The following is a 230,686-nucleotide window of genomic DNA, read 5'->3' as shown; positions in this document are numbered from 1 at the left end:
TCTTCTATTCATTTAGTTGAGGACTTTATGTCATTTTCGATTCATGGAGTATGAACCGATGAATATTTTAGTTTTGGGTAATGGCGGTCGTGAACATGCATTGGCATGGAAAATCGCTCAAGATGAAAAAGTAGCTAAAGTTTTTGTTGCACCAGGTAATGCGGGCTCAGCAACTGAACCAAAATGTGAAAATGTAGCACTTAACATTTTAGACAACCCTGCCATTATCGACTTTGCAAAAAATAATGCCGTGGATCTGATTGTTGTCGGTCCTGAAGCACCGCTTGTAAATGGTGTAGTCGATGCTTGTCGCGCTGCAGGTGTGAAAATATGGGGTCCTACCCAATTTGCAGCCCAATTAGAAGGCTCTAAAGCATTTGCTAAGCATTTCTTAAAACGCCACAACATCCCAACTGCTTTTTATGATGTATTTACAGAAGTCGATGCAGCAAAAGCATTTGTTGAGAAAAATGGCGCGCCAATCGTGATCAAGGCCGATGGTCTTGCTGCAGGTAAAGGCGTGATCGTTGCGATGACCAATCAAGAAGCGTTTGATGCGATTGACGACATGCTTGCAGGCAACAAATTTGGTGATGCAGGTTCACGCGTTGTCATCGAAGAGTTCTTGGCAGGTGAAGAAGCATCTTTCATTTGTATGATTGATGGCGACAACATTTTACCTATGGCTACGTCACAAGATCATAAACGTATCTTTGAAGGTGACCAAGGTCCTAATACTGGTGGTATGGGTGCTTACTCTCCTGCTCCTGTGGTAACGGCTGAAGTTTTTGAAAAAACCATGAATGAAGTGATGCGTCCTACCGTTGAAGGTATGAAAAAAGACGGGCACGTTTATACAGGTTTCTTATACGCAGGTTTGATGATTGATGAACAAGGTCAGCCTAAAGTAATCGAGTTTAACTGTCGTTTTGGTGACCCTGAAACTCAACCGATCATGATGCGTTTAAAATCATCTTTAGTTGATTTAGTTGAAGCAGGTATTGAAGGTAAACTTCCTGCAGAAGCTGAATGGGATGAGCGTAAAACTGTCGGTATCGTACTTGCATCCAAGGGCTACCCTGAAACCTCTAGCAATGGCGATGTGATTTCTGGTTTAGATACGGAAATGGCAGATGCGAAAGTATTCCATGCAGGCACGAAAGCCAATGAGAATGGTGACATCGTAACTGCTGGTGGTCGTGTACTTTGCGTTACTGCACTTGGCAATACCATTGGTGAAGCACAAGCAAAAGCTTTAGAGCTTTGCCAGAAAGTGACTTTCGACGGTGTCCAATATCGTAAAGATATTGGTTACCGTGCGATTGCTCGTGAAAATGCTTAATTATCTTTAAGTATAAAAAACCCCGCTGAGTGCGGGGTTTTTTACATTTCATATAGATTCATCTTTCTCTTTAATTTTAAAATCATTTAAATCTATTTTAAAAGCATCATACTGATAATCATATAAAACTCGTCTTGCATGTAAAATTTGATCTATAGTTTGTAGGAAAGTACGTCTCTGATTAGTATCTTCTTTTAATGGATTATCTAAAGCGTAGCTAGCTAAAGCTTCACCCCACTCCTTACCTTTTAATGAATTTTTACGATCTGAATATTCTCTATAATATTTTTCAAAGGCTTTCCCAGACTTAATACTTTCTCTATCTCCTGATCTCAATCTCTCAGAATTAAACCCTAGCTTTTCATCTAATGAAATTGCTATTTCAATAAGCTCATTTAATGTAAAGTTTTCAAACTCAAAATCAGGATAATTAACATTGATGTAACCAACAATATTATTTTTTTCTAATTGTTTTCCAAAAAAGCTAACATTTCTTGAAACATCACCATCAAAAGAAATAAAGCTGAATCTTTTTAATTCTCTGTCACTTTTCAAATGATCTTCGAGTCGCATTGGTGCATTTGCATTTTCCTGAAAAACACCTTTTAAATTAATGAATTCAATACCAGCAAGAGCAGCTTTTGGTAAAATATGTAATGCCGCTTGATACTCAGTTTCGCCCTCTAAATACCATCTTATTGTGCTACCAGTGTGTAATCCAAATTCGAAAGCAAGGCGAGGTCTAGTGGTGAGTCCATTTTCAATCGGCCTTTCTGATCCATATAATTTTGTTCTAGCACCTTCATGCCAAAAACCAAATGCTTCATATTCTTCAGCCCATTGAACACCATGCGCTTCTTGAAATGCTAATCGTATAACTTCAGCAATATGTCTAAGCCACAAAGCACCACCAATATTCCCGGTGATTTTTTCCCTTTTAGTCCAAGGAGCTAAACGGAGCATCATATACAATTCATAGTTATCATCGAGTTTTGCAGCTCCTATTCTTAATTTTTCATGATTTGACCGCCAAGTTTCGATATCCAAAGTCTTAACATAAGCTAAAATTTTATTTTTATAAGGAAATAATGTCTCATCAAACTCTTCTGGAGTTGAGCAATATGGAAATCTAAGTTTTGTTTTATTCGTGATCTTAGGCCAATATATTGGTTCTAAGAGTATAGCTAAATTACTAATTTGATTAGCTAGCTGTACTTCAGCTTCAATTAACTCTAAAGAAGGTAAAGAGTCACTTACACGCCTTAAAAAATCCTGAAATGAATCACGATTAATTGATGAGGTTGCAGTGTGTCTTAGCTTACATAGCTGTACTGCCCTCAAAAATGGATATATTCTAAATGGATGAAATAAGTTATTGCTATCTACAGTTAACCAACCTAATTCAATAAACCTACTCGGATCACCTTTTACCACCCCAGCTATAGAAATCCCTCTATCTTTAGCAAAACTAATCATTTTCGTTTCAATAATTAAATCATTTTGATTTAAATTAGAATAATCTTTCAAATTTTCTTCAAAAAACTGATGAATTTCTGTGAACATTTTCTTAGCTTATAAATATTTAACTTTCTACAATCTAATAAAATATCATTTATTAATTCCTATCTATATGAAAATTTTTCTGCAAACCCCTCGCCTCATCTTCGGCCAACGGCAAGACGCTGACACTGCTCCATTTATCCAAATGTATGTAGATGCTTGAGTTATAATTTATGATCAAATCCTATCTCTTTTTCACGACACATAAAAACATCCCTCATCTAATATGAGGGATTTTGAACTATTTAGATTCTGACTTTGGATGCAGCTTTACCATCATCTTAGAATATCCACGAACAAAATTAGACTGAACAATTTCGGGTTCTTCAAGTACTTCAATTCTGTCATAACGTTTGAGAATCTCCTCCCAAAGAATGGTCAATTGCATCTCAGCTAAACGACTACCCATACAGCGATGAATTCCATAACCAAATGATAGATGTTTTTTCACATTTTCACGGTCAATACGAAATTCATCCGCATTTTCAAACACAGTTTCATCACGGTTAGCAGACGCATACCACATAACAACTTTGTCACCTTTACGGATATACTGACCTTTATAAATTAGATCTTGAGTCGCTACACGGCGCATATACGCCAATGGTGTCTGCCAACGAATAATTTCACTAACCATATTAGGCAACAGATCAGGATTATTCTTCAGCTTGCCTAATTCCTGAGGGAACAAATGCATTGCGTAAACCCCGCCCGACATCGAGTTACGAGTCGTATCATTCCCGCCTACGATTAATAATGCCAAATTCCCCAGAAACTCTAATGGTCGCTGAATCAGATCATTTGTCTCATCACTCCGAATAAGCATACTCATCAAGTCAAAACTTGAAGCCTCACCTGCTTTTATACGTGCAGCCTTATCATGCCAAAGTTGAGACAAATCTCTCACCATCTCTTTTAAACCATCAAAAGTAATTTCAATAGTCATCGTACCGCCTGTCGTACCTGGTGATGAGGATGCAATTTCAGACCAATAGACCAATTTACGGCGTTCTTCGTAAGGAAAATCTAACAATGTCGCCAACATTCTTGAGGTCAGTTCAATTGATACTCGATCTACAAAGTCGAAAGCTTCATTTAAAGGCAAGTGATCAAGTACGTCTTGGGTACGTGTCCGAATCAAGCTTTCCATGTCTTTCAAGTTTTTTGGTACGAAAACCCCCTGCACTGCTTTACGCTGAATATCATGCTTCGGTGGATCCATCGCAATAAACATTTCAAGCTCTAAACCTTGCGGTTGCTCACCCAACATAATGATCGGTTCTGAAGAAAAGAGCTGATGATTTTTATCAACATACATGACATCTTCGTACTGTGTCATCGACCAAAAAGGACCAAATAAACTGTTTGATTGATAATGTATCGGCGCATCTTTCCGTAATCGCTTAAAAGTATCCTTCCATACACCTTGCTTGTATAAAAAAGGGCTACTGACATCAAGCTCTTGTAAGGAGCAAACATTTGGATCTGGAAGTTGAATTTCTTCAATTTGATCAAAATCAGGATTCTTAAATAGGCTACTTTTTAATTTATGGTATACATGGGCAGCTTTGATATGATTTTCTAAGGGAATATAGCGAGCGCTAAAATTCACCAAATCTACTCGAACAGCATTCATTTTTTTAACTAAATTATTCATGACAATGTGTCCTATGTGATCTCATCTTTAAATTTATATTCAGCCTTTATTCCATTAAGCTGATGATCTGTGTTTGAGCATAGAATTTAAAAAATACAGAATCAGGTCATTTTTTGACATTAATAAGTCATTTTTTGACATTCTTTTAATTCAAATTAGCAGCTCTAATGAGGCTAGATTTAAGAAAGATCAATATCACGCTATCTGGACTTGAGTATGATGTCTAAAGGAATAGAACATAGCAATCAGGACGATAATGCAATTCGGGCATTGATTCCCTGCGCATATGTCAGAATTATTGCGCAACAATTGGGAGGTGGGCTGCGTGTATTCCCAACTTTATTGAATGGCACATCTCTGACTGCTGAATTTATTCAACAGGAAGATTCCCGGATTTCAGCATCTGATTTTATTCGTATATTTGACAATGCATTGAACATGGCAGATGTTCCCGACTTCGGTTTAGAACTTGGACATCGCCTTAAACCCACGACTCATGGCGCAATGGGCTTTTTGATGCACAGTTGCCCAAACCTTTATGCTGCACTTGAAGCGATTCAACATTATCTACCTACTCGAATTGGATTTGCAGAAGTCATTCTCGAAATGCGTGATCAGCAGATGAATTGTAAAATTCAATTTAATATAGATTGCTCCACCCTTGTATATCAAAGCATGATCGAGTCTTGCATGGTGGTATTTAAAGAGTGTGCTGAATTTATTTTAGGTAAGCCATTAACTGAGGCGAAGTTGCTTTTTAGCTATCCTAAACCTGCTTACCATGCTGCTTATACAAAAATTTTTCAATGTGATTTCGCATTTTCACAATCTTTTGATGGCATTCAGATACCTTTATCTGTGTGTAAAATCCCGAATGCTTCAGCAAGTCAGGAGAACTATCTCATTGCAAAAAAACAATGTGAAAATGTACTTAAGGATCTTCTTACACCCCAAAATACTTACCAATTTCGTGTAAAAAAAATACTGATTGAGCATTTATCAGATCCCAAAAATGAATCTGAGATTGCCGCTTCATTATTCATGAGCAAACGAACCTTAGCTCGTCATTTAGAAAAAGAAGGTTTAACCTTTAAAGAGGTCAAAGATCAGGTGCTTGCACAGCAAAGTGCTTATTTTCTTGAGCATACGCAACTCACGATTGAAACAATTGGTATGCTTCTTAATTATCACGATGCCTCAAATTTCAGACGAGCATTCAAGCGTTGGTTTGGTATGCCCCCTAGCCAATATCGGCAGAAATACAATAATGATCTTACCAAGCAAATTTCTAAATTAAATTAAATCCATATTTTTCATATTGATATATTAAATCATTATAAGGTGTTCGGCTGATAACGGGTCTTTCTAATTTTAAACACTCAAATTATAAGTATGATATTTAAAGTTTATTTATACATTCTCATAAATTGTATATGACGCTTTATGCTAAGCTAGTTCATTAACATCACTATATTGAATAAAAAAAAATTGTTATCATCAACCAACTTTTTTGTTATCAATGCTTAAATAATTGATAGCTAAATACCGAATTATCTCTAACAGATGAATAGCTTGAAGTGCTCTTGAAACAAGGACAGTTCATTTCACTATTCACCTCACTGCATATGTAAGTTGAAGATCGTTTCAACATACTCAGGAAATATCATGAAGAAAATTCTTGGTTTAGTTTTGGGCCTATCAGTGGGTATCGCTGGATGCTCAAAACAAGATGCTCCAGAAACCGCTGCAAACAACACGAATAAAGATTCAGTTCAAACCATTACAATCGCTTCTACAGGTTCAGATGCAGATATCTGGAAGTTCATTGCAAAATTGCCAGAAACTGAAGCTGCAGGTTTAAAGTTAGATGTTAAAAACTTTACTGATTATGTTTCAATGAACACTGCGGTAGCCAATAAAGAGATTGATATCAATGCCTTCCAATCATATGCATATATGGTTGCATACAATGATGCCAATACTCAAAAAATTGCGCCATTATCTACGACTTATCTTGAGCCAATGGGGATTTACTCAAGCAAAGTTAAAAATTTAAATGATTTCAAAACAGGTTCGACCATTGCAATTCCAAACGATGGTGCTAATGAATCACGTGCCCTTTTATTATTGCAATCTGCTGGTTTAGTAAAGTTAAAACCTCAATTTGACAATGTCAAAGGCACTACTTCTGATGTAACTGAGAATCCTAAACAAATCACCATCAAACCGATTCAAATGGCAACTGCGGTACGTGTGAAAGATGAAGTGGATGCCATTGTATTAGGCAACACCTTAGCAATGGAAGGTGGTTTGAACGTATTAAAAGATGCGATTTACTACGAGCCAATCGATCAAAGTACAAAAATGAATGTGAATGTACTGGCTGTAGCTGAAGGCCGTCAGAATGATCCTGTATTGCAAAAGGTGGGTCAGCTATATCATACAGATGCAGTTAAGCAATATGTGAAAGAAAACTTTGGTGGCACTAAGGTTAATGTTGATAAACCAACAACATATCTCACAGAAGCTCAATAATTCTAGACTTCTGTATTTTTAACAGGCAAATTTAATTTGCCTGTTTTTCATTTTTAATAGTTCTTGACGTTATGATTGAATTTAAAAATATTAGTAAACATTATCAGCTCAAAGGCCAAACTATTCACGCCTTAGACAATATTAATCTGACGATTCCAGATGGAAGTATCTTCGGAATTATAGGCTATAGTGGTGCAGGTAAAAGTACACTGATCCGTTTGATCAATTTACTAGAAAGACCCAATCAAGGTCAAATGATCATCCATGGTCAAGATTTCACTGCTTTGAGCGCTTCAAAATTACGTCAAGAACGCGCCAATATTGGTATGATTTTCCAACATTTCAATTTATTGCAAACCAAAACCGTTGCAGCCAATATTGAAATGCCAATGAAACTCCTTGGCTGGAGTAAAGCTGAGCGTCTAAAACGCTTAGATGAGCTACTTGAGTTTATCGATTTAGAACATAAACGCGATGCTTTTCCAGATGAGCTTTCTGGTGGTCAAAAACAGCGTGTAGGTATCGCTCGGGCACTTGCCAATCATCCAAAAATTCTACTCTGTGACGAAGCAACATCAGCGCTTGATCCTCAAACGACAAAATCTGTACTAGCCCTTTTAAAAAAAATTAATCAAGAGCAAGGCATCACGATTGTCATGGTTACGCACGAAATGGATGTTATTGAGTCGATTTGCGACTTTGTTGCAGTTATGGAACAAGGCAAAGTGATTGAACACGGCAGTACTCTCGATATCTTTAGTCAACCTCAACACCCGACGACCAAAACATTTATTCAAACTGTTTTACAGCAGCAGTTACCTATCAATATTTTAAATAACTTAGAAAATCAAAATCACCACAGTATTTATAGCTTGCAGTTCTTAGGTACTTCAGCACAAGAAACTGTTGTACAAGCTGCCATCAAACGATTTGATATTAGTCTCAATATTTTATTTGCCAACATGACCGAAATTAATGGCGCTGTGATTGGACAAATGTTTGTGCAATTACTGGGTGATCCAGACATTATTCAAGAAACCATCAGCTTTTTCCAACAACATGGCGTTAAAGTTGAGCAATCAGGAGTACGTGCATGAGAGATATGATTGTTCAATGGCTAACAGAAATTACTGAACCTTTTTGGAAAAGCTCGCTTTCAATTGATCAATTTGTGACAGCCCTACAAGAAACCTTTCATATGGTTTTCTTTGCAATGCTATTCGGTACGATTTGGGGTTTAATTCAAGGAATAACCCTACTTGTTACACGACCAAACGGGATTTTAGCCAATCGTGTGATTTACTATGGATTAAACCCTATTGTGAATGCATTACGCTCCCTCCCTTTTATTATCCTCCTGATCGCGGTTATTCCACTAACAAAAATGATTGTGGGTACTTCTATTGGGACATGGGCAGCTATTGTTCCTTTAACCATTTATGTAGGACCTTATATTGGTCGTCTGGTTGAAACTTCACTCCTTGAAGTCAACGAAGGCATCGTGGAATCAGCGCAAGCTATGGGCGCAACACCCCTACAAATTATTTTCAAATTTATTCTACCTGAGGCACGCAGTTCCCTCATTCTCAATTTAACTACAGCTGCAATCAGCTTAATTGGTGCAACAGCCATGGCTGGCGCTGTCGGTGCAGGTGGCATTGGTGATCTTGCGATCTCCTATGGTTATCAACGCTTTGATACCAGTGTCGTTATACTCACTGTTATTGTGCTTTTAGTATTAGTTCAATTGGTGCAAATGACAGGTGAAAAACTCGCCAAAATGCGATAGTAAATTTAAAAAAAGATCTCAAATGAGATCTTTTTTAATATCAATCCATCCAAAGTGAAGCGATTTTTTCCATTAATTGCGCACGTAACGGCGCAGTTGGATTGCATGGATTACGCTTTGCTTCATGCTTATAAAACGCTTGCCAATCGCGTATCATTTCCAAACTAACACCTTGAGCTTTAAACTGATGGATGTCTTGCTTAGATACACTTTCCAAGCGTGCTTGAGCACCTTCTGGCCCTGTTGCCCAACCGATAACCCCTTGCCCAAAACTCGGAAGGCTCATTTGGTTAGGTGTTTGAGGAACCGCTTTACGTTCAATTGTCTCATTGACCTTACAGCTGCTTGGACGCTCGTATAATTGAGACTTTTGCAGTTGACCAACTTGAGAGTTCTGCATACAACCAACAAGAACAATCGAACTCATCACTGCGCTGATGCAAGCACTCAATCTCACTTTTATCTTCATTTACTTTTTACTCGAAATTTGTTCATCAGATCAGATAATCTTAAGCTAACAACAATGCACCTCATCGAATTCGACATCAATATTTACAATACATCGCTGTTTAAAATTTGGGTGAATTTTACAATTTGATAAGCTTGATCTAGGATGAGATCAAATAAGTCACATGTTTTAGGATCGTTTAGGATGCGTTATCAAGTTCGCGTAATTGATGTTAACAATGCGCTACAAAACTATATATGGATTATTGAAGATACTGAAACCCAAGAAATTGCAGTGGTAGACCCTACAGAAGCCAATTTGGTGGTCAACTATTGTGACTCGCATGGTTTAACACTTAAGCAAATATGGCTTACCCACTGGCATAAAGACCATATTGGTGGTGTGCCAGAGTTAATCGCGGAAAAAAATATTGAAGTTTATGGTCCACGCGAAGAATTATCTAAAATTCCATTTATCAGTTGTCCACTCAATCATAATGATGAATTTTATTTTAATGACTTAAAACTTGACGTCATCGCTGTTCCTGGCCATACCTTAGGTCATATCGCAATATTTGCAGATGAAATCGACAGTTTATTCTGTGGAGATACCTTATTTGCAATGGGATGTGGACGCCTTTTTGAAGGAACGGCTGAACAAATGTATCAATCACTTAACCGACTGTCAGCGCTCCCTCCAAGAACTCAAGTCTACTGTACCCATGAATACACGCTCTCAAATGCACAATTCGCTTTACAAGTAGAACCTGAGAATAAGGCACTACAAGAACGATTTGAACAAGTTCAGAAACTTCGAGATCAAAATCAAATAACCTTACCTTCCACCATTGGAATTGAACTTGAGACCAATCCTTTCTTGCGCGTCAACAGTGCTGAAGAATTTAAACGTATTCGGGAAATGAAAGATAATTTCTAAATTTAGCATTATCTGTTCAAATTACAGGTGTTCATTACTGAGCGATATTCGCTCAGTTTTTAAACCCTTCAGACAATACATTCTCTTCTTTATCTTAAAGCTTTAACAACATGATCAAATTCTTTCTTTTAATTGCATGAAATATATACATTTTTATAGAATTAAAATATATTTACATTAATTTAGGTTAAAGCCCTTTAAAAACAACATCATTAACCTTATTAATATTTCATTAGTCAAAGGAGTTGTCTCATGAAGAAAGTGGTCAAAGCAAAAAATTTAATTGCATTCAGAATTTGGTTAGAAAAATTAGGTTATTCCGTTCGAAATTTAAAGGATAACCAAGGCTTCACTTTCAGTTTTAAAAAAGAATATGGTTTAGTGACATGTGACTTATCTGGAAATACTCTAGCAATGCAATTAGGTGAAGAATTCGAGGATCACTTAAAGGCTTAATCTCACCTTAATTCAACGGAATGAATACTAAATAGATCATCTAAATATTAATATCGCCTCTTTGTAGGCGATTTTTTTTGATTATATATTTTGGTCTGTATTTATATAAAAATATAGGCAATAAAAAAGCAAGGTATCAAACCTTGCCTTAATATGGTGGGGACGGAGAGACTCGAACTCTCACACCTTGCGGCGCTGGAACCTAAATCCAGTGCGTCTACCAATTTCGCCACGTCCCCTTTGAATACTCAATTATATTACTGAGCTTCATAAAACTTGGCAGAGGATCAAGGATTCGAACCTTGACGAACGGTTTTGGAGACCGTCATGCTACCATTACACCAATCCTCTATTTCACTTACTTCGGTCATTCCACCTAGTAAATTACTTGGTGGGGACGGAGAGACTCGAACTCTCACACCTTGCGGCGCTGGAACCTAAATCCAGTGCGTCTACCAATTTCGCCACGTCCCCGATGGCTGTGTATATTATAGAGATCATTATCTCATGACAAGCCCTTTTTTTGAAAAACCTTATTGTTTGACTAAATATAAAACAATTATCCATTTTATTGGTTTTTGTTTAAACAAATTCGCTTAATAACTGTTTTAATTGATAAATATTGTTCAATCTGTGTGATTTATTTTTCATCAACATCTGCTGGAGTACTGGTGTTAAGTCAGAAAAAGGCCTAATAATTTCAACTTTTAATTGCTGACAATGCCATTTTGCCCAATCTATATAGCTTTTTTTACGGATTGAGTACTGATTTAACCATTCTAACCAAATAATACCGAGTGCATATATATCTGATGCTTGTGATTTTGACTCACCATGAAACAACTCAGGCGCCATATACCTCGGTGTTCCATGCGTAGAAACTTGAGGATGGCACTCAAAGTGAAACATCTGTTCAAAATCAATTAATTTGGGTTGACCATTCAATATTCTAAAATGTTCTCTTTTGAGATCTGCATGGACCAATCCTTGCTCATGAATCGATAGTAATGCATCTAGACTATGTAATAATAAATTGACCACATTTGAAAACTCATTGTGTGGGAAGGTCTGCATTTGAATATAGACAGAATTTTCTACTTCAAATAACGGCGCCGCATTTTCTATCAGAATCAATGATGAAGAATCATGTTTTGATATAGGTGTATTGAATCTACTGTTTTCGTCATACACGATCTCAAACGGCACTAAGATCTTTGAAGAGCGAGTACTGAGTGATTGGTAGTGTTTTATCTCATTGTCGAACCACTGCTCATGCTGTGAACTGATACCCTGCTGTTGTCGCTTAACCCAATACGTTTGGTCATCTATTTCGATACAATAAATTAGACGACCATACTGCTGACTTTGTTGAGAATTAACTGGTTGCCTGAGCAGAGGCTGAATGGTTTGCCACTGTAGATTGTTTTTCAAGAGATTCATTTTGCTGTTTCAGTTGCGTCAGCATATCCAAACAATGTTCAATGGTTTTTCCTATACGCGCATGTGTTTCAATACTGGACAGTTTTGACCAAGTTGCCCGTTCCCCTTCTCTTTGAAGGACTTTAAACAAATGAGGTCGCGGATTTTGTAACATATAATGATAATGTCGCAGACTATAATTACCTACAATATTTAAATCCCCATAATAACGCTGATCAACAATACCATAACCGTGATCCAATAGTCGTCTAATCGTCGGCACACTGCCCATTCGGTCACGAGTGAAATTCATGACATCCATCGCAATCGTTTTACCATGTTTACGCACTAAACGTTGCGGCCAGCTGAGCAGATCTGTTCTAAAACGCTCCGCATCACTTTGCATGAATGGCACAATATGTGGATTCACCTGACTGGCAATGGTGTAATTAATATTGTAGAGACGAGCCATTTTCTCTTGTGGGAAATCACTTCTTACACTGCCATCCACCCAACGAATACTTGCCAAGTATGGTGTATGCACCCCATCATAACGCTTACTGGTCAGTCGAACTGGAGGAAATAAGATAGGAACCGCACATGATGCCAATACTGCACTCCACACCAGTAAATCTGGCGCAGTATATTTATTCATGATACGAGCATCTTCCTGAGCGACATCATAAGGTGCGACACTGATATTAATATCAAGTCCAGACTTTTCATACGCTTCTTGAAATGTTAAGTCCCCTAAATTTTCCACTAAAAATTTCTTAAGATATCGCACATCAGCAATACCACCATTTCCTCTAAGCAACTCTTTGAAACTTCTGAAATGGAATGCCTCGCTATAAAAGCTCTCTCCTGTCAGCAGCTGATCAATATCTTTTTGATCAGAAACGCCTAACATCGCCGTCATCAACGCACCAGCACTCGAACCTGATAAAACTTTCGGCATCAAATCTTGTTCCATCAGCGCCTTACACACGCCTGTATGAAACAAACCTAATGAGGCCCCACCCGAAAACATCATTGCAGGTTGACCATAGGTCAGTTGACAATTTTTAAAAAAATCAAATTTTTCTTGATGCGTCAAACCCGAACATTCATCTGAAGCGATATAAATTAAACTCTGTGAAACCTCTTCAATATAGTCCTCAATAAGTTTTTTAGTGCCAATATATGTTTGTGTGAACAGCATAGGATGACCAATATTAGCGACATCATGACTTAGGCCTTCTCGCAAAATATAGATAAGATCAATTACACGATGATTCAGCTTGTAACGGCGTAAGAGATTTAAACGATGCGATATAATTTCAGCATCAAAATACGGTGAAGTATTATTAAACTTCCATTCCTGAGCGCCCGTTTCCTCATCCAGCTTTAAGGCAATGTCTTTCCACTCTTCATAGCTCTCCGCACGTTCAAGCTCATGTTGCATTTTTTTAATTCGATACGCTTGATGGGGATTAATTTGACTACGATTGCCTAAAATCATTGAGCTAGTCCTTTGATTTTTATTAGTTCAATTAGTTTTGTTCAGTTTTTAAACTATGCAAAAAAAGCACAAAATAATCAACTTAATAAAATTTATTTCTTGTATCGACCAGTCATCATAGATTTATCCCTTAGATCAGTTCACATCGCTATCGTCATCATGTAGATTAAACTTGATTTTATTGAATTGTATTTCACAAACAACTATGGCGACTCTAGAACTACCAGATCAACTGTTAACAAAAATTTCTCAACTTATTGATCAACTTAATCACACATTATCTGAACCGAGTCAGGAAATTGATTTCTCAGCACTAGGATACAAATGGCAAAATAAACGGCTGATCCCCATTCAAAAACCTAAAATAATTCATCTTGATGATTTAAAAGGTATCGAAAAACAAAAAGAAAAAATACTGCAAAACACTGAACAATTTTTACAAGGTTTACCTGCAAACGATATTTTATTGACTGGATCTCGTGGAACCGGAAAATCATCTATTGTAAGATCCTTACTGTCAAAATATGCTGACCGTGGTTTACGCATCATTGAAATTGAGCGTGATAATCTGTCAGACCTACCAGAAATACAAAAAATTATTGAAGGTCGTCCCGAAAAATTTATCGTGTATTGTGATGACTTAGCCTTTAATGCTGAAGACGAAAATTATCGTAGTTTAAAAAGTGTGTTAGATGGTTCACTAGAGTCAGGTTCTGGCAACTTTATTATTTATGCGACCAGTAACCGCCGCCACCTACTCCCAGAATTTATGCATGAAAACACCCCGATCACTAAAGTGGACGTGCCTCAATATACTGAATTACATCCGCAAGAAGCGATCGAAGAAAAAATCTCATTGTCTGATCGTTTTGGTCTTTGGCTTTCATTCTACCCAATGGATCAAAATCTTTATTTAGAGATTGTAGAGCACTACTTAAAAAAATCTGATATTGAAATGACACCTGAAGTACGTGCTGAAGCGCTACGTTGGTGCCAAGCCAGAGGTCAACGCTCAGGTCGTTCTGCATTCCAATTTTCAAAACATTGGATCGGCTCTACTCAATTAAAGCGTGATTAAGCATTTACATCTGCTTCTGCAATAAGAAACTAAGATGGAATGACGTCTTAGTTTCTCGACTTTCACTCTTTAAGCTAAGTAATTAGCTTTTATTACGATAAAAGTTAATAAATTATTCATGAATAATTATAAAGATAAAATTAACAATTTAACTCATTGCTCTCTATCGATATCAAAAAATTTTAAATAAAAAAAAATCTCAAATACTACTTTAAGCTATTAATTTAAATAAAATTTATTAACTAAATAAGAATTAAAAAAATAATTTAAATTTAAAACAATATAACATAACAACCATTTTTTGTTTTTCGAAAAAATTAATGTAACCCAAACTTAACAATTCAAAAATAGTATGAGGGACGCAAATAATTATAGAAAAAGGCTGCATCCATGCTCCAAATTAAAAAATATAGTAACCAACATACACAATCCCCAGATGTTCAAAATATATTAAAAACGCTTCATCAAGCGATCTTCATGACACCTGAGGGTTGTGATTTGAATGACATTGCGCAAGCCTATGCCCCCGATGATGCTGCAAGCAAACGGGTTTTGATCTATTTTGATGAAGAAAAACCTGTTGGATTTTTATGTATGCAACGTTATGAAGTCAAAAAGAATGACAAGACAATGAATGTTTTTCGTGGTCAAGCAGGTCTTCTTAGCGCCTATCGAAAATCAAATCTATTAAAATTCCAATATATTTACTTCATCATTTCTCAAATGATCCGCCACCCAGCACCATCATATTTTTTTGCTGTGTGTTTACATCCCTCAAGTTATCGTGCAATTACACGATATGCTTTCAAAAAAAATACATGGCCTACTCGCCTAAACCTCGATAACAATACAGACATGCAAGACCTTTGCACCCTATTCTCTCAGCAATTTAATTATCAACTTTCAAAATCTGGCCATGTTTTTATTTATAACGATGGTCTTGGAGGAACACGCGGTTGTAAGCACGAACACGATAATATGAATGAGGATGCTGCATTTTTTTTGAATCACAATGCCGGATATATCAATGGTGATGGTATGTTAGTGATTGCTAAAATTACTGTCTTTGAGGTGTTTTACCGTTTAACTTGTCACACTTTGGGTAAAATGAATCGCAATAAATATATTCAATGGACAAAACAGCGACAACAATAGTCCCGCTTTAAACGCATCTAGCACATATTGCTCACCACAATGTTGCTTAATCATCGGTAAGAATGCATCACAGGACAGTACACCTGTGGTGCTAATTGCTGCTTGTGGTTGATGTCTTCCAAAAAGCTGTAGAAAAATGATGGAAAACATCCCTCGAATCATATCCACAATTAAAGCTTGAACTGCCAATAAGGGATTTAGTTTTTGTGAAATCATCGCAGCAGACAGACTTGCCCAACCGAATCCAGAAAGCAATACAGCACTTTCCTTCCAAATTATCAGCATAAAGCAGGCAAATATTGTATTTGCCAATACCATTATGATTGGGAGTTTAAAATCATGCCATTGCAATGTTTTGATTTTAAATGCTGATATAAAGACTCCGATCAAAAATAGAATAATGTAGATCAGAACGTTTTGAATACTTAAAGCTATTTGCTCATCTATTAAATCCATTCGATAAGTGAAGATTCCTCCCACAAACACCAAAATAAGCAAAAGATATACTGTCAATATTTTAATGATATCCTTAATTTGGATTGTTTTACGTTTGCTGTTTTCCTGCTGTTTCTTCTTATAAAATAGTGAACTAAACCAGTAAGTAAATGTGCATACCCCGAGTGCGAGAATAACTAGCTTGCTCAAAACAGCTCTAGGATTTTCTAATGCGAGTAGGTTTGGCGCTGCGTAAACAGTGCAAAAAAATATAAATAAAATCAGGGCTAAAAAAAATACTTGTTCAATGTACTTGTTGGGATGAAATTTACGACCATATAGATAGCCAAAAATGATGATGATAAGATCCAATCAGACTTCCAAAATTATTTTTATACGTATCGCTTAGATTAATTCATAGATATAAAACTTATATGACAAAATGTTTCTTATAGAGCATCGTCATGTCTAATCATTTGTGTCTGCTAGATTTTAAGTCTAAAACTTAATTTCGCCCCGCTATCGTCCATAGTCTAATTCGTTGTTTTGATTTCTAATACAGTTCAATTTCAATCTTTCACGTGTTTAGCACATCTCTTTAAAACAACTAATCACATTTTTAAAATATCACTCACAATTCTATAATCGTTTTTCATTTGAGATCACCTAATATATTTTTAAAACTACAAAAGAGAATGTGATGGCTTACAATCATAAAGACCTCGATAACATCCCACGTAGAAGCTCTCGTGTTAACTCTCAAAGTTTTGATTACTCTTTGGACTTTAAAAAAATTAATTTCAGAGAGAGACCGGAACTCTATCGAATTGGTCGTGGTGAACAGGGTGTATTACTCGTCGAACCCTACAAATCTGAAATTCTACCTTTTTGGAAATTTGCAGATGAAGATAAAGCTAGAGAGAGTTCTAATAAGATTTATCAACTCTTTCTTGAATATTTAGCAGTCGATGATTTTGTCGGTGCAGATATGGCTCGTAAATTTTTACAAATGGGTTATACCCGAGCGAGACGTTATGCCAACCATAAAGGTGGAAAAAAATATAAAGGTCCTGTACCTAATGACAAAAAAGGTTTAAGTGGTGCTCACGGGCGTGAAGAACTACCACGCCAACAAGAAGACGCTATTAAGGCTGCAGCAGCACGAATTTTTAAAGTGAAATGGGATGAAGCTAAACAGCATTCCCACTATATTGCATTAAAAGAACGATTTAAAAACTCAATTGCGAGTCAATAAATACATTCTCACACCATTTATAATACAAACAAAACTATTTCTTTAATTTTTATTTACAATAGAAAAATAGAAAGTACAATAGCATTTACCAAAAAATGATCACCATTTTTTTCATTTAAAGATAAACAAATCACAAATAATGAGCATGCGCCATGATAACTAAATTTTTAAAATTGGGTTTAATCCTCTCGATGACCACTTTAACAACGACAACTTTTGCCCAACAACACACCGTTTCATTGGGTTATGCTCAGTCTGAAATTGAAAATGCGTTTGATATTCGCGGTGTTCACGCTCAATATCGCTATGAACTCGAGACTCCTTTAAGCGTTATGGCAACAATGTCGTATCAAACTGGTGATGAAACTTGGATTGAACCAGGTGAACGCCAAGATACAGATGTAAAGCATTTTTCTTTGCTAGCAGGCCCTGCATATCGTCTTAATGAGAATTTCAGTGTTTATGGTGTTGTCGGGATCGCGCATTCAAAAGTTGAAAGTTCATATCGCGCCTTGAACATATACGAAAACATGGATCTAAGTGAAACAGCGTTTGCATATGGTGTTGGTATTAATATTAATCCTGCTCCGCAATATGCGGTCAATATCGGTTATGAAGGTACTAAAGTTGATGGGGCTAAATTTGATGGGTTCAACATCAGCGCAGGTTATCGTTTCTGATTCTGCTTGAATACATAGAGAATTAAAAAAGAGGCTTTTTGCCTCTTTTTTTGTCAAAATCATTGGATAATGTTTATACATTATTTGGATAGCGAGAAATAGACGAATCCTATATAGCTAGAATAAGTCGTATTATTCTACCTAGGATGTTTCATGCAAAAAAGAAAACTTGGACAAACTGATTTATTCATCGCACCCATCGTATTCGGAGGAAATGTATTCGGTTGGACGGTTGATGAAAAACAAAGTTTCAAAATTTTAGATGCACTGTATGAGCGTGGATTTAACACCATTGATACAGCAGACTTCTATTCCATTTGGGCACCAGGCAATCATGGTGGCGAGTCAGAAACAATCATTGGTAATTGGTTAAAACAAAATCCAAGTAAACGTGAAGACATCGTGCTATTTACTAAAGTCGGTTTAGATATGGGGATTCCCGGGCATCAAGGTTTATCTGAACGATGGATTATGCAAGCAGTTGAAGACTCTCTAAGCCGTTTGAAAACAGATTATCTTGATCTTTATTTTGCACACTGGCCTGATGAAAACACACCTCATGAGGAAACATTATCAGCATTTTCAAAGCTCAAAGATCAAGGAAAAATTCGTGCCTATGGCACTTCTAATTTTTCAGCTGATCAATTAGACGCTTCTATTCAAGCTGCACAAAAGATTGGTGTGCAACATTATCAGGTTCTTCAACCTGAATATAATCTTTACGATCGCGATGTATTCGAACAAACACTGCAACCCATTTGTGAACGCCATCAAATTGGTGTCGTAAGTTTTTATAGTCTGGCTAGTGGATTTCTATCTGGGAAATATTCGTCATTAGACAATATTCAAGGGCGTCAACGTGCAGATACGCTTGTAAAATATTTTGATGAGCGAGGCTTAAACCTTTTAGATAAGCTCAGAGAAGTGGCATCGCGCCACAATGCGGCACCTGCTGAGGTAGCTTTGGCTTGGTTACTTGCGCAAAAGCATATTTCAGCACCAATCGCCAGTGCAACAAACCTTGAACAAATTACCCAATTTTCAAATGCAGTGAATCTTCAACTCTCACCAGAAGACATGCAAATTCTTTCAATAATGTAAATATAAAAAAAGAGGCTATAAGCCTCTTTTTTCTCGTGACCAAACATCTATGCTTCAGTAGGTTTTTTGAGTTCCGTCATCGGCCAACGTGGCGTCGTTGTCACGGCTAAGCCATCATGCTGTCCTGCTTTTAAGCGTTGATATCCAGCAAAAGCAATCATGGCGCCATTATCCGTACATAAAGCCGGTTCAGCATAATATACTTGAGCTTTTATTTTAGCTATATCTGCTTCAAGACGTTCACGAAGACGCTTATTGGCACTCACACCACCAGCAATAACCAAACGCTTAAGACCACTTTGCTTTAATGCTTTAACTGATTTTTTGACCAATGTATCAACAATAGCCTCTTGAAAACTCGCAGCAATATCAGCGTCTCGGTTTTCATCACCTAATTTTTTCATTTGGACAGAAACCGCTGTTTTTAAGCCACTAAATGAAAATTCCAAACCTTGATGCAACATAGGGCGTGGAAATTCAAAAGCAGTGGCATCACCTTGCTCAGCAAGTTTAGAGATATTTGGACCACCTGGATAAGGCAGCCCCATCATCTTAGCAACTTTATCGAATGCTTCACCCGCTGCATCATCGATCGATTCACCTAAGATTTCATAATGTCCAATATCATATGCCGCCATTAATTGTGTATGCCCACCCGAGACTAACAAGGCGACAAACGGAAATTCCGGTGGAGTGGCTGATAAAAGAGGCGCCAACATATGCCCTTCCATATGATGCACACCAATCGCTGGTTTATTTAACGCAAATGCAAGCGTACGACCAAATAATGCTCCAGTCATGAGTGCACCCATTAGGCCTGGACCACGTGTATAAGCCACCGCATCAATCTCAGATTTTTTGATTTGACTTTCTTCAAGCAATTGATTGATTAAAGGAATTAATTTACGAACATGATCGCGTGATGCCAATTCGGGTACCACTCCACCATATTCAGCATGCAATTTAATCTGACTATATAACACCTGTCCTCTTAAGCCGACTTCGCTGTCATAGAGTGCGAGACCAGTTTCATCACACGACGTTTCTAAGCCTAAAACGATCATTAAATTGCCTTTAACCCATTTCAAAATATTGCTAAAGCTATTATAGACTTGTGATATGAGATGTAAATGAGTAAAATACTGACCTTCACTTGTGACTCAGCGCAATTCGGCGCTTAGTCTTATCCATAAACTAGAGGATTCTTCATGCCACAAGTTAAATTGAAAGAAGGCGAACCAGTAGACGTAGCTATCCGTCGTTTCAAACGTTCATGCGAAAAAGCGGGTGTTTTAGCTGACGTTCGTAAACGTGAATTCTACGAGAAACCAACTCAAGAACGTAAGCGCAAAAAAGCTGCTGCTGTTAAACGCTACCAAAAGAAATTGGCGCGTGAATCAGTACGTACTACTCGCCTTTACTAAGATTAATTTGTGATTGACTGCTCGGATATATAAATGACTACTTTAAAAAACCAAATTACTGACGTTTTGAAAGCAACAATGCGTGCTAAAGAAATGGATAAGTTAACGGTGATTCGTAGTCTCCAAGCAGCAATTAAGCAAATCGAAGTCGATGAACGCGTAGAGCTAGATGATAATCGAGTTCTCGCGGTCATTGAAAAACAAATCAAGCAACGTAAAGAATCGATTAAAGCTTTTGAAAGCGCTAATCGACAAGACTTAGCTAGTAAGGAACAAGCCGAGGTTGAGGTTTTATCTCAATTTCTACCAGCAGCTATGACTGAGGAAGAACTTGATTCAATTATTGCGCAAACGATTGCTGCGCAACAAGCTACTAGCATGAAAGATATGGGTAAGGTGATGAATTCTCTACGTCCGATCATAGCCGGACGTGCCGATCCTGCACAAGTTTCGAGTAAAATTAAAGCTCAACTTTCTTAAGTTTTCGTATTATGTTTGATTTGGTCTATTTAATAATGGCATTAAATAGTCCAGTCTAAATCACGTATTCCCGATTTTATTACAACAATACTTTTATTTTTTTCTGATTATTTAAACTCACATTGAATATTATATCTTTGTAAAATCTGCATTTCTTTAGATCGCTTCACTTTCTCAACAACATCCTGTTTACTCATTCTAGAGTAGGAAAGTGGTAAATCCTTTCGATATTTATCCACCAACTGATAGAAGCCATCGACATAAGTTCCAACAATGACACAATATCTTTGAGTCTGATCAACGCTAAAATGTGTTGTATTTGGTGCTAGCATTTTTAGAAAATGCCTCATATCGGCATTATATTTTTGTGATACAACTTCAATTTCTTGCGTAAATTTAACAGGAAGTATTTCCGCATGAGTGAACACACCTACCCCAAACAACATCATAAAAAATAGTGGCAATTTCATTATTAGATTCAATCACATAATTTAAAATATTTATTCATTCATCATTCTAAAACAATCTAACCATTAAGAATGAATAGTTTCAATAAAGTTAGGTTTGTATTCCTGGAAAAACTCTTCATAAGGTGGCGGTATTTTCCCTTCAACCACAGAACCGAGCCTTAAACGTATAACGCCTGGTAAATCAAGCCGATGTGAATATAAAGGATTTCCACATTCACCACAAAATACTCTTGCCTTTAACTCGGTATGAAAATAAGACTTAAGCACATCTTCACCAGAAATTAACTCGAAGTTTTCAAGCGGGATCGGGCTATTCCATGCAGCAAAACCGCCTTGAGCCAACTGACAGTGCTTGCAATAGCACAAAATACTTTTCTCAAGAACGCCATGATAAATATATTGTATCTTCCCACATAAGCATTGACCTTTTATCATTTAAACCTCTTATAATTTTTGTTGACGTTCATCCTGCATCATCCGCAGTCTTTGATTGATGATTGCACTCATAGAGTTATTTTCCTTAGCTAAACGCTGAGCATGAATGAGTGAGCGTATCGCATTCTCTTCCGCCCCCTTCCAATATTCAACTTCAGCCCGATATCGCAAAACATTTACAGTACGTAAAGGATTTTTAATATCTAAATTTGCCGCTTGTTGTCGGATGAACCATGCTTGCGCATCACGATTATTGATTTGGATAAATTTATTCGCCAACCTTTCAGCAGCAACAAAATTTCCCTGTCGAATATAAATTTCAGCTAATTTATAGCTTAGCGCGCGATTTTCAGGCGTTATTCGTTGACGCACCAATATCGTTTCCTGCGCAGAATCAAATTGATTGGTCGCCAAGTAGATATCTGCTTGAATAAGCGCGATAAGCTGATGATTTGGCAGGACTTTCTTAGCAAGCTCAATTTCTTTTTGTGCTAGATCAAAATCACCACGCTTTAAATAAAAAGCAGACAGTGCAATTCTTCCAGCCAATGCATTTGCTCTCACCACTCCCTTTAACTGTTCCTCGTTGGTTTGATTGGTCACAACTGCGGTATACCACTTGATCTGATCAAACTCAGAGAGTGTGTTGCTATATGGAACTTTAGGAAGTTGATCTGCACGTAATCGAGCCTCGCTCATACGCTGAGTAGTCAAAGGATGTGTTAACCAAAAATCAGGAAGATAGCTAATTTTTGGAGTCGCACGATTCATGGTTTCAAAAAACTCAGACATACTGTACGGGTTATATCCAGCACGATACATCAATTGCATTCCAATACGGTCTGCTTCACGCTCTTGATTACGACTATAACTTAACTGTCGATCCACCAATGCAGCTTGAGTTCCCATCATCAGGGCAGCACCTGCATTACCATCAGCTTGTGATGCAATTGCAGCACCCACTATGATACCAGCGAGTGCAAGCAATCCCTGCCCTTTAAAAGCCTCTTGAGAACGGCTATAGTGTCTTTGCGAGACGTGTGCCACCTCATGAGCAACCACACCCGCAACTTCATCCATGTTCTTTGCCGACGTAATTAATCCGCTATTCAATGCAAATAAACCGCCAGGTACAGCAAAGGCATTAATTTGCGGATCGTTTACAATCACCAAAGCAATTGGTTGACCCAACTGTGTTTGCGCAATAATTTTTCGGAATACAGCCATAAATTGATCTTCCAACCAAACATTGTTTAACACTGGAAGTTGTTGCTGTACTTGACGATAGACTTTTTCACCGATCATTTTTTCTTTTTGTTGATCGATAAATCCAACACCACTATTAATATCAGGCACTTCAAATTGAATTTTATTGGCATTGTAGAGTTCATCAGCCGCCGCTGAAAAACTCGAACTCGCTATCAATAAAGCCAAAATGATCTTCTTCAAACCTGTATTCCTAAACGTGTACTTCATCGACTATAACATTGAATAATGTGAAGATTAATGATGAACTGTTACGTTTATTATCATGCTCAACAGACTTTACTTATTCACAATATATTGAGGCTCATCCCCATCTAAGGCTTTTACCAGATTATCATAAGCAAGATTTGCCATTTTCATTCTGGTTTCTGCTGTCGCCGAACCTACGTGCGGCAATGTCACTACATTTTCCAATTGAAACAATGGTGATTCTTGGAGCGGCTCTTTCTGATAAACATCTAAACCAGCAGCAAAAATTTTGTGATTTTCAAGCGCCTCAATCAAGGCCGACTCATCCACAACTGATCCTCTGGCAATATTCACAAACACAGCATGTTTTTGCATTTTCTCAAATTGAGCTTGACCGATCAGCGCTTTCGATTGCTCATTTAAATCGACTGCAATGACGATAAAATCAGACGTTGAAAGTAAAGTATCAAGATCACAATATTTCGCCTTTAAAGGCTCAGCTCGCTCTATACATGGTTTTCGATTATGGTATTGAATATTCATATTAAAACCGTAAAAACCACGTCTAGCTATCGCAGCACCGATATGACCTAAGCCAATGATACCGAGCGTTTTCCCATAAATATCTTGACCAAATTGTGCTACACCGGCGGTACGTGTCCAATTCCCCTGCTTTGTCCAAGAATCTAAATGTGTCACTTTACGAGCCGCTGTCATCAATAAGGTAAAAGCCAAATCAGCGGTCGTCTCTGTCAACACATGAGGCGTATTGGTCAACCAAATACCCTGTTGTTTTAAATATTCAACGTCGTAATTATCATAGCCCACACTGACCGAAGAAATAATTTTAAGTTTTTTTGCGGTCTGTAAGTTGTCTTGATTTAAACGACGCCCAGCGCCTATCATCCCATCTGCATCCGCAACTTCTCTTAAAAGTTGCTCATTAATGTCACCCTGTTTTGGATTAATTTGAACGACCTGATATTTCGATTCTAATTGATTTAATATTTTCGGATCTATCTGACTAAATACCACAACCTTTTTTTTCATAAAACTCCCTCTTTAGATCCAGTATCGATTTAATTTTTAATTAAGTTCCACAAGCGACGCTTTAACAATGGCTGCTCAATCATGTCTTGTAAGCTTGCAATCTGCATATGCTGCGTCGTCGATATATGCGGCAAATACCCTAAGCTCAATATTTTTTTATCAACAGATAATGCATCGATAAAACCCTGTATAAATACTTGAGCACCTCTTCCATCTTGGAATTGTGCGAAATTAAATGGCCATTTTAAATCGTAAAACTGTGAACTCACACTACGCTGGATATTCACCCATAAGTTTTCTTGTTCTGTGGTGAGCGCTGTAGCATCTAGCAGAATAGTATGTGTTTTAGTGATCATCGCTTGAATTTCAAAAGCATCGATTACAAGCGGTTGACGCTCAACAACTTCATCTTGAGACTGTTTGTCATTTTCCACAAACTCTCGAGGAAGCTGCACACCGTCTGGATTACTTTTTAACTGAAGCGAAGAATCATCTTTATTTAGCTGTTCAGCTTGTGAAGCTGGTTTTGTGATGAACTGTTCTAATTGAGCTTGCGCAAATTCAGGAAAAGATACATCTGTTGGATGATTTTCTTCAACTTGATCGCGATATAAGGAAGGTTTGTAATGACGTGTTTGTGCCGTATTTTGTGGAATCCATATATCGATTCCCATCACAGCTAAGAGGCTTCTTTGATGCTCTAACATATTCACATTCATTACAGATGGACTGGCATGAGGGCTGGGTATTCTACCCACTTTTTTAATCTTTTACTGAACTTTTAATCCGCAAACAATCATAACTTAATTTCATTTCTGACGCATTAATATCCTTGCAGCTTTTAAATTCAGAATGCATTGATAGCTAAACAATAATGACGCTATTTTTCTTATGCATTTGATCCACAATTTCATCACTTTCAAATCCAAGTCGCCAATATAATAATTCAAGTACATCCAACTCATCTTGTGTAATGATTCGATCATTCCATAAACATAATTCAGCAACGCCCAAAATACTCAATCGATCTCTCAACAATAATCCAGCAACATCATTGAGAATTTCACCTAAGTCGATAGGTTCATCTGAAATTTCTTCATAAAACTCAATTTCATCACGAGTTAAAATTCGTTCTAAGATTTGGGTTCTAACTTCAAGCTGATTAGCAGTATTTAACTGCTGAACATGTAATAACGCATCTATTAGCCTAACAATTTGCGGCTTAGCATCCTCAATTGAGGTTGGACGATGTATTGGCAATAAATCCAGTTGAGACTTCACCTTTTCAATCAGTAAAGCATCCAAAAGCCCAATTTCACCATCTTCTTGAATAATTTTAGCCAATTTAGTAATAAACTGACGCGCACTTGTAGCAGGCATATTTCCCAACTGCTTACATGCCTCATGAAAAATTTGAATATGCACTCGACCATCTATATTTAACAGTGAGTCGACAATTGCACGACTCACAGGCGCATCAGAAGGAATAAATTCACGGTACTGCCGAATCATTAAAATCGCAACCATCACTTCACGCGCACCAGTCGAAGTTTGCAAAGCCCTTTGAATGAGTTCTGGACGTTTCATCTGCTGTCTAACTTCACTATTTAAGGGTTTGATGGCATCCTTAATTGCAAAGCTGATCGGTGATAATCTTAATAATGGAAGTGGCTGTGGTGACATCCATGGATTATATTCTTCAGCAATAGACTCCTCTAAAGAACGCATTAAACTAAATAGTGGTTGATTTCGTAATTTTTGTAAATTTTCTAATTGAATATCTTCAAGTAAATTCGGATTTAATTCATATATACGATCTTGAATACAAGGTTGGATATTCAACCAACTTTGAGGACTAAGTGAGTTAGCAAAGCACATATGAGAAATAGCTTCAGAATATTCACTATGAATCTGTGATCCTGCGTGATGAACATAGATTCTTAATAAGGTTTGAATATTTGCATTACTACTCAATAATTGTCTTGTCATTGCATCGTTATACAATGTTCGACTACCCAAAGTAATATATTTCATCAGACGCGTAATAAAGACGCCTAAACTACCAATTAACCATATGACTCCACCGATCGCCACAAAAGTTGTTTCCAAACTATCTCTCAATTGATCCCGATTACGTCGAAATCCCTGCTTCGCGATTTTACTGCCCCATTGACTAAAGGTAATTAACCCACTGTATAAAATTTTAAGACGAGTATTTTCTCGAGTTTCACCCGATAAAATTTTATGGAATTCATGACCCAACAATCCATAAAGCTCTAACTCATCGAGATTTTGTAGCGCCCCCCAAGTCAGAATAATCACAGTATCTTTGGGATGAAAACCCGCAGTCAGTGCATTAACCCCTATTTCATCGGGTAAGACATAGAGTGTAGGTGTATCAATTGAGAAACGATGTGCTAATTTTTCAGCAAGCCTAAGCGCTGTACTTTCTTCTGGAGTACTTTCAATAAAAGTGAGTTGTCGTGCTTTCAATTGTTTTGCGAGCGTATGACCACCAGAGCGGAAGACATAAAACTCATAAACGACAGAACCACCGATAATGCTAATCAATAGCACCATCATATATGGACTGAGAAAATGCCACCAAATGGACTCAGAAGGATCAATATAATGAACCAACAATCCGAGCGTCGTGTTTAAAATGATAATTGCGAGCACAATAACAATTAAACATACGCTTAATGACCACAGCATATTTTTGTTTTTAATAAAGTAACCACTCACATCTTTCAATGTAAAATTTCCTCATTACATTGTGTTGTGATCATAAATTAAAAAAGCGGGAAATACCCGCTTTTTCAAATAGAAAACTATAAATTAATTTTCTTTAATACCACTCAGATCAACTGAGGCTGCATCAATATTTAGATCGATATAACCATCTTTGGTTTTCTTGGCAGAATCATTACGCTTGCGCTCTAAACCATCGAGATATGACTCATCAATGTTACCCGCAACGTAAATACCGTCAAATACTGAGCAGTCAAAGTCAGTTAACTCAGGTACTTTTTTCGTACGAACAGCTTGCTTTAAATCTTCCAAATCTTGGAAAATCAAACGATCAGCACCAATCATTTCACGAATTTCTTCAACATCACGATTTGAAGCAATTAATTCGTTTTTAACTGGCATATCAATACCGTAGACATTCGGGTATTTCACCATTGGTGCAGCCGATGCAAAGAAAACTTTTTTAGCACCGGCGTCACGCGCCATTTGAATAATCTCATTACACGTTGTGCCACGCACAATTGAGTCATCTACAAGCAATACGTTCTTATCTTTAAACTCTAATTCAACTGGATTGAGCTTTTGACGTACAGACTTTTTACGCAACTGCTGACCCGGCATAATGAAGGTACGACCGATATAACGGTTTTTCATGAAACCTTCACGGAATTTCACACCGAGTGTATTGGCAAGTTCTAAAGCGGATGTACGCGAAGTATCTGGAATAGGAATGACAACATCAATGTCATGGTCCTCACTCCATTCACGCAGGATTTTCTGCGCCAACTTCTCACCCATTTTCAAACGTGCTTTGTATACCGAAATTCCATCAATGATGGCATCTGGACGAGCAAAATAAACATACTCAAAAATACATGGGCTATGATGTGGGTTAGCCGCACATTGCTTCGTGAATAGATTACCCGCATCATCAATAAAAATTGCTTCACCTGGCATCACATCACGTTCAACTTTAAAACCAAGCGCTGTTAAAGCAACTGATTCGGAAGCAAGAATATATTCAACACCATCATCGGTATCACGCGATCCCAAAATTAAAGGTCGAATACCATTTGGATCACGGAAGCCAACTAAACCATGACCTGTGATCATCGCAACAACAGCATAACCACCTTTACAACGCTCATGCACACGAGTGACTACATGGAAAATATCATCCGCAGTCGGTGTAAGTTTGCCGCGTTTTTGTAATTCATGTGCAAAAACGTTTAATAACACTTCTGAATCTGAATCAGTATTCATGTGGCGTAAATCTGTTTTAAACAGATCATCATGAATCTCGTCAGCATTGGTTAAATTACCATTGTGCGCTAAAGTAATACCATAAGGAGAGTTTACGTAAAATGGTTGTGCTTCAGCGCTACTCGATGAGCCAGCTGTTGGATATCGGACATGACCAATTCCGTAATTACCTAACAATGCACGCATATGACGTGTATGAAATACATCACGCACCATGCCATTGTCTTTTCTCAAAAAGAGACGACCATTATGGCATGTCACAATCCCTGCAGCATCTTGTCCACGATGTTGTAACATCGTTAATGCATCAAACAACATTTGGTTAACAGGTGATTTACCAGCTATACCAACAACTCCACACATAGCAACCTCGCAGACAAGCTAGGATTAATAAAAAGGATTATTCGTTGAATGAGATGACGAATCATCTTGTTCAGAAGATGATTGACGAGAAGAATCTGATGATTGATTCGACTCTTCTGATTTCATATGACTTAAAGCTTTTGACGCTGTCTCTTTGGTGTACTCAGTCGCTAAAGGCGCGTAAGGCAATAAAGTTTGAATAAACTTAGATTGTTTCCAATGTGGAGAGCTCTCTACAAATGAACCAATCCCTTGCATAGTAATGAGGACGATTAAGAGACCTTTCAAGGTGCCAAATGCACCACCTGCCAATCGATTTAATGGACCAAGCTTTAAGCTTTTCAGCAACCGATTTAATATTGCAGTGACGATCCAAGTCAAAACAACAATAATCAGAACAATAAAAGCAAATGCCGCTATTTTTTGAACCACAGGATCTTGACTGAGTGCGGACATTGAAGGCGCAATTTTACCCGCAAATTTTGCACCCATAATGAGTGCAAAAATCCATCCTACCAAGTTCGCAAAGGCTTTAACGAATCCTTGACGCAAACCGTTAAGCCCTCCAATGAGCAGAATAATCAGTATAAAGATATCGATGGTATTCATAGATTAGGTCATAGCTTGTACGCAATCTTTAATCAGTTTTGGCCCTGTATAAATTAGACCACTATAAATTTGAACCAATTGCGCACCCGATTGCTGTTTAGTCGCAGCTTGATCACCACTAAGAATACCACCAACACCAATCAATGGGATTTGACCTTGAAGTAATTTTGAAAATGCAGATAGACATTGTGTACTTTTTTCAAATACAGGCGCACCAGATAAACCACCTGCTTCATCACCATGCACTAAATTTTCTACACCCTCACGTGACAAAGTCGTATTGGTCACAATCAGACCATCAATTTTAAATTGAATTAATTGAGATGCAATAAATTCAATATCTGACTCAGTTAAATCTGGGGCAACCTTTAATACCAGTGGAACATAGTGTTGATATTGTTCAGCAAGTTCAAGTTGACGATTTTTTAAAGTTTCAAGAAGTTCTGTTAATGCATGTCCACTTTGTAAACTACGTAAGTTCTTGGTATTCGGAGATGAAATATTAACAGTAATATAAGATGCATAATTATAAACTTTTTCTAAACAAATTAGATAATCAGTTACAGCATCTTCAACTGCTGTATCGGCGTTCTTACCGATATTGATGCCTAATACACCTTTATAATTTGCTGCTTTAACATTCTCAATCAGCTGATCTACACCATCATTATTAAAACCCATACGATTAATAATCGCTTGAGCCTCTGGAAGGCGGAATAAACGCGGTTGAGGATTACCAGACTGAGGTCGAGGGGTAATGGTTCCAATTTCGATAAAACCAAAACCTAAACTCGCAAGTGCATCAATATATGCACCATTTTTATCTAAACCTGCAGCCAAACCAACTGGGTTTGGAAATTGAATACCCATACAAGTCACTGGCTTTGGGTCTATTTTTTGACGCATTATGCCAAACTTATATGTCGATTTAAGCATTGATAATGTCAAATCATGTGCACGCTCAGGCGCCAATGAAAATAGAAATGGACGAGCAAGCGAATATAACATATCTCAAAAACTGCGGTTTTTTAAGTTGCCACATTATAGGCTGAGTATGCCCAAAACGCTATGCCTGTCATAGGTTTATTTTCACCACTTACTGTACTGATGCTGTTAATTTAATCGCAGCTCCAGACTTAATAAGTTCCAATTTTTCAACACTTAAACCCATTTGAACCAATTGGGTAAGAAAATTTGCGAGGATCGCGTAGTTTTCATGCTCAGCACTGATCATCAATTTATTATCGCTTGGTTGTGTGACCACAGATAATCCTGCTTGTTGTGCCACACGCTGAATTTTATCCGAAGGTGTTAGGCTTAAATCTGTTGAAGATTTCATTGTCACCACATTGGATTGCATCCACACCAATGTGTCTTTCAGTTCATTCAATCTTTTTTGCTGATTATCTGCTGCTTCATGCATTTTCCACAAAGCAGAACCAATCAATGCGACGACAACGATAATCGTTGCAGCGATGACAAGTACACGCTCACGTACACTCAATGACGATAAATAGTCATCAATCTTTTCAAATAATTGATCAAATTGATTTTGAAATTTTTCTAAAGTTTTCATTATTGTACTTTCACCAAACCAACGACCATTTTATCCTGAGTTTGCACATTCCCAAGTTCAGCTTTGAAGCCTTGCTGATTCATTTGCTGAATTAGATTTTGTAATTTTTCGGATGAGTCCGCCACCAAATCCATACTTAAACCAGATGCTTCATAAGAAACACGATTTGCGATAATTTGATGTTGCATTAAAATCGGACCTACACGGCTGATTAACTGTAAGACCTCAGTATTTGCAGGTTTACTCATCCGCAAATTACTTTCAAATTGGCTTCGCAAATTTTGCTCATTGAGACGACTATTGGGTCCAAACCAAGATTGATATTGCTCTACCGCAACCAAAGCCGTTTGATCAGATACTTTTTTTAACTTTACCCAACGCACTAAATCATAACTGAATTGCACTACAAGCAAGCCCACAAGCAGTGCTGCACATGCTTTCCAATAGCCTGAGATTCCACCCTCTGTGTTTTTTGCTTTAGGCAAAACATTGAATGGATGATTCTTTAATTTTTTTTCAGCTTTAAATACATAATTAAAGCTTTCCCGCTCATTTTGTTCCGTTGCATGAATCAAACTCATCATCTGATCATCATTTAACCGATCATGCAAAATATGTATAGGCTTTGGCAATAGATCCAAAAACAATGCTAAATCATCAATCGCAAAACCTTGATTTGATCCTGTTCTCGCCAATAAATGCCCATAAATATTGGCTAAAATAGTTTGCCCCTGTTCTGGCACTGGTAAGACCAAAAAATCTGGTAATAGCGCAACCACTTTCACCGGAATCAAGTTCAAAGCATGTTGCATTGTCTGGACTTGGTATTGACTGATCCCCATTACTGACAATTGATCTGGTGCCTCAAATTGAGTAAGCACTTTCATCTGATCAATGGAGTGAATGGTATATTCTTCAAGTAAATATTTAGCGCCTTCGCTTCCAATTTGCTTGAATTGCGCTTTGGGCATATTCTGTTCAATAATTTGCACATCATGGCTTGAAAAGAATACAACAGCTTCTTGTCCATGATACGGTTGAGTATCTTGAATTAACTCTTCTAGCGTTGTTGATGAATTCCAATTTTCACCATTTGACCAGAGCCAAACCCCATTCGACACTGGCATCCATAAATACAACATTAATTTTATTCTGCCGTTTTATTCATTAAACACTTATGGTTATTAAGCTGACGGTACAAAATGTTTTAATTTTGTGGAAAGTCCCGCAGCAATGACTGTCTGATCATAAATCCGCGCTTCAGCAAGTGCAAAAGGATTAAAAAATTCAGACGTAATAATTTCTTCAATATATGCCACAACATTCATATGACATACAACCACAATATTCTCAAAAGGTAGTTGAGATAACCACTCAACTGCAACTTTAGCATCATCGTCAGGTTTAATTTTATCACATACTAAAACTTCAACATTTGGAAAGAATAGCTGTATATGTTTTAAAGTTTCCTGCGCCCTGAGCAAAGTACTCACTACAAATATATCAGGTGCAACCATGTCTTTTAAAAAGTGTGCAGTTTGTTCAGCTTGAATATGACCCCGCTCGGTCAGTGGTCGTTTCGAGTCATTACCATTAATTGGTGGAGCGGCTTCACCATGACGAACTAAAGTGAGTTGCATTTGTTTTCCCTAAACCATGTGTCATCCATCATATCTAAACATTATGACAATGATGATAAATCATTCATTAATCTTAAACTTTATGATGCGGCAATACGAATTCAACATCACTTCGATGACCATTCTTCATCAAAGATAATGCAATATGTAATGGTGGTGCACCTTCATAAATCACTTCATAGAGTGCTGTGGTGATTGGCATATAGACATCAAGCTCTTTGGCTCTTGCATTCACTTGCACAATGGTATTAATCCCTTCAGCTGTTTGACCCAGTTCCGTCGTTGCCTGCTCTAAGGTTTTACCTGAACCTAAAGCAAATCCAACTTGATAATTTCGACTTAAGGGACTATTACACGTTGCGAATAAATCGCCAACACCAGACAAACCTAAGAATGTCAGTGGATTTGCACCTAGCTGTACAGCGAAGCGACTCATTTCCGCCAACGCACGTGTCAAAATCATGCTTTTGGTATTTTCGCCAACGTTGTAAGCTGCAGCCATCCCCATTGCGACAGCATAGATATTTTTAAGTGCACCTCCAAGCTCCACGCCATGTACATCATCGCTTCCAAATACACGAAATAGTGCACTGTGTAATGCTTGTTGCACTGCATATCTCACCAATTCAGAATGGCTGGCAATCACTGTTCCAGCAGGCATTCCTGACATAATTTCTTTCGCTAGATTTGGGCCCGAAAGGACGCCATAAGGCACTTCTGGAAGCTCTTCACGAATAATATCACTCATGAAACTAAAGGTTTTAGCTTCAATCCCTTTTGTGAGTGATACAACTGCCTGAGCGGTGATAAAGGGCTTAATCTGTTTGAGTACATCTCGGAATGAATGGCTCGGAATAGCAACCAAAATAATGTCTCGATCTCGAACAGCTTTTTCAAGATTGGATTCTGCTTTTAATGCTGGCTCAAGGTTATAATCTGGCAAATATCTTGAATTTACATGTGTTCGATTTATTTCTTTCGCAATTTCCTCATCACGGATCCAAATCATGGTATCACAACCATTTCGTACTGCCGTATTCGCCATGGCTGTACCAAAACTACCACCACCAAGAATCGTAACGCGCAATGCTGTTTTATGATCAATTGCAACTGGCTCGACCAAATCTGAAAACTTTAATTCCGACATTCTTTTAAATCCTAAACATTCTTTTTCTAATCGTTAAATTTGCAATGTTGCAATTACGGCTGCCAAAAACTGACGAATGCATCTGTTTCAATCTCAGCGCGTGGTGCAATCGCCTTAAAAGCAGTCCCTACATAAATGATACCTGAAATTAAATCATGCGTTTGTAGCCCAAGCTTTCTTTTAAATAGATCTGACTCCACAACAGCACCACTGCGCCACATGGTATTGAAACCCTGAGCTTGTAAACTGAGCAAAAGATTTTGTATTGCAGCGCCTGAACTTAAAGTTTGCTCAAAATATGGAACTTTCGCATGATCATGAAATCGTGTTACAGCGATAATCAGCATAGGTGCACGCATAGGATGATGACGTACGCGTTCAATTTGAATTGAATCAGTTTCACCAAGGTCTGCTACTGCTTCACTGAGTAAAACACCAAATGCTTCACGTTGCTCTCCTTTCACAACAATAAATTGCGTCGGTTTCAGACGATGATGATCGGGTGCGGTTAAAGCGGCTTTAAAAGCTAATTCTAATTGTTCTGCGTTAGGATGAGGTTCTACCAAATGACCAACGGATTGACGATGATGAATATTGTCATGCACTACTTGAGAAAATTGATCTGACATTTGAAGACTAATCTTTAAACTAACACTATGTACTTAAGCTTAGCATAAACATTGAAAACTACTCTACAGTTATACTTATACACGAGGCATCCAGCATAATTACAATCAAACATAAATCAGGCATTTCACTTCAAAATCGATACAAAACATGCTTAATTCTTTGGAATTTAAGCCCTAGCATACATGACTGAGCTCCAAACTTAATATTGCAACGCTAGAGGAAAAATAAAATGAAAAAATTAATGACATTGGCTTCTGTAGCTACTGCAACAATTCTCCTGAGTGCTTGTGCATCGACACCTACTGAAACACTTGCTATTCAAAAACCAAACAATCAATATGAAGTGTCAGGATTAGGCAAAACCCAAGTTCTTGCAAAAAATAATGCAATTTCTGCCGCGAACAAAACTTGTGGTAAGAATTCTGCGCCTGTCTTAATTGACGAAAAAACTGAATATAACGGCGCACTAAAAGGTGTTGTGGATGAACAGACTGGTAAACTCATTACTGCAGCTTCATCAGTTCTTGGCTCTGTGATCGGTACTAAAAATACAATCGAAAAAGACACTGACTACCAAACAACAATCACCTTCAGCTGTAATACAACTCGCTAAAATTTCCTATAAAAAAGTCCCTTTGATGGGACTTTTTTATTGAGCAATTAGCAATAACCATCTAAACGTGTCAATGGAATCTTTTGACCGATCGCTTTTTCGATCTCAGGTAAATAAAAAGCATCATCTTCTGACAAGAAACTTATACTCACACCTCTTGTTCCTGCTCGACCTGTACGCCCTATACGGTGTACATAATCATCAGACTGCTCAGGCAAAGTAAAGTTAATCACGTGTGACACACCATCCACATGAATACCTCGACCAGCTACATCTGTTGCGATCATAATGTTGTGTTTGCCATTTTTAAATTGATCCAACATCTTTAAACGTTTATCTTGCGCAATTTCGCCAGACAACATTACTACCTTATAACCATCATGTTTAAGATGATCATACAGCTTACGGACTTGATCACGGCGGTTTGCAAATATCATGACTTTTTCAATTGGCTCATCACGCAATATTTCTTGAAGCAATTTGTATTTATCTGATTTTCCAACCACATAAACACGTTGCTCTACGTCAGCATTGGTTTTTTTCTCAGGCTCAATTTCGACAGTAACAGGTTCAAATAACCATTGTTGAGCAAGATTGAGTACATCATAACTAAACGTAGCAGAGAACATTAAAGTTTGACGTTGTTCTTTGCGTGGAGAGAATCGCACAATGCGTTTAACAGAAGGAATAAATCCCATATCCAGTAAACGATCTGCCTCATCAATGACTAAAAATTCAATTTGATCCAACCAAATTTCTTTTTGTTCAGTAAAATCAATCAAACGACCTGGTGTCGCGACAAGAATATCTACGAAATTTTCATCCAGTTGTTTTTTTTGCTTATCGAAGTCTACACCACCCACCAAAGTCACAACATTTAAGTCGGTAAACTTAGTCAGATCACGTGCATCGTTTTCAATTTGAATCGCAAGCTCACGCGTTGGTGCCATAATTAGAGCACGGGGTTCACCACGATAACGCTGTGTTTGTATCGGATTGTTCAATAAATCATTAATAACACTAATTAAGAATGCTGCGGTTTTTCCTGTGCCTGTTTGTGCACGTCCAATTGCATCATGCCCTACCAACGTATATTTCAATACTTTCTGTTGAATGGGGGTCATTTCATTAAACCCTAAAGCATCAATCGCTTGCTTAAGTTGCGGATGTAAATTAAGGGTTTCGAAACCTGATGACATATAAGGGGCTCTACAATCAATATTTGATAATGGTCTATAGTATAAACAAAAAACGCCCCAATTTATCAAAATTGGAGCGCAACCTAATTTTCAGTGAAAAGTAGGATTAGTCTAAAGGCTGAACTTCTTCAGCTTGAAAACCTTTTTGACCTTGTACAACGCTAAATTCTACGCGTTGACCGTCACGAAGTGAACGGTGGCCTTCACCTTGAATAGCACGGAAATGAACGAATACGTCATCACCGCCTGCGCGTTGAATAAAGCCAAAACCTTTAGTATCGTTAAACCACTTAACAACGCCTTGTTCGCGAGCTGTCATAAGTTAATCCTCAGTTGGTAAGAAAAGGGACCACCCGGTGTTGCAAACAGCAGAGCAAACAAATTTTAAAACATTTTTTATTTCAAAGCTTGTAATCATTCTGTAAAACTATTAACAAAATCCCGGTTATATCCATTATAAATAAGGCTTAGAGAACAAATTTCTCTACGCAATCCTTAAGTACGCATTGAGCTTAACATGGGTACAACACAATTAATAGAAAAATTTTAGCTAATTATCTAACTAAAACTTGTATATTAATCACACAAATTTAGTGCAAAAATTGCACTTTATTTGAACAGTTCATCTAAATCATTTAATTTTATTCTTAAGTCACACTTTTGCTAGAATAATGACCAACTTTATTATTCAATCTCGTGTTTTACTATGTCTCAAGTGTTAATCGATGCGATGGGTAAACCTTGCCCTTTACCTTTACTGCTACTTAAGAAATCGATGAAACAAAATAGTGCACCTCAGCAATTTTTATTAAAAGCTTCAGATCCGAACAGTCAAATCGATATTCAACGTTATTGTCAGCTACATAAATTGACATGCGCATTTAAACAAGTTTCGGATTCTGAATTTCATTACGTGATTGAATCTTAGGTGTTTTCATCTAAATTAATCATGGATAAATATTGTATTTAAATTTACATTTCACTACCCAAATTCGCTTAATTCTGTATGCTATAAGGATTAAGATGAATGTAATTGGTTTTTTAAACTATTTTCCTATAAGGAGTACTCATGACTGACAGCAGCAATCAATTGATGCCCCTGTCATTGTCTGCGCCCGGGGTCAATTTAGGTGCTTACATTAGTACTGTAAACCAGATCCCTATTTTGACAGCTGAACAAGAAAAAGAGTTAGCTGAACGTTATTTTTATGACCAAGATCTAGACGCAGCTAAAATGCTGGTGATGTCCCACCTTCGTTTTGTTGTGCATATTGCCCGCAGTTACGCAGGTTACGGCTTACCTCAAGGCGATTTAATCCAAGAAGGTAATTTAGGCTTGATGAAAGCCGTAAAACGCTTCGATCCCAATATGGGAGTACGCTTAGTTTCTTTTGCAGTACATTGGATTAAAGCTGAAATCCACGAATATGTGATTCGTAACTGGCGTATTGTTAAAATTGCGACAACTAAAGCTCAACGTAAACTGTTCTTCAACTTAAGAAGCTTAAAAAAATCGAGCAAGAAATTAACGCTCGAGGAAGCACAATCTATTGCGGCTGATTTAAATGTAACAGCTGAACAAGTTCTTGAAATGGAAGGTCGTTTAACAGCTTATGACGCAGCCTTCGAAGCTCAATCCGATGAAGATGATGAAAGCTCAGTTCATGTCGCTCCTGCGCTTTACTTAGAGGATAATCGTTATGACCCTGCTCGTTTAGCAGAGGAAGAAGATTATGAATCACAGAGCACCTCTGCTTTACATGAAGCAATGGATCAGCTGGATGATCGTTCACGCAATATTTTACAGCGCCGCTGGTTAGATGATGATAAGTCTACGTTGCATGAACTAGCAGCCGAATATAATGTTTCCGCTGAACGTATTCGCCAGCTTGAAAAAAATGCCATGGACAAGATCAAGATCGCCATGTCATCAAATTAATACGATTACAAAAAAAGAGCTATAAGCTCTTTTTTTGTATTTACGCTATGCAAGTTTAAAAAAATCGTACGTCATGTATGCTATCGTATGACGCAATTTTCGATTGGGAATAACCTGATGTGGATCTCAATATCAGCCATTAATTTAGCGCTTGCCGTAATGCTAGGTGCTTTCGGCGCTCATGGCCTTAAAGCTCGTGCAACCGAAGCCCAACTGACATGGTGGCAGACTGCAACTGATTATTTCTTTTATCATGCAATTGGATTATTAATACTCGCACTCATACCAAAAATAATTCCAAACTTTTCAACTCAATTCAGCTTTATCTTCATCCAGTTCGGTATCATTTTATTTTGTGGATCTCTATATCTCATGGCTTTAGGGCTCCCGCGCGGGTTAGGGGCAATTACACCTCTTGGTGGAGCATTGATGATTATTGGCTGGCTACTTTTAGCATGGCAAGCATTCAAAATTCAACATTAATTTGAAGGTCATCTGATGAATATTTTTTTAAATGGCGAGTCGATTCAAACGCAATGCCAAAACTTATTAGAACTGGTTCAAGAATTATCGCTAGAAGGTAAACGATTTGCTGTTGAAAAAAATGAAATGATCATTTCAAAAAGTAAACTAGCAGATACCCCTATTTCAGATGCTGACCGTATAGAAATAATTCATGCTGTTGGCGGTGGTTAACTCGGAGTAAATATGGAAGATAGTCCGTTGATCATAGGATCACGTTCATTTAGTTCACGACTATTAGTGGGCACTGGAAAATATAAGGATATGCAGGAAACTGACTTAGCAATCCAAGCCAGTGGTGCTGAGATCGTTACTGTTGCAATCCGTCGCGTAAACATTGGTCAAAATCCAGATCAACCTAACCTACTCTCAGTGATTCCACCGGAAAAATACACCATTCTTCCCAATACAGCTGGTTGCTTTGATGCCAATAGTGCCATTCGCACTTGTATGCTCGCACGTGAACTTTTAGATGGTCACAATTTAGTCAAGCTTGAAGTATTAGGTGATGAAAAAACGCTTTATCCTAATATTACTGAAACCTTAAAAGCTGCAAGAACATTGATCGATGATGGTTTTGAAATCATGGTTTATACCTCTGATGATCCTATCGTCGCGCAAGAACTTGAGAGTATGGGCTGTGTCGCTATTATGCCTTTGGGGAGTTTAATTGGTTCTGGTTTAGGTATTCTTAATCCACATACCATTTCTATCATCAAAGAAAATGCCAAAGTCCCTGTATTGGTGGATGCTGGGGTTGGTACAGCTAGTGATGCTGCTATTGCGATGGAATTAGGTTGTGATGGCGTACTCATGAACACTGCAATTGCTGCTGCACAGAATCCGATTCTAATGGCTTCTGCTATGAAAAAAGCCGTTGAAGCTGGACGCGAGGCTTATCTTGCTGGTCGTATGCCACGCAAACGTATGGCAAATGCAAGCTCTCCAGAAACTGGATACTTTTTTAAATAAAAAAAACCCACTTTTTAAAGTGGGTTTTTTCTTAACTCACTCGACGATACAAAGGATCATCCAATCCATCAATTTTGATAAAGTTAGGTAAATTTTTTATTCTTTCAATCCAAGCGCGTACATTTGGATAAGGCTCTAGAGAAATATCACCCATAGGTGCTAACGCGACATAGACAAACACTGCGATATCCGCAATAGTTGGTCTATTATTCGCTAACCATTCACGGTCTTTGAGCACACCATCTAAAATAGCCAAAGATTTGTGACCACGTATTTTCGCCTCTTTAAGTGTTTGCTCAGTACTTTCTAATCCCAAACCATTGTATGGACCTTTGAAAGACAATATCGCGCGTGCCGTGAAAACCCCGTATTGAACCCAACTGGCAGCAAAAGCAAGCCAATCTACAATTTTAGCTTGTTCTACTAAATCCTCAGACCACCATGTGTTTTTATCTGAATATTAACCTGCTAAATACACCAAAATTGCGGCAGAATCAGTTAAAACAATATCGCCATCTACTAATGCTGGCACTTCGCCTTTTGGATTAATTTTTAAAAATTTCTCACTATGCTGTTCATCACTGAAATAATCTAGTTCTACAATTTCAAGATCAACTTTCAATAATGCTGCTAACAGACGTACTTTATAACTGTTACCTGATTCGTTGTAAGAATATAATTTCAAACTCATTTTTTAGTCCAACGATTTAAATACAAAATATAAATATCATATTTAAATCAGCGACTTAAATAATGTTTAGTTCAAAAAATATCATGAATAACGATATCTTATTTAATGGATTACCACTGAATCTGAAACGAATTATGATGAAAAATTTGTCTTTTTAATGCTCTCTATTTCTAAATAATCTTTGTGAAATTACTCTGAAAATTTTAGAGTAAAAAAAGAGCCTTTCGGCTCTTTCTCGAAACAAACGGAACAAAACCTTACCTGTTAAGGAATCAATCCTTCATCTCGCATCGCAATCTGTACAGACTGACGCTCTGCAACTTTATTGCGTATATGAATAATATTTTTATAAGGACTCAAGTCATGTTCAATATGATTAGACCAATTGGTGAGTACAAATAAGTACGCATCTGCAGGTCCAAAATTATCATCTACCAAATAATCATTATTAGATTCACCAATGGTTTTATCAATGAAAGTCAGTAAACGATCAACTTCGGCATACGCTTTTTGTTTAGCATCGTCCGTGAGCGGTGCACCGAAAAACACTGCATAAGCATCGTGTAATTCAGAATTTAGATAACCAAGCCACTCTAATACTTTTGCTCGACCTAATCCAGAAGGTGGGATTAAATCTTGAGCAGGATCATGCTGTGCCAAAAATGGTAAAATTGCGACATTTTCCGTTAAAATTAAGCCAGGATTAATTTCTAGCGCCGGCACATAGCCTTTAGGATTAATTGCGAAGTAATCTTCGCCTTTTTCAGTGGTATGAGTTTTAAGATCAACACGAACCAAATCAAAATCAACATTAATTTCATTTAAAATAATATGCGCTGCGAGTGAACATGCACCTGGCGAATAATACAACTTCATACTTTTTCCTTGTTATCTAACTACTATCATTTTTAAATTGCTTCACGCTTTTTTTCAATAAGAACTGTTTTTTAAATTGCAAGCAAGCGTAAACATCGATGATCTCCTTATGAATATTGTGCAGATTGAATTAATTTTCAAGCTTTTTTCAGCTTTTATTTGTGTGATGTTTTACCATAGCGCTGCTACATCTTTGTGAAAGGCAAATTGTGATTTATTTAAAGAAAGATCAGTGGTTTTCTAACATTCGAACTGACGTACTTGCAGGCTTAGTCGTAGGCTTAGCTTTGATTCCAGAGTCAATCGCATTTTCGGCGATAGCTGGCGTTGATCCTCAGGTAGGTCTATATGCCTCATTCTGTATAGCTGTTACGATCGCCTTCTTTGGTGGTAGGACTGCTATGATTTCGGCTGCTACAGGTGCGATGGCGCTGCTGATGATCACTCTTGTTAAAGAACACGGATTACAATATTTATTGGCAGCTACGATTCTGACAGGTGTAATTCAAATTATCGCTGGATATCTCAAAGTCGCAAAACTCATGCGTTTTGTTTCCCAGTCAGTGGTCTATGGTTTCTTAAATGCTTTAGCGATTCTCATTTTTATCGCTCAATTTCCAGAAATTGCTCAAATGAATAGCTTAGGCTATATATTTTTAGCGATTGGTTTATTGGTCATTTACGCATTTCCCTATTTACCCAAAATCGGAAAAATCATACCATCGCCATTAGTGTGTATTATTGTACTCAGTGTATTGGCACTTCTACTTGGCGCTGACATGAGAACAGTTAGTGATTTAGGTGCATTCCCAGATACCTTGCCTGTATTTTTAGTTCCTGAAATTCCATTCAATCTCGACACTTTACTTATTATTTTACCGTACTCTCTCACGCTCGCCACAGTTGGTTTGCTTGAGACCATGATGACTACGACTGTGATTGATGAAATGACTGAGTCTGAAGGAGATCGTCATCAAGAATGTCGCGGTCAAGGGATCGCGAACATGGTAAGTGGCTTTATGGGGGGGATGGCTGGATGTGCAATGATCGGGCAATCCATCATCAATGTCAGCTCAGGTGCAAGAACAAGATTATCGACATTAGTGGCTGGTGTTTTTTTGCTATGTCTCGTGGTCTTCTTTAAAGATTGGTTGGCTTATATTCCTATGGCTGCTTTAGTCGCCATTATGATCATGGTCGCGTTCACGACATTTAATTGGGATTCAGTAAAAAATTTCCGCAAACATCCCGTGCAAAGTAATGTTGTCATGCTTACTGTCGTGGTGATTGTTCTTGCAACACATAACCTTGCTCTAGGCGTATTGATTGGTGTAGTTCTGTCAGCCTTATTTCTCATTAATAAACTCGAGAGTGAAGTAAAAGTTCAATCTGAATTAGAAAATCACGTACGCTACTATACGGTGAAAGGTCAAATATTTTTCAGTAGCGCAGAAATTTTTTATGCATTTTTTGATTTCAAAGAAGATATCAAGCAAGTAGAAATAGATCTCAGCTATGCTCATATTTGGGACATCACTTCTGTCAATATGTTAGCGAATGTCGTGGCTAAATTTGAAGCCGAAGGGACTCAGGTACGTGTGATGGGTCTAAACCAAGCGAGCATAACATTGATAGAACGTATCTCAAATACTTAAAAAAAAAGAGCCAAATGGCTCTTTTTTTTACTTCTAAGTTTTAGGAATGATTTCTGCGTCTCCAACCAACCAAGGCTAACAGGCTTAATCCTAAAATGGATAGCAAGTTCAACGAACCACCACCTGACTTAGTGTCACGCTGTGGCTGCTCAGCATTTGTTGAGCTGTTAAGCTCTAAGTCGACAATCACTGGATCATGATCAGATGATCTAAATGCATGATCAGCATAAAAGAGCGACTTCTGCTCTGTAGTCTTAAATTCTTCGTTATAATCTAGGTTCGTTGGCTCATCAGCGTTAATGTGCCATACAAATGCACGCTTAACCGCAGGAAATAACGAAGCATCAGCTAAAGCATGATCCAAATTACCTGCTCCACCAAAACCAGCTTTGTTACTGTCGACACCAAATACATAGGTATATGCCTGTTCACCGAGCCCTACAACCTTGTCCGCCAGTACATTCGTATAATTAGCACGCTCTAAAGCCAAAATTGGATCTTCTTTTGCATAACTATTTAAATCACCAATTAAGAGCGTATTCGTATGACCTGTAATTTGCGTTGGATTCTTTGCAATCCACTGCATGAGTTGTTGTACCGCTTTAACCCGTGTCGCATTCCAACACCCCTGACCATCACCTTCATCCGCATCAGCAGATTGATCATTTGAAGGACAACTTCCTTTAGACTTCAAATGATTCGGAATAACCGTAAAGATTTTACCGCCACTCACTGGTTGAAAACTTTGAGCAAGGGTCACTCGATTTCTTTGTGACTGGTCATCAAACACTGCAGCAGCGTTAACAGGTTTTACACGCTTACTGTTGTAAATAATCGCAACAGCAATCGCATCATCACCTAATCGATTTGAATTTGGCGGAGTGATATATTTCCACTCCGATCCTAGTGCTCGTGTTAAATATGCAATGGCACTATTTTCACCATAACCATTATTCGCAATTTCCATTAAACCAAATACATCAGCATCGATTTCTTTCATTGCACTGACAATTTTGGCATGTTGCTTCTCAAACTCAGCTTTGCTGCTAGCACCTCGCTCAGTTGGAAAACCATTTAAACCATTATCATAGTTCAAAACATTGAAAGCCACGACACGGGTTTGGTTTGAATTTTTCTGAATCATTGGTAGCCGCGGGTTATTCGCTTTAATTTGGATTTGAGTACGACCTTGTACAGGTTGAATACGCCAAGAATTGAATCGATATTCTAGAATACCCTCAACAGCATTTAACTGATCACCTGCACGTAAAGTATTTAAAGCACTAAAATGACTTGGCAGTGTAGGCGTTAAATTTTGTGCATTATATCCGTCATCAAGTTCAATTTTGGACAAAAGATTTTTTTGTGCCAATGCCGTTGCTTCTGCTGATTTAGCTGGATAAATATTGGTCGGCATAAACAAACGTCCTAGACTTAATGACAGTTGTCCGTAGCGACCATAATTGTAATTTTCACTTACCGTTAATGTTTGAGGGATTTTAACCAACATACCTTGATAACGCTTTGGCGCATGCCCTGACGCGTTAGTTAAACTTTCAAATGGTAACTCGATTGATAATGGCGTTATCCAAGCGCTTGCCGCTTGATTACAAGTTAAAATATTTTCGGATAAATTATCAATCTGTAACTGATTTTGATATTCAGTTAATCGACCTTTAAGAACGACTTCTTCTCCGACTTTTCCTCCTTTTATAGGACTTGAAGCAGGAGCATATACAAAAATCGCGTTAGTTAGATCGGGTTTTGCTTTGGCATCAGGGGTTTGGATATAGAAACCTGAGAATCCATTCGCATAACGATAATCCGCAGTAATCACCCCCTTCACAGTATAGTTTTGATTCTTAGCTGCTTGTGAGAGTTCAGCGATAGGTGTATTCGCAGAGTTACAACTTAGAGTCGTCGGAGATGGCTCTATTGGTTCATTTGTACTAATCGCTAAATACTGGTTAAAAGCATTGCGATCCGACCATTTAGCCCACTCTTTTTGAATTTCAAAGGGTGCAGATGGATCTATCGAAACGACATCATGTGTTTTCTTTGTACGTTCAAAGCTTAAACCGGTTGCCCAGTTTTGCTGTATTCCAATCGCACCAAAACGGTCGACAGCCACATTGTTTTTATAGAGAACAATTGCATCATCGCCATTGAATGATAGGTTAGCAGTTTGCTGAACTGCTTCACCCAATTCAGTTTTTAAATTTGAATGTCCAATTAAAAAGTGCTGCTGAGCTGTTAAAGTTCCTTGCAGCTTAACCGTCAAATTCGCGGTGGTTAGACCATTCGGAAATATTTTTAATTGATACGCGGATAAATCAACAACACCTCCATCTGGATTGTATAGTTCAATACCTTTCTTGTTGTTATTACCATCCACATACTGGCTGATCATGAGTTCAGCATACGGCGTTGAACTAAATCCGATCAAACATAAAGATAATGTGAGTTTATTGAACACCCATTTATTTAGCGTTATTTTATTCATTTTAAGTCTTATTCATTGTTCATATTATTTTCCAAGCCTAGTGTACAGGCATGACAAGTAGATGAACAATTCATGACATTTTGAAAAAGTTCATGAATAGATCGACAAATCATTGATAGCTACGTAGTGCTTTCAGGTAGAAAAAGGTTTGACTTAGGAGACTCAGGTCTTAAAATACCGCATTCGAATTTTTTCTCATTTGCCAAAGTTATGTCGAACGATCAATTAGACCCGCAAGTTGTAGAATTAGACAACTTGAACGAGCATCGCGAAATTGTCACATTTATGCGCCGTTCATCTCCGTTGAATACTTCTCAACGAACTGCGCTTGAACAATATGGTCACTTAATTTTGGAATATCCTGTTGGTGATTTACGTCAGCAATTTGAGCATCCTGAACGTCCATTGACGGTTGAAATCGGTTTCGGTATGGGGCGCTCTCTTGTACTTATGGCAAAAGCCAATCCTGAACGCAATTATGTCGGCATTGAAGTACATGTTCCTGGCATTGCACAATGTGTATATGAAGCGGGTCTGGCTGGTTTGACAAACTTACGTTTACTTGATGCGGATGCAATTCAAGTTTTGCATGAAATGCCAGATAACAGTATCAATGCAATTCAACTTTATTTCCCCGATCCTTGGCAGAAAAAACGTCACCATAAACGTCGCTTTGTCTCACACGATCGTATGCCTTTAGTTGAAGAAAAACTTGAAATGGGTGGAACATTCCATGCTGCAACCGATTGGGAACCCTATGCAGAATGGATGTTAGATGTATTAGATAACCGCCCTCGTTTAGAAAATATGGCGGGTAAAGGTAACAGTTATCCTCGTCCTGACTGGCGTCCTCAAACTAAGTTTGAACGTCGTGGAATTGAAGAAGGCCATAAAATTAACGACTTCTTATTTAAAAAGATTCAATAATAAAAAAACAGGACTTAAGTCCTGTTTTTTATTCTGATTGTCTTTTATAAATTTGATCACTCACCACACTATACACTTGGCTTAAATCCGTACGTCCAGCCTGCGCCAGCATCTCTTGATGCATATGGATAATGTTTTGATCACCACGCATCGCTGGACCAGTTTGCACCTGTTTTGGGGGATTTAAAGTCGCTTTTTTCGCAGTTTCCAAAATCAATGGGTACAATAAATTAAAATCGACTTTTTGTGCATCTACGAGCTGCTTAGCGACGTCATAGCAGTAGTTGGTAAAGTTACACGCGAAGACAGCTGCTAAATGCAAACTCAAGCGCTGTGTTGAGTCATATTGATAAACCTTTTGACTCAACTCTTTTGCCATTTGAGTCAAGGATGCTAAATCCTGGTCGCTCATCGCTTCAACAAATATTGGCGTACTCAACCAATCAATTTGACTTTCAAAGCTAAAGGTTTGTAGTGGATAGAACACACCTGCACGCTCATGATATTGCGTGATTTTAGAGATATGGGTACTGCCAGACGTATGTACAATTAAAGCCTGAGGAAGCTGTTTTGCAACTTTTTCAGCAACTTCTTCAATTGCCTTATCACTCACCACCAATAATGCAATATCAACAGTGTCTTCGAGATCTTCAATTGCATTGCATGGTCTAGCTCTTACTAAAGCCGCCAACAAATTGGCTTTAGATTGCTCTCGACTAAACACTTGGACAATCTCATGATGCTGACTCAATACCTGAGCCAAATGATGAGCTACGCGCCCTGCTCCAATCACACTAATACGCATATCGCTTCCACATATATTCTGTATACCTAAGCATGCCGATAAAAAAAGAGCGAATCAATTCGCCCTTTTGCTATATTGTAATGAATTAATTAAACACATTGTTTAGGTACACAATTCTCTCATTGGTCTTTTGAATGAAACATTTAGAATATTGCATCTCAACATTCATTTGATTCATTTCATTGTCCCAATATTGATAATGTTGCTGATAAGTTTCGCGTTCTTTTTCTGGGATACTTTCAATTGACTTTTGAGAGACCACTTTACAGTCCACGTCACGACGTTCGAACCATTCAGTTTGATCGCTCTTTAGCTGCTCTTTTTGTTCGCCGCTCAAATTATCCCAAGTTAAATTAAGTCGCTCGACAGCTCTTGCTTGCTCTTTATCTAAATCAGATTTTCTCAATTGCATAGCTTTGAGTGCCAAGGCCTTTTGTTTTTGTTGAACAGCCTCATACTCTTCGTAAGCTTTTGATTCATTCTGATTTGCTTTACGAAATGCTTCAAATTGAACAGCATATCTCGTCATACTTGCAGCAATATCTAACAATGCATTATCAGGTTGCACACTCAGCATTAAACCTTCTTTATCCGTCTTGGTAATCTCATAATTCAAAGTGCCTGTGAGCTTATCTTGCCCATAACTGATATTGCCATGAACATCATTAATCCAATGTTGGAGCGTATAACTACCTTCGTCATGTTCACATTCGTATTCGCAAGGTTTTTCAAGGTATGCATTTTCAGCACGACGTTGAAGCCCCTTCGGTAGGTGGATAACCAACTGGCTTGAACACGTCAATTTGTTTGTTGCATTTGAAGGATCACTCGTTGTTGTAATCGACTTGAGTTCAAATCTAAGCGATGAGTTGATTTGGGAAAGTAATTTTAAATCTGACTCATACTGATCTGTTGCTTTTAAACGACGATCTAAAATGTTGTTATATTCCTGTTGCGCAAAGCGTTCAATTTCTTTGACATTCGTAGGAGAAGTACAACTCCAATCAGCAATTTCTACATTCTGTGAGGTGTCTTTGCTTTTCTTATTCAGATCACAACCTGCAACGAAGATGATAGAGATAATCAAAGCCAATTTAATCTTATACGTCATTTTTTATACCGCATATTTATAATTTTGACATATTTAATCAAATAAAAAACAACAACTCCATCACATTTTTATTTTTTTAAAATTTGATGCGTAAAAGCTAACGCTCAACAACCCTGTTTAATCAATGCCTAACTTAGAGTGAAAATTTTTTGCTGTAATTCAGATGTTCGACTAATCGCCATATTTGTTTCGCAATTCAATCGAAAAACTTCAGGATTATCGGCGCCTTCACTATTTAATTTACATTCTAAATTACGCTTTTTTGCCCACAGTTCTTGCTCATATTGTATTTTTTGGCGTGCTTGAAGTGAAGCTCTACTCCATACAGAATTTAGATCCTCATTGGCTTGATCTAATTTAAGTTGTGCTTCAGCAATAAGAATGGATTGATAATCATCTGAGGTTTTATTTTGATTATTTAAAAGTGCTTGTTTCTTTTGACGATCTAACGCTAAAGCCGTCAAACGTGAAGGTTTTAAATGGGCATCTATTAGAACTTTTTGCATAAAGCTGGTGAAATGTAGTGCATTCACCAATTGTACAGTTACTTCATGCTCTGAAATTCGTACACTATAATTTAACTCAGTAGAAATCTGATTGTTCTCAAAGTTTAATTGAGAAAGTGCAGCTGATTCTAACACATTTGACTCTCGATTTAATGCGCGCGATACATCAGCATCCGTCAGATAATTTGATGGTAGTTCAGCAGTGACTCTTGCTGTACACATCGTCTGATCAGAGGATCTCATTTTCTTTATTTTATCAATGTTTTCAATTTTAAATTGAACTGGTTTCAAACTACGCTGTAAGAGTTGACCATCTATAATAACTTGATCATTTTCTATAATACTTTTGAGTTGAGTCGCTGAGATATTCGCGATGTCTTTATGGATGACTTGTTCGAGTTTTAATTGCACTTCAGGTTGATCACAACGATTAAAAGCATACATGATTGAATACACTTGTTGGCATTCTGACAACACACCAACCATACACAATGTGGTCAATGTTTTCATCTGAAGTTTCATGCTACTCCCCAAATCATGCTCAAGCTCTTAATACCAAACCTCATTGGTTTTTTTTATTCTTCTTGAAGCTCTCAGTAAAATTTTATTAAAAAATAAAGATCTTCATAAAATATACTGAATCATGAATTATTCAATCATCCAAAATAAAAAAGGCCGATATTAATCGACCTTTAAATGATTGAATTCACATTATTTTATGAAAGTACGAATTACCTTACCTTTGACTTTTTGATTAATCAACGGTGTATTTTTACCTTGAGAAATAATAGAAGATTTATCAAGTGTCCATTCCAAATCTGGATCAACCAGCACCCATCCAGCCTGTGCTTTCCATGTCTCAGTCATTTGTGCAACAGCAGCTGGCGCACTCGTTACTTTTTCAACCCACTCTAATGGACTAAATAAACCTTCTTCAATCAATTTGATTCCAAAAGGAACATATGAATCAAAAGCAGTAAAACCTGGCAAAGTCTCTGCAAAAGGTGCCATTTTTGCAGAACTACTGAGTGGTTCATGATGCGTACAAATCGCGTCAATTACTCCAGATTTCACTCCCTGACGAAGTAACTCTTTATCAGACTCTGAACGCAAAGGTGGACGTACATGTGCCAAGGAATTGAATCCATCAATTAAAGATTCCGTAAGATGTAACTGATGCATTGCAACATCACACGTGACTGGCAATCCTTTTTCCTTCGCGATACGTATTAACTCAACCGAAGCACCACAAGACAGTAATCCGAAGTGTGCGCGGACTTTTGTCGCCTCTATCATTAATAGATATTTTGCGATCGCGACCGTTTCTGCCAAAGCAGGAATCATGGGTAAACCTTGGCGTGAAGCAATAAAGCCTTCATGCACACAGCCATCTTTCGCAATTTGAGGCTCTTCAGCATAGAATACGACAGTTAAATTCAAACCTGCAGCATATTCAAGCGTACGAAGCACTACATCGTCATTCGCAAAAGGTGCATTTGCATTTGATACAGCAGTACAACCACCCTTTTTTAAACCCGCCATGTTGGCTGGTTGATTTCCTTGAAGCCCTTGTGTTTGTGCACCTATCACCTCAAGGTAAATCCCGCCATCTAACATGGCCTTTTCAACAAGACCATGAATTAAAGCGCCATTGTCCTGAACGATAGGTTTTGAATCTGGTGGGGTAAATACATGTAAAATGCCATTTTCACGTGCTGCTTTACCTTCAGATTTCAACGTTCCATGTTGTTGTTGACCTGGCTCTCGTAAACGTGCACACAAATCAACCATCGTTGGCATCAACCATTTGCCTTGCCCATCGATGCTTTCATGCACATCTGAAGTCGCTTCGATGCGTTTTCCATCTTGAATAAAAATAGTTTCTATTTGATCAGTTTGAGCAATTGGATCTAGGACGCGTACATTTTCGACTTTAACAATAGACATGACTGATTCCTTATACCGCAACTGCTTCAATTAAACCTTGTTCTTGTAACTGACCCTGCATCGCCAGCGCGAGAACTGCCATACGCACCGCAATACCATTGGTCACCTGATTCAAAATCACGGATTGAGGACCATCTGCAATACTTGAATCAATCTCAACACCACGATTCATCGGCCCTGGATGCATCACGATACAATCAGGTTTGGCCAAAGCCAAACGCTCTTTGTTCAAACCATACATTTTGTAAAATTCAGCTTGTGAAGATAATGCAGGTGAATCGATACGTTCATTTTGAATACGTAAAGTAATGATAACATCACAATCCTTAATCCCAGCTTCCATATTGTTAAATAGGCGAACACCTTCACCATATTCATCGAAGCCATAAGGAAGTAACGTATTCGGCGCAATCACACGAATATCTTTACAACCTAATGTTTGCAATGCAGCCACATCAGAACGTGCAACTCGTGAATGTTTAATATCCCCAATGATCGCAATGGAAATATCTTCAAATTTTTTATTGGTTTCACGGCGAATCGTAAGCATATCCAACATTGCTTGTGTTGGATGCGCATGACGTCCATCACCCGCGTTGATAATCGCAACAGTTGGACAAACATCCTTCGCAATAAAATGTGCAGCACCCGATGAAGAATGTCGAACAACAAAGATATCGGCCGCCATTGCTTCTAAATTCCACAGTGTATCTCTCAGTGTTTCGCCTTTAGAAGTACTTGAGCGAGCAATATCAATATTGAGCACGTTGGCAGAAAGACGTTTTGCCGCTGCTTCAAATGTCGTTCGTGTACGTGTCGAATTTTCGAAAAACAGGTTCATTACCGTTTTGCCTTCAAGCATATTATTGGTAATGAGCTGATTTTGGTCATTAAAAAAGGACTGTGCAGTGTCCAATATTTTTGTAAGAGTTTCTTTTGAAAGGCCTTCGATGGTGAGGAAGTGTTTGAGATTCCCATCTTGGTTGAGTTGAATCTGGCTCGGTGTATGCAATGCAGCGAAGTGCATGAGAGATTCCTTATACGTTAAGTCAACGTATTATACAGATTCTAAAATGATTTGGCAGTGACCCACACTGCAGCTGATCAATATCTAACTTAATCACGACTTATGACGTTTCATAAAATTTTTCAAAAACTTAATTTAACCAAAAGTATTCCATTGAAATCTTCTAATTCCCTCAAAATTAGGCTCCTAACTCCTACATAAAAGCTTGTTTATCTTTATTTTGATACATCTGTTCAATCAAATTTCCCTGAAATAGTGAGTTAGATTATAAAAATAGAAATTTTTAATAAATGATCCACTCATAGTTTTATGGATATGTTAAAAAATGAGTGAGACACATCTGTATAGCAATCACGATTAAAAGACTTCCCATCACCCTATTCAAAATTCTTGCTCGATTTGCCACATTAAGAAACTGGGCCAATTTTTCCCCTGCATATCCCCAAAGCCATAAAGAGACATAGCAGACCATAAAATAAATCAAAACAAAAAGCGCTAAATAAACACTATTCTCTGAAGCTGAAAATAGGGCTGTACCTGAAACGGCGGCAATCCAAGCTTTTGGATTCAGCAACTGCATTAAAGCACCTTGCGTAAAATTTGGAATCTTCTCTAGATCTTGGTGATCTGTTCGAATTCTTTCGCCTTTAGCGCTTAAAATATTCCAGCCAATCCAAACCAATAGAGCCGTTCCTAACAGCGCAATAGCATCCAAAAGAACAGGATACGACAAAATAATCTGATATAGACCAACGCAAACTGCTGCAAGAAAAGCAGTAAATCCAATGGTTGCACCTGAAATAAAAGCAAAAGTTTTTCGAACACCAAAGTTCATACTGCTACTGAGAATAGTTAAATTAACAGGTCCAGGAGAGATAGACATCGATAATGAAAAGGTAAACATAGAGAAAATTAAAGCCAGCATATTTTTTTATCTTTTAGTATTTTTTAGTTTTATGGGGCCATATCAACCAGTTTCAATCAATCTTTAAATTTAAATTATTTTTAAAATGGTTGGATCAACGCATTAAAGCAGTTTTAAAATCAAAAATAAGTTAAAATATGCGATTGCTTTATTTGTCTTTGGGAATGTTCATGAATTCTAAACCTCGTCTTTCTACATATTGGGTTACCTGTGCAGATGGGCTTGAAACCTTACTTCAAGAAGAAATTGAAGGTTTAGGAGTACAAAACGTTGAACGTTTCCCTGGGCGATTGGTTTTCAAAGGTCAATTGGCTGATGCCTACCGCATTTGTATGTGGTCTCGTCTTGCATCACGTGTTTTGACGCCTATCCATACGTTTGAAGTTGAATTTACTCACGATGCACGCGATGTAGCTGAAGAACTCTACGAAGGTGCAAATAGTTTTGACTGGTCGCTTATTTTTGCACCTCAAAGTACATTTGCTGTGCGTTTACATGTTGAACGTGAGATCAAGGTCAATAGCCAATTCGCCACATTACGTGTAAAAGACGGTATCGTAGATTCCTTCATGGAGGCTGTCGGTAAACGTCCAAGCATCGATATCAAACAACCAGAAATTACCATTTATGCTTTGGCTGGTAAGAAAGAACATACTTTTTGTTTAGATTTGTCTGGCGATTCATTGCATAAACGTGGCTATCGCCACTATATGACTGATGCACCGATCAAAGAAAATTTGGCAGCAGCCATTCTTCAACATGCAAAATTAATTGAAAAGAATCCAGATATTGTTCTTGATCCAATGTGTGGTTCAGGAACATTTATTATTGAAGCTTTGATGATGTTAACTGACCGCGCGCCTGGTTTGGTTCGTCGTTTCGGCTTTAATGGCTGGAATGGTCATGATCATGATCTTTGGATGCAAATTAAAGGTGAAGCTGCGGAACGTCACAAAGTTGCCTTAGAAAAACCGCTTCCAAAATTCTATGCCTTTGACGCAGATTGGGAAGCAGTAAAAGCAACCAAAAATAATATCCGCGCTGCAGGATTTGAGGCATTGCTAGATCAAATTCAAATAGAAGAGCGCACCCTTTCTGATTGGCCAGATTTTAAGGCAGAAGGTAAATCTGTGGTCGTTGTCACTAACCCACCTTATGGTGAGCGTCTTGGTGATAAAGGCTCTAGCCGTTCATTCTATCTTGGTCTATCTGGCTTACTTCAAAAGAACTTTGCCAACCAAACTGCCGCAGTTATTGCAGCTCAAATTGAACAAGCAGACGTGTTGGCATTTAGCGAAACTCAAACGCTTCGCTTAATGAATGGTAAGCTACCTATTTATATTCGCTCAGGTAAGATTAAGCCACCTGTTGTGACACAACCTTTCTTAGCCAATTGGCAACCACTTCAATTCGATAAAATTGAAGGTGCTGAAGATTTTACAAATCGTTTGCAAAAGAATATGCAGAATTTGAAAAAATGGGCTGTAAAAGAAAATATCTATTGTTTGCGAATTTATGATGCTGATCTACCAGACTTCAATGTCGCCGTAGATCTATATGGTGACCGATTGCATGTTCAAGAATATGCCCCACCAAAATCAATCGATCCTGAAAAAGCGAAAAAACGTTTTAATCTTGCTTTACAAGCAATCCGTGCTGTCACAGGTTTAGGTCGCGATGCCATTTTTATCAAGACTCGTGCTCGTCAGGAAGGTAAAAACCAATACACAAAACAAAGTACTGCCTCTAAACGCTTTATCGTTCAAGAAGGCAAAGCGAAAATTTTGGTTAACCTCACAGATTATTTGGATACTGGCCTTTTCCTCGACCATCGCCAAATTCGCTTACGCATCGCTGCTGAAGCAAAAGGTAAACATTTCCTTAATCTATACAGTTATACCTCAACTGCAAGTTTACATGCTGCGTTAGGTGGTGCTGCGAGCACGACCAGTGTCGACCTTTCAAATACCTATTTGAACTGGTCTAAAGAAAACTTTGTCTTAAATGGTTTAACGGTTGATCATGCTGACCAACAACACCAGTTCTTTGCCAGCGATTGTTTTGAATGGTTAAAAGAAGGTCATGAACAATATGACTTAATCTTTATCGATCCGCCAACGTTCTCGAACTCTAAAAAATTCCATGGTACGTTTGACGTTCAACGTGATCACTTATCCCTGATTAAACGTGCAATGAATCGTTTAACCACTGGTGGTACGCTGTATTTCTCAAATAACTATCGTGGTTTCGAATTAGACGACGAAATCAAAGCGTTTTATGACATTGAAGAACTCACCCATGAAACAATTGGTCTAGATTTTAAACGTAATACTAAAATTCATCGTTCATGGAAAATTAGACACCTTCAAGCCTAATGACTAGAGAGCTTGACCAATAAAAAAAGGGCAATTCGTTTGCCCTTTTTTATTTTCTTAAATTTTTTGAAGGTGAATATTCCTTTGTCACAATAATGGTTGGATCTGTTGAAACATAGACAGTACGTGGTAACGTATCATAAGGATAATACGTCAGTGGTTTAATGGTTTTGCTAATCTGCTCAGGATCTGCTTTTTTGCTCAATTCAAAATCAGAAACTGCATTTGAAACCAATTGCTTCTGATTAAATTCTTCTGCTTGAGTCTGAGCCAAATGTTGTTGATTTTGTATTTGTACCTCAGCGCTCTGTGATACTTCTTTTTTTAATTCTTGCACTAAATTTTCATTCAAATTCTGATCAATCACTTGCTGTTCGATAAGTTCAGATTCTTCTAATTGCTGTGCAGTTGCCCATTGAAAACCACACATCAGCATGCAAGAAATTAAAATTGACCGTCGAAAAGTAACACTTATGAATTCCATTTTTTATCTCGAGAATTATTATTGTAATTTTATTTATATATTTATTAATTACAGCTAATCAAGTGCGTTCACTCGCATTCCGATGAACGCACCATATTCTTAAATACGACTCACTTCAAAGTAAGAGTATTTAGAACGATCAATCACGTCATAGGGTTTACTTTCATAACTATGAAGCGTGTGAACTGCTTTCATTTTATGTGATGAACACTGCTCTAGAACTTGCTTACGTGGGTCATTCTCAACCACAGTCACACAAAATGATGTTTTACCCTGAGCTTTCACCAATGTATTTACTTTGGTCAGCATAAACTTTAGTACGTCTAACGCACTTGGATCACAGAGGAAACTATGCGTCATGAGATAATCAAAGGATTGCCCTTCTTCGGGAAGCGTTAACTGTCCAGTAATTCGAGCATAAGTGTTATAGACAGGTTTTAACAGTTTTAACGTTGTAGAATAACTCGCCACTTTAGTTTGTTTGAAATCTTTTTGATCCCACAAACCAAATAAACCTACGATTTTATGATCTGAATTGAGCACTAAATGAAAGTCTTCTAATCTCAGCCCATACCAAAAAGGATGATTAGCTTCCAATAACTGTCTAAAGTCATAATCAGGTAAAAAATTATAATGGGAAGCCATTTCTTGTATAAAACCATTGACCGCATCAATCTTATCTATGGTCATTGTTTCAAGGCGAAGTTCAGCAGACTGCTTAAACTTAGGCACCTTAGAAATGGTAAAAGTGGTCATCGAATCAAAGATATAAGGTAAAGCATATCCTTCTCTTTCACGATGCATCATATTACGAGCTACTTTATTATCTTCTAAAATCACACTTTGAAAGATAATTTCACGAGGGAAACATTCAAAAATGTATTCCATAAATACATTAAACGCTTTTTTACCCCGAGCTGTAAGTTTGATTCGTAAATCTGATACATAGCGTAATTGTTCAGTGACGCCATTGATCCAATACGATTTCCAACCGATGTTCATCATGGCAATAATTTGATCAGGCTGATCTTGATGTACGACAACCAAAATTTCAGGCTTATTATATTGTGCATGTGTAGCACGAAAATAACTCGGTTTCCGCTCAAATGAAATCACCATACCGTTACTCGGCATACTTTCAGAAATCAGCTCAATCAATTGAGGATCATCTTGCTCCGCAGCATAACGTAGATAAAATTCAGGCGAGGTTTTTGATCGATATAGTAAATTTTGCTCTGTCATTTTTAAATTCTTAAATAAATTTCATTTTCTTCAACGGTTCTGGCTTGATATTCCCCTCAATCATGCCATTGCGCATTGCGATTGTCTTATATTCATGCCATGCATCTTCCAAATGCATCACGCGTGCTTCATCTAATTGCCCTAAATTACGTGCCAACTCATAGTGAAAATTTTGTTTTAGCAATTGATCTAACTGTTGATCGGACGGCTGCCCACTCACACTACCCTCAGAAAGCAAAACATAATAAGGTTTCGATTCAGTCTGTTCTATTCCGAGTAAACTAATGGGTAAAAAACCGTTTTGTTTAAATGTATCGATCACACGCAAAGCAACAGATTGATCAATCTTTTCTCCGACCAAATCAACTGTCATCTTTCGACCAAGAAATTTAAAGCACGGAATGCCCTGATAAAAAGAATCAACCAATAATTCATCATCAATAATGTAGCGTTTTAGGCCAGAACCTGTCGTAATAATCGGACTCACGATTTGACCTGGCTTAAGCTGCCAAGCAGGGTAAATTTGCTGAGTATCTAAATCTTGAAACTCATAAAAATGAGCTTGATACATCAAGGGATAATGATCATCTAAAGGTATAGTCACTACGCCTTCAGTGGCCCAAAGCCCTTTACCTTCAAAATTTACACCCTTAATTTTGGTTTTTAAAATTTGTGCCCAGTGCTGTGCGCTTGCGGTATCCCAAGATGAAATTAAAAATAGCTTTGGCCACAATTTTTTCCAACAAGTCGGATCTTCCAAATCTAATCGTTCTAGAATCTGGCTACGTTTTACTGATTTTTTGATTTTTAAAAAATCTAAACTTTGACGACTCCACTGACCAGTCGATAAAACCTCAACGATTTCACTCTTATTTTCTTGGATAATTTCGATCAGTTGCAGTGCAAAAGTTGGGCTCCACACTGAAATCATGCCGAGATTTTCATCTCTGACTAAATATACAGCCGTAGCGAACATCGCATCTTCAGCAGTTTCTGCCAAAGCAATGTCAGCAGGCACGGCCTGCGTAATTTGAGTTAAAATTCGTTTTGAAAAAGAAAGTAAGGCACTATCATCATTTAAATTATGAGTGGTCGTCAGTTGACGCTGGCTTTCAGGCAACCAAGATACAGACCAATAGTGTGTTGTACGTTTTAGTTCAGGATAACGACGATATAAACTCGTGAGCCATAAACCAATCGCCTGATCTATTTCACCTAAAAATTGTTGGGTATATGGAATAAATTTGAGTGCTTCACTTGAACCACTTGTAGGCTGGAATCGGATAATTTTACTTTTATTAAGTAAATTTACGCCTTGATTACGTGATGCTTCAACTTTCTGCTTCCAATCAGCATAACGTGTTACTGGAAAATGTTGAGCAAACGACTCATATTCCATCTTTGGATCATCACATATAACTTTTAATTTATCACGCTGAACTTTTTCCAATTGATCAGCGTATTGATAAAAGTCTTTAAATGATTTTTTACAGGCCAAATTTAAAACTTGATGAGCTGCAAATATCACAGACATTAGGCCACCTTAGAATCTTGATCTTGATCTTTGGTTTGAGCCGATTTAGATAATTTATCTTTATTCAGATTCGACTTATTTTTTTTGAGCGATGATTTTTTCACAAACCTTACCGCTGTTTGCAAAATATCAACCCAACGCAGCTCACCAATACACGGTAATTCAGTACCTTGAACCCAAGATGGATTGCATTCCTCAAAAAACTCAATTTTACGATTTTTCTGGCGCATTTCTTCTGTTATTGGGGCCACATCAGGTTTCAGACACTGATAGTTTTCTCCAAAATCAATCAGCTTTGATTCATCATCATAGTATTCTGCAAAATACTCACGACAATACGCTTCAACATAATCTTTTAAATATTCATCTTTATTTTCTGGATTTGGATAATAGTGATAATAATTATTTGCAAGAAGTAAGTAGGTCTTAAAGCCCTTTGAGATCAGCATCCAATAGATCGGTACACCCGTATGACGTAATTTGAAGGTCATTACATAACGAAACATCGCACGTTGTAATGCTCGACTACCCCAATACGCCTCCTCAATAATGGTATCACCACTAAAAAAAGCATGGGCAGTTTTACCATTCACGGTAAAATTTCGCTCCATTACAGTTGAGAAACCCACTAAAAAATCTTTTTTGGGTTCTCGAATGATAAACACACCAGTCTTTTCCAGAAGGTCTCTTTCAAAAATTTCAAAGACTGTATTTGAATAATAGTTACTGTAAATATTGAACATCTTTTCAATATCACGGGGTTTTAAATCTTTTACCTTAACAAACTCACTATAAGGTTCTTTTTTTAATTTTCGGAGTCGTTTTAATTCTAGCATATTGATCCCATTAAGCTAAACAATGAATTCCTTTTGTGAATCAATAAACAAATTAAACATTTATTCACAAAAATATTGAGTGCAATCTTATACTTAATAGATTTGAGTAGCAATTTTATTAAAAAATAAATTTATTATTTTTAAATCACTTAAATGAAAAAAAACCTGAACGAATTCAGGTTTTCTAAGTTTGTTTATTAAATTCTAATTTAATTTAAGTTTACTAAAACTCAAATTTCCATCAGTGCTTTGTATAACAATTGTATCTCCTGGCAAAAATTCTCCCGCCAAGATTTTTTGAGCCAATGTATTTTCAACCTTTTGTTGAATAGCACGTTTAAGTGGTCGAGCCCCATAGATTGGGTCATATCCTGCCTCAATTAATTCATCGAAAGCAGTGTCATCTACAGTCAAACTTAAATCACGATCAGCCAAACGAGCACGTAAGCGATCTAACTGAATATCCGCGATACCTCGAATCTGCGATTTTTTCAGTGCATGGAAGATTACAAGCTCATCAATTCGGTTAATAAACTCTGGTCTAAAATGCTCAGAAACAGCAGCCATCACAACACTGCGTACATCTTGTTCCGTCGCCATGTCACCTAATTCGCGCACTTCATTTGAACCTAAGTTTGAAGTCATGACGATCACGGTATTTTTAAAATCCACCACACGCCCTTGCGAATCAGTCAAGCGACCATCGTCAAGTACCTGAAGCAGAATATTAAATACATCTGGATGAGCCTTCTCTACTTCATCAAATAACACCACGCTATAAGGCTTACGGCGTACTGCTTCAGTTAGCACACCACCCTCTTCATAACCAACATAACCAGGAGGTGCTCCCACCAAACGACTAACAGAATGTTTCTCCATAAATTCAGACATATCGATACGGATCATGGCATCGTCACTGTCAAATAAGAAGTTTGCTAAAGCTTTAGTTAACTCAGTTTTACCGACACCTGTTGGACCTAAAAATAAGAATGAACCACTTGGGCGATTTGGATCTGAAAGTCCAGCACGTGAGCGTCGTACAGCATTAGAAACTGCAACTACCGCTTCATCTTGGCCTACGACGCGGTTATGTAAAAATGTTTCCATACTGAGTAATTTTTCACGCTCACCCTGTAGCATTTTTGCTACAGGAATTCCTGTTGCAGCACTTACAACTTCGGCAATTTCATTGTCCGTCACTTTATTACGCAATAATTTAGGTTCAACTTTCTCTTCAGATGCTTCTTCACTGAGTCGTTTCTCCAAATCAGGAATTACTCCATATTGAAGTCGTGCCATTTCAGCTAGATCATTTTCACGTTGTGCCTTTTGCATCGCAATACGTGCTTGATCAAGCTCAGCCTGAGTTTGTTGATCGCCTTGCACTAAACGCTTTTCAGAAATCCACACTTCTTCAAGATCGCTGTATTCCTTCTCCACTTCAGCAATTTGTTTTTCTAAGTGTGAAACTTCAGCTTTACTTCCTGCATCTTCATCTTTTTTTACAGCCTCAAGCTGTAATTTTAATTGAATAAGACGACGCTCTAATTTATCTAGAGACTCAGGTTTTGAATCTAGCTCCATCTTAATTCGAGATGCTGCCTCATCAATTAGATCAATCGCTTTATCTGGTAGTTGACGATCTGTAATGTATCGATGTGACATTTTAGCTGCAGCAATGATGGCAGAATCTAAGATTTTAACACCATGATGTACTTCATAGCGCTCTTTTAATCCACGTAAAATCGCAATCGTGTCTTCAACACTAGGCTCATCAACCAATACTTTTTGGAAACGACGTTCAAGTGCTGCATCTTTTTCAATGAATTGTCGATATTCATCTAATGTTGTAGCACCTACACAACGTAATTCTCCACGTGCTAAAGCAGGCTTCAACATGTTACCTGCATCCATTGCACCGTCGCCTTTACCTGCACCGACTAGAGTGTGCAACTCATCGATAAAGAGGATAATTTCACCATCATGTTTAGCAAGATCTTTTAATACAGCTTTTAAGCGCTCTTCAAATTCACCACGATATTTTGCACCAGCTAAAAGCGATCCAAGATCAAGTGATAAGACACGTTTATTTTTTAAACTTTCAGGCACTTCTCCATTAACGATACGCTGTGCTAAACCCTCAACAATGGCAGTTTTACCAACACCCGGCTCACCAATCAAAACAGGATTATTTTTTGTACGGCGTGATAAAACTTGGACTGTTCGACGAATTTCATCATCTCGCCCAATCACTGGATCAAGCTTGCCAGAAAGTGCTCGCTCAGTGAGATCAATGGTGTATTTGTTTAATGAATCACGTTGATCTTCATGATTGTTACTCATGACTTTTTCATCACCTCGAACTTTAGTTATCGCCGCTTTTAAACCTGCGGATTGAACACCAACCGCATTTAAAATAGTTTTGGTTGCACCTGTTTCTGCTAAACCAAGTAACACCCAATCTGTTGAAAGAAACTCATCACCCGATTTTTGTGCATAACTATCTGCCAAGTTAAGCGCTTTAACCGCATCTGGACTGAGATTGATATCCCCAGTTGGATGGGCAAGTGTTGGTGCATCAGCAAGCGCCTGTTGCAACTTTGTGCTCAATTCTCGTAAATTCGCCCCTGCCTGCTGCAACAAACTCATATTTGATGGCTCTTCAAGCAGTGTCGATAGTATATGGATGCCTTCAATCGCTGTATGATCCTTGCCCATTGCTAAAGATTGCGCATCAGATAAGGCTTGCTGTAAGCGATTTGTAAATTTTTCAAAACGCATTATTATTTTCCTCACAACAAATTTGGTACTTGCTTAGTTAATGGGTGAGAAGCGTCATATTTCAAGTCGGTTTTTTAATTATTTTCTTAAATTTCAATTATTTAAAAAATAAAGATAGATTATAATTATAATATTTGTGCTGCTCATACATTTTTCAATACCACTTCACAATTTTTTCATGGTGATTATGATATTTATCTACTATTCACTACATATGACAAAGAAAATATATTCTCAGTAAACGGTCATTATTGTTCTCAAATCATCACATAGGAGTACGCCGAACTTATATCGACCTAATCGGTACATGTTGTGCAAAATCATTCAATATGAATTTATAAGATAAACAATTAATTTTATATTTATTTAAAGAATATAGATAAAACTTATAATAATCACCGTTTTCCATAAACGGATGATTTAATCATTCAGGCATACTTACATGAATCATTTTATAAATCTCTCAGAAAATAAAGTCCATCAAGATAAAATTAAATTTATTTTATCTGAAGCACAAAAAAATGTAGAAGATCATACACTCCTTTTTGCAGGTTCTTTAAAACCCCAAGATGCGTGGCTTTTGTTCCAATCCCAACAAGCGATCATTATTGATGTCAGAACACATGAAGAGCGAAAATTCGTAGGTTATGTCGAACATTCAGAACATATTCCTTGGCTGACAGGCATCTCACTTGAACGTAACCCAGAGTTTTTAGAGAAGTTACAATCTTTTGTTAATGTATATGATATCATTTTGCTCATGTGCCGTAGTGGAAAGCGCTCCGCGGCGGCAGCGAGTGTGGCGTATAATGCTGGTTTCACAAACGTATATAATATCGATCAAGGTTTTGAAGGTGATTTAGATCCCAACTCCCATCGTGGTACTTACAATGGCTGGCGATTTCACAATCTGCCATGGGTACAAGAGTAAAATTGATTCGCTCAACTTACATAAAAAAAGCAACCTTAAGGTTGCTTTTTTCAACTCGATAAAATCAAGCTTCGGCTTCAATGATTTCAAAATCATGTGTAATTTCAACACCGCCATCTGAAAGCATTTTACTTGCTGAGCAATATTTTTCTGCAGATAGCTCAACCGCTTTAGCAACTTGCTTTTCTTTAACTGCTTTTCCTGTAACCACAAAATGCAAATGTATCTTCGTGAAAACCGCAGGAATTGTGTCTGCCCTCTCGGCTTTCAACTGACATTGAACACCCATCACATCTTGTCTAGATTTTTTTAATATGGTCACAATATCAAACGAAGCACACCCACCAAGCCCCATTAATATAAGTTCCATCGGACGTGGACCACGGTTTTCACCACCGTAAGCTTCAGCACCATCCATGATAATTTGGTGACCGCTTTCAGATTTTGCTTCAAAAGCAACATTCTCTAACCAATGTACGCTAGTATGCATTGCAACTACCTAAAAAAAACTATAAATTTACTTAGGACTGTACACTAGCATATATTGAGCTGATAAGGAATTTCACCTCTTATGCTTCACGTGGCAAGTTTATTTAGGTCTAAAGATCTAGTTACTATCCAAATCGGAATTTAAAAAGCATGACTTCTAATTTTTCACAACTTAGTACAGATGCTTTGTCGCCAGGTCAATTACCTGAATCTGTCAAAGCTTTGCTCAAGCGTGCGCACATCAATAGATTTCCAAAACGAACTTCAATTATTGATGCGGGCTCAGAGTCGAAATCTCTGTATCTAATTTTAAAAGGGTCGGTTTCAATTATTTTACGTGAAGATGATGAACGTGAAATTGTGGTAGCCTATTTAAACCCAGGGGACTTTTTTGGAGAGATGGGATTATTTGAAAGTAATCCTCAGCGTACTGCAGAAGTACGTACACGTGATGTATGTGAGATTGCTGAAATTTCATATGCTAACTTCCATGAAGTAAGTAAGCAGTATCCAGATCTTAGCTATGCGGTGTTCGCACAGCTCGTTCGTCGCTTAAAAAATACAACTCGAAAAGTAACTGACCTAGCATTTATTGATGTATCGGGTCGTATTGCACGTTGTTTAATCGACTTGTCAGCTCAACCTGAAGCAATGATTCTTCCAAATGGACGCCAAATTCGTATTACTCGTCAAGAAATTGGTCGTATTGTAGGTTGTTCACGTGAAATGGTTGGTCGTGTTCTTAAAACACTTGAAGAACAAGGCATGATTGAAACTGATGGTAAAGCTATCTTAATTTTTGATTCATCATTAGAAGCAGTAAATTCTGTTGAAGAAGACTTTGACAACAATGATGATGAATAAATTTTAATCTGATCTACATTCAAAAAAGCAAATCTGACGATTTGCTTTTTTATTGCCTTTTTTCTGAAAACTTTCGAATTTATTTTTCATACGTTTTGAATCTTAGATTAGGTATGATTTAAATATATCAACTTAAAAAATACAGCAAGGATGTTGAGCATGAAATTTAATCGACTTGGGCAAACAGATATACACGTTCCCGAAATTTGTTTAGGAACAATGACCTTTGGTGAGCAAAATAGCCAGTCCGAGGCTTTCCAACAACTGGAATATGCACTCGAGCGGGGGTTAAATTTTTGGGATACTGCAGAGATGTACCCAGTACCACCTAAAGTCGAAACTCAAGGCGCGACGGAAGAAATTATCGGCAATTGGATTCAGCAGCGCGGCCAACGTGATCAACTTTTTCTTGCTTCAAAAATTGCAGGTCCAGGCCAAGGTGGTAGCAATATTAGAGGCGGCACAACTCGCTATACTGCCAGCGACATCAGCTCAGCCTTAGACTCAAATCTTAGACGCTTAAAAACTGACTATATTGATCTTTATCAGCTGCATTGGCCTCAACGCCCAACCAATATGTTTGGTCAATTGGGTTATACCAATCACCATGCTCACAGTACACTAGATATCACACCACTCGAGGAAACCTTATCTGCCCTTCAAGCGGAAATTAATAGAGGTAGAATTCGTTATATCGGACTCTCCAATGAGACACCATGGGGAACCATGAAATTTCTACATTTAGCTGAAAAGTTAGGGCTGTCTAAATTTGTTTCTGTACAAAACCCCTATAACTTATTAAATCGTACCTTTGAAATCGGCATGTCGGAGATTGCTAAATTTGAAGGCATCGGTTTACTGGCCTATTCACCGCTCGCTTTTGGCTATTTAACAGGAAAATTTAGACATGGTGCGAGACCTGCAAATGCCAGAGTCACCTTATACTCTAGATTTGTGCGTTATAGTAATCCTGAAAGTGAATGGGCAACTGAACAATACGCCCTCTTAGCAGAAAAACATGGACTGACATTAACGCAATTGGCGTTAGCTTTCATTAAGCAGCAGTTCTTCGTGACCAGCACAATCATTGGTGCAACCGATTTAAATCAACTCAAAGAAAATATTGATGCTTTTAATGTGTCATTGTCAGAAGAAATACTTCAGGAAATTGAGATCATCCATAAACAACAGCCAAATCCAGCACCTTAAGTGTCTAATAAATTCGATTTCAATACATTTGAATCAAAGCCATACTGTGATAACAATTTACTAAGTGGTGAATATAAAAAAAGGATGCTAACGCATCCTTTTTTAGCTTTATTCTTTTAACGGCGACTTTGGTTATAAATCGCTTGAGCTGCAGGTAAGTTTTTACGCATCGCCTCAATTCGTTGAGCATTTGAAGGGTGTGTTGATAAGAAAGATGCATTGCCGCCATTACTTGCTTTAGCCATCTTTTCCCATAATGTAATCGCTGCTTGTGGGTTATACCCAGCTCGAGCCATTAACATTAATCCGCCCTGATCAGCACGGCTCTCCAAGTTACGTGAATAAGGCAACCCTACACCCAGTTGAGAACCAATTTGTGCAACTGCTGCGCCACCTTGACCTACCCCAGCTGCACTTAAACCAACACCTAAAGCCAAGTCAGTTAAAGCTTGAGCACCCAATTTACTTTTTGCATGCTCTTCTAAAGCATGGATCATTTCATGTCCCATGATGGCCGCAATTTCAGCATCTGTTAAATTTAAACGTTCCACAATACCTGTATAAAAAACAACTTTACCACCCGGCATGACAGAAGCATTTAATTCACTTGATTTAATTACAGATACCTGCCATTGGAATGGCTGACCCGTTTGATTCATTTGATCAGCATATGGACGCAAACGATTGTAGACATTGGTAATACGCTTATAGGTATTTGAGCTTGTATCCAATAAGCCCTTGCTGCGAGCTGTATCAATGGCTTGCGAGTAACTTTGTGCAGCAGCTGCATTTAATGTCGCTGAGTCCGCACCCGCCATATCCGCAAATGTTGTACACCCTGAAATCGAGATCACCGCAGATGCTGTAAGACCGAGCAATAATTTGTTCTTCATTATAATGTTCCAATCTACTTGAAAGTACTTGTTCATAATTATAGACAAACTCAGCTAAGCTTAATATCTCATTTTTCTTCACTTTTTTATTTGTTATGTAATTTAGTAAACAAATTGATAGCTGATCCAAAAGACCAAACAAAAAATATTAAGCACGAGATAGGTTTGACTCCACGGTTTTAAACGAGTTTCAAGCTTCTCATCTTTACGTTTAAAAAATAAATAGGTGTTCTGAATTAAAATAATAGGGACCAATATGCAAGCGATCATAATCGACAGCCCAATAAAGACTTGGTAAACCACATCTTCGGCTACTGTTTGAGATCGAATTATCATCATCGCAATCGTGGGTGCCCCCCCCATTGCAAATAACAACGAATAAAACATTGTTCCAGAAATATTTTTATGCATCCTGCACACTCTATTATTTTATACATTCGATTTTAACAATCTCTAAGATTCAGCACAGCCAATTTTTATACAACTTTGGTCGTTGTTTAGATCAAAAAAAGCCCTGTGATATCACAGGGCTTTTTTAAAACTTTTAATTAAGCTTCAAACGGGTGACGAAGAATAATCGTTTCATCACGGTCTGGACCAGTTGATACGATGTCGATTGGACATTCGATTAACTGTTCAAGTCGCTTAATATAGTTGATTGCTGCTTCTGGCAATTGGTCTAAAGATTTAGCACCAAAAGTAGACTCAGTCCAACCAGGCATTGTTTCGTAAATTGGTTTTAAAGTTTCAAATGCAAGTGCATCAGAAGAACCTACGCAGCCCGAATCTGCAGCTTCATAACCTACACAGATTTTGATTTCTTCTAAACCATCAAGAACGTCAAGTTTAGTCAAGCAAATACCCGAAAGTGAGTTTACTTCTACTGAACGACGAAGGATTTCAGCATCGAACCAACCACAGCGACGTTGGCGACCAGTAGATGCGCCAAATTCTGAACCTACAGTACCAAGGTGCTTACCAATTGCATCACCAACATCGTTTGCAGCATCATAAACCAACTCAGTTGGGAATGGACCTGCACCTACGCGAGTTGTATAAGCTTTGGTAATACCCAATACATAGTCAAGGTGTAATGGACCAAGACCAGAACCAGAACTCACACCACCAGCAGTCGTATTTGAAGATGTTACGTATGGATAAGTACCATGGTCAACATCAAGAAGTGAGCCTTGAGCACCTTCAAACATGATGTTGTCACCATTCTTACGATATTTATGCAATTCGCCAGTAACATCAACAACCAGTGGAGCAACAACTTCACGCCATTGATCACATAACGCAAGCACGTCTTCAAGCTTAACCGCTTCTACACCGTAGAATTGTGTTAATTGGAAGTTATGGTATTCAAGTAACTCTTCAAGCAATGCTTTAAGATGATCACCACCACGCACTAAATCAGCGACACGAACCGCACGACGTGCAACTTTATCCTCATACGCTGGACCAATACCACGACCTGTTGTACCAATCTTGGCATTCCCACGTTTTTTCTCACGTGCTTGGTCTAATGCAATATGGTTTGGCAAAATTAATGGACAGTTTGGAGAAATACGTAAACGTTCTTTAACTGGCACACCTTGCTCTTCAAGAATCGTCATCTCTTTGATTAACGCTTCAGGAGAAAGCACTACACCGTTACCAATTAAGCAAAGTACGTTTTCACGTAAAATACCAGATGGAATGAGGTGTAAAACAGTTTTCTTACCACCTACGACGAGAGTATGACCTGCATTGTGTCCACCTTGATAGCGAACAACTGCAGCCGCTTGATCTGTGAGCAGGTCAACGATTTTACCTTTACCTTCGTCGCCCCATTGGGTACCAAGTACCACAACATTCTTGCCCATAATAGCCTCATTGCATCATGCTGTTAAAATTGAAGAACATGATTTGAAATTTAGTATTCAAATCAGGTGATTAAATCTGTTCGAGTTTCCACTCACCCGCTTGATTCACCAACTGGTGAGTCGCGTTAGGTACTGAATTCAACTCATCTTGACCAAGCAACTGCACAACGCTTTTACCTTGATCACGTAATCCTTGAATTGCTTTGACTAGGTCAGCATTATTGCCCTTAGGTGCAACGATCACTTCCAATGCTTTAAATTGACCAGCGCTTAAAGCGTATAAGTCACATGAAAAGCCAGTTGCTGGACGTGCACGACCAAAATGCTCACCAATACCATCATAACGTCCACCTTGAGCTAATGGCGCAGCACGATTTGGTGCATACACTGCATACATTAAGCCAGTGTGATAGTGATATGAACGAAGCTCTACTACATCGATACCAATATGCAGATTTGGCCAACGTTGCTGAATCGCATCTTGTGTGCTTTGAACTGCATTAAATGCTTCTTGGAATGCCGAATCTTCTAAGATTTCTTGGCTTAAATGTGATTTTAAAGCGACTAAATCACTTGCATAACGACCAAGCGAATAAAAATCAGATCCGAATTTAAGTTGTTGCGTATATTCAGCAAGTTCTGGCAATGCTTTACGCTGATATAAATCAGATAGATGCGACTCTGTAGCTTTGTTCAATCCTGCATGTTTAACTAAGCTACGGAATAGACCAACGTGTCCAATATCTAAATGGATCGCCTCAGTTACACCTGTATTTTTTAATAATTCCAACATAACATCGATCATTTCGACGTCAGCATCGATACTGTCTGAACCAAACAACTCAGCACCGAGCTGTAAAGGCGCACGTGTGGTATTGAAACCTTGTGGTTTGGTATGAAGTACCGTTCCAGCGTAACAATAGCGTGCAACACCTTCAACTGGATACACGTGTGCATCAATACGCGCCACCTGAGGCGTCATATCTGCACGCACACCAAGTAAACGACCTGAAAGTTGATCGATTACTTTAAATGTGGCTAAGTCTAAATCTTGATTCGATTCTGAAAGAGAAGATAGAGATTCGATGTATTCAATAAATGGCGTGTACACCAATTGATAACCTCGAGCTGCGAGGAAATCTAACGCGGTACGACGCAAAGTTTCAATAACTTGCGCTTGCTCTGGTAATACATCAGCTACACCATCAGGTAATAACCATGTCTCTGAAATGGGCATGTTGTAAACCTAAATTCTGTCAGCGCGGAACAAATCCGCATAAAAAAATCGGGAACACACCCGATTTCTCCTAGTCTATCACGATCAACCCCCATGTGCATCAGACTTTTAAATAATTAAATCGGAATTTTAGATTATTCATAAGCTTCTATTGGTAATTCTGAACGCACTAGCAGTTGATCTATGTTATAGACTTAAGCCTTTATAAAAGACACAGCATTTCAGTTTCATGACTGATCTGGAAATGAATGACATAAATCCAGTAAACGATTGGTATATCCCCATTCATTATCATACCAAGCATAGACTTTAGCTTGCTTCCCGACCACCATGGTTTGAGTTAAATCAACAATGAGTGAAAACGGAGAATGATTAAAGTCAGATGATACTAAAGGCTCATCTGTTACCGACATAATTTCCGAAAATCGCTCTCGTGCTGCTGAAATTAACGCTTCATTTAACTGATGGTCTGTAATTGGCTGTTGCGCTATAAATGTCAAATCAATAGCTGCCACATTAATGGTAGGAACACGAATTGAGTAACCGTCTATTCGCCCTTCCATTTTTGGCATAACACGTTTGATTGCACCTAGAGCAGATGAAGTCGTTGGAATAATGTTTTGCCCAGATGCCCTCGCACGACGTAAATCGCGGTGAACATGATCTAAAACGGATTGATCCGCTGTAACAGCATGAATTTCTGTCATTAACGCACTTTCTATACCAAAGGCATCGTCAATAATTTTGACAAGAGGAACCAATGCTTGTGTCGTACATGAAACACTCGAAATAATCTGATCCGTAGTTTTAACCTCTGTATGATTTACCCCGTACACAATTGCAGCATCAACCGTATCAAAAGGTGCAGCCCCAATTATCACACGTTGAGCACCAGCATTGAGATGACGTGTCGCTTCTGCTCGAGATCTAAATAAACCAGTACACTCTAAAACAACATCAACGTTTAAACGCTTCCATGGTAGTTGATCAGGTTCTGTTTGACAGTGGACTTCAATAGTTAATTTTTTTTGATAGGCATGAATATTGAGAAATACTTGCTCTGCAACATAGCTCAACTCCACTTCCCCATGAAATCTTCCATGTGTGGTGTCATATTTAAATAAATGAATTAAAGTTTCTACATCAGCCACATCATTAATCGCAACGATTTCAAAATTGAATTGTTTTGGATTTTCAAACCAAGCTCTTAAAACATTTCGCCCGATTCGTCCAAATCCATTAATTGCGATACGCTGCATATGTAACCTTCAACTCTTTAATACAAGTTCTTGAAAGCTCTATGTTAAAGTATTTCTAAAATATTCAGTAATAAATAATGGTCTTATGACTACTCAATATTTTTGATTGATCTTCGTGCGAGATACACTGCTTAAGCATTTGAAAATGATCTCAACACCAATAATGATTAAAATTTCACCTAAAATCAGAATTAAAGAGAATTGTCATTAAAACACTTTAAAATCATTGGTACAGGTGGCAAATTCCGTTATAATTTGGCGTTTTTAAACTTTTAGCCCGGTATGCTGGGGTGAATTTTTTTGTGAATTCGCACTTTATTTCCCAGACATATTATTTGCCAATACAGAATTAATGGAGTGACTTGGTTGTGAGTACTCGTTTTATGACATCAGCTGAAATTCGTGAAGCATTTTTGCGTTACTTTGAATCGCAAGGCCACACACGTGTCGCGTCGAGTTCTCTAGTTCCTGCCAACGACCCAACTTTGCTCTTTACAAATGCTGGTATGAACCAGTTCAAAGATTGCTTCTTAGGCCTAGAAAAACGAGATTATGTACGTGCAGTGTCATCACAAAAATGTGTTCGTGCTGGCGGTAAACATAACGACTTAGATAACGTGGGCTACACAGCTCGTCACCATACGTTTTTTGAAATGTTAGGTAACTTCTCTTTCGGAGATTACTTTAAACGTGACGCGATTAAATTCGCTTGGGATTTCTTAACCAATGAAAAATGGTTAGGTCTACCTAAAGACAAATTATATGCAACGGTTTATCACACTGATGATGAAGCATTCGACATCTGGAACAAAGAAATCGGTTTAGATGAGTCTCGCATTATCCGTATCGGCGACAACAAAGGTGGTCAATACGCTTCAGATAACTTCTGGGCAATGGGCGATACAGGTCCTTGTGGTCCATGTTCTGAAATTTTCTATGACCATGGCGATCACATTTGGGGCGGCTTACCAGGCACACCTGAAGAAGATGGCGACCGCTTCATCGAAATTTGGAACAACGTATTCATGCAGTTTAACCGTACTGCTGATGGCGTACTCCATCCGCTTCCTGCTCCGTCTGTCGATACAGGTATGGGCTTAGAGCGTATTTCTGCTGTTTTACAACACGTCAACTCAAACTACGAAATTGATCTATTCCAACACCTATTAAAAGCTGCAGCTGAAATTATTGGTTTAGATACTGCTGAACTTGAAGCGCAAGCGCAAGCGGAAGGCAAACCAGTTGAATACCCAGCATCTCTTAAAGTCGTTGCCGACCATGCACGCTCGTGCTCATTCCTAATCGCTGATGGCGTAAACCCATCAAATGAAGGGCGTGGCTACGTTCTACGTCGTATCATCCGTCGTGCAGTTCGTCATGGTAACAAGTTGGGTGCGACAGGTTCATTCTTCCACAAAATGTTAAAGCCTTTAATTGAGGTGATGGGCGCTGCCTATCCTGAACTTGAAGCACAACAAGCGCGTATCGAAGCGCAACTTTTAAAAGAAGAAGAGCAATTTGCTAAAACCTTAGAACAAGGTTTGAAATTGCTTGAGGGCGAACTTGCTAACTTAAAAGGTTCTGTAATTCCAGGCGAAGTAGTATTCAAACTTTACGACACGTACGGCTTCCCAACTGACTTAACGGCTGACATCGCACGTGAACGTGATTTAACGATTGACGAAGCTGGTTTTGAAAAAGAAATGGCTGCTCAACGTCAACGTGCACGTGATGCGGGTAAATTCGCAGTCGACTACAACAGCGTTGTAAAAGTTGAAGGCGAAACTCAGTTTGACGGCTACGATGCAACTGCTGGTGAGGGTCAAATCATCGCAATCTATAAGGATGGCGAACAAGTTGATGAAGTCGTTGAAGGTGATGAAGCTTTAATCGTTCTAAACCAAACACCTTTCTATGCAGAAAGCGGTGGTCAAATTGGTGATACAGGTATCTTTAAAAACGATACAGGTATTTTCGAAGTTCAAGACACGAAAAAATCTGGTGGTGCGTTCGTTCACCAAGGTATCGTGACCATGGGTAACTTTAAAGTTACTCAAAATGTAGAAGCAACAGTTAAAGCAGACATTCGTGCAGCAACAGCACGTAACCACTCTGCGACTCACCTTCTACATGCTGCACTTCGTCAAATCTTGGGTTCACATGTTCAACAAAAAGGTTCATTGGTTGCTTCTGACGTGTTACGTTTCGACTTTGCCAATGATCAACCCGTGACATTTGAACAGATTCAAGAAATTGAACGTCTGGTAAATGCTGAAGTGATTGCCAATACGCCTGTAACAACCGAACTCCTTGACATCGAATCTGCAAAAGCTAAAGGCGCGATGATGTTGTTTGGTGAGAAATATGGCGAAGAAGTTCGCGTACTTTCTATGGGTTCAATCATTGAAGAGAAAAACTTCTCGATCGAACTTTGTGGCGGTATTCACGTAAAACGTACAGGTGACATTGGTCTGTTCAAAATCACTTCTGAAGGCGGTGTTGCTGCAGGTGTACGTCGTATTGAAGCAGTTACAGGTACGAAAGCAATTGAGGTGGCTCAAAAAGCTGATCGAGACATCAACACGATTAATGGCTTATTGAAAGCACAAAAAGATCAAACGATTGAGAAAGTTGAAGCCTTAGCGGACACAGCATCAAGCTTACAAAAGCAAATCGATCAATTGAATCAAAAACTTGCACATTTACAGGCGGCTGAACTACTTAGCCAAGTTAAGGAAATTGCAGGTCGCAAAACGTTAATCACGACTGTTCAAGGTATGGATGCGAAATCACTTCGCAATCTACACGACGGCGTGAAATCAAAATTAGAAAATGCTGTGATTGTCCTTGCAGGTGTAGAGGGTGACAAGGTGAGCTTGATCGCATCTGTAGCTAAAGACTTCACAGCTTCTATAAAAGCAGGTGACATCATCAAACACTTAGCAACTGAGCTAGGTGGTAAAGGTGGTGGTAAGCCTGATTTGGCACAAGGTGGCGCGCCACTTAACGAGAAGTTTGCTTCTGTCATGGCAGAATTAACTGCTTGGCTAGCTGCAAAATAAAACTTCACCTTTTGTGTAACTGACCTTGAACAACTCTTCAAGGTCATGGTTTATATGGAACAACTATGGCATTAATCGTTCAAAAATATGGCGGTACTTCAATGGGTACTCCTGAGCGCATTTTAAATGTTGCTCGTCGTGTAAAGCGTTGGCATGATCACGGCCACAAGGTTGTGGTTGTTGTATCAGCAATGAGTGGTGAAACTAATCGCCTACTCGCTTTAGCGAAAGCCATTACCGACACCCCTGACCCACGAGAATTAGACCAAATGGTTTCAACGGGTGAACAGGTAACGATTTCAATGTTAGCAATGGCACTGAACTCTATCGGTGTGGAAGCGAAATCTTTGACTGGACGCCAAGTTGGTATTAAAACTGACAGCTCATTCACAAAAGCACGTATTGAATCAATTGATACAGATGTCATGACTGAACAATTAGATGCTGGTCGTGTCATCGTTGTTGCAGGTTTCCAAGGTTTTGATGCTAATGGAAACACAACAACTTTGGGTCGTGGTGGTTCTGATACTTCTGGTGTTGCATTAGCAGCTGCACTCAAAGCGGATGAATGCCAAATTTATACAGATGTGGATGGTGTATATACAACAGATCCACGTGTTGCACCAAAAGCGAAGAAAGTTGATCGTATTTCTTTTGAAGAAATGCTTGAAATGGCTTCTCTTGGTTCTAAAGTTTTACAGATACGTTCTGTTGAGTTCGCGGGTAAATATCAAGTCCCTTTACGCGTACTCTCTAGCTTCGACAATGAAAATGATGGCGCATTTGACGAAGAATTTAAAAACAACGTCGGAACACTTATCACTACTGAATTGGAAGACAACATGGAACAGCCAATTATCTCTGGTATCGCATTTAACCGTGACGAAGCTAAATTAACTATCTTAGGTGTGCCTGATCTTCCTGGTATTGCATCTAAAATTTTAAAACCGATTGGTGATGCTAATATCGAAGTGGATATGATCATCCAAAACGTTGAAGAAGATGGTACAACTGACTTCACATTCACAGTCAATCGTGGCGAACTTGCTAAAGCTAAAAAAATTCTTGAAGAAACTGCTCAAGCAATCGGTGCTCGTGAAGTTGCAACACGTGATGATATTGTAAAAGTATCTATCGTAGGTGTTGGTATGCGCTCTCATGCTGGTGTTGCAAGTAAAATGTTTACAGCACTTGCTGATGAAGGCATCAATATCCTGATGATTTCAACTTCTGAAATCAAAATCTCTGTTATTATTGAAGAAAATTATTTAGAGCTTGCTGTTCGCTCACTTCACACTGCGTTTGGTCTTGACCGCGAACATGGTGAGTCTAGCGCACGTGCTTAATTTTCTGCCATGAGTTAGCAGAAACAATGCATACTTGATGAAGAAATATTCAGAGCCACTATAGTTTTTCCTATAGTGGCTCTGTTATATTAGGTCTAGAGGTTTATGGGATAATTTCAATAGTCCTGTGCGAATGGTTAAATTCGTCACATTTATCTATTAAAATATTTCGTGGTGCCGAGGTTGTTATTTTCACTTTTTGAAAAAACTATCGCAGGTTTAGCGTTTAAGCAAGGAGATAAACATGCTGATTCTCACCCGTCGTGTTGGTGAAACATTAATGATTGGGGATCAAGTCAGTGTCACTGTACTTGGTGTAAAAGGTAACCAAGTGCGAATTGGTGTGAATGCGCCTAAAGAAGTATCTGTACATCGTGAAGAAATCTATCAACGAATTCAGCATGAACGTGCGATGCATGAGCACTTGCAACATCTTGACCAAGATTACCAACCTTCTTACGAAGAAGAGAATTACACTCAAAATGATTTCAATCGTTGATTAGAAATGATTTTGTGACTAAAGCGGCTAAATTTAGCCGCTTTAAATTTTTGGTGTTTAAGCTTTTTAAAGTCCCAATGATTTGCGTACTGGACCAAAGCTACGCCTGTGCTCTTCAACCACGCCAAACTGTGCAATAGCTTCAAAATGAGCTTTGGTCGGGTAGCCTTTATGTTTTGCAAAACCAAACTGAGGATATTTAGCATCAAGTTCTAACATTTGATGATCACGTGTCACCTTAGCCAGGATACTGGCAGCAGAAATTTCTGGATGTAATGCATCTCCTCCAACTATAGCATCACAACTCATACTCAATCCTTGGGGAATTTTATTACCATCAACCAATACATGTTGTGGTTGCACAGTCAATTGTTCAACGGCACGACGCATTGCCAACAACGAAGCATTCAATATATTGAGTTCATCAATTTCGTGATGACTCGCTTCAGCGATAGCCCAAGCTAGTGCTTTTTCTTTGATCTCTATAAATAATTTTTCACGTTTCTTTTCACTGAGTTTTTTAGAATCATTTAACCCAAGAATCGGATTGTTAGGATCCAAAATTACAGCAGCCGCAACGACCGATCCCACCAGCGGACCGCGCCCTGCTTCATCAGCACCAGCAATCAACATCATTTTCCTAATTTATCCTTAAAAAAATAGGCCGATCATAATCAGCCTATTCATGTATCTTTGAAATTAACGTACAGCTTCAGCTACACATTCATTAATAGTTTTAGTCACGATATTGCTGACGATTGTTGCACGTGCTGTTGGATCAATCGCTGCTGTAGCCAAATCAACCGTAGTTACGCTTTGCGGAGCCTTTTCACTTACACATCCACAAATTTCACCTTGGATATTTTCTTTCTGCTCTGCAGTCATTAATTTCGTTGCAGTTTTCCAAGCAGAAATATTGTTCAATTCAGTTGTGCATTTTGCATTGATCGCAATTTTAAGTGCAGCCGAACCTAACTGTTGAGTAGTATTTGCGGCAGGTGATGATGTCCCTGTTGTACCTGTAGCACAAGCACCGAGTACTAATGTCATTGGTGCAAGTAAAGCAATTAATTTTTTCACAGTGTTGTCCTTATGATCTTACGAATTGAGCTATTTTGCCTAATGTAACATCATGAAGAAATAGATTTTTTGTATTTACCGACTATATGTTCAGTTATAAGTCGCATTCCGTTGCATATTTTCAACACTGTGTCTCATTTCAATACTTATAAATCATTTATGCTTAAATTATTATGTGCGAAATTCAATCATAAGTTTATATCATGAATAATAAATCCAAATATTACACACGTACGGCTCAAGTCTTGCATTGGGTCATGGCGATTATTTTTATCACGGCGTGGATGATCGGCTTTTATAGCGGCAATTTTTTAAGTTATGAAGTAGATGGTAGCTTCAAAGGTGACGTCATCACGCTTCACAAAAATATTGCAACCACTATTATTTTTCTGGTCGTGGTTCGTATCTTTTGGCGCTACACCCATCCTGCACCCGAGTTACCAGAGACAATGTCTCCCCTCATGAAAAGACTCGCACATTTAGGGCATCTTGGACTTTATTTTATGCTTCTGGCTTTACCAATTACGGGTTGCTTATGGAGTTGGAGTCTCGGCTACCCTGCACCAGTATTATTCTTATTTGATCTACCTGCTTTAATAGGTGAGAATCCTCAAGTAACTGAAATTGTAAAACCACTTCATATTTGGATTTCTTGGGCTGCAGGTTTACTTTTACTCGCACATATTGCTGCGGCATTAAAGCATCACTTTATAGATAAAGATCATGTCTTAGACAGCATGACCAAACAACCTAAAGATTGATTGAGTACGGCTCTAAATTTCTGAGTGAGATTTAGAGCTAATCACACATGCTTTTAGGCTATTCAACATTGCTTTTCGAATGACTTCTTGCTTGATATCTTCGTTAACTGTTGCTTTGGCAAGTTCCTGAGCCGGAATATCTTTTAAAGCATGATTTGATACACAATCACAGGTTTCTAATTTTAATTTCTTTTTGTTTTCTTCATTCATTAAATATGTCGTTATTTTCCATATTTTTGAATGGTCGACTTCACGCTCACATTGATACTGGATGACAGGCTTTAATATACGCTGTGTCAATATCGTATTTGCATTCGCGATAACTACGGGCAACATTAGCAGACTCAGGCAAAACAAAGACTTCAATTTCAACATCACATTCGGCTCTATTGTTTAAAGCATATTAAACCAAAGGTGGGATTTTGCCCCCACCTTCCAGTATTTCACATAAACAAGTTTAACTGTTTTAAATTGCGAGAATTTTATCTTTCCACTTTTGTTTTTGCACATCGGAAATAAACGATGCTTCAAATGAATTTATAGCGAGTTGCTTTAATTCATGATTTGTTAAATCTAAGGCCTCAGCAATCGCAATAAAGTTATCATTCATGTAGCCACCAAAATATGATGGATCATCTGAATTGACGGTTACATGCACACCCTGCTGTAACAAACGGCGAATATTATGATCTGCCATATCATCTACAACGCAAAGCTTTAAATTTGATAATGGACAAACCGTTAAAGGCATTTTTTCAGCAATCAAACGCGCCAACAACTTTGGATCTTCTTCAGAGCGTACGCCGTGATCAATACGATTCACTTTAAGTACATCCAAAGCTTCCCAAACATATTCTGGTGGACCTTCTTCACCTGCATGAGCAACAACCAAAAATCCTTCATCACGTGCTTTTGCAAATACCCTTTCAAATTTAGAAGGTGGATGCCCAACTTCACTTGAATCTAACCCTACCCCAATAATTTGGTCTTTGTAAGGTAAAGCTTGTTCTAGTGTTTCAAATGCTGCCTCTTCACTCAAATGACGTAAGAAACACATAATCAAATGCGTTGTGATGCCTAATTTTACCTCAGCATCGTGGCAAGCTCGTTTTAAGCCTTTAATTACCGTTTCAAATGACACACCACGATCCGTATGGGTTTGCGGATCAAAAAACATTTCAGTATGAACCACTCGATCTTCTGCACATTTTTCAAAATATGCCCATGCAAGATCATAAAAATCTTGCTCATTGATCAATACATTCGCACCTGCATAGTAAATATCTAGAAATGATTGCAGATTGTGAAAACTATAAGCCTGTTTGACTTCTTCAACTGATTGATATGGGATTGCAATTTCATTGCGCTGAGCAATGGCAAACATCAACTCAGGTTCAAATGTCCCTTCAATATGGACATGAAGCTCAGCTTTAGGTAAAGCTTTAATTAACTCAACACGGTTCATTGCTACTCCTCATGAAACCAAAAAATAAAAAGGGTGCAAACTGAGTTTACACCCTTTTAAAAACTGTTAAAAATTAGCCGCCAAACATTGCAAATTTCAGCGCCCATAATACTGCGATAATCCATACCATGTATGGCACCGTAGATGCTTTACCTGTAAGTAACTTCACCAACGCATAACTGATAAAGCCCATGGCAATACCATCAGCGATTGAGTAAGTGAACGGCATAAACACGATCGTTAAGAAAGCAGGAACCGCTTCAGTAATATCATCCCAATCAATATGTGTAATACCCTGAATCATCAATACCCCTACAAAGAGTAAGGCTGGTGCAGTTGCAAATCCAGGAACAGATTGGGCCAACGGTGCTAAGAACAAACAAGCAATAAAAAGTAAGCCAACTATTACCGCTGTAAGACCTGTACGCCCCCCTGCTGCTACACCCGCAGAAGACTCAATATATGGTGTCGTTGATGATGTACCTAATGCAGCACCAGCAACAATCGCTGAAGAGTCGGCAAACAGAGCTTTCTTCAAACGTGGTAATTTGCCATCTTTGAGTAAACCAGCACGATGTGAAACACCAACCAGCGTTCCTGTTGAATCAAATAGATCAACTAAGAAGAACACAAAAATTACACCGATTAAACTTGCGGTAAATAAGCCTTCAAAATCCATTTGCATGAATGTTGGTGCAATTGAAGGAATTTGACCAATCACACCTTTAAATTCACTCAATCCTAGGAATGTTGAGATTGCAGTCAGCACTAAAATACTAATGATAATCGCACCACGTATTTTAAAGTGATGCATAACAACAACCATCAAAAAACCGAATAAGGCTAAGAGAACGGTTGGTTGTTTTAAATCACCTAAACCCACTAGAGTCGCAGGATTATCCACAATGATGCCAGCATTTTTCAAAGCGATTAATGCTAAGAATAAACCAATACCACCACCAATAGCCAATTTTAAAGACATTGGAATGGCATTCACGATAGCTTCACGAATTTTAAACATACTGATCGCGATGAAGACCAGACCAGACACAAATACCGCAGCTAAAGCGGTTTGCCAAGGCACACCCATTCCTAAACATACCGAATAGGTGAAATATGCATTTAAGCCCATACCCGGAGCCAATGCGATTGGGTAATTGGCAATAATACCCATGACAAAACAACCAATTGCTGCTGCCAAACATGTCGCAACAAATACCGCACCATGATCCATTCCTGTTTCAGACAGAATCATTGGATTGACAATGATGATGTAGCACATTGTCAGGAATGTCGTCATCCCTGCAATCATTTCAGTTCGAAAAGTTGTTTTGTTTTCGCTTAGTTTAAATAAGCGTTCAAGCAAACCCGCTGAAGAATTTGGATTTGTCATTGTCGAGCCCCTGCTTAAGATCGAGCGAGTCGTAAAAATTATTTAGATCATTTATTCAATGATTCATTGGCAAATGTAGCTCAGATGACGCATTCAATAAACGTACCAAAATGACATTTCCGATAAATTGAAGCACAATTAAAAAAGCTGCAATAAAGCAGCTTTGATATGATGATCTATCAATTGAACAGTCGCTAGACAATTCGATCTATCGGGATATATTTTTAATTATAACATAGACTGAATTTGAAGGGCTGAATACACAGTCATAGGTTATAAAACGCTAAAATTTAATCTTTATTTAAATCACGTTAAAAAATATAAATTTAAATATACCCCTTAAAAAATCACTGATGATTTTTAGATCATTTAATTTTAAATGGTAGAGTAAATTAAGCTTGCTAACAGTGAATACTTTCTAAATTTGCACTCTTACCGATCAATATGAACGTTATTTCATTTGGAGGTATTCCCAAATTAGGTAACCTAATCCAAAGCCCAAACAGGAATACGCAGTAATAATAAAGAAAACGAAACTTGCTTTATTCTTTTTTTTCAAGAAATTCATAATGCTCGCCTTAAGTTAACTCGTCATGCACTATGATAATGCATTTAGCTAATAATACCAGTTAAATAGAATTATTTCCCTTAAATATCAATAAATTACTATTTTTAATAAATACTATCAGTACTTTTCATAACAACTTCATTTTATGATAAAAAATTGAGCACCCTAACTAGATGCATCGATTTGCTGATCTTTAAAATAAAAAGACCACTCTTCATAGTGGCCTTTCATTCGATCAGTTTTGTTGAGAAACAAAACGTGCTCTGGCAGCATGAAGCTTCTTATAGCTCTCAATAAGTTTTAAATGACGATCGAGACCTTCAAGTTGCATATTGGTTGGCGTCAATCCATAAAAACGCACATCACCTTCGATTGAGCCTATTGCAGCATCAACTCTTTCATCACCGAACATACGTCTAAAATTCGGTTCATAGTCTTCAATTTCCATTTCTTCATCTAACAATACTTCTAAAACGACATCCATGCATTGATAGAATAAACCGCGCTCTACAGTATTGGTGTTGTATTGTAAGAACTGTTCTACTTGGTCTTTCGCTTCTTCGAAATTTTCCAAAGCTAAGTTAATTAATAGTTTTAATTCAAGAATAGTTAACTGACCCCACACCGTATTATCGTCAAATTCAACACCAATCAAGGTAATAATATCGGTATAGTCATCCACTTCAACTTCTTCAAGTTTCTCTAGCAAAGCTTCGAGCTGTTCATTATCTAAACGATGTAAGTTAAGAATATCTTCTCTAAAGGCTAAAGCTTTATTGGTATTGTCCCAAACCAGATCTTCAACCAAATACACCTCAGAATATCCTGGCACTAGAATTCGGCATGCAGTTGCACCTAAATGTTGGTATACAGCCATGTAAACTTCTTTACCCATCTCTTTTAGGATATTGAACATCTTTTCAGCTTCTTCAGCATTTGTATTTTCACCCTGACTGGTGAAATCCCACTCTACGAAATCATAATCAGATTTCGAACTGAAGAATCTCCAAGATACAACGCCCGATGAATCAATAAAGTGTTCCACAAAGTTATTTGGTTCTGTCAGGGCATGGCTATTGAAAGTAGGACGTGGTAAGTCATTTAAACCTTCAAAACTACGACCTTGTAAAAGTTCGGTAAGGCTGCGTTCCAATGCAACTTCAAAGTTTGGATGAGCCCCGAATGATGCAAAAACACCACCCGTTCTTGGATTCATTAATGTCACGCACATGACTGGGAATTTCCCACCTAATGAAGCATCTTTGACCAGCACTGGAAAACCTTGCTCCTCAAGCCCCTTAATACCCTCAACTATTTTTGGGTACTTTGCTAGAACATGTTCAGGTACATCTGGCAGGGTAATTTCACCCTCTAAAATTTCGCGCTTCACTGCTCGTTCAAATATTTCAGATAAACATTGTACTTGTGCTTCAGCCAAGGTATTTCCTGCGCTCATACCATTTGACAGATACAAATTTTCAATCAAATTTGAAGGGAAATATACAATCTCACCATCCGACTGGCGTACAAAAGGTAACGAACAAATACCTCTCGCAGTATTGCCAGAATTTGTGTCGTACAGATGTGTGCCTAATAATTCATCTTCAGGATCGTAAATTTCAAGTGTATATTCATCTAAAATTTCTGATGGCAATTCACCATTTGGACCTGGTTGGAACCACTTTTCATCAGGGTAATGCACAAATTCAGCATTTGCGATTTCTTCACCCCAAAATTGATCGTTATAGAAGAAATTACAATTCAAACGTTCAATAAACTCGCCTAATGCAGATGCTAAGGCACTCTCTTTCGTTGAACCTTTACCATTGGTAAAACACATTGGCGCTTGTGCATCGCGAATATGTAAAGACCATACGTTTGGCACTATATTCCGCCAAGACGCAATTTCAATCTTCATCCCTAAGCCCGCCAAAATTGCAGACATGTTGGCAATCGTTTCTTCAAGCGGCAAATCTTTGCCCGGAATAACAGTCACATTTTCCTTGGCAATATTTGGCATAAGTAAAGCTTGAGCATCCGCATCAATGCTTTCAACTTCCTCAATAACAAACTCAGGACCTGTTTGAATGACTTTTTTTACAGTACAACGGTCGATTGAACGTAAAATACCTTGTCGATCCTTCTCAGAGATATCTGAGGGTAATTCGACTTGAATTTTAAAAATTTGTTTATAACGGTTTTCTGGATCAACAATATTATTTTGGGATAATCGAATATTTTCTGTAGGAATATCTCGTGCAGCACAATACACCTTTACAAAATAAGCTGCACATAATGCTGAAGACGCAAGAAAATAGTCAAATGGGCCTGGTGCAGATCCATCACCTTTATAACGAATAGGTTGATCGGCAATAACCGTGAAATCGTCGAACTTTGCTTCCTGTCGAAGATTGTCGAGATAATTGACTTTGATTTCCATGCGGGCACCTACAGAACTTATCCAAACAGCTAGATAAGTTAAAAATAAATTAAAACGCATTGTAATCAGAAATGCATGCAAATTGAATGAAAGTTTTTTAGATCCTCCCCTTAAGCTCTCTCTAATTGGGCGTAATCAGTGTTTTATTTACAAAAATTTTAATAAAAAAAGCTGGTACCGAAGTACCAGCTTTTTTAATCCGCCAAACTGAAATTCAGTTCAACTTAAGTGTTATTAGATGCTTGCAATAGCAGCATTTAAAGTTGCACTTGGACGCATAACTGCATTTACTTTCTCTTGATCGATTGCGTAGTAACCACCGATATCAACAGATTTACCTTGAACTTCTGCAAGTTCAGCAACGATCTTCTCTTCATTTTCAGCTAAAGTCTTCGCTAAAGTAGAGAATGTCGCTTTTAATTCAGCATCTTCGTCTTGAGCTGCTAATTCTTCAGCCCAGAACTTCGCTAAATAGAAATGGCTACCACGGTTGTCTAACTCACCTGTACGACGTGAAGGAGATTTGCCGTTGTCAAGTAATTTACCAGTTGCAGCATCCAATGTTTTCGCAAGAAGTTTAGCTTTAGGGTTGTTTTCTTTAATACCAAGCTCTTCAAGTGAAACAGCGAGTGCAAGGAACTCACCTAAAGAATCCCAACGTAAGTGGTTTTCTTCAACAAGTTGTTGTACGTGTTTAGGTGCTGAACCACCTGCACCAGTTTCGTACATACCACCACCCGCCATTAAAGGCACGATAGACAGCATTTTCGCAGAAGTACCAAGCTCCATAATTGGGAACAAGTCAGTGAGGTAGTCACGTAGAATGTTACCCGTTACAGAGATTGTATCTAGACCACGAGCAACACGTTCAAGTGTGTAACGCATTGCACGTACTTGAGACATGATTTGAATGTCTAGACCATCTGTATCGTGATCTTTTAAGTATTTTTGAACTTTCTTGATCAATTCGTTTTCGTGTGGACGGTATGGGTCTAACCAGAAGATTGCTGGCATGCCAGAGTTACGTGCACGTGTTACAGCTAGTTTTACCCAGTCGCGGATCGGTGCATCTTTCACCTGACACATACGCCAGATATCACCTTCTTCCACGTTTTGAGACATTAAAACTTCGCCAGTTTCGATATCTGTGATGTTAGCTACACCAGCTTGCGCGATTTCGAATGTTTTGTCATGTGAACCGTATTCTTCAGCTTTTTGAGCCATTAGACCAACGTTAGGTACAGTACCCATTGTGCGTGGGTCGAAGTTACCATTCCACTTACAGAAGTTGATCATTTCTTGGTAAATACGCGCAAATGTAGATTCAGGCATTACTGCTTTACAGTCGTAAGGCTTACCGTCAGCACCCCACATTTTACCACCACCACGGATCATTGCAGGCATAGAAGCATCTACGATCACGTCGTTTGGAGAATGGAAATTAGTGATACCTTTTGCTGAATCCACCATTGCTAAAGCGGGACGGTGTTCTTGACATGCGTGTAGATCTTCGATGATCTCTTCACGTAAAGAAGTCGGTAAAGTTTCGATCTTCTCGTAAAGACCAGCCATACCGTTGTTTACGTTAATACCTAGTTCGTCGAACAGTTTACCGTGTTTTTCGAACGCTTCTTTGTAATAAATCTTCACACAGTGACCGAATACGATCGGGTGTGAAACTTTCATCATGGTTGCTTTAACGTGTAAAGAGAACAAGATGCCCGCTTCTTTACAATCATCTAATTCTTTTTCATAGAAGTCGCAAAGTGCTTTCTTGCTCATGAACATAGAATCGATGATTTCGCCGTCTTGCAGTGCAACTTTGTCTTTAAGAACGATGGTTTCACCAGAATTGGTGATCAGTTCCATTTTCACATTGCGAGGACGATCTAAAGTCATAGACTTTTCGCCGTGATAGAAGTCACCTTCATCCATGTGAGAAACGTGAGTTTGTGACCACTGTTTCCACTCACCCATAGAATGTGGGTGTTTTTTCGCATAGTTTTTAACAGCAGCAGGCGCACGACGGTCAGAGTTCCCTTCACGCAATACTGGGTTTACTGCTGAACCTAAGCATTTACCAAAACGTGCTTTGAGTGCTTTTTCTTCTTCAGTCGTAGGATTCTCAGGATAATCTGGAATTGCATAGCCTTTTGATTGAAGCTCTTTGATACATGCAGTCAACTGAGCTACAGATGCACTGATGTTTGGAAGTTTGATGATGTTTGTGTCTGGATCTTGTGTAAGACGACCTAATTCTGCAAGATTGTCTGATACTTTCTGCTCTTCGCTAAGGTATTCAGAGAATTCAGCGAGCACGCGTGCTGCAACTGAGATGTCAGTTTTTACAATCTCAACACCAGCAGGCTTAGTAAAGGTCTCAATGATCGGCAGTAGTGAGTAAGTCGCCAGTAATGGCGCCTCGTCGGTCAGTGTGTAGATGATAGTTGACTTTCCACCAGCCATATATAGCCCCTTGCTTTGGATTGAGTTACAGAGCACCGAACTTTTGGTCCAGTCTCTTAGAACCGATTTGCTTAAATTAAAACGTTGAGAGTATCGTTCTTCGTCGCATTTCAGTCAATGAAATAAGCTTTTAGTACGCTATTTTGATGAAATAACATACAAAATAGTATCCATCTTTAGTTTGATAATACTGTATGAATTTCATTACTTCTGAATGAAAAGTGAAGAACTGGTAATGAACGTTGATCTCAACTTCCCTGTAATATGAACATTATACGTGTCTCATATTTAAACAGGATGGCAAAAGCGTACATTTCGGACGTTATTGTAAGTGTTAATGTACGGGTATATTAATAAATTACGGAAATACCCAATATTTAGATTAAAGCATTTTGGGTATTTATACTTAAAATATATAATTTAATATCAAATTTAGAGATTTTTGAAACGCAATTTTTCTTGATAGAGCAAGTGATAACGAATACTTTACTTTTAAATAAAGAAGTAATATCTTGCTTACGAAAAAAGGGCTTAAGTAAAATACTTAAGCCCTTTTTTTTAATCTTGGTAGGTATATCCAGACTCGAACTGGAGACCTCTACGATGTCAACGTAGCGCTCTAACCAACTGAGCTATACACCTAGAATGCTTCGCATCTTATGCAAAAATCACTTGGCTGACAAGCCTTTTTCATATTTAACCAAAAGATATGAACAAGTTTTAATCATTGACTTAAAATTTGCGAACTCTTGTTTAGAAATACTCGATTGTGAATAACTTAAGTGCTCGTACAGAATGATAATTTCGAGGAAAACAGCTCTATCATTTTGACTTAAAGGTGATGAAATTCTTTCCAACCATTGTCGAACCGTTTCGTAAGAATAACGGCGATTGTGAAGTCCTAATTTTCTATTGAAAACATGAAGTACCCAATCGATTTGTGAATAGTGTTTTCTCTTTTTTCTCAACATCCATAGCGCATAACATCCTAATATGATTAGTGAGCCTGCAAGGATAATCACAAACACTGAAGCAACTGAATTAATTCCAAATTTTGTCATCCAACTCTGCTGTTGATCAGCATTATATCCAACAACTTTACTTTGCCATTGATAACTTGCGTAATCACTCCATACGCGAACTTTTGTCAAAAAAGGATATTTTGCAACTGACCAATTTGTATTCTCAGAGTAGAGTGTTTGATTATTTTGAATTAAATTTTGCATTCCCTGATCAATACGTTCAGGAGCAATCATTGCAGTGGGATCAATCCTCTGCCATTGACCTCCAAAATATACTTCAGTCCAAGCATGTGCATCTAACTGCCTCACTTCCCAACTTTTCTGGTCTGGCGCAAATTGACCTCCTTGATAACCAGTCACGACTCGGGCAGGAATACCGACATAACGCATCATCATGACAAAACTAGAAGCAAAATGCTCACAAAATCCTTGTCGTGAATTAAACATAAATGCATCTATCCGATCACCACTCAAAACACCGGGAGATAAAGAATACTGAAAGCTATTTTGCTTAAACCAGTCTAAAACTTGCTGGATATAACGCTCTGGCTGCTCTCCACTTTTAATAAATAAGTCCCACGCTAAACTTTGACTTTTGATATCACGCTGATGGAGATACTGGGTGTAATACTGAATTTGAAACTGACTAAGTTCATGATTTATTTTCATCCCACGCCCTAACCAAACTAAGTTTATAGGTTGAGCCGTTTGAATAGGTCGTTGAGCTGAAATACCACCGTCATAACGGAGATAATAATTTCGTTGTTGAGGTACAGATTGCTCTAATCCCATAATCCATTCTACAGAAGGATCTTTAGCCAAATACTGATATTCAACTTTTTGATTTAAATTAGAAAGTTGATAAGAGTTTAACTCGTTTAACCCTCTATTAAATCCATGACTCGTCCATTTTTGACCATCATATTGATCTAAAACCAAAGCTCGCCAATACATTTCTGAACGAGGCGGTAATTTTGTGATATCACCAATAATACGAAATGCTAATTCATTTGACTGAGACAGCTCAGCAATGTCACCTGGGGACATGGAATCACTGATTCCTGTCATCCCCTTATTTTGTTGAATCGGGATATGCCAAAGCGGAGGTAATCGTGGGAAAAAAATAAAGAGCAATATAAAAAAAGGAATTGCCAATCCGATGAATTTACCGACATGAATGACATCGTGCTTTAAGCCATTTTTAGTTTCAGGAGTGGACAGAAACTCCGCGGTTTGAATTCTATACAGTCCTACAAAACAGCTCACTAAGCACAGTACCACTCCCAAAGCAACATACAACGTTTGACTGTATAAAAACGTACTTGCCGCCACGAATAAGGCAAAATTAAAAACGATGATCAAATCACGTTTTTTTTGGGTTTCTAATGCTTTTGCAAATAGAAAAGTTGTCAGCGATGCTACCCCAGCCTCAACACCAACAAAAGTATGGTAATGCAGATAAATCGCGCCAAGTGCAATTGCTGTAAAACTAAATTTTATTGCTTTGGAGACATTTTTTTTACTTTTTTGAATATGCCATAAATATATAAGCTCAATACAGAGCACCAAAATTAAAGCATAAGGTAGATAAATAATCTGGATAAATAAAATGAGTGCCAAACTCAATAGCATGGATTGTGAAACTTTAGGATGTACCATATATCTAAACCTATTTTCTATTTCACACTTTATGCCTGAGCAAGCAGAATTTTAGCCTGCTTGATATGCTCAGCTCCAAATCCTTGATTCAGTTCGGCATGAGGTAACACCAGCTTAAAAGGAATTTGTAATTGCTCACACTGCTCCACCACACCCATCATATATTTGAGCTTTTCTTCATGCTCGACTGACGGCATATGATGATAATGAATATCAACACATCGATCCTTTTGATGCTCTTCAAAAACTTTAATATACAAACCTTGTCCACGAGCAGCCTGCTTCCAAGATACACTTTGTAATGAGTCGCCGACCTGAAAACTTCTTAATTCTTTAAACTCATCTTTTTCCTGATCCAATACAAATTCATTTGAAAAGCTTGTATTCGGATTTATTTTGGCTTGTGGCGCAATCCATGCATGTCGACCATGAAAGATATAAGTCCAAGCTCGAACAAGACCAAATGGATACACTGAAGCAATGTGTATATCGGGATAGTTATACTGTCCTCGTTGATCAACATGAATCGGTATAACACATTCAGACTGTTTTTGGTCAATGTGAATGTGCTGTGTCTCAGAATCGATGGAGATCGATAAATAACGTGAATATGAATAAGGTTGATTCAAGTAGATTTTAAATAAAATCGAGTGCCCTACCTGTCCAACTTCATCAGTAATGATGTCTATCTCAAGACCATGCAATTGTTTAAAGGTGATATAAAAACTAATGCATAAGATTGCACTAATTAAAAAGCAGAAACCTAATATCAAATTATTGGCATAGTTAATACCCGCAATAAATGTGATCAAAATCAACACAAGATATAAGAAACCTTGCTGATAAATAAAAATCAAAATATCGCGTTGACCAATTTTTTTACTCTGCTCAAACCGAAATCTTTTTTTTAACCATTGCTTCCAGATACTGGTCACCTGCATACCCTCAAATCAATTTAACCTGATTCATTAGGGAGACCGTCTCATCCTCACCCAAGTTTAATCGATGAGCGCATACTGCTGAAAATACAGCTTTTACATCATCAGGAATGACAAAGGCTCTGGCATGCACGATCGCTCTCGCTTGTGATGCTCGTTTTAAAGCCAATAATCCACGCGTCGATAAACCATGCGCACTTTTTCGTGTTACCGCAGCCAAATCCAATAAATAGTCTTGAATTGCATCACTTAAATGGACTTGATGAGTCAAGGATTGCAATCTTAGTATTTCAGTCTCATTAAATACATGGATCAGCTGTGCGATTAATTTGGCACGTGATTCTTGTTGAAGAAGTATTTTTTCTGCATGGCGAGATGGATAGCCAAGAGATAACCGCATGAGGAATCTGTCTAACTGAGACTCTGGTAGTGCATAAGTCCCGCTTTGAAAGAGTGGATTCTGAGTTGCTATCACCCAAAAAGGCTGAGGTAAAGCATATCGCTGTCCATCAATCGTGGCGTAGCCCTCTTCCATCGCTTCTAGCAATGCACTCTGTGTCTTTGGACTACAGCGATTAATTTCATCTGCCAAAAGAACTTGGGTAAAGACAGGTCCGTACTTAAATTCAAACTGATGTTCTTTTTGATTAAAAACATTCACGCCAATCACATCACTGGCGAGCATATCATTGGTAAATTGGATTCTTTGAAATGATAAACCTGATAAAGATGCCAAACTACTGGCCAATGTGGTCTTACCCAATCCAGGTAAGTCTTCAAATAAAATATGACCACCTGCAATTAAACTACATAAAGCCAATTCAGTTTGCGTATTTTTATCCAAAACAATTTGATTGATTTGTTCTAGAAATAAGGAAATTTTGGGAATAAATGATTGAATCTGAGACTCTAACTCAGGCTGAATAATATCTTTTGATTGAACACTCTGCTTCATTCCCCAAATCATCATTTACACTTCCAAAACGGTATATTTCTACCATACAGGTTTTTTTTATTTTCTCAAATATTTCAAATAATCAGTGTATTAAAGAATGAGTTTTAAACTTAATGCTGAATAAGCTTCAACTGTTTGAGCATCTCTTCAGGTCCAATTTGAAGGCTTGAATTATTGTTTTCCGCCAGCTTGATCTGTTCAATAAAATAGCTGTTGATCGGTGCATTCACCCCGAGTGTATTGGCAAGTCTGACTACTTCACCATTAATCCAATCAACCTCCGTCGTGCGCCCTAAATTCAGATCATCCTGCATAGATGAACGAGCTAGTGGATCAATGGCTAACATTTTGCGACTAATCAACTTAAACAACCAGTTAGGAAGTTGAAGAATATGAGGAATGATGTTCTCTGGTACAGGCGTTAATTGTGCGGGTTGAATATTTGCCTGCTTTAAAATTCGAAGCGTCTCTAACTGTGCCTGAGCAAGGCACTTTCTATACATTCGATTAGTAAGTTGATTTCTTAAAGTTAGACCAGATAAAGCGTTAATCGAATTGTTCAAGTTGAATAAGACTTTAGCCCACTGTACCTCTAACATATCATCACGGAATTCAACTTGTAGTTTCGCCGCATCTAACATTATTTTTAGCTGATTATTTTCTGCAAATTTTTTTATCATTAATATTCCATCAGAACCTTGATGAAAATGAGACGGTTTGAGTTCTGCGACATTAAAGAGAACCATTCCTTCCATAACCTCCCATTCCGGCAGCATTTTTTTTAACCTTGGAACATTACTCACCCCATTTTGAAAACTGATGAGACCCGGTTTATTGACAGTGTCACAGCTTCGTATTTCAGATGCCACTTGCTCTGTCGCTGCTGATTTTACACAAATCATGACTAAGTCCGTGTCTAAGACTTCTGCTGGATTTGTTGTAAGTCTTAATTGATCTGGAGTGAGCTTATGATGGTAGCCGTTTAAATCACTGAGCTCCAACCCATTTTGGCTTAATTTTTGATAGCTTCTTTCCCTACAGTAAAATGTCACCTGATGGCCTGCTGCGACCATTCTTCCACCGATATAACACCCAATCGACCCAGCACCATAAATTCCAATTTTCATGTTTTTATCCTTTGTTATTAATCAAGAGTATACGAGTTTCAGAACAATAAATTTGTCAGGTTTTATACAATTAAGACAAATAAAAAACGACACCTCAGTGCCGTTTTTTATGTAAAGCTAAAAAATTAACATGGACATTTCTTCATACCGCCTGCTGCACTTGGATAGCGTGCATCCACACAATAACGATGAAAAGTTTTTTCATCCATCGGCTCTAGGTCAGGGTGATGCTTTTTCATATGTTCTACATAGTTTTGGTAATCTGGCACCCCCACCATTAAACGAAAACTTTGTTGTAACCGCTGCCAAATCAGTTGAACTGTTTTGATTCCATTCAACATTAAAAACTTCTTCGGCTGAGCCAAAATCGTGAATTTAATGATTTTACCCAATGCCAGCTTTTGACGAATTTGTTCTTTCAAACTCATTTGGTCTCTCCTGCAGGGATTTGATCTGTATAAATTGCTTCAGCTTCTTGAGCTGTTGGCTGCGGATTTGCTAAAGCACGACGAATCACTTTAATGGCAGCAAACAACATCACCACGGCAACAATCATAAAGAATGCACACAACGCAGCATTAATCTGATTAGATAAAGCAACAGTTTGCATTTCCGCAATTGATTTCGCAGGCGCTAAAATTTCGTTTCGCTCAATAGCCGCATTGAAACGATCTGCTTGTGCCAAGAATCCGATTTTTGGATTTTCATGGAAGATTTTTTGCCAACCAGCAGTCATCGCTGTAATGAATAGGAAAATCGTTGGAACAATGGTGACCCACACATATTTTTCTTTCTTCATCTTGAACAAAATGACAGTACCTAGCATCAGCGCCATCGCAGCTAAAATTTGGTTACCAATACCAAATAATGGCCACAAACTATTGATACCGCCCAGTGGATCAACTACGCCTTGATATACAAAGAAACCCCAGCCTGAGACTGCAACGGCAGTACCAATCAAGTTGCCCACAAACGATTTAGAGTTTTTAACCGATGGGACAACGATACCCACAGTATCTTGAACCATAAAACGGCAAGCACGTGTTCCTGCATCAACAGCAGTTAGAATAAATAGCGCTTCAAACAATATTGCAAAGTGATACCAAAATGCCATCATTTCACGACTATTAAAAATTTCAGTGATGATGTGCGCCATACCAATCGCAAACGTCGGTGCACCACCAGTACGAGAAAGAATTGTGCTTTCACCAACCTCTTGAGCAAGTAGTGTTAAAGCTTCAGGTGTAACCACAAATCCTAAATTACGTACCGCCTCTGCGGCACTTTCAACCGTCGTTCCTATCACCGCAGCTGGTGAGTTAATGGCAAAATAAACGCCTGGATCCAAGATCGTTGCACAGATCATCGCCATGATTGCGACAAATGATTCCATCAACATACCGCCGTATCCGATCATCCGGATATCGCGTTCATTATTTACGAGCTTAGGTGTAGTTCCTGATGAAACCAATGCATGGAAACCTGAAATTGCACCACAGGCAATGGTAATAAATAAGAATGGGAAAAGTGATCCAGAGAATACAGGTCCCGTACCATCTACGAAGTGGGTAATTGCAGGCATTTTTAATTCAGGCATCGCAAATACGATACCCAATGCTAAACCTGCAATCACGCCAATTTTCAAGAAAGTCGATAAATAATCACGTGGAGCCAATAACAACCATACTGGTAGTACAGAAGCGATGAAACCGTAGATAATCAATGCCCATGTTAACTCTGTACCAGATAAAGTGAATAATTGCCCCCAATAAGGATGTTGAGCAATATTTTCACCGTAGATGATACCGAGCATCATTAGTACAAAGCCAATGATTGAAACTTCGGCAATCTTTCCTGGACGGATATATCGCATATATACGCCCATAAATAATGCAATTGGAATGGTGGCAGCAATACTAAACACACCCCATGGACTATTGGTTAATGCTTTAACCACCACGAGTGCAAGCACAGCTAGGATAATGATCATTACCCCTAATGCGCCAAGCATCACAATAATTCCTGCAAATGAACCCAGTTCTTGTTTTGCCATTTCACCCAGTGAACGTCCGTCACGGCGTGTAGAAATAAATAAAACTAGAAAATCTTGGACTGCACCTGCCAGTACAACACCGACTAACAGCCAAATCGTTCCTGGTAAATAACCCATTTGCGCAGCAAGAATAGGCCCAACTAACGGACCAGCACCTGCAATCGCAGCAAAGTGATGACCAAACAGAACACTTTTATTTGTAGGCACATAATCTAGACCATCCGCTAGACGGTGCGCAGGTGTTAAACGCCGAGCATTTAACTCGAATACTTTATTAGCAATAAATAAACTATAAAAACGATATGCAATACTGTAAACACAGACTGCAGCGAGTACGAGCCAAACTGCGTTGACATGTTCTCCACGACTAACCGCTAATATTCCAAAGGATACTGCACCGATTATGGCCACAATAATCCAAATCAATTTCGAAGTCATGGATGACTTCGGTTGTATTTGATCCATATCAAACCCTCATTATTTCGTATTTGCAATCAGCTCAATTTTATTATTCGTGTTACTGCTGTTTTCCCTTGCGACTATACTCCTCAATAATTCTTCTTTACCTTAGACCTTGGCATTAAAAAAGGGATGATTGTCATCATCCCTTTCGATAATAGTATAAATTTACACCATTATGCACGTTCTAAGTATTCACCAGTACGTGTATCAACACGAACGCTTTCTTCTTGTTGAACGAATAATGGAACACGTACTACAGCACCTGTTTCAAGTTTCGCTGGTTTACCACCACCGCCAGAAGTATCACCACGTACGCCTGGATCAGTTTCAACAATTTTTAATACCACGAAGTTAGGTGCATTCACTGTTAAAGGAACACCATTCCATAACATGATTGTGCATTTTTCGTTTGAATCGTCTTTCAACCATTTCGCAGCATCACCCATTGCAACTTTGTCAGCCGCAATTTGCTCGAAAGTCACAGGATCCATGAAGTTCCATAGTTCGCCGTCGTTGTATAAGTAGTCCATTTCTACTTCTACGATATCTGCTGCTTCTAAAGAATCACCAGATTTAAATGTTTTTTCTAATACTTTACCTGATTTAAGGTTACGTAATTTAACACGGTTGAACGCTTGGCCTTTACCTGGTTTAACGTATTCGTTTTCCATGATTGAGCATGGGTTACCATCAAGCATTACCTTAAGGCCAGACTTGAAATCGTTCGTAGAATAATAGGCCATGAGAGGCTCACTCCAAACTTACTAACTTTAATCTATTAATGCGATGGGCTGCTACACTGTCATTTAGCAAGGCTGACAGGTGCATGATATGCCACATGCACATGCATTTATGTTGCGTATTCTAAATGACCAACCTACTCTGCCGCAATGATAAATTCCGAAATACAACGTTTAAGCTGTCTAAGTTCCATGCAGAACTACTGTTGTAGACTTAATTTGATCATCTTTAGGCTTGAGTATTTTCATCCCAACATTCAATAAAGAAGGCTTAATCAGGACACAACTGAGTTTTTCAATGGGTTTTGATTTAAAATGAAGCCTTCATCTCCCTCTAAATTTAAACTGTATGACCCACTATTTGTATCAAGAGCAACATTGGCAAAATCAACTCAGCGATTTAATCACTGACCCACATGAGCTCATTGAACTCTTGGAATTGCAACCTGAAGATTTAATACATGGTGCAATTTTGGCATCAGCCCAATTTAAATTAAGAGTCCCTCGCGCCTTCGTCGCGAAGATGCAAAAATCTAATCCTGATGATCCACTGTTACTTCAAGTACTCCCTCATCATCTGGAGTTAAATGAACATCCTGATTTTGTGACAGACCCCCTTGATGAGGAGGCTGCCAATTTAATTCCAGGTGTATTACATAAATATCAGTCACGTTTTTTACTGACTTTAACAGGTGCATGTGCTGTTCATTGTCGTTATTGTTTTAGACGTCATTTTCCATATCAAGAAAATTTACCTAAAAATGACGACTGGAAAAAAATACAAGACTACTTACTCACTCATCCAGAAATCAATGAAGTGATCTTAAGCGGAGGGGATCCCCTAACACTTTCAAATCGTAAACTTGCCGTTTGGATCGATAGATTAAGTTCAATTCCACATCTTAAAATTTTGCGTATTCATTCTCGAGTTCCAATCGTTATCCCAAATCGGCTTGATGATGAACTTATTTCTCTGTTAAAAAACAGTAGGCTACGTATTATTCTAGTGGTACACTCAAACCATGCTACTGAAATTGATGACTTTACCGCTTCGAAATTAATGCAAATTTCACAACAAAATATTTTGGTGTTGAATCAAGCTGTGTTATTAAAAGGTATTAATGATCATCCTGATATTTTGGTTGATCTAAGTCATCGATTATTTGATGCGCGTGTGATGCCTTATTATTTACATGTGTTGGATAAAGTGAAAGGTGCTCAGCATTTTGATTTACCAAGTGAATCTATTGATTCAATCTATAAAGAGGTTTTGGCAAGGTTGCCTGGATACTTGGTTCCAAAGCTGGTTAGAGAAATTGCGGGAGAACAGAATAAAACACCGCTTTATGGAGTTGCCACTTTTTAGAGACTCATTCACATGCTTCAGGCTCAGATTTCAGAAATTTTTCACTATCCTACTGCCTTGACTCGAGATCAACTGAGTTTTGCAAATGCAAACGTTCAGGACTTGGGTTTTTGGGCATCTCAACTTTCAATTATGCAATTAGGTGACACCTCTGAAGCGGTGTTGAAAGCCCTATATGAAATCGCTGAACTCAAATGTTCGGAAACATTGCGCTTTGATCTTATTCAAGCGCTACACCCTTTGATCGAAAATATTTTAGAGAGACTTGAAAAAAACTTTTTAAATCAAGGTCTTTTTCTATCTGACCGTAACAAAGATATTATAGAATTAACCACTCGCTTGAGAACATTATTTGCTGATATCTACATAGATATTGCACAGCGCAGTGAAATGCAGCTAAAACAACAAAAGTTTTCTATTTTGAAGTTTGCTCAAAAGCGTAATGTGAAAACTGCACGACTCCTTTCCAGTTATTACGCTCTTCAACAATTGGGTTTATTGCTAGTACAACAACAGATGCTTTATCGTTCTGCCTTGTCTAAGCAATGGTTAATGACCCATTATCTGTATGATTTGGCATTAAAAAACCAAGAACACACGGTGAATATTAATTTATTGCAAGGCACGCATCACGCTTTAAAAAATATTCAACAATGCTATGCCCAAGTCTTATTATTAGAAATATTTAATACTCACCAAATTCGTCCTTCTGAGATCTACGCGCTCTATCAATGCACAGCGGATTGGGCGCAACTAGTGCAAGTTTTACCACGCGAAACCGCTTTATCTCGTTACGTTATTGATACCACTAAAGATCATCCGCCAGTTTACAACCGAAAACACCATGAGAGTTTTAAACCAAACATTTTCGTGGCAACACAATCGTTGCTTGAGCATGTCAACTTAACCATTCAAAAGGACAATGAATATTTATCTAAGAAAGAGAAAGCATATTTAACTGCGCCTCTTAAATTTCATGTACAAAATGTTTTAGGCTCGACCATTGAACGCAGACATGAACGTTATGAACATTCCGCTCAGTTACAACTCTGCTTCAGTTTACTTACCGCTCATTATTATCTCTCTAAAACCAAAACTTTTAGCGAAACCTTACGACTAAAACCGCCTAAATCAAAATCAGAAGACGAGTTTGCATTTACATATTTAAATAACTACCCAGATGCCTATACAGACAAATCAAACAAGGTTCTAGATAAACAGACACGTCAAATCCATGCGGCTCAAGTTTTAGATATCAGTTTAAATGGTTATCGCGTACGTTGGTTAGAAGAAGAAGCACCTCCAAATTTAAGAACTGGTGAATTTATCCTGATCAATGAGGGAGTGAACAGCAAATGGAAAGGTGGTGTAATTCGCTGGATTAAACAATCTGTTAAAAAAAGCTATGAACTTGGGCTTGAAGTGATTGGACCCGATATTCACCCTTGCGCCGCAAAAGTTTATACAGATCGAAGTTCTTTTAATTATCATCCATGTTTATTTGTACAAACCTTGAAGATTGATGCTCCGCAGCATTCTCTTATTTTACCAAATTTACAGTTTTTCAAAGAACAACAATCTATTTATTTACGCTTAACTGATCAAGATATCAAAGTACAATTGATAAAGACCATGCTCATCACACAAAGTTTTGTTCAATTTGAATTTGAATTATTTAATGATGAGCAGCAATATTTGATTGATGAATTTTTACAACATCAAAACCTTGAATCAAATCGTTTTCAAGACGTATGGGAAGCCTTGAAGTGAAAAACCTACTTCTATCAACACAATTAAAGCAATCTGGAATGCGCTTACTCATTGTCGATGATAATCAGATTCGTTATAACGATATTATCTCTTTACTCGAAAAACGCGAGTACAAGGTAGAAGCAGTGCTACTCGATGATCAAGTGAGTCTTGAAAAGCAACTTCATTTAGATTGGGATTTAATTCTGTTTGGTCGTGCCTATGAACTGACCTTAACTCATTTTCTTCGACTGCTTGCAGATTCTGATAAAGCTTTGACACCCACACTTTATCTAGCTTCAGAAGCGCTAGAAATGTCTGAAGTAAAACTCATTTCGATGGGCATCTACGATGTTTTAAATATTGATCAACCTGAACAATGTTTACTTAAAATTATTCGAGCATTGGCTTTTAGTCGCTTACAAAAAAATCAGATGCAATTAACGGATGAACTGAAACACAATGTTCAAATTAAACAAAATTGGATCGAAGAGCATAAAAAAGCAGTTGCAATCATAGAAGAAGGGATTGTCGTTGAATGCAACCATGAGTTTACGCATTTATTTGGCTTCAACACGTTTGATGACGTTATTGGATCCCCGCTCATTGATTTAATACAACCTGAGGATATTCAATCTTTTAAAGCACGATTTAAAAAATTAGCTTTCGGTAAATTTGAGTATGGACCTTTTGAACTGATTTCTCTTAATCCACAGTTAACACATCAAAATCCAGTCCAAATTGAATGTAATCCTACAGATCAAAATCAAATCATTGAAATTACGATTTCAACGCATTTTCAACAGGATGATCAACCATTTAGTCCTCAACTTGAGACTGCACCTCACCAAGACAGTAGAATTGCACCACACACAACATTGGCAAAAATTTTACAACATCTTGAAGAACACCCTGCTCAAGAAAATGCTTTGGTCATCTTCAGCCTAGCCAGTTGTCCAGACTATATCTTGAGTTCTGATTGGGATACTTTTAAAGGCTATTTCGGCAAACTTTCAGACTTTATTCTCGAACAGACCAATGGCGCTGTATTTAAAATTGAAACAGCCCTGTATGCCACTATCATTCAAGCTGAAACGATTGAAGTTCTAAAATCAAGACTCTCTGCGCTACATGCGCTTGAAAAACCTAGACTCGTCAATCTGGGAGATCAAACCTATCAACAGCATGTCAAAATTGGTTATAGTCTCTTCAAACTGTCAGATTTAAATGTAGATAATTTTGAACAGCTCATTGCAAATGCTTATAACACTGCCCTACCCAATTTATTGAGCAATGATGCTGCTTTAGAGACAACGCTTGAAGAAATTGAAGAGATTCATTTTGAAGTTACTCAAGCAGATGAGCCGACCGCTATTCAGTTAAATACACCTTCTTCTGAAGTAGAGCCTGATCATTCAACAGAATTTGTATTTCAAGCAATTGAAGAACCTGTACAGTCAGACGAAGTTCACGGCGATATCCTAGTACATCTTCGTAAAGTTCTTGAACGCGATCAAATTACGCTAAAGTTCCAACAAATCTATGATAAAGAAGACACTAGTCTTAATACCTATGAAGTAAGCAGTGGGTTTATTTTTGAAAACCAATGGATTCAATTGGACGATATTGAAGAATTGGTGGATGACCCTGAGTTGTCTATTAAAATTGACCGATGGATTTTGGTTGAAGCAGCAAAGCAACTGCACAATTTTTTAACACAATATCCTGAAGCTAAACTGATTATTAATTTACGACACCATGTTCTTTTAAAGCATCATCAATTGGCAGAATTAATTTCAAAACTGCTCATGATTGTAGGAGCAAAAGCACCTCAACCACTGATTTTACAGTTTAAAGAAAAATACATTGCTCAACATTTAAATGAAATTCTGCCTGCGATTGAGGTATTGAGAGCGCAAGGTGCAGATATTGCCATTTGTGAATTTGGATTAAGTAAATGTAGCAATCTCATTCTCAAAGTTGCCAATATTCAGAATTTCACGCTGCATGAAGAATTCACAGATTATTTAAATACTGAAGAAGGTATTGAACGTTTTAAACAGGCGATTGAATACTTCAATAGTCATCGATCAGTCAATTTATTACTCAAAAATCTCAATGATATGAATAGCTTTGCCAACGCGTGGAATGTCGACGTGAGATTTTTACAAGGTGATTATTACCAGCGTAAATTGGATCAGCTCATGAATGTTCAAGATCAAAGTTAATTCCAAATTTTGGACATAAAAAAACAGGCTGAACGCCTGTTTTTTCATTTTGGGTATTAACGTTTGATAGAACGTGACATACCAGCAAAACGTTGTTTGAACTTGTCGATACGACCGCCAGTGTCAACGTTCTTTTGCTTACCAGTATAGAATGGGTGGCAAGCTGAGCATACGTCTAGGTAAAGTGTTTCTTTACCAACAGCTGAACGAGTTTCGATTACGTTACCGCAAGAGCAAGTAGCAACTAATTTTTCGTATTTTGGGTGAATATCGGCGCGCATGGTCGATTCTCCATAGAGTTAAGAAGGCTTTAGCTGTCATCGCAATTGATCACTCTCTTCATCCATTACAACAGACGCAGAGGAAAGGCTGAAATACAGCAGATCAACACCACAACAGACCATTCTTTTGGCCCACCGAGACGGCTTCCGTCAGAGCTAAGCACAACAAGTGGACGACATTATACGCCACTTTATTTCAGATAGCGAATTTTTCCTTTAAGACTTTTCAATTTGCTTGGACCAATGATTTGCAATAATTCCGCACACCATTAATTGGATTTGATGGAAAATCATAATTGGCAATATGATCATCCCCATAGGTTGTCCAATGAAAAGAATTTGCGCCATAGGCACTCCACTTGCGAGTGTTTTCTTAGAACCACAAAAAAATACAGCGATTTGATCGGCACGATTAAATCCAAACCACTTTGGGGCGTGATAGGCTAAAAGCATAATCAAAGTCAGAAGCACAGAGCATGCAATAATTAACCACATTAAGGTCACCCCACTGACTTCATTCCATAGACCTGCTACGACTGCACTACTGAATGCGCCATACACCACCAAAAGAATTGAGCCTTGATCAAAAGTTTTGACAATACTCGGGGCTTTTTGAATCAGAGGAAAAACGATAGGACGCAATAATTGTCCCAGAATAAATGGAACCAATAAGAACAGAATAATTTTGACGATCGCACTGGTTGGATCAAACCCATGATCAGACTGGCCTAAAATAAATAAGGTCACTAATATAGGTGTGATAAACATACCAATAATATTAGAGAATGAAGCACTACACACAGCACTTGCGACATTACCACCTGCTACTGAAGTAAATGCAATAGAAGACTGAACTGTTGAGGGTAAGAAGCACATAAACAAGAAGCCCCAATACAGTTCTTGTCCAAGTAGCGGTAGCAATACAGGTTTAGCCATTAACCCTAGAATTGGGAAAACTGCGAACGTCAGTGCAAAGACCAAACTGTGTAATTGCCAATGTTTAATGCCTTGAATCACCGCTTCACGTGATAACTTTGTACCATGTAAAAAAAATAGAATTGCAATTGCAATCGTGGTGAAATAAGAAAAATAGTGAGCAGCAACACCTGAAATTGGCATCAGTGACGCTAAAATCACCATAACAAACAGCAATATCGTGAAACGATCTAACGCTAAGAGCTTTAGCACCCCATATCCCTCTTTTTATTCTCTAAATTGAAAATAAGCCCAATACTCATCGATTGGGCTTATCTTTAAAATTTTACTCACCAATCAGCGAGTGAAACTTAATTATTTCTCGCATTACTGTCTTGTTGAATAAGTTCAATCTTGTAACCATCTGGATCTTCTACAAAAGCGATTACGGTTACGCCGCCTTTCATTGGTCCAGCTTCACGGACAACATTACCACCACGTGCTTTGATTTCTTCACACGCTTTATACGCATCATCCACTGCGATCGCAATATGACCATACGCATTACCCAGCTCATAGCTGTCTGTATCCCAGTTATGCGTTAGCTCAAGAACAGTATTGTTTTCTTCATCACCATAACCTACAAAGGCTAAAGTGAATCGACCTTCTTCATAATCGCGTTTACGAAGCAAAGTCATACCGAGTACTTCAGTATAGAACGTCAATGAACGCTCTAAATTGCCTACACGTAACATGGTATGTAACATTCGCATAAAATTTACCTATTGATTGAAAGATGTACTTTTCAACTGATTTAACAATTTCGCCACCCAAATAACAAGTAACAAAATAGGTAAACCCATTAAAAAAGTCATAAAGAAGAATGATGAATAACCGAAGTTTGTCACTATTGTACCTGAATAGCCACCAATCATCTTTGGAAGCAATAACATCAATGAACTAAAAATTGCATATTGCATTGCTGTAAATGAAACGCTAGTCAAACTCGATAGGAATGCAATAAATACTGCACCAGCAAGTCCTGATGCGAGATTGTCAAATACAATGCCCATCACCAGCCACACCTTACTATAAGGGACAACCACTTTACCTTTAAGTTCGACTATTTGATCACTATCAACTTGAACAGCTGGAAGATCAGATAAAGTCATACGTGATTTCGGTTGGATCGCTGAAACTGTTTTATAAATATGATCTTGGGTTAATTCATGCGCCTGACCTGCATGCTGCACGACCGCTTGCACCGTAAATTTAGTGTGGTTTTTTAGACTGTCTCCCGGGACAACCACGCTCCAATTATTTTGATCCAACTTCGCAGGTATCACTTGCTGATTTGAAATATGAATATTCAGTGTTTGTAGTGTGCTGTCAGATTTTAAGTTTGAGAGTTGACCACGAATAATGACATCCTTGTTTAACTCATCTTGGTAGAGAATATCGTCCCCTCCAATGGCTTGGATAAAAATCTGAGAATCATCTTGACTTGAATAGCGTTGAAGCGGGATTTCAACATTCAGGGCTTTATCATAACCATCAGGGGTGGATAACACTTGAATAATATTATGTTCAGCAAAATTAGATGCAGGGAGCTTTAAAGACCAGTTCCCCACTTCATCGGGAGTCACTTGATGCTGTTGACCTCCCATTTGTACCAAGACTTGATTCATCATTGGTCCAGATTTTACAAGCCCCACAAAGATGAGATTGGTCGTGCTGGCAACAATAGCGCCCACCAACATCATTTTCATAATGTTATAACGCTGAGCTAATAAGCCTCCAAGAAAGCCACCTAAAATTACAAAAAAAATGGCGAAAAACTTGTTAAACCAAGCGATTTCTTCTTTATCAAAATTCAAATCAAGATAAAAAAGATTTGCGACCACCCCAGCGACAATATCTGAAATTCGATAAAAACCAATGAGTAATAAAATAGCTAACGCAACTTTCAAACCATAACGTTTAAAGAAATCTAAAATCGGTGACAGCCATGTCTCGACGACTATTTTTTCATCAATGAGTTTTGCTCGGGTTAATCCAAATACGACCAACACAGCCAACGCCACACTCGCGAAGAAACGTAAAACTTGCCCGATAAATGACAAAAAATTACCATCAATATTTAACTGTGAAATCCAAGCACCAAAATGGAGAAACCCACAAACGAAGACTACTGTTGAAATCACAAAGACGATAAATAACTGAAAATAATCCTTTGCTTGATATTGATGAGGTTCTTGATTTACTACCGGTTCATGAATCACTAAAGTCGTCACAATCCCGATCATCATCAATCCAGCCATGAGCAAATAGGTGGACTGCCACGCCTCATAAATATAGTTACCCATGGCTGTACCAAGTGATGCAGCGAAGAGTAATGCACCGAGCTGAGTTACGATGGTCGCAATTCGATAACCTGCGTTATAAGTCGAAGCCATAACCGTCTGAACACTCGTATCTTGTGTCAACTCAATACGATAAGCATCCACAATAATATCTTGTGTCGCTGATGAGAATCCGAGAAAGATTGCGGATATCGCCATGAACGTTAAACTTGAAAATGGCCCTACACTTCCTCCATGAATACTCGGATCAGTAAATGCCATTGAACAAATAGCAATTGCGACCAAAATCTGTGAAACCAACAACCACCCTCGTCGTTTACCCAATTTCCTTGTTAAATAAGGCAATGGTAATCGGTCAATCAAAGGTGCCCAAATGAACTTGAAGGCATAAGCTAAGGCTGCCCATGAAAACATGGTAATGGTACTACGCTGAATACCGGCTTCACTCAACCAGAAAGATAGAGTTGAAAAAATCAGAAAAATTGGGATACCTGATGAGAAACCCAAAAAAAGCATAATGATCGCGCGTCGATCAAGAAAGGCTTTAAATGCCGAAGTCCATCCAGCTGATTCTGGTGACGAAGATTGTGATGTCATTGCGTTGTTATTTTCAGTGAAAAGTACTCTCGCTATTCAACTCTGTAATGCGCTTGGTTTCAATATAATTTACGCAAACTTCACCGAGTATTTCATCAATTTGATCTATCTCAACTTGATATTTTTGGCTAAACCTGTATACCTTAAACTATCAAATGTAAATTATAGTTTTGGATTTCACCTGTGACCCAGAGACACGATCAAATTAGTTCCACCGCAGTAGCTTTAACCACGACATCCACAAACTTAGAACAAAACTCACAAAACAAGCTCCTATCCGTATTTGAACTTGAAGCCACGCAAAACACCTTGAATGCAACAGCACTCAAACCAGAACAACTGACGCATATTCCAAATTATGATAATATTCCTGCGTCTACAAAACGTATCAAGCCTCTTAATAATTTTTTAGGACAAGATCGTGCTAAAGCATCTGTAGAAGCAGGCATTGCCCTTCCATACTCAGGCTATAACATCTTTGCTGTGGGTACTGCAGGGTTGGGTAAACGCACCATGATCAAGCGCTTACTCCAACAACATGCCAAAGATATGCCTACACCGGATGATTGGGTTTATGTATACAACTTCAAAAATGCACGCAACCCAATTGCGCTTAACTTTCCTGCAGGACAAGGCGCAAAGTTTCAAAGTACGCTACATCAAACATGGCAAACCATTTTCAAACAGCTCGAACGTCGTTTTAGTGCTGAAACGTATCACAATCGGATAGAAAAAATTCGTTTAACGACAGGTCATGAACAACAACAAGCTTTGATTGAGCTCACCAAAGAAGGTGAAGAGCTTGATTTAAAGTTGATCAGTCGTAATGAAGAACACTGCTTTATTCCTGTTCATATTAAAGACAATAAAATTCAAGAGATGTCTCAAGATGACATCAATGCACTGAGTAGCAAAGAACGTTCTGAAATTGCGTCCAATATCCGTTATATGGATAAAAAGCTTGAGCGTTTAGGTTTACAAATTGGTGATCTTGAAGATGAAGCACGTGATATGGTGTCTGAGTTGAATCGTGACATTGCCAAACAAGTCATTATTCCTCGCATGGAACATATTTTAAATAAATTTCCAGATATCAAACATCTTGAACAATATTTAAAATTATATGCTCAAGATATTATCGACAATGTGGAAACCGTACTAGAACAGGAAGAAAGTGATTTTTCACCTGCATTATTTAACCGTGTCCCTGCGCGTTATCAAGCAAATTTAGTCATTAGCCACAAGCCAAATTCTGGGGCACCAGTCATCTTTGAAGATTTCCCCACACATTACAACTTACTTGGCCATGTTGAACAATTAACGCAAAATGGCACTATCAGCACTGATTTCACTTTAATACGACCTGGTGCACTGCATCGTGCCAATGGTGGTTTTTTAATGCTTGAGGCTGAGCAGCTTTTAGAACAACCTTATGCATGGCAAGGACTCAAACGAGCGATTAAGTCTGGTCAAATTAAACTCTCATCTCTAGAGCACATGCTAACGCTGACGGGCAGCATTTCAATTGAGCCAGCATCGATTCCATTACAATTGAAAGTCATTTTAATGGCTGAACCAGAAATCTATTATGAGATTCTGGAGGTGGAGCCTGAGTTAGGAAGTATCTTTAAAATCAGAGCTGATTTTACCGACACATTACAACGTAATGACGAAAATGAACAAGCTTATATGCATTTGATTGCAGACTATGTTCAATCCTCTAAACTCCTTCCATTTGATCGTTCTGCCTTGGCTGCCTTACTGACCGACTCAAGTCGTCAAGCAGAGGATCAGAGTTCGTTGTCACTACATGCCTTAACTTTAGGTGATCTGATTCATGAATCTCATCACCATGCATCCAAATCTAATGCAACTATGGTGACAGCAGAACATATCGGCACTGCGCTCAAACACCGCCAATATCGTCTAGGTTATTTACGAGAGTTGTACTGGCAAGATTTATCTCGTGGTACACAGCTTATCGAAACGCGTGGTCATCGACTCGGTCAGATAAATGCTTTGTCCGTGATTCACTACGCCGATGTCGAATTTGGCCTACCATCACGCTTGACTGCTTCAGTGTATCAGGGTGGCGGCGATATTTTAGATATCGAACGTAGCGTGGAGTTAGGCGGTTCACTTCATGCTAAAGGTGTACTATTAATGTCGTCTTTCTTAAAGGCACATTTCGGACGTGAACAAACCTTGCACTTCTCTGCCGCTTTGGCTTTTGAACAAAGTTATGGTCAAGTCGATGGTGATAGTGCAACCGTTGCAGAACTCTCCGCTTTAATTTCTGCGATCAGCCAACTGCCGATTGATCAGTCATGGGCGATTACGGGTTCAATGAATCAACTGGGTCAAGTACAACCGATTGGTGGCGTCAATGCCAAAATCGAAGGTTTCTTTGATGCATGTAAACTTCAAGGTTTAACAGGCAAACAAGGTGTCATTATTCCACGTCAAAACATGCAGCATCTAATGTTACGTCAAGATGTGATTGATGCTGTCGAGGCCGGTCAATTCCATATTCATGCCATCAACACAATTGATCAAGCACTTGAGATTCTCATGGCGCGTCCTGTCGGAGAATTAAATAAAAAAGGTCGCTATACCAAAGGATCAATTTACGCTGCTGTCATGGAGCAGCTAGAATATTGGCAAGCCATTGAAGATGGCGCTGAAATTGAAGAAGAGCCAAAGAAAAAGAAAAAAAAGAAGAAAAAAGACAAAGCTAAAAAAGATAAAGCGATCAATGCTGAAGAACAACCTTCTCAACTCGCTGATGAGACTTCAAACTAATTTGATGTTTTCAAAATAAAAAAAGCACCCATCGGTGCTTTTTTTATTGCGCTTAAATTAAGCTTCAGGCGCTGGGCTATATTGCTCCACGAGCGTTTTTAATTCGCCTGTTTGGAACATTTCTAGCATAATATCACTACCACCGATCAACTCACCATTGATCCATAATTGTGGGAATGTTGGCCAGTTTGCAATTTGTGGCAAAGTCGCACGAATGTCTTGGTTTTCAAGAATATTTACATAAGCAAATGGGCGACCAATTTGGCTCAATGCTTCAACTGCACGTGCAGAGAAACCACATTGTGGGAACTGTGGTGTGCCTTTCATATAAAGAAGAACTGCATGTTTTGCAATTTGATCACGAATTAACGCTTCTGTATCACGCACTTGTTCAGTCATTGATTAAATCCTCAACTATTCTGCCTGCATTATACCTAAAACCGCCGTAAAGAGTATGGATTGCTAAATTTTTCCAGTTTAATTTGCAATTAGGCTTTTAATCTTAAGCAGATTTTGCTTAGATAAACTTTTATTTTCCACCTAACAAATACGAGTTAGACATGAACAATATCACCCTCGCTCCAGTTCAAACTGATCAACCATCTCATTTGATGCCTGTATTCAGCCGTCAACCGATCAGCTTTGTGCGTGGCCGAGGTTCGTATCTTTATACAGCTGAAGGTACAGAATATTTAGATGCGCTGACTGGCATTGCAGTATGTGGTCTAGGTCATGCACATCCAGTTTTGGCAGAAGCAATTGCAGAACAAGCGGCGACGCTTATTCACACCAGTAATATTTATGAAGTACCTTGGCAGACTGCAGCTGCGCAAAAGTTAGCTGAAGTATCTGGTATGGAAGAAATTTTCTTCTCGAATAGTGGTGCTGAATCAAATGAAGGTGCAATTAAAATTGCGCGTAAATATGGTCATATGCAAGGTATTGCTCTTCCGAAAATCATTGTAGCTGATCATTCTTTCCATGGTCGTACAATGGCAACACTTTCTGCGACAGGCAATAAAAAAGTACAAGAAGGTTTTGGCCCGCTCGTTGAAGGTTTTATCCGAGTACCTTTTGGCGACATCGAGGCAATTGAAGAAGTAGCAATAAACCATCCAGATATCGTCGCGATTCTCGTTGAACCGATTCAAGGCGAAGGTGGTGTGAATACTGCCCCTCAAGGTTTTAGTTATCTTGAAGAAATTCGTCAAATCTGTAATCAACATAATTGGTTGATGATGTTAGATGAAGTTCAAACAGGTAACGGTCGTACAGGAAAATATTTTGCGTATCAACATACCAATATTATTCCTGATGTCATGACGACAGCTAAAGGCTTGGGCAATGGTTTCCCAATTGGTGCAGTGATGACTCAAGGTAAAGGTGTAGGTATTCTTACTGCAGGTAACCACGGATCAACTTATAGTGGTACTGCATTAGGTTCGCGCATTGTCTACACGATTATCGATTTGATGCAAAAAGAAAATATTGTTGAAAATGCAGCAACAATTGGCCAATACTTAGTTGATCAATTCCGTACACAACTTGCAGATCATAACGTTATTGTTCGCGGCTTTGGTATGATGATTGGTATTGAATTACCAAAACCATGCGCAGAGTTGGTGGATATTGCACGCATAGAGCACAATCTAATTATTAATGTCACCGCAGGTAATGTCGTTCGTTTGTTGCCAGCGTTGAATATGAATCAAGAACAAGCTGATGATTTATTAAAACGCTTAGTTCCAGCGATTAAAAACTTCTTGGCTTAAGCCAAGATCAATAAAAAAGCCGCATATTGCGGCTTTTTTATTAAGAAGAACACTTAAGATGCTTCTTGGAATACTCGACCACCAGGCAACTGGCTGAAATATTGTTTTAAAGCATCTAGGCAGCGATGAATTTTCATTGGTTGTTGTTCACGTTTTAATGTCATTGCATTCAAAGTGTATGCAGGTAACTTCCATTCAGGTAAAACTTCAACCAATGTGCCATTCATTAATTCTTTTTGCACATCTAGATATAATAATCGCGCAATGCCGTGACCATTTTGGCACAGTGATTTAGCGACATAAACATTGTTTGTCTGTAAACGATTTTCCATGGACACATTCACCAATTCACGCGATGTACTGTGTTCAAATGTCATCATTTGCTGATTTTTTACAATATTTACTGGAATCAAATCATGCTGTGCTAAATCTTCAGGTCTTGAAATAACTGCATTTTGATTCAAATAACTTGGTGAAGCCACCAAGACTTGATCCACACGTGCAAGCGGCAGACAAGATAAGTGATTAGACTCATCTACGCGAGAACACATTCTCACTGCAATATCGATTCTTTCTTGAATCAAATCGACAAACTGATTTTCAACTTCAAAGTGAACGGTTAAACCACGATGTGCCGAAATCCAATGCGACAGCGCAGGAACTACATGGGTTGCACCGAGTTCTGGCGTTGTTGCAATACGTAAATCACCAACTAAATCGTCTCGTAACTCATTGATTCGAATTTTACCGCGCTCTGCTGCAGCGAGCATTTCTTGACAGCTATGAAAAAAGGCCTGCCCTGCTTCCGTTAAACTTAGTTTTCTTGTGGAACGGTGCAGAAGTGTTACTTCCATTTCTTGTTCTAGTGAACGAATTTGCTGACTAACCGCACTCGTCGTAATGCCTAAATCTCGAGCAGCACCACTGAAAGAGCTTTTTTCAACAACACATGCAAATACGCCCATCGAGCGAAGTTGATCTAACATAAATTTCCCTCTGAAATTATGAGATGCTTCTCTAATTAACAAAAATTAACAAAAGCAACTCATTGTATTATACGAAGAAATTGTTAAATTGCACTAAATATCTTCAGTTGATTGGCAAAATATTTGCTGGATTGATTGGCTTACCATCTAAACGAACTTGAAACTCAAGCATCGTACGGGTTGCACCACTCGAGCCCATTTCTGCAATTTGTTGCCCTGCACTTACGTTTTGCCCACTCTTCACTAACATCCGGTTATTGTGCGCATACGCAGTGATATAACCATCAATATGTTTAATGAGCACCAAATTACCATATTCTTTTAAACCATCAGCTGCGTAAACCACTTGACCATCAGCTGCTGCAAAAATTGGATCACCAACATTGCCACCAAAACGTAATCCCTTGACATTACTTGCCACATTAAAGTTTTCAATGACTGGACCATTCGATGGTTTCACCCAGCGTAATGAAGTTGCTTTAGTCGAAGTCGTCGGTACTGCAGCAGTTACCGCTGGTACTGGTGTGGTTTGTGGTGGTGGCGTAACCACAGCTGGTTTTGTTGGTAACTGAATGGTTTGACGTTGAATCTGAGTTTCAGTCGCTGTCAAAGGACGCGTGGTCGAACGTGTCACTTGTCGATTGCCAGAGGGTTTTAATCTTAAAGATTGATTTACATAGATGCGATAAGGCGGTGCAATATCATTCATCTCCGCAATGCTCAAATAGCTCAATCCATAACGTGCCGCAATTTTACTTAAAGTGTCGCCAGAACGAACTGTATAGAAGTCAGGAGCAACCGCATAACGAGCAGAATTGTGGATTTGGGGTTTCGATGCACAGCCCGACAAACCAAGAAAAGAAGCGACAGCAACCGCGATCAATGCTGAGTGAATAGATGGTTTAGACAACTTCAAAACTGTTTTGGGTCTGGCCAAAAGCATGATTTCCCTCTCTGACAAAAGATTAAAAAGACTGAATTCGGCTTAAGAGTAGCAAAATTAATGCTAAATTCACCTTTTCAAATATATTTTTCACAAAGTTATAACACATCCTACCTGTGGTCGTTCAATTAAAGCCCTAACTGAGACTCAAGTGAAGCCAACACCTGATAGTTGGTAGCATCCATTTGGATCGGTGTCACACTGACATATCCATTTGCAATGGCATAAAAGTCTGACTGATAACCCAGTTGGCTTTTTTCGGGATCTGTTACGGCCTCTCCAGCCAAACCAATCCAAACAACTTGATGGCCTCTCGGGTCAACTTGTGTGGTAATCGGTTTCGTTTGTTTTCTTCTCCCTTGATAAGTCACCAATGTCCCTTTTATTTCAGCCGTATCTGGAATATTAATATTGAAAATATGACGCGGTGGTAAATCAGGCAAACCATTTTTAATAAATTCATATACCCAATTTGCAGCTTGTGCATAATCTTGAGCATCTTGATACGAACGAGCATTTGGACCAGCCAATGAAACTGCGATTGCAGGTTGTTTCATGAGTCTGCCTTCAAACGCGGCCCCAACTGTACCTGAATATAAGACATCATCACCTAAATTCGCACCACTGTTGATCCCGCTTACAACCAGATCAAATTCAAAATCAAATAGACCATTCATGGACAGATAAACACAGTCCGCTGGCGTGCCATTAATTGCCCATACATCTTCTGAAATTTGCACGGGTCGCAATGGACGATCAAGCGTTAATGCACTTGAAAAACCACTCCGCTCACTTTCTGGAGCAACCACTACGACTCGACCCAAAGGTTTTAATGCTTGTGCTAATGCTTGTATTCCTGGTGCGAACACACCATCATCGTTGGCAATCAAAATATTCAAAACAATTCACTCAATTCATGTAATCCCATCTGTTCGATAGCCTAATCAAAATCCCCCCACACAACAATGAGCACATGCATGGATGTTGAGGTTTTAAACGCCTTTAATCTTGATAATCTGCTTATCCTTTAATCTTGAGAACTACGCAAGTAGTCATCCCCCCCTGTTCAACCTGAACTTTTCGTCATTACTTTCTGAGTTCCAACAGCATTAATACACTTTCTCTATTTTTTAAACACGAAAAAAGATTATTCTATTCTTATAACTAACTTACTAATTTTTGAGTCATTTATGCAAAAACGTTTTATACAATTGATTTCAACCGCATTTATCAGCAGTTCAATGTTGTTTTCAAGTTTCACTTTCGCCAATGCTCAAGACTTAAAAGAAAATATCGAAGTTACTCAACAAAAAGTGACTAAAGATGAACTCGCTGCAATCTATGTCTTTTCAGAATCATGCCCAAGTTTAGTGGAAGAAGATGCGGCGTTTAAAGCAGGCTATCAAAAGCTATTAAAAGACTATTTACCTAACGAAAATTCACCTCAAACCACGCTGAACAATCTAATTAAACAACAGGATTATCAGCAAGCATTAGCTCAAGCGAGACAAGATGCGAAAAACGCTGGAGATAAAGCAAATCAACAAGTGTGCGAGGATATAAAAAAATATCAGTCTTCAGTTAAATAGAGCACGAAATAGTTACAATTCGATTGAAATAAGCCGACCCCACTGCTAGAAGTCGGCTTTGCTTTGTCCTAGAATGCAAAGCTGATTTTTGCGTTCATACAAGATTGGAACTACATAGAATGACCCGAAAAAGCGCCATTGCTGCATTATTACTATTACCTTCATTTACTTATGCAGCAACTGTTTTATCTTCACCACCAGAACTCAATAACAAGTCTTACGTTTTGATGGATTATGAAACAGGTCAAATTCTCGCAAGTAAAAATGAAAATGAAAAACTTGCGCCTGCTTCAATGACCAAAATGATGACCAGTTTCATTATTGAACAAAAGTTGTTGAACGGTGAACTCACGGAAGATGAAAAAGTTCGTATGAACGAGTCTGCTTGGTGTCGTGGTAGTAGTACAGAATCTTGTATGTATGTACCTCTCAACGGCACAGCAACCGTATTAGAAATGTTACGCGGGATTATCATTCAATCTGGTAATGACGCATCTAAGGCGATGGCTGAGCATATTTCTGGGAATGAAGGTACATTTGTACACAGCATGAACCAAGAAGCTAAGCGTATTGGCATGACCAACACGAACTTTATGAACTCAACAGGTATGCCTGCTGAAGGTCATTATTCTACTGCGAAAGATATGGCTACTCTTGCGAAGCACATCATTCATGACAGTTCAAAGTATTATCCTATCTACTCTGAAAAAGAGTTTACTTTTAACGGGATCAAGCAAGGTAACCGTAACGCGTTGCTATATACAGATCCGAGTGTAGATGGTCTTAAAACAGGTCATACTTCTGAAGCTGGTTATTGCTTAACGACTTCAGCTAAACGTGGCCCGATGCGTTTAATTTCAGTGATTTTTGGTGCTCCATCAATGCAAGCACGTGCAACGCAAACACGTGATTTGTTATCTTGGGGTTATGCAAACTTTGAAACTGTCAGTGTTCAACCCGCTCACAAAGAGTTGACCACTTCTAAAGTTTGGTTTGGTCAATCTAATCAAGTGAGTGTGGGTCTTGCTGAAAACTTCAACGTGACTATGCCAAAAGGTCAAGCAAATGCCATTCAAACTCAAATCGCGGTTCAACCGAACTTAAATGCCCCTCTTCAACAAGGGCAAGTTGTAGGTAAATTAACAGCGACACTTGACGGCAAAGTTATTGCGGAGAAGCCGCTTGTTGCTTTGCAAGCTGTTGAAGAAGCTGGTTTCTTCTCGCGTATGATTGATCATATCAAACAGTTCTTTAGTAATTTATTTTAATTCGCAGCTTGACTAAAGATATAAAGGCACTCAAATTCTTTTGGGTGCTTTTTTGTTTATAATGAATAAAAACAGGCAATTTTTTATGACTGAAAATGTCCGCAAATACTTAGAGACTTACCCAAAATTTGATACAACAAATTATATTGATCCAACTGCGTTAGTGATTGGTGATGTTGTCTTGGCTGAGAATGTTTCAGTCTGGCCTTATGCTGTGATCCGCGGTGATGTTAATTTTATTCGGATTGGTAAAAATTCCAATATCCAAGATCATTCCATGTTGCATGTTAGTCATAAGAAAGCGGATAAACCTGAAGGCTCACCGCTCATTATTGGTGAGGACGTCACCGTGGGTCATCATGTGAAATTACACGGTTGTACCATTGGTAATCGTGTTTTAGTCGGAATTGGTACGATTATTTTAGATGATGTGATTGTTGAAGATGATGTGATGATCGGTGCGGGTTCGCTTGTTCCGCCAAATAAAGTTTTGGAAAGTGGCTATTTATATATGGGCAGTCCTGTCAAAAAAGTGCGTCCACTGAATGATAAAGAAAAAGCGTTTCTACCGTATTCAGCGCAGAATTATGTAAAGGTTTCGGGGAATTATAAATAATTTTGAATTCGCATAAGAGATTCTATGTTAAATAGATATTAAGAACATTTGGAGAATCAAAGAATAATGCTTACATTTTTAGAAATTCAAGGTAAGGTTGATCAAATTTGTGAAAAAATTGGGCTGGAAAAAAAAGTTTGGCCCGCAGTTCAGAATGATGGAGCTCCATATGTATTAATCCATGAAAATAAATATTGGTATATTTCTGAAGAAAGAGGAGAAGTTTTTTTTGAAAAAACAACTAAGGATTTTGAAGAGTTGCTTTATTGGATAATGGATAATTTTATATCTAGCTATTCGTTTGAGTTTGAACTTAAGAATAGAACTAGAGGACAAGATTCCCGTCGACTCGCTTTTTCAAAACAAATTGAACTTTTTGGTTTAATCAGTGATCAATGGAAAGTAAAAAAAGAAAATGAGATAAAAAAAGTATTGGAATCAGCTCCTTTTAGAGATGTCTGATTTATAAATATTTATTTTCAAGAGAATTAAAATATCTATGGAATTTCGCATAACAGCCATTATGTTAAATGGATGTAAAAAGGCCTCAAATTTGAGGCCTATAAATTCTTCGGTATTACACCATATATTATTCCAGAGGCAACTTGAGAATTGTGCCCTTTGCTACTGAATAAGCTTCTACATGACCAGAAATTTTTGCCTGATCATCAACATAGTGAGCATGAAAATACTCATTTGGGTGGGTTACTACACTTTCTAATTGAGGACCACTATAGATTCCAATCAATTGTCCTTGAGCATTAAGATTATTAAAAATATGCTTTTCTACATGATGTTTTTTTGTATGAGGGGCATGGCTGAATGTGTGCTCATTCATTGTCTGAGTTTTTTTACCTGTTACAACATGCCAACGTAATTCAGGATATTTCCCTTGCAGACGAAATACAAACGGTTGTTCAGTTGATAATCCTAATCGTTTTGCCTCTTTGAGAATGAATTCTTCTAATTGGGATTGATTCATATCCACGGGTAAGGAGATATCATGCCATTTCGATACTTGGCCACTTGCGAAAAGAAAGGCCTGTTCATTAGGATCATGAGGCAAGATTTTTCCTTCTAAATCACTACCTGGACTGACTAGAATTTTGCCATCAATTTGAATAATTTCACCTGTACGTCCCGCAAGTGCTCCTAGCCCCCAGGTATTTTCCTGTTGTGGTACTTCTGATAGTTTAATAGTGCCTCGATCATCACCGGTATAGATCATATGTTTAAAGTTACCGGAATGAGTAAATTTGAAAGGCATATCTGCAGCAATAGAACTAGTAGTGATTGTACTAGCAATAGCTAAGATGCTGAAAAGACAATTTAAATGATTCATTTTGATTTCAATATTTAGAGAGTATAGCTATTAGAAGAGAAACCAATAACTTAGTCAATCTGAACAAATGATTACTCAAAGTTATTATAATTTCGATATTCTGAAGTTAAGAATCTCTAAAATTAACATAATACACCTTATGCGAAATTATCTTTTTTATTTCATATAAATCATAATCTTAAATTATATTCAAAAGCCCAATTTACTTAAATTGGGCTTTTTTGTTGATTCTTCATGTTCCACGCCCTTTATTAAATTATTGATTCAAAGAACTTCTTAGTTAAACTTAAGATAGAACGCCTTCAAAGAAATCCCCTCCCATCATAGCCACACACCTCAAAATTTTATACAATATGCCTTCCCTTCATCTGGTGCTTTTTTATGACCGCTTGGACTGCTCACGTCACTGTTGCAACAGTGGTTGAAAAAGATGGTAAATATCTGTTTGTAGAAGAACAAACGGAAGGTGTCATGCACACCGTTTTTAATCAACCTGCAGGTCATGTAGAAGCTGGTGAAACCCTTATTCAAGCCGCGGTTCGTGAAACCATGGAAGAAACAGGTCACCAAGTTGAAGTCACAGATTTATTGGGTATATACACCTATACCCCACCTATGTTTCCGGATCGTACCTATTACCGCTTCTGTTTTTTAGCAAAATCAACACAGTATTTTGCCAATGCAACATTAGATACAGGTATCGTAGGTGCTGTTTGGATGAGCCTAGATGAGCTATTAGAAACGGCTCGCGCGCGTAGCCCATTGGTCATCAAAGCCATTCAAGATGCCCAATCAGGACAAAAATTTCCTTTATCGCTCGTTTATGAGCACCAAAACTCTCCCTTAATTTCAAATTTGGATGCCTAATCCTATGCAACAACGTGTCATCGTCGGTATGTCAGGTGGTGTAGACTCATCTGTCTCTGCGGCTTTATTACTTCAACAAGGATATCAAGTTGAAGGTCTTTTCATGAAAAACTGGGAAGAAGATGACGGCACAGAATACTGCACGGCTATGGATGATCTTGCAGATGCGCATGCCGTATGTGATCGTATCGGTATCAAATTACATACAGCCAACTTCGCAATGGAATATTGGGATCGTGTATTTGAGCACTTCTTGGCTGAATATGCTGCGGGGCGCACCCCAAACCCAGATATTTTATGTAATAAAGAAATTAAGTTCCGTGCATTCCTCGATCATGCCATGAAATTAGGTGCTGACTTCATCGCAACAGGACACTATGCTCGTCGCGGTGAAACCATGACCAACTCTAAAGGTGAGCAATATGCGCCTTTACTCCGTGGCGTGGATAACAACAAAGACCAAACTTATTTCCTACATGCCGTTCATGGTCGTGAAATTAACAAGACCTTGTTCCCTGTCGGTGAAATTGAAAAGCCTCAAGTTCGTAAAATTGCTGAAGATTTAGGTCTTGTAACAGCGAAGAAAAAAGACTCTACAGGTATCTGTTTTATTGGTGAACGCCGATTTAATGACTTCTTGAAGCAATATTTACCTGCTCAACCGGGTAAAATTGTCCTTGAAGATGGTAAAGAGGTTGGTGATCATCACGGCTTAATGTACTATACGCTCGGTCAACGTGGTGGTATTGGTATCGGTGGAATGAAAGGCGCTGAAGAAGGTGCTTGGTTCGTATTACACAAAGATATCGAAGGCAATCGTTTAGTTGTTGGCCAGGGTCATGAGCATCCCCTCATGCAAAGTACCATGTTATGGTCTGAAGCGATTGATTGGGTTGCAGGTGAGCAAGAGATTCCAGAAAATGGTTTCCGTTGCACAGCGAAAACTCGCTATCGACAACCTGATCAAGCATGTGTCTTATTTAATGACCCAAATGCACCGCAAGGTGTACGTGTAGAATTTGATGAACCTCAACGTGCTGTTACGCCAGGACAAAGCGTTGTGTTTTACGCGGATGAAGTTTGTTTAGGTGGCGGTGTGATTCATCATACTAATGCGCCTAAACCTGATTTTATTTAAAGGAATTTTCAGGCATGACAGAGTTACCGTTCCAGCAGCTTCAGACTCTGAATGATCGTCAAAACAGAGCTTTGGCTTTGGCAGCAGTATTTCAATCGACTCAGCTGACACATATGACAGCCATTGCAGGTCGACAAAATATTGGCGAAAACGGTAACTTCTATTTAGAACAATTAATTAAGGCGAGTTTAAATATTCGCCCTACTTCCAATAAGAATTGTCAAACCTTAGATTTTTTTAACCAGCTTGCAGATATTTCTCTGGGATTAAAAACATTAGAAAGTAGCATCACCCAACCATTCAATACTGCACCAAAATCAAGAATACCTAAATTTGCCAATGCAAAACTTCCAATGTCCTATGCAATGGCATTATTACATTTAGAAAAGAAAGTATATAGCAACCCAAAATTCGTTGAAATTATTGAAAAATCACAAGAAAAAATACTAAAACAACTCTCCTTTTTTGATCATAATTATCTACATCCAAGTATTCTTGCAAACCTTGCTCAAACCTATGTCGAAACTGCAGGACAGATTAATCCTCGCATTATGGTGAAAGGCAATGCAGAAGCTTTTAAGGATTCTTCGCACACCAATCGTATTCGTGCTTCATTGTTTACAGGTTTACAGATGGCGCATTTATGGCGTCAGTCAGGTGGAAGTTCATGGAGCATGATCTTCACCAAACGCAAGTTACTGAAAGATATTCAAGATCTCGCTCGTTTACAGTTTCAGGTGGTTTAACCTGATGTATATCGAGTTCTGTTTTACGTTTCATTCCAAAGTTTAAGGAATTGCTATGAACGCTTTAACCGCACTTTCTCCATTAGATGGTCGCTATGCAAGCAAATGTGATGCTTTGCGCCCTTTCCTCTCTGAGTTTGGTTTAATCCATGCTCGTGTGACTGTTGAAGTGCGCTGGTTACAAGCACTTGCAAATCGCCCAGAAATTACTGAAGTGCCAGCTTTTTCTAACGAAACAAATGCAGCTTTAGATGCAATCGTTGCAAATTTCTCTGAAGACGATGCTAACCGTATCAAAGAAATCGAACGCACAACCAACCACGATGTAAAAGCGGTTGAATATTTCTTAAAAGAGAAAATTGCAAACATTGATGAACTTAAAAATGCCGGTGAATTCATTCACTTTGCTTGTACATCTGAAGACATCAACAACTTGTCTCATGCACTCATGCTGAAAAGCGGTCGTGAAGTACTAGCTACGTCTATGCAACAAATCGTGGACTCAATTGTTGCACTTGCAGAAAAACACGCTGATCAACCAATGTTGTCTCGTACACATGGTCAAACTGCAAGCCCAACAACATTGGGTAAAGAAATGGCAAACGTGGCATACCGTCTTGCACGCCAAATCAAACAATTCAACAATGTTGAGCTTCTAGGTAAAATCAATGGTGCAGTAGGTAACTATAATGCTCACCTTTCTGCTTACCCTGAAATTAACTGGCCTGCTCACTCGCAAGCATTTGTTGAATCTTTAGGTCTCACGTTTAACCCGTATACAACTCAAATTGAGCCACACGACTACATGGCTGAATTGTTTGATGCGCTTCGCCGTTTTAACACAATCCTTATCGATTTCAACCGTGATGTTTGGGGTTATATCTCTCTTGGTTTCTTCAAACAAAAATTAAAAGAAGGTGAAGTTGGTTCTTCAACAATGCCACACAAAGTGAACCCAATCGACTTTGAAAACTCTGAAGGTAACTTGGGTATTGCTAATGCAGTCCTTGCTCACCTTGGTGAAAAGCTTCCAATTTCTCGCTGGCAGCGTGACTTAACTGACTCTACTGTTCTTCGTAACATGGGCGTTGGTTTTGCACAAAGCTTGATCGCATTTGAAGCTTGCTTGAAAGGTGTGGGCAAACTTGAATTGAATGCCGACCGTATTCTTGAAGACTTAGACAACGCTCAAGAAGTTCTTGCTGAACCAATTCAAACAGTAATGCGTCGTTATAACGTTGAAAAACCATACGAAAAACTTAAAGCCCTTACTCGTGGTCAAGCAATGACTCGCGAAATGATGGTGAATTTTGTGAATGGTAACGAATTAGAAGCTGTTCCTGCTGCTGACCGTGCACGTCTTGCTGAGATGACACCTGCAACTTACACAGGTAATGCAGCTGAGCAAGCGAAACAAATTAAAGATTTGATTGCTAAAATCTAAATAGCATTGAATAAAAAAGCGAAGCTTAAGCTTCGCTTTTTTGTATGAGACTCATCAAATGTTTCAATAAAAATCATGCTTCATCAGGACAGTAACGTATAAAGTCTGTTCTGAGCTTTTCTAATTCATCACCAGTTAAAACATCGCTATAATAAATATAATGAGTCACTTGAGCATATTGAATGTCATGCCTAAACATCATTCCTCGGAGTGATACTGAGATCTCTTCAGGAAAGTCATTCAGAGTAAGCTCTTCAAACTCATAATGAAAATATGCATTTTGCTGTGCAAGAAAAGCAGCTGAAACCGTCATAATAAAAACTCAAAATAAATCATATTCTAACTGATCATCCATGATTGCAATGAGCTATTGATATAAACAACTATTTATAAAAATAATGCGATCTGCAGCTTATTCTCAGGATTGATACCTTACAATCATATGAAGAAATTAATCAAATCAACATATAACAAAATGCACTACAAAAATTTTACTCCTAAACACCACCTCGTATTCTTCATTTTCATAGTGGTGCTGATCTTGGCAAGTATAAAGCCTCTTGAATATGCTTCTTATGGCTTACATCAACTTGGCACAGCTTTAATGCTGGTGTTTTTGATCTATATACAAAAGAAAGTTGGTTTGAGTTTTATCGCATTTTCTCTCTATATTGGATTTCTGATCATTCATATTTTTGGGGCGCACTATTTATATTCGTATGTTCCCTATAATGAATGGTTGATGCACTACTTCAACATACATTTAAATGCACAGATGGGTTGGGAGCGAAATATGTATGATCGCTTGGTCCATTTTGCCTATGGTCTACTTCTCTATCCTTTTTTCCTGAGGATCATTCAATTCTATTTACCACAATTATCTGAACGAGTACTTTTTCTTATTGTGGTTCAGTTTGTCATGGCCACCAGTCTCATTTACGAATGGATTGAATGGTCGATTGCGATTAATTTTTCCCCTGAGGCAGCAGAAAATTATAATGGTCAACAAGGTGATATTTGGGATGCCCATAAAGATATGCTGTTCGCAACACTTGGGTCCATGATCACAGGAATAGTGATGTTATATCGAAAATTAGACTCTCGACCATACAAATGATAAATCATAAAAAAAACCAATCATTAGATTGGCTTTTTTTTATTTCATTGAATTTAAAGTTTAGGATCACGTAGTTGCACTAAGTTCGCATTAGTTTTGACTAAAGTGTCCATAACTTTATTCATCACAGCAGGAATCAAACTGTCCGCCATTTGTGCCGCTTGCAGTCCTAATTTCTCACCTAAGGTAGGTTTACGGCGAGTTTGAATTAAGTAAACATCATGCACTGTCAATAAACTTAATAAATACTCATCCGAGGTTTGAAGCTTATCAACCAAATTCAAATCTAATGAATCTTGACCGTACCAATGTTCACCTGTTGCTACTTTTTCAACATTTAACTGTGGACGATATTTTTCAACAAAATGCTTGAACAATGCATGCGTTTGTTGCAACTCTTCTTCAAACTTTGCTTTACCCTCTTCCGTATTTTCACCAAACATGGTCACGGTACGTTTATATTGACCCGCAGTATAAAGCTCAAAATCAACATTATGTTCTTTAAGTAAACGATTAAAATTAGGCACTTGGGCAACAACGCCAATTGAACCAATCACTGCAAATGGAGCAGAAATAATTTCGTTACCGATACATGCCATCATATATCCACCACTTGCTGCGACTTTATCAACACAAATGGTTAGATGAAAACCAGCATCGCGCAGACGCACCAGTTGAGCAGCCGCAAGTCCATAACCATGTACCATCCCACCTGGACTTTCCAAACGAACTACGACACGATCACGCCCTGCTTTAGCAGTCGCCAAAATCAAAGTAATTTCTTCACGAAGATTCTCTACAGCTGAAGCTGCCATGTCACCTTTAAAATCAATTACATATACTTTCTGATTATTCTTTTTACGCGTGCGTGCTTCTTTTGAAAACTGCTGAGACAACTGCAGAAGTTCAAGTTTAGATGCAGTACTTTGCGCAATTTTTTTTCGTTGTTCATTAATACGCGCATTTAAGTGAGTGACTCGAATTTCGGCAGGAAGTTTCGGCAAATGAAATAACATATAAATTCACATCTCTATAATTCATCTTTATGAGGATAACATGAGGTCAAAATAAACAAATTTCAATAGCTTTATTGAAATGTTCTGCCAATCATAGGATCAATTTGATCAACAATCGGCATAAAAAGTAGATACGTTATGTATACTAATTCGTTAAAAATTATCGAACCGATGAGCATCCACGCATCATCTCATGATTGATATCTATCTTTATAATCAATTAGAGACTCTTATATGATTTCAGAGTGAATAAATTGAATTATATTAGGAAAATAATTATTAAAATCAATATCTTAATACTAATTACTTAACTTCTTAAACTTTTCTAAAATGCGTTTTCAAGCGCCAAATTGTGTCGTATCAACATATATTTTTAACTGATTTTTTGGCATTATGGTTGCAGACAGTAATGATGAATAATGATAAATGACTCAAATGCGTTGGCTGGAACTGTTATCAACAGTTCGATTTGGTAGTTCAAAACAAAATACAGAACAAGCACGTAGCCCCTTCCATAAAGATTACGATCGTATTATTTTTTCTCAGAGTTTTAGGCAACTTAACCGTAAAACTCAAGTTCATCCCCTGACTCAACATGATGGCATTCATACGCGTCTAACACATTCCCTTGAGGTTTCTTGTATCGGACGCTCTTTGGGAATGCTGGCGGCTGAAAAAATTCGTGATGAGTTACCTATGTGGATCTCTCCTGCAGATGTCGGTGCAATTATTCAAGCAGCTTGTCTTGCACACGATATTGGTAATCCCCCTTTTGGTCATGCAGGTGAGTACGCTATTCGTGAATGGTTTGATGATGCATCACACGGCGATTTTTTATCGAGTTTAACCCCTGAACAGCAGGCCGATGTTCGCCAGTTTGAAGGCAATGCTCAAGGTCTTCGTTTACTTACGAAAATTGACTATCACCCTAATGACGGTGGAATGCGCCTCACTTACGCAACCTTAGGAGCTTACTTAAAGTACCCATGGCTTTCTAAAACCATTGACTCTCAGGGGAATACTCCTGCCAGTAAACGAGCTAAGTTTGGTTGCTATCAATCTGAAAAAGAAATTTTGCAACAAATTGGTCACCAATTAGGTCTCATACAATATGGTGAATATCATTTCTGTCGCCATCCACTCACCTATTTACTTGAAGCTGCGGATGATATTTGTTATGCCCTGATCGATTTAGAAGATGGCATTATTCTTAACATGCTCAGCTATGAGCAAGTCGAACCTATTTTTTTAAATCTGCTCGGTGACTATGGCACGCCTGCTGAACTTGCAATGCCATACACCACGTGGCAACAAAAGATTGCAGCATTGCGTGGTCGTGTGATGAAACGCTTGGTTGATGAAGTCACTTCCGCTTTTGCTAAACATCATTTTGAAATTTTGTCAGGACAGCTTAAAGGTAGTTTACTCCAATATTGCTCGCCCGATATCGAAGGAGGAATTGATTGTGCAAAGAATTTAGCGCGGGAGAAAATCTTTGAGCACCCTCAAAAATCTGGTTTAGAAATCATTGCACATCAAAGCTTACAGCACATACTAGATGCATTTATTCCGCTTACGACACCCAATAAAATTCATAATTTTAAGGAAGGACGTTTACTCTCTATTATCTCAGGCTTAGGTGTACGTTTTAGTGATGATCATTATGACAATATCATGCAAGTCTTAGATGTGATCTCAAAATTTTCGGATCATCAGGCTTATCATTTGGCACAGGAACTTCAAGGGAATAAAGTTGGATTTTTATAAACCTTAAATTTAGTGTTCAGGAAAAGAGCATAAAGTGTTTTTTGATTTTGCGTTCTGAAGCAATGAACACTACTATGCTGACATAGTGAATTTAACATCGACAAATAAGTGAAATAATTGAATGATTGGATGTCTTATTGGTGAAGTGCTTGCTTTAGAAGCACCAACAGTTTTATTGAATGTAAATGGTGTTGGCTATGAGGTTGATACACCTCTCTCAACATTTTGCCAATTGCAGAAAGGACAAAAAGTCACATTGTGGACGCACTTGGCTGTACGTGAAGATGCTCAATTACTGTATGGATTTTCCAATGCACAAGAAAAAAGTATTTTCCGCACTTTACTTAAAGTGAACGGCGTTGGTCCAAAAATGGCATTGGGTATTCTCTCAACACTCAGCGTGGACATGCTCATTCATACCGTTGAACATGAAGATGTAAACACTTTAGTCAAAGTTCCTGGTGTCGGCAAAAAGACAGCAGAGCGTTTGATGATTGAACTTCGAGATCGCTTTAAGGCGCTTGCAGCTCATCCATCCACATCCAATTCTACAACAGCGCAAATTCAGTTTACGGGTAACTCTGCTGTCGCTGAGGCTGAAGCTGCTTTACAGTCATTAGGTTACAAGCCACTAGAAGCGCAAAAGTTAGTCAATGCCGTCAAAGGTGATTTCACCGAGGCATCCGATATTATCCGTGCTGCTTTAAAATCGATGAATAAATAAGATCTCATATTATGCAAGACCGTATTATCAGTGGTTCTGAAAAACCAGAAGATCATTTTGATCGTGCCATTCGACCAACATCATTAGATGATTATATTGGTCAGCCTGTTGTGCGTGAGCAGATGGAAATTTTCATTGGTGCAGCTCGTGGACGTGGTGAAGCTTTAGACCATACCTTGATTTTTGGTCCTCCGGGTTTAGGTAAAACCACACTTGCCAATATTATCGCGCGTGAAATGGGTGGTAATTTGAAATCAACTTCTGGACCTGTGTTAGAGCGCGCTGGTGATTTGGCAGCAATGCTTACTAACTTAGAAGAAGGTGACGTTTTATTCATTGATGAGATTCACCGTCTTTCTCCAGTGATCGAGGAAATCCTTTATCCCGCGATGGAAGATTACCAACTGGATATTATGATTGGTGAAGGCCCTGCTGCGCGTTCAATTAAGTTGGATTTACCGCCATTCACTTTAGTCGCTGCGACTACTCGTGCCGGTTTACTGACCTCTCCGCTTCGAGATCGTTTTGGTATCGTCCAACGATTAGAGTTCTATTCGGTTGAAGATTTGACCCATATCGTTACTCGTTCTGCAAATCTGATGGATGTTCCAATCACAGAAGCTGGTTCTAAGGAAGTGGCTCGTCGTTCTCGTGGTACGCCTCGTATCGCAAACCGTTTACTGCGTCGTGTACGTGACTATGCGCAAGTGAAAGGTACTGGTGAAGTCACACAAGAAATGGCGCAACGTGCGCTTGATATGTTGAATGTGGACAAGGATGGTTTAGACACACTCGACCGTCGTTACCTGTCGATGCTGTTAGAGCGTTTTGATGGTGGTCCTGCAGGTGTTGAAGCGTTGGCGGCAGCCATGGCAGAAGACTCTGGTACTCTTGAGGATGTGATTGAGCCTTATTTAATTCAGCAAGGATATGTGATGCGTACTGCACGTGGGCGTATTGCAACCAATATGGCATATTTGCAATTTGGGATGACACCGCCTGAACCGAAAGACAAATGATTTTAAAAAAGCAGCTTAGGCTGCTTTTTTTAATTCGGCTTTAATTAATTTGCTAATCTGTCTACTTAACTCATTTAGCAGCAAGTAAATTGTAATATTATCTTCACCTAAATTCTTTTTAAGCTCAATTCCTATATTTTGAAATTCCCTATGTTCTAACAGATCACTAAGTGTTATGTCCTCTTTTTTAAACCATGACTCTGATTTAGGCTCATCTAATAAAATTTCTAAATATCTCCATAATAAGTTAAAAAACAGTCTATTTTTTACTTCTAAATTGGTGATTGAACGCCCTTTATTCAATAAAAATAGCTCTAAGACATGATAATCTTGTAAAACTTGATTTGAGATATCTCTTAACTCTTGATATATCTGCCCCACATGTGTAGTTCGATCCAATTTTTCCTTTTCACTAATAGAACCGTAAAATACCCCAAAGTCTCTTAGTTTTATAATAAGATTTGCTTGTCCACTAATGAATTTCGAAGCATATTGAATAAAATTTTGAGTTATAACTTGTTTGTTTTTAAATACTAATTCTTTTTCAAAATGATCTTTTTGACTCTCTATTAACTCTATGTTCGCTTTTATCTGTTGCTTTGTGGACATATATACAATGAATGCTGTCACGATAAATGATAATCCAGTAATCCAAATCGCTGTCGTATCAGTTGAATGTTTTATATCGAGTGGAATTTTCTTTGTTTCAGGGTCAACCTGAATTTGTGTCATTAATAACGGCTGCTGTGGAACAGTCCACGGCAGTTGAATCATGACATCTTGATTATGCTTTAGTTCTTCTTCAACACTCATTAACTCCCCCACAACTATTAAAAAATTATTCAAAATGAATAATTTACAAATAATAACAACTTTAAATCTATGGATAAAGCATTAAAAATCAATGCTTCATGGTCACTATACTTTTCATGTATTTCGATATACCTGTTAAGTTTTGCAACCATCAGAAGTGAATGAGAAGCTCATAAAACTTTAGGATTTTTAGGACATTGAGTTCATGATATCACTTAGGCTAATTTCTGCTTGTACTATCTTGTCCCTTTCTTCAACCTTGAGTTTTGCAGATTGGGTTGATGACGGTGTGAACGCGGTTGAACAACATACCATCAAATTAAGACAGCACATTCACCAACATCCCGAACTCGGCAATATGGAATTTAAAACCTCGGCTCTGGTTCAAAAAGAATTAAAAAAATATGGAATTGAAGTCCGCACAGGCTATGCCAAAACAGGTGTAATCGGAATTCTTAAAGGTGCAAAACCTGGCCCAGTGATGGCATTACGTGCAGATATGGATGCATTACCTATCGAGGAAAAAACAGGACTTTCTTTTGCGAGTAAAGCAAAGGCAACCTATCAAGGTAAAGAAACGCCAGTGATGCATGCCTGTGGACATGATGCTCACACAGCAATGTTACTCGGCGCTGCAAAAGTGCTTTCGGAAAATAAAGATAAAATTGCAGGTACTGTTGTGTTTGTCTTCCAACCAGCTGAAGAAGGTGGAGCAGATATTGATAACTTTAGCCATGGCGATCAAATTGGTTCACGTAAGATGATTGCAGATGGGGCTTTAAAAAATCCTAAGCCTGAAGTGATCTTCGGTATGCATGTTATGGCGGGTATGCCAAGTGGTCATATTTTTTATAAAGATGGCACCATTTTAAACAGTGCAGATCATTTGCGCATTCATGTCAGTGGAAAACAAGTTCATGGTTCTATGCCATGGCTAGGACGTGATCCCATTTATGCTTCATCTCAAATGATTAGTAATATGCAGAGTTTGATCAGCCGTCGTGCAGATTTAACCAAAGGTATGGGGGCAATCAGTATTGGCAGTATCCAAGGTGGAACGGTAGGAAATGTGATACCAGAGCAAGTCAATATGGTTGGCACGATTCGATCAAATAGTGAAGAAGTCCGCCAGAATATTCTCAAGGATTTACCAAAGCTCATCGAACATAATGCTCATGCAAATGACGTAAAAGCCAAAGTAGAAATTGCCGCTTATGCCCCCGTCACTACGAACGATAAAACACTAACTCAACTCATCGCGCCCTCACTTGCGAAAATTCATGGCGAAGATAAATTACATGTGCTCGAGAACAATGCGAGTGCAAGTGAAGACTTTGCCTATTATGGTCAACTTATGCCTTCATTGTTCATTTTCATTGGTGCAACACCTCAAGATCAAGAGATGAGTAAGGCTGCACCCAATCATAACCCTCAATTTATTGTAGATGATGCGACATTAAAAACTGGCGTTGAAAGCCACATTCGTTTTGTGATGGACTATCCGACTATTGCACAACAAGTTCAACAAGATTGGAATAACAAATCTTAAGCATCATAAAAAAATCCTCCTTGATGGAGGATTTTTTTATTTCAAAAATTTATTTCTGCTCGATGAACTCTTTGAAATCTGCTTTACGAATCATCGCATGGATGCCTTTGGTTTTATCTACAACTTGAGAAACTTCAAAATCAGTCGCAGCACTGAGATAAGCATATGCAATTTCTTCACTTATGCCATATTCATTCACTAAGAAATTAATTGCTTCACGCGTAGATTTGCGCATTGCTTCATCCAAATCTTCATCTAAACCAGGTGTAATCCAAAATTGATCGTTTTCACCTAATGGCTGAGAAAGTTGCTTACCTGGAATATGATCTTTACCCGCTTTTAACACACTAATTTTAAACGTTGCACGCGCTGAACCTTCTAAAGCAGTTAATGCAACTTCACCATCACCTTGAACAAAATGACTATCACCTGTGTAGAATAATGCACCTGGAACTTGAACAGGATAATAAGCGGTTGCCCCAGCAGTTAAATCATTAATATCAATATTTCCACCATAAAATGAGGGTGGAACTGAGTGAACAGGTTCGCTGGTATTTGGTGCAACACCCATTGTTCCCATAAACGGATTTAATGGAAAACGAATCGCTTTACCAGATTCTGTTTGAATCACCCCCTCCCATACACCCTCTTTATTTTGCGCAATGGGTGTAAATACTGAAACATTGCCATAAGCATCTGGATTTTCTGGCGAAGCATGATCATGTTTTTGTCGTTTAGGGAATTCAGGCAATGTACCTTTACCATGGCGGTTCGAAATAACACCATAAGGAACACGTGGTTCTATTTTCAATATTTCAACTTTAAGCACGTCTCCCGGCATTGCACCTTCAACGTAGATCGGACCAGTAATAATGTGTGGACCATCTTTATGGAAATCATGCTTTAAATTAGAGCGGGTGATCAATTTCGCTTCATCTAAAATGTGCTCTTTTTTAACACCTTTAGATGTAAAGTATTTTTCAGCATCACGCCCTTGATCCTCTAATAAACCTTCATGTGACACTGTATCAAAAGTCACATGACTCCCCGATGGAACCGTTAAAACTGGCTTAGCATCTTTATTCGGTAGATAACCCCATTGAATAGTATTGAGTGTGCTTGGAATATAATAGTGTCCAGCATATTCCCCTTTTTTTAGTAAAGTTGGCTTGCTTTCAATCTGTTTTAAAATTTTAAAATCTTCAGCCGAACTAAAAGTCGAAAAACTTAATATTGATGTAGCAATCGAAATCGATAAAGCTAACTTTTTTAACATACACCCAAATCCAACTATAAATTTCATGTGAAATTATTTAAGCAAGCCCTATGCCATACATGAATAAAATTCAATTAGATCTGCATTTTCATCTTAAAATATTTCGCCCAATCTACAGCTATTTTTGAAATCTTGTGCCATTGGTCTGTAAAAATGGAGTGCTAAACTTCAAGCCTTTCAAACATTGTATCAATCAGCGTTTCGCATTCTTTGTCAAGAATGTTGCAAAACACTGGACTATTTAAAGTAATGGAACACCTGTATGGCGAACAAATTTGAATTTCAAATCCGAGTGTATATTGAAGATACAGATGCAGGAGGCATTGTTTATCATGCCAATCATATTCGCTTTATGGAACGCGCACGTACAGAATGGTTACGCGCTTCAGGGATTTCACATTACTGGCATCAAAAAGATTACAACTTTGTCGTGCATAAATTAGCGCTTAAATATTCACGTCCAATATTAATGGATGACTTAATTACTGTTACAGCAAGTGTAGTTTCGTGTAAAGCAACGTCTTTTGTATTGCAACAAAATATTTATCGTGGTGAAATCATGCTAGCTTCAGGGGAAGTAGAATTGGCGTGTATTAGCGCTGAAATGAAACCGCTGAGAATTCCAAATGAAATCCGTGATCTAATCGAAAAAGAATTAGCCCACGCATAAAAATATGATTGGCACATGTAACTATGGCAACACAACTCGAATCTTCACTTCACGTCACAGATTTAATTCTTCAAGCGAGTCCAGTCGTACAACTGGTCATGCTGGTGTTGGTACTGGCTTCACTCTTTAGCTGGTACCTTATTGCCAAGTTACATATGACGTTTAAGAAAGCTCGCCAAGGCGATGATCATTTTCAGAAGATTTTTTGGTCTGGTGCAGAACTCAACACCTTATATAACAATGCTCAAGTCAACTCTAAGCGTGAAGGTTTGGAAGATGTTTTTTATCTTGGTTTTGCAGAGTTTCTCAAACTCAAAAAAACCAAAGCAGAAACAGCACAAGTCATTGATGGCACAGAGCGTATTCTTGGGGTGGGTTTAAGCCGAGATCAGAGCCGTATGGAACAAGGTCTCAGTGCGCTTGCGAGTATTGGTTCAGTTGCACCCTATGTTGGTTTATTTGGTACAGTTTGGGGCATCATGAATGCTTTTATCGGCTTAGCCCAAGTCGATCAAGTGACACTAGCAACTGTCGCACCAGGTATCGCGGAAGCCCTCATTGCGACTGCTATTGGTTTATTTGCTGCGATTCCTGCAGTACTTGCATTCAACCACTATACGGCCAAAAGTGAAGAAATTTACTCAGATCGTTCCTTGTTTGCTGAAGAAATGGTGGCGCTTTTACAACGTCGTTCTGTGGGTTCTACACAGGAAGCTGAATAAATGGCCGTTCGTCGTTCAGGGCGTTTCCAACGCATCAAAAAGCCACTTAACAGTGACATGAATGTAGTTCCTTATATTGACGTCATGTTAGTACTTTTGGTGATTTTTATGGTGACTGCACCAATGATCACAAGTGGCATAAAAGTTGATTTACCTGAAGCAAACAGTGTACCGATTGAATCTAAGGATGCACCAGCTATGGTGACTTTAGATCAACAAGGACAATACTTTTTAGAATACAAGGGTAGCCAACCAAGTCCACTGAGCTTGCAGGAATTACAACAGACACTTCGTGATGCACAACAAATTGCTGAACGTGAGAATAAACAATTTAGTGTCGTCATCAATGGTCATAATACTCGACCTTACGGTGAGGTGATGACGCTCATGTCTAACTTACAAGATGCAGGGATCAATCAAGTTGGCTTGCTGACCAAACCGATTCAATAAGCTATGAAAGAATCTAACTCCCGCTTTTCAAAAGAAAAGAAAATTGCAATCGGATTCACTGTTGCGGTCCATGTGATTGCGATCACAGGCTTATTGTTTCTTGGATTGACTCAACCTCCTGAGCCAACTAAAACTGTTAAAACAGTTTTAGTGAAACCTGAGGATCTAGTACCACCTGAACCCACGCCATTGGTTGAATCTGATCATTCAGATACAGCGCACCAGAACGTTCAAGAAAATGTTCAACAGACCAATGACCCAATTCAAAATGCACCAGTGATTCCTGTTGCACCTGCTGTACCTCCTCCAGCTCAACCAAAAGTTGAAGAGCCAAAATCCGACCGTAAAGCTGAGCAAGCGGCTGCGGTTAAAGCTCAACAAGAAGCCGAACGTAAAGCAACGGCTGAAGCACAACGTCAAGCGACTCAAGAAGCGAATCGTAAAGCTAAAGCTGAGGCCGATGCTAGAGCTAAACAAGAAGCCGCCCAAAAAGCCAAAGCAGTTGAGCAAAGCGCAAAACAGGAACAACAACAAAAGGCGAAAGCTGATGCGGCTTTAAAAGCGAAACAAGAAGCTGATCGTAAAGCTAAAGCTGAGGCAACTCAAGCCAAAGCTAAGCAGGAAGCTGACCGGAAAGCTAAGGCAGAGGCCGATGCTAAAGCAAAACAAGAAGCCGATCGGAAAGCCAAAGCTGCTGCGGAAGCCAAAGCAAAACAAGATGCTGATCGTAAAGCTAAAGCGGAAGCAGATGCAAAAGCCAAACAGGATGCTGATCGTAAAGCTAAGGCTGCAGCTGATGCCAAAGCTAAAGCGGAAGCTGATGCGAAAGCTCGTCAGGAAGCACAAAGAAAAGCGGATGCCGAAGCCAGAGAACGTGCCGAAGCTGAAGCTCGAGAATCTGCAGCTGAAAAAGCTAGACAAGAAGCAGCCAACAAAAAAGCTGAATCTAAACGCATCGCTTCTTCAGCAAAAAGAGACTTTGAGCAAAAAATTAAAGGTGCTTGGAGAATGCCAATAGGCTCTTCAGGTCAAAAAGCGACAGCACGCGTGACATTATCTGACAGTGGTTCTGTGACTTCAGTCATCGTCAATGCATCAGATCCAGATGTCAAAGCCAGTGTCGAACAGGCTGTTCGTGCAGCAGCACCATATCCGATGCCATCCGATCCTGATGCAAGGCGTGAAGCTCGTAGTTTCACTTCTTCATTCACCGTGAAATAATAAAAAACCTTTCGATTCGTCGAAAGGTTTTTTCATGAATTGCGGATAATTACACGCTTTATATAGATTCGGTACGGAGCTATATGCTAAAAAGCTAGAATATTCGAAAAATTAGTATCTTGAGTACGTGACCTCTCATGAAAATGATCTCAAAACATCTTCTCGGTTTAGCAATTTTGGCAGCATTTAGCCCTGCTCTCATTACGACCTCTTATGCACAGCTTCATCTTGAAATTGCTAAAGCACCTGAAGAAGCACCAAAAATTGCTATCGTGCCATTCCTAGGTGATCAACGCTTATACCCTGTTGTAGAGCAAGATTTAAACCGTTCAGGTCGCTTTACCAGTTCATCTAAAAATTTACCTGCAACAGCAACCATCAATCAAGCCAATGGTGCTGCTTGGCAATCTGCAGGCGTACCTTATGTTGTGAATGGTGAAGTTAAAACCAATCCTGATGGTTCATTGGCTGTTCATTACCAACTCTATGATGTCCAAAAACAACAATATTTGCTCAATGAACTATTAACTGTACCACCATCGCGCATTCGATCTGCAGCACATATGATCAGTGATGCGATTTACCAAGCATTAACAGGTATTCCTGGTGACTTTAGTGGTCGCATCGCTTATGTTTTGCGAAATCCTGCGACTCCTGATAATCGCTACACTTTACAAATCGCAGATACGGACGGCGAACAACCACGCACTGTATTGAGTTCGCGCGATCCAATTTTATCCCCTGCTTGGACGCCTGATGGCAAAAAAATCGCTTATGTTTCATTCGAAACCAAACGTCCAGCGATCTATGTTCAAGATTTAGCGACTGGACAACGTGAAAAATTAGCTGGCTTCCGTGGCTTAAACGGTGCGCCAAGTTTTTCCCCTGATGGTAAAAGCATGTTGTTCACTGCTTCAATGCATGACAACCCTGAAATTTATCAAATGGATTTAAATACGCGCCAAGTGAAGCGTATGACAAATAATACAGCAATTGATACAGAAGCTCGCTATACCCCAGATGGTAAAGGTTTTATCTTTACCTCAGACCGTGGTGGTTCAGCACAGATCTACCATTACACGTTTGCTGATGGTTTAACAAAACGTTTAACTTTCCGCGGAGCATTCAACGCACGTGGAAGTTTAAGTGCCGATGGTAAATATGTTGCTTTAGTACATCGCCCTTCAGGCAGCAACTATAAGGTAGCAATTCAAGAAATCTCAACTGGAATCACGAACATTTTAACGCCAACCAGTTTAGATGAATCACCAAGCTTTTCACCAAATGGTCAAATGGTCGTGTATGCGACACGTGAAGGCAGCCGTGGATTGTTATCGATTATGTCTACAGATGGTCGCTTCCGCATGAATTTACCTAGCGAACAAGGTGAAGTTCGTGAACCTGCTTGGGCACCTAAATAATCGAATTTAATCTTTCAAGGAGATGAACATGAACGCGATTAAAACGTTTGCTCTTCCACTCATTGCTGTAAGTTTAGTAATGACGGGTTGCGCAAGCCGTAAACCAGCAACTACAGATACCACTACGATGACACCACCATCAACGTCAACGTCTGTGAATACGACTGGTCTCAGTGAAGATGCAGCATTAAATGCTCAAAACTTAACGGGTGCTTCTGCTAAAGGGGTAACTGAAGCCAATAAAGCTTTCTTGGCTAAACGTGTTGTTCACTTTGATTATGACAGCAGTGAGCTATCTACTGAGGACTATCAAACCCTCCAAGCACATGCACAATTTTTATTGGCAAATGCAAACTCTAAAATCGCATTAACTGGTCATACCGATGAACGTGGAACGCGTGAATACAATATGGCTTTGGGTGAGCGACGTGCCAAAGCAGTTGAAAGTTATTTGGTTACAAATGGTGTAAATCCAAACCAACTCGAAGCTGTGAGTTATGGTAAAGAAATGCCAATTAATACAGGTAACAATGAAGCTGCGTGGAAAGAAAACCGTCGTGTAGAACTCAATTATGAAGCAGTGCCACCACTTCTTCGCTAATGAATGCAAAAAAAGCGCTCAATTCGAGCGCTTTTTTTATATCAGGTTTAAGACCTTTGCGAGTCTGGCATGGGCACTTGCATAGACTCAATCATGTCATGCTTATTAAACTCTTTATATTCAGGTTTAGCCTCGTACTGTTTCCATGCTTCCTTGGAACTCTCTGAACTAATTTCGTTTAAGTCGATTGCCTCACCTGGCGTTGGAGTTGCTTCAAACTTTTGAATGCTCATTTTAAAGCTCCTTTTAAAATCATCCTCCTATCAACATACCATGTTCTAAAACTCTGGCAAGTGCAAAATCACCACAAATAACGCAGGATAATTTCTATTTTGCACTGAACTCATCTAAAATAACCCAAGATCCAAATTTTATTCTTTTAAAGCTTTTAGGAGCGTCCTTGTAATGTCATACCTCACCTTGTCACAATATCTTGCACAACAACAAGGAAATCTAACGCCTGAACTCTCTAATGTGATTGAAACAATTGCTGAAACGTGTAAAACCATCGATTCAGCATTGCAAAAGGGTGCCTTAGCGGGTGTGTTAGGTAGTGCTGGTAATGAAAACGTACAAGGTGAAGCGCAAAAAAAATTAGATGTTATTTCAAATGACTATTTAATTGATGCGCTAAAAAACAACGAAAATGTAGGCGGTTTAGCTTCTGAAGAACTCGATGAGTTTACCCCAGCACAAGAGAACGGTAAGTATTTAGTTTTATTCGATCCACTAGATGGCTCAAGTAATATCGATATCAATATGTGTGTTGGCACCATCTTCTCTATCCTACCTGCCAAAAATTCAGTGACACAAGCAGAAGATTTCCTTCAAGCAGGTACTGAACAAGTCGCAGCTGGTTATGTGTTATATGGCCCATCAACTATGATGGCATTAACCGTTGGTGCAGGTACTGTTTTCTTTACATTTGATCCAGAGTCAAAAACATTCCTGTTGACGACTGAAAATATCCAAGTGGATGCCGATACAAAAGAATACGCCATTAATGCTTCAAATCAACGTCATTGGGAAGAACCTGTTCAACGCTATATTGGTGAGCTACAAGCGGGTAAAACATCTGTACGTGAAAAAGATTTTAACATGCGTTGGGTTGCCTGCATGGTCGGTGATATCCACCGTATTCTTTGCCGTAGTGGGATCTTCTTATATCCTTACGATACCAAAGATCCTAAAAAAGCTGGTCGTTTACGTCTTATGTATGAAGCAAATCCAATGAGTATGCTCATGGAACAAGCAGGCGGTGCTTCGACAACAGGTCGCGTGCGTATTATGGAAATCCAACCGACTGAACTTCACCAACGTGTACCAGTCGTCATTGGTTCAAAAAATGAAGTTGAGCTTGTTACTGCTTATCATCAATAATTTACAATTGAGAGCCTATTGATTTAGGCTCTCATGGAAGTCAAACTGAATGGCCATTATCTTTTTAGAATCTAAAGACAACCCGAAAATTAAACATTTACGTGGTTTAATTGATCAAAATAGTTACCGTAAAAAGCAAGGCCAAACTGTTCTAGAAGGCACACATTTGTGCTTAGCTTGGTTAGAAAAAAATCGTAAATTGAATTCGATTTTTACCACTGAAAAAGCAATGGAACACGCCGATTTTGACGAAATCGCACAACACTATACGGGTTCAGTGTTTGTTATTAGTGAATCACTCTATAAAGACATTAGCACGCTAGGAACCACCTTAGCATGTTTAGCGATTGTAGATTTACCAACTCAACGTGATGCTCTAGATTATACTCAAGACACTTTAATTCTTGAAAATGTTCAAGATCCAGGCAATGTGGGTACATTACTTCGTTCAGCTGCGGCTGCAGGTATTGAACAAATTGTTTGCACCAAAGGTTCAGCATCTTTGTGGTCTCCTCGCGTATTACGAGCAGGAATGGGTGCGCACTTTTCATTAAAAACCTATGAAAACGTTGCGCTTGAAGATGTGCTGTCTCAATTCAAAATTCCCGTGTATGTCACGAGCTCACATGAATCAGAAAGTTTATATGCAAAAGACTTAACTCAAGCTTGCGTATGGGTACTGGGCAATGAAGGTCAAGGCGTTTCGGAATATGCCCTTGCGCATGCTTCAGCAATTACCATTCCCCAACCGGGTGGTCAAGAATCATTAAACGTTGCAGTTGCCGGATCGATTTGTTTCTTTGAAATGGTACGCCAACGGATATGATTCGTTAAAATATATTAACGAAGTCACTGAAAATAAAAAAATCTATTAAACTGCTAAAAAATAGTTGCTTAGATTGTCAACCTACCATTATGTTTTGACGTTATATAAGTAACGATTAGAAAATAATGGTGGGTACCCAATGACGGGATTTTCCATCTCTATGGATTTAGCACCAAAAAAAGTCAAGCCTGAAGATTCGAGTGTTCTTTTGAATACGGCTGAACAACGTCTTAAATATTTTATGCAAGACGTCACTGGGCGTGCATTGGTGATGATGGAAAGCGCAACTCAAGGACACAATGGCATTGCCATGGATTTAGTCCAAGAAGCTTTTATATCTTTGCATAAATCTTATGCTGATAAATCCACTGCAGAGTGGTATCCCCTTTTCTATACCATTTTAAATAACAAACTTCAGGATTGGCGTCGTAAAGAATCTCGACGGGCTTTTCCATTCTCGTTATTTAAAAAAAATAACCACGATGAAGATGATGACGAAACCATCAATATTGTGGATGAATCAACACCTAATCCGCTGCAATTTCTTGCACAAGAGATGGCTGTTGAGGAGATTCAAAATGCAATTTCTAAGTTACCTGTTCGCCAACAACAAGCATTTATGTTGAGAGCATGGGAAGGGTTTGATACACAAACCACAGCCGAAATCATGAATTGTTCAGAAGGCAGTGTAAAGACCCATTACCATCGAGCTATACAGGGCTTAAGATCTGCTTTGTCTCACTTAAACCCAAATGACGGGGGATCATCGAATGAATCATGATGAATTTACGAAACAAGTGACTGAAAAATTGAATGTACTGGCATCACAACATCGCAATAAAGCGGTCGTGATGGAGCATGTACTCGATGAGATTAAAGACAAACCGTTATTTTCTCAGTTGATGACTTGGAAAGTTACTGGTTTTGCATTAGCAGCCGCGATCACAGGATTTGTGGTACTTCCAAATGCATTTGATTTGGAAGAAGCTCCAAGCCCACAACAAGTGATTGTCACCCCTAAACTTTCTCCGCAAATGATGGAAGATCTAGAAATGTTATCTGTTTTTGGTGAGGATAAATCAGCTCATGGCAGCTAAAGGCTTAGCGATTGCACTCTGCACATTAGGTTTTTTACAAACCAGTTTTGCAGGCTATGAACGTTTTTGGATCTTCTCGAAAGACAATAATTCTGAACTTAATGAATCTTGGGAATCGCTTTCTGAAGAAGAACAAAAAGCACTGATTAAACGCTATCAAAATTTGAAAGAAATTCCTGAAGAGCAAAGTGTTGTTCTACAACAAAGAATGGATTGGTTTACTAAACTGCCTGAACAAGAAAAAATACAAATGCGCGAAACTTGGCAACAGATGAGCTCAAGTGAACGAAATGATTTGCGTAAAAAAATGATGAACGCGACGACTGCCGAGCAGCGCAGGGAAATACGCGAAACTTATATAAATAAATATATGCAACAAACCACGATGAAATAATAAACTTTAAAGCCTCCACAAGAGGCTTTATTTTTTAGTTAAAGATATATACCCTCACGTTCAGGCTGATAGAGCACTTTATCAATTTTCACTTTCATTGTTTGCCCATCAGGCTGAGGCCATTCAATTTCTTGTCCTTCCGCCAAACCTAGGATTGCTGCACCAATAGGTGCAATCACATTAACCTGCCCCTTTTCACCTTTAAAGTCATGGGGATATACCAGCACAATCTCTGTAGATTCAGTGGACGGTGCAACCGTTATCAGCACTCTAGCATTCATCGTTACTACATTGGCAGGGATATCTTTAGGCTGTACGACTTCAGCACGAGCCAACTCATTTTCTAAATGCTCCATCGTTGGAGTTACCTGCTTCTGATGTTCCAACATGGTTTCTAAACGATTTAAATCCTGTTCAGAAATAATAATATTTGGATGGCTCATTTTCTGCTCCAATTCAAATGTATAACGACAATTGAATAATTAATAGATACATCAGTTATATCAGAACTATCTAAAAATGACAGATTTGACATTCCAACATTCAATAAAAAAGCCCCCTTGAGGGGGCTTTTCTCAAGTCGAAGATTATTTTGCGTAAACTGGGAATTTAGCGCATACAGTCTCAACTTTAGCTTTCACAGCGTTGATGACAGTTTCATCACCTTTAGAATCTAAGATATCCGCGATCCAACCTGCAAGTTCACGTACTTCTGCTTCACCGAAACCACGAGTTGTTACAGCTGGAGTACCGATACGGATACCAGAAGTTACGAATGGAGAACGTGGATCGTTTGGCACAGAGTTTTTGTTCACAGTGATGTGAGCCGCACCTAACCAAGCATCAGCATCTTTACCTGTAATGTCTTGTTTGATGAGAGACAACAAGAACAAGTGGTTTTTAGTTCCGCCTGAAACAACATCATAACCGCGTTCGATTAACACTTCAGCCATTGCTTGCGCGTTTTTCACAACTTGTTGTTGATATGCTTTGTATTCAGGAGCCATTGCTTCTTTGAAGCAGATTGCTTTAGCCGCTACAGCATGAACTAAAGGACCACCTTGGTTACCTGGGAATACAGCAGATTGAAGTTTTTTCTCAATTTCTTCATTTGCTTTAGCAAGGATTAAACCTGAACGTGGACCACGAAGTGTTTTGTGAGTCGTCGTTGTAGTTACGTCAGCAATTTGAACTGGGCTTGGATAAACACCAGCAGCAACAAGACCAGCAACGTGAGCCATATCAACGAATAGATAAGCGCCTACTTTGTCTGCGATTTCACGGAAACGCTGCCAATCAACGATTTGGCTATAAGCAGAGAAACCTGCAACAATCATACGTGGCTTGTGTTCTACAGCTAAACGTTCTACTTCTTCGTAATCGATTTCACCCGTTTCTGGATTTAAACCGTATTGGATCGCATTATATGTTTTACCAGAGAAGCTAACTTTAGCACCGTGAGTCAAATGACCACCGTGAGCTAAGCTCATACCTAAAACAGTATCGCCTGGGTTAAGAAGCGCTAGATAAACTGCAGAGTTTGCTTGAGAACCAGCATGAGGCTGAACGTTCGCGTAATCAGCACCAAAGAGTTCTTTAGCACGGTCAATTGCCAATTGTTCAATCACGTCTACATATTCACAACCGCCATAGTAGCGTTTGCCTGGGTAGCCTTCTGCATATTTGTTAGTGAGTTTTGAACCTTGAGCTTCCATTACTGCTGGAGAGCAATAGTTTTCTGAAGCGATTAACTCAATATGAGCTTCCTGACGAGCATCTTCACTCGTAATAGCTTGAGCTAATTCTGGATCAAAGTCAGCAATAGAGATATTGGCAAACATTAGCGAGGTCCTATTAATGTAGGGCTTTTAAGCCGTGCTAAGATTGGCGCGTATTGTAACATGAACTTGTTAAATTTCGAGAATGAAGTTTAAAGAGTTTGCAATTAAATTTGATTAATTCTTGTGTGTTTACTCTATTACTATTAAAAACAAATATCTGAATTATGACTATTCTTTTTAAATTTATTCATTTTTAAAAATTATTTTTAACAACCTACAGTCTAAACTTGCAGCGTCAATATCATAGAAAACGAAATTTCTTTAAATGAGCACCTTATCTAAATAATTCCCATAATTTGTTCAATTCAGCATAATTTATACAATTCATTGACTTTATTACTGTGAGCTCAGATTTGAAAATGTTAAATTAATTACATCTTTATCATTTACTTGGACATTTGCATGCAAGCCATTATCTTGGATACTGAAACCCATACATTAAACGGTTTGCCCATAGAAATTGCATATGCTCCTATTCAGATTGAACAAGGCAAATTAAGTCTTGATCGCGAAAAAATTTTTGACCAACTATATAGCATTGGTGACGAAAAAATTTCCTATGCTGCAATGGCGGTTCATCATATTCTTGAAAGCGATTTAGTAGATCAACCCAACTTCAGAACCTTCGAGTTACCTCAAGAAACGACGTATATTATTGGTCATAATATTGATTATGATATTCGAGCTATTCAGCAATGCGGCGTTGAAACAAGTCATATTAAAGCCATCTGTACACTCGCTCTTTCTCGACTAGTTTGGCCTCATGCAGAAGCACACAACATTTCTGCTTTAATTTATATGATTAGTAAAGGCAGTAGCAAAGCTAGAGAGATGTTAAAAGGTGCCCATCGAGCTGACGCAGATATTATTTTGACTGCAAATATTTTAATGCACATTATTCATCATTTGGGTATTCAAAACATTGAAGAACTCTATGAAGTATCTGAAGATGCACGTATTCCTCGTACAATTAACTTCGGTAAACATCGTGGGACAGCCATTGTAGATCTTCCAAAAGATTATGTTTCATGGTTACTGAGACAAGAAGACTTGGATCCCTATTTGAAAAAAGCCTTAGAAAAAACTTTAATTGATACGCTTTAAGCAATATTTCATGACTCTCACTTTGAACCTAAACCTCAAAGTGAGAAATTAACTATTTTTTTTAATACTTTTAAACGATTAAACTAAAATTTACACCAATAATTAAAATAATATAATCACATGATAATTAAATATTTTTTATTATTTTTATTCATTCAACACTGCCCACCTCATCCGCTATTAGACTAAGGCGAAGTAGAACATCTTTGTCATAAATATATTAATACGATCATACAACAACGGTATAAATAGGTGCCTTATGTCTAAACTCAGCCAAATTCTAGAATTTGATCCTTTAGATAATCCTATGTATCTTAAAAAAGTCGGAAATTGGGTTCTCACCTTCTTGCATGCCCATGACCAGGTGGAGAAAATCCAGCTCGCCATTACCAATGTTATTCCGCGTCAAGCAGATGGCTCATTGCAGCCTCGACGTATTATCATTGAGCAAGCTGATCAAGAACATCAATGGCAAATCAATCACATAGAATGTTTTGATAGCCTTGAAAATAAAGAAGTCCTGCTCAATGCTTCAGAACAAACGGGTGGATCGATCATTCAAGACCTGCTCAGTGAATTTCGAAAATATGATGTTGAAGTCATGTTTAAAGCATAATTCCGATATGAAAAAGCCCGCTTTACGCGGGCTTTATGTTGGAAGGCTAGTGTTAGATTTATTGTTCAACTGAACTCAACTAACTGTCATTGATCCGTCCAACTCGTCAGTAGCGTTGAATATTTATTTACAACCTACTGTGAGTTTTAATTTAATACTTTCAATATGTGATGTGAAGTGACTTTAACACTTTTCAACAACTGTATAAAAAAAATACAATTGAATTTTTTTATTTATAGATAAGAATAAGTTTCGCGAATATGAACAAAGTTTTAATTCAAAAAAGTCGACCGAAATGGGTCGACTTTTAATTCTAAATTTAAGCTCAGAATTAAGCCAAATGACGTGAACGATTATTTGAATGATTTACACCAAAACGGCCAGCAAAAATCGTCACAATCAATCCAATCAATAAACCAATAAATGACCATAAAGCAGCTTTTGCAGCAGCTTTAGTCGCATCAGCTGCTTTTTCACGTGCTTGATCTTTTAGTTCAGTATATTTCAATTTAGCAGATTGAATATTCGCCTCTAAATCATTAAAGAATTTATCCTGCTGTATAAGGAAATTATTGACAACTTGATTCGCTTCTTGCGGAGTTAGAGATGAATTTTTCGCTAAAGCAGCACTGACTTCATTCTTATTAATAGAAGCAGTCACAGATTGTGCACGATTTTTTAATTGTTCTGATAACTTTTGAATAATAGCATCACTGTTATCTGGATGAATCACCAACTCTTTTGCAGCAACCTTAATTTGCTCCTTTGCCCATTCACCCTGCGCTTTTAAGAATTCAGGTTGCAGTTCCTCGATCCCAGTTTTGCGTAATGCTTCTGACATCTTTTCATCACTATTTTCAAGCTTTGGTAAAGGAACTAATTCCTCAAAAGCTTGAACTCCGATCTGAGTTAAATTAACGCCACCTTGACCAATTCCTGATGCTACACTACCCGCAGCACTACTGACTGAACTAATCGCACTACCAGTAATTTTTGCCGCGCCGCTAATGGTCATTGCACCAAACCAGATACCTAACAACAATGAAAGTGACCAGACAATAAAGCCATGGATTGCACCATCAGCTTGAGCCAAGTGACCTGCAACTAATCCACCAATAGCCAACGATACTAACAATGAAATAATTGTCCATACGCTTACTGCTATCCCTGAGCCATTTGTAATATCAGTGGTAGATTGTGGATCTAGGAGCGCAAATCCTAATGCAACGCCTAGTAATGAGAGTAAAATTGAAATAGCTAATACAACAATAACGCCAGCGAAAATACTCGCCCACGAAATTCGATTTTGGATCAGAACTTTTTCTTCGTACATTGTTGTGCCGCTTATTTGAATTATTCATAATTTATGTGATTTATACGACAATACCGCAATTTAAATTTAAAATAAGCCATGTGAATTTTATGTGACAAATTTTGCATTTTTATGTTTATTTTGGGACTCTATATATTATTGTTTGTCAGTATTGGTGCATCTCACGATTCAATCAACTCAGATTAACAATTCAGATTACGCACTAAATTTTGATAAAAATTTACTAAAATTATTTTAATTGACGGACTATGTTTTGTTTGAAAGACATAAAACAAATGGTGCGCTCAGCGGGGATAGAACAATACCCTACAACCCATATAAACAAAGGATTTAACATTTAAACATATAGCCGTGTATCCTCTCTTGTATCCTCATTTCTGAATGTACCCCCCTTTTATATCTTTAAAACTACCTGTCTATTTTATTTTTTAGGTTTCCGATTATTGTGGCATGGGTCAGGTGCACGCTGAGGGATTCTACTCCTCTATTCAGTGGCTCAGGTTCTTAATGGTCGGATTATAAAGCTCCTCTTTTTTGTGGTTCTTATGCTGCACGTTATTTTTGGTGGTCAGGGATGCCATGATTTTGGGTACCGGTAGAATTTCAGATTTTAAATCCACATTTCTAATGTCGCATTAACTTGGTCTCTTTTTAAATATCAGCAAGTTTGCTCCCCCGCATCTTTACATTGACGGTGTACCAGATACCAGTACCACTTGATGGCACTAGTACCATTAAATGTAACCAGTATCACTTAATGGTACTAGTACCTTGGTAATATACTGGTCAGGCTAGTGAAGCTGCATTCACTAAGGCTACCCATGACCAGATACGCCGTATCAGATTTCAAATCCGAAAGGGTTAGATCTTAAATGTGACCCTTCATAGGTATATCAAATATCGTTGCCCTCACTCGTCAAAAAAGATATACGAAAAGAGAAAAAATTAGCTATACGGCACGCTGTTAATTTACCTTGACAGCACACCATTGGAAAGCACCATAAAACACCGCCAAAGCCTTATTAGATAGGCATTACAGCCATTTTATTACAAGTGCATTTCTTCAAGGTATCAAGGTAAATAACTCAACTCTGTATAGCTACGTATAGCAAAATCTTGCATGACAAGCCTTTTGTATTTTGTTGGACCAGGCCCTCATAAAAACACCTATAAAAATACACTGAAAGCCAAGCTATATAAGGTATACGGCGTTTTAACTAAATATTTGTTTCGTCCAACTACGTCAAACAAGAAAAGCGGTTTTGTCATGCTACGTCATGCAAGATTGACCTTATTTTAGGTTGACGGCATACAGGCTAAACTATCTGTATAACAATGCTCAAAGCTATGATATGAAAGGATTTGGACAGTTTGCAGATAGTTTTATGAAAACCCTATTCCGTCAACCTATGTCAACCAAAACAGTCTTAAATTATTCTCTATAGTGTTTATTTCGCTTCCTTGATGGCCACCAGTAGAAAGACCATTAAAATAGCTTAAAAACTATATGTGGTAGGGCTTACCTTTTCTTGATGGTTGCTTGATTCCATCAAGGTACATCAAGGGAAAAAATAAATTTATCACTGCTGATTCAGACAAAATATTTTAGATTATGCTCAGTAACGTTCTTAGATTTTGCTCAGTAACGCACAATAAAAATGGATGAAACGGACATTTTTTTTGCTCAGTAACGCACAATAAAGACGGATGAAACGGACATTTTTTTGCTCAGTAACGGTAGATATGAGTATTTATTGATCTGTTTTTTGGGCTTTGGATAATAGATCTTAAATGTCATGTTTTGTTATACCATGAAACTGTTTTGGCGCTTGAGGATAGAGAGACAGTACCGGAACTATCAACTCGTCTATCAAAGCTATCTGCACTTTCAAAGTACGCTTTCGTTTCTCTTTTAAGATGAATAGCCAAAGCCGACGGCGTAATTTTACTTTCTTAATACTTTGACCTAGGCCCCTTGAATAGCTTTTTGAATGTTAAGTTTAGATAAGTTTTGAGCTGCAATTACTTTTGCCGTCTTTTCACTGTACCCAGATCGAATAGCGGCCTGTGTAGCGTTCAGGTCAATCAGATACTTGATTTCCAGATTACAGGTATTATCCCACCGGGAGAGATCTTGGTTAATTTCGTATTTTCAGGTTTGTACTCAACGAAAATAGTTTCTCCTTGTTCCTGTAAACATCCACAAAGCCTTTCATCATCTGATCTTGCATCCCTTGGTAATTTAATTCCATTCGAGATGAGAATTCGCTATCTAATTCATCAGTGTATTCAAAATTGTACTTGTGTGGATTAAATTGCTTTTCCTTAAATCCGCCTAAAATACTTAGCTCGAAAATTATGTTTCTAATTTCTCTAAAGCTCTTTAGAGCCAATTCAGTGAATTCTTTCGTCTTAATATCCCTGCTTTGAAGTTGCTCAGTTTTTTGAATTGCCTTTTCAACTTGATCAATTAACCCAAAATGCTTTGTTTCTCTAGATTCTATTGTGCTTTGGCTGAAAATCTCATCGTCTTCAATATCAAATCTATATTGCTGCCAAGTATCTATTATGGCGATGTACAGTGCGTATATCTCAGAGCTTTCCTGTTCGAGAAGTTTTTCAATATACTGCTCTCTCCAATCACTAAAAAGAACAAATGCAGCAACTGGTGCAAGGAAGGCTGCAGCTAAGGTTAAGGCATCCTTTATGGCATCGTATGCATCTTCTCTATTAAAAGAATACGCATAAATTGGATAATTACTTTTCAGGAAGAAAGCTATCACCAAATACCAAAATATTCCTACAAAAGTCCAGAAACCAACCAACCTTATCTTTTCTTCTAAAGTCTTTTTAACCATAAATCCCCCTAAATTTGGGATAATATTAGCTTAGAGACTAAGAGTTCACCACAGCTAAAGAACACGCCATAGGCTGTCACTTGATCTTTAAATTCCCATATTTAGCCATATATCTTAAATGTAAGGCTATGTATAATGCCTTGCCTTTCGCTAATGGTTGTTGTAATTCTTAGACAACAATTAGAAAATTCGATAGCCGTTTAGGCTCAGTGTGGACTGTTTTTCCGCATTTATTCATAGGAGGTACAGCATGGCTCATACTGCACTTCAAGTTGCTAACCAAATCATTGCTAAAGGTAATGAATTAGGTAAGCAATACACTCCAATGCAGTTAATTAAACTGACTTATATTGCTCATGGCTGGATGCTTGGTTTATTTGACCGCTCATTATTTGAAGATAAGGTAGAAGCATGGAAATTTGGTCCTGTTATCCCTGACCTTTATCATAGTATTAAGTCTTATCGTAATAGCCCTATAACAGCTCCAATTCCAGATGTAGCAAATTCTAATTTTGAACAAGATGAACTTAGGGTTATAGATTATGTATTAAAAGCATATGAACAATTTGATGGTGTTGATTTATCCCAGATTACTCATGCTAAAGGCACGCCGTGGGATCAAACTTATCCACACGGTGAGGGAAGTTGGCATAATTTTACTATCCCGAATACATTAATTCAAAATCATTATAAAAAGTTGTATATGGATAAGGTCGGCAAAAATGCCTGAATCACTTTCAGATTTTTTAAGTAATCCAACTCCACTCGAAGTTCCACCGCCAGATAATTCTGATTGCCTTGGAGTGGAGGAGGAAAATGCTTTCAAAAATGGTGATTATGATGATTATCAAAAGCGCTATATCGAAATTGTACTAGATAATCTTGAAAAAGAAGCTGAACTTCGGAAAAGGGAGTTTAAGAAGCTATCCTACATTGCTATTGGGTGGACGCTTACGATTATTTTAATTACGATTGTACAAGGATTTGGTGAATTTCCAGTTCAATGGTTTACCGGAACTTTTTCATATTTAAAATTTAATCTAAGCAATCAGGCCTACATTGCATTAGTTACCACTACAACAGCTACAATTCTAGGATTATATACTATTGCTGCATATTGGCTCTATCGCAAGGATGCTTTAACCTTCGATTTTTTAAAAAAGACTAATAAAGAAAATAGCCTTGACCAGTAATACTTAGTTTAAATCGGATGAATACATTCTAATGAAAGGACTGTTATCAATCATATGGTGGAACACTAGTCTTTCCCCTCCTATGAGCTCAAAAAGAAATTTAGCTTCACAGGATAAAAAAGAAGGTATTGCAACGATTTTGCAAAAATTCATGGATATGAAATATGACTTTATCTGCTTAGGCGAAGTTAGTATGGAAGATATCATTTATATATCTCGTTTCTTGAATTTAAAAAAAACTGAATATAATTATGCTATTGGTGCACAAAAACAAGGACGTCTGTATTTTGATACTGCTATTTTATATAAAAAAAATCATCAATTGATTAAGCATGATAGAGATGATTGCCAGTTTGCAACAATGGGGCTTGGTAGCCGTAATTTAAAAATTTTTGAAAGGTATGAATTTATACACTCAGAATTTGGTAATTTGCTATCGTTATATTTGTCGCATTGGCCGAGCCAATTACAAGATAACAGTTTAAATACAGCTACAATTTCATCACGTTTAAGGTTTGAAGTGGAAAAAGATCTTGAGGATCATAAAGAAGTAATCATGATGGGTGACTACAATGTTGAGCCTTTCAGCGATGAGATGGTTCATCACCTACAATCATCAAGAGACAGAGATATAGTCTTAAAAAAACCTAATATCTTTTATAATCCATGTTGGAAATTCTTACCTTTGAGTACAGAAGCGAAAGTTAAAGGTACTTATAATTATATTAATGGCAACTTTCACACCTGGTGTGTAATAGACCAAATCTTACTCTCAAGTCCCTTTTTAAAAAATCAGTGGGCATTTGATGACAACTTAACGTCTATAATTGATATAGATTCATTATTTAAAGCTGATGAAGAGTTTAACAATCCTTCCGATCATTGGCCATTGAGCACTTTAATTACGAGAGTAAATTAACATGTCTACTTCTTTAGAAAATAGTATATTTGGTCAAGCCTTAAAAGCTGGTTTACAAGCCTCTGAAAACAAATCAAAAAATTTATCCTCTATCGAAGAAGTTATTGAAAGACTAAAAGTAGAAATATCTCTTGCTACTGATAACAAAATCTCAATTCAATATAAATCACCCACAAAACGCAATCATTTAGCAACTTTTAGTGTTTTAGCTAGCACCCTCAGTGCATTAGAAATTAACGATAAACCCAAGGATGAAAAGCCAAAAGATAAGGCTATTTATGCTGTCAATTCGGAAGGTGATGAGGAATTACTTTCGATTGTTGAAATAGGCAGCGAAGGATATCCTTGCACAATTTTTCTAGATGGTAATAAGTTAATTGCTTTAGATAAGATGTCTTTCGAAAGCAACTTATCTGAATTAATTTCTTCTGCCACTATTGGTGATAAGTTCCAAAGACTTCTTAATACAGTAAATAAGAAATAGATTTATTTAGAAAATAAAGCCCCATCAAAGGGGCTTATAAGCATCAAAGCAATTGCAGCTCACCGGCTCGAGTCTCGGTTATTTCCCGATCTGCACCGCTTTGGTCTTTTACGTTTTTGTATTTTTAAAATTTTTATATAAGCCTTTTTACTTTTCATAATATATTTGTCTAGTGTAGTTTTAACAAATTTGCTGTAAGCACTTGCTATACTATTAATATTCAATATTTTTTTTAAAACATTATTTTATAAAGTGTTAGGATTATGATTACCAATAAGATACTTGAAAGTATACGTAATTACTCTTTTGAAGTTCACTGTCCTAAGATTAAAATTTATCAAAAAAATGGAATAGCTCTAAAAGGATATGGCATCATAAAAATTAATGATTATGGTGTTTTTTATATAGAGTTTATTTGCTTAGAAAAAAATAATATTCCTAACTTCAATTGGTCAATGAGTTTTCCTGATGATTATCTTGATGAATCTCAAAAAATTTATTTAGAGGCTATATCTATAGATGGAATTGAATTCCAAGCAGAAGATTTTAGGATTGAACTACATGCTTTGTCTATTCATAGATCCTCTGTACATCATATTTTATTAGAAAAAATTAGAACAACTGAGCCTACTAAAAATGCTAAAGATTATTTTTATATTGAATTTAATCAAACCATCAATATTCCTAGAAACAAAAATAATAGTGTAGTGTCTAGCTTAGGGAGTGAATCTTTTGCATGGAATGAATCAATAATTGATTTTAATCAAGAAAATTTAAAAATTCGTATAGTCGATGATCATGGAACTAAAGGTTTTATCTCTGTTGAAGAATGTACAAATCCAGAATTAATGTTGGATTGCGTAACATTCTATTTAGGATTCTGTTCAGGCATTTTATTGCAACCATATTATTCTAAATATATTTCTTCCAATCAAGAAGTTAGTACTTTTTATAGTACAAACAAACTTTATCTTCAGAAAATTTATGTTTCTGCAATTGCAAGTAACCTTTCTAATCCAGAGTATCGCGATGGAGAGTATCATTTTAATATTTTAAGAAACTCTATTCGATTATATAAAGAAAACCCAAAATATTTTATTAGTATATATGCACAATGGCGTAGAGTCTGGGTATCGTTCAAATCAGAACAAGATATTACTAACCTAGCATTAACAACCGCAATTGAGGGTTTATTAAATGACATATTCATTCCTATTTATAAACAATCAAGAAAAGATGAAGTCTTAGAACATGATATTAAAGAAATTAAAAAAATTATTAAAAACTTAGAAATTGATAACTTATATAAAGAAAGGCTGCAGAATTCAATTTCCTACTTAAAAACTATTACAGCTAATAAAGCATTAGCTCTATTAGTCGATTCTGGAATTTTAAGTAAAAAGGAAACAGAGGCATGGAAAAATCTTAGAAATGAAGTAGCCCATCCAAAAGCTAAAAGTAATAATTTATCAAGTAAATATGAAGAAAAAGAAAATTTCATATCTTGCCTTAATTTATTCAACTCACTTATCTTTCAGACCCTGAATTTCAAGGGACCACGAAATTACTTTAGTCCTAATAAAGAAGCAGAAATCTACTTATTTAACTCTAAAAATCTTAATGAATAACTTCACAATATTTAATTCTAACATCTGCTTTTCTATTGGCGAATATGTATGTGTCTTTTTAGGTGGACATGGTGGACAAAGTGGACGGATGTAATTATCTATATGTTTTTAAATAATTAACTTAGTCCACCTACATATAAATTTGCATTGTATAAAAGTGGACATAAAAAATAGATGAGGTGGACAGAATAGATTGCTTTGAATCATGTCCACCCTATGTCCACCTATTAAAATAGATATATTTATATAAAGTGGACATAATAATATCTATATATAACAGTATTTTAAATATCATAAATGCATATACGTCCACCTTGTCCACTACGTCCACCTTATTAATGTGGATTTCAGGTTTCATTATCTAGACTCTGCATGGCTTCTGCGCTGAAATGCATCATACGTGGGCGTGTACCATCAGGTAGATTATTACTGCACTTCTTCACATACAGCTTTTTATCACCCTCTATGAACTCCTTAATCCAGCCATGCTTAATCAATGCCTTTTTCACACTGGCCTCATTCATTCCGATACACATTTCCTTTTTAAACATGGTCGGGGATACTAGGTAAACTTTATCTTCAGGGTCATAGTAGCCGACACGATTATGAATGCGCGGACGCATCACTTCACCATCTGCCTGCCTAATCACGGTTAGATCCTCAAAACGGCTTGTACCGTTGGCCTCAAAAAATGCCTTAATATGCTCAAGGGTTTTGGTTTCCTCCATGTTTTCACCGTTGCCTAGATTACCTAGCCAGGTCTTAAAGCATTGTGCTAAAGCTTCAAATGCACGCCCTTGCTGCCATCCTGTAATGCCTGCTTGTGTGGCCAGTTCTCCAGCTGCAGCTACAAGTCCGAAACGGCGTAAAACTCGGCTGGCTTGGCCATTCTTTATTTGGCTGTGCTGTTCAATAAAGCTATCCAATAGAGCCTGGGCTTTCTGCATGACGGTATCTTTATCCTGGGTTAGATATTCAAGCCACTTGATGCCGGCATAACCATAATGCTGTGATGCCAGTTCATTAATGCGGTTGCCAATGTCCTGTGGTGCGGTACCGTAGTTAATGCAATCAAATACGCCGTACCCCTTACCTGCATCACTGGGGATATGTGCAAAACGCAGCAATAGGCCTGCATCCAGTTCGATATTGCCACGGCGTAAATGTTCCTCAAGGGTGACTTCACCAGTAGAGGTATACATAAGACTGAATTGCTTAGCATCACGATTTTTACCTGCTTTGGTACTTCGAGCTTTACCCTGTCCACCGGTGAGCATATAAACAATATCAGACACGGCTTTCGGCACAGCCTGGCGCAGTTCATCCAGATTTAAAAAACTATCATTTCTCAATTCCGCTTCATTCTCTAAAGCGTTGTCCGTAGTGCGCCATGACTTAGATATATGCTTTGGATTACCCCATACACTACACGATGCCTTAGTGATGGTACTTTTACCATCGGTCGATGAACCATAGATGTGAAAGCCTCCACTTTCAGCACCTAAAGGTAAAACCAATTGCCCAGAAAAGGCACATGAAAATGCCAAGACTGCCAGAGCATGAGGCTCAATCAACCGGCTAAGTTCCTGCCATTCGTCAAAGGTCCCAGATACGGTATAAGGACTTTTATTATCACTATGAAAAAGTAGTTCTTCATCTTCACTGTTGCCATAGGTTTTATTGGGTGTGGCAAAGCAGTAGCCATGCCATCCGGCACGATCTACACAGCGAAAACGCTGTTCTATTGGGTAGTCTTGAATGTAGTTAATAAATACATTTTTCTTGTACGCCTGACGTGGTGGCATCAAGCCATGATTGGCAATAATCTTAAGTGCTTCCTGGGCTTCACCCATAAAATGCTCATAAGGGATTAATAACCGGTGTAGAGTATTATCCTTGTCGTGAAACTGAATAACACGCTTCCAGTTGTCATTATTCAGGCTTCGCGCTTCACCTAAAATGATGGCTGAATGACAGATAAAAGTTCGGGTTTGTTTAAGCTGCCCATCCTCATCTCTTTTTTCTTTGATGAGGTATAGCCCGTTATCCAGGATATGCAAAAATGCGCCGTCATCCATTTTGAAGGGCTTGGCTAAATGACCTTTGGGCAATAGTTTATTTCCAGGAAGTTGCTCAATCGCCAGCTGAATAAAAGCTTTAACTTCTTCTACATCATCATCCTTATAGATCTCAGTCAGAAATGCGCTTCCGCCGTACTCTATATATTGGTTCAATAATCTAGCTGCAGTGTTTTTCTCTAAGCTTTGGAATGATTCAAGCTGTATATGCTCAGGGCGCACTGGCATATATAACTGCGTATAACCAGCCTTCGATAATTGATTAATCACAAACTGGATCTGTTCAAAATCAAACGGTTTGAGTGCTGTCTGTTTGGCGCATAAGGTAGGCAGCAACACCAATGCCACGGCGTAGCCAGTCTGGGCAATCTTAAAGAATGCCTCCAGACCATAAGTAATGATAATGGGCTGATCTTTTTTAAAGTCACCATGATATGCAAAGCCCTTAGCCATCCCATCTGGCATGATTTGCACACGTTGGCCATCTTGTAATACGGCGCATTGGATCTGTTCTAGCTGACCATTTACGATCGGCAAAATTAAAGGATCCTGGTATTGAATCCCTTCAATTTCAATTTGAGCCTCATCAACATAAATCGGCTGTTCAGGACTACCAAAGCGTTGAATGATTGCATGTTGAGTGTACTCAGCTTGAGCAGGTAAAAGTTGTCTGCACTGCTTCAGAATATCTGCAGGTGAATCTGATAATGAATTGTGAGAAATCATACTTGTGACTCCTCATATTCAGCTTGATATTGCTTTTCAAGATTCTGACTTAATTCTGCCGACTCTTGAATCATCGTATTGGTGATTGCAATGATACGTTTTAGATCATTGAAACAGGTGTCAGGAACAGCATATACCTTACTTAAATACTCCTTGAGACTTTTAAACTCATTAGAAATAGCTCCAACCATCGTACTTGTATCGGCCATTTGCTCATAAGCCAAAGAATAGGCTTCGTATAAATCGCCAGAGCTATAAGTTTGATTCTGTTTTTCTAAAGATGTATTTGTATTAGGCACGATTAATGCGCTCCTTTTGTAGTTTAGGAGCTTTGCCATTCACGACCAAATGAGGGTGGCAAAGCTGAAAAGGGTTGGTCGACAGGCACAAAAGGAAACCTGCACACTCGAAAGTGTCCCTCTCCAGCCTCACCATAAAATGCGAACGCATAGAGATTTTACGCATAAAAAAAGCCCTGAGCGGACTATATGCGCCTTTTGTAAAATAGCCGACCAAAGCTAATTCACCATGTGGGTGAACGCCGTTAGCATAAGATGGTTTACTGCATCTTGCAAGAAGAAAAATAGTTACTCCCCAAACAAAGAACAGTTTTAAGAGATTTAGAGAGAGTTCTTTCATGTCGATACACCTGGTACAGGTGTATCACAATTTAATGCAAGGCGATTGGCTCTAAAGGTTTGGGCAAATAGATTTAATGCTGTTTTTCGTTGCTCATAACTACACTGAGAGCCGATTAGAATTAAGTCCTGCGCCTCTAGCTCTGCCAACAAATCCAACTCATCATATGAAAGGCTGTCACGGTCTAACCCAGTAAATTTTCCAGTCATGGCCCAGTTAATAAGTTTTGCTTCATTCATGTAGTGATGAGGCTTGGTTTCTTTACCTTGCTGCTGTCTGGATAATTGTAGGACTGCTGATACGGCCTTATAGGTGGCTGCTGCTTGATGGCGTAAACGGCGATGATCAAATACTGGATGATTACCACGCAGTAACAGATCTATCTGCATATCGCACCAAATACCAAAACGAATATCTAACCAACGAGCGAATGCTACTGCTAATTTCGGATGAAGCCATGTACCTTGAGCGTTACCATTTTCGCTGGTAACGGTATTACCCCCCTTTTTAGTTTTAATAAGAGATTTTGGTTCACTTATTTTCAGGTACTCACATAAGGCCTGGATATAGTTTTTAGTCTCTTCAAGGTTTAGCCAATCATTAGGACGTTTACCAAATGATTTAGATGCCTGTGTTGCATTAAACCAACCCTGTTCATTAAAACTAAGTTCTTGGCCATTATATTGAGATGTGATTAATCCTCTCATACTTCCAACTCCTTTAGCTCGTACCGGGCATGAGTACCTTTGCCATTCAAATTAGGTTCAACACGAGTCACGATGTCATGACCTTGTTTGCGTAACCGCTCTACAACGGCACTCAGGCGATAGCAATCAAAGTGATAAATTGCCTCTGCCTGTGAAAGTGTCTTACCACTCTTGAGGTGCACTAAAACTTGGGTTTGATGATTTGTACTCATGCCTTTCCCCCTATATTGATTTCATCCAATAGGGTTAATAAATGGTGCATCGCCTGTTGTTCAGTATCGAGCATTTGCACAATTTGCTTAGGAGATACGTGGGTCACTTTAAGACGTGCTGGACGGATATATTCAGCAAAGGCATCAATGCGCTTTTTGACAAGCTCTGTGTATTCCATAGGCTCATCAATTCCGGCTTTCATACTACGCTGGTACTGGGTATCCAATACGCCGTATAGATCGTTTAACGTGGCCGAGGTATCTTTTAACTGGTCATGATTAATGCTCGTAACTAAATCACGGTTATAAACATCCTTTGCCACGGCGTTTAATTGCCGGCTGGCATGCAAGGCAATGGCTTTAATTTGTGTTTTGGTCATGGGTTAAGCCTCCATTACTGCAAGACTTTGTTTTTGCTTGTTGTGCCACTCTACAAGCTCCGCATAGTCAAAATAGACTGGGGCCTGCTTAGCAGTTCCCATCTTAATTGCCTTCGGAAAATCAGCATCAGTACGCACGATATGGCGCAATGATTCACGGCTTATATCCAGTAGCTCACAAGCAGTTTTAAATTGGACGCGAATTGGTTTGATAGTCATTTATGCACTTACATAGCTAAATATTGTTAGGGCATAAAAGCAAAAATATGGATAGGTGGGGTAACTGGGGTAAAGAAAAAAAATACCCTAGCTTGGGTAGGTAGGGTATATATAAATCAATTATTTAGGTGGCATTTATTTTTTATAATTTTTATCTCTTAGATTGCCCCAGCTGACAAAAGGAGTTGTGATTTCCCTTATTTTTGAAGCTGATCCAGCTTTTTTATTGACCTCATAGCCTGTATTGTTCTCTAGCCATTTAATGGCTTTATTAGTATGACTATCACTCTTTGGGTTAGTAATATAAATATGTTCCCATAATTTAATTGAGAGTACTAAATCAGGTGCATATCGATCAGTAGCTGATTCATCAAAAATCAACGCTAAAAGATTGTTTTCTTCTACTTGCTCAATTAGTGGTTTTGATTCCAACTGCTTAATACGATCTTGTGCTCTTGCCAGTTCTCTCCTTAGTCGTGCAATCTCAGCATTCTGATTCTCAATATTGGGCTCTGCCTGTTGAAGTATTGGAATGCCAAAAATCGATTGATTTTGTTGTGATAGATTGTCGTTAAAGCCCGCAATTACATGATTACGATCAAATAGAAATTGTTGCAATGAGGCTCTAGGTATCATTCCTTCATGATCAATATCCAATTTTTTAGCTTTTATCGCGCCCTCAATGACCTTTACAGCTTGCATATGCTCGCCATATCTCCATGCATCATAGGTCAAGTTACCACTATCAAGATAAGCTTGTATTTTTTCTGGTTCATCCAAAGAAATGAAGCAAGCCGACTCAACGATAGTAAAAAAATCATTCATTGCTAAGATTTTAATATGTAAAGGCAAATCGCTTTTTAATTGCTCTATATTATTCTCCTCACAATCTGGTGTTTGCATAGAATTATCTACCTCTACATTACTTAGATTCACCTCCTCATCTAAATCAATGTTAGTTAGGCATTTAAATTCCAAGAAAAAATCAAATTTATCCCATGCAAAACTTTTTAATCTTTTATCATTACTGTTAAGTTGCAATTCCTCTCTAGCTATTTCTAGTAAAAGCAAATCCATTTTAGTGAGTTGATTTTGTTGAAAATCTTTATGTAATCGTGTTGGTTTCCCATCAAAGTATTTGAATTTATCAAAAGGAATTGTTAAATCATTAATTTTATTAACGACTAGAAAATTGGCAATCTCACTATCTGATTTTAAGTCAGTTTTACTTCTTATAAGTTCAAAAACATCAACAACAGAAATATAAAGCTCGTTAGTTTTCGTCAATTTTTGCAAATTTTCAACGCTTGTTGTATTTGTATTTTCTGTATTGTTTGGCTTTTCTACAATAGATAAATCAAAACTAAAACTACTATCAATTGCCTGTAAAATTTCCAATAATTCAGATTTTTTAAAAGCAAATTTACTGTAATCTTGTTTATCAAAAGGATTGCTAGAACGGTAAGTCATCATCTAACTCCTTTTGTTTTTTTTCGCCCATTACCTTATTAACTAAATAATGGATTATTTCTAATTTTGCGTGGTCACTAGGATTCGGTGCTTCCATAAAGTCACCATTGTATTGATTCTTTAAAATTACGGGCATCCAGCTTTTAAAATCATCTTTTTTATAAATACTTGGTGGTTCCTCTGCCTTACCGATAGCTAGGTTTAGTAGCTGAACAGCCTTAGATATGTCCTGATCCGCGCCTAAGTGATGATGAATAGAATCTATAGCCTCACTGATACTTATGTATTCAGCATCTTCATTCTTTAAAAAATCTAAAAGAGAAATACTATTTTGATTTTTTTTATTAAAACTTTGCTCTTTATTTACAAATTTAGCTTTCCAGCGATTAAAGGAGCGTTTATTAATTAATAGCAAACCTCTACCATATAACTCCATAACAGGGTCATCGAAAGATTTTCCATCATTACGCGTATATTCTATTTGTTGATTTTCACATGCACCTAAGATAGCCAATTCTTTTATTTTCTTGCATGACTGATCTAGCTTGCACCATTCATTTAAAATATCTGAAAGCCTTAACCATTCAGCATGATCTAAGTATTGTGAACAATTACTGAAACTAGTGTTATACATTATGCCTCCCACAGCACCCCAAAAAGCCACTAGGTCAACATATTGGGTATATGCTTTCGGATGCCTCCTAGACCTAGCAAACTGAATATAAACGATATTTAATTATAATTGTGTATATTTGGGAAAATGAGCGAAAAATCTTGTCACTTAGCCAACTTTGCGTATTTAAAGTTAATCACATCATTGCTTAAAAGCTGCTGAGTGAAGTCATAAGGACTTATAAAGCTGTTCTGATTTGCTTCAAGGTAATCACTCCACCAATTCAGCATAGCTTTCCGTTCTTCCATGTATTCAGCCTGATGAGTGTAAGCCAAACGTACCTGGTCACGTTCTTGGTGGCTCATTTGCTTCTCTACTGCTTCTTTTTGAAATAGAGTGCTTTGCACCAATGCAGAACAAGCCATACCTCTAAAACCATGCCCGCATATCTCGTTATCTGTGTTATACCCCAAACGGCGCAAAGTATTATTAATTGTGGTTTCACTGATAAAGCCTCGAGGGTCACCATTCTTAGGAAAGACATTTTTAGTCATGTGACTGTAAGTATGAATTTCATTAAGAATAGAAATGACTTGAGGCGATAAAGGTATAAGGTGCTCGGTTTTCATTTTTGCACCACGATTAGAAAACTTCTGCCCTTCTATTAATTCACGCTCTGGTGGTATCGTCCATATCCCCTTTTTAAGGTCGAATTCAGTCCAACGAGCAAAACGTACCTCACTGGAACGCGCGAAGGTATGCAATGTGAACGCCGTACATAATCTTGTTAATGGATAGCCAGTATCATTGTTTAACCTCTGTAGTAGTTCAGGGAGGCGTTCAAGTGGTAATTGCGGATAGTGCTTCGCCTTATTGGTCTTAACGAATACGTCCTTTAAAAAATAAGATGGGTTTTCTTCTAATAAACCTCTTGAGATTGCATAAGCAAAAATGGCACTAAATCTCTGTCTTGTTTTCTTAAGTACCTCTGTAAATCCTTTTTCCTCAATTGACCGTAAAACCATAACCAAATCTTTAGGCTTCACTTCATCAATAGACCTATCTCCAATCAAGGGAAATACATACTCTTCTAAATTTCTTAACGCTTTGTTTGCTGTATCGGGTATCCATCTGCCTGTATTGCTGTATTCCTTATGCCAGTCTCGGGCTATGGCTTCAAAACTAAATGAATTGTTCTTTTTATACTTTTGGATTTCTTCATATTCGATTGGATCTGTACCTTGTACTAATAGCTGCTCATAACTACGGCGCTTATCCCTTGCTGTCTTTAGACTTAATGCAGGGAAATTACCTAAAGTCATTAATCCATCTTTACCATTGGCTTTTTTATATTTATATCGCCAAACCTTAGTGCCACTTTTTCGTACAAACAAAATTAAGCCCTGCCCATCGTATAAAGAGTAGTCTTTATCTTGTGGCTTAGCGCTTGTGCATTTGGAATCTGAGAGCGGTGTTATGTGCTTGGCCATAGTCAGAATAAGGATACAAAAATGGATAGAATCAAATATATCCTCATATATATCCTTATAACTTGCAACTATATCCTTATTTATTTTGTTATGTTCTGCTAAGTTTTCACATAAACCCTTGTATATAAAGGGATTAAAACTATATTCTTGTATGTTCTGCTATTAATTTGGTGCGCTCAGCGGGACTCGAACCCACGCCACAGGCTTCGGAGACCTGTACTCTATCCAGTTGAGCTATGAGCGCATTTTAGGAAGTGCGCACATCATAACAAAAAAAACTCTAAGGTAAAGCAACTATATATCTTTCCAATTTTTAGTGCTCATGCTTTATACAGCGTTTCAACATCAAAACAGAGAATTCTGATTACAAAGCTTGGTTTATTTTTCAAGATCACTCACAATATCTCAACTTTTCACCATTCGAGATATTCATGACTGATGCATTGACCTTAAGGGATTTGTCGAAGACCTATCGAAATGGTTTTCAAGCACTAAAAGGAATTAATTTAGATGTTCCAGAAGGTGAATTTTATGCACTTCTAGGCCCTAATGGTGCAGGTAAATCAACCACTATTGGCATCATCAGCTCTCTTACAAAAAAAACTGCAGGAACTGTCCAGATTTTTGGTCATAACCTCGATACACATCCTTCTCAAGCTAAACAATGCTTGGGTGTAGTCCCTCAAGAGTTTAACTTTGCGCAATTTGAAAAGACTTTCGATATTTTAGTCACACAAGCAGGTTATTACGGCATTCCAAAAAAAGTTGCTGAAACTCGTGCAGAGGAGTATCTGACCAAATTAGGTTTATGGGAAAAACGTTCTACTCAAGCCCGTATGCTATCTGGGGGAATGAAACGCCGCCTCATGATTGCCCGAGCAATGATGCATGACCCAAAACTGTTAATTCTAGATGAACCAACTGCTGGCGTTGATATTGAACTACGTCGCTCGATGTGGGACTTCTTAACAGAAATGAATCAGAAAGGTACATCTATCATTCTCACAACACATTATTTAGAAGAAGCAGAAGTACTGTGTCGCAAAATTGCAATTATTGATCGTGGCGTCATTAAAGAAGACACCACCATGAAGAATTTCTTAAATCAATTAAATGAAGAATCTTTCATTTTTGACTTGGCTGAACCTATAGAACCGATTCAACTCGACATTATTGGTGTGAAATTTAATTTGGTTGATCCGCTGACTCTAGAAATTACGCTTGATAAAGCACACAGCATGAATGATCTTTTCCAACTTCTAGAATCACAAAATATTCAAGTTCGAAGTATGCGTAATAAATCAAATCGTTTAGAAGAGTTATTCGTCAAAATGGTCGAAAAGAATCTTGATGGAGCTGCGCAATGAATTTTAACCAACTCGCTGTAGCTTTATATACGATTATCCATAAGGAAATTCGTAGATTTATGCGCATTTGGCCACAAACATTGTTACCACCAGCAATTACCATGTCACTGTATTTTGTAATTTTTGGAAATCTAGTCGGTTCAAGAATTGGGGAAATGGGTGGCTTTACCTACATGCAGTTCATTGTACCTGGTCTAATTATGATGGCTGTCATTACTAATAGTTATGCCAACGTTTCATCAAGCTTTTTTAGTTCTAAATTTCAAAAAAGTATTGAAGAACTGATCATGAGTCCAGTGCCTTTACATGCCGTACTTTGGGGTTATGTGCTTGGTGGTGTTGCTAGAGGCTTATTAGTTGCTATCATTGTGACTGCGATGAGTTTATTTTTTACTGACTTATATATTACCAACTGGTTCGTCACAATTTATACCGTCCTGATTACGTCACTACTGTTTGCATTAGGTGGATTTATTAATGCGGTCTATGCAAAGTCATTTGATGATATTTCGATTATTCCTACTTTTGTTTTAACACCGTTGACCTATTTAGGTGGGGTGTTCTATGCAATTTCTGCATTAAGCCCATTTTGGCAAAATCTATCTTTAATTAACCCTGTCGTATATATGGTCAATGCATTCCGTTATGGAATTCTTGGTCATAGCGATGTAAATGTATCTATCTCTTTATTAGTAATCACAGCGTGTTGCGCCGTGCTATATGCGGTCGCTTATCACCTACTCTCCCGTGGTTCAGGAATGCGTGAATAATGAGCGTTGAACAATCTCTTTTAGGCAAAGACACCAACTATCCGACTGAATATCAACCTGAGGTGTTATTTCCAATTGCTCGCGCAGAAGCACGAGCGAAGTACGCACATGTAGATGGTATTCAACAAGGAATTGATTGGTGGCATATTTTTGAAATTTCTTGGTTGAATCTGTCAGGGATTCCTCAAGTTGCAATTGGTCGAATGCATCTTCCTGCTTCATCACCTTATCTCATCGAGTCCAAATCTCTTAAACTATATTTCAATAGTCTGAATTTTGCTCAATTTGAATCTCAAAATCAGTTTATTGAGACAGTCGAGCGTGATCTTTCTAAAGCAGCCAATGCAGAAGTCAGACTTGAATTATTCGATGTTGATCAGTTGAATATTGCCCAGCCTGAAGGAATATGCATCGACCATTATGAGCCTGAACGTCTTGAAAACCACCCTGATGCGAGCTTACTTAAACTCGATGCAGCGTCTTCCGAAGAAATCGTTGAAATTCAATTATATTCGCATTTATTAAGAAGTAACTGCCCAGTCACAGGTCAGCCTGATTGGGGCACAGTTTTTTTAAGATATCGTGGCAAAAAACCTTGTTATCGTTCAGTTTTAGCTTATATTATCTCCTATCGTCAGCATAATGGCTTTCACGAACAATGCGTTGAACAAATCTACGCAGATATTTGGGAAAACTTTAATCCTGAAAAGTTGATGGTATATGCGACTTATACACGCCGTGGTGGTTTAGACATTAACCCTTGTCGTGTATCGGACTTTGCATGGATGCCAAGCCCAATTCGATTGGCGCGACAATAAATTGAAGAATAGTTGAGGTTATACGATGTCATATTTTGGTTTTATTCCATCTGAATCTTTGTTAAAGAATATTCAAACTGGAATTGAGAAAAAAAATTCAAACGAACCACTTTACCCTTTGCGTGATCAAACTGCACTCGCTATTAATGATGAAATTATCGATGCAATTTTAGTTGAACTTGTACGTCGTTTCCCTGCAAGTGACAAACGAGAAACAGCTGAAAAACTTGCTGGTTATATTAAATCAACAGTATCGGTACTACTTAAACAGTTATTGGGTAAAGCACCAAATGACGTCGTGAGACAATCGATTGAATTCTCTGAAAAGAGTTTATTCAAAGATCCAGAGGGTAATTATCGTGTCGGTGCTCCATTACCTGCTGATCTAGTGACAAACTTAAAAAATAGCTTTGCAGAAGTACGTGCAGGCAATGATGTCAATCGTGCAGTTCTGTCTGAACAATACAAGCAATTCGGTGAAGCTGCAGTTCGTCACTTTATGAATGATTTTAACAAGACTTTAGATTTGGGTATGATTAAACGTAAGGCGTCTGATATCGCTTCTTCAGCGGTCATCAAAGCAGTTCATATTGCTATTGATAAGCTCATTCCTAACTTTACTAAAGAAGAATTGTTAGCTACAGCTGAATATCATGACACGCTATTTATTCAAGAATAAATCAGACTAATCAAAAACCTAGCTTCTGCTAGGTTTTTTTATGTTTTAAAAATAGTTCATCAATATTGAATAAATAAAAGGCATAATTCATCCATTTTTACACTTTTTATGTAGGTTTTTGTGAATCCATCACGACCTAATGTTATCTTAATAAACATTGCGATTAATCAAATGATGTTGAACTTTTAATCCTTATCAACACTTATACCTTTGCGTCTACCACCGATAATAATTGGATCTGCTGCTGTTATGTTATTTGAAAATTTTAATGTTAAATTACAACGTATTGGTTTAGCACTCAGTGCGTTTATGATCACAAGTTTTGTTCAAGCCAATGACTTCGCTCAACATCCTCAATATCAAAATTTTAAACTAAAAACGATGCAGACCTATGGTTTGAGTGCTGAGCAAGTTGACTGGGCCATGAATGGATCAAAAAACCTACCAAATATTATCAACATTATGAATCGCCCAGGAGAAAGCAAGCCTTGGTACGAATATAAAAAGAATTTTTTAGCAGAAAGTACAATTCAACGTGGTGTGCGTTTTAAAAATCAATATGCAGACACTTTAAATCGAGCAGAACAGCAGTTCGGTGTTCCCCAGTCCATCATTCTCGGTATTCTCGGCGTAGAGACAGGTTTTGGAGCAAATAAAGGTTCATTCATCACACGTGATGCACTAGCCACTTTAGGGTTTGGATATGAACGACGTGCACAATACTTTCAAGACGAATTAAGCGCTTTGATTGCATGGTCTTATAAGGACGGCATTCCAGCTAATTCAGTCGTTGGCTCTTATGCTGGTGCTGTGGGCTATCCTCAATTTATGCCAAGCAATATTCCGAAATTTGGTGTGGATTATGACGGTAATGGTCATATCGATCTCAGAAACTCTGCTGTAGATGCAATTGGTTCTATTGCAAATTATCTTGCTCAACATGGTTGGCAACGAGATCAACCGATTGCTTTTGCCGCACGCTACCAAGGAAATAATGCGGATGCCATCATAGCCAAAGACTTAACACAACCTACTCCATATGGTGCATTAAAAGTTCAAGGCATTAGCCCACTCAATCCTATTGTTAAAATAGATGACTTAGACATGGTCAATGTGATTCAACTACAAGAAAATTATGGACCAGCTTATTACCTTACATATCCTAATTTTCAAGTCATTACGACCTATAACCGTAGTCGAATGTATGCAACTGCACTGTGGCTTTTAGGGACTGAAATCGCGAGTAGATAAATATAAATCTACTTGTTTTCACAAAAGTCAATAAATATTTTTGTGATTAAGTTCACTATTTGCACATTTCACATATTTTGTTACACTATTGATTAATTTTTAACCATATTTTGTGATAATTTGTCGTTTTTGTAACTAAAGTGAAAATAAAGCTAGACACTTTTGTATCAGGATGAATATCATCCACTACCGTTAAATGCAGTTGCACAAGTAAATTTACAGACCATTTAGGTTAATTATCAGCAACTTAGATAATTAACTTAGGGTTCCAAGGAGTTAAACGATGCATGCTTCGCTGAAAATGTTATCAATATTAGGTATTAGTTTGGCTTTGACTCAAACTCATGCCGAGTTGGTTCAATCCTCTTATCTAAATAATGATGTTGACCAATCAAGTCTTGCTTCACGCGTGATTAGCAAAGACTCTACAAGTTTCAATTCGCACTTCTCGAATTTAAACAGTTTAGCAATTACTGAAAGTTCAGGTGATAAAATTCGTCGCGAAACAATCGCAGCGAAAATTCAAGTACCTGTTGAAGAGCCTTCAGTGATTGATAAACTTAATAATGTTGCTTCAAACACTGTTCGTCGTTTTAGTCAAACAGGAGTTGCTTCTTGGTACGGTCGTCAATTTCACGGTCGTAAAACTGCAAGTGGCGAGACATTTGATATGAATGCACTTACTGCAGCGCATCGTAGCCTACCGCTTAATTGCTATATTCGTGTAACGAATAAATCTAATGGTAAAAGCGTCGTTGTTAAAGTAAATGATCGCGGCCCATTTCATGGTAATCGTGTTGTAGATTTATCTTACGGTGCTGCGAAATCTCTTGGTATTACCAATGCTGGTACTGCGCGTGTAAGCATCGAACGTGTGGATGGTCCAAATTCTTAGGTTCTCATGATTCAGCGAAGCATTTAACGGCAAGCCACTCATTGAGTGGCTTTATTATTTTTAATTTTTTTTGATGTGACCAATATACAAAAAAGAATCTTGATTTATCATCTTATGTCATAATGTAGTTTATAGAATAAATAAAATTCAAATAATCAGTGAAGGAAATAGGATGAAGACAATTACAGAATGGTTAGATGAATATAGTGATAGCCATCAAAACCCAACCAATAAAACATTACACTGGATTTGCGTACCCACGATTCTATTCTCGATCATTGGCATACTCGCTCATTTCAGCGCATTACTGACTACCCTTTTACTGGTGTTAACACTCATCTTTTATGCAAGATTAGATCTTGTACTCGCGGTTGCAATGGCAGCGTTATTATTGGTCATGTCTTGGCTTATTATTTTTCTTCCATTCGGGAAAGGATTCTATATTGCTCTATTCGTTTTGGCTTGGATAGGTCAATTTTACGGGCACAAAATTGAAGGGAAAAAGCCATCTTTCTTTAAAGACCTCCAATTCCTTCTGATTGGCCCTCTATGGTGTATGGATGCCTACCTAGATAAGATACTACCCAATTGGAAATCACGCCAAATCAGCGCTTAAATTAGCAAATACAGCATGGGTTAAATTAGAATTTAATTTAGCCCGATGTTCATGCTCTAATTAAGTAATTTATGAGATAGAAAAACAGTAAAGTAAAAACTAAATTACTGATAACTTTTTGACTTATTAGCGCAAGCAGTACACAAAATATTGCTGCCCATAAATAGTGATTACTCGACATAACCCTTAATTCTGCTGCTTCATAAAATACAATCGGTACACATATTGCAGTCAACAAACATGGCGCAGAATATTTCAACATCTGTTTCAAAATTCTAGGAAGTGGCACATTTACCCTTGGCTCCAAGAATAAATATCGATTAATAAAGATCATGATCGACAACCCCAGCAAAAGCATCCAGCTCATTTTTAATCCCCTTTTGTTGTTTGCCATTTTTCAACTATCACACTGGCAAACATTCCACATAGACCAGAAATAATTAACGCTGCATTTACTTGGTAAGCTTCTAAAATTAAAGAAAAAATTATGGTAATCACAACACCAACAAGTATTGTAAGATTTTTTATCATTGGCACTATAATTAATATAAGCAGTGCAACGACTGAGAAATCAAGATGCAAATTTGATAAATTAGGAATGAAGTGAGCAAGCAAAATCCCAAATAAACTAAATATCAGCCAAAAAATATAAAAACAAAGTCCTGCTCCAAATAAATATGCGAATGAGCGTTGTGATTTATTTTTTACACCAACTGCAAATAATTCATCCGTCAGCAGAAAGCCAAATACAATACGTTTAAATAGTGGAAATTTACTAACATCATTTCGAAAATTAAGCGCGTAAATTAAATGCTGACTCGTCAGAAAAAAAATCGTCAGATAGATTGTCATCAGCGAAGCCTGCCCCGAAACCAATCCTAAGCTCACTAATTGTGCAGCACCAGCAAACATAAACAATGACATTGCAAAAGCTTGTATCGCATTCAATCCAGTCTGTATCGCCAAAGAGCCAGCCAATACCCCCCATGGCATGACTGCAATTGCCAACGGCATAATACCCAGCACACCATGTATAAAATTCTTTTTTGTATCACTCATCTTTTTCATCAATACATCTGAATCTGATTCACTTATCGATTATTATCATCTGATGAGTAATGATTGATCTTGAATAATATTGCGGCGCAAATTTAAGGAAAATTAATAGTTCAAAAGATATTGTCTAGGCGTTACACCTATTGCACTTTTAAAATGTCGATTTAAATGACTCTGATCAGAAAATCCAGTGAGTTGTGCAACCTCAGTTATTCGCACCCCCTGCTTAAGCAATTGTTTAGCTTTTTGAATTCTTCTTTGAACAAGCCAACTATGTGGAGGCAATCCCGTATGTTTTTTAAATTCACGTAATAAATGCCATGGGCTTGTATCTACATATGCAGACAACTCGTGTAGAGAATAGTCATGTTCAGGAAAACTACTCATAAGTTCTTTTATTAGTTCAACTTTTTTTCTCATTTCTGGTATGTTGATTGGACTCAATTTCGCCCGCCCATAGCAATAGATCAATCTGGCCAATGTCGTCAAATAGAGGCTTTCTTTAAGCAAAGTATCCTCGCCCTGCTCAAATAAATCGAATAAAAATACTAGTTGCCTCGCCAAACCCAAATCATGAATCACTGCATCCGAGAACCATGGGACTGCATTCTTGGTTGTAAAAAAATCTCGACTCAGATCTAATATCATTTCAGGTGTTGGGTAAATTGCTCGATATTTCCAACCAGTTTCCACAGCGGATGAACCAGTATGTATTTCATCAGCATTCACCAGAATAATATCGCCTTTAGGTGCGATATGAAGCTTTCCAGAGCGGTAAAAACTTTGTGCCCCATCTTCAATGACACCAATACAATAGCCCTCATGAGCATGTTTTGAAAATTGCTTACGTTGAAATTGAGCTTTTAATAATTCCAATCCGCCCAATTCTTTGAAATGAAGATAATTAGCAGACTCTTGCATCTTTTTTCTGGATATTACGCCTATAAAATTGCATAAAAACTATCACGCCTGCATTTTAAATCTAGAATGAAATTGCTCATCTCATATATTTATTTTTATAAAAATTATTGATAACTTCGACCCTGATACTTTAACCAACCATCAATATGCCGTTTTTGAGGATCATGGTGAGTCCAATGAATTACACCACCCTTGTCGGTATATTCATATTCACCATAGAACTCGACGATATCCCCTTTTTGAATATTCTCAACACGTGGTGCCAAGTCTATATTATGAGCTACCAAAACTGTCTGACCATGATTAAGTTTTAAAATAAATTTCTGATGTCTAGATCCTTCATTATCATCATTTAATATTGCAACAACTTCTCCAGAAGCCCTAACTTGCACATCACTCATCTTTTTTTGAAAAAGTGTCGCTATTTTTGCGGCATCATCATTATCCGCAGAGGATAGTTCTCGTTGGTTAGCATCACTATAGTGAGTACTTGCATCTGTAGGATTTAGTGCGTGCTCATTACTCTGTTTTAAATCCTGTTTTAAATCGACACCGAAATATGCTGCGACCAACACTGCAATTAACGCAACAATACTCATTTTTGATTTCTGAGACATATTGATCTCTAAGTTGTATTTTTATTTCATCCTAAAGTTTATATCATTTAGACTCATCAAAAAAAAGAAAAAGCCCTTAAAGGGCTTTTTCTTTTTCAAAATAATTGATTCAATTATTTTGCAGCAGCTTGAGCAGCAGCAACTTCTTCAGCGAAAGAAAGTTCAGCTTTTTTCTCAATACCTTCACCCACTTCGAAACGTACGAATTGAGCAACAGTTGTACCTGTAGACTTAAGAACATCAGCAACTTTCTTGTCGTTGTCGATAACGTACATTTGACGCTCAAGAACAACTTCATTTAAGTATTTTTCAACTGAACCAGTTACCATTTTTTCAACGATATTCGCTGGTTTACCAGATTCAATTGCTTTTGCTTCAGCAATTTCTTTCTCTTTAGCGATTAACTCAGCAGAAACACCTTCAGCATTTACAGCAACTGGGTTGAACGCAGCAACGTGCATTGCGATACCTTTACCAGTAGCAGCATCACCAGCAAATGAAACTACAACACCGATTTTTAAACCGTGTTTGTAAACTGCAAGGTTTTCACCTTCAACGATTTGAGCACGACGAACTTGAATGTTTTCACCGATTTTTTGAACAAGCGCAATACGAGCTTCTTCTACAGTTGCACCATCTTCAAGTTTCAATTCAGCAATTTGAGCAGCATCAGTCACATTCGCAGCAAGCGCAGCAGCAGCAACTTTTGCAGAGAAACCAGCAAAGTTTTCGTCTTTAGCAACGAAGTCAGTTTGACAGTTTACTTCTAAAAGAATTGCTTTATTGCCTTCTTGAGCAATTGTAATCGCGCCATCAGCAGCAATGTTACCTGCTTTTTTAGCAGCTTTTGCTTGACCAGATTTACGAAGGTTGTCGATCGCTAACTCGATATCGCCACCAGCTTCTGTCAACGCTTTTTTACATTCCATCATTGCTAGACCAGTACGATCACGCAACTCTTTAACCATGCTTGCAGTAATAGCAGTCATGTTATTCTCCTAAATTCGGTCGAGATATGTATCTGTTAACAAAAACGGCCCAAATTAATCATCTGGGCCGTTTTGCTTGATTGATGCTTAAGATGCCACGATTACGTGTCGCAAAAATGACAAATCCGCATCAAATCGCATTAAGCCTCAGGAGCTTCTTTAGCAGCTTCTTCGCCTTTAGCTTGCGCATTAGCTTGAGTTTGAGCGTATTCTTTACCAGCAATAATCGCATCAGCCATCGCAGTAGCGTAAAGAGTTACAGCGCGGATCGCATCATCGTTACCAGGAATAACGAAATCAACGTTATCTGGGTTAGAGTTAGTATCAACGATACCGATTACTGGAATACCAAGGTTCTTAGCTTCTTTGATTGCAATCGCTTCGTGGTCAACGTCGATGATGAACAATGCGTCAGGTAAACCACCCATGTTCTTAACACCGCCAAGAGCACGTTCAAGTTTTTCCATTTCACGAGTACGCTCTAAAGCTTCACGTTTAGTAAGCTTAGCGAAAGTACCGTCAGTAGACTGAGTTTGAAGATCTTTAAGACGGTTGATTGATTGACGAAGAGTTTTCCAGTTCGTCAACATACCACCTAACCAACGGTGATCTACATATGGTTGACCAGCACGTTGAGCTTGTTCACGGATGATGTTAGAAGCAGCACGTTTAGTACCAACGAACAATACTTTGTTCTTTTTGCTTGCTAGGTTGTTAACAAAGTTCAATGCATCATTTAACGCAGGAACAGTGTGCTCAAGGTTGATGATGTGAATTTTGTTACGCGCACCAAAAATGTATTGACGCATTTTTGGGTTCCAGAAGCGAGTTTGGTGACCGAAGTGCGCACCAGCTTGAAGAAGGTCGCGCATGCTTACGTTGTAATCTGCCATTTTCTTTACCTTAAAAGTTTGGGTTAGGCCTCCATATGTCCGCATTCTCCACCCTTACGGGCACCCAGAGTAATGTGTCGACATATGTGCGGATTTTATTAACCAACATATCATCCGATTAAGTGAATCTATTCACGAAAAGCATTTGATAAATTGGGCGGCTATTTATACCATAGTCACACACAAATTTCCAAAAGTTTTTAAAGATCATGAACAGTACTTATGAAGCACCACGTCGTTTAATTAAATCTGCTGAAGATATCGAAAAGATGCGTGTGGCGGGACGACTAGCGGCAGAAGTTTTGGATATGATCAAACCGCATATCAAGCCTGGTGTGAGTACACTAGAATTGGATACGATTTGTCATGATTATATTGTGAATAAACAAGATGCCATTCCTGCTTGCCTAGGCTATGGTGCTGCGCCTGGCCGTCCTGCATTCCAGCATACGATTTGCACATCAGTAAACCATGTGGTTTGCCACGGTATTCCCTCTGAAAACAAAATCTTAAAGAAAGGTGACATCTTGAATATTGATGTCACAGTGATTAAAGATGGATTTCATGGTGATACCAACATGATGTACATCGTGGGTGGCGAGACTTCTATTCTTGCAGATCGCTTATGCAAAGTTGCACAAGAAGCAATGTATCGTGGTATTGCTACGGTAAAACCTGGTTCGACGATCGGTGATATTGGTCATGCGATTCAAAAATATGTTGAGTCAGAGCGTTTCAGTGTCGTTCGTGAATATTGTGGTCATGGTATTGGCACTGTTTTCCATGATGAACCTCAAGTGCTTCATTACGGTCAACCAAATTCAGGCATGGTTTTAGAAGAAGGTATGACATTTACAATTGAACCAATGGTCAATGCTGGTGTATGGCAAACTAAACTTCTTGGTGATAAATGGACAGTTGTAACGAAAGATCATAAATTATCTGCGCAATATGAACATACTGTTTTAGTCACTAAAACAGGTGTCGAGGTATTAACTGCTCGCCCTGAAGAGGATTTATCCCGATTTCAATAATTTTAGTTAATTAATAAAGTTAAAAAAGTCAGACCAATTTAAATTGATCTGACTTTTTATTTTGCTAAGTCACTCAATAAGAAATAAATTCACAAACAAACCTAACAAATGTTGGATTTCCTAGAATTAAATTAATGATTTTTATAAATTTTTTTCACAAAAATGAGCAAAAATGCTTTTCAAATTGATTGATTTTATGCTTATATAACTACTAAAGAATGTAAAACAACAACTAGTAACAAAAATGGACAGGGAGTCCCAAATGACGAATAAAGCATTCTGGTGCATGATCGCACCTATTGTTTTTGCATCATCTATAGCGCACTCTGAATCATCATATTTTAGTTTGAAAGATGATGACAGCTTTAAACGCTACTCTATTTCAGTAGGGCCACTTCATGTCATGCCTCAAGGTAAGGCACAACCTCCTAAGATTCGTACTTCGGTACCCGAAGGTCTTGTTGTAGTGAACGGTGATATTGCGATTAGCGATGTAGTACCCATTGTAACCGAAGACACTAGCCCTTTTATTAAATTTGTTTTGGACGCATTAAATTTAGTTCCTGGCGCCAAACTTCCTGCTGCATTAAGTGGTAAATCAAGTGTAAATGGTGTTGAAAGCTGGACTAATTACGGCGCAGGTATGACCGCTGACGATGTCACTACACTCGGAATCATGGTTAATTATCATTTTAACGATAAGATTTCTTTCGAAAGCAAACTCGGAGTTCCTCCTAAAGTTGATATTAATGGTGTTGGAAAAATTCAAGCACCGTTTAAAGCCACATCTACAATCGGAGCTGGAGGCATAACTTTAGATTCTTTACCAATTTATATTGTAGACAATTTAGGGATTACCGACTTAGAAGGACATAATGGCAGTGTTGCAAGTGCTCGTGCGTGGACTCCAATGTGGGAGCTTCAGTATCATTTTGGTGAAACTGGTAAAAATAAATTTAGACCTTATGTCGGTTTAGGACTTATGGTCGCTTACTTCAATGAATTAGAGCTTAATCCTAGTTTGGAAAAAGATTTAATCATTGCTGGGCACCGTATCGCGAATATGAAAAATGGTAAAGCTGGAGATGCTTTACAAAAAGATAAATCCAAGATCACAAGCGATGCAGACCCTAAGGTGAAGCTAGATGCTAAAATTAGCTTTGCTCCTATTGCAACACTTGGCTTCACATATGACTTTAATCCAAATTGGTTTGCAGTTGCGTCAATCAGCTATGCTCACCTCACCGGAACGACCACGATTGAAGTCAGTGACGATAAACTCGGTAAATTATATTCATCAGATATTGACTTAGAGGTAAACCCTATCATTGGTTATGCTGGTGTAGGCTATCGCTTCTAAAACACTTGAGGCATATTGAAGCCACACCCCAATATGCCCAATCCATCACAAATAAAGAAACAATAAGACAATTAATATACATTTTAAAATCCAACTTATATCATATTTTTCAATAATTTAACAATTGTAAATTAGGATAATAAATTTGATTTCAAGTGAACAAAATGCTTTGCATTTAGACGATTTAATGAATATAAAATGAACTAAAAATTGGACATGGAGTCCTTCAAACAATGAAGAAATTTTTAGTTCCTACAATATTCGTAAGCTCACTCTTTTCTACTCTTAGTTATGCTGAATCAGGATATTTTAGTCTTTCTGATGAGGGTTTTAAGCGCTTTTCAATTTCAGTGGGTGCATTACACGTAATGCCTCAAGGTAAGGCCCAACCTTTTAATGTCAAAACAGTAATCAGCAATGACTATGAATCTAAAGTCGGAGATGTGCGGGCTGAAACTGTAAAAAATAATTTAGACCCAAATCGTGAAAAAAATCCAATTTTGGAAGGTTTTATCAATTTACTTGATTTATTTGGTAGTAAGGTACCTGGTCTTTTAAGTGGCACATCATATATTAACGGTCTTGCAGAGTGGGATAATCCTGGTACTGGTTTAGAAGCTCAAGATGTAACAACTCTTGGAATTATGAGCAGTTATCACTTTACAGATAATTTTTCAGTGGAAATAAAAGGCGGGATTCCTCCTAAAGTTGATATTAAAGGTATTGGCAACATTAAAGCCCCTTTCTCTGCTGATGCAAAACCTTTAGGGGGCGCTTTAGGAAGTCTAAATCTATCGAATAATCTTTTAATCACTAACCTTGAACAATCTTCAAAAGCAGCTGAAGCCCGAGCATGGACCCCTGCTTTTGAATTACAATATCGTTTTGGTGAGACCGGGATTAATAAATTCCGCCCTTACGTTGGCGTTGGATTAATGTACGCTTATTTTAATGAGCTAAAAATGGATCTAGGTATTGAAAAAGATTTAGTCGCCGCTGGGCATATGATCCAAAATATTATTAATCAAAATGCTGGTGCAGCACTCGATAAGAAAGATACCAATGGAAAAATGAAAGTTAATTTAGAAGCAACTGATGTTTTTGCACCTATAGCTACAGTTGGATTCACCTACGACTTTAATGATACATGGTATGCAGTAGCATCTATTAGTTACGCCCACTTGCAGAATGAAACGAAGATCACAGTCGTCAATGAAAATACTGGACAAGAGTTAATCAACTCAAAAGCTGATATCGAGATTAACCCGATATTGGGCTATGCTGGGGTTGGCATGCGTTTCTAAAGCATAGAGTAAGAAAAGAGGCAATTGCCTCTTTTTTTGTAACCAAACAAAAACCAAACATAATTGGCAAATTATTACTACAATGTGTCTGAAAATAAATTTGATAATAAAAATACAAAAATAATCACTTTTTATTTACAGTATTGGACATGGAGTTCCATAATGAAAAAAAAACTAGCTTACTTAGTTGCATCCATCAGTGCGTTAAGTTTTCCAGTCTTCAGTTATGCAGATTCACCTTATTTTAGTTTAAAAGATGGCGATGGCTTTAAACGTTTTTCGGTTTCAGTGGGTGCATTACATGTAATGCCTCAGGGTAAAGCTCAACCGATTAATATTAACACCGCTGTACCAGAGGGTACCAAGTCTGAAGTTGGACGAATTTCAACATCTTCTGTACTAGGTGCTATTGATACTTCGACAGCAGATGGTGTTGATAAAAAACGTAAATTAGAAACACTTATAAACTCAGGTCTTGTTAGCCCATTAATCCTTGATGAAATCGATGGCGTAAAATATCTTAAGCCATCAGTTGGTGGCACTGCCGAAATTGATGGATTATCATCATGGACTGCTCAAGGGACAGGATTAGAAGCTGATGATGTCACTACCCTCGGAATCATGACTAATTACTTCTTTACAGATAATATTTCTTTAGAAGTCAAAGCAGGAATTCCACCTAAGGTTGATATTAAAGGTAAAGGGAATATATCAGCACCTCTCACAGGCTCAGTAGATCCTGGAAACGTCAATATCATTATTGCAGATATAGATGCTGGGAGTATTATTGGCGGCAATATTCCACTCAAACAAGATATCCAAGTAACAAATCTTGGAGCCCACGGTAAAGTTGCAGAAGCTCGTGCATGGACGCCAGCATTCGAATTCCAATACCATTTTGGTAAAACAGGCGTAAATAAATTTAGACCTTATGTAGGGCTTGGTTTGATGTATGCATACTTCAATGAATTGGAAATGAACTCCAACCTTGAAGCTGATCTAGTCGCTGCAGGTCATAAAATTGCGAACATCAAATTAGGTGAAGCTGGGAAAGCACTTGATGGAATTGAAAGTACTGCGAATCCTAAAGTTAAACTCGAAGCTAAAGATGCTTTCGCCCCTGTAGCTACTGCCGGTTTTACTTATGATTTCAACGATCGTTGGTTTGCAGTCGGGTCAATTTCCTATGCGCATCTTAAAGGTGAAACAACAATTACAGTAAACGATGCTGAACTTGGTGAATTAATCAATGCAAAATCAGATATCGAAATTAATCCGATTCTGGGATATGCCGGTATTGGTTATCGATTCTAATTTCCATCAGTCTTCATAAAGCGGCCAAGTGCCGCTTTATTCATTCTAATAACTAAATTTTATTGATTGATAAATTTTTATTCTGTCGTCATGATGCTACTGATCTTTTAAAATTACAAAAAATGCTAAGCGGATTGACCATGTCAGAAACCAAATTTTCAAAACCCCTCATCTTTATGCTCATTGGGAGTGCTTTTATTTTGGCACTCTCCTTAGGTGTCAGACATGGATTTGGCTTGTATTTAGTTCCAATGAGTCATGAGTTTAATTGGAATCATCAAGTTTTCAGTTTAGCAATTGCCTTTCAAAATTTATTATGGGGTGCTGTTCAACCCTTTACGGGAGCGCTAGCAGATAAATATGGGAGTAAAAAAGTCGTTGCCGTAGGCGGCGCTTTATATGCGATTGGACTTGTGATGATGGCATTTAGCTCAACAGGGCTTCTCATCAATCTTAGTCTAGGTCTAATCATTGGTTTGGCTTTATCAGCTACTTCATTTTCTGTTTTGCTCTCTGCTGTCGGACGTGCAGCGCACCCAAGTCGACGTAGTATGGCTATGGGTATTGCCAGCGCAGCAGGCTCTTTTGGGCAATTTATTATGTTGCCAACCACACTTTTACTCTTACAAAATTTTGGTTGGTCATCGGCGCTACTCATCACAGCGATTTTAATTGCATTAATTGTACCCTTGGCTTGGATGCTAAAAGCTCCAATGTATCAAGCGCCTCAAGCAGTTGATGCGATTTCTAAACCTTCTTTAAGTTTTAAACAAATACTCATTGTTGCTAAAAACCACAAACCTTTTATCTGGTTAGCATTAGGATTTTTAGTTTGTGGATTTCAAGTCGTGTTTTTGGGCATTCATTTGCCGGGTTATTTAACTGACCATGGTTTCAGCACCACCACTGGTACTATGTTTTTAGCCTTGGTTGGGCTATTTAATATTGTTGGAACTTACACAGCTGGTTGGCTGGGTGATAAATATTCCAAACCTAAATTGCTCATGTGGTTATATGGACTACGTGGCATTGCCATCATTTTATTCCTCGCATTGCCACTCTCGATCTTTACGATTTATAGTTTTGCCATCATTATGGGGTTGTTATGGTTATCAACCGTTCCCCTTACCAATGGTATTGTTGCGAATATGTTTGGCGTTAAATATCTCACCATGCTAAGTGGAATTGTATTTTTTACTCACCAAGTCGGTTCATTTTTTGGAGGATGGTTGGGTGGCTTAAATCATGATATGACAGGCAATTACAATATTATTTGGATGATGTGTATTGCGCTCAGTATCTTCGGTGTATTCATTCATTTATTTGTTAATGAGGAGAATGTCGTCAATGACTAATCGCTTCAATTTGCTCAACATCAGCATATTCATCGGAGTCATCCTTCTGCTTAGTCTATCAATTGCTTTGTGGATGAACACTCCTGATTTATTTACATATTTTAACCAAGCTTTTTGCGCACATTAATTTATATAATTTCATGGTTTTGACAGCTCAGTTTTTTAAACTCCTCAATTAAATAATCTAATAAACATCTCACGGCAGGCATCATGCCTTGTCGTGATGTATAGGCAACATGAATAACGCCACGTGGCAACTCCCATTCAGGGACTAATTCTACAAGAGTGCCTTGATTAAGCTCTTCATATACAAACACTCTAGGTAATGATGCTATTCCAACACTGTTCAACACTGCAGATTTCATGGCGGCAAAATTATCAGTTTTGAGTCTTGGAAAGAATTCTATTTCTTGAAACTGATTAACTGTGTCAACTTTAGATTGAAATCTCCAAATCGATTTCGGGACATGAAAACCTATACTCGGAAGTTGTGCAAGGTTATCCAAATGGATAGGCTCATGAATCTGTTGAATTAATTCAGGCGTTGCCACTAACACATGTTGCCAAGCATCAAGCTCTCGTACAATCAAGTCGCTATCTTCAAGTGGTAAATTTCTCACCCTCACAGCCAAATCAATCCCCTCTTCTATGAGATCAATTTTACGATTTGTTGCGACCAGATGAACTTGAACACGTGGGTAATGTTGCATGAATTTAGCAATCATATTACCCAACGGAAACTCAACCAAACCAATTGGACACGAGATTCGAATTAAACCTGAAGGCTCGCTCGACAAACTTTGCTCTACAAAATTTTCTGCCGCCTCCACTTGATCCAAAATCTTAATACAATATTCAAAAAATTCTTGACCAACTGCGGTTACGGCAAACTTTCGTGTATTTCGTTGCAATAATCTTACGTGTAAACGGTTTTCCAAATCTGAAATATGACGAGACAACTTAGATTTTGTAATACCTAAAGCTTCACTTGCCTTAGTAAAACCTTGATATTTAACGACTTGCACAAAATAGTAGTAATCATTTAAATTTTGCATAATTGTTTCATTTTTGGAATTATCTGTTGAGAGAATCGCCCTGTAATCTCATCAATATACCTCAATATCATGATTAGAACGATATATAGAGGAATACAAATGACACAAGTTCAGAAAGTCTATACCAGCGATCGAAGCACATGGGTGGGTGATGGTTTTCCAACAAACTCCATGTTACCCATGCATGAAATAGGAAATCATACCAGCCCATTCTTGGTAATGGGTTATACAGGTCAATATCGATTTTCTCCAAGTCACCACCAACGCGGTGTTGGTTTACACCCCCACCGTGGTTTTGAAACGGTGACGATTGTCTATAACGGCGAATTAGAGCATCGTGACTCAAAAGGCAATCATGGAAAAATTGGTCCAAACGAAGTGCAATGGATGACCGCAGGTAAAGGTATTCTGCATGAAGAACACCATTCGGAAGCTTTTGCAAAAACTGGCGGAGTTTTGGATATGGTTCAACTTTGGGTAAATCTACCAGAGCATGCCAAGATGACTGAGCCGAGATATCAGGAATTGACTGAGCAAAATATTCCTGAAGTTTTATCTCACGATGAGCAAACCAAGATTCGTGTTATTGCTGGTCAATATCAAATCGGCTCAACTGTTTATCAAGGACCAGCTCAAACATTTAGCAACATGAATGTTTATGACATTAGACTTAATCATGGAGCACGCCTTCCATTAAATCTTATGCCAAACTGGAATCATCTGATTTTCATCCTTGATGGAGAAGTTGAGATTGATGGTCAGATCTATACAGCCATGCAAACGCTTTATCTTGACCCAAAATCAACACAGGTCGAAATATTTGCTCATCGTACGGCGAAAATTCTTTGCTTAAGTGGTGAACCATTGAATGAACCCATTGTTGCCCACGGTCCTTTCGTCATGAATACTCAGGAAGAAATCGTGCAAGCATTTGATGATTTCAGAAATGGAAATTTTGCTTAATTTAACATCCACAAGCCTTATCATTTTCAAGATAAGGCTTACCCCTCATCACTCCTTCATTCATTTCAAATACTTGTCATAATCGCCTATTAGACTTAGTTCAAAAACATCGTACGATTAATAAATGAAATCAGATAATTTTCCTAAAGTTAGCTTATCAGCACTATTTTTTATTTTTCTTAAATTAGGATGTATTTCATTTGGCGGTCCTGCAGCGCATTTAGTGTTATTTCATCGCACTTTTGTTGATCAACTCAAATGGTTAAGCTCTCATGAATATGGACAATTGGTCGCATTAGCGCAATTGTTGCCAGGTCCGACCAGTAGTCAAGTGGGGTTATCGATAGGATATTTATCCAAAGGATATTGGGGGGGCTTTATTGCTTGGTTAGGATTTACATTACCTGCCTTCATTCTAATGACTTCATTTGCTATTTTTGGTCAATATTTTTTTTCCGATATACCTCTCGAACTCTTTCACGTCATCCATTTGATTGTAATAGCCGTCGTCATTTGGGCTTTTTTACAAATGTTCAAAAGCTTCTGTACTGAAATTTGGCAGTATGTCCTGATGCTGAGTTCTGCTTTTTTTATTTATTTTACACAGTGGAGCTATAGTCAAATTTTCTTAATTTTAGTGGCTGGATTCATTGGCTTAGCTTTTACAAAAAAAGGAAAATCTCAGCCATCACCGCACATCAAAACCACTCAGACATCTCCAAAATATCATTATCTCTGGCTCATCCTGTTTGTAGCTTTATTTATTATTTTTCCTGCGTTGCAATTTATCTATTCATCAAGCTTGCTTAGCAATCTAGAAAGCTTTTATCAAACTGCTTCAATGGTTTTTGGAGGCGGTCATATCATCCTGCCACTCATGTATGAAGATTTTGTGCTTACTCAACACATCACTGCGGAACAATTTGACTTAGGCTATGCATTTGCTCAACTTATTCCAGGCCCTTTATTTAGTTTTGCAGGATACGTTGGCACATATTTAGGATTTACCGCATCGCCTTTACTTAACGCTGCGATTGCAACCAGTATAATTTTCCTGCCCTCATTTCTGCTTATTTTCGGCACGCTCCCTTATTGGTCAAAATGGGTCAAAAACAAAAAGATTGCAGCAGCCGTAGCTGCAATTAATGCAGCGGTCATCGGGTTATTACTCTGTTTAATTGCTCAAATGGCTGAAAAACATCTACACTCAATTTATGATTTTATTTTTATCGGCATTGTCATTCTTTTACTGAGATCAAAAATCCCTGTCATCATCTCTTTATTAGCGAGCTTTGTTAGCTATGGAGCTTTATTGTATTTTGTAATTTAAAGATCAAACTTAAATGCAAAAATAAAAAAACTCGCAAGCCTGGACTTGCGAGTTTTTTTTGTCATCAAGTCGCCTTAGAACAAGCGATTCATCCCGTTTAACGTTGCTACGCGATAAGCTTCAGCCATCGTTGGGTAGTTAAACGTTGTCTCAACAAAATACTTGATGGTATTGTTCGGACTATTCATCACGGCTTGACCAATATGAATAATTTCAGAAGCATTATTACCGAAGCAATGCACACCTAAAATTTCTAAGGTTTCGCGATGGAACAAAATCTTTAACTCACCCACTGTATCACCCGTGATTTGTGCACGAGCAAGGTGACGGAAAGACGCCTGACCAACTTCATAAGGAATTTTTTCTTCAGTTAATTCCTGCTCAGTTTTACCAATTGATGAAATCTCTGGAATGGTATAAATACCAGTAGGAATATCAACTACGGGTTGGATACCTTGTTCACCACTCATAATCGCGCCAGCACAGCGACCTTGGTCATATGCAGCTGAAGCTAGAGACGGCCAACCAATTACGTCACCCGCAGCATAAATATTTTCAACCTCAGTTTGATACTGCTCGTTCACTGATAGTTGTCCGCGGCTGTTTGGTTTGATGCCAACATTTTCCAAGCCAAGACCATCTGTATTACCAGATCGACCATTACACCATAGAATTGCATCAGCTTTAATTTTCTTGCCACTTTCAAGATGCAACACCACATGATCATCAAATGTTTCTAAGTGATCAATCTGCTCATTGTGGCGAATCAATACACCTTGTTCACGTAAGTGATATGACAATGCATCAGCAATTTCGTCATCTAAATAGCTCAGTAATTTATGCTGAGTATTAATCAAATCAACTTTGTGATCTAAGCCAATAAAGATAGATGCATATTCACAGCCAATGACACCAGCGCCATAAATAATGATTTTTTGAATTGAAAAATCTAGGTCTAAGATTTTGTCAGAATCAAACACACGTGGGTGATTGAAATCTAAAATTGAAGGACGATATGGACGACTACCTGTCGCAATCACCAACTGTTTAAAAATAATCGTTTCTTTCACACCTTCAGGCGTGAAAATCACCACCGTATTTTGATCTTGGATATAAGCACGACCGTGGAAAATATCAATGCGGTTACGGTCGTAAAAACGCGAGTGTGTATCCACTTGCTGTTGGATCACTTTATGCGCATTACGAAGCACTTGCTTCATGGTGAATTGTTTCCAATCACCCACTTTTTGGAACATTGGATCACGTTGATAACGGATAATGCTAGAAACCGTTTGACGTAAAGCTTTACTTGGAATAGTTCCTACATGCGTACAGTTACCACCAAGTTGTTCACGCATATCAACTACTGCAACGCGCTTGCCTGATTTGGCAAGTTTCATTGCCGCACCTTCACCAGCAGGGCCTGAACCTAAAACGACTGCATCATATTTGACAAAGGTTCCACTCACGACCTCTTTCTTACGCGGCATTCAATGCTCCTATACAATTATCTCTTCATTTATCTAACTTATATTATGACTGAAAATGCACACATTTGCTGTATTTCAATACCATATATTGCTTGATAGCCACATTTATTTTATGAATATCGTTTTTGCCCAATTTATGCATAAATTCGCTATAATAAGAGACCTATTTTTAATATTTCCTCCCGTCACACATTAGTGGAATCGTTGAATATGTCAGAAAACCGTAAACCAGTACAGGGTGAAAAACTTCGTGGCGCTGAGAAAGTCGCACGTATTCCTGTAAAAGTGATTCCTACGGTTGAAGCACCTCGTAAACCAGACTGGATTCGCGTCAAAATGGCTGCACCAGAAGAGGTTCAACGCATTAAATCAACTTTACGTGAACAAAAATTACATACAGTGTGTGAAGAAGCTGCATGTCCAAATCTTCCTGAATGTTTTGGTGGTGGTACAGCAACTTTCATGATTATGGGTGACATTTGTACACGTCGTTGCCCATTTTGTGATGTGGCACATGGTCGTCCGAATGCATTAGACCCAGATGAACCACGCCACATGGCTGAGACAATTGCAAACTTAGGTTTGAAATACGCTGTTATAACATCTGTAGACCGTGATGATCTACTCGATGGTGGAGCGCAACACTTTGTTGATTGTATTAAAGAAGCGCGTGCTTTAAGTCCTAATACATTATTGGAAATTTTAGTACCTGATTTCCGTGGTCGTATGGATGTTGCATTACGCATCATGACGGAATGTCCTCCAGATGTGTTTAACCACAACATTGAAACCGTACCACGTTTATACAAAGCAATGCGTCCAGGTTCAGACTATCAACATTCCTTAAATCTTCTTAAAATGTTTAAAGAATACTGCCCAGATATTCCAACTAAATGTGGCTTGATGGTAGGTATTGGCGAAACTGAAGAAGAAGTTCTCGCACTTCTTGATGACCTCAAAGCACACGATGTTGACTACGTAACAATTGGTCAATATTTACAACCATCGAAAGAACATGCACCAATTGATCGCTTCGTCACACCTGAAGAGTTCGAACGCTATACAGCACATGGGCAAAAATTAGGCTTTAAAAATATTTGGGCTGCACCAATGGTACGTTCAAGTTATTTTGCTGATCGTCAATACTATGGCGAACCAGTACCAGCAGTTCGTCGTAAAGCTGATCCTGCAAAGAAAATTACTGTTCAAACAATCGAAGCATAATTCTTCTTACTTTAAAGCCCTCGTATGAGGGCTTTTTTGTTTGTGGTTTTTATAATTCTCAATTACTTATTGACACATTTCTTATCTCTCTTCAGCTTGAATTTTGAATATTTTTCAAACAATCTTATCCAATATAAGTATTAATATGCGTCCGTTTTAGAACTCAACGCTTTCGTTTCACATTTCATGATCCAATATCGCTGTAGATCTGATGTTTGTGCTTTGATTAAATTTACTGTGGGTATTGGCTCCATGACCAAATCATAAATGGAGCAGTTCATAATGTTTTTTATACTCAGTTTAATTATTCTATTTATAACACTCTGGGCTATTTTTTATTTCGAATTCTCAAGAACTTCTGGGGCTATCACACTCACAGTCGTATCTATTTTAGTTGCGTTGATCAGCCCTTGGTCGCTGATACTCGGTATTCCTTTTATCCTAATTTCATTGATTGTCAGTATTGATACGTTAAGGATGAAATTTATTACACAACCTGCCTATAAAGCTCTAGCCAATGCAATGCCAACAATGAGTAGTACCGAGCGTGAAGCATTAGATGCAGGAACCAGTTGGTGGGAAAAAGAATTATTTATGGGGGCACCAGACTGGAAGAAATTTGATCAGTATCCGTACCCCACACTGTCTGAAGAAGAACAATCATTTATCGATCATGAAGTCGAACAGCTCTGCCAGATGCTGGATGAATGGGATATTCACCATCATCGTAAAGACCTCCCTGAAGAAGTCTGGTCATTTATTAAATCCAAAGGTTTTCTGGGGTTAATTATCCCTAAAGAATACGGCGGTAAACAATTTAGCTCATTTGCGCAAAGCCGTATCATGAGTAAGATTGCCTCACGCTCACTTACCACTGCTGTCAGTTGTATGGTGCCTAACTCTTTAGGTCCAGGAGAATTACTCTTACACTACGGTACTGAAGATCAGAAGAATCGTTATTTACCAGGTTTAGCAAAAGGTGAAGAAATTCCATGTTTTGGTTTAACAAGCCCTGAAGCAGGTTCAGATGCAGGTGCAATTCCTGATACAGGTGTGGTTTGTTATGGTCAATTTGAAGGACAAGAAGTTCTTGGCCTAAAAATGAATTTTTCCAAACGTTGGATTACACTTGCCCCTGTTGCTACGGTGGTCGGTTTAGCTTTCAAATTATATGACCCTGAAGGTTTACTAGGTGATAAAAACAAAACTGAATACGGAATCACATGTGCCCTATTACCAGCTGATCATGAAGGTGTGATTGTAGGAGCACGCCATAATCCAGGTTCACCATTTATGAATGGTACCGTGGATGGTAAAGATGTCTTCATTCCGCTGGATTGGATTATTGGTGGTGTAGAAAATGCAGGTAAAGGCTGGCGTATGCTGATGGAGTGTCTGGCAGTTGGCCGCGGTATTTCTCTTCCAGCACTATCAACAGCTGCAGGTGAAATGTGTTATTTAAATGTCGGCGCCTTTGCTCGTGTCCGTCAACAATTCAAAATTTCAGTCGGTAAATTCGAAGGTGTTCAAGAGGTTTCAAGTGATATCGCTAGCGATACCTATATGCTTGAAGCATTCCGTTACCTCGTCACTTGTGGTCTAAACCAAGGGGGTAAACCTGCAGTCATGACTGCAATGGCAAAATACTACGCAACTGAGACCATGCGTAAGATTGTTAATCATAGTATGGACATTGTGGGCGGGCGTGCTATTCAAATGGGTCCTCGTAACTTCTTGGCGCTCATGTACCAAGCGATCCCTGTTTCGATTACTGTTGAGGGTGCCAATATTCTGAGTCGTTCACTGATGATTTTTGGTCAAGGTTCGATGCGTTGTCATCCCTATTTATTTGAAGAATTACAACTTTTACAAGCCGAAAATAAAGATTCAGCATTAAAAGAGTTTAATGACGTTCTTTATAAGCATTTGGGTTATACATTTAATCGAACCGCTAAATCATTTGCTTATGGTTTTATAGGCGGATCAACAGAAGGCTCAGTAAAGGCTGATGATTTCAGTCGCCCTTACTACAAAACCATTAATCGTTTGAGTGCTAATTTTGCCTTAGTCGCAGATATGTGCTTAGGCCTCCTTGCAGGTGATATCAAACGCAAAGAAATGCTGTCTGGACGATTAGCAGATATGCATTCACACTTATTTATTGCGACTGCAATTCTTAAATTTTATGAAAATGGTCAACGTACTGAAGCTGAACAACTGCATGCTAAACACGCACTTGAGAAAGCATTATATGCATCTCAAGAAGCATTCTATGGTCTGTTTGATAACTTCCCTGTAAAAATCGCCGCAAGCTTAGTCAAACTCATTTGTTTCCCTTTTGGTCGTCCTATTGCTCAACCATCGGATGCCTTAAAACTTAAATTAGGTGAACTAATTCTTCAGGAAAATGCTTTCCGCAATGAATTAAAAAAACATGTCTTCTATAGTACTGATCCCGATGATGTCAATGGGCGCATGGAGTCTACATTCCAAATGTTGCTTCAAATTGAGGAATTATGGAATAAGTTTAAAAAGGCTGAATTCAAAGGCCAATTTACAGGTCTGACTTTTGAAGAGCACATTGAGTCTGCTCTTAATGACAAGTTCATCACTCAGGCTGAAGCAGATCAGTTACTTACGTATAACGCTAAACGTTTTGACAGTATGTTGACCGATGTTTTCGATACTGAACTTAACCAGAGTTTAGAACTTGAGAACCCTCACGCTCAGGTGTTGTCAAAATCTACACAATACTAGTCACTCAATTGCTTCTGAAAAAACGATCCTAAAGGGTCGTTTTTTATTTTTCATTCCACTTTTTATATTTCATTCCACTATGGTGTTATAGAAAACAACATCAAAATAAGCGAAATTAAATGAAAATAAAATAATGAATCTTTATTCATTTTTTATGATAATGTGATTACAACTAATAAAATAGCTGTCATTAAATTTTGAACATATGAAATTGACACGCATTTGAATCATATAAACTACAGGACAAGGATCAACGCTATGAGTCAAGAAATCGTATTAGTTGCAGGTAGCCGTACCGCTATGGGTAGCTTTCAGGGAGGACTTTCAAGCTTAACAGCCCCGCAACTTGGTGCTGAAGTCATTAAAGCCGTACTTGACCAATCTAAGCTTGCTGCAGACCAATTAGATGAAGTGATTATGGGCTGTGTTTTACCTGCGGGATTAAAACAAGGTCCTGCTCGTCAAGCGATGCGAATTGCAGGTGTACCAGATCATGTAGGTGCAACAACGATCAATAAAATCTGTGGGTCTGGCATGAAAGCCGTGATGCAAGCTGCAGATGCCATTAAAGCTGGCTCGGCAAATATTATTGTCGCTGGCGGAATGGAATCCATGTCGAATGCACCTTATCTCATGGACAAAGCACGCGCAGGTTACCGTATGGGACATGGCAAAGTGATTGATCACATGTTCCAAGAAGGTTTGGAAGATGCTGAAACTGGCTATTCAATGGGTATTCTTGCTCAAGAAATGGCAGATAAGAAAAACTACACACGTGAACAACAAGACGATTTCGCGATTCGCTCCTTAACTCGTGCTCAGAATGCGATTCAAAATAATTATTTCAAAGATGAAATCACCCCCGTTACAGTAAGTTCACGTAAAGGCGATGTCATCGTTGCCCAAGATGAAAATCCATTTACAGCAAAAATTGATAAAATTCCTACGCTACGCCCAGCATTTGCTAAAGACGGTACAATTACTGCAGCCAATGCCAGTTCAATTAGTGATGGTGCATCAGCATTTTTAGTGACTTCTGCTGAACTCGCAACAGCAAAGGGACTTTCAACTTTAGCAACGATTAAAGCTTACGCAACGCACTCTCAACACCCATCAGAATTTACCATCGCACCTGTTGGTGCAATAGAAAAAGTATTAAACAAAGCGGGCTGGACTGTTGAAGACGTGGATTTGTGGGAAATTAATGAAGCGTTTGCGATGGTGACCATGGCAGCGATCGATGCTTTTCATTTAGATCCTGAAAAAGTGAATATCCACGGTGGAGCTTGTGCACTCGGACATCCATTGGGGTCATCAGGTTCACGAATTATTTTGACTCTCATCCATGCATTAAAACGCTTAGGTAAAACAAAAGGTGTTGCCGCACTTTGCATTGGTGGTGGAGAAGCAACTGCGATTGCGATTGAAATCCCAGCTTAATATTTATGCTATAGCGCATCTCAAGATGCGCTTTTTTTATGAGGAAAAAAATGTCAAAACAAGATTATGAAAATGGTTTAAAAGTTCGTACAGAAGTGATGGGAGAAACTTTTGTCAAACGTGCACAAGACAATACAGTTCCATTTACTCAACCACTTCAAGATTGGATTAATGAGCATGCATGGGGTTCAACTTGGCAACGTGAAGGCGTTTTACCGCGCAAGTATCGTTCGTTAATCACGATTGCATTTTTAACAGCCCAAAAAAGCCCAACAGAACTTAAAGGTCATGTACGTGGTGCTTTAAATAACGGCGCAACTGTTGAGGAAATCCAAGAGGTTCTTTTGCACAGCTTGCCGTACTGTGGTGCTCCAGCTACACAAGAAGCATTTAGAGCCGCGTTAGAAGTCATTAATGAATATCAACAAAGCTAATCTCATTGAGCATTCATAGATGAACCGCTTAATCTACATTAAGCGGTATTTAAGGTATTTGGACGCTAGATTTAACTTAATTCAATTTTAGATTGATGTTCAAGCACCTGAACCACAGCTGAAAAATCAGAATCTTGAGCTTTCACTTTTTCAATTTGCATATACTGATTTTGTATAAGTTGCATCGCTGGCAAATTCAACGCTTGCTCTTGAATTAGATCAGTCGCAATTCCTATATCCTTTTGTAAAAGAGCTAAGGCAAAGGTTTTTGGAAATGCACGACTCAGAACACGTTGCGCCATAATATTTTCAGACATTGAACTTTTACCACTAGAATGATTAATACAATTCAATGCACTATTCAAATCTACTCCTTTTGACTTTAATACCGTCAATCCTTCTGCGAGTGCCCATAGATGGGTTGCCATCAACGTGTTATTCACTGCTTTAACAGCAAATCCAGAACCACTCTCCCCGACATATTCAATTAATCCTGCAAATGCCTGAATAATCGGTTTTGCACGCTTATAAGCATCGACATCACCCCCAACCATTACCGTCAGTGTCCCTTTTTCAGCACCTATAGTTTGCCCAGAAACGGGGGCATCTAAATATTCAACACCATTAAATTTCAACTGATTTGCAAGTTTTAAAGCACTTATAGGTACACCACTGGTACAGTCGATCCATACGCTCCCCTTGACCGGAGGATTTTGAGCAATAAGCTGTTCGACATCTGCACTGGTGGGTAAGCAAGTGAAAATAAAATCTGCTTTCACTGCTTGATCGACAGAGGTCGCTTTAGTACCAAATGTTTGTGCATGTTCTTCTGCTTTTTCAAAATTACGGTTCCAAACTAAAACTTCAAATCCTAGTTTTGGTAAATGGCTCGCCATGTGCCATCCCATAGCACCTAAACCGATAAATGCAATTTTCATTTTTAATTTCACCTTAAATTTGAGTGTTAGGGAGTGCCGTTGCTTCTGCTGAATGCGGTTTGTTTTCGAGCTCTACTGTTTGCGCATTCTTATCTTCTCGATTTAAGAAAAGATTCAATAAAATAGCCGCTAATGTTGCAGTCCCTATTCCACCCAAATCAAAATGGCCAATTTGTAAACTATAATTGCCTGTCCCCATAATTAAGGTGACAGCAGCAATCAACAGAGTACTGTTTTTGGTAAAATCTACGCGGTTGTCCACCCAAATTTTAGCACCGGCCACTGTAATCAGACCGAAAACAACAATCGAAGCTCCCCCTAATAATGCGACAGGAATCGTACTAATAACCGCGCCAAATTTTGGTGATAGACCTAGCAAAATTGCAAATACGCCAGCAAATAAAAATATGGTGGTCGCATAAATTTTGGTTACCGCCATCACACCAATGTTCTCAGCATATGTCGTCATTCCTGTTCCACCCACTGATGCAGACAAGGTCGTACATACACCATCTGCAAAGAAACCTCGTCCCATATATGGTGAAAGATTACGTCCAGTCATTGCAGATACCGCTTTGAAATGTCCTAGATTCTCTGCAACTAAGATGATCGCTACGGGAGCAATAAGCAGCATGGCATTAAATTCAAACACTGGCGCATGAAAAGTAGGTAAACCGAACCAAGCTGCCTCACTGACTTTAGTAAAATCGATCGCTGTACCAAAACCCAAAACATTGGTGAGTAAAAAATAAATAAAGTAAGAAGCCACTAAGCCAATGAGCAATAACAATCTACGGATCATTCCCTTAGTAAATACGGCGATTACACTAATACAAATAATCGTGATTAGAGCCATCCATGAATCAAACTGATTAGCAGAGACACTTTTGATCGCCACTGGCGCTAAATGCAAACCAATGATCATCACAATTGCTCCAGTCACAATTGGTGGCATCAATTTTTCAATCCATGCTGTGCCAGTTTTCATCACGATCAAACCGATCAAGGCGTACAAAATACCGCATGCAATGGTACCGCCAAGTGCTAAGCCTAAGTTTGGATTTAAGCCAACACCGGTATAACCAGTGACTGCAATGACTGCTCCAATGAAAGCGAAGCTCGAGCCTAAATAGCTCGGCATACGCCCCCCAGTCATTAGGAAAAATAATATTGTCCCAATACCCGTAATAAACATTGTAAGATTCGGATCGAAACCCATCAGTAAAGGGGCAAGTACTGTTGCTCCAAACATTGCAAATGCATGCTGCAGCCCCAATACCATACTTTTACCTGGCGGCAAGTACTCATCTACTTGAACTGCGGTCGTGTCTAGATTTCCTTGGAAAGGTTTAAATTTTGGAAACCATGTTTCTTTTGTGCTCATCGACCTTCTCCTGATCAAGCATGCTGTTTTAGACCATTGGAACTGGCTCGCAATATGCTCGGTTAAAATACATGAGGGCTTTTTCACCCGCTTGCTGTTTCATCCCCTTTACATGGCAGAACAAAACATCATGACTGCCTACCGATAAACTTTGTACGACTTCACAATCAAAACTCACTAGCGCACCTTCTAAAATAGGTGCACCTGTGACTAATGTTGACCAGTCCCCCTTTTCGAAACGTTCTGCCATTGGAGTTTTACCCCCAAACACATTCGATAAATGCTTTTGACTACTGCTTAAAGTATTGACACACAAAACCTGATTACTTTTAAATGTTTCAAATACTGATGCTGATCGATTTAGACATACTAGCAATGTTGGTGGCTTATCTGTCACACTACATACAGCTGAAGCTGTGAAGCCAGCTTTTCCTGCTAGACCAGCTGTAGTAATAACATTGACAGCTGCACCTAAATTCGACATTCCTTGTCTAAAAACCTGTTGGTCAATGTTGAGTGTGGCACTCACTGCCTCGGGTAAATTGATTGATTTCACATTTGCATTCATAGTGTTCTCCATCCCTCATCGCCTAAACAGTCAGTGAGGGACTCATAATAGGGTGATGAAAGCTTTCAAATTAAACATGAGCAATCGAAGCAATTTCGATGAGTGCATCAGGTTTGACTAATCCTGTTTGAACACAATAACGAGCTGGTTCTGCATTCGGAAAATATTCGGCATATACTTCATTCATTGCAGCGTAGTTTGCCCAATCTGTCAGAAAAATATGATTGAAAGTAATGTCTGACATTTTTCCGCCAGCAGTTTCGATGACCTTCTTTATTGTTTCAAGGACATGGCGTGTCTGTGCTGCTACGTCTCCAACATGAACTACATTGTTGTTTTCATCAAAAGGCAAAGTGCCTGAAACATAGACAATGTTGTCTGCTTTAGTTGCTGGCGAATACGGTGCGAGTGGCTTACCTGAACCCACTGGAATAATGACTTCTTTTGACATGACTTATTTCCTAATTTTAAAATTTATAAATATCTATGCGCTTTCAGCGAGTGTTGGTTGATCTGCAAAACTACTGACAAAACTTTCTGTATCCGACACCCATCCAAAGAAGGTTTTTATGTTGTACATACTTGCGACATGGGCTTCTTTTGGCCCTGCTTGATGACAGGCATCGTCTAAAGCCACGCCAAAATATTCTAGAAAGAAGCCATCTCTGAGCGTCGATTCAACGCATACATTGGTCGCGATACCAACAAAAACCAAATTACGAATTCCACGCACTCTGAGCATGCTGTCTAGCGCTGTGTTAAAGAATCCACTATAACGAGGCTTTTCAATCACAATATCTTGAGGAGCTGGCACCAACTCATCAATCAACTCAAAATCCCAATCCCCTTTTGCTAACAATTTGCCTTGTAGCTCAGGACGCTTACGCATGGTCTTCAGTGCATTTGATTTATGAAAGTTTGGTGAATCAATACCACCTGCTTCACGATATTGATTATCCCAACCGTTTTTGAAATAGATCACTTGAATACCAGCATCATGTGCTGCAGAAACTGCCTTTTTAATATTTTCAACCACAGGTTTTGTCGTCGACACATCAAACCCAGCAAGATCTAAATAACCACCTTTTGACGTATACGCATTTTGCATATCAATCACGATTAATGCTGTTTGCTCAGGTGCAAGGACAATATTTTCCGGTTCGGCTTTGAGTTTTACACCCGTACCCGCTTGTGCAGTAAATCCAGCTTCAACGGTATTTTCTAAATGACTCATGCGATTTTCTCCAACACAGGTTCTGAACTCATTCCTTCAACCACAACATGTTCACGACATTTCATAAGCGGCTGAATCCGTTGTCCAAAACTTTCAACACCTTTAACAAAATCATCAAATGTCAGTAAAATGCCTTCAGTTCCTTTTACCTCGCTAATCTCATCTAGCATTTTTGCGATAGTTTCGTAAGAACCTACTAACGTCCCCATATTGATGTTGACTGGTGATACTGATGAAGCCATTTGACGAATATTAGTATCTGCACCAGATTTAGTATCTTTTCCGCCTTGATTCATTAACCAGTTGATCGCTTCAATATCAGCGCCATCGTTGTAATGTTGCCACTTCGCCATCGCTTCTTCGTCTGTTTCAGCAGCGATAATCATGAACAAAACGTAGGTTTGAACATCACGACCCGTAATATCTGTTTTTGCTTTTAAACGATCGTTGATTTCTGCATATGCTGTTGGTGTATTAAGCCCTTTACCAAAAACAAAATTGTAATCAGCGTGTTGAGCAGAAAATTCCAAACCTGCATCCGATTGACCAGCGCAGATAATTTTCATCTCTGCTTGCGGGCGTGGGCTAACTCGGCAATCATCCATTTGGAAATGGTCACCTTTAAAATCAGATTTACCTGTTGCCCATAATTCACGCAGAATTTGTACGTATTCAGATAAGTATTCGTAACGCTTTCCGAAATATTCATCACCGGGCCACATGCCCATTTGGGTATATTCTGGCGCTTGCCAACCTGTGACGACATTTAGGCCGAAACGACCATTCGAAATTGAATCAATCGTAGATGCCATGCGTGCAACTATGGCAGGCGGCATCACTAGCGTCGCAGCTGTTGCATAAATTTTTATTTTGCTGGTGACTGCAGCAAGACCCGCCATAAGCGTAAAAGTTTCTAAGTTGTGATCCCAAAACTCAGTTTTACCGCCGAAACCACGCAGCTTGATCATAGACAATGCAAAGTCAAAACCGTAATGCTCTGCGCGTTGGACAATTTTTTTATTTAACTCAAAACTTGGTTTGTATTGAGGAGCATTTTCTGAGAGTAACCAGCCATTATTTCCGATCGGACAAAAGACACCAATTTTCATATCTAACACTCCTAATTTAACGATCAGTTAAATTTGATTTAGTAGGATTAAGCTTTCGAGCTTGTATTAGATATTTAGCAAATGATGTGCCAATTATTATTTCATTATATATTACAACAACTTAATAATATTATATTTTACCTTATGATAAATTAATCACATAATCCCAATACCCATTACTCCTAAATAACGTCATAAAAAAGTGCACAAGATGTTCCAAAAAATACCATTTGGTAAAATAATTAAAAAACCCACGATCTCAATCGTGGGTTTTTATATGCAATTGAAAAGTTTCAAATGCTAGAGTGATCGAAGAAATTGAATAAGTGCCTGATTAGTGATATTTGGCTCAGTCAGAGTAGAAGCATGTGCACCTACATCAAAAATTGAGCATTGTGCATGTACAAAATTTTTCTGAAGATCAAGAGTCTTATGTACTGGAACCAAGAAATCATCACGATTTGCAATCAAGTGAATTGGAGTTCGTTGAAGTGTGGTGATATGTTCATTCGTTATTTTAAATTCCTTTAAAGCCTTCAGACGTCTCAGTACATTCTCTTTTGGTGGAAAGTTTCGGAGTTGATTATTTTCTGCTTGTTGTATTTGATCGATATTAACAGAGATCCATACAGGTGGATAAAGAAATAATGCTTGAGCTCTAACATATGCCTCTGCACCAGCATTTTGTAATAACGATTCTCGAGCTTCAAAACATTTGAGCGTATGTGGATCTAGTGAGTCCCACGCATTAATACTGGTCAAACTCAACATTTCCAATTTTGTATTTTGAATTAAAACGGCTAACTCCGCTCCAATATGCCCACCTAAAGCATGACCGATAAAATGGAATTCATCGATCTTTAGATCCTCTAAAATCTGTATCACTTGTATTGCCATATCGGTCATTGAATACGTTGGTGCTAGTAATGCAGCATCTGCATGACATCCTTGTTGATCATATGTAATGACATGAAAAAATTGAGTCAATATATCTAATTGAGGATGCCAAAAATGTCCATGCCCTCCTAACCCTGAAGATAACAACACAAATTGAGCATTAGGATTAGCTTTGCAGTAAAAAACTTGATACGTCATAAATTTTACCTATCGATAAAAAATATCTACAACGCTGCAATTAACATGCCCAAGCTAATTCAATTAAAAATTTATTTCTAAAATGCTAAATTTATAATTATAAAGATAAACAATAATTGTTATCATTTACAATAATTACATACACTCACACTTTCTTACTTTTATGAACAGTACAGAATTCGAACTACCAGGCGAGTTAACACTTGGGAATCAAGTAAAAAAAACTCGTAAGACTACTAAATCAGTTTCTATCAGTTATCGCCTGATGGTGCTCTATCGTTTTTTATTGGCGGGTATTGGAGGTTATTTGCTTGCATCCCTCTCTGCTATCGTAATTGCACAAACATTTAGCACATATCAATCTAGCGCAGCGATGTCAGCAACGCTCATTGCTTTCTGTTTACAGTGTGCAGCGTTTATTTGGGTTTTTATGGTTCACAAAACCAGAAAAGCTACATTGGGCATCGTCTTACCTAGCCTTGCTTTATTTCTCATCTATAAAATCATGGGGAACTAATTCATGAGAAGTGATGCCAAAGCTGAAGGCCCACGCCAGTCTATGTCATGGTTACATACTTGGGCTAGTTTGATACTAGGATGGTTGCTGTATGCCATCTTTGTAACTGGTACTTTGAGTTTTTTCCAAGCAGAAATCAGTACATGGATGAAACCCGAGTATCACCAATCGATTCCAAGCCAATCTCAACTTGAGCAGACACAAGTGGCTCTGCAATATTTGCAGAATAATCATGCTGATGCAGGGAGCTGGGGAATTCAATTACCCAATGCTCGTCAAAATTACACCACACTGAATATCCGGAGTGTCGGAGAAGATCCCAATGCTCGTCGCGGTGGTGAACGTGTGACGATTGACAGTGCCACAGGTGAAGTATTAGAAGCCCGTGAAACCCGTGGTGGTAGTTTTCTGTATCGTTTCCATTTTGAATTATACGGAATGCCACGTATATGGTCACGTTGGATTGTGGGCATAGCAACCATGTTTATGCTTGTTGCAATTATTAGTGGCATCATCACCCATAAGAAAATCTTTAAAGATTTCTTTACCTTTAGAACAGGTAAAGGACAGCGTTCTTGGTTAGACGCACATAATGCAACAGCTGTATTTGCACTTCCCTTTCATATCATGATCACTTTTAGTGGTTTACTTTTATTATTGTTTACCATCATGCCGTGGGGGGTACAGCAAATTTATGACAATCGTGGCGCCTTTCTACAAGACCAACGAAAATCCTTAATTCAAAATCCAGCAGAACCACAAGGGCAGACTCGTACTGATCAACCGCAAGGAAATCAGCGCTCGATGATGAATGCTCGTACAGAAATTGAGGCTCGTGGTACGCAGTCAGCATCAAATGAACATACTAACAAAATGGATGGTGAGAGAAAGAATCGAGGTGAAAGTCGACGTACGCGCAACCAAGATCGAAAAGCTGAACCTGCACCACTTACAGATATTGCTCCGATCCTCACTCAAGCTGAAGCGAAGTGGAAAAACAATCCGATTGGTTCGATCACAATTAAAGCACCAAATACATCGAAGGCGACCATTGAGTTACGTGCTTTACACGGCGCAAGTATCGCTCATCGTGGCGTATATGAAACTTTAGACTTCAATGGTGTGACAGGTCAAAACATTACAGATGATTCCACTCAACTCAAAAATCCTTCTATTCCCAATGGCATTTACAATGTTGCCACTGTTCTACATGAAGCACGAGGAGTTGATTTAGCCTTACGTTGGATACTCTTTTTTTCTGGTATCGTTGGCACGCTAATGGTCGCAACAGGATTAATTTTATGGTGCGTCAAACGTGCACCTCAACAAGCGAAACAAGGTTATAAATCCTTTGGGTATCGCACGGTTGAGATTACCAACATCGCTGCGATTATCGGCTTACCAATTGCTTGTGCAGCTTATTTTTATGCAAACCGTTTTATCCCTGCCGATATGGAAATGCGTTTAAACTGGGAAATCCGTACATTCTTTATTGTGTGGCTCTTCACACTTGTTTATGCTGTTTTTCGCACCCATCGCCAAGCTTGGCTTGAATTACTGGGTCTCGCTACTCTGCTTTTCGCTTTACTTCCATTTGTAAACTTTATCACAGGTGGTCAACCTTTATGGCGTTCTATAGCTCACGGTCAATGGGTTATCGCTTCGTTCGATCTGGCGATGATAGTTTTAGCAGTGGTTTTTTATTTTGCACTTTACAAAGTTCAAAATCATCAAGGAACTCCATTAAAAAAGAGTCAAGTTTTACCTAAGGTAGAGGGGTAATCACCATGAGCTTTTTTCTCCTCATTTGGGCAGTTTGTACTTTAGGTTTTATAGGTTTAGCCAGTGCAATGCAAAAGCATCAAAAACAAATTTTTGGTCAAACATTGAGTATTAAACACCAGAAAATAGCCTCAATGGTTGGATGGGGATTCCTGTCGTTAGGGCTTATCCTCTGCATGAGCAAAGGACAAGTCAGTAATATGATGAGTTATTGGGTTGGTGTACTGACATTCGCTGCGCTTTTTGTTGCACTTTGTCTGACCTATTTTGAGTCACAAATAAAAAAAATCATTATGGGCGTATCTTTTATTGGATTCATTAGCTTGATCTTCTCAATCATTTAATACTTTACTTGATAAAAACCGACCAATATTTCATTTCAATATGGGTCGGTTTTTTTCTTCTTAAATTAGCTTTAAACGTGAATCACGCTGAAGTCCTAGCAATTCAAACGTATAATCAACCTCATTTATTATGGCGATTAAGGATCGGTACGCATGGAACTTCGACATTTGAAATATTTCGTCTCAGTTGCCGAAGAACTTAATTTTACGCGTGCTGCAGAAAAACTCTTTATAGCGCAGCCCTCTTTAAGTCAGCAAATTAAAGATCTTGAAGCGGAATTAGGTACATCCCTGCTGATTCGTAAAAGCAGAAGCTTATCGCTCACAGAGGAAGGAGAAACTTTTTTAAAAGATGCTCGACATATATTGAAACTTGCTCAAGACGCCAAACACAAGATTCAAATTATGGCGAATACCAAGAAAAATAAATTAAATATTGGCTTTTTACCTGTGGCAGAAATGAAAATTTTTCCCTATGTCATGCCTATTATTCGTGCACAACAGCCTGATTTAGATATTCAATTTCATAGTTTGAGCTGTGTACATCAAATCCAAGCACTTCGTGATCAAAAAATTGATGTCGCATTCACTCGCCAATGTATCGATGATGAGCATATTACCTCTATCGAATTGTTCAGTGAGCCTCTGATCTTGCTGATTCCTCGTCATTCAGCCCATGCGCATTTAGACTGTATTTCAAAACAGGATTTAATTGCCCAAAAATTTATCATGAGCGAGGAAACTGCCTCACCGATCTTATTCCAAAAAATTCAAAACATTTTTGAAGCTCTAAATACATCTATTCAAGTTGCTCAATACTCGAGTAACATTTTAATGAATATTAATCTTGTAGCGATGCAAGTCGGTTGGACCATTGTTCCAAAATATGTTGAAAGCTTGCTCAGTGAAAATGTCTTAATTAAGTCAACTGAAATTGATTTACCGAATATCAGCTTATATTTGAGTTTCAGAAAACAAGATCAAAGTAAGCATTTGCAAACTGTGAAAAATATTCTAAGCCAACACTTTCATTGTCATATTTTTTAAAACTTTGAACGCTATTTTAAAAATAAAAAACCTGCAAATTTGCAGGTTTTCTTTTAGATTAGTCTTAAACTTTTTGATTAAACGCCAAGTTTATCAAACAGCTTTTGACTGAGCTCTTCGCTCGTCTGAGGAATACTTAAGCCCGCGACAAATTTATCTGGTCTTAAAAATGCCATCGAATATTGAGTGCGACCAAACCACGCACGAATCGCATGCTCTGTATCCCCAAGTGTCAATATTTCATCATCATGAGCATCAGTTTTCAATTGTTCAGGTGGAACGACTTTAATAAATTTCACACCCAAGGCTTTCCATTTTTGAATACTTGTTGGTGTGAGTCCCCAAGTCGGATCTACTCCCCAAGCAATAATAGCAAAGCCTTGACCAATAAAATCATCCAGTAATTTCACCTGACCTGTGCTATCTTGCATTTTAGGTTGAATAAACATTTTACCGATTGGTGATGTCTTATTGACCTGTCCAACCAAAATACCAGATTTATATTGTGGCATTGGCTTAAAGCGCATTTCCAACAAATATTGTTTAACTGGTTTAATGTAATTTAGAACATATGAAATAGCATCACGCGCAGTACCTTGCCATTTTTTAGGCGGAGCTAGCACATGGCCTGCTGTAACAGATAAATCAATCATCGCTTTGGCATGATCATGACGCTCTTCTTGATAAGAATCTAGAACTTTAGCATCTACTTTACCTTGTACGACCATAGCCAGTTTCCAAGATAAATTGAACGCGTCACGCATTCCACTGTTATAACCCTGTCCCTGCCATACTGGCATAATGTGCGCTGCATCTCCCGCAAGTAAGATACGCCCTTCTTTAAATCTACTGGCAATACGTGCATTATGGGTATAAACACGATTTCGGATCACATCGATATTTTCAGTGTTTGGTAATACTTTGGATAAAAGTTTAGCCATGTTTTCAGGTTGGCTAAGTTGCTCTTGCGTCTCCCCTGGCATCACCATAAATTCAAAACGACGGATACCATGTGGTAAAGCCGCTGACACATATGGACGTACTGGATCGCAACATAAGTAAATATGTGGTGTCGCCAATGGATCGTTTGCAATATCGACAACAATCCATTGGTTTGGTGCAGTTTTACCTTCAAAAGGAATATTCAACATACGGCGAACGTAGCTATTACCACCATCACATGCCACTAGATACTTTGCAGTTATATATTCAATTGTTTTATCTTTATTTTGGATTTGAACTTCAACTTGATCTTCAGTCTGCTTAAAACTTTGAAGTTGACGAGAAAAAAGTACTTCCACATCATCAAAACGTTCTAAACCTTCCAATAATTCTGCATCAACATAAGGTTGTACGAATGCGTTACGACGAGGGAAACCAAACTCACGTGTTTTAGGTTGAATATCTGCAAAACAACGGCCTGAAGGCGTAAGAAAACGCATCGCATGATCGGGAGTGGTATGCGGCAATACTTTGTTGATCAAACCAATCGATTGCATTGTTCTTAGAGATTCATCATCAATACCAATTGCACGAGGATAATCAATCAATTGATCGAGCTGTTCAATCACTTTTACTTTTAAGCCCGCAAGGCCAAGGCCGTTCGCCATCGTTAAACCGACTGGGCCTGCACCAAGTACGATCACATCTGCTGAATAAGTGTTGGTCTGTGACATGGTCAATCTCCTCTAATATTCGCATTAGAGAGGATTTTCAGCATAGGAAAAAGTTATGCTAAGGTCTTATGAAATTTAAGAAATTGTGACTTTTACTTCAATTCCATCAAAAAACCTTAATTTATGTCGCTCATCTATAGCTTTTACCTATAGTTGAATTTGTAATTCATCTACAAAATATCTTAGTAAATAGGCTCGAACCATACTACTCAAGCTTTGAATCAGTTTTGCAGTATAATCAGGGAACAACTTTAATATTTTTTGCTTCGCTTTGAAGCCATGGAATCCCACTATGACGAAACGTGTTACCGTCCCGATTGCTCTCGAAAATCGTGCTCATGCAGGTAATGCCGCTGCTCAATTTGAACTTGCTGAACTTTATATGACGAGTGAACACGATGAAGACATTGCGCTTGCAGAAGAATGGGCTTTACGTGCTGGTCAATTGGGTCATGTCGAAGCGATGTACTGGTTAGGGGAAGGTTATACCCATTATGCAAAAGAAGTTTTAGAAGAAGATCCTGAAGATGCAAAACTAAACTTTGAGTACGGTTTTAACTGGCTCACGCAAGCTAGTAAACATCAACATGCTGCTGCAATTTTAGAGCTCGCAGGTTATTACCGTCGTGGTAATGTGGTCGAAAAAGATGTACAAAAATCTGTTGAATTGGTGACTCAAGCCGCTGAACTTGGTGATACTCAAGCAATGCGTGATTTATCTGCCATCTATGCACATGGTTTAGGTGTGGATGTAAACGAGGAAAAAGCTGATTATTGGCAGGAAAAGGCTCAATCAAGCACTTAAGATAAATCTCGTTTTTTTGCCTCAAAAGCCTTCATGATTGAAGGCTTTTTATTGAACTACTTTAGATCTTGTTAAAACTTTAACATACCTTAAAATAGTAACGCACTATAAGACAGTGACTTACTTTTAGATATTAATTAACTTCAGCGATGATGGCTTGTCTACAGATCCCGTCTACTGCCCTTTGCTGCTCAAATACTTTTTTCGACATTGCTTCAAAGCTATCAAAAAAGCAGATTTCCTCTTCATTGATGTCATAAATCAATGAATGATTACCAATGCCTTCTAAAGTATCGTAATACACGATCACGAACTTATTGGCATCAAATGCGATTTGAATATCTTGATAGCTGATTGCGGGGGATATTTTTAGCGCAAGTTTTTCAGCTTCTAAATAACTTAGCTTTTCTTGCTCTTGAAGTGCATTGTCTTCATCTGTGGTAAATTCCACATCTAAGCCAAATTTTTTAAGTCCCACCGCTAGACCGATCGTGGTCGTTCCATCACCCTCTACATAACCACAGACTTCTTTTAGTTGTTCAATGTCTGGGTCTAACCCAAGATGTTGAAAGAGCATCCATACGGCATAAATACCAGCATTGGCTTCTAGATTGGCGAGTTCTTCGGGAATTTCCATCAAAAATATATATTATTTATTGAGCTATCAATTATAACAAATAATCTTCTTCAAAATTTAAGAAATTAAATACAAAATTCAAGCTCACTCATCTAAAAGTTTCAAAAAGTCTGGACATTGTAAATGGTCATCGTATGGACATTTTTCAACGTGTGTCAAAATTAAGAGTAAGTTATTTAAAGTCTCAATTTTATCTTTGATTTCGTTTTTTGCTTCCCTAACTTGATCTCTTTTAATTTTAATTTTTTCATGATCAATTGCCATATTTTTAATTTGGCTCAGCGTCATACCACCATTTTGGAAGATCTTGATTAATGAGATATTCTGTATTGCTCGGGATGAATACTGTCTTCTAAGCCCTTTCCTTCCAATAGATCGAATAAGTCCTTTTGATTCATAAAACCTAATCGTGGCAGTTGAAGTATTTGTCCGATCAGCTAGATCACCTATATCTATTTCCATTAATGCACCTTGACTTCAAGTTAGCTTTAAGTTGCACACTAGCATGACTTAAATTAGAGAGTCATCCTTTCATGAATATTTTAATTTACATTTTAGCTTTAGGCCTAAGCGCTACTTTAATTATGGATTTTTTAGGTTGGGCAAGAGCGATGATTTTTAAAATCCCCTCATTTAACTATGCTTATTTGGGTAGGTTTTTCTTTTTAGTTAAAAATAAAAAATACGTATACAGAAATATTACCGAAGCCCCTGTACACAAATTTGAATACATTACGGGTTGGGTATTTCATTATATAACCGGTATTTTTTTCGCTTTAATTTATACTTATATCGATAATTCACATACTACTTTGGAAGCTTTTATATCTTCTATTTTATTTGGACTTTCAACTGCTATTATCCCATTTTTGGTGATGCAACCTATTCTTGGATTTGGTTTCTTTGCGAGTAAAACGCCCAATCAATGGATCAGCATAAAAAATAGCTTAGTGGCACATTTAAACTTCGGAATCGGTTTATTTATAGCCCAAATTATTCAATCCTACATTTTCTCAACATTACACTAATGAAAGCTTGATAGATTGAATGATAAAAATTTTAAATTAAATTTCTAATACGTTGCCAAAATAAATCAATCAAAGACAAAATTATTCGAATTTGTGATGAAAAAATCGATCGGAAGGGAGAATCTGTAGGTTTGTCATTTTATGCTTTCTTTTCAAATAAAAATAATGACCCCGATGCACTCATGGAAGTAGCTCATTGGTGGATCATGAAACATAAACTTGACCACTTTGAAAAAGCACAGAAAATAAAATCTCTAATATCATCGGAATCTGAAGTTGACGCGATTTAATTGAAATACTTTGAATCACCAATAACCAACTTAACATTGGAAATTCGCAAGTTTAGAAGTACAATACTGCCCTAGTCGAGGGATGCTGCGACGTTTTACAAGTACAAAATGTAAAAGCGCCAGGCTCGACGATCGGTCAATCTGCTCAGATGGACCAACAACGGCATCCGCGAACATAATGATCAATTTTTGTTTTTTATAAGGAGATCGTGATGAACGCGGTTAATGCTTCATTTACAGATTATAAAGTTGCCGATATTTCACTTGCTGACTACGGCCGTAAAGAAATCAAACTTGCAGAAGCTGAAATGCCAGCCCTTATGGGTCTGCGTAAGCGTTACTCTGCGGCTAAACCACTTGCTGGTGCTAAAATTTTGGGTTGTATCCACATGACAATCCAAACAGCTGTTCTTATCGAAACTTTGGTAGAGCTTGGTGCTGAAGTTCGTTGGACATCTTGCAACATTTTCTCAACTCAAGACCACGCTGCGGCAGCTATTGCAGCTTCTGGTGTTCCAGTATTTGCTTGGAAAGGCGAAACTGAAGAAGAATACATGTGGTGTCTTGAACAACAAATTAATGTAAATGGTACGCCTTGGGATGCCAACATGATTCTGGACGACGGTGGTGACTTAACTGCGCTTGTTCATGAAAAATACCCAGAAGTACTCGCAAAAATTCACGGTATTACTGAAGAAACCACGACAGGTGTTCAACGTCTTCTCGAAATGTGGAAAGACGGTTCATTGAAAGTGCCTGCGATCAACGTTAACGATTCAGTCACTAAATCTAAAAACGACAACAAATACGGTTGCCGTCACTCTCTAAACGATGCCATCAAACGTGCAACTGACATGCTGTTATCTGGTCGTCGTGCACTTGTAATTGGTTACGGTGATGTAGGTAAAGGTTCTGCGCAATCGCTTCGTCAAGAAGGCATGATCGTACGTGTTTCTGAAATCGATCCAATCTGTGCAATGCAAGCATGTATGGACGGTTACGAAGTAGTTTCTCCATACAAGAATGGCGTACAAACAGGTAAAAAAGAAGACGTTAACGCTGACCTTCTTCAAAATACTGACTTAATCGTAACAACGACTGGTAACTACCACGTTTGTGACGCTGCAATGCTTGATACATTAAAAGCAGGTGCAGTAGTTTGTAATATCGGTCACTTTGACACTGAAATCGATACCAACTACTTACGTGGTTATAAATGGGTTGAAGTTAAACCACAAGTTCACCAAGTATATCGTTCAGAAAATGAAAATGATTACCTCATTCTTCTTTCTGAAGGTCGCTTAGTAAATCTTGGTAATGCAACTGGTCACCCATCACGCGTGATGGACGGTTCTTTTGCGAACCAAGTTTTAGGTCAAATGCACTTGTTCGCAGAGAAATTTGCTGAACTTCCTGAAGATCAAAAACAAGCAGCGATTCGTGTTGAACTTCTTCCTAAGAAATTAGATGAAGAAGTTGCTGCAGCAATGGTTGCAGGTTTCGGTGGTGTTCTGACTCAATTAACTCAAGAACAAGCGGACTACCTTGGGGTTGCTGTTGAAGGTCCATTCAAATCTGACGCTTATAAATACTAATCTTTGAACAAGCAGGCTGAACAGCCTGCTTTTCTTTGAATTCTATTTTGCTGAAAAAAGTACAAAGGATTTGAACATGTCTAAACAGATTCCAATTTCTTTTGAGTTTTTCCCAACCAAAACTGATGCAGGTGCGGAAAAACTTAAGGTTGTTCACCAAGAACTGCAGTTGCTGAATCCAGAGTTTTTCTCTGTGACTTATGGTGCAGGTGGTTCTACACGTGAACGTACACTTTCGACTTTAGCTGATTTTAATGGCAAAGGCACGCCTGTTGCTCCTCACCTCTCTTGTATTGGTGATAGCAAAGAACGGATCGCTGAACTTTTAGATTTATACAAATCTCAAGGGATTGACCGTATTGTTGCACTACGTGGTGACTTACCTTCCGGTCAAGTTGGCTTAGGTGAATTACCGTATGCTCAGGATTTAGTACGCTTTATCCGTGAACATTCGGGTGACCACTTCCAGATTGAAGTTGCAGCTTACCCTGAAATGCACCCACAAGCAGATAGCTTTGATTTAGACATTAAACGCTTTTGTGAGAAAGCCAATGCAGGTGCAAATGCAGCCTTAACTCAATTCTTCTTTAATCCAGATGCGTATTTTTACTTTGTAGAGCGCATTCAAAAAGAAGGTGTGAATATTCCTGTGGCACCTGGCATTATGCCAATTACCAATGCAAGCAACTTAATTCGCTTTGCAGATGGTACAGGTGCTGAAATCCCTCGTTGGATTCGTAAGCAACTGGCAGCCTATGGTGATGATACTGCATCAATTAAAGCCTTTGGCCATGAAGTGATTGTAAAGCTATGTGAACGCCTCATTGCTGGTGGTGCACCAAGCTTACACTTTTATACGATGAACACCACTGATCCAACTCGTCAACTTGTAAAAGACCTCGGTCTGGCATAAGTCTCCTGACTTCTTTTATCGAAAGCTTAGCTTCAATTTATTTGATGTAAGGACTGAAGATAAAAGAAGTTTTTATTTTACCGATTTTAGAGTAATGCAGATGCCTCGTTTTTTTATTGAAGCAGAACTTAATGTAAATACAACAGTTGAACTGACTGAAACTGTATTTCATCATTGGGTCAAAGTTTTACGTGCACAAGTCGGTGAAAAAGCGACCTTGTTTAATGGTCAAGGTGGCGAATATCAAGTTGAGTTAACTGAAGCCAATAAAAAAACAGCTTCGGTTCTAGTTCAAGAATTTAACCCAACCAATCGCACACCAAACTTCAATGCCTTACTTGGTCAAGTAATGAGTAAAGGTGACCGCATGGATTATGCTATTCAAAAAGCGGTTGAGTTAGGCGTATCTGAGATTCAACTTCTCACCTCTGAACGTTGCGAAATGCGTTTAAAGTACGACCGTGATCAAAAAAAACTTGATCATTGGCAAGGTGTAGCAATTGCAGCTTGCGAGCAGTGTGGAATGAATATTGTTCCTAAAATATTAGCTCCACTCCCTTTGGCACAATGGTTAAATAGCACACTCCCTGAAACGAAATTAGTCTTAGCCCCCAATAAAGATGAGGTCGATGTGTTAAATGATGCCTCCTCAAATATAGCGCTACTCATTGGTCCAGAAGGTGGATTAAGTGAAGCTGAAATCCAATCTGCAAATCAGCATGGATTTATCAATTGGTGTATTGGTGAACGTGTTTTACGTACAGAAACTGCACCAGTGGTTGCTTTATCGATCTTAAATTACAAATTTTAATAAATATTTTCTCAAAATTCCGTGATTTAACTCACAATAGAATTGATTTTCATCCAATTAGACAGTACTTTAATGAGAAAAGAGTTGTCGCGCTAAATTTATATTTTTTAAGTTCGTACTCAAAAATAATTCAAATAAAGTAGAAAGAAAATTAAGGTATTGCCAGTTATGATTGAAGTTCAGGGAGAGCATGTTTCCAACTCTGTACTCGATAGCCAGATCAAAAGTGCGACTTCAAATTTGCATTTTTTTTTAGCGTGGGTGCTCTTTGCCTGTATCTATAATCAACTTATTTACTTCTTTTATTTCAAAAGCTTTTCAATACCTTATACCATTTGGCTCATTATATTTACCGCCATTCTTTTAATCTGTTTTTGCTTTACCCTCTTTTTTAAAAAATCTAATCAAATTAGTATTTTTAACTTAGACATGTGGGCACAATTGGTTTGCTTAATTACTGGAGCTGGTCTAGCTATTGGTATTTATACCGTATTACAGCTTATCCCCGAACATAATCCAGAAGTCAAAGATATACATATGTTGACTTTAGCTGGGTTAATGTTATCTATTGTTTATACTTTTGCTATTGTATTTTTATCACAGCGGTTACGATACTTCCTTTATGTTTTTTTGCCTTCAGCTTCGGCCATAGTCCTCTCCAATTTCCTTTTTTTAGATAATACTCCTGATGTTTTTAGTTTAATCTTTAATATTTGGTTTGGTGTATTACTTATTTGCGCACTTCTTACCCATAAGATGTACCGCCGTCTTGGAATATTAAATAGTCACAATAAATTCTATTTATCTGAATCTAGAAAACATCTTATGGAGTCATCACTTCTCCAAGAAAAGCTAAAAAATGAGATTGAAAAATCCAAAGAAATTGAAAGCCAATTACAAATGCATAATCAATTACTCGAACAAAAAGTTATTGAACGAACCTACGATATTAATAAGATCAACGATCGACTGCAGCACCATCAAGCTAACCTCGATTTTGCGCATGAAACTGCTGGAATTTCATCTTGGCTATGGAATATTGAGAAAAGAACCATTGAAATTTCAGGAATTAAATATGGTAATCAGGTTTTACATTACCAAAGTGCAACTGATCAAATTAACGAGTTTATTCACCCAGAAGATCAAGAAAATTATCGTAAAGAGCTCCGTAAACATTTAAGAGGAAATACTGAACGTTTTGAAGCACATTATAGAACTAAAGTAAAAGATCAGTGGTTTTGGATTAAAGATATTGGTCGAGTTATTACACGTGATCCTAAAAATAATAAACCTCTTAAAATGGTGGGTATTTTCCAAGACATTGAGAGTGAAAAAAAAGCACAAGAAAAATTGAAATTAGCTTCGAATGTATTTAATCAAGTGGCCCAAGGAGTTTTCGTTTTAGACAATAACTTGTGTTTTTTAGAAGTTAATCCTTATTTTAGTGAATTGGTCAACATCCCACCGCAAGATATTATCTCAAAACACATCTTTGATATTACCAAATCTTCCACATCCCAACTCAGCCAACATCATGCCGATATAACTCAAACGGTGTTACTCACCGGACAATATGATGCTGAGGTCACAGAAGAATTTATTTCAGGAAAAATATTAACCTTGTGGCTGCATATCAATGCAGTTCGTGATGATAAAAATAGAATTTTAAATTATGTAGGCATCATTTCAGATTTGACTGAACGGAAACAAAATCTTGAAAGAATGGCCTACTTAGAGAATTACGATCTACTTACAGATTTACCTAACCGTGTTTATTTTAATTTACAGTTACACCAGTATCTAATTAGTAAATCTAAAATTCTGAGCCATTTTTCTATTATTCGTCTTAACATTGATCGATTTAGACATTTTAATGAGTTTATTAATCATCAAACTGGAGATGAAGTTCTCAAAGAAGTTTCCCGAAGACTGAAATATACCTGTTCTAAAGCTGTTCTGATTTCATATTTAAATAATGATGACTTTGCTATGATTTACAACTTAAATCATAGTCATTACACGATCCAACAAGTCGTCGATCAGATCCTTGAGGCCTTTGAAATACCCTTTATCATCGATGGGCAAGAACACATGATTCATGTCTCACTGGGTATCGCAATTTACCCCAATCATGGTAGACAAATTGGTAGCTTAAATAGTCACGCGGAAAGCGCTTTAACAGAAGCAAAAAAACTAGGGGGCAGCACAGCCTATTATTATGACAACAAGCCTGAATCCATTTTTGGCAGTGACATTGAGCTCGAAAGAGATTTACGACTTGCTATAAAAAATCAGGACTTAGAAATTTACTATCAACCTAAGATAGAAAGTAAAACGATGCAAGTGAGCGGCTTTGAAGCATTAATCCGCTGGAATCATCCAAAGTATGGCATCATCATGCCAGATCGTTTTATACCGATTGCTGAAATGACTAGTCTGATCTCAGATATCGGAAAATTTGTTATTTTCCAGACATGTAAGCAACTTAAAATATGGCATGAATTAGGATTTGATAAGTTACAAATTTCTATTAATGTCGTGGCGCAACAGATCCATCGTGGGGAATTTCTCAATTTTATTGATCAAGCCGTGCTCAAATACTCACTCAAACCCGAGTTTATAGAGTTTGAACTTACCGAGTCATCATTGTTAGATAAATCATCTCATGTTTTTGATTTGTTAGACCAAATTAAGGATAAAAATTTCTCAATCGCCTTAGATGACTTTGGAACAGGCTATTCTTCACTTGCATATCTTGCCGACTATCCTATTGATACACTCAAGATTGATCGCGCCTTTATTTCAAAGATTGGCACTCGTAAAAATAATGCTATTGTCGATGCAATTATTTCAATGGGTAAAACGATGGGGATGAAATTAGTTGCTGAAGGTGTTGAGGATATCGAGCAAATTGAATATTTAAAAAAACAAGGTTGTGATTATTTCCAAGGTTATTATTTTTCGAGACCATTAAATAGCGCTGATAGCACTCAATTTCTGCAAAATGAATATCAATTCTCAAAAATCAAATAAAGGCTAGACCAAAGTCCTAAATATGTATGAAATTTCGACTTTTAACTGTGATCAATGTGCAACTAGTGGTATATTCGAACCGATATAACCAAAAAACCAGCAAGGCTGGAACATTGTAATAACTGGGATTCAGATGGACGATCAATCTTTAAAACAGCAAGCACTCTATTACCACGAATTTCCAACGCCAGGAAAAATCAGCGTTACTCCGAGTAAGCAACTCGTCAACCAACATGATCTAGCATTAGCATATTCCCCAGGTGTTGCAGTGCCATGTTTGGAAATTGAAAAAGACCCTTCTAAAGCAGCGCTTTATACTGCACGTGGTAACTTAGTCGCAGTCGTCAGTAATGGTACTGCAGTACTCGGTTTGGGTAATATTGGTCCCCTCGCCTCTAAACCAGTGATGGAAGGTAAAGGCGTCCTGTTTAAAAAGTTTGCAGGCGTTGATGTTTTCGATATCGAAATTGCAGAAAACGATCCAGATAAAATCGTAGATATTGTTGCTGCTCTTGAACCGACTTTCGGCGGTATTAACCTCGAGGACATTAAAGCTCCAGAATGTTTCTATATTGAACAGAAACTTCGCGAGCGTATGAATATCCCAGTTTTTCATGATGATCAGCATGGAACATCAATTATTGTAGGTTCAGCGCTTTTAAATGCTTTGCAATTGAACGGCAAAAAAATTGAAGATATCAAGATCGTCGCTTCTGGAGCAGGTGCTGCTGCACTGTCATGTCTAGATCTTCTTTGTGCGCTTGGTGCTAAAAAAGAAAATATCATTGTTGCTGACTCTCGTGGACTCTTAACAAAAAAACGTGAAGGTTTAGACGAGTCTAAAAAACGCTATGTTCAAGATATCGAAGGTTCTCAGCTTGGCGACGTAATTGCTGGTGCAGATATGTTTCTTGGTCTATCAGCTGCGGGTATTTTGACTAAAGAAATGGTCAAAGTCATGGCGAAGGATCCAATTATCTTCGCGCTTGCTAATCCAGATCCTGAAATTCTGCCTGAACATGCACATGAAGTTCGTGATGATATCATCATGGCGACGGGCCGTTCAGACTATCCGAACCAAGTGAATAATGCGCTTTGCTTCCCATATATCTTCCGTGGTGCACTTGATGTAGGTGCAACAACCATTAACGAAGAAATGAAGATTGCATGTGTACACGCAATTGCTCGTATGGCACATGTAGAAGCTGATGCTGCATCTTATGGTGAAAAATCTGCATCATTTGGACGTGATTACCTAATTCCACGCCCACTAGATCAACGCTTGATTCTTGAAATTGCGCCTGCTGTTGCAAAAGCTGCGATGGATTCTGGTGTAGCGACTCGTCCAATCCAAGATTTCTCCGTGTATCATCAGCGTCTTTCTGAGTTCGTTTACAACTCAGCATTTATGATGAAACCAATTTTTGCTCAAGCGAAAACTGATCCTAAACGTATTGCTTATGCGGAAGGTGAAGATCTTCGTGTTCTTCGTGCTGTTCAAATTGCAGTAGACGAAGGCCTGGCAAAACCGATCTTGGTGGGTCGTACTGCTGTAATCGAAGCGAATATTAAGAAATTAGGTTTACGTTTAGAAAATGGTGTGAATATCACTATCGTTGATCAAGAAACAAATCCTGATTACGAAAAGTTTGCTGATGATTACTATAATCTGATGATGCGTAAAGGGGTAACACCTGAGTATGCACAACGTGAATCACGTCGTCGTTCGACCCTGATTGCAGCGATGTTAGTACGCCACGGCTTAGCAGATGGTATGCTATGCGGTACGTATTCTAGCTACGATATTCATTTAGATTTCGTGAGTAATGTCATTGGTTTAAAAGAAGGTCATAACACTTTCTTTACCTTAAATGCGTTGATGCTCGAAGATCGCAACTTGTTCATTGCAGATACATACATCAATCGTAACCCTACGGCTGAACAGCTTGCTGAAATGACTATATTAGCAGCAGATGAAGTCCGTCGTTTCGGTATTACTCCACGTGTAGCATTGTTGTCGCACTCAAGTTTTGGTTCTGATCAGACTGATCCTAGCGCTCAAAAAATGCGTAAAGTGTATGAAATCCTTTCTGAAATCGCACCTGAACTTGAAGTTGAAGGTGAAATGCATGCAGATGCAGCACTTGATGAAAATATCCGTAGCTTTGCATTCCCGAACTCGCGCTTCAAAGGTTCTGCGAATCTATTGATTATGCCGAATTTAGATGCTGCAAATATTTCATTCAACCTGTTGAAGTCAACTTCAGGAAATAATGTAACAATTGGTCCAATCTTATTAGGTGCGGCTAAGCCAGTTCATATCTTAACACCGACAGCAACTACGCGCCGTGTTGTGAATATGACTGCATTAACTGTTGCAGAAATTCAAGAAGAGGAAAAAAACGCGCTCTAATCCTTCATTTAGGGCACGTTTTGTGACTTGAGAAAACCTCTATTCTGATGCATGATGGTGCTAAGAATAGAGGTTTTTTATGCAAGTTTATTTAGTAGGCGGCGCAGTGCGAGATCAGTTGCTCGGACACCCCTATCATGAAAAAGATTATGTCGTTGTCGGTGCAACACCAGAACAACTTTTAAACCAAGGTTTCCAACCTGTTGGTAAAGATTTTCCTGTATTTCTACATCCCGAAACTAAAGATGAATACGCCCTCGCTCGTACTGAGCGTAAATCTGGGCATGGTTATCATGGCTTTGAATTTTTTACCGATCCCTCGGTAACCCTTGAAGATGATTTAATTCGTCGTGATTTGACCATAAATGCAATGGCCATGAATGAAGATGGTGAGTTGTTCGACCCTTATCATGGTTTTCAAGATTTGAATCAACGCATTTTACGTCACGTTTCTGATGCATTTGCAGAGGATCCACTACGAGTATTGCGTGTTGCCCGTTTTGCAGCTCGCTATCATCAGTATGGTTTTAAAGTAGCTGCAGAAACCATAGCCTTAATGAAAAATTTGGCTGATTCTGGTGAATTGCAAGCGCTTACGCCTGAACGTGTTTGGAAAGAAACTTCTCGTGCCTTAATGGAACGTGATGCTGATATTTACTTCGAAGTCCTTCGCCAGTGTGATGCTCTCAAAATCCTCTTTCCAGAAATCGAAGCATTATTTGGTGTCCCACAACGTCCTGAATACCATCCTGAAATTGACTGTGGTATTCATACCTTGATGTCATTACAACAAGCTTGTAAAGCAGACTATTCGATGGATGTACGCTTCGCGGTATTAGTGCATGATCTGGGTAAAGCACTCACGCCTAAAGATGAGTTACCTCGCCATATCATGCATGAGGAACGTGGTGTTCAGCCCGTGACTGATTTATGTGAACGTCTTAAAGTTCCGACCCAAACTAAACAATTGGCAATTGCTGTGTGCAAAGAACATCTTAAATGCCATCAGGCGTTTACATTAAAACCAGGAACACTTTGGCGTCTATTACAACGTTTAGATGTATTACGCCGTCCTGAACGTGTTGAGGCTTTTGTACAAGCCTGTGAATGTGATGCCAAAGGTCGCTTAGGTCTTGAAGACCGTGAATATCCTCAAGCAAAATATGTATTAGATGCAGTTCAGATTGTTCGTTCAATTAAAGCATCTGATTTACCGCCTGAGATCAAAGGCCCTGATATTGGTGAAATGCTGATACAAAAAAGAATCGAGGCTTTGGCAACGCACCGAGAAAAACATCAATCCATTGTAAATGCATAATATTTACCTCCTGAAGCTCAGGAGGTAATCCTATTTTAAAAGAATGCTTGTTGAAAATATTTAAAAGAATCAATCATCGGCTTAATGATCGAAGCCACTAATAATAGCGCCATACTGTAATTGAAGATTTTTAGATGCTGTGGCGTACGCACCAAAGTTTGTAACTTTTCTCCGAGTATTCCCCAAGCTCCCGTGCATGGAATACAGACTACACCAAACACAACGCCCAAAATGATATACCAATAAAATTCACTGCCTGCAGCTAAATAAGTCGTCACCGCGCCCATTGCCATAATCCAAGCTTTTGGATTGACCCATTGAAATAATGCAGCTTGCAAAAAAGTAATGGGTTTCGCTTGAGTTTTATCTAATTCAACTGAGCCTGATTGAGCAATCTTAATCGCTAAATAGATTAAATAAGCAATACCGATCAACTTTAGAATTTCGTAAACCAATTGATTTTGACTCAGTAATGTACCAATTCCTAAACCAACCAAAATCACCATGACCCCAAAACCGATCGCTACACCTAAAATGTGTCCATAAGTCGCACGGAGTCCAAAGTTCACTCCTGAGGTTGCGACCATCAAATTGTTAGGTCCCGGTGTTATGGATGTCACAATTGTATAAATTACAAAAGATAAAAATATAGAAAAAGACATATAGTCGCCTATGATTATTGTTTTAAATCTTCAAATCGGAAAGATGAATTAAATCCAATATTAAAAGATAAAATATTAAATTTATCTAAACAAAATACATGAAAGATTAAATTATTTAAACATACTTCAATTCATACTTATAAACCATGTTTCAAGAGCCACGACAATGCTGATTAAACCTGTAAATTTAAACCATGATGTTGCAGCGATCGCTGAATTGACTACCCAACTTGGCTATCCAACTCGAACAGAAGTTATGAAAGAACGTTTAATGAGGTTGCAAGCTCAGGAGCGTTATACAACCCTAGTATTTATCGATCATGGACAAGTTGTCGCATATATTGGTTTTGTTGAAGAAATATCATGGGAATGTACTGATCCGTATTTTCGCATTCTAGTACTCATTGTAGATCAGGCGCATCGCGATAAAGGGATTGGTCAAAAACTGTTGGCTCACGTTGAACATATAGCCAGTCAACAAGGTATTCAAAAAATTGTGGTCAGTAGTGGTAATCGTGCTGAACGATTACCTACACATCAGTTTTATTTAAATCACGGTTTTAAAGCGTATAGCACGACATTTGTCAAAATATTAGCTCCTCAAGATCGTCCTTTATTCTGAGGATAAAAAAACTTATGAGCGATCAGCAGGAAATGTAATCACTTGCTCTAATTTCATTTTCTCTGTTGCCACCATCAGTAAACGATCGATTCCTAATGCGATACCTGAGCATTCTGGCATTTTAGGCAATGCGGCTAAGAGATTTTCATCTATTGGCATAACATCTAAGCCTAATTTTTCGCGTTCAGCATTATCAGCTTCAAAACGGGAACGCAATACATCTGCATCAATCAACTCATCATAAGCATTTGCTAACTCTAAGCCCTCAATGTAAAGCTCAAAACGTGCTGCAACCAATTCCCCATCTTCATCAACTCGAGTTTTTGCAAGAGATGCAAGTTCTGGTGGAAAATCTGTTAAAAATACAGGCGTATCAAAACCTAAGCTCGGTTCCACCATATGCGAAAATAACAAGTCGATATAACCTAGACGATCATCACCCAGATCTAGATTTAACCCAACACGATTACAACAATCCTTTAATTCCTTTAATGTGGATTTAAGTGGGTTGAGATCTAAGCGATCTATAAATGCATGTTTATAACTTAAAATCGTAGGTCGCACTTCGCCAAAACGATGTGCCAAAGTGACATTGAGTAAATCTGTAACTTCAAACATTAAGTCTTTGAGACTAAAATAAGGTCTATACCACTCAAGCATGGTAAATTCACTGTTATGTTTACGGCCATGTTCATCATCACGAAAAACTTTACAGATTTGATAAATTGGCCCTACTCCTGCTGCCAACAGGCGTTTCATGGCAAATTCTGGTGAAGTTTGAAGATAGTGCTTTTTCAAATGACCATGCACATGACGACTTGCCTCAACTGACGCCAAGTGGACATCGGTTACTCCAGCATGAGACAAAATTGGAGTTTCCACTTCCAAAACATCACGTTCTAAAAAAAATTGGCGAATCTGTTGATACATCCTCGCTCTGGCTTTCATGGCAGCAAAATCGCAAGTTGGTAGATAGCTCAGAGAGTCAGTCATGCCTGAGGCCCTCCATGAGCAGCCCATTCACGACGTAATGGATATGTTTTGCGTAATTGATCAAATGAGGCTTGATCTACTTTCCCATCTTTGAGGCATGCTCTTAAGTTCTGATCATCTCTAAAGATATCGTAGATATGGTTTAATTGAGTTTTCAGCGTGTGCTTGAGATCACTATTGTTAAAATATTGTTCACATGTAGGCAATTGGGTTTCGAACTGTTTTGAAGGTTGATGGCCGAAATGCTGACAGAAAGCATCATAAATCATCTGGGTACCACGCGCTTTACCCTCAAGACTATACCCCGCAATATGAGGTGTCACCAATTGCACAAGATCCAGTAACTCTTCCGTAATGACTGGTTCATGCTCAAAGACATCTAGTACAACTTTACGACCTGTTGCTCGAATATCTGCAATCAAAGCCTGTTCTTCAATGACTGGACCACGGGCAGAATTAATTAAAATTGTAGATGGTTTAAGCTTTTTTAAGGTCTCAGCATTAAACATATGTCGGGTTGCATGCATCCCTGAAGTGGTTAATGGCACATGGATAGAAATTGCATCTGCTTTCGAGAAAACTTCATCTAAAGTGACTTGCTGAATATTTTTTCTTTGTACAAAAGGATCAACCCCGATGACGTTCCATCCCAATAGTTTCGCCATATGTGCGAGTCGAGAACCGACATTACCCAGTCCAATAATGGCTAAAGTGAAATCTTGTTCTGCATCTAGCAAATGAGGATTTAGAGCTAATAACGCCGTAATAACATATTCAGAAACAGCTTGGGCATTACATCCTGCAGCATTTGACCATTGAATATTTTGCTGTTCAATTGCTGGAATATCCAAGTGATCTGTGCCGATCGTTGCACTACCCACAAAGGTCAATGCAGTATTTTGAATGAGCGCAGAATTCACTTTCGTCACAGAACGTACTAATAAGGCTTCAGCATCGACCACATCGTCATGCTTTAAGGTACGACCAGCTTTATTATCAATATCGCCAAATTCTGAAAAGAAATAATCTGTGAATGCGAGATTTTCATCTGCAACGATTTTCATGAGCCTACCCATCAAGATTTTAGCATTATGATAACGCTTCTGGGAGGGTTAGGCTATGTGGCTCACAGCTTGAGCGACTGACTACCAACCACATAGCACCATTCCTTAAATCAATCTAAATAGAACGTTTTTAAAGGTGGATAACCATTAAATTCGACCGAAGCATAAGAGGTTGTATAAGCTCCAGTACTTAACCAATAAAGTCGATCTCCAATGCTCAAGTTTTTAGGTAACTGATAAGGCACTTTTTCATACATGATATCTGTTGAATCACAGGTCGGTCCTGCAAGCACAACACTTGAATGTTCATGTGCTGAATGCATTTTAGGTGTATATATAGGATATTTGATCATTTCACCTAAAGTTTCAATTAGTCCATTAAAGACGCCCACATCCGTGTAGACCCATCGTTTATCATCATGTGCTGATTTATTGGCGATAAGAACAATCTCTGAAACAATCACACCAGCATTACCCACCAACGATCTGCCTGGCTCCAAAAATAATATCACCTGATCATCAAAGTGTTCATCAAGATAGCGTTGAATCTCGTGCGCATAACTCTGAATACTGTCAACATCAGCTAAGTAATGTGCTGGGAAACCACCACCCAAATTGATTAATTGTAAACTGATACCGTATTGGTCTTTCAAAGTATTAAATATTTGCTTCACTACCGTTAAAGCTGAACGCCATACAGTGACATCACGTTGCTGACTACCGACATGGAATGACACGCCAAAGGGTATTAAACCCAATTGTCTAGCTTTCACCATTAAATCAACCGCCATATCTGGATGGCATCCAAATTTACGTGAAAGTGGCCAATCTGCTGTACCTCCCGACTCTACCATTGCCCTGACAAAGACTTTAGAGTTCGGTGCGAATTCGGCAATTTGTGCGAGATCTGCTTCCGCATCGGTAACAAATAAACGGATTCCTTTTCGGTAAGCGTATTCAACGTCTGAAGCTTTTTTAATAGTATTACCGTATGAAATACGATCTGGATGAATTCCACATTCAAGCGCTTTGTCTAACTCATAAATTGATGCAATATCAAAATATGAGCCAAGTTGATCAAGTTTATGAATAATTTCACGACCTGGATTTGCTTTCACTGCATAATAAATATGGGCCTTTGGAAAGCTATTTTGCAACTCAATAAATTGAGTTTGCACTTGATCTAAATCAACAACTAAAAAAGGGCTTTGCTTTGTTTCGGCAAAATTTTGGATTTTTTTCCATTGTTGATCAGAATAGTATTTTTCTAATTGCATGTAAGATCCACTCACGTTAGCGAATAATTTAACGAAAATGGCCTTTGGCTATAAGTACTTTGGCTAGGGCCGTTGATTGTGCATGTGTTGATTTTCAAGGTATGCACATTAGTCTTACATTAATCTCTATTCAATTTAAGACGATCACTCCATTCATTCAACGTTGGCTCCTCCACCAGATCTTGAAATTCAATTTGAAAGCCTTTTTCACGTAGCAATCCAACCAGCGTCATAAGACTGACTGAATCAAGTCCTAACATAAATAAATTATCTTCCTGCTGAATTTCATCTACAGGTAAATTCAATTGATGTGCGACCATATTTTTTAACTCAAGCATGCTTAATTCATTCATGATCATTGCCCCTGACCTAAGGCGTTAATCACAGTCTGAGTATCCATGACTTTTGCACAGCGCCCAGTCGCATACTTTAGTGCAAGATCATGTTCTTCTCGGCTAAAATCCGCCAAGGCATCACCCACCATAAACGCTTGAATATCCAGCATAAATGCTTCGGCAGCTGTTAATAAGCAACCAATATGGGCATATACTCCACAAATCACTAATTGATCGCGATTGGCTTGTTTGATTTGCTGCTCAAAATCACTTTTTTTAAATGCGCTATAGCGCCATTTTGTCAGCACGGTGTCTTCATTTTTTGGTTGAAGTGGATCAATAATTTTGGTCAATGCTGGATCAGCTGACAAACCTTTACCCCAAAAATCCGTTAATAGTTGACGATGTTCTTGCGTCTGATCTCCAGGTTGTGCGGTGTAATAGACTGGAATTCCTAGTGCATGTGCCTGATCAATAAGGGCTTTACAATTTCGGATTAATGTGGGAATGGGCGCTTGGGTCTGATCGTAAAAATCTAAAAAATATTGCTGAACATCATGTACCAATAAAACCGACCGTGACGCATCTAAAGTCCAATCAACTTTGTTAACTGGAAAATCTTGAGCAGATGGCATGGGATAACTTGCAATACGTGGGATTGCCATATTTTATTTCCTTAGTTAAATCGTGTCTTCGGTGAGGCGTTTTCTGAGTTGTTTCTTGTCGATTTTGCCCAATGCCGTATAAGGCATTTCTTCAATAAATTCGATGCGATCTGGGATCTTATAGGTCGCCAGACCGTATGCTTGAACGAATTGTCTAATTTGCAGTTTCAGCCTTGTTTCTGATGCATCTTGATCGTTAGGTCGCCATTGAATAAATGCACAACTTTTTTCTCCTAACTTTGGATCTGGTTGTGCAACCAAGGCAGATAAGATGATTTGTTGGTGTTGATTTAAAACCTGTTCGACTTCTTCCGTCGCGATTTTTTCACCGCCACGATTAATTTGTTCCTTACTTCGTCCTTCAACAATAATATTGCCTTCTGGCGTTAATCGTACTAAATCACCAGTGCGATAAAATCCATCTAAGGTAAAAGCACTTCGATTATGTTCTGAAGCCCGATAATAACCTCTAATGGTATAAGGGCCGCGAGTTAAAAGATGCCCCACCTCACCCAATGGCAGCTCGTGATCCTCCTCATCGACGATTTTTATTTCATCATCTGGACTTATACGGGAACCTTGGGTACCTATAATGACTTCTTTCGGATCATCGTAACGCGTGTAATTCACCAAGCCTTCTGCCATACCAAATACCTGTTGTAATCGGCAGTGGTATTGATCAATCAACTTTTCAGCTAAAGCATCTGGCAACCTTGCCCCACCGACCTGTAAAGCCGTTAATTTCTTAAAAATATTTGTTGCGCCGTTTTGAACTGCTTCAGCCCATGTTGCTGCTAATGCAGGGACAAGAGCAACATGCGTAATATGGTGCGCTTCAATGAGTGGAAATGCAGTTTGGGGAGAAGGATCTTTCGCTAAAACAAGTGTTCCACCTGCATAAAATAGACCCAATGAACCAGCCGAACTCATACTGAAATTATGTGCTACTGGAAGCACCATAAGCATACGGCTTGCTGTATCAAGCTCACAAATATCTGTACTGGCACGAACACTATACAAATAGTCATCATGTGTTCGTGGTATAAGTTTCGGTGTGCCAGTACTGCCCCCTGAAAGTTGAAAAAAAGCCACATGGCGAGCCGTTATTTTGGGCTTTGAAACCATATGATTTTTAAACGATGCAAGATTCGGCCAAGGATCAAAATCGCCTGCATCACCAACGACAATCACTTGCTGTAAAGTCGGACATCTGCGCTGGCACTCTTGCGCTAAGGATCTGTAATCAAAACCTAGATGCTTATCTGCACAGATATACAATTTGGCATCTGTTTGCTGAATAAAATGACTTACTTCGGCATGACGATGTGCTGGTAAACTCATCACTGGTCGCATCCCTATTCGCAAAGCTGCAAAATAAGCAATAAAAAACTCTGCTATATTTGGCATTTGAATCACAACAGCATCTGCCAGCCCATAGCCTTGTTTAGTCAAGAAGACTGCAAATTGTTCAATATTTTGATACAGCTCTTGATAAGAATACTGGCGATCACCACAAATCAATGCCACCTGATTGGCAAATTTCTGGGCTGATTCTTGAAAAAACTCTGAAATGGTTTGACCTTTCCAATAACCCTTTTGAATGTACCGCTCTACGAATTCTTCTGGATATGGAACGATGCCATCCCAGAGTAAAGACTCGTCATTTACATTCGCATTCATTTTATTCCCCCATGATTTAAGTGCTGAGAATCTAAACCCAATGCATTTAACATCGTTTTAAATTTCACGATGGTTTCTGACAGTTCACTGGTCGGCTGTGAAGCTTCAACAATTCCTGCACCCGCATAAAGACGCGCATAATGGTCAAAGATACGCCCACAACGTACATTCACTGCCCAAGCACCATTCCCTGGGGCATCACACCACCCCATGGTTCCAGCAAAAAGGTTACGGTTAAAAGGCTCTAGTTCCGAAATCAACTGGCGAGCCATAGGGGCTGGTTGTCCACAGACTGCTGGCGTTGGATGTAAAATTGAGACCACATCAAAGATATGTTGCTCTGGATCTTTCAACGTTCCCTGAATTTTGGTCGCCAAGTGCCAAACCGCCTCTGTTTTAATCAGTGAAGGTGATTTTGGGATATTAAGCGTTTTGCACAAGGGAGAGAGTTGATCTGCAATGGCTTCGATGACGACGGCGTGTTCATGCTGATCTTTTTGCGAAGCAAGCAATTTTTCAGCTTGTTGTTGATCCAGTGTTGGATCTGAATGACGTGCTAATGTTCCTGCAACTGGGTGGCTAAACAAATATTCATTTTGCTTCGCAACGAGAAGCTCTGGACTTGCCCCCATAAACCAACCAGATTGTTTGGGGTTTTGGGCCAATGCAAATGTGTAGCCATCAGGATTAGAGGCCAACAACTGGTAAAATAAATCAATAATATTAATTTTGTGTTGGGTTTTAAGATCAATTGCCCGAGCCAATACTGCTTTTTCTAGCGGTGATGACTTCATCAATTCAACCAATTTAACGACTCCAGCAATGTATTCCTCTTGTGTTGGGATGAGAGTCGCTTGTACTTGATCATCAAGAGAAGACTGAGCCGATTGATCAATGCGCTCATTTACAAATGTGTTTTTTGCTTCCGCAATCGATATTTCTGGTAAATCTCGATGATCAAAAGGCAAGCTCCCGACCAAAATAAGATCTTTATTCGCTGTTAATTCGATTTTTTTTTGTAGTGCAGATTTTGCTTGTTCGAGCCACTGTGCTTGCTGCTGATTAAAATTTAAATGAGAAGCTCGATCAAATTCGATATGTTCAACTAACTTTTTACTTGAAATGGTCCCCGTTGGCGTTGCGAACACGAAGCCAGGTTGATCTTCCTCAATTAACTCTTCCTTTTTTATGCCTATCATATTTTGAAAAACTGACGGTTCTATTGGCAACATATTTGTTCTCACGATTATCTGTTCACACTGCGTGCATCAAACTTTCAACATTCACAAAAGGACAACCTCTAGGAGTTGAACGCAACCAATATAATAATTATTATTCCCAATTGAAAATGATTATCGTTTCAATTTGTTAATAAAATTAAAGGATACTTAAATGGGTTTATATATCGTGACGGGTGCAGCCAGAGGAATTGGTGCTGAAATTTGTCGTCAACTATTGCAGAAGGATCATCAAGTCATCGCAATTGATCGGATTGATGACATCAATCAATGGGAACTTTTTAAATTAATTCCTGAAGCATCACTCAACCATCTAGACCACATCAGCTGTGACATTCGTAAGACCAATGAGATTATTCAGCACATTGAAAATTCTATACTTTTTAAAGGCACGATCACGGGGTTAGTGAATGCTGTGGGGGTCTTAGAAATGGGATCTTTATTAAATACATCTGTTGAGCAATGGCATGAGAATTTGTCGATAAATTTCATTGGCCCTGCCGAACTTAGTCGTTGGGTCGCTCACCAAATGATTCCGCAAAGAGAAGGTGCTATTGTGAGCATCAGTTCAAATGCAGCCCTCATTCCAAGAATGAATATGGGTTTGTATGCAACGACCAAAGCTACAGTGAGTCACTATTTTAAAAATCTCGCGTTGGAACTCGCGCCTCACAATATTCGCTGTAACTTAGTTTTACCTGGCTCAACCCTTACACAAATGCAAAAACAACTATGGACTGAGGATCGCCCTCCTGCAGGCATTGTCAACGGAAATCTAGAACAATTCCGAAATGGTATTCCATTGCAAAAGATTGCTGAGGCTGAAGATATTGCCAATGCCGTGATGTTTTTACTTTCAGATCAAGCACGTCAAATCACAATGCACGAATTGGTGGTTGATGGTGGAGCAACTTTAGGCGTGTAACAGCCCTATTGCCCATTCAAAGGATAAGCTGCCAGACTATTCTGGCAGTGGTTTATGAATTTGAAGTTGTTCAAAAACAAGTTCTGGTTGAGCTAACCAAGTTTTCATCATCTCCATAAAATCATACCAATAAGCTTTGAGACTCGGCACATCATAAAGTTCTTTATGTCCGTCAACAGCGAGATACAAACGCTCAATACCATTAACAAACTTATTGGTAATCGCGGTATCAAAGTCTTCAATTGGGCCAGCGGATATGGTTGTTTTTGTTAACTTACATCCTTCGAAATGTTCAGGTAAAGGATAAGGAATCCAATTCACAATAGGTCCAAATAAGATATTTTCATAGGGATCAAAATCTTCTAATACAAATCGCATTTGCTCAAAATAGCTTTGCTGATGCGGTCGAATTTCGGCAAACCTTTTCGTTAATAATAAAATGATTTCTTTTAAGTTTTCCTGTCCAGTAATGCCCAACCTTAATGGCAGGATATTCATGACTAAGCACGGAATACGCATAGATGAAGTACCCAACCGAGACATAAAAGGTACCCCAAAGCATTGTTGAGGATCTTTAGACTGTTTCATTAAATAACTCATCATTACCGCCATAACGATAAGAGCACTGGGCAATTTTAATTCAGTTGCTAATGCATTTAATTGTAGCTGTGTAGGCCAATCAATTACCTCTTCATAACGTGGCCCTTGTGAAAATGGTTCTTTTAATTTTCGTTTAAGTCGTTTCTTAGGGGCTTTTTCATACGAAAAATTAGCCTTCCAAAAGTCTAAATCTTTTTTAGCTTTTTCAGAGTGAAGGTAGTGCTGTTCTTCTACAATAAACTTTTCATAATGATCGAACCCTTTAATTTTTAATTCAGTACCATTTTTGAGAGATTGATAATAATCAATAAATCGGCTAATCATCAGTCCGTAAGCGTAGCCATCTAATGCAACGTGATGCGCTTTAAAAAATAATCCATACTTTTGCTCACCTAAGTGTGCAAATACATAATCATATAAATGACCCGATTCTAAATTAAATGCTGGTTCTACTTCTTTTTCAGCCCACGCTAAAATTTCCTCTTCATCAAGCTGAGATAAATCAACGAAGCTAGGTTTCCGTATCGTCACATCATCTACTCGATAGACGTGTTCGCCCTGAACTAAAGCTCGCCAATGAAGCGATTTAGCTTCCTTTAATGTGAGATAAACTGCTTTTTGAAAAAGCTCTCGATCTAATGGTCCCTCAATAACCAACCACTCCGCCGTATGAAAAGGATAACTGCCATGATAATGATGTCCTTTCCACATACTGTGTTGTGCACGAGTTAATAGATCATGGGATTCATTGATTTGCATAAGACAACCGCATACATTTAATTTTCATTATAAAATCAAAGCTTTACAAAATATCCTAACCTTCATATTTTGTGATTACACTTTGGCACAAAAAGATTATTAAATATAATGATTATCATTTGCAAATTTAATTTGTTTGATTTAGATTAATAACCATTCAAATCTGTCGACTGACGCATGTATTACTGTATCGACGATCTTCACTCCATTGATAAGTACAGAAGATTAAATAATGACGACACAATCTCCTCCTCTAGCTCGACATATTTCTGTCCATTCAACAGAACAAATTTCCACTCATTTACAGCGTATTAGGTTTAAAAGTGAAGATTTCACAGGTTATGCAAAATGTGATGGTGGTGCGCACATCAAATTGTTTTTTCCTAACCCTGATCAACAAGCACCTGACCTCCCGTTTCGAAATTCTTTAGGCAAAATTACGTGGCCAAATGGAAAGAAACCAATTACGCGGACATATACTGTTCGAGATTTCGATGAAGAACAGCAACTTTTAGTCATCGATTTTGTAAGACATGAAGATTTTGGTATAGCGGCTGATTGGGCAAAGCATGCGAGTCCAGGTGATCTGTTAGGTCTAGCCGGTCCAGGAGGACCAGCACGTTTTAAAATCGATGCAGAATATTGGATTTTTGTTGGAGATCTTTCAGCAATCCCGATGATCGCTGCCTCGCTTGGACAATTACCAAAAGACGCTCATGGTGAAGTTTGGATCGAAATCGAAGATGATTCAGACCAAATACATCTGAATAAACCTGAACACATTAAGCTTCATTGGTGCAAAGGCCCTCATGAATTGAATAATAACATCCGTCATTCTTTGCAAAACTTAGACTGGAAAAATAAAGATATTTCAGTATCACTGGCGGGTGAAAATTCAACGGTGGTTGAACTTCGTAAAATACTGAGACAAAACTTTCAGCTACCCAAAAGCAATTTATATGCTGTGCCTTATTGGAAGCAAGGTCACAACGAAGAGGCTTATCATGAGGAACGCCATCAAGTGATGGATGCCGTTGAATAAGTGAATAGAATTATTTTAATGAAATATGTAGAAAGATATGAAATATAAAATTGCAATTATATTGAGTGCTATCACTCTCTTCACAGCATGTTCTCAGTCGAATGAACCTTCTTCACGAGACAGTAAAGCGACGGTTGAATCTCAAATAAATACGACACGACAAATTGAAGATGCTTTAGGTCGTCTAGTTACGATTCCTGTTCAGCCACAACGTGTTGTGGTTTTAAGTGAACTTGATTTGGATAGTGCTATTGCGCTTGGAATAAAACCTATAGGCAGTAGTTATGTTCGAGGTCAAAGTAATTTTCCAGATTACCTCAAAAATGAAACACAACAGATCGCCTCCGTCGGTAACTTTGGACAACCGAGCATGGAACAAATTCTCACGTTACAACCTGACTTAATTATTGCTGGAAGCATGATTGATACACAAATGATTAATCAATTGCAGCAGATTGCACCCACTGCAGTCAGTTTTGCACGCGGAGAGCCATGGAAAGACAGTTTCAAAAAGGTAGCTCATTTATTAAACAAAGAACAACAAGCCCAAAAAGCTCTAGAAGCGTACGATCAATATGCGCAAGAAGCTCAACAGAAATTACATGCTCAACAAGGTCAATCAGTCAGTGTCATTCGTTGGACAGCCAATGGACCTGTGTATATGTTAAATGATTCATTTGCGAGCCAAATTTTAAAAGATATTGGCTTAACACGACCTCAACATCAGCAACAACCAGGTGCAAGCCATACGCCTCCAATCAGTCGAGAGCGTTTTGATCAAATTGATGCAGACTGGCTCATCATTGGCAGTCATCTAAACTCGGAAAAGCAACTGGCAGAACTAGAAAAATTACCAGAATTCCAACGTCTTAATGCTGCAAAAAACAAGCATTATTTCGTGGTTGATGCATCTATGTGGACTGGCATAGGTGGACCACATGCTGCTCGACATGCCATTGATGATGTAATGAAGCATCTCCATAATTAACATGCTGACGAATGCTACAACTGTACTTGACCGATTCCCGCTGATGGGAATCGTGCTTAGCTTGATTATTTTATGTTGCGCTGTTTTGTCGATCGCGTACGGCGCTGGTCAGCCCTACTTTACAGACAGTTTGCAACTTATTCTTCAGGCACTAAGTCAATGGTCGTTAGAACCAATCACTCCCCTATTGGAAATAAGAATTCCACGTACTATTGCGGCGGTGAGTGTCGGATTAGCATTAGCGATCTCAGGCGTCATCCTTCAAAACTTGCTTAAAAACCCTTTGGCTGATAGTGGATTAATCGGAATTAATAGTGGCGCATCTCTTGCCATTGTTTTGGCCATTGTTCTTCAAATGGATACCATAGGACTATTTTTTTGGGCGCTGATTGGTGCATTAGTGAGTGCCTTATTGGTCTTTGCCATCACCCCTCGTCAAATGGCAGATCAAAGCTCACTTACACGTTTAGTTTTGGCTGGACTGGCAATCACCAGTACATTCCAAGGTTTTATGGCTGCCATTCTTCTGAGTTTCCAAAATGGTTTAGATGACTATCGTTTTTGGGTTTTAGGTTCGCTCAATCGCGTTGATATTCAATATCTCGGTCTTGCACTAATTTTAATGGCGATCGGACTCATCATCGCTATATTGGTGATACGCCCCCTGGGTCTTAGCTTAGTTGGTGATCAACTGGCGAATAGCTTAGGCTTAAATACGAAACTACTTGATGCATTGTGCATTTTAGCTGTGGTTTTATTAACTGGAAGTGCCGTTGCATTAACAGGACCAATTGCCTTTTTAGGCTTGATTGCACCTTACTTTGCACGAGCTATTGGTGCTCAGAGTATTCAGAAACAACTCATCTATAGCGGACTATTTGGCATGTTGTTGTTGCTGATCGCGGATATCATCGCACGTGCAGTCGTGCAACCTTTCGAAGCCCCTGTCAGTATTCTTTTAGCCTTATTAGGTGCACCTATTTTGATATGGATGGTACGTCAAAATAACTTACAAAATATCATTCAAGCGGAGAAATAATATGTATTCTCTGTTGAATCGTTTAAAACAAAAATCAGTGATAAAGGCTTGGATAATCATTGCGATTCTACTGATATCACTTAGTTTATTTAGCCTGATGTACGGTGAAATCACATTAAATTTGAATACGCTATGGAATGTATTGACAGGCAATGCGTCAGCTCCACATCAACTTCTCGTTGAAAAGATTAGATTACCACGACTTTTGGCAGCCTTATTGATTGGCGCTGCACTCGCCTTATCTGGTCTCATTCTTCAAATTATCACCAAAAACCCTCTTGCGAGCCCAGATGTTTTTGGTATCAGTGACAGTGCAGTGCTTGCTTTGGCATTCACCATTCTCCACTCAAGTTCTAGTATGTTAGGTCAATGGTGGCAAGCATTAGTGGGTGCGATCTTCTGTGTTTTTTTTATTTTAATTGCTTCAGGCGGCGTAGGAACACAGGGGTATCGTATTTTGGTCATCGGGGTCGGAATTGCAACACTCATGAAAGCCAGTTTTGACCTTATCCTTGCGACACTGCCAGTAATGCACACCAGTAATATTTTAATTTTTAGTAGTGGTAGTTTGATTGGTCGAAGCTACAGCATCTTGCTACCAACTTCGATTTTTATCATGCTGCTTGTCAGTATTATTGTGCTGTGGCGGCGACTATTTAGTGCAATGGTTCTCCCTGATTCTGTCATTGATAGTCTAGGAGAACCCTTACCTAAAATTAGACTGATGCTCATTATTATTGCTGCGTTTCTCGCTGGGACCGCTGTCAGTATTGCGGGCCCCATTGGATTCGTGGCTATTGCCGCACCAATCATCGCATTTAAATCATTTCCTCATCATTTATTTCCGATTTTCCAAACCATGTGTATTGGTGCATTAATGGTTTTAAGTGCTGATTTACTTGGAAAAAATTTGCTTGCCCCTGTCGAAATTCCCGCAGGCATTATTAGTGGCATGGTTGGTGGTCCACTGTTGTTGTGGTTGTTATATCGTCATTCTAGAAGTATGAGTCGTACATGAGTTTAATCATCAATCAATTAAGTGCTGGATATAATCATCATCAAGTTTTGAAGGGTATCAATGCTGAATTTCAGCAGGGTCAAGTCATCGTCCTCATTGGTCCAAATGGCTGTGGAAAATCGACCTTGTTAAAATGTATTGCTCAAATTCATCCATATGATCAAGGCGAAGTCATTTGGGAAAAAAATCAACTGAATATACTCAGTAAAAAGTTGCTCGCTAAACAACTTGCATTACTTCCACAGCATGTAACTGCACCCAACGGCATGACAGTTGAGCAGTTAGTACGCTTCGGTCGTTTTCCACATCAAGGTTGGTTTAAACGACTGAACATCGAAGACCAAAAAGCGATTGATGACGCCTTGTCTGCGACCCATTTAAGCGAATTAAAAAATCAAAATTTAAGCAATCTATCAGGAGGTCAACGTCAACGTGCATGGATCGCAATGGTCCTCGCACAACAGACCCCTTTAATTCTTTTAGATGAACCGATCAGTATGCTCGATATCGGTCATCAATCCGATATTTTAAATTTAGTCCGCTCTCTAGCCTCACAAGGTAAAACCATAGTGATGGTTCTACATGAATTAGCCACTGCTGCACGCTGTGCCGATTTTCTAGTTGCCATGAAAGATGGTCAAATCATTGCACAAGGAAAATCAGAAGATGTTTTAACAAAGCAATTAGTTCATCAACTCTATAACTTAGATGCTGAAGTCAGACTGGTTGAAGATGATCAACACAAAAAAAGGTTACTGGTCATCCCAAATAAGTTTGGTGATTAAACACTCGAATAAAAAGCTTGAATATATAGAATAAAAAAAGCCCTGACAAATGTCAGGGCTTTTTGAATTTGGCGGAAGCGGTGAGATTCGAACTCACGGAGGACTCACACCCTCGTCGGTTTTCAAGACCGGTGCATTAAACCGCTCTGCCACGCTTCCATGTGCGCCATAATACGAAGCTTTTCATATCATGACAAGTAAAAATTACAATCAAACCATTCAAGTGAATATAGTTTCACCAAATGATTCAAATTTATTAAATTTTGGCTGCAATTTCAGCACCTTCACGAATCGCACGCTTAGCATCAAGCTCAGCAGCAAGCTTTGCACCACCAATAATGTGATATTTCGCTAAAGTTGTTTCAGTCTCTGATGGCATAATCTCTTTAACAGATTCTTGCCCTGCACAAACAACGACAGTATCGACTCGTAATAATTGATCATGTCCACCAACTTCGATCCACAGACCTTCATCACTCACTGATTTGTATTGAACGCCACGCAACATTTTCACATGATGTTTTTTTAATTGGGCGCGGTGAACCCAACCAGAGGTTTTACCTAATCCTATACCCAAAGGCGTTGTCTTACGTTGCAATAAATATATTTCGCGAACTGGACGATCCACTTCAGCAGGTTGTAAACCACCTTCAGAAACATACTGAACATCAGGATCAACTCCCCACTCACGTTTCCATTCTGCCAAAGGTTGTGGCTGTGGCTGATGTTCAGGTTTTAATAAAAACTCTGACACATCAAATCCGATACCACCAGCACCAATTACTGCTACCTTTTGACCCACAGGCGCACCTCTTAATACTTCTGCATAAGATAAAACTTGTGGTGCATCACTTCCTTCAATCTTCAATGCACGTGGTACAACGCCTGTCGCAACAATCACTTCATCAAAGCCTTCACGCTCAAGCTGTTCACGATTAACTTTAGTATTTAAACGAAGTTCAACCCCAGTGCGCTCAATTTGGACTTTAAAATAGCGAATGGTTTCATGAAATTCTTCTTTCCCAGGAACAACTTTCGCTAAGTTGAATTGTCCCCCTACATCATTAGTGGCTTCAAATAAAGTAACCTGATGACCACGACTGGCAGCAACGGTCGCTGCCGACATTCCAGCTACACCACCACCCACAACAGCTACTTTTTTTGGCTTCTTGGTTTTTAAATAAACCAGTTCAGTTTCATAGGCTGCACGTGGATTCACTAAACATGTGGCACGTTTATTTTTGAAAGTATGATCCAAACAAGCCTGATTACACGCAATACACGTATTGATTTCATCAACACGATTAGTTGCCGTTTTATTCACCCAGAAAGCATCTGCCAATAATGGTCGAGCCATTTGAATCATGTCGGCTTTACCTTCAGCCAAAATAGCTTCGGCAGTTTCAGGCATATTGATTCGGTTGGATGCAATCACAGGCACAGACACATGTTTTTTTACCTCTGCGGTATAATCTACAAATGCCGCACGAGGAACAGAGGTTACAATTGTTGGCACACGAGCTTCATGCCAACCAATACCTGTATTCAATAATGTGATACCCGCTTCTTCTAGCGCTTTGGCAACCGTGATCACTTCATTCATTGTATTACCGTCATGAACTAAATCGAGCATAGATAAACGGAAACAAATGATAAATTTTTCGCCAACTTTCGCGCGAATTGCCTTAACAATTTCAACTGCAAAGCGCATACGGTTTTCTATTTCCCCGCCCCATTGGTCTGTACGCTGATTGACATGACGACTCATAAATTGGTTCAGCAAATAGCCTTCTGATCCCATGATTTCGACACCATCATAGCCAGCTTTTTTCGCGATACTTGCTGTAGCCGCATAATCTTGAATCGTATCCAGAATTTGTTTTTCTGACATCTGACGTGGTTTAAATGGTGAGATCGGCGATTTTATTGGGCTTGCAGAAACCACAAATGGTTGATAACCATAACGCCCTGAATGCAAAATTTGCATTAAAATTTTGGCACCATGTTTATGAACTGCATGTGTCACTAATCGGTGTGGGGCAACATCACCTAAGGTATTCATTGTGCCACCAGCTGGAAGCAGCCAGCCCTGACGGTTAGGGGAAATACCACCTGTAATGATGAGACCTACACCTCCTTTAGCACGCTCACCAAAATATGCTGCTAATTTAGGATAGTTATAAAAACGATCTTCTAGACCGGTATGCATCGATCCCATCACGACACGATTTTTTAGGGTAGTGAAACCAAGATCAAGAGGTTTTAATATATTTGCATAGCGAGTTGTCATGGCAATTCCTTATTTTATGGGCTTTGCAACTTGTTGCATAAAACTATACTTCTTTTTTCATAACTGTTTATGGCAATTTTTTGTCTTTTTCTATAATAAATTACCAACTATGAAATTAGATATTAATATTCAATCACTTACAAAAAAATATTTTTCACTAAGTTCGCTTTGAAAAATTGCAATAAAATAAATTGATGCATAAAAATCTTCATAACTGCGCTGTATTATTTTCAAGAAGAAATCATGAATTAGATTAAGCACTACCTATTACTTCTGAGTTTCGACGAAATATTGCTACTTATTCTAATATTTTTGCACCACGTATCTTTTTTTAAAAAAAATTACCAATGAAAAGTGCTACAATTGAAGAAATATATTTTTCAGGTTACCAATTTTCTAGGTGCCTATATTCTATCGTTAGGATGAACAATGTCTGATAATGCAACTATCTTACAGAATGTACCTGTAGGCAAAAAAGTTGGTATTGCCTTCTCTGGTGGTCTTGATACTTCTGCAGCTCTATTGTGGATGAAACAAAAAGGTGCTGAACCTTATGCGTATACAGCAAACTTAGGTCAGCCAGATGAAGATGATTACGATGCTATTCCAAAGAAAGCTGAAGCTTATGGCGCTTTTAAAGCACGCTTAGTGGATTGCCGTTTACAACTTGCATTAGAAGGTATTGCAGCAATTCAATGTGGCGCATTCCATATCTCTACAGGTGGTGTACCTTACTTCAATACAACGCCACTTGGTCGTGCAGTCACAGGTACAATGCTTGTTACCGCGATGAAAGAAGATGACGTCAACATTTGGGGTGACGGATCTACTTATAAAGGTAACGACATTGAGCGTTTCTACCGTTATGGTCTATTAACGAACCCAGCACTTAAAATTTACAAACCTTGGTTAGATCAAACATTTATCGATGAACTTGGTGGCCGTGCAGAAATGTCACAGTTCCTCATCGACAACGGTTTTGACTATAAAATGTCAAAAGAAAAAGCATACTCAACAGACTCAAACATGCTTGGTGCAACTCACGAAGCGAAAGATCTTGAGTATCTTGATGCTGGTATCAAAATCGTTGAACCGATTATGGGTGTTGCATTCTGGAAAGAAGACGTTGAAATCGCACCTGAAGAAGTTTCAATCACATTCGAAGAAGGCTTCCCTGTTGCTCTTAACGGTCAACGTATCGAAGATCCAGTTGAGTTAATTCTTGAAGCAAACCGTATCGGTGGTCGTCATGGTCTAGGTATGTCTGACCAAATCGAAAACCGTATCATCGAAGCGAAATCTCGTGGTATTTATGAAGCTCCGGGTATGGCGCTTCTGCATATTGCTTACGAACGTCTTGTGACTGGTATTCATAACGAAGATACCATTGAACAGTACCGCATCAACGGTTTACGTTTAGGTCGTTTACTTTACCAAGGTCGTTGGTTCGACTCTCAAGCGCTTATGCTTCGTGAAACTGCGCAACGTTGGGTTGCTAAAGCAATCACAGGTACTGTGACTTTAGAACTTCGTCGTGGTAATGACTATACGATCATGAACACTGAATCTGAAAACCTTACCTATGAAGCTGAACGCTTAACCATGGAAAAAGGTGATTCTGTATTTACTCCAATGGATCGTATTGGTCAATTAACCATGCGTAACCTAGACATTACAGATACTCGCGCTAAGTTAGGAATCTATACTGGTGCAGGTTTACTTGCTGTAGGTACAGGTTCTGCTGTTCCACAACT

General features: G+C 38.4%; 220 protein-coding genes, 6 tRNA genes and 1 pseudogene (1 of these 227 running past the window's edge). 105 read left to right on the top strand and 122 right to left on the bottom strand.

Annotation, left to right across the window (positions count from 1 at the left end; genetic code table 11):
* Nucleotides 1-58: 58 nt before the first annotated feature.
* Nucleotides 59-1,342: a phosphoribosylamine--glycine ligase gene (gene purD, locus AC1M9F_RS01695; RefSeq protein ID WP_481596892.1), complete on the top strand. Its 1,284-nt coding sequence runs from the start codon at nt 59-61 to the stop codon at nt 1,340-1,342.
* Between the two features lie 48 nt (nt 1,343-1,390).
* On the opposite strand, the gene AC1M9F_RS01690 is transcribed toward purD, so the two are convergent.
* Nucleotides 1,391-2,905 (bottom strand): hypothetical protein, encoded by a 1,515-nt coding sequence (locus tag AC1M9F_RS01690; protein WP_481596891.1) that lies wholly within the window; start codon nt 2,903-2,905, stop codon nt 1,391-1,393.
* Nucleotides 2,906-3,143: 238 nt separating this feature from the next.
* Nucleotides 3,144-4,559: a cytochrome P450 gene (locus AC1M9F_RS01685; RefSeq protein ID WP_481596890.1), complete on the bottom strand. Its 1,416-nt coding sequence runs from the start codon at nt 4,557-4,559 to the stop codon at nt 3,144-3,146.
* A gap of 216 nt (nt 4,560-4,775) precedes the next feature.
* Between AC1M9F_RS01685 and AC1M9F_RS01680 the strand changes: the two genes are divergently transcribed.
* From AC1M9F_RS01680 to AC1M9F_RS01665, 4 genes are all read left to right on the top strand, one after another.
* Nucleotides 4,776-5,861: an AraC family transcriptional regulator gene (locus AC1M9F_RS01680; RefSeq protein WP_481596889.1), complete on the top strand. Its 1,086-nt coding sequence runs from the start codon at nt 4,776-4,778 to the stop codon at nt 5,859-5,861.
* A gap of 363 nt (nt 5,862-6,224) precedes the next feature.
* Nucleotides 6,225-7,094: a MetQ/NlpA family ABC transporter substrate-binding protein gene (locus AC1M9F_RS01675; RefSeq protein WP_035267639.1), complete on the top strand. Its 870-nt coding sequence runs from the start codon at nt 6,225-6,227 to the stop codon at nt 7,092-7,094.
* Nucleotides 7,095-7,165: 71 nt separating this feature from the next.
* Nucleotides 7,166-8,191, top strand: coding sequence for a methionine ABC transporter ATP-binding protein (locus AC1M9F_RS01670; protein WP_481586974.1), 1,026 nt, complete (start codon nt 7,166-7,168; stop codon nt 8,189-8,191).
* Complete coding sequence (locus AC1M9F_RS01665; RefSeq protein WP_035267644.1) at nt 8,188-8,883, top strand: methionine ABC transporter permease; 696 nt, start codon at nt 8,188-8,190, stop codon at nt 8,881-8,883. Before AC1M9F_RS01670 ends, AC1M9F_RS01665 begins: the two co-directional genes overlap by 4 nt.
* 40 nt (nt 8,884-8,923) lie before the next feature.
* On the opposite strand, the gene AC1M9F_RS01660 is transcribed toward AC1M9F_RS01665, so the two are convergent.
* Nucleotides 8,924-9,310, bottom strand: a complete 387-nt coding sequence (locus tag AC1M9F_RS01660) for a DUF4951 domain-containing protein (RefSeq protein WP_481586973.1) — start codon at nt 9,308-9,310, stop codon at nt 8,924-8,926.
* A 225-nt stretch (nt 9,311-9,535) separates the two neighbouring features.
* Here AC1M9F_RS01660 and gloB point away from each other — a divergent pair, with 225 nt between their 5' ends.
* Together gloB and AC1M9F_RS01650 are read left to right on the top strand one after the other, a co-directional pair.
* A complete protein-coding gene (gloB, locus tag AC1M9F_RS01655; protein WP_481596888.1) occupies nt 9,536-10,267 on the top strand; it encodes a hydroxyacylglutathione hydrolase in 732 nt (243 codons plus the stop codon).
* Between the two features lie 252 nt (nt 10,268-10,519).
* Nucleotides 10,520-10,723 (top strand): hypothetical protein, encoded by a 204-nt coding sequence (locus AC1M9F_RS01650; RefSeq protein WP_035267651.1) that lies wholly within the window; start codon nt 10,520-10,522, stop codon nt 10,721-10,723.
* A 154-nt stretch (nt 10,724-10,877) separates the two neighbouring features.
* Here AC1M9F_RS01650 and AC1M9F_RS01645 read toward each other — a convergent pair.
* From AC1M9F_RS01645 to AC1M9F_RS01625, 5 genes are all read right to left on the bottom strand, one after another.
* A tRNA-Leu gene (locus AC1M9F_RS01645) sits at nt 10,878-10,962 on the bottom strand.
* A gap of 38 nt (nt 10,963-11,000) precedes the next feature.
* Nucleotides 11,001-11,074: transfer RNA gene (locus tag AC1M9F_RS01640), tRNA-Trp, on the bottom strand.
* 38 nt (nt 11,075-11,112) lie between these two features.
* Nucleotides 11,113-11,197: transfer RNA gene (locus AC1M9F_RS01635), tRNA-Leu, on the bottom strand.
* A gap of 108 nt (nt 11,198-11,305) precedes the next feature.
* Entirely contained in the window at nt 11,306-12,154 is an 849-nt protein-coding gene (locus tag AC1M9F_RS01630; protein ID WP_481596887.1) for a protein kinase domain-containing protein, read from the bottom strand.
* Nucleotides 12,099-13,643: a DUF3336 domain-containing protein gene (locus AC1M9F_RS01625; protein WP_481596886.1), complete on the bottom strand. Its 1,545-nt coding sequence runs from the start codon at nt 13,641-13,643 to the stop codon at nt 12,099-12,101. Before AC1M9F_RS01625 ends, AC1M9F_RS01630 begins: the two co-directional genes overlap by 56 nt.
* Nucleotides 13,644-13,848: 205 nt before the next feature.
* On the opposite strand from AC1M9F_RS01625, the gene AC1M9F_RS01620 reads away from it, so the two are divergent.
* Together AC1M9F_RS01620 and AC1M9F_RS01615 are read left to right on the top strand one after the other, a co-directional pair.
* A complete protein-coding gene (locus tag AC1M9F_RS01620) occupies nt 13,849-14,721 on the top strand; it encodes an ATP-binding protein (protein WP_481588407.1) in 873 nt (290 codons plus the stop codon).
* A 390-nt stretch (nt 14,722-15,111) separates the two neighbouring features.
* Nucleotides 15,112-15,876: a hypothetical protein gene (locus tag AC1M9F_RS01615; RefSeq protein ID WP_481596885.1), complete on the top strand. Its 765-nt coding sequence runs from the start codon at nt 15,112-15,114 to the stop codon at nt 15,874-15,876.
* Here AC1M9F_RS01615 and AC1M9F_RS01610 read toward each other — a convergent pair.
* A complete protein-coding gene (locus AC1M9F_RS01610) occupies nt 15,805-16,683 on the bottom strand; it encodes a LysO family transporter (RefSeq protein WP_481596884.1) in 879 nt (292 codons plus the stop codon). The two genes, AC1M9F_RS01615 and AC1M9F_RS01610, sit on opposite strands and share 72 nt — an antisense overlap.
* 328 nt (nt 16,684-17,011) lie before the next feature.
* On the opposite strand from AC1M9F_RS01610, the gene AC1M9F_RS01605 reads away from it, so the two are divergent.
* The 3 genes from AC1M9F_RS01605 (at nt 17,012) to AC1M9F_RS01595 (ending at nt 19,347) form a co-directional block, all read left to right on the top strand.
* On the top strand, nt 17,012-17,566 hold the full coding sequence (locus tag AC1M9F_RS01605) for a DUF4385 domain-containing protein (RefSeq protein WP_481589804.1): 555 nt from the start codon (nt 17,012-17,014) through the stop codon (nt 17,564-17,566).
* A gap of 152 nt (nt 17,567-17,718) precedes the next feature.
* Complete coding sequence (locus AC1M9F_RS01600) at nt 17,719-18,246, top strand: Ail/Lom family outer membrane beta-barrel protein (RefSeq protein ID WP_481596883.1); 528 nt, start codon at nt 17,719-17,721, stop codon at nt 18,244-18,246.
* 153 nt (nt 18,247-18,399) lie between these two features.
* The gene (locus tag AC1M9F_RS01595; RefSeq protein WP_481596882.1) at nt 18,400-19,347 is read left to right on the top strand and encodes an aldo/keto reductase; all 948 of its coding nucleotides are present in this window, start codon (nt 18,400-18,402) and stop codon (nt 19,345-19,347) included.
* 47 nt (nt 19,348-19,394) lie between these two features.
* On the opposite strand, the gene tsaD is transcribed toward AC1M9F_RS01595, so the two are convergent.
* Nucleotides 19,395-20,411, bottom strand: coding sequence for a tRNA (adenosine(37)-N6)-threonylcarbamoyltransferase complex transferase subunit TsaD (gene tsaD / locus AC1M9F_RS01590; protein ID WP_481596881.1), 1,017 nt, complete (start codon nt 20,409-20,411; stop codon nt 19,395-19,397).
* A gap of 144 nt (nt 20,412-20,555) precedes the next feature.
* On the opposite strand from tsaD, the gene rpsU reads away from it, so the two are divergent.
* Both rpsU and AC1M9F_RS01580 read left to right on the top strand, forming a co-directional pair.
* Nucleotides 20,556-20,771: a 30S ribosomal protein S21 gene (rpsU, locus tag AC1M9F_RS01585; protein ID WP_001136722.1), complete on the top strand. Its 216-nt coding sequence runs from the start codon at nt 20,556-20,558 to the stop codon at nt 20,769-20,771.
* A 33-nt stretch (nt 20,772-20,804) separates the two neighbouring features.
* On the top strand, nt 20,805-21,251 hold the full coding sequence (locus AC1M9F_RS01580; RefSeq protein WP_481595494.1) for a GatB/YqeY domain-containing protein: 447 nt from the start codon (nt 20,805-20,807) through the stop codon (nt 21,249-21,251).
* Nucleotides 21,252-21,358: 107 nt separating this feature from the next.
* Here AC1M9F_RS01580 and AC1M9F_RS01575 read toward each other — a convergent pair whose 3' ends face one another.
* The 14 genes from AC1M9F_RS01575 to AC1M9F_RS01510 all read right to left on the bottom strand — a co-directional run bounded on the left by AC1M9F_RS01575 (nt 21,359) and on the right by AC1M9F_RS01510 (nt 34,639).
* Nucleotides 21,359-21,721 (bottom strand): hypothetical protein, encoded by a 363-nt coding sequence (locus AC1M9F_RS01575; protein WP_481596880.1) that lies wholly within the window; start codon nt 21,719-21,721, stop codon nt 21,359-21,361.
* A gap of 63 nt (nt 21,722-21,784) precedes the next feature.
* Complete coding sequence (locus AC1M9F_RS01570; RefSeq protein WP_481596879.1) at nt 21,785-22,156, bottom strand: GFA family protein; 372 nt, start codon at nt 22,154-22,156, stop codon at nt 21,785-21,787.
* A gap of 9 nt (nt 22,157-22,165) precedes the next feature.
* Complete coding sequence (locus AC1M9F_RS01565) at nt 22,166-23,605, bottom strand: M48 family metalloprotease (protein WP_481596878.1); 1,440 nt, start codon at nt 23,603-23,605, stop codon at nt 22,166-22,168.
* A gap of 96 nt (nt 23,606-23,701) precedes the next feature.
* Nucleotides 23,702-24,661: a 2-hydroxyacid dehydrogenase gene (locus AC1M9F_RS01560; protein WP_481596877.1), complete on the bottom strand. Its 960-nt coding sequence runs from the start codon at nt 24,659-24,661 to the stop codon at nt 23,702-23,704.
* Nucleotides 24,662-24,690: 29 nt separating this feature from the next.
* Nucleotides 24,691-25,419, bottom strand: a complete 729-nt coding sequence (locus AC1M9F_RS01555; protein ID WP_180027610.1) for a hypothetical protein — start codon at nt 25,417-25,419, stop codon at nt 24,691-24,693.
* Nucleotides 25,420-25,525: 106 nt separating this feature from the next.
* Entirely contained in the window at nt 25,526-27,415 is a 1,890-nt protein-coding gene (locus AC1M9F_RS01550; RefSeq protein WP_481596876.1) for a M48 family metalloprotease, read from the bottom strand.
* An 84-nt stretch (nt 27,416-27,499) separates the two neighbouring features.
* A complete protein-coding gene (gene purF / locus AC1M9F_RS01545) occupies nt 27,500-29,038 on the bottom strand; it encodes an amidophosphoribosyltransferase (RefSeq protein ID WP_035268762.1) in 1,539 nt (512 codons plus the stop codon).
* Nucleotides 29,039-29,062: 24 nt separating this feature from the next.
* Nucleotides 29,063-29,647 (bottom strand): CvpA family protein, encoded by a 585-nt coding sequence (locus AC1M9F_RS01540; RefSeq protein ID WP_035268765.1) that lies wholly within the window; start codon nt 29,645-29,647, stop codon nt 29,063-29,065.
* A gap of 3 nt (nt 29,648-29,650) precedes the next feature.
* Entirely contained in the window at nt 29,651-30,655 is a 1,005-nt protein-coding gene (locus tag AC1M9F_RS01535; RefSeq protein WP_481596875.1) for a quinone-dependent dihydroorotate dehydrogenase, read from the bottom strand.
* A gap of 88 nt (nt 30,656-30,743) precedes the next feature.
* Nucleotides 30,744-31,223: a type II secretion system protein GspM gene (gspM, locus tag AC1M9F_RS01530; protein WP_180027608.1), complete on the bottom strand. Its 480-nt coding sequence runs from the start codon at nt 31,221-31,223 to the stop codon at nt 30,744-30,746.
* Nucleotides 31,223-32,365, bottom strand: coding sequence for a type II secretion system protein GspL (gene gspL, locus AC1M9F_RS01525; RefSeq protein WP_481594279.1), 1,143 nt, complete (start codon nt 32,363-32,365; stop codon nt 31,223-31,225). Before gspL ends, gspM begins: the two co-directional genes overlap by 1 nt.
* A gap of 42 nt (nt 32,366-32,407) precedes the next feature.
* Nucleotides 32,408-32,863, bottom strand: a complete 456-nt coding sequence (locus AC1M9F_RS01520; RefSeq protein ID WP_092766142.1) for a SixA phosphatase family protein — start codon at nt 32,861-32,863, stop codon at nt 32,408-32,410.
* Between the two features lie 73 nt (nt 32,864-32,936).
* Nucleotides 32,937-34,010, bottom strand: coding sequence for an NAD(P)H-dependent glycerol-3-phosphate dehydrogenase (locus AC1M9F_RS01515; protein ID WP_481588416.1), 1,074 nt, complete (start codon nt 34,008-34,010; stop codon nt 32,937-32,939).
* Between the two features lie 53 nt (nt 34,011-34,063).
* On the bottom strand, nt 34,064-34,639 hold the full coding sequence (locus AC1M9F_RS01510) for a nitroreductase family protein (RefSeq protein WP_481596874.1): 576 nt from the start codon (nt 34,637-34,639) through the stop codon (nt 34,064-34,066).
* A 230-nt stretch (nt 34,640-34,869) separates the two neighbouring features.
* On the opposite strand from AC1M9F_RS01510, the gene AC1M9F_RS01505 reads away from it, so the two are divergent.
* Nucleotides 34,870-35,253 (top strand): hypothetical protein, encoded by a 384-nt coding sequence (locus AC1M9F_RS01505; protein WP_481596873.1) that lies wholly within the window; start codon nt 34,870-34,872, stop codon nt 35,251-35,253.
* A 47-nt stretch (nt 35,254-35,300) separates the two neighbouring features.
* Here the strand turns inward: AC1M9F_RS01505 and rhlB are convergent, their stop codons facing one another.
* Complete coding sequence (gene rhlB / locus AC1M9F_RS01500) at nt 35,301-36,452, bottom strand: ATP-dependent RNA helicase RhlB (RefSeq protein ID WP_481591218.1); 1,152 nt, start codon at nt 36,450-36,452, stop codon at nt 35,301-35,303.
* Between the two features lie 106 nt (nt 36,453-36,558).
* A complete protein-coding gene (locus AC1M9F_RS01495; RefSeq protein ID WP_004824348.1) occupies nt 36,559-36,771 on the bottom strand; it encodes a cold-shock protein in 213 nt (70 codons plus the stop codon).
* 387 nt (nt 36,772-37,158) lie between these two features.
* Here AC1M9F_RS01495 and AC1M9F_RS01490 point away from each other — a divergent pair, with 387 nt between their 5' ends.
* The 5 genes from AC1M9F_RS01490 (at nt 37,159) to AC1M9F_RS01470 (ending at nt 39,885) form a co-directional block, all read left to right on the top strand.
* Complete coding sequence (locus tag AC1M9F_RS01490; RefSeq protein ID WP_035265917.1) at nt 37,159-37,380, top strand: sulfurtransferase TusA family protein; 222 nt, start codon at nt 37,159-37,161, stop codon at nt 37,378-37,380.
* A 141-nt stretch (nt 37,381-37,521) separates the two neighbouring features.
* Nucleotides 37,522-38,391, top strand: a complete 870-nt coding sequence (gene rpoH, locus AC1M9F_RS01485; RefSeq protein ID WP_035265916.1) for an RNA polymerase sigma factor RpoH — start codon at nt 37,522-37,524, stop codon at nt 38,389-38,391.
* Between the two features lie 117 nt (nt 38,392-38,508).
* A complete protein-coding gene (locus AC1M9F_RS01480; RefSeq protein WP_035265913.1) occupies nt 38,509-38,874 on the top strand; it encodes a DUF423 domain-containing protein in 366 nt (121 codons plus the stop codon).
* A gap of 15 nt (nt 38,875-38,889) precedes the next feature.
* Nucleotides 38,890-39,087 (top strand): sulfur carrier protein ThiS, encoded by a 198-nt coding sequence (gene thiS / locus AC1M9F_RS01475; RefSeq protein ID WP_035265912.1) that lies wholly within the window; start codon nt 38,890-38,892, stop codon nt 39,085-39,087.
* Between the two features lie 12 nt (nt 39,088-39,099).
* Nucleotides 39,100-39,885, top strand: coding sequence for a thiazole synthase (locus AC1M9F_RS01470; RefSeq protein WP_092766137.1), 786 nt, complete (start codon nt 39,100-39,102; stop codon nt 39,883-39,885).
* A 31-nt stretch (nt 39,886-39,916) separates the two neighbouring features.
* Here AC1M9F_RS01470 and AC1M9F_RS01465 read toward each other — a convergent pair whose 3' ends face one another.
* From AC1M9F_RS01465 to AC1M9F_RS01455, 3 genes are all read right to left on the bottom strand, one after another.
* Nucleotides 39,917-40,228, bottom strand: a complete 312-nt coding sequence (locus tag AC1M9F_RS01465) for a glutathione binding-like protein (RefSeq protein ID WP_481596872.1) — start codon at nt 40,226-40,228, stop codon at nt 39,917-39,919.
* A 117-nt stretch (nt 40,229-40,345) separates the two neighbouring features.
* On the bottom strand, nt 40,346-40,576 hold the full coding sequence (locus AC1M9F_RS01460) for a glutathione S-transferase N-terminal domain-containing protein (protein WP_481596871.1): 231 nt from the start codon (nt 40,574-40,576) through the stop codon (nt 40,346-40,348).
* Between the two features lie 264 nt (nt 40,577-40,840).
* Nucleotides 40,841-41,452: a glutathione binding-like protein gene (locus AC1M9F_RS01455; protein ID WP_092766135.1), complete on the bottom strand. Its 612-nt coding sequence runs from the start codon at nt 41,450-41,452 to the stop codon at nt 40,841-40,843.
* Between the two features lie 209 nt (nt 41,453-41,661).
* Here AC1M9F_RS01455 and AC1M9F_RS01450 point away from each other — a divergent pair, with 209 nt between their 5' ends.
* Nucleotides 41,662-43,107: a SulP family inorganic anion transporter gene (locus AC1M9F_RS01450; RefSeq protein WP_481596870.1), complete on the top strand. Its 1,446-nt coding sequence runs from the start codon at nt 41,662-41,664 to the stop codon at nt 43,105-43,107.
* 40 nt (nt 43,108-43,147) lie between these two features.
* On the opposite strand, the gene AC1M9F_RS01445 is transcribed toward AC1M9F_RS01450, so the two are convergent.
* Nucleotides 43,148-45,610 (bottom strand): ExeM/NucH family extracellular endonuclease, encoded by a 2,463-nt coding sequence (locus AC1M9F_RS01445; RefSeq protein ID WP_481596869.1) that lies wholly within the window; start codon nt 45,608-45,610, stop codon nt 43,148-43,150.
* A gap of 210 nt (nt 45,611-45,820) precedes the next feature.
* Here AC1M9F_RS01445 and trmB point away from each other — a divergent pair, with 210 nt between their 5' ends.
* On the top strand, nt 45,821-46,537 hold the full coding sequence (gene trmB, locus AC1M9F_RS01440; RefSeq protein WP_481596868.1) for a tRNA (guanosine(46)-N7)-methyltransferase TrmB: 717 nt from the start codon (nt 45,821-45,823) through the stop codon (nt 46,535-46,537).
* Nucleotides 46,538-46,565: 28 nt separating this feature from the next.
* Here trmB and AC1M9F_RS01435 read toward each other — a convergent pair whose 3' ends face one another.
* The 6 genes from AC1M9F_RS01435 to AC1M9F_RS01410 form a co-directional block, all read right to left on the bottom strand.
* Nucleotides 46,566-47,342, bottom strand: coding sequence for a Rossmann-like and DUF2520 domain-containing protein (locus AC1M9F_RS01435; RefSeq protein ID WP_092766132.1), 777 nt, complete (start codon nt 47,340-47,342; stop codon nt 46,566-46,568).
* Nucleotides 47,343-47,427: 85 nt separating this feature from the next.
* Entirely contained in the window at nt 47,428-48,453 is a 1,026-nt protein-coding gene (locus AC1M9F_RS01430; RefSeq protein ID WP_481596867.1) for a lysozyme inhibitor LprI family protein, read from the bottom strand.
* A gap of 128 nt (nt 48,454-48,581) precedes the next feature.
* Nucleotides 48,582-49,481 (bottom strand): lysozyme inhibitor LprI family protein, encoded by a 900-nt coding sequence (locus AC1M9F_RS01425; RefSeq protein WP_481596866.1) that lies wholly within the window; start codon nt 49,479-49,481, stop codon nt 48,582-48,584.
* Between the two features lie 189 nt (nt 49,482-49,670).
* On the bottom strand, nt 49,671-50,906 hold the full coding sequence (locus AC1M9F_RS01420; protein WP_481588425.1) for a dihydroorotase: 1,236 nt from the start codon (nt 50,904-50,906) through the stop codon (nt 49,671-49,673).
* A gap of 10 nt (nt 50,907-50,916) precedes the next feature.
* Nucleotides 50,917-51,933 (bottom strand): aspartate carbamoyltransferase catalytic subunit, encoded by a 1,017-nt coding sequence (locus AC1M9F_RS01415; protein WP_092766128.1) that lies wholly within the window; start codon nt 51,931-51,933, stop codon nt 50,917-50,919.
* Nucleotides 51,934-52,240: 307 nt separating this feature from the next.
* A complete protein-coding gene (locus tag AC1M9F_RS01410; protein WP_481596865.1) occupies nt 52,241-52,858 on the bottom strand; it encodes a LysE family translocator in 618 nt (205 codons plus the stop codon).
* Between the two features lie 170 nt (nt 52,859-53,028).
* Here AC1M9F_RS01410 and rlmKL point away from each other — a divergent pair, with 170 nt between their 5' ends.
* Entirely contained in the window at nt 53,029-55,233 is a 2,205-nt protein-coding gene (gene rlmKL, locus AC1M9F_RS01405) for a bifunctional 23S rRNA (guanine(2069)-N(7))-methyltransferase RlmK/23S rRNA (guanine(2445)-N(2))-methyltransferase RlmL (protein ID WP_481589786.1), read from the top strand.
* A 49-nt stretch (nt 55,234-55,282) separates the two neighbouring features.
* On the opposite strand, the gene AC1M9F_RS01400 is transcribed toward rlmKL, so the two are convergent.
* The 5 genes from AC1M9F_RS01400 to clpB form a co-directional block, all read right to left on the bottom strand.
* Nucleotides 55,283-55,663, bottom strand: a complete 381-nt coding sequence (locus AC1M9F_RS01400) for a hypothetical protein (protein WP_481596864.1) — start codon at nt 55,661-55,663, stop codon at nt 55,283-55,285.
* Nucleotides 55,664-55,816: 153 nt separating this feature from the next.
* Nucleotides 55,817-56,959, bottom strand: coding sequence for a GNAT family N-acetyltransferase (locus AC1M9F_RS01395; RefSeq protein WP_481596863.1), 1,143 nt, complete (start codon nt 56,957-56,959; stop codon nt 55,817-55,819).
* A 10-nt stretch (nt 56,960-56,969) separates the two neighbouring features.
* On the bottom strand, nt 56,970-58,493 hold the full coding sequence (locus tag AC1M9F_RS01390) for a GH3 family acyl-acid amido synthetase (RefSeq protein WP_481596862.1): 1,524 nt from the start codon (nt 58,491-58,493) through the stop codon (nt 56,970-56,972).
* A complete protein-coding gene (locus AC1M9F_RS01385) occupies nt 58,493-59,329 on the bottom strand; it encodes a hypothetical protein (RefSeq protein ID WP_481588431.1) in 837 nt (278 codons plus the stop codon). The genes AC1M9F_RS01390 and AC1M9F_RS01385 overlap by 1 nt, the downstream gene beginning before the upstream one ends.
* A gap of 204 nt (nt 59,330-59,533) precedes the next feature.
* Nucleotides 59,534-62,110: an ATP-dependent chaperone ClpB gene (gene clpB, locus AC1M9F_RS01380; protein ID WP_481595509.1), complete on the bottom strand. Its 2,577-nt coding sequence runs from the start codon at nt 62,108-62,110 to the stop codon at nt 59,534-59,536.
* A gap of 442 nt (nt 62,111-62,552) precedes the next feature.
* Here clpB and AC1M9F_RS01375 point away from each other — a divergent pair, with 442 nt between their 5' ends.
* Nucleotides 62,553-63,041 (top strand): rhodanese-like domain-containing protein, encoded by a 489-nt coding sequence (locus AC1M9F_RS01375; protein WP_481596861.1) that lies wholly within the window; start codon nt 62,553-62,555, stop codon nt 63,039-63,041.
* Between the two features lie 64 nt (nt 63,042-63,105).
* Here the strand turns inward: AC1M9F_RS01375 and AC1M9F_RS01370 are convergent, their stop codons facing one another.
* Entirely contained in the window at nt 63,106-63,531 is a 426-nt protein-coding gene (locus AC1M9F_RS01370) for an OsmC family protein (protein WP_180027588.1), read from the bottom strand.
* Nucleotides 63,532-63,680: 149 nt separating this feature from the next.
* Between AC1M9F_RS01370 and crp the strand changes: the two genes are divergently transcribed.
* Both crp and AC1M9F_RS01360 read left to right on the top strand, forming a co-directional pair.
* Complete coding sequence (gene crp / locus AC1M9F_RS01365; RefSeq protein ID WP_035265881.1) at nt 63,681-64,394, top strand: cAMP-activated global transcriptional regulator CRP; 714 nt, start codon at nt 63,681-63,683, stop codon at nt 64,392-64,394.
* Between the two features lie 159 nt (nt 64,395-64,553).
* A complete protein-coding gene (locus AC1M9F_RS01360) occupies nt 64,554-65,603 on the top strand; it encodes an NADP(H)-dependent aldo-keto reductase (protein ID WP_481596860.1) in 1,050 nt (349 codons plus the stop codon).
* 116 nt (nt 65,604-65,719) lie between these two features.
* On the opposite strand, the gene AC1M9F_RS01355 is transcribed toward AC1M9F_RS01360, so the two are convergent.
* The 5 genes from AC1M9F_RS01355 to gap all read right to left on the bottom strand — a co-directional run bounded on the left by AC1M9F_RS01355 (nt 65,720) and on the right by gap (nt 70,860).
* Nucleotides 65,720-66,496 (bottom strand): M48 family metallopeptidase, encoded by a 777-nt coding sequence (locus tag AC1M9F_RS01355; protein ID WP_035265878.1) that lies wholly within the window; start codon nt 66,494-66,496, stop codon nt 65,720-65,722.
* Between the two features lie 102 nt (nt 66,497-66,598).
* Nucleotides 66,599-66,907 carry a hypothetical protein gene (locus AC1M9F_RS01350; protein WP_180027584.1) on the bottom strand — a complete coding sequence of 103 codons (309 nt, stop codon included), beginning with the start codon at nt 66,905-66,907 and terminating at the stop codon, nt 66,599-66,601.
* A gap of 137 nt (nt 66,908-67,044) precedes the next feature.
* Complete coding sequence (locus AC1M9F_RS01345; RefSeq protein ID WP_035265875.1) at nt 67,045-68,364, bottom strand: adenylosuccinate synthase; 1,320 nt, start codon at nt 68,362-68,364, stop codon at nt 67,045-67,047.
* Between the two features lie 70 nt (nt 68,365-68,434).
* Entirely contained in the window at nt 68,435-69,601 is a 1,167-nt protein-coding gene (locus tag AC1M9F_RS01340) for an ATP phosphoribosyltransferase regulatory subunit (RefSeq protein WP_035265874.1), read from the bottom strand.
* A gap of 227 nt (nt 69,602-69,828) precedes the next feature.
* Nucleotides 69,829-70,860 (bottom strand): type I glyceraldehyde-3-phosphate dehydrogenase, encoded by a 1,032-nt coding sequence (gap, locus tag AC1M9F_RS01335; protein ID WP_481596859.1) that lies wholly within the window; start codon nt 70,858-70,860, stop codon nt 69,829-69,831.
* 368 nt (nt 70,861-71,228) lie between these two features.
* Here gap and alaS point away from each other — a divergent pair, with 368 nt between their 5' ends.
* The 3 genes from alaS (at nt 71,229) to csrA (ending at nt 75,767) form a co-directional block, all read left to right on the top strand.
* The gene (gene alaS, locus AC1M9F_RS01330; RefSeq protein WP_481596858.1) at nt 71,229-73,922 is read left to right on the top strand and encodes an alanine--tRNA ligase; all 2,694 of its coding nucleotides are present in this window, start codon (nt 71,229-71,231) and stop codon (nt 73,920-73,922) included.
* Nucleotides 73,923-73,987: 65 nt separating this feature from the next.
* Complete coding sequence (locus AC1M9F_RS01325) at nt 73,988-75,268, top strand: aspartate kinase (RefSeq protein WP_092766113.1); 1,281 nt, start codon at nt 73,988-73,990, stop codon at nt 75,266-75,268.
* A 244-nt stretch (nt 75,269-75,512) separates the two neighbouring features.
* A complete protein-coding gene (gene csrA, locus AC1M9F_RS01320) occupies nt 75,513-75,767 on the top strand; it encodes a carbon storage regulator CsrA (RefSeq protein WP_035265869.1) in 255 nt (84 codons plus the stop codon).
* Nucleotides 75,768-75,833: 66 nt separating this feature from the next.
* Here csrA and rnhB read toward each other — a convergent pair whose 3' ends face one another.
* Complete coding sequence (rnhB, locus tag AC1M9F_RS01315) at nt 75,834-76,400, bottom strand: ribonuclease HII (RefSeq protein WP_481597115.1); 567 nt, start codon at nt 76,398-76,400, stop codon at nt 75,834-75,836.
* A 66-nt stretch (nt 76,401-76,466) separates the two neighbouring features.
* The gene (locus tag AC1M9F_RS01310) at nt 76,467-76,847 is read right to left on the bottom strand and encodes a hypothetical protein (RefSeq protein ID WP_180027580.1); all 381 of its coding nucleotides are present in this window, start codon (nt 76,845-76,847) and stop codon (nt 76,467-76,469) included.
* Between the two features lie 203 nt (nt 76,848-77,050).
* Between AC1M9F_RS01310 and AC1M9F_RS01305 the strand changes: the two genes are divergently transcribed.
* On the top strand, nt 77,051-77,608 hold the full coding sequence (locus AC1M9F_RS01305; protein ID WP_481596857.1) for a cytochrome b: 558 nt from the start codon (nt 77,051-77,053) through the stop codon (nt 77,606-77,608).
* A 12-nt stretch (nt 77,609-77,620) separates the two neighbouring features.
* Here the strand turns inward: AC1M9F_RS01305 and AC1M9F_RS01300 are convergent, their stop codons facing one another.
* The 14 genes from AC1M9F_RS01300 to efp form a co-directional block, all read right to left on the bottom strand.
* Nucleotides 77,621-77,944, bottom strand: coding sequence for a hypothetical protein (locus AC1M9F_RS01300; RefSeq protein ID WP_481596856.1), 324 nt, complete (start codon nt 77,942-77,944; stop codon nt 77,621-77,623).
* Between the two features lie 130 nt (nt 77,945-78,074).
* A complete protein-coding gene (locus tag AC1M9F_RS01295; RefSeq protein ID WP_481596855.1) occupies nt 78,075-79,073 on the bottom strand; it encodes an adenosine deaminase in 999 nt (332 codons plus the stop codon).
* Nucleotides 79,074-79,146: 73 nt separating this feature from the next.
* Nucleotides 79,147-80,466: an NCS2 family permease gene (locus tag AC1M9F_RS01290; RefSeq protein ID WP_481589776.1), complete on the bottom strand. Its 1,320-nt coding sequence runs from the start codon at nt 80,464-80,466 to the stop codon at nt 79,147-79,149.
* Between the two features lie 451 nt (nt 80,467-80,917).
* On the bottom strand, nt 80,918-81,034 hold the full coding sequence (locus tag AC1M9F_RS01285) for a hypothetical protein (protein ID WP_092766106.1): 117 nt from the start codon (nt 81,032-81,034) through the stop codon (nt 80,918-80,920).
* Between the two features lie 235 nt (nt 81,035-81,269).
* Nucleotides 81,270-83,474, bottom strand: coding sequence for an OsmC domain/YcaO domain-containing protein (locus tag AC1M9F_RS01280; protein WP_481591236.1), 2,205 nt, complete (start codon nt 83,472-83,474; stop codon nt 81,270-81,272).
* Between the two features lie 234 nt (nt 83,475-83,708).
* Nucleotides 83,709-85,940 (bottom strand): NADP-dependent isocitrate dehydrogenase, encoded by a 2,232-nt coding sequence (locus AC1M9F_RS01275; protein ID WP_481595516.1) that lies wholly within the window; start codon nt 85,938-85,940, stop codon nt 83,709-83,711.
* A gap of 565 nt (nt 85,941-86,505) precedes the next feature.
* Nucleotides 86,506-86,582 (bottom strand) — tRNA-Val (locus AC1M9F_RS01270).
* Between the two features lie 26 nt (nt 86,583-86,608).
* Entirely contained in the window at nt 86,609-88,621 is a 2,013-nt protein-coding gene (locus AC1M9F_RS01265) for a transglutaminase TgpA family protein (RefSeq protein ID WP_481596854.1), read from the bottom strand.
* A gap of 29 nt (nt 88,622-88,650) precedes the next feature.
* Nucleotides 88,651-89,556 carry a DUF58 domain-containing protein gene (locus AC1M9F_RS01260; protein ID WP_481596853.1) on the bottom strand — a complete coding sequence of 302 codons (906 nt, stop codon included), beginning with the start codon at nt 89,554-89,556 and terminating at the stop codon, nt 88,651-88,653.
* A 10-nt stretch (nt 89,557-89,566) separates the two neighbouring features.
* On the bottom strand, nt 89,567-90,526 hold the full coding sequence (locus AC1M9F_RS01255; RefSeq protein WP_481597114.1) for an AAA family ATPase: 960 nt from the start codon (nt 90,524-90,526) through the stop codon (nt 89,567-89,569).
* A gap of 98 nt (nt 90,527-90,624) precedes the next feature.
* On the bottom strand, nt 90,625-91,641 hold the full coding sequence (locus AC1M9F_RS01250; RefSeq protein WP_481596852.1) for a 2-dehydropantoate 2-reductase: 1,017 nt from the start codon (nt 91,639-91,641) through the stop codon (nt 90,625-90,627).
* A gap of 125 nt (nt 91,642-91,766) precedes the next feature.
* Complete coding sequence (locus tag AC1M9F_RS01245; RefSeq protein ID WP_481588442.1) at nt 91,767-92,069, bottom strand: YbdD/YjiX family protein; 303 nt, start codon at nt 92,067-92,069, stop codon at nt 91,767-91,769.
* The gene (locus tag AC1M9F_RS01240) at nt 92,066-94,159 is read right to left on the bottom strand and encodes a carbon starvation CstA family protein (RefSeq protein WP_481596851.1); all 2,094 of its coding nucleotides are present in this window, start codon (nt 94,157-94,159) and stop codon (nt 92,066-92,068) included. The genes AC1M9F_RS01245 and AC1M9F_RS01240 overlap by 4 nt, the downstream gene beginning before the upstream one ends.
* A 170-nt stretch (nt 94,160-94,329) precedes the next feature.
* Nucleotides 94,330-94,899, bottom strand: coding sequence for an elongation factor P (gene efp, locus AC1M9F_RS01235; RefSeq protein ID WP_035265851.1), 570 nt, complete (start codon nt 94,897-94,899; stop codon nt 94,330-94,332).
* 346 nt (nt 94,900-95,245) lie between these two features.
* Here efp and epmB point away from each other — a divergent pair, with 346 nt between their 5' ends.
* From epmB to AC1M9F_RS01220, 3 genes are read left to right on the top strand one after another with little or no spacing between them, the layout of a single operon-like run.
* Nucleotides 95,246-96,262 (top strand): EF-P beta-lysylation protein EpmB, encoded by a 1,017-nt coding sequence (gene epmB, locus AC1M9F_RS01230; RefSeq protein WP_481596850.1) that lies wholly within the window; start codon nt 95,246-95,248, stop codon nt 96,260-96,262.
* A 12-nt stretch (nt 96,263-96,274) separates the two neighbouring features.
* Nucleotides 96,275-98,032 (top strand): GTPase, encoded by a 1,758-nt coding sequence (locus AC1M9F_RS01225; protein WP_481596849.1) that lies wholly within the window; start codon nt 96,275-96,277, stop codon nt 98,030-98,032.
* Nucleotides 98,029-100,239 (top strand): EAL domain-containing protein, encoded by a 2,211-nt coding sequence (locus tag AC1M9F_RS01220; RefSeq protein WP_481596848.1) that lies wholly within the window; start codon nt 98,029-98,031, stop codon nt 100,237-100,239. Before AC1M9F_RS01225 ends, AC1M9F_RS01220 begins: the two co-directional genes overlap by 4 nt.
* A gap of 56 nt (nt 100,240-100,295) precedes the next feature.
* Here AC1M9F_RS01220 and rpmE read toward each other — a convergent pair whose 3' ends face one another.
* The 4 genes from rpmE to AC1M9F_RS01200 all read right to left on the bottom strand — a co-directional run bounded on the left by rpmE (nt 100,296) and on the right by AC1M9F_RS01200 (nt 104,395).
* Nucleotides 100,296-100,520: a 50S ribosomal protein L31 gene (gene rpmE / locus AC1M9F_RS01215; RefSeq protein WP_004971624.1), complete on the bottom strand. Its 225-nt coding sequence runs from the start codon at nt 100,518-100,520 to the stop codon at nt 100,296-100,298.
* 216 nt (nt 100,521-100,736) lie between these two features.
* Nucleotides 100,737-101,708 carry a bile acid:sodium symporter family protein gene (locus tag AC1M9F_RS01210; RefSeq protein ID WP_481596847.1) on the bottom strand — a complete coding sequence of 324 codons (972 nt, stop codon included), beginning with the start codon at nt 101,706-101,708 and terminating at the stop codon, nt 100,737-100,739.
* 98 nt (nt 101,709-101,806) lie between these two features.
* Complete coding sequence (gloA, locus tag AC1M9F_RS01205) at nt 101,807-102,208, bottom strand: lactoylglutathione lyase (RefSeq protein WP_180027566.1); 402 nt, start codon at nt 102,206-102,208, stop codon at nt 101,807-101,809.
* A 9-nt stretch (nt 102,209-102,217) separates the two neighbouring features.
* Complete coding sequence (locus AC1M9F_RS01200; RefSeq protein ID WP_481596846.1) at nt 102,218-104,395, bottom strand: AmpG family muropeptide MFS transporter; 2,178 nt, start codon at nt 104,393-104,395, stop codon at nt 102,218-102,220.
* A gap of 183 nt (nt 104,396-104,578) precedes the next feature.
* Here AC1M9F_RS01200 and AC1M9F_RS01195 point away from each other — a divergent pair, with 183 nt between their 5' ends.
* A complete protein-coding gene (locus AC1M9F_RS01195; protein ID WP_481596845.1) occupies nt 104,579-107,197 on the top strand; it encodes a Lon protease family protein in 2,619 nt (872 codons plus the stop codon).
* A 57-nt stretch (nt 107,198-107,254) separates the two neighbouring features.
* Here AC1M9F_RS01195 and grxD read toward each other — a convergent pair whose 3' ends face one another.
* Nucleotides 107,255-107,596: a Grx4 family monothiol glutaredoxin gene (gene grxD, locus AC1M9F_RS01190; protein WP_092766094.1), complete on the bottom strand. Its 342-nt coding sequence runs from the start codon at nt 107,594-107,596 to the stop codon at nt 107,255-107,257.
* 161 nt (nt 107,597-107,757) lie between these two features.
* Here grxD and AC1M9F_RS01185 point away from each other — a divergent pair, with 161 nt between their 5' ends.
* The gene (locus tag AC1M9F_RS01185; RefSeq protein WP_481596844.1) at nt 107,758-108,969 is read left to right on the top strand and encodes an acetylornithine/succinylornithine family transaminase; all 1,212 of its coding nucleotides are present in this window, start codon (nt 107,758-107,760) and stop codon (nt 108,967-108,969) included.
* A gap of 53 nt (nt 108,970-109,022) precedes the next feature.
* Here AC1M9F_RS01185 and AC1M9F_RS01180 read toward each other — a convergent pair whose 3' ends face one another.
* The 3 genes from AC1M9F_RS01180 to surE form a co-directional block, all read right to left on the bottom strand.
* The gene (locus AC1M9F_RS01180) at nt 109,023-109,955 is read right to left on the bottom strand and encodes a LysR family transcriptional regulator (RefSeq protein WP_179998372.1); all 933 of its coding nucleotides are present in this window, start codon (nt 109,953-109,955) and stop codon (nt 109,023-109,025) included.
* Between the two features lie 103 nt (nt 109,956-110,058).
* The gene (locus AC1M9F_RS01175; RefSeq protein WP_179998373.1) at nt 110,059-110,898 is read right to left on the bottom strand and encodes a peptidoglycan DD-metalloendopeptidase family protein; all 840 of its coding nucleotides are present in this window, start codon (nt 110,896-110,898) and stop codon (nt 110,059-110,061) included.
* A gap of 128 nt (nt 110,899-111,026) precedes the next feature.
* Nucleotides 111,027-111,797, bottom strand: a complete 771-nt coding sequence (surE, locus tag AC1M9F_RS01170) for a 5'/3'-nucleotidase SurE (protein ID WP_481596843.1) — start codon at nt 111,795-111,797, stop codon at nt 111,027-111,029.
* Between the two features lie 291 nt (nt 111,798-112,088).
* On the opposite strand from surE, the gene AC1M9F_RS01165 reads away from it, so the two are divergent.
* The 4 genes from AC1M9F_RS01165 (at nt 112,089) to AC1M9F_RS01150 (ending at nt 114,833) form a co-directional block, all read left to right on the top strand.
* Nucleotides 112,089-112,487, top strand: coding sequence for an MCR_0457 family protein (locus AC1M9F_RS01165; protein WP_481596842.1), 399 nt, complete (start codon nt 112,089-112,091; stop codon nt 112,485-112,487).
* 119 nt (nt 112,488-112,606) lie between these two features.
* Entirely contained in the window at nt 112,607-113,755 is a 1,149-nt protein-coding gene (gene dacC / locus AC1M9F_RS01160) for a D-alanyl-D-alanine carboxypeptidase PBP5/6 (protein WP_035270478.1), read from the top strand.
* Nucleotides 113,756-113,840: 85 nt separating this feature from the next.
* On the top strand, nt 113,841-114,371 hold the full coding sequence (locus tag AC1M9F_RS01155) for a gamma carbonic anhydrase family protein (protein WP_481596841.1): 531 nt from the start codon (nt 113,841-113,843) through the stop codon (nt 114,369-114,371).
* Nucleotides 114,372-114,437: 66 nt separating this feature from the next.
* Nucleotides 114,438-114,833, top strand: a complete 396-nt coding sequence (locus AC1M9F_RS01150) for an Imm63 family immunity protein (protein WP_481596840.1) — start codon at nt 114,438-114,440, stop codon at nt 114,831-114,833.
* A 127-nt stretch (nt 114,834-114,960) separates the two neighbouring features.
* On the opposite strand, the gene AC1M9F_RS01145 is transcribed toward AC1M9F_RS01150, so the two are convergent.
* Nucleotides 114,961-115,713 carry an acetolactate decarboxylase gene (locus AC1M9F_RS01145; protein ID WP_481596839.1) on the bottom strand — a complete coding sequence of 251 codons (753 nt, stop codon included), beginning with the start codon at nt 115,711-115,713 and terminating at the stop codon, nt 114,961-114,963.
* Between the two features lie 381 nt (nt 115,714-116,094).
* Here AC1M9F_RS01145 and AC1M9F_RS01140 point away from each other — a divergent pair, with 381 nt between their 5' ends.
* Genes AC1M9F_RS01140 through purB form a run of 4 tightly spaced genes read left to right on the top strand, consistent with a single transcriptional unit; the run spans nt 116,095 to nt 119,908 of the window.
* A complete protein-coding gene (locus AC1M9F_RS01140) occupies nt 116,095-116,580 on the top strand; it encodes an NUDIX hydrolase (RefSeq protein WP_035265740.1) in 486 nt (161 codons plus the stop codon).
* Nucleotides 116,581-116,584: 4 nt separating this feature from the next.
* Nucleotides 116,585-117,718, top strand: a complete 1,134-nt coding sequence (gene mnmA / locus AC1M9F_RS01135) for a tRNA 2-thiouridine(34) synthase MnmA (protein WP_481596838.1) — start codon at nt 116,585-116,587, stop codon at nt 117,716-117,718.
* Nucleotides 117,719-117,732: 14 nt separating this feature from the next.
* Entirely contained in the window at nt 117,733-118,464 is a 732-nt protein-coding gene (gene hflD, locus AC1M9F_RS01130; protein ID WP_092766084.1) for a high frequency lysogenization protein HflD, read from the top strand.
* 55 nt (nt 118,465-118,519) lie between these two features.
* Nucleotides 118,520-119,908, top strand: coding sequence for an adenylosuccinate lyase (gene purB, locus AC1M9F_RS01125; protein ID WP_481596837.1), 1,389 nt, complete (start codon nt 118,520-118,522; stop codon nt 119,906-119,908).
* A gap of 73 nt (nt 119,909-119,981) precedes the next feature.
* Here the strand turns inward: purB and AC1M9F_RS01120 are convergent, their stop codons facing one another.
* Nucleotides 119,982-120,221 (bottom strand): hypothetical protein, encoded by a 240-nt coding sequence (locus AC1M9F_RS01120; protein ID WP_035265735.1) that lies wholly within the window; start codon nt 120,219-120,221, stop codon nt 119,982-119,984.
* Nucleotides 120,222-120,383: 162 nt separating this feature from the next.
* Between AC1M9F_RS01120 and AC1M9F_RS01115 the strand changes: the two genes are divergently transcribed.
* Nucleotides 120,384-121,025, top strand: a complete 642-nt coding sequence (locus tag AC1M9F_RS01115) for a DUF2238 domain-containing protein (RefSeq protein ID WP_481596836.1) — start codon at nt 120,384-120,386, stop codon at nt 121,023-121,025.
* Between the two features lie 53 nt (nt 121,026-121,078).
* Here AC1M9F_RS01115 and sohB read toward each other — a convergent pair whose 3' ends face one another.
* Entirely contained in the window at nt 121,079-122,041 is a 963-nt protein-coding gene (gene sohB / locus AC1M9F_RS01110) for a protease SohB (protein WP_179998383.1), read from the bottom strand.
* 426 nt (nt 122,042-122,467) lie between these two features.
* Between sohB and AC1M9F_RS01105 the strand changes: the two genes are divergently transcribed.
* The 3 genes from AC1M9F_RS01105 (at nt 122,468) to ruvB (ending at nt 125,551) form a co-directional block, all read left to right on the top strand.
* Complete coding sequence (locus tag AC1M9F_RS01105) at nt 122,468-123,808, top strand: deoxyguanosinetriphosphate triphosphohydrolase (protein WP_481596835.1); 1,341 nt, start codon at nt 122,468-122,470, stop codon at nt 123,806-123,808.
* 121 nt (nt 123,809-123,929) lie between these two features.
* Nucleotides 123,930-124,532, top strand: a complete 603-nt coding sequence (ruvA, locus tag AC1M9F_RS01100; RefSeq protein WP_481594236.1) for a Holliday junction branch migration protein RuvA — start codon at nt 123,930-123,932, stop codon at nt 124,530-124,532.
* An 11-nt stretch (nt 124,533-124,543) separates the two neighbouring features.
* Nucleotides 124,544-125,551, top strand: a complete 1,008-nt coding sequence (ruvB, locus tag AC1M9F_RS01095; RefSeq protein ID WP_481596834.1) for a Holliday junction branch migration DNA helicase RuvB — start codon at nt 124,544-124,546, stop codon at nt 125,549-125,551.
* Nucleotides 125,552-125,566: 15 nt separating this feature from the next.
* On the opposite strand, the gene AC1M9F_RS01090 is transcribed toward ruvB, so the two are convergent.
* Nucleotides 125,567-126,364, bottom strand: coding sequence for a hypothetical protein (locus AC1M9F_RS01090; protein WP_481596833.1), 798 nt, complete (start codon nt 126,362-126,364; stop codon nt 125,567-125,569).
* 205 nt (nt 126,365-126,569) lie between these two features.
* Here AC1M9F_RS01090 and AC1M9F_RS01085 point away from each other — a divergent pair, with 205 nt between their 5' ends.
* Complete coding sequence (locus AC1M9F_RS01085; RefSeq protein ID WP_481596832.1) at nt 126,570-127,913, top strand: amidohydrolase; 1,344 nt, start codon at nt 126,570-126,572, stop codon at nt 127,911-127,913.
* 49 nt (nt 127,914-127,962) lie between these two features.
* Here the strand turns inward: AC1M9F_RS01085 and AC1M9F_RS01080 are convergent, their stop codons facing one another.
* Complete coding sequence (locus AC1M9F_RS01080; protein WP_481596831.1) at nt 127,963-129,189, bottom strand: acetamidase/formamidase family protein; 1,227 nt, start codon at nt 129,187-129,189, stop codon at nt 127,963-127,965.
* A 262-nt stretch (nt 129,190-129,451) separates the two neighbouring features.
* Between AC1M9F_RS01080 and ybgC the strand changes: the two genes are divergently transcribed.
* The 6 genes from ybgC (at nt 129,452) to pal (ending at nt 134,274) form a co-directional block, all read left to right on the top strand.
* On the top strand, nt 129,452-129,859 hold the full coding sequence (gene ybgC / locus AC1M9F_RS01075; protein ID WP_035265725.1) for a tol-pal system-associated acyl-CoA thioesterase: 408 nt from the start codon (nt 129,452-129,454) through the stop codon (nt 129,857-129,859).
* Nucleotides 129,860-129,882: 23 nt separating this feature from the next.
* Nucleotides 129,883-130,581: a protein TolQ gene (gene tolQ, locus AC1M9F_RS01070; protein ID WP_179998400.1), complete on the top strand. Its 699-nt coding sequence runs from the start codon at nt 129,883-129,885 to the stop codon at nt 130,579-130,581.
* Nucleotides 130,582-131,031 (top strand): protein TolR, encoded by a 450-nt coding sequence (gene tolR, locus AC1M9F_RS01065; protein WP_481589753.1) that lies wholly within the window; start codon nt 130,582-130,584, stop codon nt 131,029-131,031.
* A gap of 3 nt (nt 131,032-131,034) precedes the next feature.
* Nucleotides 131,035-132,252 (top strand): cell envelope integrity protein TolA, encoded by a 1,218-nt coding sequence (tolA, locus tag AC1M9F_RS01060; RefSeq protein ID WP_481596830.1) that lies wholly within the window; start codon nt 131,035-131,037, stop codon nt 132,250-132,252.
* Between the two features lie 137 nt (nt 132,253-132,389).
* On the top strand, nt 132,390-133,673 hold the full coding sequence (tolB, locus tag AC1M9F_RS01055) for a Tol-Pal system beta propeller repeat protein TolB (RefSeq protein WP_481596829.1): 1,284 nt from the start codon (nt 132,390-132,392) through the stop codon (nt 133,671-133,673).
* Between the two features lie 28 nt (nt 133,674-133,701).
* A complete protein-coding gene (pal, locus tag AC1M9F_RS01050) occupies nt 133,702-134,274 on the top strand; it encodes a peptidoglycan-associated lipoprotein Pal (protein WP_035265718.1) in 573 nt (190 codons plus the stop codon).
* 47 nt (nt 134,275-134,321) lie between these two features.
* Here pal and AC1M9F_RS01045 read toward each other — a convergent pair whose 3' ends face one another.
* A complete protein-coding gene (locus AC1M9F_RS01045) occupies nt 134,322-134,507 on the bottom strand; it encodes an NF038105 family protein (RefSeq protein ID WP_035265716.1) in 186 nt (61 codons plus the stop codon).
* A gap of 172 nt (nt 134,508-134,679) precedes the next feature.
* Here AC1M9F_RS01045 and AC1M9F_RS01040 point away from each other — a divergent pair, with 172 nt between their 5' ends.
* From AC1M9F_RS01040 to AC1M9F_RS01020, 5 genes are all read left to right on the top strand, one after another.
* On the top strand, nt 134,680-135,654 hold the full coding sequence (locus AC1M9F_RS01040; protein WP_180027536.1) for a class 1 fructose-bisphosphatase: 975 nt from the start codon (nt 134,680-134,682) through the stop codon (nt 135,652-135,654).
* Nucleotides 135,655-135,703: 49 nt separating this feature from the next.
* Entirely contained in the window at nt 135,704-136,480 is a 777-nt protein-coding gene (locus tag AC1M9F_RS01035; protein WP_035265712.1) for a TrmH family RNA methyltransferase, read from the top strand.
* Nucleotides 136,481-136,640: 160 nt separating this feature from the next.
* Nucleotides 136,641-137,261, top strand: a complete 621-nt coding sequence (locus tag AC1M9F_RS01030) for an RNA polymerase sigma factor (RefSeq protein ID WP_481597113.1) — start codon at nt 136,641-136,643, stop codon at nt 137,259-137,261.
* Complete coding sequence (locus tag AC1M9F_RS01025; protein ID WP_092766070.1) at nt 137,251-137,577, top strand: hypothetical protein; 327 nt, start codon at nt 137,251-137,253, stop codon at nt 137,575-137,577. The genes AC1M9F_RS01030 and AC1M9F_RS01025 overlap by 11 nt, the downstream gene beginning before the upstream one ends.
* The gene (locus tag AC1M9F_RS01020; RefSeq protein WP_481595544.1) at nt 137,567-137,971 is read left to right on the top strand and encodes a DUF3106 domain-containing protein; all 405 of its coding nucleotides are present in this window, start codon (nt 137,567-137,569) and stop codon (nt 137,969-137,971) included. Before AC1M9F_RS01025 ends, AC1M9F_RS01020 begins: the two co-directional genes overlap by 11 nt.
* A 38-nt stretch (nt 137,972-138,009) precedes the next feature.
* Here AC1M9F_RS01020 and rnk read toward each other — a convergent pair whose 3' ends face one another.
* Together rnk and glyA are read right to left on the bottom strand one after the other, a co-directional pair.
* Complete coding sequence (gene rnk / locus AC1M9F_RS01015; RefSeq protein ID WP_481588470.1) at nt 138,010-138,414, bottom strand: nucleoside diphosphate kinase regulator; 405 nt, start codon at nt 138,412-138,414, stop codon at nt 138,010-138,012.
* A 144-nt stretch (nt 138,415-138,558) separates the two neighbouring features.
* Nucleotides 138,559-139,812 (bottom strand): serine hydroxymethyltransferase, encoded by a 1,254-nt coding sequence (gene glyA, locus AC1M9F_RS01010; protein ID WP_035265704.1) that lies wholly within the window; start codon nt 139,810-139,812, stop codon nt 138,559-138,561.
* Between the two features lie 402 nt (nt 139,813-140,214).
* Here glyA and AC1M9F_RS01005 point away from each other — a divergent pair, with 402 nt between their 5' ends.
* Nucleotides 140,215-140,916, top strand: a complete 702-nt coding sequence (locus AC1M9F_RS01005; RefSeq protein ID WP_481595546.1) for a putative quorum-sensing-regulated virulence factor — start codon at nt 140,215-140,217, stop codon at nt 140,914-140,916.
* 259 nt (nt 140,917-141,175) lie between these two features.
* Complete coding sequence (locus AC1M9F_RS01000) at nt 141,176-141,532, top strand: hypothetical protein (RefSeq protein ID WP_481592887.1); 357 nt, start codon at nt 141,176-141,178, stop codon at nt 141,530-141,532.
* Nucleotides 141,533-141,863: 331 nt separating this feature from the next.
* On the opposite strand, the gene AC1M9F_RS00995 is transcribed toward AC1M9F_RS01000, so the two are convergent.
* From AC1M9F_RS00995 to AC1M9F_RS00985, 3 genes and pseudogenes are all read right to left on the bottom strand, one after another.
* Nucleotides 141,864-142,865 (bottom strand): hypothetical protein, encoded by a 1,002-nt coding sequence (locus tag AC1M9F_RS00995; RefSeq protein ID WP_481596828.1) that lies wholly within the window; start codon nt 142,863-142,865, stop codon nt 141,864-141,866.
* Between the two features lie 1,969 nt (nt 142,866-144,834).
* Nucleotides 144,835-144,969, bottom strand: a pseudogene (locus AC1M9F_RS00990) (terminase small subunit); the annotation flags it as partial.
* A gap of 34 nt (nt 144,970-145,003) precedes the next feature.
* The gene (locus tag AC1M9F_RS00985; protein ID WP_481596827.1) at nt 145,004-145,723 is read right to left on the bottom strand and encodes a hypothetical protein; all 720 of its coding nucleotides are present in this window, start codon (nt 145,721-145,723) and stop codon (nt 145,004-145,006) included.
* Nucleotides 145,724-145,973: 250 nt separating this feature from the next.
* Here AC1M9F_RS00985 and AC1M9F_RS00980 point away from each other — a divergent pair, with 250 nt between their 5' ends.
* The 5 genes from AC1M9F_RS00980 (at nt 145,974) to AC1M9F_RS00960 (ending at nt 149,947) form a co-directional block, all read left to right on the top strand.
* A complete protein-coding gene (locus tag AC1M9F_RS00980; protein ID WP_481596826.1) occupies nt 145,974-146,453 on the top strand; it encodes a Panacea domain-containing protein in 480 nt (159 codons plus the stop codon).
* Nucleotides 146,446-146,916 carry a hypothetical protein gene (locus tag AC1M9F_RS00975; RefSeq protein WP_481596825.1) on the top strand — a complete coding sequence of 157 codons (471 nt, stop codon included), beginning with the start codon at nt 146,446-146,448 and terminating at the stop codon, nt 146,914-146,916. Before AC1M9F_RS00980 ends, AC1M9F_RS00975 begins: the two co-directional genes overlap by 8 nt.
* Nucleotides 146,917-146,947: 31 nt before the next feature.
* Nucleotides 146,948-147,835: an endonuclease/exonuclease/phosphatase family protein gene (locus tag AC1M9F_RS00970; RefSeq protein ID WP_481596824.1), complete on the top strand. Its 888-nt coding sequence runs from the start codon at nt 146,948-146,950 to the stop codon at nt 147,833-147,835.
* Between the two features lies 1 nt (nt 147,836).
* Entirely contained in the window at nt 147,837-148,319 is a 483-nt protein-coding gene (locus AC1M9F_RS00965) for a hypothetical protein (protein ID WP_481596823.1), read from the top strand.
* Between the two features lie 263 nt (nt 148,320-148,582).
* Nucleotides 148,583-149,947 (top strand): hypothetical protein, encoded by a 1,365-nt coding sequence (locus AC1M9F_RS00960; RefSeq protein WP_481596822.1) that lies wholly within the window; start codon nt 148,583-148,585, stop codon nt 149,945-149,947.
* A 347-nt stretch (nt 149,948-150,294) separates the two neighbouring features.
* On the opposite strand, the gene AC1M9F_RS00955 is transcribed toward AC1M9F_RS00960, so the two are convergent.
* The 11 genes from AC1M9F_RS00955 to AC1M9F_RS00905 all read right to left on the bottom strand — a co-directional run bounded on the left by AC1M9F_RS00955 (nt 150,295) and on the right by AC1M9F_RS00905 (nt 158,725).
* A complete protein-coding gene (locus AC1M9F_RS00955) occupies nt 150,295-152,751 on the bottom strand; it encodes a DUF927 domain-containing protein (RefSeq protein WP_481596821.1) in 2,457 nt (818 codons plus the stop codon).
* Complete coding sequence (locus AC1M9F_RS00950; RefSeq protein ID WP_481596820.1) at nt 152,748-153,050, bottom strand: hypothetical protein; 303 nt, start codon at nt 153,048-153,050, stop codon at nt 152,748-152,750. Before AC1M9F_RS00950 ends, AC1M9F_RS00955 begins: the two co-directional genes overlap by 4 nt.
* Nucleotides 153,043-153,390: a hypothetical protein gene (locus AC1M9F_RS00945; RefSeq protein ID WP_481596819.1), complete on the bottom strand. Its 348-nt coding sequence runs from the start codon at nt 153,388-153,390 to the stop codon at nt 153,043-153,045. Before AC1M9F_RS00945 ends, AC1M9F_RS00950 begins: the two co-directional genes overlap by 8 nt.
* On the bottom strand, nt 153,387-154,097 hold the full coding sequence (locus AC1M9F_RS00940) for a KilA-N domain-containing protein (RefSeq protein WP_481596818.1): 711 nt from the start codon (nt 154,095-154,097) through the stop codon (nt 153,387-153,389). The genes AC1M9F_RS00945 and AC1M9F_RS00940 overlap by 4 nt, the downstream gene beginning before the upstream one ends.
* A complete protein-coding gene (locus AC1M9F_RS00935; RefSeq protein ID WP_481596817.1) occupies nt 154,094-154,309 on the bottom strand; it encodes a helix-turn-helix domain-containing protein in 216 nt (71 codons plus the stop codon). The genes AC1M9F_RS00940 and AC1M9F_RS00935 overlap by 4 nt, the downstream gene beginning before the upstream one ends.
* Nucleotides 154,306-154,689, bottom strand: a complete 384-nt coding sequence (locus tag AC1M9F_RS00930) for a hypothetical protein (protein ID WP_481596816.1) — start codon at nt 154,687-154,689, stop codon at nt 154,306-154,308. Before AC1M9F_RS00930 ends, AC1M9F_RS00935 begins: the two co-directional genes overlap by 4 nt.
* 3 nt (nt 154,690-154,692) lie before the next feature.
* The gene (locus AC1M9F_RS00925; RefSeq protein WP_481596815.1) at nt 154,693-154,908 is read right to left on the bottom strand and encodes a transcriptional regulator; all 216 of its coding nucleotides are present in this window, start codon (nt 154,906-154,908) and stop codon (nt 154,693-154,695) included.
* Between the two features lie 135 nt (nt 154,909-155,043).
* The gene (locus AC1M9F_RS00920; protein ID WP_481596814.1) at nt 155,044-156,378 is read right to left on the bottom strand and encodes a hypothetical protein; all 1,335 of its coding nucleotides are present in this window, start codon (nt 156,376-156,378) and stop codon (nt 155,044-155,046) included.
* On the bottom strand, nt 156,362-157,012 hold the full coding sequence (locus AC1M9F_RS00915; protein ID WP_481596813.1) for a hypothetical protein: 651 nt from the start codon (nt 157,010-157,012) through the stop codon (nt 156,362-156,364). The genes AC1M9F_RS00920 and AC1M9F_RS00915 overlap by 17 nt, the downstream gene beginning before the upstream one ends.
* Before the next feature lie 143 nt (nt 157,013-157,155).
* Complete coding sequence (locus AC1M9F_RS00910; RefSeq protein ID WP_481596812.1) at nt 157,156-158,481, bottom strand: tyrosine-type recombinase/integrase; 1,326 nt, start codon at nt 158,479-158,481, stop codon at nt 157,156-157,158.
* A 168-nt stretch (nt 158,482-158,649) separates the two neighbouring features.
* Nucleotides 158,650-158,725, bottom strand: a tRNA-Arg gene (locus AC1M9F_RS00905).
* Between the two features lie 187 nt (nt 158,726-158,912).
* Here AC1M9F_RS00905 and AC1M9F_RS00900 point away from each other — a divergent pair.
* From AC1M9F_RS00900 to AC1M9F_RS00870, 7 genes are all read left to right on the top strand, one after another.
* Nucleotides 158,913-159,848: an ABC transporter ATP-binding protein gene (locus AC1M9F_RS00900; protein WP_481596811.1), complete on the top strand. Its 936-nt coding sequence runs from the start codon at nt 158,913-158,915 to the stop codon at nt 159,846-159,848.
* Nucleotides 159,845-160,618 carry an ABC transporter permease gene (locus AC1M9F_RS00895; RefSeq protein ID WP_092766033.1) on the top strand — a complete coding sequence of 258 codons (774 nt, stop codon included), beginning with the start codon at nt 159,845-159,847 and terminating at the stop codon, nt 160,616-160,618. The genes AC1M9F_RS00900 and AC1M9F_RS00895 overlap by 4 nt, the downstream gene beginning before the upstream one ends.
* A complete protein-coding gene (gene queF, locus AC1M9F_RS00890; protein ID WP_481596810.1) occupies nt 160,618-161,436 on the top strand; it encodes an NADPH-dependent 7-cyano-7-deazaguanine reductase QueF in 819 nt (272 codons plus the stop codon). The genes AC1M9F_RS00895 and queF overlap by 1 nt, the downstream gene beginning before the upstream one ends.
* Nucleotides 161,437-161,461: 25 nt before the next feature.
* Nucleotides 161,462-162,115 carry a hypothetical protein gene (locus AC1M9F_RS00885; protein ID WP_092766031.1) on the top strand — a complete coding sequence of 218 codons (654 nt, stop codon included), beginning with the start codon at nt 161,462-161,464 and terminating at the stop codon, nt 162,113-162,115.
* 309 nt (nt 162,116-162,424) lie between these two features.
* Complete coding sequence (gene mltB / locus AC1M9F_RS00880; RefSeq protein ID WP_416224309.1) at nt 162,425-163,366, top strand: lytic murein transglycosylase B; 942 nt, start codon at nt 162,425-162,427, stop codon at nt 163,364-163,366.
* Nucleotides 163,367-163,649: 283 nt separating this feature from the next.
* Complete coding sequence (locus AC1M9F_RS00875) at nt 163,650-164,261, top strand: septal ring lytic transglycosylase RlpA family protein (protein ID WP_218947276.1); 612 nt, start codon at nt 163,650-163,652, stop codon at nt 164,259-164,261.
* Between the two features lie 172 nt (nt 164,262-164,433).
* On the top strand, nt 164,434-164,877 hold the full coding sequence (locus tag AC1M9F_RS00870; protein WP_481588475.1) for an Mpo1 family 2-hydroxy fatty acid dioxygenase: 444 nt from the start codon (nt 164,434-164,436) through the stop codon (nt 164,875-164,877).
* A gap of 49 nt (nt 164,878-164,926) precedes the next feature.
* On the opposite strand, the gene AC1M9F_RS00865 is transcribed toward AC1M9F_RS00870, so the two are convergent.
* From AC1M9F_RS00865 to rpsB, 6 genes are all read right to left on the bottom strand, one after another.
* The gene (locus AC1M9F_RS00865; RefSeq protein WP_481595582.1) at nt 164,927-165,244 is read right to left on the bottom strand and encodes an AzlD domain-containing protein; all 318 of its coding nucleotides are present in this window, start codon (nt 165,242-165,244) and stop codon (nt 164,927-164,929) included.
* A 2-nt stretch (nt 165,245-165,246) separates the two neighbouring features.
* Nucleotides 165,247-165,936, bottom strand: coding sequence for an AzlC family ABC transporter permease (locus tag AC1M9F_RS00860; RefSeq protein WP_481596809.1), 690 nt, complete (start codon nt 165,934-165,936; stop codon nt 165,247-165,249).
* A 102-nt stretch (nt 165,937-166,038) separates the two neighbouring features.
* The gene (locus AC1M9F_RS00855; RefSeq protein ID WP_481595584.1) at nt 166,039-166,854 is read right to left on the bottom strand and encodes an AraC family transcriptional regulator; all 816 of its coding nucleotides are present in this window, start codon (nt 166,852-166,854) and stop codon (nt 166,039-166,041) included.
* Between the two features lie 104 nt (nt 166,855-166,958).
* Nucleotides 166,959-167,471, bottom strand: coding sequence for a DUF3465 domain-containing protein (locus AC1M9F_RS00850; RefSeq protein ID WP_481596808.1), 513 nt, complete (start codon nt 167,469-167,471; stop codon nt 166,959-166,961).
* 113 nt (nt 167,472-167,584) lie between these two features.
* A complete protein-coding gene (tsf, locus tag AC1M9F_RS00845) occupies nt 167,585-168,460 on the bottom strand; it encodes a translation elongation factor Ts (protein ID WP_035265686.1) in 876 nt (291 codons plus the stop codon).
* Between the two features lie 140 nt (nt 168,461-168,600).
* Nucleotides 168,601-169,353, bottom strand: coding sequence for a 30S ribosomal protein S2 (gene rpsB, locus AC1M9F_RS00840; protein ID WP_035265684.1), 753 nt, complete (start codon nt 169,351-169,353; stop codon nt 168,601-168,603).
* Nucleotides 169,354-169,562: 209 nt separating this feature from the next.
* Here rpsB and map point away from each other — a divergent pair, with 209 nt between their 5' ends.
* The 5 genes from map to AC1M9F_RS00815 all read left to right on the top strand — a co-directional run bounded on the left by map (nt 169,563) and on the right by AC1M9F_RS00815 (nt 175,720).
* Entirely contained in the window at nt 169,563-170,387 is an 825-nt protein-coding gene (map, locus tag AC1M9F_RS00835) for a type I methionyl aminopeptidase (protein ID WP_035265682.1), read from the top strand.
* A gap of 262 nt (nt 170,388-170,649) precedes the next feature.
* On the top strand, nt 170,650-171,747 hold the full coding sequence (locus tag AC1M9F_RS00830) for an OmpW/AlkL family protein (RefSeq protein WP_481591326.1): 1,098 nt from the start codon (nt 170,650-170,652) through the stop codon (nt 171,745-171,747).
* 233 nt (nt 171,748-171,980) lie between these two features.
* Nucleotides 171,981-173,051, top strand: coding sequence for an OmpW/AlkL family protein (locus AC1M9F_RS00825; RefSeq protein ID WP_481596807.1), 1,071 nt, complete (start codon nt 171,981-171,983; stop codon nt 173,049-173,051).
* 162 nt (nt 173,052-173,213) lie between these two features.
* On the top strand, nt 173,214-174,365 hold the full coding sequence (locus AC1M9F_RS00820; RefSeq protein WP_092766024.1) for an OmpW/AlkL family protein: 1,152 nt from the start codon (nt 173,214-173,216) through the stop codon (nt 174,363-174,365).
* A gap of 140 nt (nt 174,366-174,505) precedes the next feature.
* Complete coding sequence (locus tag AC1M9F_RS00815; RefSeq protein ID WP_481595586.1) at nt 174,506-175,720, top strand: MFS transporter; 1,215 nt, start codon at nt 174,506-174,508, stop codon at nt 175,718-175,720.
* A 128-nt stretch (nt 175,721-175,848) separates the two neighbouring features.
* On the opposite strand, the gene AC1M9F_RS00810 is transcribed toward AC1M9F_RS00815, so the two are convergent.
* Complete coding sequence (locus tag AC1M9F_RS00810; RefSeq protein WP_481588482.1) at nt 175,849-176,775, bottom strand: LysR substrate-binding domain-containing protein; 927 nt, start codon at nt 176,773-176,775, stop codon at nt 175,849-175,851.
* 99 nt (nt 176,776-176,874) lie between these two features.
* Between AC1M9F_RS00810 and AC1M9F_RS00805 the strand changes: the two genes are divergently transcribed.
* Both AC1M9F_RS00805 and chrA read left to right on the top strand, forming a co-directional pair.
* Nucleotides 176,875-177,738, top strand: a complete 864-nt coding sequence (locus tag AC1M9F_RS00805; RefSeq protein WP_481595588.1) for a pirin family protein — start codon at nt 176,875-176,877, stop codon at nt 177,736-177,738.
* A 124-nt stretch (nt 177,739-177,862) separates the two neighbouring features.
* Entirely contained in the window at nt 177,863-179,068 is a 1,206-nt protein-coding gene (chrA, locus tag AC1M9F_RS00800; protein WP_481596806.1) for a chromate efflux transporter, read from the top strand.
* 74 nt (nt 179,069-179,142) lie between these two features.
* Here the strand turns inward: chrA and sthA are convergent, their stop codons facing one another.
* The gene (sthA, locus tag AC1M9F_RS00795) at nt 179,143-180,558 is read right to left on the bottom strand and encodes a Si-specific NAD(P)(+) transhydrogenase (protein ID WP_035265673.1); all 1,416 of its coding nucleotides are present in this window, start codon (nt 180,556-180,558) and stop codon (nt 179,143-179,145) included.
* Nucleotides 180,559-180,768: 210 nt separating this feature from the next.
* Here sthA and lipA point away from each other — a divergent pair, with 210 nt between their 5' ends.
* The 4 genes from lipA (at nt 180,769) to AC1M9F_RS00775 (ending at nt 186,413) form a co-directional block, all read left to right on the top strand.
* On the top strand, nt 180,769-181,782 hold the full coding sequence (gene lipA, locus AC1M9F_RS00790; protein ID WP_035265671.1) for a lipoyl synthase: 1,014 nt from the start codon (nt 180,769-180,771) through the stop codon (nt 181,780-181,782).
* 282 nt (nt 181,783-182,064) lie between these two features.
* On the top strand, nt 182,065-184,539 hold the full coding sequence (locus AC1M9F_RS00785) for an acyl-CoA dehydrogenase (RefSeq protein WP_481596805.1): 2,475 nt from the start codon (nt 182,065-182,067) through the stop codon (nt 184,537-184,539).
* Between the two features lie 258 nt (nt 184,540-184,797).
* Nucleotides 184,798-185,979, top strand: a complete 1,182-nt coding sequence (locus tag AC1M9F_RS00780) for a thiolase family protein (RefSeq protein ID WP_481588487.1) — start codon at nt 184,798-184,800, stop codon at nt 185,977-185,979.
* A 50-nt stretch (nt 185,980-186,029) separates the two neighbouring features.
* Entirely contained in the window at nt 186,030-186,413 is a 384-nt protein-coding gene (locus AC1M9F_RS00775) for a carboxymuconolactone decarboxylase family protein (RefSeq protein ID WP_179998434.1), read from the top strand.
* Nucleotides 186,414-186,484: 71 nt separating this feature from the next.
* On the opposite strand, the gene AC1M9F_RS00770 is transcribed toward AC1M9F_RS00775, so the two are convergent.
* From AC1M9F_RS00770 to rutD, 7 genes are all read right to left on the bottom strand, one after another.
* Nucleotides 186,485-187,351, bottom strand: a complete 867-nt coding sequence (locus AC1M9F_RS00770; RefSeq protein ID WP_481596804.1) for an NAD(P)-dependent oxidoreductase — start codon at nt 187,349-187,351, stop codon at nt 186,485-186,487.
* 13 nt (nt 187,352-187,364) lie between these two features.
* A complete protein-coding gene (gene rutG, locus AC1M9F_RS00765; RefSeq protein ID WP_481591318.1) occupies nt 187,365-188,735 on the bottom strand; it encodes a pyrimidine utilization transport protein G in 1,371 nt (456 codons plus the stop codon).
* Between the two features lie 28 nt (nt 188,736-188,763).
* Nucleotides 188,764-189,303, bottom strand: coding sequence for an NADH-dependent FMN reductase RutF (rutF, locus tag AC1M9F_RS00760; protein ID WP_481596803.1), 540 nt, complete (start codon nt 189,301-189,303; stop codon nt 188,764-188,766).
* Nucleotides 189,304-189,373: 70 nt separating this feature from the next.
* Nucleotides 189,374-189,754: a pyrimidine utilization protein C gene (gene rutC, locus AC1M9F_RS00755; protein ID WP_481591317.1), complete on the bottom strand. Its 381-nt coding sequence runs from the start codon at nt 189,752-189,754 to the stop codon at nt 189,374-189,376.
* 33 nt (nt 189,755-189,787) lie between these two features.
* The gene (gene rutB / locus AC1M9F_RS00750; protein ID WP_035265662.1) at nt 189,788-190,537 is read right to left on the bottom strand and encodes a pyrimidine utilization protein B; all 750 of its coding nucleotides are present in this window, start codon (nt 190,535-190,537) and stop codon (nt 189,788-189,790) included.
* A complete protein-coding gene (gene rutA, locus AC1M9F_RS00745; protein WP_481596802.1) occupies nt 190,534-191,646 on the bottom strand; it encodes a pyrimidine utilization protein A in 1,113 nt (370 codons plus the stop codon). Before rutA ends, rutB begins: the two co-directional genes overlap by 4 nt.
* 300 nt (nt 191,647-191,946) lie before the next feature.
* Complete coding sequence (gene rutD / locus AC1M9F_RS00740; protein ID WP_481596801.1) at nt 191,947-192,741, bottom strand: pyrimidine utilization protein D; 795 nt, start codon at nt 192,739-192,741, stop codon at nt 191,947-191,949.
* A gap of 163 nt (nt 192,742-192,904) precedes the next feature.
* Here rutD and AC1M9F_RS00735 point away from each other — a divergent pair, with 163 nt between their 5' ends.
* From AC1M9F_RS00735 to AC1M9F_RS00720, 4 genes are all read left to right on the top strand, one after another.
* Nucleotides 192,905-193,258: a hypothetical protein gene (locus AC1M9F_RS00735; protein WP_035265656.1), complete on the top strand. Its 354-nt coding sequence runs from the start codon at nt 192,905-192,907 to the stop codon at nt 193,256-193,258.
* A 3-nt stretch (nt 193,259-193,261) separates the two neighbouring features.
* Nucleotides 193,262-195,040, top strand: a complete 1,779-nt coding sequence (locus tag AC1M9F_RS00730) for a PepSY-associated TM helix domain-containing protein (protein ID WP_481596800.1) — start codon at nt 193,262-193,264, stop codon at nt 195,038-195,040.
* A 5-nt stretch (nt 195,041-195,045) separates the two neighbouring features.
* Nucleotides 195,046-195,384 (top strand): DUF3325 domain-containing protein, encoded by a 339-nt coding sequence (locus tag AC1M9F_RS00725; protein ID WP_481596799.1) that lies wholly within the window; start codon nt 195,046-195,048, stop codon nt 195,382-195,384.
* Nucleotides 195,385-195,537: 153 nt separating this feature from the next.
* The gene (locus AC1M9F_RS00720) at nt 195,538-196,431 is read left to right on the top strand and encodes a LysR substrate-binding domain-containing protein (protein WP_481589734.1); all 894 of its coding nucleotides are present in this window, start codon (nt 195,538-195,540) and stop codon (nt 196,429-196,431) included.
* Between the two features lie 77 nt (nt 196,432-196,508).
* On the opposite strand, the gene AC1M9F_RS00715 is transcribed toward AC1M9F_RS00720, so the two are convergent.
* Nucleotides 196,509-198,107 (bottom strand): bifunctional 3-(3-hydroxy-phenyl)propionate/3-hydroxycinnamic acid hydroxylase, encoded by a 1,599-nt coding sequence (locus AC1M9F_RS00715; protein ID WP_481595599.1) that lies wholly within the window; start codon nt 198,105-198,107, stop codon nt 196,509-196,511.
* Nucleotides 198,108-198,399: 292 nt separating this feature from the next.
* Here AC1M9F_RS00715 and AC1M9F_RS00710 point away from each other — a divergent pair, with 292 nt between their 5' ends.
* Nucleotides 198,400-198,912, top strand: a complete 513-nt coding sequence (locus AC1M9F_RS00710) for a tetratricopeptide repeat protein (protein ID WP_035265647.1) — start codon at nt 198,400-198,402, stop codon at nt 198,910-198,912.
* A 133-nt stretch (nt 198,913-199,045) separates the two neighbouring features.
* Here AC1M9F_RS00710 and AC1M9F_RS00705 read toward each other — a convergent pair whose 3' ends face one another.
* Both AC1M9F_RS00705 and AC1M9F_RS00700 read right to left on the bottom strand, forming a co-directional pair.
* Nucleotides 199,046-199,549 (bottom strand): cysteine peptidase family C39 domain-containing protein, encoded by a 504-nt coding sequence (locus AC1M9F_RS00705; protein WP_481596798.1) that lies wholly within the window; start codon nt 199,547-199,549, stop codon nt 199,046-199,048.
* An 84-nt stretch (nt 199,550-199,633) separates the two neighbouring features.
* A complete protein-coding gene (locus AC1M9F_RS00700; RefSeq protein WP_092766006.1) occupies nt 199,634-200,011 on the bottom strand; it encodes a MerR family transcriptional regulator in 378 nt (125 codons plus the stop codon).
* A gap of 71 nt (nt 200,012-200,082) precedes the next feature.
* Between AC1M9F_RS00700 and AC1M9F_RS00695 the strand changes: the two genes are divergently transcribed.
* From AC1M9F_RS00695 to AC1M9F_RS00660, 8 genes are all read left to right on the top strand, one after another.
* Nucleotides 200,083-200,577: a DUF2938 family protein gene (locus tag AC1M9F_RS00695; protein ID WP_481591309.1), complete on the top strand. Its 495-nt coding sequence runs from the start codon at nt 200,083-200,085 to the stop codon at nt 200,575-200,577.
* Nucleotides 200,578-200,624: 47 nt separating this feature from the next.
* Nucleotides 200,625-200,867 (top strand): DUF6500 family protein, encoded by a 243-nt coding sequence (locus AC1M9F_RS00690; RefSeq protein WP_481591343.1) that lies wholly within the window; start codon nt 200,625-200,627, stop codon nt 200,865-200,867.
* A 212-nt stretch (nt 200,868-201,079) separates the two neighbouring features.
* A complete protein-coding gene (gene ahcY / locus AC1M9F_RS00685) occupies nt 201,080-202,462 on the top strand; it encodes an adenosylhomocysteinase (RefSeq protein ID WP_481596797.1) in 1,383 nt (460 codons plus the stop codon).
* Nucleotides 202,463-202,538: 76 nt separating this feature from the next.
* Nucleotides 202,539-203,375 carry a methylenetetrahydrofolate reductase [NAD(P)H] gene (metF, locus tag AC1M9F_RS00680; protein ID WP_035266512.1) on the top strand — a complete coding sequence of 279 codons (837 nt, stop codon included), beginning with the start codon at nt 202,539-202,541 and terminating at the stop codon, nt 203,373-203,375.
* A 100-nt stretch (nt 203,376-203,475) separates the two neighbouring features.
* Nucleotides 203,476-204,186, top strand: coding sequence for a 16S rRNA (uracil(1498)-N(3))-methyltransferase (locus tag AC1M9F_RS00675; protein ID WP_481588501.1), 711 nt, complete (start codon nt 203,476-203,478; stop codon nt 204,184-204,186).
* A gap of 168 nt (nt 204,187-204,354) precedes the next feature.
* Nucleotides 204,355-207,219, top strand: a complete 2,865-nt coding sequence (locus tag AC1M9F_RS00670; protein ID WP_481596796.1) for an EAL domain-containing protein — start codon at nt 204,355-204,357, stop codon at nt 207,217-207,219.
* 133 nt (nt 207,220-207,352) lie between these two features.
* Nucleotides 207,353-209,632 carry an NADP-dependent malic enzyme gene (locus AC1M9F_RS00665; protein ID WP_481596795.1) on the top strand — a complete coding sequence of 760 codons (2,280 nt, stop codon included), beginning with the start codon at nt 207,353-207,355 and terminating at the stop codon, nt 209,630-209,632.
* A 79-nt stretch (nt 209,633-209,711) separates the two neighbouring features.
* On the top strand, nt 209,712-210,950 hold the full coding sequence (locus AC1M9F_RS00660; RefSeq protein WP_481596794.1) for a multifunctional CCA addition/repair protein: 1,239 nt from the start codon (nt 209,712-209,714) through the stop codon (nt 210,948-210,950).
* A 35-nt stretch (nt 210,951-210,985) separates the two neighbouring features.
* On the opposite strand, the gene AC1M9F_RS00655 is transcribed toward AC1M9F_RS00660, so the two are convergent.
* Complete coding sequence (locus AC1M9F_RS00655; protein WP_481596793.1) at nt 210,986-211,612, bottom strand: LysE family translocator; 627 nt, start codon at nt 211,610-211,612, stop codon at nt 210,986-210,988.
* 166 nt (nt 211,613-211,778) lie between these two features.
* On the opposite strand from AC1M9F_RS00655, the gene AC1M9F_RS00650 reads away from it, so the two are divergent.
* On the top strand, nt 211,779-212,234 hold the full coding sequence (locus AC1M9F_RS00650) for a GNAT family N-acetyltransferase (protein ID WP_481596792.1): 456 nt from the start codon (nt 211,779-211,781) through the stop codon (nt 212,232-212,234).
* 12 nt (nt 212,235-212,246) lie between these two features.
* On the opposite strand, the gene epmA is transcribed toward AC1M9F_RS00650, so the two are convergent.
* The 7 genes from epmA to AC1M9F_RS00615 form a co-directional block, all read right to left on the bottom strand.
* Nucleotides 212,247-213,227 carry an EF-P lysine aminoacylase EpmA gene (gene epmA, locus AC1M9F_RS00645; protein WP_481596791.1) on the bottom strand — a complete coding sequence of 327 codons (981 nt, stop codon included), beginning with the start codon at nt 213,225-213,227 and terminating at the stop codon, nt 212,247-212,249.
* Complete coding sequence (locus tag AC1M9F_RS00640) at nt 213,224-214,291, bottom strand: 4-phosphoerythronate dehydrogenase (protein ID WP_481596790.1); 1,068 nt, start codon at nt 214,289-214,291, stop codon at nt 213,224-213,226. Before AC1M9F_RS00640 ends, epmA begins: the two co-directional genes overlap by 4 nt.
* A 110-nt stretch (nt 214,292-214,401) precedes the next feature.
* The gene (locus AC1M9F_RS00635) at nt 214,402-215,568 is read right to left on the bottom strand and encodes a type III PLP-dependent enzyme (RefSeq protein ID WP_481596789.1); all 1,167 of its coding nucleotides are present in this window, start codon (nt 215,566-215,568) and stop codon (nt 214,402-214,404) included.
* Between the two features lie 119 nt (nt 215,569-215,687).
* Nucleotides 215,688-215,921: a phosphopantetheine-binding protein gene (locus AC1M9F_RS00630; RefSeq protein ID WP_228133240.1), complete on the bottom strand. Its 234-nt coding sequence runs from the start codon at nt 215,919-215,921 to the stop codon at nt 215,688-215,690.
* 2 nt (nt 215,922-215,923) lie between these two features.
* On the bottom strand, nt 215,924-216,568 hold the full coding sequence (locus AC1M9F_RS00625) for an isochorismatase family protein (RefSeq protein WP_481593150.1): 645 nt from the start codon (nt 216,566-216,568) through the stop codon (nt 215,924-215,926).
* A gap of 15 nt (nt 216,569-216,583) precedes the next feature.
* Complete coding sequence (locus AC1M9F_RS00620; RefSeq protein WP_481596788.1) at nt 216,584-218,248, bottom strand: (2,3-dihydroxybenzoyl)adenylate synthase; 1,665 nt, start codon at nt 218,246-218,248, stop codon at nt 216,584-216,586.
* On the bottom strand, nt 218,245-219,480 hold the full coding sequence (locus AC1M9F_RS00615) for an isochorismate synthase (RefSeq protein WP_481596787.1): 1,236 nt from the start codon (nt 219,478-219,480) through the stop codon (nt 218,245-218,247). The genes AC1M9F_RS00620 and AC1M9F_RS00615 overlap by 4 nt, the downstream gene beginning before the upstream one ends.
* Before the next feature lie 160 nt (nt 219,481-219,640).
* Here AC1M9F_RS00615 and AC1M9F_RS00610 point away from each other — a divergent pair, with 160 nt between their 5' ends.
* Nucleotides 219,641-220,411: an SDR family oxidoreductase gene (locus AC1M9F_RS00610; RefSeq protein WP_481596786.1), complete on the top strand. Its 771-nt coding sequence runs from the start codon at nt 219,641-219,643 to the stop codon at nt 220,409-220,411.
* A 36-nt stretch (nt 220,412-220,447) separates the two neighbouring features.
* On the opposite strand, the gene AC1M9F_RS00605 is transcribed toward AC1M9F_RS00610, so the two are convergent.
* Nucleotides 220,448-221,770 carry a condensation domain-containing protein gene (locus tag AC1M9F_RS00605; RefSeq protein WP_481588513.1) on the bottom strand — a complete coding sequence of 441 codons (1,323 nt, stop codon included), beginning with the start codon at nt 221,768-221,770 and terminating at the stop codon, nt 220,448-220,450.
* Between the two features lie 232 nt (nt 221,771-222,002).
* Between AC1M9F_RS00605 and AC1M9F_RS00600 the strand changes: the two genes are divergently transcribed.
* The 5 genes from AC1M9F_RS00600 to AC1M9F_RS00580 are packed head-to-tail and all read left to right on the top strand — an operon-like array spanning nt 222,003 to nt 226,642.
* Nucleotides 222,003-222,812, top strand: a complete 810-nt coding sequence (locus AC1M9F_RS00600; protein WP_481596785.1) for a siderophore-interacting protein — start codon at nt 222,003-222,005, stop codon at nt 222,810-222,812.
* A 37-nt stretch (nt 222,813-222,849) separates the two neighbouring features.
* Nucleotides 222,850-223,800 carry an ABC transporter substrate-binding protein gene (locus AC1M9F_RS00595; protein ID WP_481596784.1) on the top strand — a complete coding sequence of 317 codons (951 nt, stop codon included), beginning with the start codon at nt 222,850-222,852 and terminating at the stop codon, nt 223,798-223,800.
* A gap of 1 nt (nt 223,801) precedes the next feature.
* Nucleotides 223,802-224,839, top strand: a complete 1,038-nt coding sequence (locus AC1M9F_RS00590) for a FecCD family ABC transporter permease (RefSeq protein ID WP_481596783.1) — start codon at nt 223,802-223,804, stop codon at nt 224,837-224,839.
* 1 nt (nt 224,840) lies between these two features.
* A complete protein-coding gene (locus AC1M9F_RS00585) occupies nt 224,841-225,857 on the top strand; it encodes a FecCD family ABC transporter permease (RefSeq protein ID WP_481596782.1) in 1,017 nt (338 codons plus the stop codon).
* Nucleotides 225,854-226,642: an ABC transporter ATP-binding protein gene (locus tag AC1M9F_RS00580; RefSeq protein ID WP_481596781.1), complete on the top strand. Its 789-nt coding sequence runs from the start codon at nt 225,854-225,856 to the stop codon at nt 226,640-226,642. Before AC1M9F_RS00585 ends, AC1M9F_RS00580 begins: the two co-directional genes overlap by 4 nt.
* A gap of 69 nt (nt 226,643-226,711) precedes the next feature.
* On the opposite strand, the gene AC1M9F_RS00575 is transcribed toward AC1M9F_RS00580, so the two are convergent.
* Nucleotides 226,712-226,801: transfer RNA gene (locus tag AC1M9F_RS00575), tRNA-Ser, on the bottom strand.
* 97 nt (nt 226,802-226,898) lie between these two features.
* A complete protein-coding gene (locus AC1M9F_RS00570; RefSeq protein ID WP_481596780.1) occupies nt 226,899-228,932 on the bottom strand; it encodes an FAD-dependent oxidoreductase in 2,034 nt (677 codons plus the stop codon).
* A gap of 429 nt (nt 228,933-229,361) precedes the next feature.
* On the opposite strand from AC1M9F_RS00570, the gene argG reads away from it, so the two are divergent.
* A protein-coding gene (argG, locus tag AC1M9F_RS00565; RefSeq protein WP_481596779.1) for an argininosuccinate synthase crosses the window boundary here: on the top strand, nt 229,362-230,686 show its 5' portion. It continues 16 nt past the right edge of the window; the window shows 1,325 of its 1,341 coding nt (coding positions 1-1,325); it begins with the start codon at nt 229,362-229,364; its stop codon lies beyond the right edge, outside the window.

Source organism: Acinetobacter sp. ANC_7504 (assembly GCF_056779995.1).
This window is presented reverse-complemented; position numbering and strand designations above follow the sequence as displayed.

Bases quoted from the DNA above. Each gene is read 5' to 3' on its own strand.
- purD (WP_481596892.1), top strand. From the start codon at position 59: ATGAATATTTTAGTTTTGGGTAATGGCGGTCGTGAACATGCATTGGCA.
- AC1M9F_RS01690 (WP_481596891.1), bottom strand. From the start codon at position 2,905: ATGTTCACAGAAATTCATCAGTTTTTTGAAGAAAATTTGAAAGATTAT.
- AC1M9F_RS01685 (WP_481596890.1), bottom strand. From the start codon at position 4,559: ATGAATAATTTAGTTAAAAAAATGAATGCTGTTCGAGTAGATTTGGTG.
- AC1M9F_RS01680 (WP_481596889.1), top strand. From the start codon at position 4,776: ATGATGTCTAAAGGAATAGAACATAGCAATCAGGACGATAATGCAATT.
- AC1M9F_RS01675 (WP_035267639.1), top strand. From the start codon at position 6,225: ATGAAGAAAATTCTTGGTTTAGTTTTGGGCCTATCAGTGGGTATCGCT.
- AC1M9F_RS01670 (WP_481586974.1), top strand. From the start codon at position 7,166: ATGATTGAATTTAAAAATATTAGTAAACATTATCAGCTCAAAGGCCAA.
- AC1M9F_RS01665 (WP_035267644.1), top strand. From the start codon at position 8,188: ATGAGAGATATGATTGTTCAATGGCTAACAGAAATTACTGAACCTTTT.
- AC1M9F_RS01660 (WP_481586973.1), bottom strand. From the start codon at position 9,310: ATGAGTTCGATTGTTCTTGTTGGTTGTATGCAGAACTCTCAAGTTGGT.
- gloB (WP_481596888.1), top strand. From the start codon at position 9,536: ATGCGTTATCAAGTTCGCGTAATTGATGTTAACAATGCGCTACAAAAC.
- AC1M9F_RS01650 (WP_035267651.1), top strand. From the start codon at position 10,520: ATGAAGAAAGTGGTCAAAGCAAAAAATTTAATTGCATTCAGAATTTGG.
- AC1M9F_RS01625 (WP_481596886.1), bottom strand. From the start codon at position 13,643: ATGATTTTAGGCAATCGTAGTCAAATTAATCCCCATCAAGCGTATCGA.
- AC1M9F_RS01620 (WP_481588407.1), top strand. From the start codon at position 13,849: ATGGCGACTCTAGAACTACCAGATCAACTGTTAACAAAAATTTCTCAA.
- AC1M9F_RS01615 (WP_481596885.1), top strand. From the start codon at position 15,112: ATGCTCCAAATTAAAAAATATAGTAACCAACATACACAATCCCCAGAT.
- AC1M9F_RS01605 (WP_481589804.1), top strand. From the start codon at position 17,012: ATGGCTTACAATCATAAAGACCTCGATAACATCCCACGTAGAAGCTCT.
- AC1M9F_RS01600 (WP_481596883.1), top strand. From the start codon at position 17,719: ATGATAACTAAATTTTTAAAATTGGGTTTAATCCTCTCGATGACCACT.
- AC1M9F_RS01595 (WP_481596882.1), top strand. From the start codon at position 18,400: ATGCAAAAAAGAAAACTTGGACAAACTGATTTATTCATCGCACCCATC.
- tsaD (WP_481596881.1), bottom strand. From the start codon at position 20,411: ATGATCGTTTTAGGCTTAGAAACGTCGTGTGATGAAACTGGTCTCGCA.
- rpsU (WP_001136722.1), top strand. From the start codon at position 20,556: ATGCCACAAGTTAAATTGAAAGAAGGCGAACCAGTAGACGTAGCTATC.
- AC1M9F_RS01580 (WP_481595494.1), top strand. From the start codon at position 20,805: ATGACTACTTTAAAAAACCAAATTACTGACGTTTTGAAAGCAACAATG.
- AC1M9F_RS01575 (WP_481596880.1), bottom strand. From the start codon at position 21,721: ATGAAATTGCCACTATTTTTTATGATGTTGTTTGGGGTAGGTGTGTTC.
- AC1M9F_RS01570 (WP_481596879.1), bottom strand. From the start codon at position 22,156: ATGATAAAAGGTCAATGCTTATGTGGGAAGATACAATATATTTATCAT.
- AC1M9F_RS01560 (WP_481596877.1), bottom strand. From the start codon at position 24,661: ATGAAAAAAAAGGTTGTGGTATTTAGTCAGATAGATCCGAAAATATTA.
- purF (WP_035268762.1), bottom strand. From the start codon at position 29,038: ATGTGTGGAGTTGTTGGTATAGCTGGTAAATCACCTGTTAACCAAATG.
- AC1M9F_RS01540 (WP_035268765.1), bottom strand. From the start codon at position 29,647: ATGAATACCATCGATATCTTTATACTGATTATTCTGCTCATTGGAGGG.
- AC1M9F_RS01535 (WP_481596875.1), bottom strand. From the start codon at position 30,655: ATGTTATATTCGCTTGCTCGTCCATTTCTATTTTCATTGGCGCCTGAG.
- gspM (WP_180027608.1), bottom strand. From the start codon at position 31,223: ATGAAAACTTTAGAAAAATTTCAAAATCAATTTGATCAATTATTTGAA.
- gspL (WP_481594279.1), bottom strand. From the start codon at position 32,365: ATGTTGTATTTATGGATGCCAGTGTCGAATGGGGTTTGGCTCTGGTCA.
- AC1M9F_RS01520 (WP_092766142.1), bottom strand. From the start codon at position 32,863: ATGCAACTCACTTTAGTTCGTCATGGTGAAGCCGCTCCACCAATTAAT.
- AC1M9F_RS01515 (WP_481588416.1), bottom strand. From the start codon at position 34,010: ATGTCGGAATTAAAGTTTTCAGATTTGGTCGAGCCAGTTGCAATTGAT.
- AC1M9F_RS01510 (WP_481596874.1), bottom strand. From the start codon at position 34,639: ATGTCAGATCAATTTTCTCAAGTAGTGCATGACAATATTCATCATCGT.
- AC1M9F_RS01505 (WP_481596873.1), top strand. From the start codon at position 34,870: ATGAAAAAATTAATGACATTGGCTTCTGTAGCTACTGCAACAATTCTC.
- rhlB (WP_481591218.1), bottom strand. From the start codon at position 36,452: ATGTCATCAGGTTTCGAAACCCTTAATTTACATCCGCAACTTAAGCAA.
- AC1M9F_RS01495 (WP_004824348.1), bottom strand. From the start codon at position 36,771: ATGACAGCTCGCGAACAAGGCGTTGTTAAGTGGTTTAACGATACTAAA.
- AC1M9F_RS01490 (WP_035265917.1), top strand. From the start codon at position 37,159: ATGTCTCAAGTGTTAATCGATGCGATGGGTAAACCTTGCCCTTTACCT.
- rpoH (WP_035265916.1), top strand. From the start codon at position 37,522: ATGACTGACAGCAGCAATCAATTGATGCCCCTGTCATTGTCTGCGCCC.
- AC1M9F_RS01480 (WP_035265913.1), top strand. From the start codon at position 38,509: ATGTGGATCTCAATATCAGCCATTAATTTAGCGCTTGCCGTAATGCTA.
- thiS (WP_035265912.1), top strand. From the start codon at position 38,890: ATGAATATTTTTTTAAATGGCGAGTCGATTCAAACGCAATGCCAAAAC.
- AC1M9F_RS01470 (WP_092766137.1), top strand. From the start codon at position 39,100: ATGGAAGATAGTCCGTTGATCATAGGATCACGTTCATTTAGTTCACGA.
- AC1M9F_RS01460 (WP_481596871.1), bottom strand. From the start codon at position 40,576: ATGAGTTTGAAATTATATTCTTACAACGAATCAGGTAACAGTTATAAA.
- AC1M9F_RS01455 (WP_092766135.1), bottom strand. From the start codon at position 41,452: ATGAAGTTGTATTATTCGCCAGGTGCATGTTCACTCGCAGCGCATATT.
- AC1M9F_RS01445 (WP_481596869.1), bottom strand. From the start codon at position 45,610: ATGAATAAAATAACGCTAAATAAATGGGTGTTCAATAAACTCACATTA.
- trmB (WP_481596868.1), top strand. From the start codon at position 45,821: ATGTCGAACGATCAATTAGACCCGCAAGTTGTAGAATTAGACAACTTG.
- AC1M9F_RS01435 (WP_092766132.1), bottom strand. From the start codon at position 47,342: ATGCGTATTAGTGTGATTGGAGCAGGGCGCGTAGCTCATCATTTGGCT.
- AC1M9F_RS01430 (WP_481596867.1), bottom strand. From the start codon at position 48,453: ATGACGTATAAGATTAAATTGGCTTTGATTATCTCTATCATCTTCGTT.
- AC1M9F_RS01425 (WP_481596866.1), bottom strand. From the start codon at position 49,481: ATGAAACTTCAGATGAAAACATTGACCACATTGTGTATGGTTGGTGTG.
- AC1M9F_RS01420 (WP_481588425.1), bottom strand. From the start codon at position 50,906: ATGTCTATTGTTAAAGTCGAAAATGTACGCGTCCTAGATCCAATTGCT.
- AC1M9F_RS01415 (WP_092766128.1), bottom strand. From the start codon at position 51,933: ATGCACTTCGCTGCATTGCATACACCGAGCCAGATTCAACTCAACCAA.
- AC1M9F_RS01410 (WP_481596865.1), bottom strand. From the start codon at position 52,858: ATGCTGGCTTTAATTTTCTCTATGTTTACCTTTTCATTATCGATGTCT.
- rlmKL (WP_481589786.1), top strand. From the start codon at position 53,029: ATGAATTCTAAACCTCGTCTTTCTACATATTGGGTTACCTGTGCAGAT.
- AC1M9F_RS01400 (WP_481596864.1), bottom strand. From the start codon at position 55,663: ATGTGTGGTTTTCAATGGGCAACTGCACAGCAATTAGAAGAATCTGAA.
- AC1M9F_RS01395 (WP_481596863.1), bottom strand. From the start codon at position 56,959: ATGACAGAGCAAAATTTACTATATCGATCAAAAACCTCGCCTGAATTT.
- AC1M9F_RS01390 (WP_481596862.1), bottom strand. From the start codon at position 58,493: ATGTCTGTGATATTTGCAGCTCATCAAGTTTTAAATTTGGCCTGTAAA.
- AC1M9F_RS01385 (WP_481588431.1), bottom strand. From the start codon at position 59,329: ATGCTAGAATTAAAACGACTCCGAAAATTAAAAAAAGAACCTTATAGT.
- clpB (WP_481595509.1), bottom strand. From the start codon at position 62,110: ATGCGTTTTGAAAAATTTACAAATCGCTTACAGCAAGCCTTATCTGAT.
- AC1M9F_RS01375 (WP_481596861.1), top strand. From the start codon at position 62,553: ATGAATCATTTTATAAATCTCTCAGAAAATAAAGTCCATCAAGATAAA.
- AC1M9F_RS01370 (WP_180027588.1), bottom strand. From the start codon at position 63,531: ATGCATACTAGCGTACATTGGTTAGAGAATGTTGCTTTTGAAGCAAAA.
- crp (WP_035265881.1), top strand. From the start codon at position 63,681: ATGACTTCTAATTTTTCACAACTTAGTACAGATGCTTTGTCGCCAGGT.
- AC1M9F_RS01360 (WP_481596860.1), top strand. From the start codon at position 64,554: ATGAAATTTAATCGACTTGGGCAAACAGATATACACGTTCCCGAAATT.
- AC1M9F_RS01355 (WP_035265878.1), bottom strand. From the start codon at position 66,496: ATGAAGAACAAATTATTGCTCGGTCTTACAGCATCTGCGGTGATCTCG.
- AC1M9F_RS01350 (WP_180027584.1), bottom strand. From the start codon at position 66,907: ATGCATAAAAATATTTCTGGAACAATGTTTTATTCGTTGTTATTTGCA.
- AC1M9F_RS01345 (WP_035265875.1), bottom strand. From the start codon at position 68,364: ATGGGCAAGAATGTTGTGGTACTTGGTACCCAATGGGGCGACGAAGGT.
- AC1M9F_RS01340 (WP_035265874.1), bottom strand. From the start codon at position 69,601: ATGCCCATTTCAGAGACATGGTTATTACCTGATGGTGTAGCTGATGTA.
- gap (WP_481596859.1), bottom strand. From the start codon at position 70,860: ATGCAGCGTATCGCAATTAATGGATTTGGACGAATCGGGCGAAATGTT.
- AC1M9F_RS01325 (WP_092766113.1), top strand. From the start codon at position 73,988: ATGGCATTAATCGTTCAAAAATATGGCGGTACTTCAATGGGTACTCCT.
- csrA (WP_035265869.1), top strand. From the start codon at position 75,513: ATGCTGATTCTCACCCGTCGTGTTGGTGAAACATTAATGATTGGGGAT.
- rnhB (WP_481597115.1), bottom strand. From the start codon at position 76,400: ATGTTGATTGCTGGTGCTGATGAAGCAGGGCGCGGTCCGCTGGTGGGA.
- AC1M9F_RS01305 (WP_481596857.1), top strand. From the start codon at position 77,051: ATGAATAATAAATCCAAATATTACACACGTACGGCTCAAGTCTTGCAT.
- AC1M9F_RS01300 (WP_481596856.1), bottom strand. From the start codon at position 77,944: ATGTTGCCCGTAGTTATCGCGAATGCAAATACGATATTGACACAGCGT.
- AC1M9F_RS01295 (WP_481596855.1), bottom strand. From the start codon at position 79,073: ATGAACCGTGTTGAGTTAATTAAAGCTTTACCTAAAGCTGAGCTTCAT.
- AC1M9F_RS01290 (WP_481589776.1), bottom strand. From the start codon at position 80,466: ATGACAAATCCAAATTCTTCAGCGGGTTTGCTTGAACGCTTATTTAAA.
- AC1M9F_RS01285 (WP_092766106.1), bottom strand. From the start codon at position 81,034: ATGAATTTCTTGAAAAAAAAGAATAAAGCAAGTTTCGTTTTCTTTATT.
- AC1M9F_RS01280 (WP_481591236.1), bottom strand. From the start codon at position 83,474: ATGGAAATCAAAGTCAATTATCTCGACAATCTTCGACAGGAAGCAAAG.
- AC1M9F_RS01275 (WP_481595516.1), bottom strand. From the start codon at position 85,940: ATGGCTGGTGGAAAGTCAACTATCATCTACACACTGACCGACGAGGCG.
- AC1M9F_RS01265 (WP_481596854.1), bottom strand. From the start codon at position 88,621: ATGGTACATCCTAAAGTTTCACAATCCATGCTATTGAGTTTGGCACTC.
- AC1M9F_RS01255 (WP_481597114.1), bottom strand. From the start codon at position 90,526: ATGATTTGGGGAATGAAGCAGAGTGTTCAATCAAAAGATATTATTCAG.
- AC1M9F_RS01250 (WP_481596852.1), bottom strand. From the start codon at position 91,641: ATGAAAATTGGAATTTATGGTGCTGGGTCGATTGGGTGTTATATCGGT.
- AC1M9F_RS01245 (WP_481588442.1), bottom strand. From the start codon at position 92,069: ATGAGTTTGAAAGAACAAATTCGTCAAAAGCTGGCATTGGGTAAAATC.
- AC1M9F_RS01240 (WP_481596851.1), bottom strand. From the start codon at position 94,159: ATGGATCAAATACAACCGAAGTCATCCATGACTTCGAAATTGATTTGG.
- efp (WP_035265851.1), bottom strand. From the start codon at position 94,899: ATGGCCTATTATTCTACGAACGATTTCAAGTCTGGCCTTAAGGTAATG.
- epmB (WP_481596850.1), top strand. From the start codon at position 95,246: ATGACCCACTATTTGTATCAAGAGCAACATTGGCAAAATCAACTCAGC.
- AC1M9F_RS01225 (WP_481596849.1), top strand. From the start codon at position 96,275: ATGCTTCAGGCTCAGATTTCAGAAATTTTTCACTATCCTACTGCCTTG.
- rpmE (WP_004971624.1), bottom strand. From the start codon at position 100,520: ATGCGCGCCGATATTCACCCAAAATACGAAAAATTAGTTGCTACTTGC.
- gloA (WP_180027566.1), bottom strand. From the start codon at position 102,208: ATGCGAATGTTACATACCATGTTACGTGTAGGCAATTTAGAGCGTTCA.
- AC1M9F_RS01200 (WP_481596846.1), bottom strand. From the start codon at position 104,395: ATGACATCACAATCTTCGTCACCAGAATCAGCTGGATGGACTTCGGCA.
- grxD (WP_092766094.1), bottom strand. From the start codon at position 107,596: ATGACTGAACAAGTGCGTGATACAGAAGCGTTAATTCGTGATCAAATT.
- AC1M9F_RS01185 (WP_481596844.1), top strand. From the start codon at position 107,758: ATGAACAATATCACCCTCGCTCCAGTTCAAACTGATCAACCATCTCAT.
- AC1M9F_RS01180 (WP_179998372.1), bottom strand. From the start codon at position 109,955: ATGTTAGATCAACTTCGCTCGATGGGCGTATTTGCATGTGTTGTTGAA.
- AC1M9F_RS01175 (WP_179998373.1), bottom strand. From the start codon at position 110,898: ATGCTTTTGGCCAGACCCAAAACAGTTTTGAAGTTGTCTAAACCATCT.
- AC1M9F_RS01165 (WP_481596842.1), top strand. From the start codon at position 112,089: ATGCAAAAACGTTTTATACAATTGATTTCAACCGCATTTATCAGCAGT.
- dacC (WP_035270478.1), top strand. From the start codon at position 112,607: ATGACCCGAAAAAGCGCCATTGCTGCATTATTACTATTACCTTCATTT.
- AC1M9F_RS01155 (WP_481596841.1), top strand. From the start codon at position 113,841: ATGACTGAAAATGTCCGCAAATACTTAGAGACTTACCCAAAATTTGAT.
- AC1M9F_RS01150 (WP_481596840.1), top strand. From the start codon at position 114,438: ATGCTTACATTTTTAGAAATTCAAGGTAAGGTTGATCAAATTTGTGAA.
- AC1M9F_RS01145 (WP_481596839.1), bottom strand. From the start codon at position 115,713: ATGAATCATTTAAATTGTCTTTTCAGCATCTTAGCTATTGCTAGTACA.
- AC1M9F_RS01140 (WP_035265740.1), top strand. From the start codon at position 116,095: ATGACCGCTTGGACTGCTCACGTCACTGTTGCAACAGTGGTTGAAAAA.
- mnmA (WP_481596838.1), top strand. From the start codon at position 116,585: ATGCAACAACGTGTCATCGTCGGTATGTCAGGTGGTGTAGACTCATCT.
- hflD (WP_092766084.1), top strand. From the start codon at position 117,733: ATGACAGAGTTACCGTTCCAGCAGCTTCAGACTCTGAATGATCGTCAA.
- purB (WP_481596837.1), top strand. From the start codon at position 118,520: ATGAACGCTTTAACCGCACTTTCTCCATTAGATGGTCGCTATGCAAGC.
- AC1M9F_RS01120 (WP_035265735.1), bottom strand. From the start codon at position 120,221: ATGACGGTTTCAGCTGCTTTTCTTGCACAGCAAAATGCATATTTTCAT.
- AC1M9F_RS01115 (WP_481596836.1), top strand. From the start codon at position 120,384: ATGCACTACAAAAATTTTACTCCTAAACACCACCTCGTATTCTTCATT.
- sohB (WP_179998383.1), bottom strand. From the start codon at position 122,041: ATGTTATTTCATTTGCCGAAACTTCCTGCCGAAATTCGAGTCACTCAC.
- AC1M9F_RS01105 (WP_481596835.1), top strand. From the start codon at position 122,468: ATGACTCAAATGCGTTGGCTGGAACTGTTATCAACAGTTCGATTTGGT.
- ruvA (WP_481594236.1), top strand. From the start codon at position 123,930: ATGATTGGATGTCTTATTGGTGAAGTGCTTGCTTTAGAAGCACCAACA.
- ruvB (WP_481596834.1), top strand. From the start codon at position 124,544: ATGCAAGACCGTATTATCAGTGGTTCTGAAAAACCAGAAGATCATTTT.
- AC1M9F_RS01090 (WP_481596833.1), bottom strand. From the start codon at position 126,364: ATGAGTGTTGAAGAAGAACTAAAGCATAATCAAGATGTCATGATTCAA.
- AC1M9F_RS01085 (WP_481596832.1), top strand. From the start codon at position 126,570: ATGATATCACTTAGGCTAATTTCTGCTTGTACTATCTTGTCCCTTTCT.
- AC1M9F_RS01080 (WP_481596831.1), bottom strand. From the start codon at position 129,189: ATGTTAAAAAAGTTAGCTTTATCGATTTCGATTGCTACATCAATATTA.
- ybgC (WP_035265725.1), top strand. From the start codon at position 129,452: ATGGCGAACAAATTTGAATTTCAAATCCGAGTGTATATTGAAGATACA.
- tolQ (WP_179998400.1), top strand. From the start codon at position 129,883: ATGGCAACACAACTCGAATCTTCACTTCACGTCACAGATTTAATTCTT.
- tolR (WP_481589753.1), top strand. From the start codon at position 130,582: ATGGCCGTTCGTCGTTCAGGGCGTTTCCAACGCATCAAAAAGCCACTT.
- tolA (WP_481596830.1), top strand. From the start codon at position 131,035: ATGAAAGAATCTAACTCCCGCTTTTCAAAAGAAAAGAAAATTGCAATC.
- tolB (WP_481596829.1), top strand. From the start codon at position 132,390: ATGAAAATGATCTCAAAACATCTTCTCGGTTTAGCAATTTTGGCAGCA.
- pal (WP_035265718.1), top strand. From the start codon at position 133,702: ATGAACGCGATTAAAACGTTTGCTCTTCCACTCATTGCTGTAAGTTTA.
- AC1M9F_RS01045 (WP_035265716.1), bottom strand. From the start codon at position 134,507: ATGAGCATTCAAAAGTTTGAAGCAACTCCAACGCCAGGTGAGGCAATC.
- AC1M9F_RS01040 (WP_180027536.1), top strand. From the start codon at position 134,680: ATGTCATACCTCACCTTGTCACAATATCTTGCACAACAACAAGGAAAT.
- AC1M9F_RS01035 (WP_035265712.1), top strand. From the start codon at position 135,704: ATGGCCATTATCTTTTTAGAATCTAAAGACAACCCGAAAATTAAACAT.
- AC1M9F_RS01030 (WP_481597113.1), top strand. From the start codon at position 136,641: ATGGATTTAGCACCAAAAAAAGTCAAGCCTGAAGATTCGAGTGTTCTT.
- AC1M9F_RS01025 (WP_092766070.1), top strand. From the start codon at position 137,251: ATGAATCATGATGAATTTACGAAACAAGTGACTGAAAAATTGAATGTA.
- AC1M9F_RS01020 (WP_481595544.1), top strand. From the start codon at position 137,567: ATGGCAGCTAAAGGCTTAGCGATTGCACTCTGCACATTAGGTTTTTTA.
- rnk (WP_481588470.1), bottom strand. From the start codon at position 138,414: ATGAGCCATCCAAATATTATTATTTCTGAACAGGATTTAAATCGTTTA.
- glyA (WP_035265704.1), bottom strand. From the start codon at position 139,812: ATGTTTGCCAATATCTCTATTGCTGACTTTGATCCAGAATTAGCTCAA.
- AC1M9F_RS01005 (WP_481595546.1), top strand. From the start codon at position 140,215: ATGCAAGCCATTATCTTGGATACTGAAACCCATACATTAAACGGTTTG.
- AC1M9F_RS01000 (WP_481592887.1), top strand. From the start codon at position 141,176: ATGTCTAAACTCAGCCAAATTCTAGAATTTGATCCTTTAGATAATCCT.
- AC1M9F_RS00995 (WP_481596828.1), bottom strand. From the start codon at position 142,865: ATGTACGAAGAAAAAGTTCTGATCCAAAATCGAATTTCGTGGGCGAGT.
- AC1M9F_RS00985 (WP_481596827.1), bottom strand. From the start codon at position 145,723: ATGGTTAAAAAGACTTTAGAAGAAAAGATAAGGTTGGTTGGTTTCTGG.
- AC1M9F_RS00980 (WP_481596826.1), top strand. From the start codon at position 145,974: ATGGCTCATACTGCACTTCAAGTTGCTAACCAAATCATTGCTAAAGGT.
- AC1M9F_RS00975 (WP_481596825.1), top strand. From the start codon at position 146,446: ATGCCTGAATCACTTTCAGATTTTTTAAGTAATCCAACTCCACTCGAA.
- AC1M9F_RS00970 (WP_481596824.1), top strand. From the start codon at position 146,948: ATGAAAGGACTGTTATCAATCATATGGTGGAACACTAGTCTTTCCCCT.
- AC1M9F_RS00965 (WP_481596823.1), top strand. From the start codon at position 147,837: ATGTCTACTTCTTTAGAAAATAGTATATTTGGTCAAGCCTTAAAAGCT.
- AC1M9F_RS00960 (WP_481596822.1), top strand. From the start codon at position 148,583: ATGATTACCAATAAGATACTTGAAAGTATACGTAATTACTCTTTTGAA.
- AC1M9F_RS00955 (WP_481596821.1), bottom strand. From the start codon at position 152,751: ATGATTTCTCACAATTCATTATCAGATTCACCTGCAGATATTCTGAAG.
- AC1M9F_RS00945 (WP_481596819.1), bottom strand. From the start codon at position 153,390: ATGAAAGAACTCTCTCTAAATCTCTTAAAACTGTTCTTTGTTTGGGGA.
- AC1M9F_RS00940 (WP_481596818.1), bottom strand. From the start codon at position 154,097: ATGAGAGGATTAATCACATCTCAATATAATGGCCAAGAACTTAGTTTT.
- AC1M9F_RS00935 (WP_481596817.1), bottom strand. From the start codon at position 154,309: ATGAGTACAAATCATCAAACCCAAGTTTTAGTGCACCTCAAGAGTGGT.
- AC1M9F_RS00930 (WP_481596816.1), bottom strand. From the start codon at position 154,689: ATGACCAAAACACAAATTAAAGCCATTGCCTTGCATGCCAGCCGGCAA.
- AC1M9F_RS00925 (WP_481596815.1), bottom strand. From the start codon at position 154,908: ATGACTATCAAACCAATTCGCGTCCAATTTAAAACTGCTTGTGAGCTA.
- AC1M9F_RS00920 (WP_481596814.1), bottom strand. From the start codon at position 156,378: ATGACTTACCGTTCTAGCAATCCTTTTGATAAACAAGATTACAGTAAA.
- AC1M9F_RS00915 (WP_481596813.1), bottom strand. From the start codon at position 157,012: ATGTATAACACTAGTTTCAGTAATTGTTCACAATACTTAGATCATGCT.
- AC1M9F_RS00910 (WP_481596812.1), bottom strand. From the start codon at position 158,481: ATGGCCAAGCACATAACACCGCTCTCAGATTCCAAATGCACAAGCGCT.
- AC1M9F_RS00900 (WP_481596811.1), top strand. From the start codon at position 158,913: ATGACTGATGCATTGACCTTAAGGGATTTGTCGAAGACCTATCGAAAT.
- AC1M9F_RS00895 (WP_092766033.1), top strand. From the start codon at position 159,845: ATGAATTTTAACCAACTCGCTGTAGCTTTATATACGATTATCCATAAG.
- queF (WP_481596810.1), top strand. From the start codon at position 160,618: ATGAGCGTTGAACAATCTCTTTTAGGCAAAGACACCAACTATCCGACT.
- AC1M9F_RS00885 (WP_092766031.1), top strand. From the start codon at position 161,462: ATGTCATATTTTGGTTTTATTCCATCTGAATCTTTGTTAAAGAATATT.
- mltB (WP_416224309.1), top strand. From the start codon at position 162,425: ATGATCACAAGTTTTGTTCAAGCCAATGACTTCGCTCAACATCCTCAA.
- AC1M9F_RS00875 (WP_218947276.1), top strand. From the start codon at position 163,650: ATGCATGCTTCGCTGAAAATGTTATCAATATTAGGTATTAGTTTGGCT.
- AC1M9F_RS00870 (WP_481588475.1), top strand. From the start codon at position 164,434: ATGAAGACAATTACAGAATGGTTAGATGAATATAGTGATAGCCATCAA.
- AC1M9F_RS00865 (WP_481595582.1), bottom strand. From the start codon at position 165,244: ATGAGCTGGATGCTTTTGCTGGGGTTGTCGATCATGATCTTTATTAAT.
- AC1M9F_RS00860 (WP_481596809.1), bottom strand. From the start codon at position 165,936: ATGAGTGATACAAAAAAGAATTTTATACATGGTGTGCTGGGTATTATG.
- AC1M9F_RS00855 (WP_481595584.1), bottom strand. From the start codon at position 166,854: ATGCAAGAGTCTGCTAATTATCTTCATTTCAAAGAATTGGGCGGATTG.
- AC1M9F_RS00850 (WP_481596808.1), bottom strand. From the start codon at position 167,471: ATGTCTCAGAAATCAAAAATGAGTATTGTTGCGTTAATTGCAGTGTTG.
- tsf (WP_035265686.1), bottom strand. From the start codon at position 168,460: ATGACTGCTATTACTGCAAGCATGGTTAAAGAGTTGCGTGATCGTACT.
- rpsB (WP_035265684.1), bottom strand. From the start codon at position 169,353: ATGGCAGATTACAACGTAAGCATGCGCGACCTTCTTCAAGCTGGTGCG.
- map (WP_035265682.1), top strand. From the start codon at position 169,563: ATGAACAGTACTTATGAAGCACCACGTCGTTTAATTAAATCTGCTGAA.
- AC1M9F_RS00830 (WP_481591326.1), top strand. From the start codon at position 170,650: ATGACGAATAAAGCATTCTGGTGCATGATCGCACCTATTGTTTTTGCA.
- AC1M9F_RS00825 (WP_481596807.1), top strand. From the start codon at position 171,981: ATGAAGAAATTTTTAGTTCCTACAATATTCGTAAGCTCACTCTTTTCT.
- AC1M9F_RS00820 (WP_092766024.1), top strand. From the start codon at position 173,214: ATGAAAAAAAAACTAGCTTACTTAGTTGCATCCATCAGTGCGTTAAGT.
- AC1M9F_RS00815 (WP_481595586.1), top strand. From the start codon at position 174,506: ATGTCAGAAACCAAATTTTCAAAACCCCTCATCTTTATGCTCATTGGG.
- AC1M9F_RS00810 (WP_481588482.1), bottom strand. From the start codon at position 176,775: ATGCAAAATTTAAATGATTACTACTATTTTGTGCAAGTCGTTAAATAT.
- AC1M9F_RS00805 (WP_481595588.1), top strand. From the start codon at position 176,875: ATGACACAAGTTCAGAAAGTCTATACCAGCGATCGAAGCACATGGGTG.
- chrA (WP_481596806.1), top strand. From the start codon at position 177,863: ATGAAATCAGATAATTTTCCTAAAGTTAGCTTATCAGCACTATTTTTT.
- sthA (WP_035265673.1), bottom strand. From the start codon at position 180,558: ATGCCGCGTAAGAAAGAGGTCGTGAGTGGAACCTTTGTCAAATATGAT.
- lipA (WP_035265671.1), top strand. From the start codon at position 180,769: ATGTCAGAAAACCGTAAACCAGTACAGGGTGAAAAACTTCGTGGCGCT.
- AC1M9F_RS00785 (WP_481596805.1), top strand. From the start codon at position 182,065: ATGTTTTTTATACTCAGTTTAATTATTCTATTTATAACACTCTGGGCT.
- AC1M9F_RS00780 (WP_481588487.1), top strand. From the start codon at position 184,798: ATGAGTCAAGAAATCGTATTAGTTGCAGGTAGCCGTACCGCTATGGGT.
- AC1M9F_RS00775 (WP_179998434.1), top strand. From the start codon at position 186,030: ATGTCAAAACAAGATTATGAAAATGGTTTAAAAGTTCGTACAGAAGTG.
- AC1M9F_RS00770 (WP_481596804.1), bottom strand. From the start codon at position 187,351: ATGAAAATTGCATTTATCGGTTTAGGTGCTATGGGATGGCACATGGCG.
- rutG (WP_481591318.1), bottom strand. From the start codon at position 188,735: ATGAGCACAAAAGAAACATGGTTTCCAAAATTTAAACCTTTCCAAGGA.
- rutF (WP_481596803.1), bottom strand. From the start codon at position 189,303: ATGAATGCAAATGTGAAATCAATCAATTTACCCGAGGCAGTGAGTGCC.
- rutC (WP_481591317.1), bottom strand. From the start codon at position 189,754: ATGTCAAAAGAAGTCATTATTCCAGTGGGTTCAGGTAAGCCACTCGCA.
- rutB (WP_035265662.1), bottom strand. From the start codon at position 190,537: ATGAGTCATTTAGAAAATACCGTTGAAGCTGGATTTACTGCACAAGCG.
- rutA (WP_481596802.1), bottom strand. From the start codon at position 191,646: ATGAAAATTGGTGTCTTTTGTCCGATCGGAAATAATGGCTGGTTACTC.
- rutD (WP_481596801.1), bottom strand. From the start codon at position 192,741: ATGACGTATCAAGTTTTTTACTGCAAAGCTAATCCTAATGCTCAATTT.
- AC1M9F_RS00735 (WP_035265656.1), top strand. From the start codon at position 192,905: ATGAACAGTACAGAATTCGAACTACCAGGCGAGTTAACACTTGGGAAT.
- AC1M9F_RS00730 (WP_481596800.1), top strand. From the start codon at position 193,262: ATGAGAAGTGATGCCAAAGCTGAAGGCCCACGCCAGTCTATGTCATGG.
- AC1M9F_RS00725 (WP_481596799.1), top strand. From the start codon at position 195,046: ATGAGCTTTTTTCTCCTCATTTGGGCAGTTTGTACTTTAGGTTTTATA.
- AC1M9F_RS00720 (WP_481589734.1), top strand. From the start codon at position 195,538: ATGGAACTTCGACATTTGAAATATTTCGTCTCAGTTGCCGAAGAACTT.
- AC1M9F_RS00715 (WP_481595599.1), bottom strand. From the start codon at position 198,107: ATGTCACAGACCAACACTTATTCAGCAGATGTGATCGTACTTGGTGCA.
- AC1M9F_RS00710 (WP_035265647.1), top strand. From the start codon at position 198,400: ATGACGAAACGTGTTACCGTCCCGATTGCTCTCGAAAATCGTGCTCAT.
- AC1M9F_RS00705 (WP_481596798.1), bottom strand. From the start codon at position 199,549: ATGGAAATTCCCGAAGAACTCGCCAATCTAGAAGCCAATGCTGGTATT.
- AC1M9F_RS00700 (WP_092766006.1), bottom strand. From the start codon at position 200,011: ATGGAAATAGATATAGGTGATCTAGCTGATCGGACAAATACTTCAACT.
- AC1M9F_RS00695 (WP_481591309.1), top strand. From the start codon at position 200,083: ATGAATATTTTAATTTACATTTTAGCTTTAGGCCTAAGCGCTACTTTA.
- ahcY (WP_481596797.1), top strand. From the start codon at position 201,080: ATGAACGCGGTTAATGCTTCATTTACAGATTATAAAGTTGCCGATATT.
- metF (WP_035266512.1), top strand. From the start codon at position 202,539: ATGTCTAAACAGATTCCAATTTCTTTTGAGTTTTTCCCAACCAAAACT.
- AC1M9F_RS00675 (WP_481588501.1), top strand. From the start codon at position 203,476: ATGCCTCGTTTTTTTATTGAAGCAGAACTTAATGTAAATACAACAGTT.
- AC1M9F_RS00670 (WP_481596796.1), top strand. From the start codon at position 204,355: ATGATTGAAGTTCAGGGAGAGCATGTTTCCAACTCTGTACTCGATAGC.
- AC1M9F_RS00665 (WP_481596795.1), top strand. From the start codon at position 207,353: ATGGACGATCAATCTTTAAAACAGCAAGCACTCTATTACCACGAATTT.
- AC1M9F_RS00660 (WP_481596794.1), top strand. From the start codon at position 209,712: ATGCAAGTTTATTTAGTAGGCGGCGCAGTGCGAGATCAGTTGCTCGGA.
- AC1M9F_RS00655 (WP_481596793.1), bottom strand. From the start codon at position 211,612: ATGTCTTTTTCTATATTTTTATCTTTTGTAATTTATACAATTGTGACA.
- AC1M9F_RS00650 (WP_481596792.1), top strand. From the start codon at position 211,779: ATGCTGATTAAACCTGTAAATTTAAACCATGATGTTGCAGCGATCGCT.
- epmA (WP_481596791.1), bottom strand. From the start codon at position 213,227: ATGACTGACTCTCTGAGCTATCTACCAACTTGCGATTTTGCTGCCATG.
- AC1M9F_RS00640 (WP_481596790.1), bottom strand. From the start codon at position 214,291: ATGAAAATCGTTGCAGATGAAAATCTCGCATTCACAGATTATTTCTTT.
- AC1M9F_RS00635 (WP_481596789.1), bottom strand. From the start codon at position 215,568: ATGCAATTAGAAAAATACTATTCTGATCAACAATGGAAAAAAATCCAA.
- AC1M9F_RS00630 (WP_228133240.1), bottom strand. From the start codon at position 215,921: ATGAATGAATTAAGCATGCTTGAGTTAAAAAATATGGTCGCACATCAA.
- AC1M9F_RS00625 (WP_481593150.1), bottom strand. From the start codon at position 216,568: ATGGCAATCCCACGTATTGCAAGTTATCCCATGCCATCTGCTCAAGAT.
- AC1M9F_RS00620 (WP_481596788.1), bottom strand. From the start codon at position 218,248: ATGAATGCGAATGTAAATGACGAGTCTTTACTCTGGGATGGCATCGTT.
- AC1M9F_RS00615 (WP_481596787.1), bottom strand. From the start codon at position 219,480: ATGTTGCCAATAGAACCGTCAGTTTTTCAAAATATGATAGGCATAAAA.
- AC1M9F_RS00610 (WP_481596786.1), top strand. From the start codon at position 219,641: ATGGGTTTATATATCGTGACGGGTGCAGCCAGAGGAATTGGTGCTGAA.
- AC1M9F_RS00605 (WP_481588513.1), bottom strand. From the start codon at position 221,770: ATGCAAATCAATGAATCCCATGATCTATTAACTCGTGCACAACACAGT.
- AC1M9F_RS00600 (WP_481596785.1), top strand. From the start codon at position 222,003: ATGACGACACAATCTCCTCCTCTAGCTCGACATATTTCTGTCCATTCA.
- AC1M9F_RS00595 (WP_481596784.1), top strand. From the start codon at position 222,850: ATGAAATATAAAATTGCAATTATATTGAGTGCTATCACTCTCTTCACA.
- AC1M9F_RS00590 (WP_481596783.1), top strand. From the start codon at position 223,802: ATGCTGACGAATGCTACAACTGTACTTGACCGATTCCCGCTGATGGGA.
- AC1M9F_RS00585 (WP_481596782.1), top strand. From the start codon at position 224,841: ATGTATTCTCTGTTGAATCGTTTAAAACAAAAATCAGTGATAAAGGCT.
- AC1M9F_RS00580 (WP_481596781.1), top strand. From the start codon at position 225,854: ATGAGTTTAATCATCAATCAATTAAGTGCTGGATATAATCATCATCAA.
- AC1M9F_RS00570 (WP_481596780.1), bottom strand. From the start codon at position 228,932: ATGACAACTCGCTATGCAAATATATTAAAACCTCTTGATCTTGGTTTC.